212 protein-coding genes, 7 tRNA genes, 3 pseudogenes and 1 riboswitch (2 of these 223 cut by a window edge) are annotated in these 227,252 nt (G+C 71.0%); of the genes and pseudogenes, 161 read left to right on the top strand and 61 right to left on the bottom strand.

Annotated elements, in window-relative coordinates:
* Nucleotides 1-266: the end of an ABC transporter substrate-binding protein gene (locus ACWIHY_RS08745; RefSeq protein WP_454374921.1), read on the top strand. 1,336 nt of this gene lie to the left of the window's left edge; the window shows 266 of its 1,602 coding nt (coding positions 1,337-1,602); its start codon lies off the left edge, out of view; the stop codon is at nt 264-266.
* 71 nt (nt 267-337) lie between these two features.
* Nucleotides 338-1,927 (top strand): ABC transporter substrate-binding protein, encoded by a 1,590-nt coding sequence (locus ACWIHY_RS08750; protein WP_454374922.1) that lies wholly within the window; start codon nt 338-340, stop codon nt 1,925-1,927.
* Between the two features lie 62 nt (nt 1,928-1,989).
* On the opposite strand, the gene ACWIHY_RS08755 is transcribed toward ACWIHY_RS08750, so the two are convergent.
* Together ACWIHY_RS08755 and ACWIHY_RS08760 are read right to left on the bottom strand one after the other, a co-directional pair.
* Nucleotides 1,990-2,661: a response regulator gene (locus tag ACWIHY_RS08755; protein ID WP_454374923.1), complete on the bottom strand. Its 672-nt coding sequence runs from the start codon at nt 2,659-2,661 to the stop codon at nt 1,990-1,992.
* Nucleotides 2,662-2,674: 13 nt separating this feature from the next.
* Entirely contained in the window at nt 2,675-3,568 is an 894-nt protein-coding gene (locus ACWIHY_RS08760; RefSeq protein ID WP_454374924.1) for a RecB family exonuclease, read from the bottom strand.
* Nucleotides 3,569-3,736: 168 nt separating this feature from the next.
* Between ACWIHY_RS08760 and ACWIHY_RS08765 the strand changes: the two genes are divergently transcribed.
* From ACWIHY_RS08765 to ACWIHY_RS08775, 3 genes are all read left to right on the top strand, one after another.
* A complete protein-coding gene (locus ACWIHY_RS08765) occupies nt 3,737-4,960 on the top strand; it encodes a site-2 protease family protein (RefSeq protein WP_454374925.1) in 1,224 nt (407 codons plus the stop codon).
* An 83-nt stretch (nt 4,961-5,043) separates the two neighbouring features.
* Nucleotides 5,044-5,952 (top strand): tRNA (adenine-N1)-methyltransferase, encoded by a 909-nt coding sequence (locus ACWIHY_RS08770; protein ID WP_214976533.1) that lies wholly within the window; start codon nt 5,044-5,046, stop codon nt 5,950-5,952.
* A gap of 230 nt (nt 5,953-6,182) precedes the next feature.
* Entirely contained in the window at nt 6,183-6,749 is a 567-nt protein-coding gene (locus tag ACWIHY_RS08775) for a hypothetical protein (RefSeq protein ID WP_454374926.1), read from the top strand.
* A 4-nt stretch (nt 6,750-6,753) separates the two neighbouring features.
* On the opposite strand, the gene ACWIHY_RS08780 is transcribed toward ACWIHY_RS08775, so the two are convergent.
* The gene (locus tag ACWIHY_RS08780) at nt 6,754-7,074 is read right to left on the bottom strand and encodes a ferredoxin (RefSeq protein WP_454374927.1); all 321 of its coding nucleotides are present in this window, start codon (nt 7,072-7,074) and stop codon (nt 6,754-6,756) included.
* A 241-nt stretch (nt 7,075-7,315) separates the two neighbouring features.
* Here ACWIHY_RS08780 and arc point away from each other — a divergent pair, with 241 nt between their 5' ends.
* From arc to prcA, 5 genes are all read left to right on the top strand, one after another.
* On the top strand, nt 7,316-9,082 hold the full coding sequence (gene arc, locus ACWIHY_RS08785) for a proteasome ATPase (RefSeq protein ID WP_454374928.1): 1,767 nt from the start codon (nt 7,316-7,318) through the stop codon (nt 9,080-9,082).
* A gap of 247 nt (nt 9,083-9,329) precedes the next feature.
* Nucleotides 9,330-10,841: a depupylase/deamidase Dop gene (dop, locus tag ACWIHY_RS08790; protein WP_454374929.1), complete on the top strand. Its 1,512-nt coding sequence runs from the start codon at nt 9,330-9,332 to the stop codon at nt 10,839-10,841.
* Nucleotides 10,842-10,966: 125 nt separating this feature from the next.
* Nucleotides 10,967-11,185, top strand: coding sequence for a ubiquitin-like protein Pup (locus ACWIHY_RS08795; protein WP_028815460.1), 219 nt, complete (start codon nt 10,967-10,969; stop codon nt 11,183-11,185).
* A 147-nt stretch (nt 11,186-11,332) separates the two neighbouring features.
* The gene (gene prcB / locus ACWIHY_RS08800) at nt 11,333-12,178 is read left to right on the top strand and encodes a proteasome subunit beta (protein ID WP_454374930.1); all 846 of its coding nucleotides are present in this window, start codon (nt 11,333-11,335) and stop codon (nt 12,176-12,178) included.
* A gap of 53 nt (nt 12,179-12,231) precedes the next feature.
* The gene (prcA, locus tag ACWIHY_RS08805) at nt 12,232-12,978 is read left to right on the top strand and encodes a proteasome subunit alpha (RefSeq protein ID WP_454374931.1); all 747 of its coding nucleotides are present in this window, start codon (nt 12,232-12,234) and stop codon (nt 12,976-12,978) included.
* A gap of 73 nt (nt 12,979-13,051) precedes the next feature.
* Here the strand turns inward: prcA and ACWIHY_RS08810 are convergent, their stop codons facing one another.
* A complete protein-coding gene (locus tag ACWIHY_RS08810) occupies nt 13,052-14,095 on the bottom strand; it encodes a LacI family DNA-binding transcriptional regulator (RefSeq protein WP_454374932.1) in 1,044 nt (347 codons plus the stop codon).
* A 122-nt stretch (nt 14,096-14,217) separates the two neighbouring features.
* Between ACWIHY_RS08810 and ACWIHY_RS08815 the strand changes: the two genes are divergently transcribed.
* From ACWIHY_RS08815 to ACWIHY_RS08880, 14 genes and pseudogenes are all read left to right on the top strand, one after another.
* A complete protein-coding gene (locus tag ACWIHY_RS08815; protein ID WP_454374933.1) occupies nt 14,218-15,489 on the top strand; it encodes an MFS transporter in 1,272 nt (423 codons plus the stop codon).
* Nucleotides 15,490-15,498: 9 nt separating this feature from the next.
* A complete protein-coding gene (gene pafA, locus ACWIHY_RS08820; protein WP_028815457.1) occupies nt 15,499-16,860 on the top strand; it encodes a Pup--protein ligase in 1,362 nt (453 codons plus the stop codon).
* A 117-nt stretch (nt 16,861-16,977) separates the two neighbouring features.
* Nucleotides 16,978-17,928, top strand: a complete 951-nt coding sequence (locus tag ACWIHY_RS08825; protein ID WP_454374934.1) for an FKBP-type peptidyl-prolyl cis-trans isomerase — start codon at nt 16,978-16,980, stop codon at nt 17,926-17,928.
* A gap of 43 nt (nt 17,929-17,971) precedes the next feature.
* Nucleotides 17,972-18,343, top strand: a complete 372-nt coding sequence (locus tag ACWIHY_RS08830; RefSeq protein WP_454374935.1) for an FKBP-type peptidyl-prolyl cis-trans isomerase — start codon at nt 17,972-17,974, stop codon at nt 18,341-18,343.
* 118 nt (nt 18,344-18,461) lie between these two features.
* Nucleotides 18,462-19,418 carry a helix-turn-helix transcriptional regulator gene (locus tag ACWIHY_RS08835; RefSeq protein ID WP_454374936.1) on the top strand — a complete coding sequence of 319 codons (957 nt, stop codon included), beginning with the start codon at nt 18,462-18,464 and terminating at the stop codon, nt 19,416-19,418.
* Between the two features lie 23 nt (nt 19,419-19,441).
* Complete coding sequence (locus ACWIHY_RS08840; protein WP_454374937.1) at nt 19,442-20,401, top strand: helix-turn-helix transcriptional regulator; 960 nt, start codon at nt 19,442-19,444, stop codon at nt 20,399-20,401.
* A 14-nt stretch (nt 20,402-20,415) separates the two neighbouring features.
* A complete protein-coding gene (locus tag ACWIHY_RS08845; RefSeq protein ID WP_454374938.1) occupies nt 20,416-20,685 on the top strand; it encodes a hypothetical protein in 270 nt (89 codons plus the stop codon).
* 17 nt (nt 20,686-20,702) lie between these two features.
* Nucleotides 20,703-20,900 (top strand): hypothetical protein, encoded by a 198-nt coding sequence (locus ACWIHY_RS08850; RefSeq protein WP_454374939.1) that lies wholly within the window; start codon nt 20,703-20,705, stop codon nt 20,898-20,900.
* A 209-nt stretch (nt 20,901-21,109) separates the two neighbouring features.
* Nucleotides 21,110-21,409, top strand: coding sequence for a Sec-independent protein translocase subunit TatA (gene tatA, locus ACWIHY_RS08855; RefSeq protein ID WP_454374940.1), 300 nt, complete (start codon nt 21,110-21,112; stop codon nt 21,407-21,409).
* Nucleotides 21,410-21,519: 110 nt separating this feature from the next.
* Nucleotides 21,520-22,422, top strand: a complete 903-nt coding sequence (tatC, locus tag ACWIHY_RS08860) for a twin-arginine translocase subunit TatC (protein ID WP_454375124.1) — start codon at nt 21,520-21,522, stop codon at nt 22,420-22,422.
* An 18-nt stretch (nt 22,423-22,440) separates the two neighbouring features.
* The gene (locus ACWIHY_RS08865; protein ID WP_454374941.1) at nt 22,441-23,352 is read left to right on the top strand and encodes a diacylglycerol kinase; all 912 of its coding nucleotides are present in this window, start codon (nt 22,441-22,443) and stop codon (nt 23,350-23,352) included.
* Between the two features lie 45 nt (nt 23,353-23,397).
* The gene (locus ACWIHY_RS08870; RefSeq protein WP_454374942.1) at nt 23,398-26,217 is read left to right on the top strand and encodes a DEAD/DEAH box helicase; all 2,820 of its coding nucleotides are present in this window, start codon (nt 23,398-23,400) and stop codon (nt 26,215-26,217) included.
* A 227-nt stretch (nt 26,218-26,444) separates the two neighbouring features.
* A pseudogene (locus ACWIHY_RS08875) lies at nt 26,445-27,812 on the top strand (cytochrome P450); the annotation flags it as partial.
* Between the two features lie 34 nt (nt 27,813-27,846).
* Nucleotides 27,847-28,488, top strand: a complete 642-nt coding sequence (locus ACWIHY_RS08880) for a TetR/AcrR family transcriptional regulator (protein ID WP_454374943.1) — start codon at nt 27,847-27,849, stop codon at nt 28,486-28,488.
* 92 nt (nt 28,489-28,580) lie between these two features.
* Here the strand turns inward: ACWIHY_RS08880 and ACWIHY_RS08885 are convergent, their stop codons facing one another.
* The 6 genes from ACWIHY_RS08885 to ACWIHY_RS08910 all read right to left on the bottom strand — a co-directional run bounded on the left by ACWIHY_RS08885 (nt 28,581) and on the right by ACWIHY_RS08910 (nt 33,652).
* On the bottom strand, nt 28,581-29,228 hold the full coding sequence (locus tag ACWIHY_RS08885; protein ID WP_454374944.1) for a fasciclin domain-containing protein: 648 nt from the start codon (nt 29,226-29,228) through the stop codon (nt 28,581-28,583).
* Between the two features lie 205 nt (nt 29,229-29,433).
* Entirely contained in the window at nt 29,434-30,798 is a 1,365-nt protein-coding gene (locus ACWIHY_RS08890; RefSeq protein WP_454374945.1) for a cryptochrome/photolyase family protein, read from the bottom strand.
* A 64-nt stretch (nt 30,799-30,862) separates the two neighbouring features.
* Entirely contained in the window at nt 30,863-31,627 is a 765-nt protein-coding gene (locus ACWIHY_RS08895) for an anti-sigma factor (RefSeq protein ID WP_454374946.1), read from the bottom strand.
* Complete coding sequence (locus tag ACWIHY_RS08900) at nt 31,624-32,208, bottom strand: sigma-70 family RNA polymerase sigma factor (protein WP_454374947.1); 585 nt, start codon at nt 32,206-32,208, stop codon at nt 31,624-31,626. Before ACWIHY_RS08900 ends, ACWIHY_RS08895 begins: the two co-directional genes overlap by 4 nt.
* A 44-nt stretch (nt 32,209-32,252) precedes the next feature.
* The gene (locus tag ACWIHY_RS08905; protein WP_454374948.1) at nt 32,253-32,738 is read right to left on the bottom strand and encodes an ABA4-like family protein; all 486 of its coding nucleotides are present in this window, start codon (nt 32,736-32,738) and stop codon (nt 32,253-32,255) included.
* Nucleotides 32,735-33,652, bottom strand: coding sequence for a hypothetical protein (locus ACWIHY_RS08910; protein WP_454375125.1), 918 nt, complete (start codon nt 33,650-33,652; stop codon nt 32,735-32,737). Before ACWIHY_RS08910 ends, ACWIHY_RS08905 begins: the two co-directional genes overlap by 4 nt.
* Nucleotides 33,653-33,825: 173 nt before the next feature.
* Between ACWIHY_RS08910 and ACWIHY_RS08915 the strand changes: the two genes are divergently transcribed.
* Nucleotides 33,826-34,539, top strand: a complete 714-nt coding sequence (locus ACWIHY_RS08915; protein ID WP_454374949.1) for a MerR family transcriptional regulator — start codon at nt 33,826-33,828, stop codon at nt 34,537-34,539.
* 51 nt (nt 34,540-34,590) lie between these two features.
* Here ACWIHY_RS08915 and ACWIHY_RS08920 read toward each other — a convergent pair whose 3' ends face one another.
* A complete protein-coding gene (locus ACWIHY_RS08920) occupies nt 34,591-35,433 on the bottom strand; it encodes a siderophore-interacting protein (protein WP_454374950.1) in 843 nt (280 codons plus the stop codon).
* 54 nt (nt 35,434-35,487) lie between these two features.
* Nucleotides 35,488-36,393 carry a 5'-3' exonuclease gene (locus tag ACWIHY_RS08925; RefSeq protein WP_454375126.1) on the bottom strand — a complete coding sequence of 302 codons (906 nt, stop codon included), beginning with the start codon at nt 36,391-36,393 and terminating at the stop codon, nt 35,488-35,490.
* Nucleotides 36,394-36,705: 312 nt separating this feature from the next.
* Here ACWIHY_RS08925 and ACWIHY_RS08930 point away from each other — a divergent pair, with 312 nt between their 5' ends.
* From ACWIHY_RS08930 to ACWIHY_RS08945, 4 genes are all read left to right on the top strand, one after another.
* Nucleotides 36,706-37,839, top strand: a complete 1,134-nt coding sequence (locus tag ACWIHY_RS08930) for a quaternary amine ABC transporter ATP-binding protein (protein ID WP_454374951.1) — start codon at nt 36,706-36,708, stop codon at nt 37,837-37,839.
* A 7-nt stretch (nt 37,840-37,846) separates the two neighbouring features.
* On the top strand, nt 37,847-40,468 hold the full coding sequence (locus tag ACWIHY_RS08935; protein ID WP_454375127.1) for an ABC transporter permease/substrate binding protein: 2,622 nt from the start codon (nt 37,847-37,849) through the stop codon (nt 40,466-40,468).
* A gap of 183 nt (nt 40,469-40,651) precedes the next feature.
* Nucleotides 40,652-41,215, top strand: coding sequence for a helix-turn-helix domain-containing protein (locus ACWIHY_RS08940; RefSeq protein ID WP_454374952.1), 564 nt, complete (start codon nt 40,652-40,654; stop codon nt 41,213-41,215).
* A gap of 11 nt (nt 41,216-41,226) precedes the next feature.
* On the top strand, nt 41,227-41,937 hold the full coding sequence (locus tag ACWIHY_RS08945; RefSeq protein WP_454374953.1) for a helical backbone metal receptor: 711 nt from the start codon (nt 41,227-41,229) through the stop codon (nt 41,935-41,937).
* Here the strand turns inward: ACWIHY_RS08945 and ACWIHY_RS08950 are convergent.
* A complete protein-coding gene (locus ACWIHY_RS08950; RefSeq protein ID WP_454374954.1) occupies nt 41,876-43,015 on the bottom strand; it encodes a TDT family transporter in 1,140 nt (379 codons plus the stop codon). The genes ACWIHY_RS08945 and ACWIHY_RS08950 overlap by 62 nt on opposite strands.
* A gap of 175 nt (nt 43,016-43,190) precedes the next feature.
* On the opposite strand from ACWIHY_RS08950, the gene ACWIHY_RS08955 reads away from it, so the two are divergent.
* Both ACWIHY_RS08955 and ACWIHY_RS08960 read left to right on the top strand, forming a co-directional pair.
* Nucleotides 43,191-44,069 (top strand): LysR family transcriptional regulator, encoded by an 879-nt coding sequence (locus ACWIHY_RS08955; RefSeq protein ID WP_454375128.1) that lies wholly within the window; start codon nt 43,191-43,193, stop codon nt 44,067-44,069.
* Between the two features lie 36 nt (nt 44,070-44,105).
* Nucleotides 44,106-44,552: a hypothetical protein gene (locus ACWIHY_RS08960; RefSeq protein WP_454374955.1), complete on the top strand. Its 447-nt coding sequence runs from the start codon at nt 44,106-44,108 to the stop codon at nt 44,550-44,552.
* Between the two features lie 170 nt (nt 44,553-44,722).
* Here the strand turns inward: ACWIHY_RS08960 and ACWIHY_RS08965 are convergent, their stop codons facing one another.
* The 3 genes from ACWIHY_RS08965 to ACWIHY_RS08975 form a co-directional block, all read right to left on the bottom strand.
* Entirely contained in the window at nt 44,723-45,448 is a 726-nt protein-coding gene (locus ACWIHY_RS08965; RefSeq protein ID WP_454374956.1) for a gamma-glutamyl-gamma-aminobutyrate hydrolase family protein, read from the bottom strand.
* A gap of 35 nt (nt 45,449-45,483) precedes the next feature.
* Entirely contained in the window at nt 45,484-46,953 is a 1,470-nt protein-coding gene (gene eat, locus ACWIHY_RS08970) for an ethanolamine permease (protein ID WP_454374957.1), read from the bottom strand.
* A gap of 139 nt (nt 46,954-47,092) precedes the next feature.
* Nucleotides 47,093-47,860 (bottom strand): FadR/GntR family transcriptional regulator, encoded by a 768-nt coding sequence (locus tag ACWIHY_RS08975; protein WP_454374958.1) that lies wholly within the window; start codon nt 47,858-47,860, stop codon nt 47,093-47,095.
* Nucleotides 47,861-47,898: 38 nt separating this feature from the next.
* Between ACWIHY_RS08975 and ACWIHY_RS08980 the strand changes: the two genes are divergently transcribed.
* From ACWIHY_RS08980 to ACWIHY_RS08990, 3 genes are read left to right on the top strand one after another with little or no spacing between them, the layout of a single operon-like run.
* Nucleotides 47,899-49,263, top strand: a complete 1,365-nt coding sequence (locus tag ACWIHY_RS08980) for a glutamine synthetase family protein (protein ID WP_454374959.1) — start codon at nt 47,899-47,901, stop codon at nt 49,261-49,263.
* Entirely contained in the window at nt 49,230-50,636 is a 1,407-nt protein-coding gene (locus ACWIHY_RS08985) for an aldehyde dehydrogenase family protein (RefSeq protein ID WP_454375129.1), read from the top strand. Before ACWIHY_RS08980 ends, ACWIHY_RS08985 begins: the two co-directional genes overlap by 34 nt.
* Before the next feature lie 4 nt (nt 50,637-50,640).
* Nucleotides 50,641-51,447 (top strand): 3-oxoacyl-ACP reductase, encoded by an 807-nt coding sequence (locus tag ACWIHY_RS08990; RefSeq protein ID WP_454374960.1) that lies wholly within the window; start codon nt 50,641-50,643, stop codon nt 51,445-51,447.
* A 59-nt stretch (nt 51,448-51,506) separates the two neighbouring features.
* Here the strand turns inward: ACWIHY_RS08990 and ACWIHY_RS08995 are convergent, their stop codons facing one another.
* Nucleotides 51,507-52,709 (bottom strand): amino acid deaminase/aldolase, encoded by a 1,203-nt coding sequence (locus ACWIHY_RS08995; RefSeq protein WP_454374961.1) that lies wholly within the window; start codon nt 52,707-52,709, stop codon nt 51,507-51,509.
* Nucleotides 52,710-53,469: 760 nt separating this feature from the next.
* On the opposite strand from ACWIHY_RS08995, the gene ACWIHY_RS09000 reads away from it, so the two are divergent.
* Together ACWIHY_RS09000 and mycP are read left to right on the top strand one after the other, a co-directional pair.
* On the top strand, nt 53,470-54,786 hold the full coding sequence (locus tag ACWIHY_RS09000; protein ID WP_454374962.1) for a hypothetical protein: 1,317 nt from the start codon (nt 53,470-53,472) through the stop codon (nt 54,784-54,786).
* Nucleotides 54,783-56,012, top strand: a complete 1,230-nt coding sequence (gene mycP, locus ACWIHY_RS09005) for a type VII secretion-associated serine protease mycosin (RefSeq protein WP_454374963.1) — start codon at nt 54,783-54,785, stop codon at nt 56,010-56,012. Before ACWIHY_RS09000 ends, mycP begins: the two co-directional genes overlap by 4 nt.
* A 108-nt stretch (nt 56,013-56,120) precedes the next feature.
* On the opposite strand, the gene ACWIHY_RS09010 is transcribed toward mycP, so the two are convergent.
* Entirely contained in the window at nt 56,121-56,828 is a 708-nt protein-coding gene (locus tag ACWIHY_RS09010) for a serine hydrolase (protein ID WP_454374964.1), read from the bottom strand.
* Nucleotides 56,829-56,890: 62 nt separating this feature from the next.
* Between ACWIHY_RS09010 and ACWIHY_RS09015 the strand changes: the two genes are divergently transcribed.
* Nucleotides 56,891-57,622 (top strand): SseB family protein, encoded by a 732-nt coding sequence (locus ACWIHY_RS09015; protein WP_454374965.1) that lies wholly within the window; start codon nt 56,891-56,893, stop codon nt 57,620-57,622.
* 59 nt (nt 57,623-57,681) lie between these two features.
* Here ACWIHY_RS09015 and ACWIHY_RS09020 read toward each other — a convergent pair whose 3' ends face one another.
* Complete coding sequence (locus ACWIHY_RS09020; protein ID WP_454374966.1) at nt 57,682-58,044, bottom strand: DUF1844 domain-containing protein; 363 nt, start codon at nt 58,042-58,044, stop codon at nt 57,682-57,684.
* 376 nt (nt 58,045-58,420) lie between these two features.
* On the opposite strand from ACWIHY_RS09020, the gene infC reads away from it, so the two are divergent.
* The 10 genes from infC to ACWIHY_RS09070 all read left to right on the top strand — a co-directional run bounded on the left by infC (nt 58,421) and on the right by ACWIHY_RS09070 (nt 69,308).
* Nucleotides 58,421-59,086, top strand: a complete 666-nt coding sequence (infC, locus tag ACWIHY_RS09025; RefSeq protein WP_308296014.1) for a translation initiation factor IF-3 — start codon at nt 58,421-58,423, stop codon at nt 59,084-59,086.
* Between the two features lie 123 nt (nt 59,087-59,209).
* Nucleotides 59,210-59,404, top strand: coding sequence for a 50S ribosomal protein L35 (rpmI, locus tag ACWIHY_RS09030; RefSeq protein WP_028815428.1), 195 nt, complete (start codon nt 59,210-59,212; stop codon nt 59,402-59,404).
* Nucleotides 59,405-59,505: 101 nt separating this feature from the next.
* The gene (rplT, locus tag ACWIHY_RS09035; protein ID WP_028815427.1) at nt 59,506-59,892 is read left to right on the top strand and encodes a 50S ribosomal protein L20; all 387 of its coding nucleotides are present in this window, start codon (nt 59,506-59,508) and stop codon (nt 59,890-59,892) included.
* A 126-nt stretch (nt 59,893-60,018) separates the two neighbouring features.
* Nucleotides 60,019-60,876 carry a TrmH family RNA methyltransferase gene (locus ACWIHY_RS09040; RefSeq protein ID WP_454374967.1) on the top strand — a complete coding sequence of 286 codons (858 nt, stop codon included), beginning with the start codon at nt 60,019-60,021 and terminating at the stop codon, nt 60,874-60,876.
* Nucleotides 60,877-60,931: 55 nt separating this feature from the next.
* The gene (locus ACWIHY_RS09045; RefSeq protein ID WP_454374968.1) at nt 60,932-62,068 is read left to right on the top strand and encodes an ATP-binding protein; all 1,137 of its coding nucleotides are present in this window, start codon (nt 60,932-60,934) and stop codon (nt 62,066-62,068) included.
* 115 nt (nt 62,069-62,183) lie between these two features.
* Entirely contained in the window at nt 62,184-63,311 is a 1,128-nt protein-coding gene (gene pheS, locus ACWIHY_RS09050) for a phenylalanine--tRNA ligase subunit alpha (RefSeq protein WP_454374969.1), read from the top strand.
* Nucleotides 63,311-65,839: a phenylalanine--tRNA ligase subunit beta gene (pheT, locus tag ACWIHY_RS09055; protein ID WP_454374970.1), complete on the top strand. Its 2,529-nt coding sequence runs from the start codon at nt 63,311-63,313 to the stop codon at nt 65,837-65,839. The genes pheS and pheT overlap by 1 nt, the downstream gene beginning before the upstream one ends.
* A gap of 187 nt (nt 65,840-66,026) precedes the next feature.
* Nucleotides 66,027-67,115 carry a PP2C family protein-serine/threonine phosphatase gene (locus tag ACWIHY_RS09060; protein ID WP_454374971.1) on the top strand — a complete coding sequence of 363 codons (1,089 nt, stop codon included), beginning with the start codon at nt 66,027-66,029 and terminating at the stop codon, nt 67,113-67,115.
* 270 nt (nt 67,116-67,385) lie between these two features.
* Complete coding sequence (locus ACWIHY_RS09065; RefSeq protein ID WP_454374972.1) at nt 67,386-68,726, top strand: tetratricopeptide repeat protein; 1,341 nt, start codon at nt 67,386-67,388, stop codon at nt 68,724-68,726.
* Between the two features lie 51 nt (nt 68,727-68,777).
* Complete coding sequence (locus ACWIHY_RS09070; protein WP_454374973.1) at nt 68,778-69,308, top strand: NUDIX hydrolase; 531 nt, start codon at nt 68,778-68,780, stop codon at nt 69,306-69,308.
* Nucleotides 69,309-69,330: 22 nt separating this feature from the next.
* Here ACWIHY_RS09070 and ACWIHY_RS09075 read toward each other — a convergent pair whose 3' ends face one another.
* Entirely contained in the window at nt 69,331-69,588 is a 258-nt protein-coding gene (locus ACWIHY_RS09075; RefSeq protein WP_454374974.1) for a hypothetical protein, read from the bottom strand.
* Nucleotides 69,589-69,724: 136 nt separating this feature from the next.
* Nucleotides 69,725-70,585, bottom strand: a complete 861-nt coding sequence (locus ACWIHY_RS09080; protein ID WP_355250405.1) for a 3-hydroxybutyryl-CoA dehydrogenase — start codon at nt 70,583-70,585, stop codon at nt 69,725-69,727.
* Between the two features lie 170 nt (nt 70,586-70,755).
* Between ACWIHY_RS09080 and ACWIHY_RS09085 the strand changes: the two genes are divergently transcribed.
* The gene (locus ACWIHY_RS09085) at nt 70,756-72,003 is read left to right on the top strand and encodes a glycoside hydrolase family 10 protein (protein WP_454374975.1); all 1,248 of its coding nucleotides are present in this window, start codon (nt 70,756-70,758) and stop codon (nt 72,001-72,003) included.
* 14 nt (nt 72,004-72,017) lie between these two features.
* Here ACWIHY_RS09085 and ACWIHY_RS09090 read toward each other — a convergent pair whose 3' ends face one another.
* Nucleotides 72,018-72,221: a DUF1918 domain-containing protein gene (locus tag ACWIHY_RS09090; RefSeq protein WP_454374976.1), complete on the bottom strand. Its 204-nt coding sequence runs from the start codon at nt 72,219-72,221 to the stop codon at nt 72,018-72,020.
* An 83-nt stretch (nt 72,222-72,304) separates the two neighbouring features.
* A complete protein-coding gene (locus ACWIHY_RS09095) occupies nt 72,305-73,234 on the bottom strand; it encodes a DMT family transporter (protein ID WP_454374977.1) in 930 nt (309 codons plus the stop codon).
* Between ACWIHY_RS09095 and ACWIHY_RS09100 the strand changes: the two genes are divergently transcribed.
* On the top strand, nt 73,233-74,675 hold the full coding sequence (locus ACWIHY_RS09100; RefSeq protein ID WP_454374978.1) for an aminotransferase-like domain-containing protein: 1,443 nt from the start codon (nt 73,233-73,235) through the stop codon (nt 74,673-74,675). The two genes, ACWIHY_RS09095 and ACWIHY_RS09100, sit on opposite strands and share 2 nt — an antisense overlap.
* A 57-nt stretch (nt 74,676-74,732) precedes the next feature.
* Here the strand turns inward: ACWIHY_RS09100 and ACWIHY_RS09105 are convergent, their stop codons facing one another.
* From ACWIHY_RS09105 to ACWIHY_RS09120, 4 genes are all read right to left on the bottom strand, one after another.
* Nucleotides 74,733-75,890: a methyltransferase gene (locus tag ACWIHY_RS09105; RefSeq protein ID WP_454374979.1), complete on the bottom strand. Its 1,158-nt coding sequence runs from the start codon at nt 75,888-75,890 to the stop codon at nt 74,733-74,735.
* A 42-nt stretch (nt 75,891-75,932) separates the two neighbouring features.
* Nucleotides 75,933-76,700, bottom strand: coding sequence for a VOC family protein (locus tag ACWIHY_RS09110; protein ID WP_454374980.1), 768 nt, complete (start codon nt 76,698-76,700; stop codon nt 75,933-75,935).
* A gap of 160 nt (nt 76,701-76,860) precedes the next feature.
* Nucleotides 76,861-77,025, bottom strand: a complete 165-nt coding sequence (locus ACWIHY_RS09115; protein ID WP_454374981.1) for a hypothetical protein — start codon at nt 77,023-77,025, stop codon at nt 76,861-76,863.
* Nucleotides 77,026-77,090: 65 nt separating this feature from the next.
* A complete protein-coding gene (locus tag ACWIHY_RS09120; RefSeq protein ID WP_454374982.1) occupies nt 77,091-77,654 on the bottom strand; it encodes a YdeI/OmpD-associated family protein in 564 nt (187 codons plus the stop codon).
* A 159-nt stretch (nt 77,655-77,813) separates the two neighbouring features.
* Between ACWIHY_RS09120 and argC the strand changes: the two genes are divergently transcribed.
* The 5 genes from argC to ACWIHY_RS09145 all read left to right on the top strand — a co-directional run bounded on the left by argC (nt 77,814) and on the right by ACWIHY_RS09145 (nt 82,746).
* The gene (argC, locus tag ACWIHY_RS09125) at nt 77,814-78,842 is read left to right on the top strand and encodes an N-acetyl-gamma-glutamyl-phosphate reductase (protein WP_454374983.1); all 1,029 of its coding nucleotides are present in this window, start codon (nt 77,814-77,816) and stop codon (nt 78,840-78,842) included.
* An 88-nt stretch (nt 78,843-78,930) separates the two neighbouring features.
* Nucleotides 78,931-80,085, top strand: coding sequence for a bifunctional glutamate N-acetyltransferase/amino-acid acetyltransferase ArgJ (argJ, locus tag ACWIHY_RS09130; RefSeq protein WP_454374984.1), 1,155 nt, complete (start codon nt 78,931-78,933; stop codon nt 80,083-80,085).
* Nucleotides 80,082-80,987, top strand: a complete 906-nt coding sequence (gene argB / locus ACWIHY_RS09135; RefSeq protein ID WP_454374985.1) for an acetylglutamate kinase — start codon at nt 80,082-80,084, stop codon at nt 80,985-80,987. The genes argJ and argB overlap by 4 nt, the downstream gene beginning before the upstream one ends.
* Nucleotides 80,984-82,198 (top strand): acetylornithine transaminase, encoded by a 1,215-nt coding sequence (locus ACWIHY_RS09140; protein ID WP_454374986.1) that lies wholly within the window; start codon nt 80,984-80,986, stop codon nt 82,196-82,198. Before argB ends, ACWIHY_RS09140 begins: the two co-directional genes overlap by 4 nt.
* A 5-nt stretch (nt 82,199-82,203) precedes the next feature.
* A complete protein-coding gene (locus ACWIHY_RS09145) occupies nt 82,204-82,746 on the top strand; it encodes an arginine repressor (protein WP_138895349.1) in 543 nt (180 codons plus the stop codon).
* An 85-nt stretch (nt 82,747-82,831) separates the two neighbouring features.
* On the opposite strand, the pseudogene ACWIHY_RS09150 reads toward ACWIHY_RS09145, so the two are convergent.
* A pseudogene (locus ACWIHY_RS09150) lies at nt 82,832-83,310 on the bottom strand (FAD-dependent oxidoreductase); the annotation flags it as partial.
* Between the two features lie 245 nt (nt 83,311-83,555).
* On the opposite strand from ACWIHY_RS09150, the pseudogene ACWIHY_RS09155 reads away from it, so the two are divergent.
* From ACWIHY_RS09155 to ACWIHY_RS09175, 5 genes and pseudogenes are all read left to right on the top strand, one after another.
* Nucleotides 83,556-84,753 (top strand): annotated as a pseudogene (locus ACWIHY_RS09155) (argininosuccinate synthase).
* 104 nt (nt 84,754-84,857) lie between these two features.
* Nucleotides 84,858-86,285 carry an argininosuccinate lyase gene (gene argH, locus ACWIHY_RS09160; RefSeq protein ID WP_454374987.1) on the top strand — a complete coding sequence of 476 codons (1,428 nt, stop codon included), beginning with the start codon at nt 84,858-84,860 and terminating at the stop codon, nt 86,283-86,285.
* Between the two features lie 66 nt (nt 86,286-86,351).
* Nucleotides 86,352-87,323: an aldo/keto reductase gene (locus ACWIHY_RS09165; RefSeq protein WP_454374988.1), complete on the top strand. Its 972-nt coding sequence runs from the start codon at nt 86,352-86,354 to the stop codon at nt 87,321-87,323.
* Nucleotides 87,324-87,398: 75 nt separating this feature from the next.
* Nucleotides 87,399-87,950 (top strand): TetR/AcrR family transcriptional regulator, encoded by a 552-nt coding sequence (locus tag ACWIHY_RS09170; protein WP_454374989.1) that lies wholly within the window; start codon nt 87,399-87,401, stop codon nt 87,948-87,950.
* Nucleotides 87,947-89,497, top strand: coding sequence for an MFS transporter (locus tag ACWIHY_RS09175; RefSeq protein WP_454374990.1), 1,551 nt, complete (start codon nt 87,947-87,949; stop codon nt 89,495-89,497). The genes ACWIHY_RS09170 and ACWIHY_RS09175 overlap by 4 nt, the downstream gene beginning before the upstream one ends.
* 129 nt (nt 89,498-89,626) lie before the next feature.
* On the opposite strand, the gene ACWIHY_RS09180 is transcribed toward ACWIHY_RS09175, so the two are convergent.
* Entirely contained in the window at nt 89,627-90,298 is a 672-nt protein-coding gene (locus tag ACWIHY_RS09180) for a lysophospholipid acyltransferase family protein (RefSeq protein WP_069929641.1), read from the bottom strand.
* A gap of 239 nt (nt 90,299-90,537) precedes the next feature.
* Between ACWIHY_RS09180 and ACWIHY_RS09185 the strand changes: the two genes are divergently transcribed.
* The 3 genes from ACWIHY_RS09185 (at nt 90,538) to ACWIHY_RS09195 (ending at nt 92,873) form a co-directional block, all read left to right on the top strand.
* Entirely contained in the window at nt 90,538-91,689 is a 1,152-nt protein-coding gene (locus tag ACWIHY_RS09185) for a glycerophosphodiester phosphodiesterase (protein WP_454374991.1), read from the top strand.
* 88 nt (nt 91,690-91,777) lie between these two features.
* The gene (locus ACWIHY_RS09190) at nt 91,778-92,332 is read left to right on the top strand and encodes a sigma-70 family RNA polymerase sigma factor (protein WP_454374992.1); all 555 of its coding nucleotides are present in this window, start codon (nt 91,778-91,780) and stop codon (nt 92,330-92,332) included.
* Nucleotides 92,333-92,369: 37 nt separating this feature from the next.
* Entirely contained in the window at nt 92,370-92,873 is a 504-nt protein-coding gene (locus ACWIHY_RS09195; protein WP_454374993.1) for a GNAT family N-acetyltransferase, read from the top strand.
* A 65-nt stretch (nt 92,874-92,938) separates the two neighbouring features.
* Here the strand turns inward: ACWIHY_RS09195 and ACWIHY_RS09200 are convergent, their stop codons facing one another.
* The gene (locus ACWIHY_RS09200; protein WP_454374994.1) at nt 92,939-93,364 is read right to left on the bottom strand and encodes a hypothetical protein; all 426 of its coding nucleotides are present in this window, start codon (nt 93,362-93,364) and stop codon (nt 92,939-92,941) included.
* A 2-nt stretch (nt 93,365-93,366) separates the two neighbouring features.
* On the bottom strand, nt 93,367-93,726 hold the full coding sequence (locus ACWIHY_RS09205; protein ID WP_454374995.1) for a hypothetical protein: 360 nt from the start codon (nt 93,724-93,726) through the stop codon (nt 93,367-93,369).
* A 62-nt stretch (nt 93,727-93,788) separates the two neighbouring features.
* Between ACWIHY_RS09205 and ACWIHY_RS09210 the strand changes: the two genes are divergently transcribed.
* The 9 genes from ACWIHY_RS09210 (at nt 93,789) to ACWIHY_RS09250 (ending at nt 106,340) form a co-directional block, all read left to right on the top strand.
* Nucleotides 93,789-94,442 (top strand): HAD family hydrolase, encoded by a 654-nt coding sequence (locus ACWIHY_RS09210; RefSeq protein ID WP_454374996.1) that lies wholly within the window; start codon nt 93,789-93,791, stop codon nt 94,440-94,442.
* A gap of 391 nt (nt 94,443-94,833) precedes the next feature.
* Nucleotides 94,834-95,913 (top strand): methionine ABC transporter ATP-binding protein, encoded by a 1,080-nt coding sequence (locus ACWIHY_RS09215; protein WP_454374997.1) that lies wholly within the window; start codon nt 94,834-94,836, stop codon nt 95,911-95,913.
* Entirely contained in the window at nt 95,910-96,581 is a 672-nt protein-coding gene (locus ACWIHY_RS09220; RefSeq protein WP_454374998.1) for a methionine ABC transporter permease, read from the top strand. The genes ACWIHY_RS09215 and ACWIHY_RS09220 overlap by 4 nt, the downstream gene beginning before the upstream one ends.
* A 75-nt stretch (nt 96,582-96,656) precedes the next feature.
* Nucleotides 96,657-97,520: a MetQ/NlpA family ABC transporter substrate-binding protein gene (locus tag ACWIHY_RS09225; protein ID WP_454374999.1), complete on the top strand. Its 864-nt coding sequence runs from the start codon at nt 96,657-96,659 to the stop codon at nt 97,518-97,520.
* 162 nt (nt 97,521-97,682) lie between these two features.
* Nucleotides 97,683-98,330, top strand: a complete 648-nt coding sequence (locus ACWIHY_RS09230) for a GNAT family N-acetyltransferase (protein ID WP_454375000.1) — start codon at nt 97,683-97,685, stop codon at nt 98,328-98,330.
* 105 nt (nt 98,331-98,435) lie between these two features.
* Nucleotides 98,436-99,713 carry a precorrin-6y C5,15-methyltransferase (decarboxylating) subunit CbiE gene (cbiE, locus tag ACWIHY_RS09235; RefSeq protein ID WP_454375001.1) on the top strand — a complete coding sequence of 426 codons (1,278 nt, stop codon included), beginning with the start codon at nt 98,436-98,438 and terminating at the stop codon, nt 99,711-99,713.
* 384 nt (nt 99,714-100,097) lie between these two features.
* The gene (gene cobT, locus ACWIHY_RS09240) at nt 100,098-103,559 is read left to right on the top strand and encodes a nicotinate-nucleotide--dimethylbenzimidazole phosphoribosyltransferase (protein WP_454375002.1); all 3,462 of its coding nucleotides are present in this window, start codon (nt 100,098-100,100) and stop codon (nt 103,557-103,559) included.
* Between the two features lie 558 nt (nt 103,560-104,117).
* Nucleotides 104,118-105,368, top strand: coding sequence for a uroporphyrinogen-III C-methyltransferase (gene cobA / locus ACWIHY_RS09245; RefSeq protein ID WP_454375003.1), 1,251 nt, complete (start codon nt 104,118-104,120; stop codon nt 105,366-105,368).
* 153 nt (nt 105,369-105,521) lie between these two features.
* Nucleotides 105,522-106,340, top strand: coding sequence for a TrmH family RNA methyltransferase (locus ACWIHY_RS09250; protein WP_454375004.1), 819 nt, complete (start codon nt 105,522-105,524; stop codon nt 106,338-106,340).
* Between the two features lie 46 nt (nt 106,341-106,386).
* Here the strand turns inward: ACWIHY_RS09250 and ACWIHY_RS09255 are convergent, their stop codons facing one another.
* Entirely contained in the window at nt 106,387-107,643 is a 1,257-nt protein-coding gene (locus ACWIHY_RS09255) for a serine/threonine-protein kinase (protein WP_454375005.1), read from the bottom strand.
* Nucleotides 107,644-107,874: 231 nt separating this feature from the next.
* Here ACWIHY_RS09255 and ACWIHY_RS09260 point away from each other — a divergent pair, with 231 nt between their 5' ends.
* The 4 genes from ACWIHY_RS09260 to ACWIHY_RS09275 all read left to right on the top strand — a co-directional run bounded on the left by ACWIHY_RS09260 (nt 107,875) and on the right by ACWIHY_RS09275 (nt 110,368).
* The gene (locus ACWIHY_RS09260) at nt 107,875-108,111 is read left to right on the top strand and encodes a hypothetical protein (protein ID WP_454375006.1); all 237 of its coding nucleotides are present in this window, start codon (nt 107,875-107,877) and stop codon (nt 108,109-108,111) included.
* Nucleotides 108,112-108,356: 245 nt separating this feature from the next.
* A complete protein-coding gene (locus tag ACWIHY_RS09265; RefSeq protein WP_454375007.1) occupies nt 108,357-108,563 on the top strand; it encodes a hypothetical protein in 207 nt (68 codons plus the stop codon).
* Nucleotides 108,564-108,967: 404 nt separating this feature from the next.
* Nucleotides 108,968-110,014 carry a phosphotransferase family protein gene (locus tag ACWIHY_RS09270; protein ID WP_454375008.1) on the top strand — a complete coding sequence of 349 codons (1,047 nt, stop codon included), beginning with the start codon at nt 108,968-108,970 and terminating at the stop codon, nt 110,012-110,014.
* 66 nt (nt 110,015-110,080) lie between these two features.
* On the top strand, nt 110,081-110,368 hold the full coding sequence (locus tag ACWIHY_RS09275; RefSeq protein WP_454375009.1) for a TFIIB-type zinc ribbon-containing protein: 288 nt from the start codon (nt 110,081-110,083) through the stop codon (nt 110,366-110,368).
* Between the two features lie 81 nt (nt 110,369-110,449).
* Here ACWIHY_RS09275 and ACWIHY_RS09280 read toward each other — a convergent pair.
* The 5 genes from ACWIHY_RS09280 to ACWIHY_RS09300 form a co-directional block, all read right to left on the bottom strand.
* Nucleotides 110,450-110,524, bottom strand: a tRNA-Val gene (locus tag ACWIHY_RS09280).
* A 38-nt stretch (nt 110,525-110,562) separates the two neighbouring features.
* Nucleotides 110,563-110,634 (bottom strand) — tRNA-Val (locus ACWIHY_RS09285).
* A 28-nt stretch (nt 110,635-110,662) separates the two neighbouring features.
* A tRNA-Val gene (locus tag ACWIHY_RS09290) sits at nt 110,663-110,734 on the bottom strand.
* A gap of 1 nt (nt 110,735) precedes the next feature.
* A tRNA-Cys gene (locus tag ACWIHY_RS09295) sits at nt 110,736-110,809 on the bottom strand.
* Between the two features lie 40 nt (nt 110,810-110,849).
* A tRNA-Gly gene (locus ACWIHY_RS09300) sits at nt 110,850-110,922 on the bottom strand.
* A gap of 143 nt (nt 110,923-111,065) precedes the next feature.
* Here ACWIHY_RS09300 and ACWIHY_RS09305 point away from each other — a divergent pair.
* The 3 genes from ACWIHY_RS09305 to ACWIHY_RS09315 all read left to right on the top strand — a co-directional run bounded on the left by ACWIHY_RS09305 (nt 111,066) and on the right by ACWIHY_RS09315 (nt 113,858).
* Nucleotides 111,066-112,130, top strand: a complete 1,065-nt coding sequence (locus ACWIHY_RS09305) for a chorismate-binding protein (RefSeq protein WP_454375010.1) — start codon at nt 111,066-111,068, stop codon at nt 112,128-112,130.
* Nucleotides 112,127-112,948 carry an aminotransferase class IV gene (locus ACWIHY_RS09310; protein ID WP_454375011.1) on the top strand — a complete coding sequence of 274 codons (822 nt, stop codon included), beginning with the start codon at nt 112,127-112,129 and terminating at the stop codon, nt 112,946-112,948. Before ACWIHY_RS09305 ends, ACWIHY_RS09310 begins: the two co-directional genes overlap by 4 nt.
* Nucleotides 112,949-113,018: 70 nt before the next feature.
* Complete coding sequence (locus tag ACWIHY_RS09315) at nt 113,019-113,858, top strand: GNAT family N-acetyltransferase (protein WP_454375012.1); 840 nt, start codon at nt 113,019-113,021, stop codon at nt 113,856-113,858.
* Nucleotides 113,859-113,888: 30 nt separating this feature from the next.
* Here the strand turns inward: ACWIHY_RS09315 and ACWIHY_RS09320 are convergent, their stop codons facing one another.
* Nucleotides 113,889-114,395: a DsbA family protein gene (locus ACWIHY_RS09320; protein ID WP_454375013.1), complete on the bottom strand. Its 507-nt coding sequence runs from the start codon at nt 114,393-114,395 to the stop codon at nt 113,889-113,891.
* A gap of 156 nt (nt 114,396-114,551) precedes the next feature.
* On the opposite strand from ACWIHY_RS09320, the gene ACWIHY_RS09325 reads away from it, so the two are divergent.
* The gene (locus ACWIHY_RS09325; RefSeq protein WP_454375014.1) at nt 114,552-115,001 is read left to right on the top strand and encodes a hypothetical protein; all 450 of its coding nucleotides are present in this window, start codon (nt 114,552-114,554) and stop codon (nt 114,999-115,001) included.
* 161 nt (nt 115,002-115,162) lie between these two features.
* Nucleotides 115,163-115,315, top strand: a complete 153-nt coding sequence (locus tag ACWIHY_RS09330; RefSeq protein ID WP_167368049.1) for a hypothetical protein — start codon at nt 115,163-115,165, stop codon at nt 115,313-115,315.
* A 22-nt stretch (nt 115,316-115,337) separates the two neighbouring features.
* On the opposite strand, the gene ACWIHY_RS09335 is transcribed toward ACWIHY_RS09330, so the two are convergent.
* Together ACWIHY_RS09335 and ACWIHY_RS09340 are read right to left on the bottom strand one after the other, a co-directional pair.
* Nucleotides 115,338-115,895 (bottom strand): CGNR zinc finger domain-containing protein, encoded by a 558-nt coding sequence (locus ACWIHY_RS09335; RefSeq protein WP_454375015.1) that lies wholly within the window; start codon nt 115,893-115,895, stop codon nt 115,338-115,340.
* A 191-nt stretch (nt 115,896-116,086) separates the two neighbouring features.
* The gene (locus tag ACWIHY_RS09340) at nt 116,087-116,500 is read right to left on the bottom strand and encodes an SsgA family sporulation/cell division regulator (protein ID WP_003987206.1); all 414 of its coding nucleotides are present in this window, start codon (nt 116,498-116,500) and stop codon (nt 116,087-116,089) included.
* A gap of 190 nt (nt 116,501-116,690) precedes the next feature.
* Here ACWIHY_RS09340 and ACWIHY_RS09345 point away from each other — a divergent pair, with 190 nt between their 5' ends.
* On the top strand, nt 116,691-117,146 hold the full coding sequence (locus ACWIHY_RS09345) for a TIGR02611 family protein (RefSeq protein ID WP_454375016.1): 456 nt from the start codon (nt 116,691-116,693) through the stop codon (nt 117,144-117,146).
* Between the two features lie 55 nt (nt 117,147-117,201).
* Nucleotides 117,202-117,273, top strand: a tRNA-Val gene (locus ACWIHY_RS09350).
* Between the two features lie 81 nt (nt 117,274-117,354).
* Here ACWIHY_RS09350 and ACWIHY_RS09355 read toward each other — a convergent pair.
* Nucleotides 117,355-119,865, bottom strand: a complete 2,511-nt coding sequence (locus ACWIHY_RS09355) for an SCO7613 C-terminal domain-containing membrane protein (RefSeq protein WP_454375017.1) — start codon at nt 119,863-119,865, stop codon at nt 117,355-117,357.
* 101 nt (nt 119,866-119,966) lie between these two features.
* Here ACWIHY_RS09355 and ACWIHY_RS09360 point away from each other — a divergent pair, with 101 nt between their 5' ends.
* Together ACWIHY_RS09360 and ACWIHY_RS09365 are read left to right on the top strand one after the other, a co-directional pair.
* Complete coding sequence (locus ACWIHY_RS09360) at nt 119,967-120,413, top strand: SRPBCC family protein (protein WP_454375018.1); 447 nt, start codon at nt 119,967-119,969, stop codon at nt 120,411-120,413.
* 39 nt (nt 120,414-120,452) lie between these two features.
* Nucleotides 120,453-120,524, top strand: a tRNA-Val gene (locus ACWIHY_RS09365).
* A gap of 79 nt (nt 120,525-120,603) precedes the next feature.
* Here ACWIHY_RS09365 and ACWIHY_RS09370 read toward each other — a convergent pair.
* The gene (locus tag ACWIHY_RS09370) at nt 120,604-121,332 is read right to left on the bottom strand and encodes an exonuclease domain-containing protein (RefSeq protein ID WP_454375019.1); all 729 of its coding nucleotides are present in this window, start codon (nt 121,330-121,332) and stop codon (nt 120,604-120,606) included.
* Nucleotides 121,333-121,519: 187 nt separating this feature from the next.
* Between ACWIHY_RS09370 and ACWIHY_RS09375 the strand changes: the two genes are divergently transcribed.
* The 3 genes from ACWIHY_RS09375 (at nt 121,520) to thrS (ending at nt 125,393) form a co-directional block, all read left to right on the top strand.
* Nucleotides 121,520-122,086 (top strand): DUF4365 domain-containing protein, encoded by a 567-nt coding sequence (locus tag ACWIHY_RS09375; RefSeq protein WP_454375020.1) that lies wholly within the window; start codon nt 121,520-121,522, stop codon nt 122,084-122,086.
* The gene (locus ACWIHY_RS09380) at nt 122,086-123,330 is read left to right on the top strand and encodes a hypothetical protein (protein WP_454375021.1); all 1,245 of its coding nucleotides are present in this window, start codon (nt 122,086-122,088) and stop codon (nt 123,328-123,330) included. The genes ACWIHY_RS09375 and ACWIHY_RS09380 overlap by 1 nt, the downstream gene beginning before the upstream one ends.
* Before the next feature lie 86 nt (nt 123,331-123,416).
* A complete protein-coding gene (thrS, locus tag ACWIHY_RS09385) occupies nt 123,417-125,393 on the top strand; it encodes a threonine--tRNA ligase (RefSeq protein WP_454375022.1) in 1,977 nt (658 codons plus the stop codon).
* A gap of 40 nt (nt 125,394-125,433) precedes the next feature.
* On the opposite strand, the gene ACWIHY_RS09390 is transcribed toward thrS, so the two are convergent.
* A complete protein-coding gene (locus ACWIHY_RS09390; protein WP_454375023.1) occupies nt 125,434-126,144 on the bottom strand; it encodes a potassium channel family protein in 711 nt (236 codons plus the stop codon).
* Between the two features lie 66 nt (nt 126,145-126,210).
* Here ACWIHY_RS09390 and ACWIHY_RS09395 point away from each other — a divergent pair, with 66 nt between their 5' ends.
* Nucleotides 126,211-126,771 (top strand): HIT family protein, encoded by a 561-nt coding sequence (locus ACWIHY_RS09395; protein ID WP_454375024.1) that lies wholly within the window; start codon nt 126,211-126,213, stop codon nt 126,769-126,771.
* Nucleotides 126,772-126,796: 25 nt separating this feature from the next.
* Here the strand turns inward: ACWIHY_RS09395 and ACWIHY_RS09400 are convergent, their stop codons facing one another.
* Entirely contained in the window at nt 126,797-128,464 is a 1,668-nt protein-coding gene (locus ACWIHY_RS09400; protein WP_454375025.1) for a hypothetical protein, read from the bottom strand.
* Between the two features lie 185 nt (nt 128,465-128,649).
* On the bottom strand, nt 128,650-130,848 hold the full coding sequence (locus ACWIHY_RS09405; RefSeq protein ID WP_454375026.1) for an elongation factor G-like protein EF-G2: 2,199 nt from the start codon (nt 130,846-130,848) through the stop codon (nt 128,650-128,652).
* 267 nt (nt 130,849-131,115) lie between these two features.
* Between ACWIHY_RS09405 and pgsA the strand changes: the two genes are divergently transcribed.
* The 15 genes from pgsA to ACWIHY_RS09480 all read left to right on the top strand — a co-directional run bounded on the left by pgsA (nt 131,116) and on the right by ACWIHY_RS09480 (nt 146,279).
* Entirely contained in the window at nt 131,116-131,775 is a 660-nt protein-coding gene (pgsA, locus tag ACWIHY_RS09410) for a phosphatidylinositol phosphate synthase (protein ID WP_454375027.1), read from the top strand.
* Nucleotides 131,772-132,683, top strand: a complete 912-nt coding sequence (locus ACWIHY_RS09415) for a phosphatidylinositol mannoside acyltransferase (RefSeq protein WP_454375028.1) — start codon at nt 131,772-131,774, stop codon at nt 132,681-132,683. Before pgsA ends, ACWIHY_RS09415 begins: the two co-directional genes overlap by 4 nt.
* Nucleotides 132,680-133,840: a glycosyltransferase family 4 protein gene (locus ACWIHY_RS09420; protein ID WP_454375029.1), complete on the top strand. Its 1,161-nt coding sequence runs from the start codon at nt 132,680-132,682 to the stop codon at nt 133,838-133,840. The genes ACWIHY_RS09415 and ACWIHY_RS09420 overlap by 4 nt, the downstream gene beginning before the upstream one ends.
* Nucleotides 133,841-133,890: 50 nt before the next feature.
* Nucleotides 133,891-134,436: a hypothetical protein gene (locus tag ACWIHY_RS09425; protein WP_454375030.1), complete on the top strand. Its 546-nt coding sequence runs from the start codon at nt 133,891-133,893 to the stop codon at nt 134,434-134,436.
* A gap of 103 nt (nt 134,437-134,539) precedes the next feature.
* Nucleotides 134,540-135,448 (top strand): pyridoxal 5'-phosphate synthase lyase subunit PdxS, encoded by a 909-nt coding sequence (gene pdxS, locus ACWIHY_RS09430; RefSeq protein ID WP_454375031.1) that lies wholly within the window; start codon nt 134,540-134,542, stop codon nt 135,446-135,448.
* 4 nt (nt 135,449-135,452) lie between these two features.
* Nucleotides 135,453-136,046 carry a pyridoxal 5'-phosphate synthase glutaminase subunit PdxT gene (pdxT, locus tag ACWIHY_RS09435; RefSeq protein WP_454375032.1) on the top strand — a complete coding sequence of 198 codons (594 nt, stop codon included), beginning with the start codon at nt 135,453-135,455 and terminating at the stop codon, nt 136,044-136,046.
* A gap of 63 nt (nt 136,047-136,109) precedes the next feature.
* Nucleotides 136,110-136,862: a YebC/PmpR family DNA-binding transcriptional regulator gene (locus ACWIHY_RS09440; RefSeq protein WP_138894460.1), complete on the top strand. Its 753-nt coding sequence runs from the start codon at nt 136,110-136,112 to the stop codon at nt 136,860-136,862.
* 145 nt (nt 136,863-137,007) lie between these two features.
* The gene (gene ruvC, locus ACWIHY_RS09445) at nt 137,008-137,553 is read left to right on the top strand and encodes a crossover junction endodeoxyribonuclease RuvC (RefSeq protein ID WP_454375130.1); all 546 of its coding nucleotides are present in this window, start codon (nt 137,008-137,010) and stop codon (nt 137,551-137,553) included.
* Nucleotides 137,550-138,179, top strand: a complete 630-nt coding sequence (ruvA, locus tag ACWIHY_RS09450; RefSeq protein ID WP_454375033.1) for a Holliday junction branch migration protein RuvA — start codon at nt 137,550-137,552, stop codon at nt 138,177-138,179. Before ruvC ends, ruvA begins: the two co-directional genes overlap by 4 nt.
* A 16-nt stretch (nt 138,180-138,195) precedes the next feature.
* Nucleotides 138,196-139,263 carry a Holliday junction branch migration DNA helicase RuvB gene (gene ruvB, locus ACWIHY_RS09455; RefSeq protein WP_454375034.1) on the top strand — a complete coding sequence of 356 codons (1,068 nt, stop codon included), beginning with the start codon at nt 138,196-138,198 and terminating at the stop codon, nt 139,261-139,263.
* 175 nt (nt 139,264-139,438) lie between these two features.
* Nucleotides 139,439-139,927, top strand: coding sequence for a preprotein translocase subunit YajC (gene yajC / locus ACWIHY_RS09460; protein WP_454375035.1), 489 nt, complete (start codon nt 139,439-139,441; stop codon nt 139,925-139,927).
* Nucleotides 139,928-140,071: 144 nt separating this feature from the next.
* Nucleotides 140,072-141,808: a protein translocase subunit SecD gene (gene secD / locus ACWIHY_RS09465; RefSeq protein ID WP_454375036.1), complete on the top strand. Its 1,737-nt coding sequence runs from the start codon at nt 140,072-140,074 to the stop codon at nt 141,806-141,808.
* Between the two features lies 1 nt (nt 141,809).
* The gene (gene secF / locus ACWIHY_RS09470) at nt 141,810-142,931 is read left to right on the top strand and encodes a protein translocase subunit SecF (protein ID WP_454375037.1); all 1,122 of its coding nucleotides are present in this window, start codon (nt 141,810-141,812) and stop codon (nt 142,929-142,931) included.
* Nucleotides 142,928-143,470: an adenine phosphoribosyltransferase gene (locus ACWIHY_RS09475; protein WP_454375038.1), complete on the top strand. Its 543-nt coding sequence runs from the start codon at nt 142,928-142,930 to the stop codon at nt 143,468-143,470. Before secF ends, ACWIHY_RS09475 begins: the two co-directional genes overlap by 4 nt.
* A 160-nt stretch (nt 143,471-143,630) precedes the next feature.
* Complete coding sequence (locus ACWIHY_RS09480; RefSeq protein WP_454375039.1) at nt 143,631-146,279, top strand: RelA/SpoT family protein; 2,649 nt, start codon at nt 143,631-143,633, stop codon at nt 146,277-146,279.
* 67 nt (nt 146,280-146,346) lie between these two features.
* Here ACWIHY_RS09480 and ACWIHY_RS09485 read toward each other — a convergent pair whose 3' ends face one another.
* Together ACWIHY_RS09485 and ACWIHY_RS09490 are read right to left on the bottom strand one after the other, a co-directional pair.
* Nucleotides 146,347-147,576: a DUF349 domain-containing protein gene (locus ACWIHY_RS09485; protein WP_454375040.1), complete on the bottom strand. Its 1,230-nt coding sequence runs from the start codon at nt 147,574-147,576 to the stop codon at nt 146,347-146,349.
* Between the two features lie 143 nt (nt 147,577-147,719).
* The gene (locus ACWIHY_RS09490; RefSeq protein WP_454375041.1) at nt 147,720-148,526 is read right to left on the bottom strand and encodes a peptidylprolyl isomerase; all 807 of its coding nucleotides are present in this window, start codon (nt 148,524-148,526) and stop codon (nt 147,720-147,722) included.
* Between the two features lie 172 nt (nt 148,527-148,698).
* Here ACWIHY_RS09490 and ACWIHY_RS09495 point away from each other — a divergent pair, with 172 nt between their 5' ends.
* The 4 genes from ACWIHY_RS09495 to ACWIHY_RS09510 all read left to right on the top strand — a co-directional run bounded on the left by ACWIHY_RS09495 (nt 148,699) and on the right by ACWIHY_RS09510 (nt 153,143).
* Nucleotides 148,699-149,388 (top strand): MBL fold metallo-hydrolase, encoded by a 690-nt coding sequence (locus tag ACWIHY_RS09495; RefSeq protein WP_454375042.1) that lies wholly within the window; start codon nt 148,699-148,701, stop codon nt 149,386-149,388.
* A gap of 11 nt (nt 149,389-149,399) precedes the next feature.
* Nucleotides 149,400-150,662 carry a histidine--tRNA ligase gene (gene hisS / locus ACWIHY_RS09500; RefSeq protein ID WP_454375043.1) on the top strand — a complete coding sequence of 421 codons (1,263 nt, stop codon included), beginning with the start codon at nt 149,400-149,402 and terminating at the stop codon, nt 150,660-150,662.
* Between the two features lie 418 nt (nt 150,663-151,080).
* Nucleotides 151,081-151,722, top strand: a complete 642-nt coding sequence (locus ACWIHY_RS09505) for a vitamin K epoxide reductase family protein (RefSeq protein WP_454375044.1) — start codon at nt 151,081-151,083, stop codon at nt 151,720-151,722.
* Between the two features lie 50 nt (nt 151,723-151,772).
* Nucleotides 151,773-153,143 (top strand): replication-associated recombination protein A, encoded by a 1,371-nt coding sequence (locus ACWIHY_RS09510; RefSeq protein ID WP_454375045.1) that lies wholly within the window; start codon nt 151,773-151,775, stop codon nt 153,141-153,143.
* Nucleotides 153,144-153,173: 30 nt separating this feature from the next.
* Here ACWIHY_RS09510 and ACWIHY_RS09515 read toward each other — a convergent pair whose 3' ends face one another.
* A complete protein-coding gene (locus ACWIHY_RS09515; RefSeq protein ID WP_454375046.1) occupies nt 153,174-153,860 on the bottom strand; it encodes a DUF2470 domain-containing protein in 687 nt (228 codons plus the stop codon).
* Nucleotides 153,861-154,045: 185 nt separating this feature from the next.
* Between ACWIHY_RS09515 and rpsD the strand changes: the two genes are divergently transcribed.
* Nucleotides 154,046-154,660 carry a 30S ribosomal protein S4 gene (gene rpsD / locus ACWIHY_RS09520; protein WP_138894445.1) on the top strand — a complete coding sequence of 205 codons (615 nt, stop codon included), beginning with the start codon at nt 154,046-154,048 and terminating at the stop codon, nt 154,658-154,660.
* Nucleotides 154,661-154,687: 27 nt separating this feature from the next.
* On the opposite strand, the gene ACWIHY_RS09525 is transcribed toward rpsD, so the two are convergent.
* Nucleotides 154,688-156,886: an ATP-binding protein gene (locus ACWIHY_RS09525; RefSeq protein ID WP_454375047.1), complete on the bottom strand. Its 2,199-nt coding sequence runs from the start codon at nt 156,884-156,886 to the stop codon at nt 154,688-154,690.
* 148 nt (nt 156,887-157,034) lie between these two features.
* On the opposite strand from ACWIHY_RS09525, the gene ACWIHY_RS09530 reads away from it, so the two are divergent.
* The 15 genes from ACWIHY_RS09530 (at nt 157,035) to nusB (ending at nt 170,490) form a co-directional block, all read left to right on the top strand.
* A complete protein-coding gene (locus ACWIHY_RS09530; protein ID WP_454375048.1) occupies nt 157,035-157,466 on the top strand; it encodes a DUF948 domain-containing protein in 432 nt (143 codons plus the stop codon).
* A 7-nt stretch (nt 157,467-157,473) separates the two neighbouring features.
* The gene (locus ACWIHY_RS09535) at nt 157,474-157,785 is read left to right on the top strand and encodes a DUF6167 family protein (protein WP_454375049.1); all 312 of its coding nucleotides are present in this window, start codon (nt 157,474-157,476) and stop codon (nt 157,783-157,785) included.
* Complete coding sequence (alaS, locus tag ACWIHY_RS09540) at nt 157,785-160,454, top strand: alanine--tRNA ligase (RefSeq protein ID WP_454375050.1); 2,670 nt, start codon at nt 157,785-157,787, stop codon at nt 160,452-160,454. The genes ACWIHY_RS09535 and alaS overlap by 1 nt, the downstream gene beginning before the upstream one ends.
* Complete coding sequence (gene ruvX, locus ACWIHY_RS09545) at nt 160,454-160,918, top strand: Holliday junction resolvase RuvX (protein WP_454375051.1); 465 nt, start codon at nt 160,454-160,456, stop codon at nt 160,916-160,918. Before alaS ends, ruvX begins: the two co-directional genes overlap by 1 nt.
* A gap of 128 nt (nt 160,919-161,046) precedes the next feature.
* Nucleotides 161,047-162,726, top strand: coding sequence for an endolytic transglycosylase MltG (gene mltG / locus ACWIHY_RS09550; RefSeq protein WP_454375052.1), 1,680 nt, complete (start codon nt 161,047-161,049; stop codon nt 162,724-162,726).
* On the top strand, nt 162,723-163,550 hold the full coding sequence (locus ACWIHY_RS09555; protein WP_454375053.1) for a shikimate dehydrogenase: 828 nt from the start codon (nt 162,723-162,725) through the stop codon (nt 163,548-163,550). Before mltG ends, ACWIHY_RS09555 begins: the two co-directional genes overlap by 4 nt.
* 59 nt (nt 163,551-163,609) lie before the next feature.
* A complete protein-coding gene (locus ACWIHY_RS09560) occupies nt 163,610-163,798 on the top strand; it encodes a hypothetical protein (protein WP_454375054.1) in 189 nt (62 codons plus the stop codon).
* A 129-nt stretch (nt 163,799-163,927) separates the two neighbouring features.
* Nucleotides 163,928-165,112 (top strand): chorismate synthase, encoded by a 1,185-nt coding sequence (gene aroC / locus ACWIHY_RS09565; RefSeq protein WP_454375055.1) that lies wholly within the window; start codon nt 163,928-163,930, stop codon nt 165,110-165,112.
* Nucleotides 165,113-165,150: 38 nt separating this feature from the next.
* On the top strand, nt 165,151-165,633 hold the full coding sequence (locus tag ACWIHY_RS09570) for a shikimate kinase (protein WP_454375131.1): 483 nt from the start codon (nt 165,151-165,153) through the stop codon (nt 165,631-165,633).
* Nucleotides 165,630-166,724 carry a 3-dehydroquinate synthase gene (aroB, locus tag ACWIHY_RS09575; protein WP_454375056.1) on the top strand — a complete coding sequence of 365 codons (1,095 nt, stop codon included), beginning with the start codon at nt 165,630-165,632 and terminating at the stop codon, nt 166,722-166,724. Before ACWIHY_RS09570 ends, aroB begins: the two co-directional genes overlap by 4 nt.
* Nucleotides 166,721-167,170 carry a type II 3-dehydroquinate dehydratase gene (locus ACWIHY_RS09580; protein WP_454375057.1) on the top strand — a complete coding sequence of 150 codons (450 nt, stop codon included), beginning with the start codon at nt 166,721-166,723 and terminating at the stop codon, nt 167,168-167,170. Before aroB ends, ACWIHY_RS09580 begins: the two co-directional genes overlap by 4 nt.
* Before the next feature lie 120 nt (nt 167,171-167,290).
* Nucleotides 167,291-168,172 (top strand): Pro-rich N-terminal domain-containing protein, encoded by an 882-nt coding sequence (locus tag ACWIHY_RS09585; RefSeq protein ID WP_454375058.1) that lies wholly within the window; start codon nt 167,291-167,293, stop codon nt 168,170-168,172.
* Nucleotides 168,173-168,327: 155 nt separating this feature from the next.
* Complete coding sequence (locus tag ACWIHY_RS09590; protein ID WP_454375059.1) at nt 168,328-169,434, top strand: M24 family metallopeptidase; 1,107 nt, start codon at nt 168,328-168,330, stop codon at nt 169,432-169,434.
* Nucleotides 169,435-169,492: 58 nt separating this feature from the next.
* On the top strand, nt 169,493-170,059 hold the full coding sequence (gene efp, locus ACWIHY_RS09595; RefSeq protein WP_454375060.1) for an elongation factor P: 567 nt from the start codon (nt 169,493-169,495) through the stop codon (nt 170,057-170,059).
* A 2-nt stretch (nt 170,060-170,061) separates the two neighbouring features.
* A complete protein-coding gene (gene nusB / locus ACWIHY_RS09600; protein WP_069929707.1) occupies nt 170,062-170,490 on the top strand; it encodes a transcription antitermination factor NusB in 429 nt (142 codons plus the stop codon).
* Between the two features lie 191 nt (nt 170,491-170,681).
* Here nusB and bldD read toward each other — a convergent pair whose 3' ends face one another.
* A complete protein-coding gene (bldD, locus tag ACWIHY_RS09605) occupies nt 170,682-171,182 on the bottom strand; it encodes a transcriptional regulator BldD (RefSeq protein ID WP_454375061.1) in 501 nt (166 codons plus the stop codon).
* A gap of 221 nt (nt 171,183-171,403) precedes the next feature.
* Between bldD and pyrR the strand changes: the two genes are divergently transcribed.
* The 14 genes from pyrR (at nt 171,404) to ACWIHY_RS09675 (ending at nt 188,032) form a co-directional block, all read left to right on the top strand.
* On the top strand, nt 171,404-171,979 hold the full coding sequence (gene pyrR, locus ACWIHY_RS09610) for a bifunctional pyr operon transcriptional regulator/uracil phosphoribosyltransferase PyrR (protein ID WP_454375062.1): 576 nt from the start codon (nt 171,404-171,406) through the stop codon (nt 171,977-171,979).
* 98 nt (nt 171,980-172,077) lie between these two features.
* A complete protein-coding gene (locus tag ACWIHY_RS09615; protein ID WP_214905791.1) occupies nt 172,078-173,064 on the top strand; it encodes an aspartate carbamoyltransferase catalytic subunit in 987 nt (328 codons plus the stop codon).
* A 2-nt stretch (nt 173,065-173,066) separates the two neighbouring features.
* Entirely contained in the window at nt 173,067-174,362 is a 1,296-nt protein-coding gene (locus ACWIHY_RS09620; RefSeq protein ID WP_454375063.1) for a dihydroorotase, read from the top strand.
* Nucleotides 174,359-174,949 carry a PH-like domain-containing protein gene (locus ACWIHY_RS09625; protein WP_454375064.1) on the top strand — a complete coding sequence of 197 codons (591 nt, stop codon included), beginning with the start codon at nt 174,359-174,361 and terminating at the stop codon, nt 174,947-174,949. The genes ACWIHY_RS09620 and ACWIHY_RS09625 overlap by 4 nt, the downstream gene beginning before the upstream one ends.
* Nucleotides 174,946-176,097, top strand: coding sequence for a glutamine-hydrolyzing carbamoyl-phosphate synthase small subunit (carA, locus tag ACWIHY_RS09630; protein ID WP_454375065.1), 1,152 nt, complete (start codon nt 174,946-174,948; stop codon nt 176,095-176,097). Before ACWIHY_RS09625 ends, carA begins: the two co-directional genes overlap by 4 nt.
* Nucleotides 176,090-179,401: a carbamoyl-phosphate synthase large subunit gene (carB, locus tag ACWIHY_RS09635; RefSeq protein WP_454375066.1), complete on the top strand. Its 3,312-nt coding sequence runs from the start codon at nt 176,090-176,092 to the stop codon at nt 179,399-179,401. Before carA ends, carB begins: the two co-directional genes overlap by 8 nt.
* A 99-nt stretch (nt 179,402-179,500) precedes the next feature.
* Nucleotides 179,501-180,610 (top strand): quinone-dependent dihydroorotate dehydrogenase, encoded by a 1,110-nt coding sequence (locus tag ACWIHY_RS09640; RefSeq protein WP_454375067.1) that lies wholly within the window; start codon nt 179,501-179,503, stop codon nt 180,608-180,610.
* Complete coding sequence (pyrF, locus tag ACWIHY_RS09645; protein ID WP_454375068.1) at nt 180,607-181,473, top strand: orotidine-5'-phosphate decarboxylase; 867 nt, start codon at nt 180,607-180,609, stop codon at nt 181,471-181,473. The genes ACWIHY_RS09640 and pyrF overlap by 4 nt, the downstream gene beginning before the upstream one ends.
* A gap of 279 nt (nt 181,474-181,752) precedes the next feature.
* Nucleotides 181,753-182,076, top strand: a complete 324-nt coding sequence (locus ACWIHY_RS09650) for an integration host factor (protein ID WP_028814066.1) — start codon at nt 181,753-181,755, stop codon at nt 182,074-182,076.
* Nucleotides 182,077-182,115: 39 nt separating this feature from the next.
* Nucleotides 182,116-182,709: a guanylate kinase gene (gene gmk / locus ACWIHY_RS09655; RefSeq protein WP_454375069.1), complete on the top strand. Its 594-nt coding sequence runs from the start codon at nt 182,116-182,118 to the stop codon at nt 182,707-182,709.
* Between the two features lie 28 nt (nt 182,710-182,737).
* Complete coding sequence (rpoZ, locus tag ACWIHY_RS09660; RefSeq protein ID WP_028814064.1) at nt 182,738-183,010, top strand: DNA-directed RNA polymerase subunit omega; 273 nt, start codon at nt 182,738-182,740, stop codon at nt 183,008-183,010.
* Nucleotides 183,011-183,120: 110 nt separating this feature from the next.
* Entirely contained in the window at nt 183,121-184,326 is a 1,206-nt protein-coding gene (gene coaBC, locus ACWIHY_RS09665) for a bifunctional phosphopantothenoylcysteine decarboxylase/phosphopantothenate--cysteine ligase CoaBC (RefSeq protein ID WP_454375070.1), read from the top strand.
* A gap of 251 nt (nt 184,327-184,577) precedes the next feature.
* A complete protein-coding gene (gene metK, locus ACWIHY_RS09670) occupies nt 184,578-185,786 on the top strand; it encodes a methionine adenosyltransferase (RefSeq protein ID WP_454375071.1) in 1,209 nt (402 codons plus the stop codon).
* A 101-nt stretch (nt 185,787-185,887) separates the two neighbouring features.
* Nucleotides 185,888-188,032: a primosomal protein N' gene (locus ACWIHY_RS09675; RefSeq protein ID WP_454375072.1), complete on the top strand. Its 2,145-nt coding sequence runs from the start codon at nt 185,888-185,890 to the stop codon at nt 188,030-188,032.
* A 157-nt stretch (nt 188,033-188,189) separates the two neighbouring features.
* Here ACWIHY_RS09675 and ACWIHY_RS09680 read toward each other — a convergent pair whose 3' ends face one another.
* Nucleotides 188,190-188,729: a hypothetical protein gene (locus ACWIHY_RS09680; RefSeq protein WP_454375073.1), complete on the bottom strand. Its 540-nt coding sequence runs from the start codon at nt 188,727-188,729 to the stop codon at nt 188,190-188,192.
* A gap of 283 nt (nt 188,730-189,012) precedes the next feature.
* Between ACWIHY_RS09680 and fmt the strand changes: the two genes are divergently transcribed.
* From fmt to ACWIHY_RS09695, 3 genes are read left to right on the top strand one after another with little or no spacing between them, the layout of a single operon-like run.
* On the top strand, nt 189,013-189,963 hold the full coding sequence (fmt, locus tag ACWIHY_RS09685) for a methionyl-tRNA formyltransferase (protein WP_454375074.1): 951 nt from the start codon (nt 189,013-189,015) through the stop codon (nt 189,961-189,963).
* A 37-nt stretch (nt 189,964-190,000) separates the two neighbouring features.
* Nucleotides 190,001-191,461, top strand: coding sequence for an RsmB/NOP family class I SAM-dependent RNA methyltransferase (locus ACWIHY_RS09690; RefSeq protein ID WP_454375075.1), 1,461 nt, complete (start codon nt 190,001-190,003; stop codon nt 191,459-191,461).
* A gap of 53 nt (nt 191,462-191,514) precedes the next feature.
* The gene (locus ACWIHY_RS09695) at nt 191,515-192,051 is read left to right on the top strand and encodes a cysteine hydrolase family protein (RefSeq protein ID WP_454375076.1); all 537 of its coding nucleotides are present in this window, start codon (nt 191,515-191,517) and stop codon (nt 192,049-192,051) included.
* 15 nt (nt 192,052-192,066) lie between these two features.
* Here ACWIHY_RS09695 and ACWIHY_RS09700 read toward each other — a convergent pair whose 3' ends face one another.
* Nucleotides 192,067-194,184, bottom strand: coding sequence for an MMPL family transporter (locus tag ACWIHY_RS09700; RefSeq protein WP_454375077.1), 2,118 nt, complete (start codon nt 194,182-194,184; stop codon nt 192,067-192,069).
* 135 nt (nt 194,185-194,319) lie between these two features.
* Between ACWIHY_RS09700 and rpe the strand changes: the two genes are divergently transcribed.
* The 3 genes from rpe (at nt 194,320) to ACWIHY_RS09715 (ending at nt 197,774) form a co-directional block, all read left to right on the top strand.
* A complete protein-coding gene (rpe, locus tag ACWIHY_RS09705) occupies nt 194,320-195,006 on the top strand; it encodes a ribulose-phosphate 3-epimerase (protein WP_454375078.1) in 687 nt (228 codons plus the stop codon).
* A gap of 79 nt (nt 195,007-195,085) precedes the next feature.
* Nucleotides 195,086-196,168, top strand: a complete 1,083-nt coding sequence (locus tag ACWIHY_RS09710) for a sugar-binding transcriptional regulator (protein ID WP_454375079.1) — start codon at nt 195,086-195,088, stop codon at nt 196,166-196,168.
* 163 nt (nt 196,169-196,331) lie between these two features.
* Nucleotides 196,332-197,774 (top strand): GuaB1 family IMP dehydrogenase-related protein, encoded by a 1,443-nt coding sequence (locus tag ACWIHY_RS09715; protein ID WP_454375080.1) that lies wholly within the window; start codon nt 196,332-196,334, stop codon nt 197,772-197,774.
* A gap of 79 nt (nt 197,775-197,853) precedes the next feature.
* On the opposite strand, the gene ACWIHY_RS09720 is transcribed toward ACWIHY_RS09715, so the two are convergent.
* Nucleotides 197,854-198,225 (bottom strand): ATP-binding protein, encoded by a 372-nt coding sequence (locus tag ACWIHY_RS09720; RefSeq protein WP_454375081.1) that lies wholly within the window; start codon nt 198,223-198,225, stop codon nt 197,854-197,856.
* A 103-nt stretch (nt 198,226-198,328) separates the two neighbouring features.
* Nucleotides 198,329-199,375 (bottom strand): GDSL-type esterase/lipase family protein, encoded by a 1,047-nt coding sequence (locus tag ACWIHY_RS09725; RefSeq protein WP_454375082.1) that lies wholly within the window; start codon nt 199,373-199,375, stop codon nt 198,329-198,331.
* Between the two features lie 375 nt (nt 199,376-199,750).
* Between ACWIHY_RS09725 and ACWIHY_RS09730 the strand changes: the two genes are divergently transcribed.
* Nucleotides 199,751-201,142 carry an amino acid permease gene (locus ACWIHY_RS09730; protein WP_454375132.1) on the top strand — a complete coding sequence of 464 codons (1,392 nt, stop codon included), beginning with the start codon at nt 199,751-199,753 and terminating at the stop codon, nt 201,140-201,142.
* A gap of 10 nt (nt 201,143-201,152) precedes the next feature.
* Nucleotides 201,153-201,608, top strand: a complete 456-nt coding sequence (locus tag ACWIHY_RS09735; protein WP_454375083.1) for an Lrp/AsnC family transcriptional regulator — start codon at nt 201,153-201,155, stop codon at nt 201,606-201,608.
* Here the strand turns inward: ACWIHY_RS09735 and ACWIHY_RS09740 are convergent.
* Entirely contained in the window at nt 201,605-202,180 is a 576-nt protein-coding gene (locus ACWIHY_RS09740) for a Repetin (RefSeq protein ID WP_454375084.1), read from the bottom strand. The genes ACWIHY_RS09735 and ACWIHY_RS09740 overlap by 4 nt on opposite strands.
* A 322-nt stretch (nt 202,181-202,502) precedes the next feature.
* Between ACWIHY_RS09740 and ACWIHY_RS09745 the strand changes: the two genes are divergently transcribed.
* Nucleotides 202,503-203,300, top strand: coding sequence for a carbon-nitrogen hydrolase family protein (locus ACWIHY_RS09745; RefSeq protein WP_454375085.1), 798 nt, complete (start codon nt 202,503-202,505; stop codon nt 203,298-203,300).
* Nucleotides 203,301-203,352: 52 nt separating this feature from the next.
* Nucleotides 203,353-205,044: a flavin monoamine oxidase family protein gene (locus tag ACWIHY_RS09750; protein WP_454375086.1), complete on the top strand. Its 1,692-nt coding sequence runs from the start codon at nt 203,353-203,355 to the stop codon at nt 205,042-205,044.
* Nucleotides 205,045-205,107: 63 nt separating this feature from the next.
* Here ACWIHY_RS09750 and ACWIHY_RS09755 read toward each other — a convergent pair whose 3' ends face one another.
* Nucleotides 205,108-206,655: a substrate-binding domain-containing protein gene (locus ACWIHY_RS09755; protein ID WP_454375087.1), complete on the bottom strand. Its 1,548-nt coding sequence runs from the start codon at nt 206,653-206,655 to the stop codon at nt 205,108-205,110.
* A gap of 152 nt (nt 206,656-206,807) precedes the next feature.
* Nucleotides 206,808-207,521: a DUF5995 family protein gene (locus ACWIHY_RS09760; protein WP_454375088.1), complete on the bottom strand. Its 714-nt coding sequence runs from the start codon at nt 207,519-207,521 to the stop codon at nt 206,808-206,810.
* A gap of 120 nt (nt 207,522-207,641) precedes the next feature.
* On the opposite strand from ACWIHY_RS09760, the gene ACWIHY_RS09765 reads away from it, so the two are divergent.
* Genes ACWIHY_RS09765 through ACWIHY_RS09775 form a run of 3 tightly spaced genes read left to right on the top strand, consistent with a single transcriptional unit; the run spans nt 207,642 to nt 209,845 of the window.
* Nucleotides 207,642-208,862: a glycoside hydrolase family 6 protein gene (locus ACWIHY_RS09765; protein WP_454375089.1), complete on the top strand. Its 1,221-nt coding sequence runs from the start codon at nt 207,642-207,644 to the stop codon at nt 208,860-208,862.
* Between the two features lie 45 nt (nt 208,863-208,907).
* Complete coding sequence (locus ACWIHY_RS09770; protein WP_454375090.1) at nt 208,908-209,399, top strand: MarR family winged helix-turn-helix transcriptional regulator; 492 nt, start codon at nt 208,908-208,910, stop codon at nt 209,397-209,399.
* Between the two features lie 2 nt (nt 209,400-209,401).
* On the top strand, nt 209,402-209,845 hold the full coding sequence (locus ACWIHY_RS09775; protein WP_454375091.1) for a hypothetical protein: 444 nt from the start codon (nt 209,402-209,404) through the stop codon (nt 209,843-209,845).
* Here the strand turns inward: ACWIHY_RS09775 and ACWIHY_RS09780 are convergent.
* Entirely contained in the window at nt 209,842-211,221 is a 1,380-nt protein-coding gene (locus ACWIHY_RS09780) for a uracil-xanthine permease family protein (RefSeq protein ID WP_454375092.1), read from the bottom strand. The two genes, ACWIHY_RS09775 and ACWIHY_RS09780, sit on opposite strands and share 4 nt — an antisense overlap.
* 218 nt (nt 211,222-211,439) lie before the next feature.
* A complete protein-coding gene (locus ACWIHY_RS09785; protein ID WP_454375093.1) occupies nt 211,440-212,654 on the bottom strand; it encodes an MFS transporter in 1,215 nt (404 codons plus the stop codon).
* Between the two features lie 103 nt (nt 212,655-212,757).
* Between ACWIHY_RS09785 and ACWIHY_RS09790 the strand changes: the two genes are divergently transcribed.
* Nucleotides 212,758-213,930 (top strand): ROK family transcriptional regulator, encoded by a 1,173-nt coding sequence (locus ACWIHY_RS09790; RefSeq protein ID WP_454375094.1) that lies wholly within the window; start codon nt 212,758-212,760, stop codon nt 213,928-213,930.
* Between the two features lie 62 nt (nt 213,931-213,992).
* Here ACWIHY_RS09790 and ACWIHY_RS09795 read toward each other — a convergent pair whose 3' ends face one another.
* The gene (locus ACWIHY_RS09795; RefSeq protein ID WP_454375095.1) at nt 213,993-216,317 is read right to left on the bottom strand and encodes a chitinase C-terminal domain-containing protein; all 2,325 of its coding nucleotides are present in this window, start codon (nt 216,315-216,317) and stop codon (nt 213,993-213,995) included.
* A 186-nt stretch (nt 216,318-216,503) separates the two neighbouring features.
* Nucleotides 216,504-216,634, top strand: a riboswitch (FMN riboswitch).
* A gap of 165 nt (nt 216,635-216,799) precedes the next feature.
* Between ACWIHY_RS09795 and ribD the strand changes: the two genes are divergently transcribed.
* The 10 genes from ribD (at nt 216,800) to ACWIHY_RS09845 (ending at nt 225,323) form a co-directional block, all read left to right on the top strand.
* The gene (gene ribD, locus ACWIHY_RS09800) at nt 216,800-217,933 is read left to right on the top strand and encodes a bifunctional diaminohydroxyphosphoribosylaminopyrimidine deaminase/5-amino-6-(5-phosphoribosylamino)uracil reductase RibD (RefSeq protein WP_454375096.1); all 1,134 of its coding nucleotides are present in this window, start codon (nt 216,800-216,802) and stop codon (nt 217,931-217,933) included.
* Nucleotides 217,934-218,542, top strand: a complete 609-nt coding sequence (locus ACWIHY_RS09805) for a riboflavin synthase (protein WP_454375097.1) — start codon at nt 217,934-217,936, stop codon at nt 218,540-218,542. It abuts the gene before it with no gap.
* Nucleotides 218,539-219,192: a nicotinamide mononucleotide transporter family protein gene (locus tag ACWIHY_RS09810; protein WP_454375098.1), complete on the top strand. Its 654-nt coding sequence runs from the start codon at nt 218,539-218,541 to the stop codon at nt 219,190-219,192. The genes ACWIHY_RS09805 and ACWIHY_RS09810 overlap by 4 nt, the downstream gene beginning before the upstream one ends.
* Nucleotides 219,189-220,478 (top strand): bifunctional 3,4-dihydroxy-2-butanone-4-phosphate synthase/GTP cyclohydrolase II, encoded by a 1,290-nt coding sequence (locus ACWIHY_RS09815; protein WP_454375099.1) that lies wholly within the window; start codon nt 219,189-219,191, stop codon nt 220,476-220,478. The genes ACWIHY_RS09810 and ACWIHY_RS09815 overlap by 4 nt, the downstream gene beginning before the upstream one ends.
* A gap of 29 nt (nt 220,479-220,507) precedes the next feature.
* Nucleotides 220,508-220,993 (top strand): 6,7-dimethyl-8-ribityllumazine synthase, encoded by a 486-nt coding sequence (ribH, locus tag ACWIHY_RS09820; protein WP_355267533.1) that lies wholly within the window; start codon nt 220,508-220,510, stop codon nt 220,991-220,993.
* Nucleotides 220,994-221,028: 35 nt separating this feature from the next.
* Nucleotides 221,029-221,301 carry a phosphoribosyl-ATP diphosphatase gene (locus tag ACWIHY_RS09825; protein WP_214905880.1) on the top strand — a complete coding sequence of 91 codons (273 nt, stop codon included), beginning with the start codon at nt 221,029-221,031 and terminating at the stop codon, nt 221,299-221,301.
* A gap of 62 nt (nt 221,302-221,363) precedes the next feature.
* The gene (gene hisG / locus ACWIHY_RS09830) at nt 221,364-222,221 is read left to right on the top strand and encodes an ATP phosphoribosyltransferase (RefSeq protein ID WP_454375100.1); all 858 of its coding nucleotides are present in this window, start codon (nt 221,364-221,366) and stop codon (nt 222,219-222,221) included.
* 44 nt (nt 222,222-222,265) lie between these two features.
* Nucleotides 222,266-222,718 (top strand): PH domain-containing protein, encoded by a 453-nt coding sequence (locus ACWIHY_RS09835; RefSeq protein WP_454375101.1) that lies wholly within the window; start codon nt 222,266-222,268, stop codon nt 222,716-222,718.
* Between the two features lie 182 nt (nt 222,719-222,900).
* Nucleotides 222,901-224,232 carry a hemolysin family protein gene (locus ACWIHY_RS09840; protein WP_454375102.1) on the top strand — a complete coding sequence of 444 codons (1,332 nt, stop codon included), beginning with the start codon at nt 222,901-222,903 and terminating at the stop codon, nt 224,230-224,232.
* Nucleotides 224,229-225,323, top strand: coding sequence for a hemolysin family protein (locus ACWIHY_RS09845; RefSeq protein ID WP_454375103.1), 1,095 nt, complete (start codon nt 224,229-224,231; stop codon nt 225,321-225,323). Before ACWIHY_RS09840 ends, ACWIHY_RS09845 begins: the two co-directional genes overlap by 4 nt.
* Nucleotides 225,324-225,352: 29 nt before the next feature.
* On the opposite strand, the gene ACWIHY_RS09850 is transcribed toward ACWIHY_RS09845, so the two are convergent.
* Nucleotides 225,353-227,252: the 3' portion of an AAA family ATPase gene (locus ACWIHY_RS09850; protein WP_454375104.1), read on the bottom strand. Its footprint extends 23 nt past the window's final position; the window shows 1,900 of its 1,923 coding nt (coding positions 24-1,923); its start codon lies off the right edge, out of view; its stop codon occupies nt 225,353-225,355.

Below are 227,252 nucleotides of genomic sequence, written 5' to 3' on the forward strand. Positions count from 1 at the left end.
ACGAGGACAACTTCCTCAACTCGCCCTACGTGAGCAGCGAAGCCAGGAACAAGCTCATCCCCGAATCGCGCCGTGCGGCCGACCGGGCGTCGGCGGCCAAGCCGTTCGAGCGGATCCAGGAAATCGTCGCCAACGACGTACCGGTGCTGCCGCTGTGGCAGGGCAAGCAGTACGTCGCCGCCCGTGACGACGTCACCGGCGTCGAATGGGCCATCAACTCCTCAGCCGACCTGCAGTTGTGGGAGCTGGGCCGCGGCGTCTCCTGACGCCGGCATTATCCGGCCGCGAAGACCGCGCCGCCGGTGGGTAATTCATCGAATCTGTGAGGCAAGGATCCGTGAAAAGGCGTAACCAGTGGCTGACGGCCCCGCTTGCGGCGGGGCTGGCGGCGGGGCTGCTCAGCGGTTGTGGCACCGAGGAGGCCGGCTCGGGGGGCACTGACGGCGGCGTGGTCATCGGAATGTCGGACGAGGTGCTGGCCACCGATCCGGCATCGGGTTACGACCCGGGCTCCTGGCTGCTGTTCAACAACGTCTTCCAGTCGCTGCTGAGCTTCCCCAGGGGCAGCACTTCACCGCAGCCCGAGGCCGCGGAGAAGTGCGACTTCGACAAGGGCGGCAGCACGGTCTTCCGCTGCACGCTGCGCGACGGCCTGAAGTTCAGCAACGGCAACGAGCTGACCACGAAGGACGTCAAGTACTCCTTCGAGCGCTCGCTGAAGATCAACGACAAGGCCGGCCCCGCGTCGGTCATGCTCAGCTCCATCGACACGATCGAGACGCCGGACGACAAGAACATCGTCTTCCGCCTCAAGGTGCCGGACGCCACCTTCCCGAGCAAGATCGCCTCGGGCGCCGGCTCCATCGTCGACCACCGCGAGTACGCCTTTGACAAGCTGCGCACCGACCAGAAGGCCGTCGGCTCGGGTCCGTACGCGCTGGACACCTTCGGCCGGACCGAGGCTGACTTCTCCGTCAACGAGAACTACAAGGGCACCGCCGAGACGAAGAACAACGGCGTCACCATGAAGTTCTTCCACGGCGACCAGAAGGCGCTGGCCGCTTCCCTCAAGAAGCGCGACGTGGACATCGCCTACCGAGGCCTCACGGCCGGCGACATCGCCGATCTGCAGAACTCCAAGGCCGGACGCGAGCAGGGCATCGAGGTCGTCGAGGGCTCCAGCGCCGAGGTCCAGCACCTGGTCTTCAACGTGAACGACCCGGTGGTCGGCAAGCCCGCCGTGCGCAAGGCCATGGCGTTCCTGATCGACCGCGACGCGCTGGTGCGGGACGTCTACCAGTCCACCGCCACCCCGCTGTACTCGATCATCCCGAGCGGTATCGGCGCCCACAACACGGCGTTCTTCGACACCTACGGCGGCAGCCCGCAGCCCGCCAAGGCGGAGCGGGCCCTGCGCGGCGCGGGCATCACCGGCAAGGTGAAGGTCACCCTCTGGGCCACGCCCAGCCGCTACGGACCCGCCACGGTCGCGGAGTTCAAGGCGATCGCCAAGCAGCTCAACAAGAGCGGGCTCTTCGACGCCTCCGTCCAGTCGGTCGAGATCAACGAGTACGAGAAGAACATCGCGGCCGGCAAGTACGGCGTGTACGTGAAGGGCTGGGTCCCCGACTATCCGGACCCGGACAACTTCACCCTGCCGTTCTTCGGCAAGGGCAACGTCCTCGCCAACAACTACGAGAACAGCCGGATCACCGACGGGATCATCCCCGACACGGCCGCCGCGACGGACCGCCCCATGGCCGAGGAGGACTTCGGCAAGCTCCAGGAGATCGTCGCCGACGAGGTGCCGATCATCCCGCTGTGGCAGGGCAAGCAGTACGCCGTGGCCTACCACGACATCTCGGGCCTGGAGTGGACGCTGGACGCGTCGACCGTCTTCCGGTTCTGGGAGATCAGCAAGGGCTGAGGGCGGGCTGCCCTCCGACAGCGCGCGCCGGACCCAGCCCCCCGGGCCGGGTCCGGCGTCCGTTACTGGGCGCCGGGCCTGACCAGGCCGCTCTCGTACGCGTACACCGCGGCCTGCACCCGGTCGCGCAGCCCGAGCTTCGTCAGCACGTGTCCCACGTGCGTCTTCACGGTCGTCTCGCTCACGAAGAGGTCGGCGGCGATCTCCGCGTTGGAAAGCCCGCGGGCCACCAGCTTCAGCACCTCGACCTCGCGGTCGGTCAGGGTGTGCAGCGTGTCCGGAACCTGCTCCTCGCCGGACGGCAGGTGATCGGCGTACTTGTCGAGCAGCCGGCGCGTGATGCTGGGAGCCAGCATCGCCTCGCCCGCGGCCACCACCCGGATCGCCTGCACGAGCTCGTTCGCGGGGGCGTCCTTCAGCAGGAAGCCGCTGGCCCCCGCGCGCAGCGCCTCCACCACGTACTCGTCGAGGTCGAAGGTGGTCAGTACCAGCACCTTCGCCGGGCCGTCCTTGCCCGGACCGGTGATCTGACGGGTCGCCTCCACGCCGTCCATCCGCGGCATCCGGATGTCCATCAGGACTACATCGGGCTGCAGCGCCCGGACCTGGTCGAGCGCCTGCAGACCGTCTCCGGCCTCACCGACGACCGCGAGATCCTGCTCGGCCTCCAGAATCATCCGGAAGCCGGTGCGCAGCAGGGGCTGGTCGTCGACCAGCAGGACGCGGATAGCCACAGAGTCTCCTTCTCTAGACCGGGCCCATTCTGCCCTGGCCTTCCTCGGCCGGATCGGCCGGGCGCACCGTGAGCGCGACGGGCAGCGGGTACGCCGGGGGAGTGCCGCCGAATTCCGGACACACGGCCCGGTGGTCGCACCAGCCGCAGAGCTTCGTCGGGCGCGGCTGCCATTCGCCCGTCTCGGTGGCCTGCTTGATGGCCTCCCACAGCGCCAGCAGCTTGCGCTCCACGCGCTCCAGGTCCGCCTCGACGGGGTCGTACGTCAGCACGTCGCCGCTGCCGAGATACACCAGCTGGAGACGGCGCGGTACGACGCCCTTCCACCGCCAGATCACCAGCGCGTAGAACTTCATCTGGAACAGCGCGCCCTCGGCGTACTCCGGCCGGGGCGCCTTGCCCGTCTTGTAGTCGACGATCCGCACCTCGCCCGACGGTGCCACGTCCACCCGGTCGATGATGCCGCGCAGCCGCAGCCCCGACTCCAGCTCCGTCTCCACGAAGAGCTCCCGCTCGGCGGGCTCCAGCCGCGTCGGGTCCTCCAGCGTGAACCACCGCTCGACGAGTTCCTCGGCCTCCACCAGCCAGCGCGAGAGCCGCTCGCCCTCCGGATCCTCCGCGAACAGCTCGGTCAGCTGCGGCTTCGACTCCAGGAGCCGGTCCCACTGACCGGGAACCAGCGCCCTGGCCCGCCCCGCCGTACGCTCCGTCGCCGGATGGTCGAAGAGCCGCTCCAGTACCGCGTGCACCAGCGTGCCCCGGGTCGCCGCCTCGCTCGGCTTCTCGGGAAGCTTGTCGATCACCCGGAACCGGTAGAGCAGCGGGCACTGCATGAAATCGCTCGCCCGCGAGGGGGAGAGCGACATGGGGCGCTGGGCAGCGTCGGCCCGACCGGAACTCGTAGTCATGTCCAAGACCCTAAGACCCGCCACTGACAGAGTGGTATCAGAAGGCCTCAAAAGGGGAGCCGAGGCGGAACGCGGAGGGGCCGTCCGCATACCATCGACGACAGATACCTCTCGCGCTGCGTGGCCGGCGGACGCGGCGGCGAGGACGCTTGCGAACGAAGGGCCCCTGTGAACGAGAGCGGCGAGCGCGACAAGCGCGGCGAGAGCGACGGGAGCGGCGGCAAGCCGCAGCGCCCGCGCGAGCCGGGCGGCGGCCTCCTCATGGGCCGCCCGTTCGGCGTGCCGGTCTACGTCGCCCCCAGCTGGTTCCTCGTCGCCGCCCTCATCACCTGGGTTTTCGGCGGCCAGCTCGACCGCGTGCTCCCGGAGTTGGGCAACCTCCGGTACCTGGTCTCCCTCTTCTTCGCCGTCGCCTTCTACGCCTCCGTACTGGTCCACGAACTGGCCCACACGGTCGCGGCGCTGCGCTTCAAGCTGCCGGTGCGCCGCATCCAGCTCCAGTTCTTCGGCGGGGTCTCGGAGATCGAGAAGGAGTCGGAGACACCGGGGCGCGAGTTCGTCCTCGCCTTCGTCGGCCCACTGCTCTCGCTCGTACTGGGTGGCATCTTCTACGCCGGCATGCGCGCCGTGGAGCCCGGCACCGTGCCCGGCGTCCTGCTGGCCGGCCTGATGATCTCCAACCTCATCGTGGCCGCCTTCAACCTGCTGCCCGGCCTGCCGCTGGACGGCGGCCGGATGCTCCGGGCCGTCGTCTGGAAGATCACCGGCAAGCCGATGAGCGGCACCGTCGCCGCCGCCTGGGTCGGCAGGGCGCTCGCCGTGGCCGTCCTCATCGGCCTCCCGCTGCTCACCCACACCGGCGCCCTCGGCAACTCCACCGAGGACATCGGCGGCATGGAGACCGTCACCGACGCCCTGCTCGCCGCCATCCTGGCCGCGATCATCTGGACCGGTGCGGGCAACAGCCTGCGCATGGCCCGGCTGCGCGAACACCTCCCCGACCTGCGCGCCCGTACGCTCACCAGGCGAGCTGTCCCCGTCGAGTCGGCCACCCCGCTCTCCGAGGCCCTGCGCCGCGCCAACGCGGCGGGCGCCCGCGCGCTCGTCGTCGTCGACGGTCAGGGGGAGCCCACCGGTGTCGTCCGCGAGGCCGCGATCGTCGGCGTACCGGAGCACCGCAGGCCGTGGGTGGCGGTGAGCGGGCTCGCGCAGGACCTCACCGAGGACATGAAGATCGCGGCCGAGCTGGCGGGCGAGGCCCTGCTGGAGCGTCTGCGAGCCGCCCCGGCCACGGAGTACCTGGTGGTCGAGGAGACGGGCGAGATCTACGGCGTGCTGTCCACCGCCGACGTGGAGCGCGCCTTCGTGTCGGCCATGGCCCGCCCGCAGTAGAGACGGTCCTGGCGCAACCCTTGTCCCCTCCGACGGCGTACCACGGCGAATCAGGCCCCCAAAAAGACCGGTAGGCTGGTCACATGTCCGAACCGACCGGTGCCGCCCGCCGTCGCGGCCCCTTCCAGGTCGGGGACCAGGTCCAGCTCACCGACCCCAAGGGACGCCACTACACGTTCACGCTCGAGGCCGGGAAGAATTTCCACACCCACAAGGGTTCCTTCCCCCACGACGAGCTGATCGGTGCTCCCGAGGGCAGTGTTGTCCGTACCACGGGAAACGTCGCCTACCTCGCGCTGCGCCCCCTGCTCCCCGACTATGTCCTGTCCATGCCCCGCGGTGCCGCCGTGGTCTACCCCAAGGACGCGGGGCAGATCCTGGCCTTCGCCGACATCTTCGCCGGCGCCCGCGTCGTCGAGGCGGGGGTCGGCTCCGGCTCGCTGAGCAGCTTCCTGCTGCGCGCCATCGGTGACCAGGGCATGCTGCACTCCTACGAGCGCCGCGAGGACTTCGCCGAGATCGCCACGCAGAATGTGGAGCGCTACTTCGGCGGTCCGCACCCCGCCTGGCAGCTCACCGTCGGAGACCTCCAGGACAACCTGTCCGACACCGACGTCGACCGCGTGATCCTGGACATGCTCGCTCCGTGGGAGTGCCTGGACGTCGTCCGCAAGGCGCTCGTCCCCGGCGGCATCCTGTGCTGTTACGTGGCCACCACCACGCAGCTGGCGCGCACCGTCGAGTCCATCCGCGAGATCGGCTGCTTCGCGGAGCCGACCGCCTGGGAGTCGATGATCCGCAACTGGCACGTCGAAGGTCTGGCCGTACGGCCCGACCATCGGATGATCGGCCACACCGGATTCCTGCTGACCGCCCGCCGCCTCGCGGACGGCGTGGAAGCGCCGCTGCGCCGCCGCCGTCCCGCCAAGGGCGCGTACGGCGAGGACTACACCGGACCGGGCAGCGAGAGCGGGTCGGCCTCCCGCGGCTGACCCGGCAACGAGCCAGCGCCGCCGCCGAGTTCCCCGACCGACCGGGGAACTCGGCGGCGGCGCTTTTCCGTTAGCGCTCTGCCGGGGGGCGGGGCCGGGTTCCTTTCCCGCACCGGATCCCGCACGGGGCCGGCTTTCCGCCACGGGTTCGGACCCTGCCGTTCCGCTCCGCTGTGACGTGTGGCACGATGCTCGCCACCCCACCGGTACAGCCCCAGGAGACACCCGGCGTGCAGACCTCCGCAGCCCTGGACCTCGCGCACACCCGGCCCCGCCCGGTGCACTGGCTCGCCACCGCCGCCGCCGTGGCCGCGGTCGTCGCCGCGGCCGGCCTGCTCCAGCCCGAAGCCGCCACCGCCTCCCAGACGGCCCCCGGAGCGGCGCCCGGGCCGGTCAAGGCCGCCGCACCCGCGCCCGACGCGTCGAGCGCGGTGTATCCACTGGACTGCCACGGCCAGAAACCCGGTGTGGTCAAGCAGGGCTCCGGCGACCTCGACGGCGACGGCCGGCCCGAGACCGTGGCCGTCGTGCGCTGCGTGTCGGGAATCGGCACCCCGCCGACCGGCGTCTTCGTACTCACCGGGCCTTCGCGCGTCGTGGCGACCCTGGTGGACCCGGCGGACGGGATGGGCGTCAGCGATTTCGAGGTGAGCGCGGGCACGGTGTCCGCGACAGTGCTGGGCTACTCGACGCCGGACGTGCCGCGCTGCTGCCCGGACCGGCAGGAGAAGGTCAAGTGGCAGTGGAAGGGCGGCAAGTTCGCCAGGACGGTCCTGCCGGACGCGCGGAGTATGTGATCCGTCACTCCGCGTCGGGCCCGTAGACCTCGACCCTGTCCGAAACGCGGCGCACGTGGATGCAGTCGCCCGGGCACTCCTTCGCCGAGTCGACGACGTCCCGGAGAAGCGGCAGGGGTACGGGCGTTGTGGCGCCGGGAGCCTGCAGCAGTTCGTCGCCGGGGCTCTTCACGTACGCCAGGCCGTCGATGTCGAGCTCGAACACCTCCGGCGCGTACTGGACGCAGATGCCGTCGCCGGTGCAGAGATCCTGGTCGATCCACACCTCGAGCGGGTCGCCGGTCTGTGCGCCGTCGTCGGTGGGAGCCTTCTGCTGCACGGTCATATCTCCTGCCGTTTCCTGCGCGGTTGTAGCAATTGCTGCCAGCCCTGACGGGTGTTGAACACTTCGACGATACAACCGGCCGCTTTCCGATGTTGATGGGTGGGTATTCCCCTGGTGTGAGGGAGTACGCAAGGGTGAAGATCGGACACACCCCGCAGTCTTTGTGATCTAGGGGTTTCAACCCGCACCCGCCCAGGTAGGGTCAGGAAGCGTCCAGCTCCCCTTGGAGGAGGTGAGGACCGTGGCAGCCCACGACGACGACATCAACCGCGGCATCCGGCCGGGGCGAGGGTCTGAGGACCCCGCCGGCCAGGTTGCCTATCTCGAGCAGGAAATCGCCGTCCTGCGCCGCAAGCTCGCCGACTCTCCGCGTCATACGAGGATTCTCGAAGAGCGGATCGTCGAGCTGCAGACCAACTTGGCCGGCGTGTCCGCACAGAACGAGCGGCTCGCCAATACGCTCCGTGAGGCCCGCGACCAGATCGTGGCCCTCAAGGAAGAAGTCGACCGGCTCGCGCAGCCGCCGGCCGGCTTCGGTGTCTTCCTCGTGGCGAACGAGGACGGCACGGCCGACATCTTCACCGGTGGCCGCAAGCTACGGGTGAACGTCAGCCCCAGCGTGGAGCTCGAAGAGCTCCGGCGTGGCCAGGAGGTCATGCTCAACGAGGCCCTCAACGTGGTCGAGGCCATGGAGTTCGAGCGTGCCGGGGAAATCGTCACCCTCAAGGAGATCCTTGAGGACGGCGAGCGCGCCCTGGTGCTGGGGCACACCGACGAGGAACGGGTGGTGCGGCTCGCGGAGCCGCTGATGGACGTCACCATCCGTCCCGGCGATGCCCTGCTGCTGGAACCCAGGTCCGGCTACGTCTACGAAGTCATCCCGAAGAGCGAGGTCGAGGAGCTCGTCCTCGAAGAGGTCCCGGACGTCGACTACGACAAGATCGGCGGTCTGGGCGGCCAGATCGAAATGATCCGCGACGCGGTCGAGCTTCCGTACCTCTACCCCGACCTCTTCAAGGAGCACGAACTGCGGCCGCCGAAGGGCATCCTGCTCTACGGTCCGCCCGGCTGCGGCAAGACGCTGATCGCGAAAGCCGTCGCCAACTCCCTTGCCAAGAAGGTCGCCGAGGTGACCGGCCAGCCCGCGGGGAAGAGCTACTTCCTCAACATCAAGGGCCCCGAGCTCCTCAACAAGTACGTCGGTGAGACCGAGCGCCACATCCGCCTGGTCTTCCAGCGTGCCCGGGAGAAGGCGAGCGAGGGTACCCCCGTCATCGTCTTCTTCGACGAGATGGAGTCGCTCTTCCGCACCCGTGGCTCGGGTGTCAGCTCGGACGTGGAGAACACCATCGTTCCGCAGCTGCTCGCCGAGATCGACGGTGTGGAGGGCCTGGAGAACGTCATCGTCATCGGCGCCTCCAACCGAGAGGACATGATCGACCCGGCGATCCTGCGGCCGGGCCGGCTCGACGTCAAGATCAAGATCGAGCGTCCGGACGCCGAGGCGGCGAAGGACATCTTCGCGAAGTACCTCAGGTCCACCCTGCCGCTGCACGCGGACGACCTGGCCGAGCACACCGGCTCCAGGGAGGCCGCGGTCCACGGCATGATCCAGTCGGTCGTCGAGCAGATGTACGCCGAGTCCGAGGAAAATCGCTTCCTCGAGGTCACGTACGCGAACGGCGACAAGGAAGTCCTGTATTTCAAGGACTTCAATTCCGGCGCGATGATCCAGAATATCGTCGACCGGGCCAAGAAGATGGCCATCAAGGCCTTCCTCGACCAGAACCAGAAGGGTCTGAGAGTCTCCCACCTCCTCCAGGCTTGCGTGGACGAGTTCAAGGAGAACGAGGACCTGCCGAACACCACCAACCCGGACGACTGGGCCCGAATCTCCGGAAAGAAGGGCGAGCGGATTGTATTCATCCGCACGCTCGTCACCGGAAAGCAGGGCGCGGACACCGGGCGCTCCATCGACACGGTGGCAAACACCGGTCAGTACCTGTAGATCGCAGACCGGCTGCGGGTACCCGCTCGGGTATCCGCAGCCTGCTGCTTTCCAGCCACACCGGCCGCCACACCGACCACACCAGAGCAATGACGGAATTGATCTCCCTACCAGGGCAGAGGCGTTCTAGGCTCTTCGGTACCGCCGAGTCGCGCAGTGCGGGGCCGGGCACCGCACACGCACCGGAGAACCAGCGGTACTTGAGTGCCGCCCCCGTCCGGGGGCGACGCCGGGCAAGGAGGGCCGCATGACCGTACGGCGAGTAATGGGCATCGAGACGGAGTACGGGATCTCCGTCCCCGGCCACCCCAACGCCAATGCCATGCTCACCTCGTCCCAGATCGTCAACGCCTACGCGGCGGCGATGCACCGGGCGCGGCGCGCCCGCTGGGATTTCGAGGAGGAGAACCCGCTGCGGGACGCGCGAGGCTTCGACCTCGCCCGGGAGGCCGCCGACAACAGTCAGCTCACGGACGAGGACATCGGCCTGGCCAATGTCATCCTCACGAACGGCGCGCGGCTGTACGTCGACCACGCGCACCCCGAGTACAGCTCGCCGGAGGTGACCAATCCGCTGGACGCCGTGCTCTGGGACAAGGCCGGCGAGCGGATCATGGCGGAGGCCGCCGAGCGGGCCGCGCAGCTCCCCGGCGCCCAGCCGATCCACCTCTACAAGAACAACACCGACAACAAGGGCGCCTCCTACGGCACGCACGAGAACTACCTGATGAAGCGGGAGACCCCCTTCTCGGACATCGTGCGCCACCTGACGCCGTTCTTCGTGTCCCGGCAGGTCGTCACGGGCGCCGGCCGGGTGGGCATCGGCCAGGACGGCCACGAGCACGGCTTCCAGATCAGCCAGCGAGCCGACTACTTCGAGGTCGAGGTCGGTCTGGAGACCACGCTCAAGCGGCCCATCATCAACACGCGTGACGAGCCGCACTCCGACGCCGAGAAGTACCGCAGGCTGCACGTGATCATCGGAGACGCGAACCTGTCCGAGATCTCGACGTACCTGAAGCTGGGTACGACGTCCCTGGTGCTCTCGATGATCGAGGACGGCTTCATCAACGTCGACCTCGCAGTCGACCAGCCGGTGCGCACGCTGCACCAGGTCTCGCACGACCCGACGCTGCAACGGCTGATCACGCTGCGCAGCGGCCGGACACTCACCGCTGTCCAGCTTCAGATGGAGTACTTCGAGCTGGCGCGCAAGTACGTGGAGGAGCGGTTCGGCGTCGATGCCGACGACCAGACGAAGGATGTCCTGGCGCGCTGGGAGGACGTACTGAACCGGCTCGAGAACGACCCGATGAGCCTGTCGGGTGAGCTGGACTGGATCGCCAAGCGGGAGATTCTCGAGGGCTACCGCAGGCGCGACAGCCTGGACTGGGACGCCCCCAGGCTTCACCTGGTGGACCTCCAGTACGCCGACGTTCGCCCCGAGAAGGGCCTGTACAACCGCCTGGCGGCCCGCGGGAAGATGAAGCGGCTCCTGGACGAGGGCAGGGTGCTGAGGGCCGGTACGAAGCCTCCTGAGGACACCAGGGCGTACTTCCGCGGCCGCTGCCTGGAGCAGTACGCGGACGACGTCGCCGCGGCCTCCTGGGACTCCGTGATCTTCGACCTGCCGGGCCGGGACTCGCTCCAGCGCGTCCCCACGCTGGAACCGTTGCGCGGTACACGCAATCACGTCAAGGAGCTTCTCGACCGGTGCAGGACGGCGGAAGACCTGGTCCGGGTGCTCTCGGGCGGCTGAAAGGGGCGCCGGGTGGGAATCATCGAGATGGTCCCCACGCGTTGTGAAAGTACGGCGCGGATGTCAGACCCCGCTTGTAGGGTCTGATCAAGGACATCGAACCGAGCGAGCGGGGTGAGGTAGAGATGGCGACCAAGGACACCGACGGCGGACAGCAGAAGGCGACGCGCTCCACCGAGGAGGTCGAGGAGACCGCGCAGGACGCGCAGGCTTCCGAAGACCTCAAGGAGCGTCAGGAGAAGCTGTCCGACGACGTCGACTCCGTACTCGACGAGATCGACGACGTGCTCGAAGAGAACGCCGAGGACTTCGTCCGCTCCTTCGTTCAAAAGGGCGGAGAGTAAGGCCCGTTGTCCGTCCCGGTGGCCGTGGACCCAGGTCCGGTCCACCGGGACGGATGACCGGCGATCGTACGGGTATGGTCCGTGCACAGTTCTAAAGATCGGCCCGGCCTCCCAGTGGCGGGCCGCCGCCTATCCGGAAGGAAACGCGTGGAAGCCAACCCTCGTAGCACCGGGCGTCTGCCGGCAGCCTTCCTGACGCCGGGCTCGTCGTCGTTCATGGACTTTCTGGGTGACCATGCGCCCGAGATGCTGCCCGGAAGGCGCGTCCTGCCGCCCGTCAAGGGCGTCATAGAGGCTCCGCACGGCACGACGATCGTCGCCGCCGCGTTTCCCGGCGGCGTGGTGCTCGCCGGTGACCGGCGGGCCACCATGGGCAACATGATCGCGCAGCGCGACATCGAGAAGGTCTTCCCCGCCGACGAGTACTCGGCGGTGGGCATCGCCGGCACCGCCGGTCTCGCGGTGGAGATGGTCCGGCTCTTCCAGCTGGAGCTCGAGCACTTCGAGAAGGTGGAAGGCGCCCAGCTCTCCCTGGAGGGCAAGGCGAACCGGCTCTCCACGATGATCCGCGGCAACCTGGGCATGGCCATGCAGGGCCTGGCCGTCGTCCCGCTCTTCGCCGGCTGGGACATCGACCGGGAGAAGGGCCGCATCTTCTCGTACGACGTGACGGGCGGCCGTTCCGAGGAACACGGATTCGCGGCGACGGGCTCCGGCTCCATCTTCGCCCGCGGATCGATGAAGAAGCTCTACCGCGACGATCTGACGGAGCAGCAGACCACCACGCTGGTGGTCCAGGCGCTGTACGACGCCGCCGACGACGACTCGGCGACCGGCGGCCCGGACGTGGCCCGCCGTATCTATCCGATCGTCACCGTGATCACCGAAGAGGGATTCCGGCGGCTCACCGAGGCGGAGTCCTCCGAGCTGGCCCGCTCGATCCTCGAGCGGCGGCTGGAACAGCCCGACGGCCCGCGCGCCGCGCTGCTCTGACGGCTCCTGTCCTTCGAACCGACGTGATAACGACAGAAAGGGACGGATAGCCGGTGTCGACGCCGTTCTATGTCTCACCCCAGCAGGCCATGGCCGACCGGGCGGAATACGCCCGGAAGGGCATCGCCCGCGGTCGCAGCCTTGTCGTGCTGCAGTACGCCGACGGCATCGTATTCGTCGGCGAGAACCCGTCCCGTGCGCTGCACAAGTTCAGCGAGATCTACGACCGGATCGGCTTCGCCGCCGCCGGCAAGTACAACGAGTACGAGAACCTGCGGATCGGCGGCGTCCGGTACGCCGATCTGCGCGGATACACCTACGACCGTGAAGATGTGACGGCCCGTGGGCTCGCCAACGTCTACGCGCAGACGCTGGGCACGATCTTCTCCAGCAACGCGGAGAAGCCGTACGAGGTGGAGCTGGTCGTCGCCGAGGTCGGGGCCCGCCCCGAGGGTGACCAGATCTACCGGCTGCCCCACGACGGTTCGATCGTCGACGAGCACGGCTCGGTCGCGGTCGGCGGCAACGCGGAGCAGATCAGCAGTTTCCTCGACCAGCGCCACCGGGACGGGATGACGCTCGCGGAGGCGCTCAAGCTCGCCGTACAGGCGCTCTCGCGGGACACCAACGGCAGCGAGCGGGAGATCCCCGCCGAGCGGCTCGAGGTGGCGGTCCTGGACCGTACGCGGCCGCAGGAGCGGAAGTTCAAGCGCATCGTCGGCCGTCAGCTGTCGCGCCTGCTGGAGGCGGACGGCGATGCGGCCACACCTACCGACACCCCTTCGGACACCGAGGAATAGCCGCTCAGGACTCACCGTCCGTGCCCCGGGCCGCTGGATGGCCCGGGGCACGGACGCGTCATGGGACGGTGCGTCAGGCGCGCCCGGTGGAGCCGCGCACCATGAGTTCCACGGGGATCTCGCCGCCCTCGGGGCGCCGGCGGTCCAGGACGGCCAGCAGGGCGGCCATGCCCCGCTCCCCGACCCGCTCGGCGGGCAGCCGCACGGTGGTGAGTTCGGGCTCCACGGCGGTCGCCAGAGCGAGGTCGTCGAAACCGGTGACCGACACGTCCTCGGGCACCCGCAGTCCCAGGCGGCGCACGGCCTTGCAGGCTCCCGCCGCGACGATGTCGTCGTCACAGACCAGCGCGGTCGGCCGCGGCCCGGGACAGGTCAGGGCCAGTTCGGCGGCCTGTCTGGCCCCGTTTACGTTCAGGGGCGCGCGCACCGTACGTACGACGGCGTCGGGGGCCTGACGCAGTGAGTCGTGGAGGGCCGCGGCGCGTACGTCGAACGTCCAGGACGCCACGGCCGAGGCGAGATGGACGAACCGGCGGTGGCCCAGGGCGAGCAGATGCTCCGTCACTTGGCGCATGCCGTCCCCGATGCCGAGGTTGACGTACGCGGCGGCGCCGGGGTCCGCCGGATCGCTGTCCAGCATCACGAGCGGCAGCCCCGCGCCCCGGATCGCGCCGAGGGCGCCCGTGGCCATGGAGGACGCGATGACTCCGTCCAGCGCCGCCTGCGCCGAGGCGAACGGGTCCCGGGCGGGTCCCGTGCCCTCGGGGGAGGGGTAGAGGACGACGCCGAAATCGTGCTCGGCAGCCGTTCGGGCGGCGCCCGCGTAGACCCGGGCGAAGAATTCGTTGGTCAGCGCGGGCACCACGAGCAGCGCGGTCCTGGTCCTGCCGAGCCGCAGATTCCGGGCGGCGAGGTTGGGGCGGTACCCGAGCTCCCGCGCGGCCCCGCGCACCAGATCCGCCGTGCGCTCCGACACACGCCCGCGCCACTTTTCCCCGAGCACCAGCGAGACGGTCGCCTGCGAGACCCCGGCGGCACGGGCGACATCCCTGCTGGTCGGCGGGGCGGGGGGCGCCCCGGTACCCGCGGCGTCGTCGGTGTCGTCCGGGCTGGTCACTCGTGCCTCCGCAGCAACGGCTTCGGGCCGCGAGGTGGACCCCGCGGACGGGCTCATGGTACGTATGACACAGAACGTTATACGTACAACTTCGGTTCGCGCCGGAGCGGAGAGGGGCGGACATGGCCGCGGGATACGCGGAACTGCTGAGGACGCGGTACGCCGCGCGCCTGCTGGCGGGCACCCTGGTGGGGCGGCTGCCGAACGCCACCGCCCCCATCGCGATCGTGCTCCTCACCCGCGCCGAGGGCGGCAGCTACTCGCTGGCCGGCGGCCTCGCCGCGGTGTACGGGCTCGCCAACGCGGTGGGTCAGCCGTTGCTCGGCCGCGCCGTGGACCTGTACGGGCAGCCGCGCGTGCAGCTCCCCGCCGCGTTCCTGTCCGCGCTCGGCATGGTCCTGCTCACCTTCGCCGGAATCGACCCGCTGCCCCTCGCGTACGCCGCCGTGGCCCTCGCCGGCGTCTTCACCCCGCCGCTCGAAGGGGGCCTGCGGGCCCTGTGGCCCAACGTGCTCGGCCGCGAGGACCGGGTGCACCGGGCGTACGCCATGGACGCGGTGGCGCAGGAAATCATGTTCACCGTCGGCCCCTTGCTCGTCACGCTGCTCGTGGCGCTGTGGTCGCCGGCCGCCGCACTGCTCGTCATCAACGCCGTGGGCGTGCTGGGCGCGCTCTCCGTCGTACTCTCCGAGCCGTCGCGCACCTGGCGTTCGGCGCCCCGCGAGGCGCACTGGCTGGGCGCCCTGCGCTCGCCGGGCCTGCTGGCCCTCCTCGGCTCGTTCTTCTTCATCGGCCTGGCGCTCGGCTCGATCACCGTCGCGGGTGTCGCCTATGCCGACGACCACGGCCGGGAAGCGGTGTACGGCTGGCTGATGGCGGCGCTCGGGCTCGGCGCGCTCGCGGGCGGCATGGTGTACGGCGCCCGGCAGTGGGCCGGCGCCCCCGAGCGGCGGCTTCGGTTCATCGTCGCCCTGCTCGCGGCGGGTTACCTGCCTCTGATGCTCACGCCTGGTGTCCCCGCGATGGTCGCGCTCGCCGCGGTCTCCGGAGTCTTCCTCGCGCCCGCGCTCGCCTGCGCCTTCATCGTCGTCGACCGGCACGCGCCGCGCGGTACCGTCACCGAGGCGTTCTCCTGGCTCGTCACCACCTTCGGAGTAGGCGCCGCGGTGGGAACCGGCGCCGCGGGGCCGGCCGTCGAGTACGGAGGCACCGCCGCGAGTTTCGCCGTCGCCGCGGGCGGCGGAGTGGCCGCTCTCATGGTCCTGCTGGCCACCCGACGGGTTCTCACGATTCCCGATACCGCACCCCTTCCCCCGGACTCTGTCGCAATCCCTTGCGAAAATGATCGAATCGGTGCGGCCGAACCCGGTTTCAGGACAGGCCATCAGGCGTAATGTTCAGTCATGGACCGCCGCATTTTCGGGCTGGAGAACGAGTACGGCGTCACGTGCACGTTCAGGGGACAGCGCCGACTGTCTCCTGACGAAGTGGCGCGCTACCTCTTCCGCCGTGTTGTGTCATGGGGCCGCAGCAGCAATGTCTTCCTGCGGAACGGCGCCCGCCTCTACCTCGACGTGGGATCGCATCCGGAATACGCAACTCCCGAATGCGACAACGTGACCGAGCTCGTCACCCACGACAAGGCGGGCGAGCGCATTCTCGAAGGCCTGCTCGTCGACGCCGAACGCCGCCTGCACGAGGAGGGAATCGCGGGCGACGTCTATCTCTTCAAGAACAACACCGACTCTGCGGGAAACTCCTACGGCTGTCACGAGAATTACCTGGTGGCCCGCCATGGGGAGTTCTCCAGGCTCGCGGACATCCTCATCCCGTTCCTCGTCACCCGCCAGCTCATCTGCGGCGCCGGCAAGGTGCTGCAGACACCGCGTGGCGCGGTCTTCTGCGTCAGCCAGCGCGCCGAGCACATCTGGGAGGGCGTCAGCTCCGCGACGACCCGCTCCCGGCCGATCATCAACACCCGCGACGAACCGCACGCGGACGCCGAGCGCTACCGCAGGCTCCACGTCATCGTCGGCGACTCCAACATGTCCGAGACGACCATGCTGCTCAAGGTCGGTGCCACCGACCTCGTCCTGCGCATGATCGAGGCGGGCACGGTGATGCGCGACCTCACTCTGGAGAACCCCATCCGGGCCATCCGTGAGGTCAGTCACGACATCACCGGGCAGCGCAAGGTGCGCCTGGCCAGCGGACGTGAGGCCTCCGCCATAGAGGTACAGCGCGAGTACTACGAGAAGGCCGTGGACTTCGTCGACCGCCGCGGCATCCGCACCGGCACGGTCGAGCAGGTCCTCGAGCTGTGGGGCCGCGCGCTCGACGCGATCGAGGCCGAGGACCTCGACCGGATCGGCACCGAAATCGACTGGGTCATGAAGTACAAGCTCATCGAGCGCTACCGCGCCAAGCACAACATGACCATGTCGCACCCGCGGGTCGCCCAGATAGACCTCGCGTACCACGACATCCACCGTCGGCGCGGGCTCTATTACCTGCTGGAGAAGAAGGGACAAGCCGCGCGGATCTGCAACGACTTGAAGATCTTCGAAGGCAAGTCGGTGCCGCCGCAGACCACCCGGGCGCGGTTGCGCGGCGACTTCATCCGCAGGGCACAGGAGCAGCGGCGGGACTTCACCGTCGACTGGGTGCACCTCAAGCTGAACGACCAGGCACAGCGCACCGTGTTGTGCAAGGACCCCTTCCGGTCGGTCGACGACCGGGTGGAAAAGCTCATCGCCGGTATGTGATCGGTCATTGCCGGTTCTCCGGAACGCAACCCGGGCCCCGCACGTTTCTCGTGCGGGGCCCGGGCCACGCCTTAGAGTGGCGGGCGACTACTGTGCCGTCTGAGATCTGAGGAACACGTGCGCCGACTTGCCGGCCTACTTGTCGTCCCCCTGCTGCTGCTCTCGACAGCGGCGTGCGGCAGCGACGACAAGGGCTCCGACTCCACCTCGTCAAAGAACGGACTGCCGGCGATCACCGCGGGAGCCAAGTTCGGCGAGAAGCCGACCCTCGCCAAGGGGGAAGGAGATCCGCCCAAGGAACTGAAGACCGAGGTCCTCAGCAAGGGCAAGGACGACGCTGCGACCCTCAAGAAGGGTGACGCCATCGAGGTGAACTACCTCGGACAGCAGTGGGACTCCACGAAGCCCTTCGACAACAGCTTCGACCGCAAGCAGCCCTTCCCGCTGACCCTCGGCGCAGGCATGGTCATCCCCGGCTGGGACAAGGGCCTGGAGGGCCAGAAGGTCGGCAGCCGCGTCCAGCTCGTCATCCCGCCGGAGATGGGTTACGGCGCGCAGGGCCAGCCCCCCACGATCAAGCCCAACGCCACCCTGGTCTTCGTCGTGGACATCCTCAAGGCGAAGTCCATCCCCTCGTCCGCCAAGGGCAAGGAGGTCGCGCAGGACAACATCGACCTGCCCAAGGTCGGCACCAACACCGACGGCAAGGCACCGAAGGTCACCGTGCCGAAGAAGTCGGACCCGCCGAAGAAGCTCGTTTCCAGCTACGTGCTGGAGAGCGACGGTGCGACGGTGAAGGACACCGACACGGTGTCCGTCGCCTACCAGGGGCTCGTCTGGAAGGACGGCAAGCTCTTCGACAGTACGTACGCCCAGGGCAAGACCCAGCAGTTCGCGCTGCCGCAGGTCACCCTGAAGGGTCTCAAGGACGGCCTGATCGGCAAGAAGGCCGGCAGCCGCGTGCTCCTCGTCATCCCGCCGGACCAGGCCTTCGGTGACAAGAAGCAGCAGACCATCCCCCCGAACTCGACGCTGGTCTTCCAGGTGGACATTCTCGCGGTGATGTAAGACTGTCCAGGTTGCCCAGTTCGTAGTACAGAGGAGCATTTCCGTGAGCATCGACAAGCCCGAGGTCGACTTCCCGGGTGGCGAGCCGCCGAAGGACCTGCAGATCAGGGACATCTGGGAGGGCGACGGCGAGGTGGCTCAGAAGGGCCACAACGTCAAGGTCCACTACGTGGGCGTGGCGTTCTCCACCGGCGAGGAGTTCGACTCCAGCTGGAACCGCGGCACCCCGCTGCAGTTCCCGCTCGGCGGCGGGCGCGTCATCGCCGGCTGGGACCAGGGCGTACAGGGCATGAAGGTCGGCGGCCGTCGCGAGCTGATCATTCCCCCGCACCTGGCGTACGGCGACAGCGGTGCCGGCGGTGTCATCAAGCCGGGCGAGACGCTGATCTTTGTCTGCGACCTCGTCGCCGTCTGATCACGCACGAGCAGGCCAAAAGAGGGGCCCCACGCCGTCCGGCGTGGGGCCCTCGGCTTTTGCCGCGACACCCCGGGGCGGTACGGTCGAGGGTCGTAGAGCAAGAGAGAGGGTGCCGATGGCGATTGCCAAGGCCGAACGGTTGATGAATCTGGCGTTGTGCCTGCTCGGGACCCGGCGCCCGCTCAGCAAGCGGGAACTGCGGGCGTCCATCGAGGCCTACCTGGAGGCCGGCACCGACGATTCCTTCAACCGGATGTTCGAGCGCGACAAGGATGATCTGCGCGAACTCGGTCTGGTCATCGAAACCGTCGAAAACCTCGACGGCGACGCCGGCTACCTGGCCCGCCGCGACAGCAACCGCCTTCCCGCCATCACCCTCGACGCCGAGGAGGCCGCCGCCCTCGGCCTCGCCGCCAAGGTCTGGCAGCAGGCCCGCCTCGCCGGCGCCGCCAGCGGCGCCCTGCAGAAGCTCCGGGCGGCGGGCATGCCGGAGGCGGAGGACCCGTTCGAAGGCCACCACAGCGCCCTCGAACCCCGCATCCCCGTCCACGAGACGGCCTTCGAGCCGCTGATGCTGGCCTGCCGAGACCGGCGCCCCGTCGTCTTCGACTACCGCAAGGCCAACGCCGCCCGCGCCGAGACCCGGCACGTCGAGCCGTGGACCCTGGAGTGCTGGCGCGGCCACTGGTACCTCGCAGGATGGGACCGCGAGCGCGGCGCCGAGCGGGTCTTCCGGCTCTCCCGGATCACCGGCAAGGTCCGCTCCCGCGCCGGGGCGTTCACCGCCGAGGTGCCGGACGTCGTGACCGTGCGCGAGACCGTCGAGAGCTGGGCGGGCGAGACCGCGACCCGCACCGCGCTGATCAAGCTGCGCCAGGGCTCCGGCTACCCGCTGCGGGCCAGGGCCACTGTCGTACGGGATCTGGGTGACGGCTGGGACGAGCTGGCTGTTCCGTACGGTCACGGGCTCGACGCCTGGCTCGTCGAGCTCGGCTCCGAGGTCGTCGTACTGGAGCCCGCTGATCTGCGGGCGGACGTCGTGGACCGGCTGCGCGCCGTGGCCAAGGACTGAGAAGGACCGAGGAAACAGTCACCATGGCCACGAACGCGATCGACCAGACCCGGCGGATGCTCTCCCTGGTGACGTATCTGCGTGAGCGCCCCGGCGCGCACGTCAGCGACGTCGCCCGCGCCTTCGGGATCACCGAGGACGAGCTGATCTCGGACCTCGACGTCCTGCCCATGTGCGGAACGAGCTTCCGGGGCGGCGACCTGCTCGACATCGACACCGACGGCGACCGGATCTGGTGGCACAACCCCGACGACGTCGCCGAGCCGCTGCGGCTCGCAGCCGACGAGGCCACCGCGTTGCTCGTCGCCGCCCGGGCCGTCTCCACGCTCCCCGGACTGCGCGAGGGCGACCGGCAGGCGCTGCTGCGCGCCACGGCGAAGCTGGAGGCCGCGGCCGGTGAGGCGGCGGGCGCCAGTTCCAGACTTTCTGTGACCTTCGAGTCCGAGGGCGGGGTCTTCGCGGACGTCGACCGGGCCATCTCGGAGCGGCGCAGGCTGTGGCTCCGCTACTACTCCCCGGCGCGCGACGAGCTCACCGAGCGCGAGGTCGACCCGATCCGGCTCTTCGCCGTCGGTCACACCTACATGGAGGCCTGGTGCAGGCTCTCCGAGGCGCGGCGGACGTTCCGGCTCGACCGGGTGGCCGAGATCAGGCTGCTCGACGAGCCGTCCGTACCGCCGGAGATCGAACTGCGGGACCTGTCGGAGGGGCTCGTACAGCCTTCGGCCGACGACCCCGAGGTCGTGGTCGAGGTCGGGCCCGGCGGCCGCTGGGTCGCCGAGTACTACCCGCACGACAGCGCGGAGGAACTGCCCGACGGGGGCCTGCGGATCACGCTGCGCACACCGGAACCGGCCTCGTTGCGGCGGCTCGCGCTGCGGCTCGGCAGGGACGGACACATCGTGTCGCCGCCTGAGCTGGCGGTCAGCGCGCGGGAAGCGGCCCGCGAGGCCCTCGCGGCGTACGAGAGCGGCCAGGCGTAAGGAGATTGGTGGACATGTCGCTACTGCCAGGGATTCCCGCCCAGGGCATCCATGCCCAGGTGGGCCCGGTCCTCTTCCGGGCGGGCTGCCCCGACTGCGGGGCCCGCATCGAGCTGTCCGCGGGCTCGCTGCGCCTCGCGATCGGCGCCAGCCGCCGTACGACCTTCTACTCCTTCACCTGCCCCGAGTGCGAGGCGGCGGTGCGCAAACCGGCGGGCGAGCGGATCGTCGAGCTGCTCACCGGGGGCGGCGTGCGGACGCTGCGGCTCCACTCCACCGTCTGACCGTCTAGGCTCTGCGCATGCTCTGGCCGATGCTCGCAATCGCTCTTGGTTTCTGTGGTCTCGCCGTACTCAGCGTCCTGGCGATCCGGGTGTTCGTCGAAGTCCAGCGCCTCGGGCGCCAGGTCGCCGACACCTCGCGGGAGATCAACACGGCCGCGGAGAACCTCGAGCGGGCGGCGGAGAACCTGGCTCGCACTGGCGAAAACTGGCGGTAGGCAGCGCGGCCGCATCCGGGTGGGGGCAGGGGCGTACGCTGGTTGGGCGGCTCCTGGAGCGAGGCGCGGGCCGCAATCCGGAGTACGCACGGGCATTGCCCCGCGTTTACTCCCACGGGTTACGATCGCAGCCAGCGCGGCGACCGGACAAGCGTCCGGCCGGTCGGGCATCAGACTCCCTGTCGCCTCGGTGAAGAAGGTAAAACGCTATGGGTAGGCTCGGCCCCACCGAGATCATCCTCATTCTCGTCATCGTCATTCTGCTGTTCGGAGCCAAGAAGCTTCCGGACATGGCCCGTTCGCTGGGCAAGTCGGCCCGCATTCTCAAGAGCGAGGCCAAGGCGATGAAGAAGGACGACGACCAGAGCGCCCCTGCCGACCCGCCGCCGCACGCGACGGGCCACGCCCAGGACCACACCACGCCCGCGCCTCGTACGATCAAGGCCGCGCCCGGTGACGTGACGAGCTCGCGCCCCGTCGCCGAGCCGACCGACACGACCAAGCGCTGACACCTGGGCCGCCGCAGGCACCGCGAAGACCGGTGATCGCCTGCCGCACGAGATGAGGACGTGGGTTGCTCAAGTCTGCCCCCAAACTGGAGAAGGACCCCGAGGGGCGTATGCCTCTCGTGGAGCACCTGCGCGAGCTCCGCAACCGGCTCGCCAAGGGCGTGCTCGCGATCATGGCGGTCACGATTGTGGCCCTCGTGTACAGCGAGGACCTCATGAAATTCATGACGAAGTCGGTGCCGAAGTGCGAGCCCGGTGTCACCAGTGACGGCGGCAACTGCGCGATCGTCTCCTTCAATACGCTGACGGCTCCCTTCACCGTGACGATCCAGGTGAGCCTCGTCGCCGGTCTCGTCGTCTCGAGCCCGGTGTGGCTCTACCAGCTCTGGGCCTTCGTTGCCCCGGGGCTGCACAAGAACGAGAAGAAGTACACGTACGCGTTCGTCGGTGCCGCGGTGCCGCTGTTCTCGGCCGGTGCCTACCTCGCGTACCTCATCCTCCCCATCAGCGTGAAGGTGCTCCTCAGCCTCACGCCGGGCGGCTCGGCGAACATCCTGTCCCTGGGCGACGTCCTCGACTTCACCCTGCGCATGGTGCTCGTCTTCGGCCTCGCCTTCGAGCTGCCACTGATTCTCGTGATGCTCAACCTCACGGGCGTACTCACCGGCCGCCGCATGCTCGGGTGGTGGCGCGGAGTGATCATGGGGGTCTTCCTGTTCGGCGCGATCATCACGCCGACGACGGACCCGATCGGCATGCTCGCCCTGGCCGGACCCATCACCGTTCTGTACTTCATGGCCGTCGGATTCTCGATCCTGAACGACAAGCGGCGGGCCCGCAGGAACCCGGACGCCGGCCTGGACGACGACGAGGCCTCGGAGCTCGACCTCACCCCGGAGTCGATCGATGAGATCGAGACCGTGTCCGCCTCGCGCGCACTGCCCGCACAGGCGGGCTCCGAGAGCGCCGGGCCGGGACAGAAGCAGCTGAACGGCTACGACGACATCACCTGACCTTGTAGGGTCCGCCGGGTGACCAGCGAGATCACCCTCTTCGTCAATCCCACCGCAGGGCGCGGCCGGGGCGCGCACGCCGCGCAGCCGGCCGCTTCCGCTCTGCGTGACGCGGGATTCCACGTACGCACCGTCCTCGGCCAGGACGCGGACGACGCCCTGCGTCGCGCCCGGGACGCCGTGGAGGGCGGGACCGGGGCGCTCATAGCCGTCGGCGGGGACGGGATGGTCTCGCTCGCGCTGCAGGCGGTCGCCGGGACGCGGACGCCGCTGGGTGTGGTCGCCGTCGGGACCGGGAACGACTTCGCCCGGACGCTCGGCCTGCCCGTGCGCGACCCCGCCCGCGCCGGGACGCTGGCAGCCGAGGCGCTCAAGGGCGGGCGGATTCCGGACGTGGATCTGGGGCGGGTGGGCGAGAAGTGGTTCGGGACCGTGCTCGCCTCCGGCTTCGACTCCCGGGTCAATGACCGGGGGAACCGGATGCGGTGGCCCAGCGGTCGACTGAAGTACGACCTCGCGATGATCGCGGAACTGGCCTCCTTCAAGCCGGTCCCGTACCGCATCACGCTCGACGACGGGGACGTCCACGAGGTCGAGGCGACCCTGGTGGCCGTGGGGAACGGGACGTCGTACGGCGGTGGGATGCGGATCTGCGCCGAGGCCCGGGCCGACGACGGCCTCTTCGACGTCACGGTGGTGGGGGACTGCTCCCGTACGACGCTGATCAAGGTCTTTCCCCAGGTGTACAGGGGGACTCACCTCAGCCACCCCAAGGTGTCCGTCCACCGGGCCGCCAAGGTCGAGCTGGTGGCCACGGGGATCACCGGGTACGCCGACGGGGAGCCCGTGGGGGCTCTGCCGCTCACCGCCGAGTGCGTACCGGGCGCGGTCCGGGTGCTCGGCGGCCAGCCTTCTCCAAGGCCTCAATAAAGATCGGGCTGACTGTCATACCTGGCGGGTAGGCTCGAAGACAAGATGACAGAGGACCTTTCCCCAGCTGAGCGTTACGCCGCTGCCCGGACCCGCGCAGCCGAGCAGGCCACCGCGCTCGCGCCCTTCCGCGAGCTGTACGACTTCGATCTGGACCCTTACCAGGTCGAGGCCTGCAACGCCCTTGAAGCCGGAAAGGGCGTGCTCGTGGCCGCCCCGACCGGTTCGGGCAAGACCATCGTCGGTGAGTTCGCCGTGCACCTCGCGCTGGCCGAGCGCCGTAAGTGCTTCTACACGACACCCATCAAGGCGCTGTCGAACCAGAAGTTCCAGGACCTGGTGCGACGCTACGGCGCCGACAAGGTCGGCCTGCTGACCGGTGACAACAGCGTCAACCCGGACGCCCCGGTGATCGTCATGACCACCGAGGTCCTGCGCAACATGCTGTACGCGGGATCGCAGGCGCTGCGCGGGCTCGCCTATGTGGTGATGGACGAGGTGCACTACCTCTCGGACCGCTTTCGCGGGGCCGTCTGGGAAGAGGTGATCATCCACCTCCCCGATTCCGTGACTCTGGTGTCGCTGTCGGCGACCGTGTCCAACGCGGAGGAGTTCGGCGACTGGCTGGACACCGTCCGCGGGGACACCCAGGTGATCGTCTCCGAGCACCGGCCCGTGCCGCTGTGGCAGCACGTGCTCGCCGGACGAAAGATGTACGACCTGTTCGAGGAGTCGGACGACGGCAGGGGCGGCAGGCGCGAGGTCAATCCCGACCTGGTGCGCATGGCCCGCATGGAGAACAGCAGCCCGTTCGCCCGCGGCCGCGGCAGAGGGAACGTGCGGGAGGCCGACCGGGAGCGGGACCGCAGGCAGCGCAGCCGTATCTGGACGCCCGCCAGGCCCGAGGTCATCGAGCGGCTCGACAGCGCGGGCCTGCTGCCCGCGATCACCTTCATCTTCAGCCGGGCCGGCTGCGAGGCAGCCGTACAGCAGTGCCTGTACGCGGGCCTGCGGCTGAACGACCAGGACGAGCGCATGCTGGTGCGCGAGATCGTGGAGGAGCGGACGGCTTCCATCCCGGGCGAGGACCTGCACGTCCTCGGGTACTACGAATGGCTCGAGGGCCTGGAGCGGGGCATCGCGGCGCACCACGCCGGAATGCTGCCGACCTTCAAGGAGGTCGTCGAGGAGCTGTTCGTGCGAGGGCTGGTCAAGGCCGTCTTCGCGACCGAGACGCTGGCGCTCGGCATCAACATGCCGGCCCGCTCGGTGGTGCTGGAGAAGCTCGTCAAGTGGAACGGCGAACAGCACGCCGACATCACCCCCGGCGAGTACACCCAGCTGACCGGCCGGGCCGGGCGGCGCGGCATCGACGTCGAGGGTCACGCGGTCGTGCTCTGGCAGCGCGGCATGGACCCGGGGGCGCTCGCGGGACTGGCCGGGACGCGTACGTATCCGCTGCGCTCCAGCTTCAAGCCGTCGTACAACATGGCGGTCAACCTGGTGGAGCAGTTCGGACGGCACCGGTCGCGCGAGCTGCTGGAAACCTCCTTCGCGCAGTTCCAGGCCGACAAGTCGGTCGTCGGGATCTCGAAGCAGGTCCAGCGGAACGAAGAGGGAATCCAGGGCTACCGGGAGGGCATGACCTGCCACCTCGGAGATTTCGAGGAGTACGCACGACTGCGCCGGGAACTCAAGGACCGCGAGACGGAGCTGGCCAAGCAGGGCGCTACGCAGCGGCGGGTCGCGGCGGCCGCGTCGCTGGAGAAGCTCAAGTCCGGTGACGTCATCCATGTGCCCACCGGCAAGTTCGCCGGACTGGCGCTGGTGCTGGACCCCGGTCTGCCCGCCGGGCGGGCCAACGGGCACCGCGGATTCGACCAGCAGGACGGGCCGCGGCCCCTGGTGCTGACAGCCGAGCGGCAGGTCAAGCGGCTCGCGTCGATCGACTTCCCGGTGCCGGTGGAGGCACTGGAGCGGATGCGCATCCCGAAGTCGTTCAACGCCCGCAGCCCGCAGTCGCGGCGGGACCTGGCGAGCGCACTGCGGACGAAGGCCGGGCACATCGTGCCGGATCGGCACCGCAAGCAGCGCGCCGCGGCGGCCGACGACCGTGAGATCGCGCGGCTGCGCACCGCGCTGCGCGCCCACCCGTGCCACGGCTGCGACGAGCGCGAGGACCACGCCCGGTGGGCCGAGCGCTACCACCGTCTTCAGCGGGACACCAAGCAGCTGGAGCGGCGCATCGAGGGGCGGACGAACACCATCGCCCGTACCTTCGACCGGATCCACGCCCTGCTGACCGAGCTCGACTATCTGCGCGGCGACAAGGCAACCGAGCACGGCAAGCGGCTCGCCCGGCTCTACGGCGAGCTCGACCTGCTGGCGTCCGAGTGCCTGCGCGAGGGCGTCTGGGAAGGGCTCAATCCGGCCGAACTGGCGGCATGTGTCTCGGCGTTGGTCTTCGAGGCGCGGCAGGCGGACGACGCGGTCGCGCCGAAGGTGCCGACCGGGCCCGCGACGACCGCGCTGGCCGAAATGGTCCGGATCTGGGGCAGGCTCGACGCCCTGGAGGAGGACTTCAAGATCAATCAGGCGGAGGGTGTCGGGCAGCGCGAGCCCGATCTGGGCTTCGCCTGGGCCGTGTTCATGTGGGCCTCCGGCAAGGGGCTCGACGAGGTGCTGCGCGAGGCGGAGATGCCGGCGGGGGACTTCGTCCGCTGGTGCAAGCAGGTCATCGACGTACTGGGGCAGATCGCGGCGGCCGCGCCGTCGTCGGCCGAAGGCAGTACGGTCACGAAGAACGCGCGCAAGGCGGTCGACGCCGTGCTGCGGGGCGTGGTCGCGTACTCGTCGGTGGGCTGACGGGGCGGCCGGGCTTCGCGCGGAACCAGTCTCTGCGCCGTACTGGTGCGCCGCTCCCCAGGAGGACCGAGGGGGCGGCGCATTGGTGTGTGTGGGGTCAACAGGGCCTGTGTGACGTCTGGTTGTGAGTTATCCACAGGGGTGGTGCGGTGTCGGACCTGTGCGCTTCGATGGGGTCATGCGGAGCGCAGACACGATGCGCGCCATCTGAGCAGGGGAGCCCCGTCATGACCACGGACACCGGTGCGGCCGTCGGCGTACAGCCCAAGGGGCCGGGGACGACCGTGGCGGGTCCGCGCGGGCTGCCGGTCCTCGGAAACCTGCCGCAGTTCGGGAAGGACCCGCTCGCCTTCTTCGAACGGCTGCGGGCCCGGGGGGACATGGTGCGCTGGCGGTTCGGCCCCACGCAGTCCTTGTTCCTCGCCGAACCGGAGCACATCGGCGAGCTGATGACGGAGACGGAGAGGACCTTCGACCAGCCGGAGCTGGGCATCGCTTTCCGTACGGTGATGGGCAACGGGGTGGTGGTGGCCAGGGGGCCGGACTGGCGGCGGAAGAGGTCGCTGGTGCAGCCGTCCGTGCGGCCCAAGCAGGTGCGGTCGTACGCCGCGACGATGGCCGGGTGCGCGGTCGACCTCGCCGACCGGTGGGCGGACGGTGAACGGATCGACATCAAGCGGGAGATGGCCGCCCTGACACAGCGCATAGCCGTCCGCACCATCTTCGGCGCGGACACCGACGCCGATGCCGGGGCGATCGGGCGGGCCATGGACGTCGCGCAGCGGGAGATAGGCGCGGAGTTCAGCGGCATCGGGGCGCTGCTGCCGGACTGGGTTCCGACGCGGGGGAGGGCCAGGATCAGGCGGGCCGCCGCGGTCATCGACGCCGAGGTCGCCCGGGTGGTCGCGCACCACCGGAAGGGGGACGGGGAGCGTCCCGACCTCTTGAGCCGGCTGCTCGCCGCGCGGGACGAGACCGGGGCGCGGCTCTCGGACCAGGAGATACGCGACGAGACCGTCACCCTGTACATCGGCGGCCATGAGACGACCAGCAGCACGCTGGTGTGGGCGTGGTACCTGCTCGCGCGCAATCCGCGGGTGCGCGAGGCGCTCGCCGGGGAACTGGACCGGGTACTCGGTGACCGTGAGCCGGGCTTCGAGGACTATGCACAGCTGACCTACACGCAGGCGGTGGTGAAGGAGACGTTGCGGCTGTACCCGACGATCTGGCTGCTCACCGGGGTGGCCAGGGAAGGCGCGCGGATCGGCGGGCTGCCGCTGATACCGGGGACGCGGGTGTGGAGCAGCCAATGGGCGACCCATCGCGACCCCCGGTGGTTCCCCGAGCCGGAGGAGTTCCGGCCCGAGCGGTGGGACCCGGAGGACGGCGACGCGATCCCGGAGTACGCGTGGTTCCCGTTCGGGGGCGGTCCCCGGGTCTGCCTGGGCGCGCGGTTCGCCATGGTCGAGTCCGTGCTGGTGCTGGCCGTGCTGGCGCGGCGGTTCGAGCTGGACGTCGACCCGGGCGAGATCCGGCCGGTGCCGACGCTCACGCTGCAGCCGGACCGGGAGGTGCTGGCCACGGTGCGGGCGCGTAGGAGGAGGGTGTGGATATGCGACGATCGGCTCCATGAGCACCACAGGACGACGCGTCGGCCGGCCGCGCGCCCAGCAGCGGCCGGACAACGGGCTGACGCCCCGCGAGGAACTCCTGGAGGCGGCAGCCGAGCTGTTCACCACCCACGGTTACGCGGCCACGACGACCCGCGCCGTCGCCGAGCGCGCCGGGATGCGTCAGGCGACGATGTATCACTACGTCACGGGCAAGGAGGAACTGCTCGTCGGTCTCCTGGAGTCCACGGTCGCCCCGTCCCTGGACCTGGCCCACCGCCTGCTCGCCGACGGCACGGCATCGGCGGAGGCCAGGCTGTGGCAGCTCTGCCGCTCCGACGTCGAGCTGTTGTGCGGCGGCCCGCACAACCTCGGGGCGCTCTACCTGCTCCCCGAGGTGCGCACGGAGGCGTTCTCCGGTTTCCGCCGGGTGCGGTCCGGTCTCAAGGGCGCCTATGGGCAGTTGCTCGCCGCGACGCAGGCATGCGGCCAGCTCGGCAGGGGTGAACTGGCGCTCCGCACGGACCTGGTCTTCGGCCTCATCGAGGGCGTGATACTGATCCACCGGTCCGACCCCGAGCGGCCGCCCGGGGCCTTCGCCGAGGCGACGGCGGACGCGGCGCTGCGCATCGCCGGCATTACGGAGCGCCCGGCCGGCTGACGGGCGGGACGTTGCAGGGGGCAAGCGGCCGGGGTGGGCCGGCCGCTCCGCCCGGTCTCGCGAGCCCGGGCTCAAGTCCCGCACCGCACGGATTACTTGGGCATCAGGACGGTGTCGACGATGTAGACGGTGGCATTGGCCGTCGGGACGTTGCCGCAGACGACGTTCGACATGTCGTTGACCTTGTACGCCTCACCGGAGCCGGACGTTGTCAGCATGCCCTTCTGGAGCGTCTCGTACGAGCCGTTCTCGAGCTGCTTCGGCGTGAGCTTCTGGCCCACGACGTGGTAGGTCAGGATCTTGGTGAGCGTGTCCTTGTCGTTGAGGACCTTGTCCAGGTCGGCCTTGGGGATCTTCGCGAAGGCATCGTTGGTCGGCGCGAACACCGTGACGTTCTCGGCGCTGTTGAGCGTGTCGACCAGCCCCGCCTTCTTCACCGCGGTGACCAGGGTGGACAGTGCGGGATTGTTGGACGCGGCGGTCGCGACCGGGTCCTTCGCCATGCCGTCGAAGCTGCCGGCCCCGTCCTTGGGAACCGACGCGCACCCGGGACCGAACGGCTCGTCCGTGGTCGCCGCCCGGCTGCCCGTCGCGGCTTCGGAGGACTCCTGCTCCGCGGTCGGCCCGCCGGCCGCGGAGCTGTCCTTGCCGTCGTCACTGGAGCACGCGGTCAGGGACAGGGGAAGCAACGCGGCCCCTGCGACGACGACGGCGATGCGCTGGAAGCGGGCGGTGTTCATGGTGTTCTCCTTCGAGGGGTACATACGAAGAGGGCTTGCGAAGGCGCCGGACACGTTTGTCATGCCCCGGGAATCACCCCGTGCTGCCGTCGCTTCCTGATCTCCGTTCACACCCGGTATTCGCTGCCGAAGGAGTCGCGGATTGGTCATCTCCCGGATCCGGTCCATACCCGTGCCCGCGGGCGGTCCCGAGAGGTTGCGGCCGTCAGCGCAGACCGCGCGCCCGCTCGAAACGGGCACGTCCCTCGGTGAGATCCACCACCGGGTCCGGGTAGTCGATCCCGGACCGCTCCGGCCCGCTCACCGCCCACGGCCGGTGGACGGCCGCTCCCGCGAGCCCCGCGAGTTCGGGCACCCATCGCCGCACATAGTCGCCCCTCGGATCGAAACGCCCGGCCTGGGCGAGCGGATTGAGGAGACGGTTCGGGCGCGTGTCCGTACCGGTGCCCGCCACCCACTGCCAGTTCAACTGGTTGTTGGCGAGGTCCCCGTCCACCAGCAGGTCCAGGAAGTGCCGGGCGCCCACACGCCAGTCGACGTACAGCGTCTTGGTGAGGAAACTCGCCACCAGCAGCCTCCCCCGGTTGTGCATCCATCCCTCGTGCCGCAGCTGGCGCATGGCCGCGTCCACCACGGGATATCCGGTGCGCCCCTCCCGCCAGGCGTCGATCTCCTGCCGGTCTCCGCGCCACTGGTCGCCGCGCGTACGGTAGTCGGCCCACGACACGGCAGGACGGGCCGCGAGGACCTGATGGTGGAAGTCCCGCCAGGCGAGCTGGCGTACGAACGCCTCCGCGCCCGGGCCGCCTTTCCGCCGTGTGCGGTGAACCAGTTCGGACGCGGACAGACTGCCGAAGTGGAGGTGGGGCGAGAGCCGGGAAGTGGCGTCGCCGGACAGGTCGTCGTGACGTTCCTCGTATGCTGCGACGCCGTCCGCCAGCCACGCGCGCACCCGCTCGCGGCCCTCCTGTTCACCGCCCCGCATCAGAGCGGGCGACGTTCCCTTGACCTCGCGGCGTGACGGCAGGGTTTCGCTCTCGATCGCGTCGGGGACGCGCACGACCCGGGGAGCCGGCACGGTGTCCCGCACGCCGGCCGCTTCCCACTTGCGCAGGTACGGCGTGAAGACGGCGAAGTGGTCCTTGCCGACCGGGGTGATGTGTCCGGGTGGCACCGCGGTGATCACCGCGTCGTGGACGTACAGCGCGCAACGCACCTTCCCGAGCGCGTCGCGCAGCCGTTCCTCCCTGCGCGACGCGTAACGGCTCACCCCGCCCGCGAGATGGACCTCCCGGGCCCCGGCTTGGGTCACCACCCGGCACACCTCTTCCACCACGTCGCCGGTACGGACCACCAGGCGCCCGCCCCGCTCACGCAGCCCCGCGTCCAGGGAGGCCAGGCAATCGGCCAGGAAAGCGCGGCGGTTGGGCGCGTCGAAGCCCGCTTCCGTCACTCCCCGATCGCGTACGAACAGGGGCACGACCTCGTCGGCCCGCCGCAGCGCGGCGCCGAGCACCGGCTGGTCGTGCAGCCGCAGGTCCGAAGTGAAGAGCACCACGGCGACGGTCATGGGCGCGTTCTCATTTCCTGTGTGCGGTCAGGTCTTCTGTGTCAGCGCAGGCCCGGGTGTCCGCTCACGCGGCCGGGAAGTCCATCAGGGCCAGGGGAGTCGTGGTCGGCTGCTCGGAGCCGCCCGCCGGTTCGACGGTGATGCCCATCCCACGTGCCGTGTCGACGGGTCCTTCCATCAGTACCGCCAGAGCCGGCGCCGAGAGCGCGGAGCCCTCCATCAGGCCGGCTGACCGCATCGTGCCCTTGTCGTCGAACCACAACTGGTACACCTTGCCGCTCGGCGGCTCCGGCATCCCCGAGGCCAGGAAGGCGGCCTTGTTGCGGTCACGCGAGACGACCACCGTGCCGCTGGCGCCGTCCGTCAGCTTTCCGGTGGTGACCTCGGCGTCCGGCGCGGCGAGCACCTCGGCCAGTTCCTCGGACTGCCGCTCGGAGCGCTGCGCCTGCTCCTGGGCGTCCTGTGCCTCCTGGTGCTGCCACACCGCGACTCCGCCGAAGGCGGCCGCCGCGGCCAGGCAGGCAGCGAGGGCGAAGCGCGGCAGAGCGCGTGCCCGGCGTTTGGTGGCGGGCCCCGGGGAGGGCTCCGCGACCTTGGGCGGGTCCTGGCGTTCCGAGGTGATCCGCCGCATCACCTGCTCCTTGAGCACGGCGGGCGGTGTCATGGTCACCGCGAGCCCCAGCCGCCCCGCGGTCTCGGTGAGTTCACGCACCTCCTGGGCGCACGGCGGACAGTCCTCGAGGTGCCGCTCGAACTCCGAGCGCTCTTCGGCGCTCAGCGCGTGCAGTGCGTACGCCCCGGTCAGTGTGTGCAGCTCCGCAGTGCTCATGTGCCGACCCCCAGACAGTCGCGCATCCGGATCAGTCCGTCGCGCAGGCGTGTTTTGACTGTGCCGAGCGGTACGGCCAGCAGTTCGGCCACCTCGCGGTAGGCCAGACCCCGGTAGTAGGCGAGCGTCACCGACTGCCGCTGGAGTTCGGTGAGGGTCCGCAGACAGCGCCGTACCTGCTCGCGTTCGAGTCGGCTCTCCACCTCCTCGGTCACTTCGTCGAAGGCGGGCGTCCGGTCCAGCAGCGCCGCCTTCCGCTCGCGGTCCGAGGACGCCTGCGCGGACCGGACACGGTCGACGGCCCGCCGGTGCGCCAGCGTGAGCACCCAGGTCATGGCCGAGCCGCGGGACGGCTGGAAGCGCGCGGCGCCCCGCCATACCTCGATGAGCACCTCCTGGGCGACCTCCTCCGACTGGGCGGGGTCGCGGAGCACCGCGCGCACCAGGCCCAGTACGGGGCCGCAGACCGCGTCGTAGACCTGGCTGAAGGCGTCGCGGTCACCGCGTGCGACCCGTCCCAGCAGCTCCGGGAGATCGGGCGGCGCCGAGGCGATGCCCCCGATGTGCACGACTTCGTTCACGCGGCTTCCTCCACAGTGCGGACCGACCGGGCCCAGAACGGGCTTCACCGCGTATTCGGAGCCGTCGGCTTCCTGGATTGGTCCTGTGCGGAGATCGTTCCACTCCTCATGGTCGCCTTCGTCCGCACCGCGCGCAGGACCAGGAAAACCGGCAGGGCGAACGGCGAGAGCAGGATCGTCAGCACCAGCAGCGGGCCCATGATCAGGGGATGGACGGAGAGCCTGCGGGCTTCGAGGAACATCCACTGGCCGATCAGCAGATCCCAGGCGATGATCTGCGCCCAGATGGCCCCCGCCCCGTTGGCCTCGGCCGCCAGCTCACGGAAGACGTCGATGTCGGGCGCCCGCACCGCCGCCCACAGCTCGGGCAGGACCGGGAGCGCCATGGCGAAATAGACCACGAGGACCGGAGCGACGGTCCAGGGTGATGCGGCGAGGCGCGCGGTCGGCCCCCAGGCGGGCGCGAAGATCAGCAGCAGCCAGACGGGGGCGGCCAGCCAGAAGGTGATCTCGAACAGGGCTCCGGTCATGCCACAAGCTCCTTCGAGGTGACGCCCTCGCCCGCCGCTTCCCGGGGGCGACTTGTACGCAGCGATACGAGGGTTCCCGTGAACGCGCCGACCGCGATCAGTGCCGCGGCCGACAGTGTGGCGCCGTCCGGGTGGATCAGCGCCTGGCCGCGCAGCGCCTGCCAGGTGACGAGTGCGAGGACGGCGGCGTACGAGCCGGAGGACACCAGAACGAGCCGCAGCCGTACACGTTCGTCGCGCAGGCGGGCCAGGCGCGGGGCCAGGGCGACGAGGGCGAGCAGGAACAACGGGATCAGCTGAAGGGCGTGCATGCCGACGAAGTGCGGTATGCGCAGGTCGCCGCCGGTCGTGGACCAGCCCGTCAGCGGCATCGACGGGCCGCCCTCCGGTACGCCGACGCTGTGCGCGCCGACCACGTCGGAAACGCCCCGGCCGCCGGCGGCCCGCTGCTCGGGGGTGGGCTGCGTCATCAGGTTGCCCAGAGCGGCGCCCACCAGCGCGATGACGGCGCCGAGCCGGATCGCCCAGGCCGACGCGCGGTCGGCCAGTTGGGAGCGGAAGAGCAGCACCGCGATGACCAGCGAGCCGGACCACAGCGTCACGATCGTCACGGCCATGATGTTGAACAGCAGCCCGTCGAAGGCGGTTTCGTAGTTGAAGTGGCTGCGCCTGCCCCGGATCACCTGGCCGACGATGACGACCATCTCGATCGCTCCCGTCAGTGCGACGACCGTGCCGGCCCACCACCCCACCCGGTGGCCGCGCGTGGCCAGCGACAGCATCCAGGCCAGTGTCATCGCGTACATCAGCAGCGACACCGAGAACTTGAGGGGCTTGAACCAGATCGCCGAGCCGGCCAGCACGCGGTCGTCGACGATCATCCCCATCGCCGAGACGACGGCCAGGACCGCCATCGCGGCGGAGAAGACGAGTAACGGCCGGTGCCAGGCGAGCCACGGGCGGGACGAAGACGTGATGAGCATGGGTTCCCCTTGGAAGCAAATGGATAGTGGCACTTGCTGCTATCCGATAGCGAAACTATCTATGATGGGATGGGGGTTGGCAAGTACGGAGAGGCGAACGCGAAGTGCGCATCGGTGAGTTGAGTCGCAGAACCGGGGTTCCGGTGCCGACGGTGAAGTTCTACGTACGGGAAGGGCTGTTGCCGCCGGGGCAGCTGACCAGCCCGAACCAGGCGAGCTACGACGAGTCGCACGAGCGCAGGCTGCGGCTGATCCGCGCGCTGCTCGATGTCGGGGGGCTCAAGGTGGCCGCCATCCGGGAGGTGCTCGCGGCGGTGGACGACCCCGCCCGGCCGGTGCACGGCGTACTCGGCGAGGCCACGAACAGCATCATCACGCGGTACGGCGAGGAGGCGGACGACGAGGCGGTGGCCGCCCGGGCCGAGGTGGCCGCCCTGATCGAGCGCCGCGGCTGGCAGGTCGACCAGGGCAACCCGGCCGCCGCCGCACTGGCCGCGGCGCTGGCCGCGCTCGGCCGGCTCGGGCACGGCGGCTTCGCCCGGGTGCTCGACGACTACGCCGACGCCGCGCAGACCGTCGCCCGCGCGGACCTCGCCTACGTCGCGGGACGGGCCGCGATGGACGACCTCGTGGAGAGCGTGGTGATCGGCACGGTGCTGGGGGACGCGGTGCTCACGGCGCTGCGCAGACTCGCGCAGGTGGACGAGTCCGCCCGTACGTACGGGGGTGCGAAGGGGAGGCGCGAGGGAAGCGTGAGTGGCGGGGGCGACGACAAGGGGAGCGTCAGCGGAAAGGGCAGCGGCAAGGCCCCCCGCTGAGTACCGGCGAGGGGCCGAGGCGCGTCCGTACGGGCAACGGGGAGCGGCGGATCAGGCGGCGGACTCCTGCTCGCGCTCGACCTGCTCGTTCCACTCGCGCTTGATCGCGCGCCACGCGTCGTCGTCCTGGCCGAGACGCCAGTAGCCGGAGATGGAGAGCCGCTCGCGCGCGACCTGACGGTCCACGCGCAGGTGGCGGCGGAGGTCCTTCACGAAGCCCGCCTCGCCGTGGACGAAGGCGTGCACGTCGCCCGCCGGGAAGTCGAGGCCGCGTACGGCGGCGATCAGGGCCTCGCCCACCGGGCCGTGGCCGCGGTGCAGCCAGCTCACCGTGACACCGTCCGGCGTGACGATCTTCTGCTCCTCCTCGGGGCCCGCCACCTCGACGAAGGCGTGCACCACGGCGCCCTCCGGCATGCGCTCCAGGGCAGCGGCGATCGCGGGGAGCGCGCTCTCGTCGCCCACCAGCAGGTGCCAGTCGGCCGCCGGGTCGGGGGCGTAACCGCCGCCGGGGCCGAGGAAGCGCACCGTATCGCCCGGGCGCGCCCGCGCCGCCCAGGGGCCCGCCAGCCCCTCGTCGCCGTGCACCACGAAGTCGACCGTCAGCTCGCGCTGTACGGCGTCCCAGGCGCGCACCGTGTACGTCCGGGTGACCGGCCACTGCTCGGCCGGGAGTTCCTCCCGGATGCGGGCCATGTCGAACGGCTCCGGATACGTCACGCCGGCCGGCGGGAACAGCACCTTGATGTAGTGGTCGGTGAACTCGTCGGCGGCGAAGCCGGCCAGCCCGTCACCGCCCAGGACGACGCGCACCATGTGCGGCGTGATCCGCTCGGTGCGCACCACCCGCGCCTCGCGTGCCTGCGGTGTCCTGCGGGCCGGTCGTTCTGCCACGGCACTGTCCCCTGACTCTCGCTCTGCTTGCTTAGGCTTACCTAAGTTAGCAGTCTATGCGTGGAGCGTGGTGAGCAGCCGCTCCAGCGAGCCGCCCAGTCCCCAGCGCGCCGCCAGCTCGTCGAGCGACGCTGGATCGAGCGGCTCGGACGGCAGCGCCGGATCGAAGTCCGGCAGCGGTACGTCGGACGCGACGCGCACCACCTTGGGCGCGACCGTGATGTAGTCCCGCGCCTCGTCGAGCCGCTTGCGCTGCGACGGCGTCAGCCTGGACGTGGGGTCACCGACCGCTGCCATGATCCCGGCCAGGTCGCCGTACGCGTCGAGGAGTTTCGCGGCGGTCTTCTCGCCGATCCCGGGAACGCCCGGGAGTCCGTCGCTCGGGTCGCCGCGCAGGAGCGCCAGATCGACGTACCCGGGACCGTTCACGGCGTACTTCTCGCGAAGCCACGCCTCGTCGGTGACCTGGAGCGAGCCGACGCCTTTCAGCGGGTACAGCACGCGCACCTGACGGGCGTCGTCGACCAGCTGGTAGAGGTCGCGGTCGCCGGTGACGATGTCGACGGGGCCGGTGGCCAGCCCCGCGAGCGTGCCGATCACGTCGTCCGCCTCGTACGGTTCGACGCCCACGCGGGCGATCCCGAGCGCGTCGAGCACGTCCTCGATGATCGGCACCTGCGGCGAGAGCGTGTCCGGGATCTCCTCTTCGTCGGGTCCGGTCGTCGTTTCCTCCGCGACCCGGTGGGCCTTGTACGAGGGGATCAGCTCAACACGCCAGTGCGGCCGCCAGTCCGCGTCCATGCAGGCGACGAGGTCGTCGGGGTGGTGGTCCTGGACGAGCCGGGTGATGAAGTCGAGCAGGCCGCGTACGGCGTTGACGGGCGTGCCGTCCGGAGCGCGTACGGAGTCCGGGACTCCGAAATACGCGCGGAAGTAGAGGGAAGCGGTGTCGAGGAGCATCAGGCGTCGCGTCACACCCCGATCATGCCGTACGCCCCCGGCGCCGGACGGGCGCGATGCCGGACGGGTGCGATGCCGAATGAGTGCGATTCCTGACGGGTGGTGCTGCGCTACGCCATGAAAGTGGCCGGCCGGTGAACTGGATCACTCTCGTGTTTGACCTGGATAAGCACGGGCAGGCGCGGCCTCGGAGTGGACCCCATTTCGATTTCAACTTCTTGATGGGTGATACGGACCGAATCCGTACCGCTCCACGGCTCGCCGACCGCGGGGGTGTGGCGAGCCGTTTTCGGTTCAACGCGTGAGGTGTATGTGTCCAGGCTGCAAGCCGATCACTTGTACAAAGTGTTCGGCAGACGACCCGAAGAGGCGGTACGGAAGCTCGAAAGCGGAGTGGACCGTGACGAACTGCGCGCCGACGGGACGACGGCCGCGGTGATCGACGCCTCGTTCTCCGTCGAACCGGGCCATATCTTCGTGGTCATGGGCCTGTCCGGATCCGGCAAGTCCACTCTGCTGCGGATGCTCAACGGGCTGCTGGAGCCGACGGCGGGCAAGGTCCTCTTCGACGGCCAGGACCTCACCGCGCTGAGCCCCGCCGCGCTGCGCGCCGTGCGCTCCTCGAAGATCAGCATGGTGTTCCAGCACTTCGCGCTGTTCCCGCACCGGAGCGTTCTCGAGAACGCCGGTTACGGCCTCGAAGTACAGGGCGTACCGCGCGCCGAACGCGAGAAGCGCGCCACCGAGGCCCTCGAACTCGCCGGGCTCAAGGGCTGGGAGAAGTCCTGGCCCGACGAGCTGTCCGGCGGCATGCAGCAGCGCGTCGGCCTGGCCCGCGCGCTCGCCACCGACGCCGATCTGCTGCTGATGGACGAGTCGTTCAGCGCCCTCGACCCGCTGATCCGCCGTGACATGCAGGACCAGCTCCTCGAACTCCAGAAGCGGCTGAAGAAGACCATTGTCTTCATCACACACGACCTGAACGAGGCCATGCGCCTCGGCGACCGCATCGCCGTCATGCGCGACGGCCGCATCGTCCAGCTGGGCACCGCCGAGGACATCCTCGTCACCCCGGCCAACGACTACGTCGCCTCCTTCACCCAGGACGTGGACCGCTCCCGGGTGCTCACCGCGGGCGCGATCATGGTCGGCCCCGGGACGGTCCTCGGCACGAGGACGGACGAGGGCCAGGAACTGCGCGACGCCCAGGACGTGCTCGACGCGGCCCCCGCGACCGTTCCCGAGGACACCCCGGTCATCGAACTCTTCACCCCCTGCTCCACCAGTGGCGCACCCGTCGCCGTGACCGGCGCCGACGGCAAGCTGATCGGCGTCGTACCGCGCGCCAGGCTGCTCGCGGTCCTCGGTGAGCCGATGCCGTCGGCCGAGCCCCACCGGGACACAGCGCCCGCCGACTCCGTGAGCAAGGTGACCGCCGGTGCCTAGGATCCCCATGGGCGAGTGGGTCAACAACGGCGTCGACTGGCTCCAGACCCACCTCTCCACCGTCTTCGAAGCCGCCAGCACCGTCATCAGCGGCATGCAGGACGGCATTTACGATGTCCTCGCCGCTCCCGAACCCCTGCTGCTCGCAGGCATCCTGGCCGTCGTGGCGTGCTGGCTGCGCGGCCTGACCGCCGGCGCACTGGCCTTCGCCGGCTTCGCGCTCATCGACTCGATCGAGATGTGGGACGACGCCATGTCGACCCTCTCGCTGGTCCTCGTCGCGACCATCATCACGCTGGCCGTCGCCGTGCCCCTGGGCATCTGGTCCGCGCGCTCCAAGACGGTCAGCGCCGTGACCCGCCCCGTCATGGACTTCATGCAGACCATGCCGGCGATGGTCTACCTGATCCCCGGCGTGCTCTTCTTCGGCGTCGGCGCGGTCCCCGGCATCATCGCGACGATCATCTTCGCGCTGCCCCCCGGCGTCCGTATGACCGAACTCGGCATCCGCCAGGTCGACGGCGACCTCGTCGAAGCGGCCCAGGCGTTCGGTACGAGCCCCCGCAACACCCTGCTGCGCGTGCAGCTTCCGCTGGCCCTGCCGACGATCATGGCCGGTATCAACCAGGTCATCATGCTGGGCCTGTCCATGGTGGTCATCGCCGGCATGGTCGGCGCGGGCGGCCTCGGCGGCGCCGTCTACCGCGCGCTCGGCAACATCGACGTCGGGCTCGGCTTCGAGGCCGGCCTCTCCATCGTCATCCTGGCCATGTACCTGGACCGGATGACCGGCGCGCTCGGCCATCAGGTCTCCCCGCTCGGCCGCCGCGCGCTCGCCCGGGCGAAGGCCCTCGCGGGCTCGGCCGGCGGCCTGAAGATCTGGAACTACCGCCCCCAGCCCGCCGTCGCCGTCGCGGGCGTAGTGGTACTCGCCCTGATCGCGGGCGGCATGAGCATGTTCGGCGGCACCAAGGCCACCAACGCCGACGACCCCGGGAACGTCGGCCAGGGCAAGAAGATCTCCATGGGCTACATCCCGTGGGACGAGGGCATCGCCTCCACCTTCCTCTGGAAGGAACTGCTGGAGCAGCGCGGCTACGAAGTCGACGCCAAGCAGTACGAAGCGGGCTCGCTCTACACCGGCCAGTCCACCGGCCAGATCGACATCCAGACCGACGCCTGGCTGCCCGTCACCCACGAGAAGTACTGGGCGAAGTACCAGGACAAGCTGGAGGACATGGGCTCCTGGTACGGCCCGACCTCCCTGGAGCTGTCCGTCCCCTCGTACATGAAGGGCATCGACTCGCTCGACGACCTCAAGGGCAAGTCGGACCGGTTCAGGGGCCGCATCATCGGCATCGAGCCCAGCGCCGGAATGATGGGCCTGCTCAAGGACAAGGTCCTGAAGGACTATGGCCTGGAGGGCGAGTACAAGGTCGTCGACGGCTCCACGCCCGGCATGCTGGCCGAGCTGAAGCGGGCGTACGCCAAGAAGGAGCCCGTCGTCACCACGCTGTGGTCGCCGCACTGGGCGTACAGCACCTACGACCTGAAGAAGCTCAAGGACCCGAAGGGCTCCTGGGGCAAGGGCGACGGCGTGCACACGCTGACCCGCAAGGGCTTCTCGGAGGACAACCCGGCCGTCGGCGAGTGGCTCAAGGACTTCAAGATGTCCGAGGAGCAGCTCACCGGCCTTGAGGCGCGGATCCAGGGCGCCGGCAAGGGCAAGGAGCAGGACGCGGTCCGCGCCTGGCTCAAGGACAACCCGGGCCTCGCCGACACGTGGGCGCCCGTCGCCAAGACGTCCAAGGCCGCCAACGGCAAGGACGAGCGCGACCGGGCCGTCGAGATGGCCTGGTTCCCGTGGGAGGAGGACATCGCCGCCACGTACCTGTGGAAGGAAGTCCTCGAGGAGCGCGGCTACAAGATCAACCTCAAGCAGTTCGAGGTCGGTCCGATGTACGCCGCGATGTCCCGCGGCCAGGTCGACGTACAGCTCGACGGCTGGCTGCCGTACACGCAGAAGAACTACTGGGACAAGTACGGCGACAAGCTGACCGACATCGGCTCCTGGTACGGGCCGACGTCGATCGAGGTCGCGGTGCCGTCGTACGTCAAGGACGTCAGGACCCTCGAGGACCTCAAGGGCAAGGGCGACCGGTTCAAGGGCCGCATCGTCGGCATCGAGCCGGGCACGGCGACGATGGAGAACCTCAAGAAGAACGTCCTGCCCGGCTACGGCCTGGACAAGGAGTACGAGGTCGTCGACAGCTCCACGCCGGGCATGCTGGCCGAGCTGAAGCGCGCGTACGCCAAGAAGGAGCCCGTCGCGGTGCTCCTGTGGACCCCGCACTGGGCGTACAACGAGTACCCGATGACCAAGCTCGAGGACTCGGAGAAGCTCTTCGGCGAGGGCGACCGGCTGCACATCATCGGCAGCGAGGAGTTCCCGGCGAACTACCCGCGGCTGACCAAGTGGTTCAAGAACTTCAAGCTGAGCGAGCAGCAGCTCGGCGGCCTGGAGAACGAGATCCACAAGCGCGGCACGGGTCACGAGCAGGAGGCCGTGCGGGCCTGGATGAAGGAGAACCCGGGTATCGCGGAGAAGATGGCTCCGGCCTCCGGCTGAGCCGGGCGCGGACGCATCACCGCAGCTCCACCGAGGGGTGGGCACCGCCTTGTGGCGAGGCCCGCCCCTCGGTGCTGTCCTGGACAGGGGGGCCTTCCCTGACGTATGTACGAAACCGGCGAGCGAAGCTGCGTAGGCTGCATCCAGTGCTGACCACCACGAGACAGGGAGGGAGCCGGAGCGATGGACGACAAGGAAACTCTTCGGGTCGGTACGGCCGTCCGGAGGCGTCGCAAGTCCCTGGCCCTCACCCTGGCCACGGTCGCGGCGCGCAGCGGGCTCTCGGTGCCGTTCCTCAGCCAGATCGAGAACGAGCGTGCCAGACCCAGCCCCCGCTCCCTGGAGCGGGTGGCCCAGGCGCTGGAGACCTCGGCGGCCGAGCTGATCGACGCCGCCGACTCGGGCCGTACGGTCGATGTCGTACGGGCCGTGCGGTACGACGGTGAGGCCGGCGGGGCCGAGGTGCGGTGCGTGGTGCGCGGCAGGCATCAGCTGCGGGCCACCGAGTACACCGGGGAACAGGACACCGGACGCGAGTTCCAGCACCACGGCGACGAGCTGATGTACATCGCCGAGGGCGCCGCCGAGGTGGAGGCCGAGGGCAGGGCGTACCGGCTGGAGCGCGGTGACACGCTGTTTCTGTCCGGCGGCGTACGGCATCGCTGGCGGGCCACCGAAGCCGGAACCCGGATCCTCGTCGTCGCGGCGGCGGGGACCGTCGGGCACGACGACGAAGCCGACGGCTGACGGGGGCCGCCGTGCGCGTCGTCTCCCTCGTACCGTCCCTGACGGAGGCCGTGGCCGTCAGCGCGCCCGGCCTGCTCGTCGGGGCGACCGACTGGTGCAGCCACCCGGCGGACCTCGACGTCGTGCGCGTCGGCGGGACCAAGAACCCGGACGTCGAGGCGGTCGTACGGCTGCGCCCGGACCTCGTGATCGCCAACGAGGAGGAGAACCGCGAACCCGACCTCGCCGCCCTGCGGCAGGCCGGGCTCACCGTCATGGTCACCGTGATCCGGGACCTCCCCGAGGCCTTCGCCGAGCTGGAGCGGGTCCTCGTCGGCGGCTGCGGCCTGAGCGCCCGCCCCGGCTGGCTCGACGCGGCGGAGGCGGCGTGGGGCGACGTGCGGACCGGCGGCCCGCGGCGGAAGGCGGTCGTGCCCGTCTGGCGCCGGCCGTGGATGGTCCTGGGCCGCGACACCTTCGCCGGAGACCTGCTGGCGAGACTCGGCGTCGACCACCTCTACGCCGCTCACGCCGAGCGCTACCCGCGCATCCCCCTCGACGAACTGCGCGCCGCCGGGCCGGACCTCGTCGTGCTGCCGGACGAGCCGTACCGCTTCACGGCCGACGACGGGCCCGAGGCCTTCCCCGGGCTGCCCGCCGCGCTCGTCAGCGGGCGCCATCTCACCTGGTACGGGCCGTCACTGGCCGAGGCGCCCCGGGTACTGCGAGCAGCGCTCCGCTGACCAGCCCGCGCAGCGTCCGTACGCCGGCGACCGCCCAGGCCAGGACGAGCGCCGCGTACAGGCCGGCGGCCAGCCAGCCGAGGGCGTCGAGCCCGGTGTGGCGGGCGAGTCCGGCGGCGCCCGTCACGCACGTCCCCACGGGGAAGGTGAACGCCCACCACGTCATGGCGAACGGCATGCCGTTCCTGGCCGCCCTGAACACCAGCGCGGCGGCGAGCGCCGTCCACAGCAGCGCGAAGCCCATCACGGGCACGCCGTAGAGGACGGCGAAAGCGCCGAGCGCGTCGGCATACGGCGCTGATATCGCGCCGGGGGCCACGTCCGCGAGGGCGTTGACCGCCGTGGTCGACTGACCGAGCGGGCCGAGGACGAGGAACAGGGCCGGTGTCAGCGCGAGCGGCAGCGGCCCCTGGTGGAGCAGGCGCGCGAATATCAGCGGCAGCATCAGCAGCGTGGCGAGCAGGCTGAGCCCGAACATCGCGTAGCAGGCGAGCAGCATCCCCTCCCGCCACTGGCCCTCGGGCAGATGCGGGACGATCTGCGGGCCGAGCGCCGCCGAGACCATCGGGGCCACCACCGGGAGGAGCCACACGGGCGAGGCGCTGCCGGGCTCCACCCGGTGGCGTACGACCATCAGGTACGGGATCGCGACGGCGGCGACCAGGCCGACGGCCGTTCCCACGCCCCACAGCGCGGAACCGGCGGCGACGGCGGCCTGCGGGCCGATGACGTCCCGGCCCACCGTCATGGTGCCGCCGCCGACCGCCAGCAGTGCCATGGCCAGGCAGCCGTAGAAGGGGGCGACGGCGGGGTCGAGAAGGTGCGCGCCCGCCTGGTCGCGGTGGTACGCCCAGTGCCCCGCGCGGGCGAGCAGAAGGGCGCCGAGCAGCACCGCGGACAGCGCCCAGACGACCGTGAGCGCGGGGCGCAGGCCAGGGACGGCGAAGGGGAGGGCGGCGCCGGCGTTGGCGACGATGGCGGTACCCATGACCGTGGCGTACCAGTTGGGGCCGAGATGGCGCAGCACGGGCAGGCGCGGGGCGGCGAGGAGGGAGCGCGGCTGGGCATAAGTGGCCATACGCCCACACTGGCCGTACGCCTCGACCCCCACCAGGGACGATTCCTCTATGGGGTCATAAACTCATCTTATGAGCCCACGCGACCCCGACCCTCTGCCAGGTCCCGGCCATGACCCCGGCCGCGCCTCCGGCGAGCGGGTTCCGCTCGCCCACCGCGTACCGGACCTCGGCGCGATGGAACTGCTGCTCGGTGTCGCCCGGCTCGGCAGCCTGGGACGCGCGGCGCGGGAGCTCGGCATCAGCCAGCCCGCCGCGAGCAGCCGGATCCGTTCCATGGAACGGCAGCTCGGTGTCGCCCTCGTCGACCGTTCGCCTCGCGGCTCGCGGCTGACCGAGGCGGGCGCGCTCGTCACCGACTGGGCGCGCCGCGTCGTGGAGGCGGCCGAGGCATTCGACGCGGGGGCGCAGGCGCTGCGCGGGCGGCGGGACTCGCGGCTGCGGGTCGCGGCCAGTATGACGATCGCCGAGTACTTGCTGCCGGGCTGGCTGATCGCGCTGCACGGACAGCGCCCGGGTACGGCGGTCTCGCTGCTCGCCGGCAACTCCGCCGCCGTCGCGCAGCGTCTGCTCGGCGGCGAGGCCGACCTGGGTTTCGTGGAGGGACTGACCGTGCCCGAGGGGCTCGACGGTGTCGTCATCGGCCACGACCGGCTCGTCGTGGTCGCCGCCAAGGACCACCCCTGGGCGCGCAGGCGCCGCCCGGTGGCCGCCCGGGAACTGGCCGAGGCCTCGCTGATCCTGCGAGAGAAGGGCTCCGGCACCCGGCAGGTCCTGGACGCGGCGCTGGCCGGGTACGGCGGCCTCGCCGCCCCCCTCCTCGAACTCGCTTCCACAACAGCGGTGAAGGCCGCGGCCGTCAGCGGCGCGGGCCCCAGCGTGCTCAGTGAGCTGGCCGTGCGCGAGGAGCTGGCCTCCCGCCGCCTGGTCGAAATCCCGGTCGAGGGCGTACGGCTGAGCCGCGATCTGCGGGCGGTCTGGCCGACGGGACCGCGGCCCACGGGACCCGCCCGGGACCTGCTGGGGCTGACACGCCCGGCGCAGGAGAAGGGGTGACTGTTTGTCATGGCCCACAGCGGATACCCGAAGGGCATGACTGAACAGGACAAGAACACCAGGACAAGGGCCAACTCCACCACGACCCGCGCCGCCAACGGCAAGGCCGCAGGCGCGGCCGGCACCGCCAAGTCGGCGGCCTCGAACGCCGGCGGGAAGGCGACGAACGCGGCGGGCAGCGCCAAGGCCGCGGCCTCCGACACCACCGCGAAGGCCACGGACAAGGCCACCGACGCGGTCGGCTCCGCGAAGGCCGCCGGAATCAAGGGAGTCGAGGTGAGCCGACAGGCTCTGGGCTCGGCGGCCGGCAAGGTCGCGTCGACGGCGTCCACCGCCTGGGTACTGCTCAACGCGCGCAAGGCCGTCATCGCGGGCGCCGGCGCGGGAGCGGTCGCGATCGGCGCTGCCTCGTTCGTGGCCGGCCGCAAGGCGGAACAGCGCTCCCTGGGCCCGATCACCCGCATGCTGTCGGGCCGGATCTGACACCGCGTCGGGACGCGGCCTGCGCATGGGCGCCGGCCCGTACGACGGCGGAAGCCACCCAGGCCACAGAAGACGGGAAGGCGGCGGCCGGGCGACGGCCCCGCCGCCCGCCCCCGTTCGACCGCTCGAACTCCGGCACACGGCGGGCCGCCCCGCCCCGATTGACCTCGTCAGGCCTGGAGCTGTCGCTCACGCAGCGGCGGCCGGATGACAGTGAAGGCTGCCGCGGCCTCCACCAGGGCCTCCATCACCCGCAGGTCCTCGCCCATCTCGGGATGCCACTGCACGCCCAGGACCCACTGCCCGCCCGGCAGTTCGACTGCCTCGGGCGTCCCGTCCTCGGCGTACGCCGACACCACCAGGCCCTCTCCGATCCGGTCGGCCGCCTGGTGGTGGTACGTCGGCACACCCGTCTCCTCCGGTACGACCGAGGCGTACCGCGTGCCGGGCACCGGCCGCACCGTGTGCCGGCCGAGGACACCGCGGCCCCCGGTGTGGCCGTCCAGGTGCTGGACGAGCGTGCCGCCGCGTGCCACGTTCAGCAGCTGCATGCCGCGGCAGATCCCCAGCAGCGGCGTACCGGACGCCAGAGCGGCCTCGATCAGCGCGAGTTCCCAGGCGTCCCGCTCCCGGGCCGGTGGCCCGGTGCGGGGGTCCGGTGCGGCGCCGTACCGGACGGGTTCGACATCCGCGCCGCCCGCGACGACCAGCCCGTCGAGACGGGCCACCACTTCCCCGGCGTACAACGGCGAGTCGGGCGGCACCATCGCGGCGAGACCGCCCGCCGCCTGCACGAGTCGCGGATAGCCGGCCGGGAGCAGGGCGGCGGGCATGTCCCAGACGCCCCACTTGGCGGGCTCCAGGTAGGTGCTGATGCCGATGAGCGGCTTGGACACGGATCCTCCGGTCGGGTGTGGGACTCAGGTGTGAATCAGTCGCGTTCGAGTTCGGCCTCGGCCTCCGCCAGGGCGGCGAACTCCTCCTCGGGAGCCGAGGCGACGAGCCGGTGGCGACTGTAGAACGCGAAGTAGGCGAGAGCGACGCCGTAGACGCCGAGCGCGATGAACGCCGCGTCCTTGTCCACCAGGAACGTCGCCACCAGCGCGGACAGCGCCAGCACGAAGGCCACGGACGAGGTGATGATGCCGCCGGGTGTGCGGTACGGGCGGTGGAGGCCGGGTTCGCGGCGGCGCAGCACGATGTGCGAGAGCGCCATCAGGGCGTACGAGATGGTGGCGCCGAAGACCGCGATGTTCAGCATCCGGGCGCCGTCCCCGGTCCCCGCCGCCAGCGCGAAGCCGATCGCGCCGGGGATGAGCAGCCCGAGGTACGGGGCCTTGCGGCGGCTCGTGAGGGACAGGAAGCGCGGCAGGTAGCCGGCCCGGGAGAGCGCGAAGAGCTGGCGCGACCCGGCGTAGATGAGCGAGAAGAAGGAAGCGACGAGGCCCGCCAGGCCCGCGTAGTTGACGAAGCGGCTGAGCGGCGTCGGATCGCCGTCCCCCTGGAGCGCCACGACCAGCGGATTGCCCGCGTCCTGGACGGCGGCCGAGCCGCGAGCGCCGGTGGCGGCGAAGAAGGTGATCAGGGCGAGGAGCGCGAGGACGGCCATGGAGATGGCCAGGGCGCGCGGCATGGAACGCACCGGGTCCTTGGCCTCCTCGGCGGCCAGCGGAACACCCTCGACTCCGAGGAAGAACCACATGCCGAAGGGGAACGCGGCCCAGATGCCCAGCAGTCCGAACGGCAGCCAGGAGTTGGCGCCGAGCGCCTCCTTGTCGACCGGTATGTCGTTGAGATTGTCCGCGCTGAAGTCGGTGAACGCGCCGACCGCGAAGATCAGCAGCGCCGCCACCGCGATGGCGGTCACGACGAGACTGAAGCGCAGCGCCTCGCCGACGCCCCACAGGTGGATGCCGATGAACAGGGCGAAGCAGGCGAGGTAGACCGGCCAGCCGGCGGTGAGCCCGAAGAGGCCCAGCGACTCGACGTAGTCGCCGATGAAGATGGAGATGGCGGCGGGCGCCAGGACGTACTCGATCAGGATCGCGGTGCCGGTCAGGAAGCCGCCCCAGGTGCCGAGGGCGCGCCGGGCGAAGCCGTAGCCGCCGCCCGCCGTGGGCAGGATGGCGGACAGCTCGGCGAGTGCGAAGACCAGACAGGCGTACATCACGCCCATCAGGAGCGTGGCGATCGCCAGGCCGCCGAAGCCGCCCTCGGCCAGGCCGATGTTCCAGCCGGAGAAGTCACCGGAGACGACGTAGGCGACGCCGAGCCCGGTGAGCAGCAGCCAGCCGGCGCTGCCCCGGCGCAGGGTGCGCCGTTGCAGATAGTGGGCGTCGGCATCGGGGGAGGCGGGTGCCGTGGGAGGGGGTGGGGTGCGCGAGTCGGTGCTGTCGGCCATGAGCCGCTCCTGCCTCGGGTCAATGGTGGGTTGCCATACCTTTGTGGTCCGGCCGGTCCCAGCGCAAGGCCTGTGCGTTAAGCCGCTGTTACGGATCCGCATCGTCCGGTGTCACCGGAGGGTTGCGTGAGCGAGCGGGTCACATGAGAAAACCCCGCAGCAGCGCGGCCGTACCCGAGCAGTGCTCGCGCATCACCTCGCGCGCCCCGTCCGCGTCCCCGTCGAGCACCGCCTCGACCAGCGCGGTGTGCTGCTGCTGCGAGTGCTCCAGGTTGCGCACGAGCAGCGGGATGCCGTCGAGCAGCCCGTTCACCGTGGCGCGTACGGCGGCGTACTGCGCGGTCAGCGTCGGCGATCCGGACAGCTCCGCCAGCGTGAGATGCAGCAGCGTGTCCAGCCGGCGGTAGTCGTCCAGCGGTGCGTCGTGCGTCGCCGCGAGGGCCTCGCGCAGTCGCCGCGCGCCGTCGTCGGTCAGCCCGTACGCCGCGCACAGCCCGGCCGCACCGACCTCCAGCACCTCGCGGAAGCGCAGTGCGTCCTCCACGTCCGCGGCCTTCACGCGCCGGCGCAGCTCGCCCTCTCCGGAGGCGTCCGGTCGCGGCAGCACGAACGTACCGCCGTACCTGCCGCGCCTGCTCTCGACGAGGCCCTGGTCCTGGAGGACCTTCAGGACCTCGCGCAGTGTGACCCGGCTGATCCGCAGGCGGTCGGCCAGCTCGCGCTCGGCGGGCAGCCGTTCCCCCACGGGCACCAGGCCCAGCCGCAGGACCTGGAGAATCTGCTCCAGCGCCTCCTCGAATCCGTTGCCCGCCCGTACGGGGCGCAGTACGGGCGTCAGACGGTCCGCAGAATCGATTTCGCTCGCCACGTTGCGGTTTCCCCTTCCCAAGCAATGGTCTTCGGTCATACCTTATGGCTTCCGGCTGACCGAAGGAGGAACTTTCCGTGGCAGACCGCACACCCCCGCTCGCTCTTGAGGAGCTCCGCGTCCTCGTGGCGAGCGGTGAGATCGACACAGTCGTCCTGGCCTTCCCCGACATGCAGGGGCGCCTCCAGGGCAAGCGGTTCGCCGCCCAGTTCTTTCTCGACGACGTACTGGACCACGGCACCGAGGGCTGCAACTACCTCCTCGCCGTCGACACCGAGATGAACACGGTCGACGGATACGAGATGTCCTCCTGGGACCGCGGCTACGGCGACTTCGCCATGCACCCCGACCTCTCCACGCTGCGACGCGTTCCCTGGAACGACGGAACGGCCATGCTCGTCGCCGACCTGGCCTGGAACGACGGTTCACCCGTCGTCGCCGCACCGCGCCAGATCCTGCGCCGCCAGCTGGAGCGTCTCGCCGAGCTCGGCTACACCGCACACGTCGGCACCGAACTCGAATTCATCGTCTTCAAGGACAGCTACGAGGAAGCCTGGGACCGCGGCTACAAGGACCTCGTACCCGCGAACCAGTACAACATCGACTACTCGGTCCTCGGCACCGGTCGCATCGAACCCCTGCTGCGCCGCATCCGCAACGACATGACCGAGGCCGGCCTGACCGTCGAGTCGGCCAAGGGCGAGTGCAATCCCGGCCAGCACGAGATCGTCTTCAAGTACGACGAGGCCCTCGTCACCTGCGACCAGCACGCCATCTACAAGACCGGTGCCAAGGAGATCGCGTCCCAGGAAGGCGTCTCGCTCACCTTCATGGCGAAGTACAACGAGCGTGAGGGCAACTCCTGCCACATCCATCTGTCCCTGCAGGACGCGAACGGCCGCAACGTCATGGCCGACGACGCCTCCGACGGAATGTCCCCCGTCATGCGGCACTTCCTCGCCGGGCAGCTGGCCGCCCTCCGCGACTTCTCGCTTCTCTACGCGCCCAACATCAACTCGTACAAACGCTTCCAGCCCGGCTCCTTCGCGCCGACCGCCGTCGCCTGGGGCCACGACAACCGCACCTGCTCGCTGCGCGTCGTCGGCCACGGCCGCTCCATGCGCTTCGAGAACCGGCTGCCCGGCGGTGACGTCAATCCGCACCTCGCCGTCGCGGGCCTCGTCGCGGCGGGCCTCTATGGCATCGAGCACCAGCTCGAACTCCCCGAGGTCTGTACGGGCAACGCGTACACCGGCGACTACGCGCACGTGCCCACGTCGCTGCGCGAGGCCGCCGAGCTCTGGGAGAACAGCCCCATCGCCAAGGCCGCCTTCGGCGACGAAGTGGTCGCGCACTACCGCAACATGGCGCGGGTCGAACTCCAGGCGTTCGACTCCGCGGTGACCGACTGGGAGCTCCGCCGCTCCTTCGAACGACTGTGAGGCCCGCCTTGTCCTTCGAGCACCACATCCTCAACCCGGCCACCGAGGAAATCATCGCCACCGTCGCGGCCTCCACCGCCGCCGACGTCGATGCGGCCGTCGTACGGGCCACCGGGGCGCAGCGCGCCTGGGCGGCCGCCGCCCCCGCCGACCGCGCCCGGCTGCTGCGCCGCTTCGCGGCCAAGGTCGACGAGCACATCGAGGAACTCGCCCGGCTGGAGGTCCGCGAAGCCGGACACACCCTCGGCAACGCCCGTTGGGAAGCGGGCAACGTACGCGATCTGCTCGACTTCGCCGCCGGGGGAGTGGAACGCCTGAACGGCCGCCAGATCCCCGTCGCGGGCGGACTGGACATCACCCTCCTCGAACCGCTCGGCGTGATCGGGGTCATCGCGCCCTGGAACTTCCCCATGCCGATCGCCGCGTGGGGCGCGGCGCCCGCGCTCGCCGCCGGCAACGCGGTCGTCCTGAAGCCCGCCGAGACGACACCGCTGACCGCCCTGCGCCTCGCCGAGCTCGCCCTGGAAGCCGGGCTGCCCGACCATCTCTTCCAGGTCCTGCCCGGAGCGGGCGACGTGGCGGGCGACGCGCTGGTCGGGCATCCCGGCGTAGCGAAGATCGTCTTCACCGGCTCGACCCGCGTCGGCAAGCAGATCATGGCGAAGTGCGCCGACCGCGTGAAGCGCGTGACGCTCGAACTCGGCGGCAAGAGCCCCAACATCGTCTTCGCGGACGCCGACATCGAGGCGGCCGTCGCCGCCACACCGATGTCCTTCCTGGACAACTCCGGCCAGGACTGCTGCGCCCGTACCCGCATCCTCGTCCAGCGTTCGGTGTACGACCGCTTCCTGGACCTCCTCGCGCCCGCGATCGAGGGCGTGGTGGTCGGCGACCCGTCGGACGACAAGACACAGATGGGCCCGCTGATCTCCAAGTCCCAGCTGGAGCGCGTACGTTCCTACGTCCCCGAGGGCGCCGAAGCCATCCGTGGCAGCGCCCCCGAGGGTCCGGGCTTCTGGTTCGCGCCGACGGTGCTCACCGGCGCGGGCCCGGACTCGCCCGCAGCCACGGAGGAGGTCTTCGGCCCCGTCGCCGTGGTCCTCCCCTTCGACGACGAGGAGGACGCGGTCCGCCTCGCCAACGCCACCGCGTACGGACTGTCCGGGTCCATCTGGACCCGGGACGTCGGCCGGGCCCTGCGCGTCTCCCAGGGCGTCCGGGCGGGCAACCTGTCCGTGAACTCCCACAGCAGCGTCCGCTACTCGACCCCCTTCGGCGGCTACAAGCAGTCGGGCCTCGGCCGCGAACTGGGCCCCGACGCGCTCACCGCTTTCACCGAGACCAAGAACATCTTCATCAGCACGGAGGCCTGAGACCATGACTGCGACTGACTCGAACGACTCGAACGACTCCATCGTCTGCCGCCGCCTGGTCGGACGTACGGCCGTCATCACCGGTGCCGGCAGCGGCATCGGCCTCGCCACCGCACGCCGCCTGGCCTCCGAGGGAGCGCGGGTCGTCTGCGGCGACATCGACGAGATCGCGGGCAAGGCCGCGGCCGACGAGGTGGGCGGCACGTTCGTACGGGTCGACGTCACCGATGCCGAGCAGGTCGACGCGCTCTTCAAGACGGCGTACGACACCTACGGCTCGGTCGACATCGCCTTCAACAACGCGGGCATCTCGCCGCCCGACGACGACTCGATCCTCACCACCGGCCTGGAGGCGTGGAAGCGCGTCCAGGACGTCAACCTCACCTCCGTCTTCCTCTGCTGCAAGGCCGCCATCCCCTACATGCAGCGCCAGGGCCGCGGCTCGATCATCAACACCGCCTCGTTCGTCGCGATCATGGGCGCCGCCACCTCCCAGATCTCGTACACGGCGTCCAAGGGCGGGGTCCTCGCCATGTCGCGCGAGCTGGGCGTGCAGTTCGCCCGCGAGGGCATCCGGGTGAACGCGCTCTGCCCCGGGCCGGTCAACACACCCCTCCTCCAGGAGCTGTTCGCCAGCGACCCGGAGCGGGCGGCGCGCCGGCTCGTCCACATCCCGGTGGGCCGTTTCGCGGAGGCGGACGAGATCGCGGCGGCGGTGGCGTTCCTGGCCAGCGACGACTCGTCGTTCATCAACGCCACGGACTTCCTGGTCGACGGAGGCATCGCGGGCGCGTACGTGACCCCTCTCTAGGCCGGCAGCGGGCCGGGCCGGGCCGACCGCTCGGCCCGGCCCGGCCCGCGCCCCCCGCCCTACAGGAACGTGCGTCCCTCACCCCGGTACGTCGGTACGGTCGCCGTCACCGCGTCGCCCTCGATGAGGTGAAGCTCGTCGAACCGCTCGCACATCTCGCCCGCCTTCGCGTGCCGGAACCACACCTTGTCGCCGATCAGCAGATCGTCGGCGGGGGAGCCGATCAGCGGCGTCTGCACCTCACCGGCCCCCTCCTGGGGGTCGTACCGCAGGCCCTCCGGGAGATACGGGACGGGCGACCGGTCGGGGCCGGCGGCCCCCGAGGCGGGATAGCCGCCGCCGAGCACCGTCACCACACCCACCCCCGGCCTGCGGACGACGGGCTGGGCGAAGAGGGCGGCGGGCCGTCCGGTGAACGACGAGTAGTTGTCGAACAGCCTCGGCACGTACAGCCCCGATCCCGCCGCGATCTCGGTCACCGCGGGCTCGGTGGCGGTGTGCTGGACGCTGCCGGTGCCGCCGCCGTTGACGAACTCCAGGTCCGGTGCGACGGCTCGTACCGCCCGTACGACTGCCGCCCGCCGGGCCGCGAGCTCCTTGCGCGCCGCGCTCTGCATGACCCTGATCGCGCGGGACCGCAGCGGCCGCCCGGCGAGCGAGTCGCCGACCCCGGCGACATGACCCTCGTACGCCATGATGCCGACCAGCCGGAAGCCGGGGCGGCGGGCCACCGAGCGGGCCAGCTCCGCCAGCTGCACCGGCTCGCGGAGCGGCGAACGCAGCGCGCCTATCCGGACGCGGCCGCCGAGCAGCCGCAGCGAGGTGTCCAGCTCCAGGCAGACCCGGATCTCCTCCCGGCCGCCGTCCCGCGCCCGCTCGATCAGTTCCAGCTGCGCAGGATCGTCGACCATCACGGTCACGGCGGCGGCGAGCTTGGGATCGGCGGCGAGCTCGGCGAACCCGGCCCTGTCCGCCGACGGATAGGCGAGCAGTACGTCGTCGAACCCGGACCGCGCGAGCCACAGGGACTCCGCCAGCGTGAACGACATGATGCCCGCGAAACCGTCCCGGGCCAGCACGCGCTCCAGCAGCGCCCGGCAGCGTACGGACTTGCTCGCCACCCGGATCGGCTTGCCGCCCGCCCGGCGGACGAGGTCCGCGGCGTTGTCGTCGAACGCCTCCAGATCGACGACGGCGACGGGTGCGTCGAGGTGGGCGGTGGCCCGGTCGTACCTGGCCCGGTCGGCAGCGCGCGGTGTCATGGGCAGAGCTTGCCAGAGCGGATTACCCCTGGGTAGGGGGATCATCCGGTCAGATGCCGCGAGCTCGGGGACTGGTTCCCGTCCGGCCCGCGGCAGCCCGTAGAGTGACGCTCAAGCGGTGAGGACGACTCGAACGGACCTGCCCCGAAAGGCGATCGGGCATCGCGGGGCACAGGCCGGGCGGACATGAACAGGGGGGCGGATGAGCACCGAGGCACACCGTGCCCCCCTCCCACCCCGCCCCACCACCCCACCCCTCCCCGCCCCCAGAGACACCCCCCCACCACACTCCAGCCCCACCCCGGCCACGCCCGTCGCGGCCCAGCCGGCGCCGCGCCCTGCGTCCGGCCCCGGAGCGAGTCCGGCGCGGCCCGCTTCCCGTTCCGTACCCGCTCCGGCCGCGCCTCCGGGGCAGTCGGTGCCCTGGTCCGCGTCCGGTTCCGAGGCGCCTCCGGCGCAATCGGCGCCGCGCCCTGCGTCCGGCCCCGGAGCGAGTCCGGCGCGGCCCGCCCCCCGTTCCGCTTCCGCTCCCGGAGCGACCGGGCAGCCGCAGCACCGGGCGGGGAACCAGAACGCCCCCGCCGCACCGCCCGTCGGCGTACCGACGCAGTCCCACGCCGGGCCCCCGGGCGTCGGCCCGCGCAACCCCGGTCCGATGCCTTCCCCGGCCACTGGCAGATCCACCGGGCCCGCGCGGGCTGCCGCACCGCCCTCGGCAGCCCCCGCACCGGCCGCTGCCGCGCCGCGCCACCCCGGCCCGATGCCCTCGCCCGCCGCAGGCGGCCAGGCCGGTCCTCCCGATCGCGGTGCGCCCCTCGCGCCCCGCGCCTCGCACCCGGGTGCTTCGGGCGGCCGTTCCTCTGCCGCCGGTCCGTCCCTCGCTCCCACCGCGCCCGTCGCCGGGCCGTCCCCCGCTCCCCCCGCGCCCGCCGCCGGTGACGCACCGGGTTACTCCGGGGCCCCGCGCCGCGCCGCCGGCCCGGACGGGGTCGGCAGCCGTTCCGGCGACCGCGTGCGGCAGGCCGGGCCGGGGGCTCCGGGCGGGGGTGGCGTGGCGCCGGTCGAGACCACCGCGCGGCTGCGGCCCGTGCCCGCCGCGCCGGGCGCCCTGCCGCCGCAGGTTCCGTCGCCGCCCGCGGCTCCACCCGCAACGCCGCCGCCCGGTGCCACGGGCGCGCCCCGGCGCAGGGCCGTGGGGGCTGTCGACCTGGGCCCGCAGCCCGGTCCGCCCCGGCCCGCCCACTTCGCAGCGCCCCGGCAGTGGGGGGCTCCGGAGACGCCGGCCGAGACCACCACCCGGCTGCGCCCCGTCCGTACCCGCCGTACCGGCCGTGTCGTCGCCGCGGCAACCTGTCTCGTACTCGGACTCGGGCTGATCGGCGGCGCCGTCACGGGGAGCTGGCTCACCGGCGGTGCGGACGCCGGGACCGCCGCCCCCACCGGTTACGCCGAGGCGCGCGGTCTCTGGCACAGCGCCCCCGTCGACGCGCTCTTCCCCCCGACGATCGAAGGCGACGGCGCGGGCCCCGGCGGCGCCGACCGCGTCTGGACGCGGGTGGCGGTCGCCCCGGACGACGGCGACTGCGCCAAGGCCGTCGATCCGCTGCTGCTCAAGGCGCTCGAGCCGGTCGGCTGCCTGCGCCTCCTGCGCGCCACCTACACCGACGCCACCACCAGCAGCGTCACCACCGTCGGCATGGTCTTCACCGAGGCCGACGCACCTGCCATGAAAGCCCTGCGCACCCGCTTCATCAACGAGGGCCTCGCCGACCGCACGGACCTCATGCCCCGCACCTACCCTGCCGAGGGCACCGTCGCCGCAAGCTTCGGAGACCGGCAGCGCGCGAGCTGGACGGTACGCGTGCTCACCGACGTACCCGTTGTCGTGTACGCCGTCTCAGGCTTCGCCGACGGACGCACCGTCGCCGACCCGCAGCCCGCCGGCCGGGCCACGGTCGCGGGCGCGACGAACGCCCCCGCCCAAGCGGGCCTCGGCCACGAGGCGAAGGGCGTCGCCGACCGCGTCGAACGCGGCCTCCGCAAGACCGCCCACCCGGCCACGGAGCCCACCCGATGAACCACGCCCCCGGCGGTGCTCCGGATGCCGCGGCCCGCCGCACCTCCCGCACCCGGCCCCGCGCCTTCGCCACCCTCCTCGCGGCCGCCGCGGTCGTCCTGGTGCCCGCGCCGCCCGCGCACGCCGACAGCATCCGGGCCCAGCAGTGGGCGCTCGACGCGCTGCACACCGACCAGGCCTGGCGTACGACCAAGGGCGAGGGCATCACCGTCGCCGTACTCGACACCGGTGTGGACGGCAGCCACCCCGACCTCGAAGGCCGCGTACTGGCGGGCAAGGACCTCATAGGTTTCGGCGCGGGGAAGGGCGACCGCGCCTGGGCCCGCCACGGCACCGCCATGGCCGGGATCATCGCCGGCCACGGAAACGGCCCCGGCCGCGCGGACGGCGTCGTCGGCATCGCACCCGAGGCGAAGATCCTCCCGGTCCGGGTGATCCTCGAAGGCGGCGACCCGGCCCGCAAGAGGGCCCGCAGCACCCGTGGCAACGCCCTCGCCCAGGGCATCCGCTGGGCCGCCGACCACGGCGCCGACGTCATCAACCTCTCCCTCGGCGACGACAGCAAGTCCGCCCACCCCGAGCCCGCCGAGGACGCCGCCGTCCAGTACGCCCTGGCCAAGGGCGCCGTCGTCGTCGCGTCCGCCGGCAACAGCGGTGAGGAGGGCGACCACATCTCGTACCCCGCCGCCTACCCGGGCGTCATCGCGGTGGCCGCCGTCGACAGTTCCGGCACCCATGCCGCCTTCTCCACCAGCCGCTGGTACGCGACCGTCAGCGCTCCCGGGGTCGACGTGATCATCGCCGACCCCGACCGCCGCTACTACGAGGGCTGGGGCACCAGCGCCGCCTCCGCCTTCGTCTCCGGCGCCGCCGCCCTCGTCCGCTCGGCGCACCCCGACCTGACCCCCGCCCAGGTCAAGAAGCTCCTCGCGGACACCGCCCGCAACGCGCCGGAGGGCGGCCGCGACGACGACCGCGGCTACGGCTTCGTCGACCCGGCCGCCGCGATCGAGGCGGGGGGCAAGCTCCGCCCGGCGGACCTCCGCCCGGCCCCGGCCGCGCACGGCAGGAAGTACTTCGGCGCCGGACCCGATCCCCTGCGCGAGGCCGGTGAACCGGCAGGCTGGTTCGCCCCCGTCGCCGGCGGCATCGGCGCGATCCTGCTGGCCGGCGCGGTCGCCCTGTGGCGCGCCAGCCGGACCACCGGCCCCCGCGCCTTCCGCTGACGGCCGCAGGCCGAAGCGCCGGTCACATCGCGAACGGCACCACCGCTGCCTGTGACCATCTCCGCACGGCCCCCTCCAACGAGCCGCCTGCCGCACCCCCGGCAGGCGTCAACCGTCACGCCCACGGCTGTCCCCGCTGAAATCCAGGCCCGAGCCTGGGCCCGTCCCTGCCTCCGCCGCCGCCCGCGCCGCCTCCTCCACCACCCTGATCCCCGCCTCCTTCGTGGCGTGCCCCTCCGACAGCACCGCGACCAGCAGCTCGCGCCCGTCCGGCGCCCGCACCCGGCCGATGCTGTGCACCGCCCACAGGCCGGTGGCGTCCCTCGGCATCCACCCGTTCTTCAGCGCCGCCCCGTGACCGGCGGCCGACACCCCCCAGTCCTGCCCGGCGGCGACCTGCCCCATCAGGGACCCGATGTACGTACGGGAATCCTCGTCCAGAACGTCGCGCCCTCTCCCGCTCCCGAACACTGCCCGCAACAGCGTCACCTGATCCCCCGCGGTGGTCCGTGTACGCCCCCACGCCGGGTCGGCCGTCGTCTCCGTGAGGCCGAGCCGCGCCTGCGCCGCGTCCAGCCCGGGAGCGCCGCCGATGGCCGTCCACAGTGCCGACGCCGCGTCGTTGTCACTGCGCCGGATCATGGCCTCGGCGCACGCCCGCTGCGCCGGGCCGGGAGCCCGCCCCTCGTCCTGCGCACGCAGCAGCAGCGCCGCGAGGATGCCGACCTTGACGATGCTCGCGGCGGGGAAGCGACCCTCCCCCTGGACGGCGCGGCACCCGCTGCCCACCTCGGAGACTGCGTACGCGACGTCCACGGGAAGGCCGTGCCCGCACGCCCCGTGCGGAAACGCCGCCGTCCGGCGGATAGTCTCGTGACGTGGCGCTCAAGAACATCCCTGACCCCGGTTTCTCCGAAGACGACGGCACCGCCGACCCTCGGCTGACGGCGGCGCTCGCCGCCTGGGCCGAGGACCCGGCGGCCGAGCCGCAGGTGCTCGAAGCGCTGGCCGGGGCCCGGCTCCTGGTCCCCGTCGTCGCCGTACTCGGCGAGGTGGAGACCGACGAGAACGGCCTGCGCCGCGAGAAGACGAGCGACATGGCCGTGCCGACCCTCCAGGCGGGCGAGCGCCGCGCCCTGCCCGCTTTCACGTCCACCGAGGCCCTGGCCCGCTGGAACCCCGAGGCGCGCCCCGTGGCCGTCCCCCTGCACCAGGCGCTCCAGGCCGTGGCCCACGAGCGGGCCGACACGCTGGTCCTCGACCTGGCAGGCCCGGTGCCGTACCAGCTCACCGGGTCCGCGCTGCTCGCCGCCGCCGAGGGCCGCACCAGCGCGGTGCCGCTCGACGACCCGGCCGTCACCGAGGCGGTACGGGCCGCCGTCGCCGCGGAGCCCGCCGTACTGCGCGCCCACCTCGGCCCCGGCACCGCCGACGGCACTCTCGCGCTGGTCCTTGCCCCCGGCGCCGAACCGGCCGAGGCGGCCCGCCGCGTCGCCGGGGCACTGGCCGCCGACGAAACGCTGAGGGCCCGCCTGGTGCGCGGCCTCGACCTGGCACTGATGCCGGCCGGGGTCACGCCTCCTGGCGAGCCCTTGTTCGTACGCGGGTAACTCCAGCGGCATCAGCCGCCGCAGGAGCGGCCGCCGACAGCCGTCGACAGCCCGTCGGATCAGCCGTACACCGGGCCGGTGTACTTCTCGCCCGGGCCCTGACCGACCTCGTCCGGCACGGCCGACGCCTCGCGGAACGCCAGTTGCAGGGACTTCAGGCCGTCCCGCAGCGGCGCCGCGTGGAAGGAGCTGATCTCCGTCGCGCTCGCGTCCAGCAGACCGGCCAGCGCGTGCACCAGCTTGCGGGCCTCGTCGAGGTCCTTGTGCTTGTCGCCGTCCTCGGTGAGGCCGAGCTTCACGGCGGCGGCGCTCATCAGGTTGACCGCCACCGTCACGATCACCTCGACTGCGGGGACTTCCGCGATGTCGCGCGTCATGGCGTCGAAGTCGGGAGATTCATTGGGGGAGGTCGCGTCACTCATGAGGCACACGATATGCCCAGGCGGGCAGGGCTCTCCCCATGGGTTCGCCGCGCCCCGGCGGACCTGCTAACCTTGTGTAACGACCGGCCGGACACCTGTGTGCCCGGCCCACAAGTGGAGGCTCCGATCTCCCACCTGGCTGTCCTCACGGACGGCGGGTCACCGGTCAGGCGGTCCCCATCGTTCCGTACGGACGATGGAGCACCGCTCGATGATGCGCCCCGCGGTTGATGCGCGGTGGTGCTCCGGTAGTTCCAGGAGCCCCGCCTGTGTTCCCGTCCGGGGCATTTTTCATGGCTCCCTGAGGTTGGTCTCACGAAACAGACGTTACGCGGCTGTCTGCCAGACAGTCGTGTGGTGCTACTGAGGAGGATCCATCAGCGCTGAGCCCCGCATTAACGACCGGATTCGCGTTCCCGAGGTGCGACTCGTCGGACCCAGCGGCGAGCAGGTCGGCATTGTGCCTCTTGCGAAGGCCCTGGAGCTTGCGCAGGAGTACGACCTCGACCTGGTCGAGGTCGCGGCGACCGCCCGTCCGCCCGTGTGCAAGCTCATGGACTACGGGAAGTTCAAGTACGAGTCGGCCATGAAGGCCCGTGAGGCGCGCAAGAACCAGGCGCACACGGTCATCAAGGAAATGAAGCTCCGGCCGAAGATTGACCCGCACGACTATGACACCAAGAAGGGTCATGTCGTCAGGTTCCTCAAGCAGGGCGACAAGGTCAAGATCACGATCATGTTCCGTGGTCGTGAGCAGTCCCGCCCCGAGCTCGGCTTCCGACTGCTTCAGCGTCTGGCATCGGACGTCGAGGACCTTGGCTTCATCGAGTCGAATCCCAAGCAGGACGGCCGGAACATGATCATGGTTCTGGGCCCGCACAAGAAGAAGACCGAGGCCATGGCCGAGGCACGTGAGGCCCAGGCGGCCCGCAAGGCCGAACGCCAGGGCTACGCCACCGACGACGCCGAGCAGGCAGAGTCGACGGACGAGGTCGCCGAGGCTCCGGCCGAGGCACAGACCGAGACCCCTTCCGAAGCGTGATCCACGGGGCTGCCATCCAGGCGGCCCCGGGTTCGGCCAGGAAGTCCCCATACCACTGACTGACGCTCCCGCTTTCCGGTATACGCACCGGGGGAGCGCCACTGACGAGGAGAGAACGGCGCTATGCCGAAGAACAAGACGCACAGCGGTGCCAGCAAGCGTTTCAAGGTCACCGGCTCCGGCAAGGTCATGCGCGAGAAGGCCGGCAAGCGCCACCTCCTGGAGCACAAGTCCTCCAAGAAGACCCGCTCGCTGACCGGCGCTGTCGTGGTGTCCCCGGCGGACGCCCCGAAGATCAAGAAGCTTCTCGGCAAGTGATGTCGCGGCTCCGGGTGACCGGGGCGCGACGTCGAGACCGAGACCAATTCGTTTCCGGGCCGTGTGAGTTCACCCGCGGCCCCGCTACAAGGAGTTAACAAGTGGCACGCGTCAAGCGGGCAGTCAACGCCCACAAGAAGCGCCGGGCAATCCTCGAGGCGGCCAAGGGCTACCGCGGTCAGCGTTCGCGCCTGTACCGCAAGGCCAAGGAGCAGGTCACCCACTCCCTGGTCTACAACTACAACGACCGCAAGAAGCGCAAGGGCGACTTCCGTCAGCTGTGGATCCAGCGCATCAACGCCGCTGCACGCCAGAACGGCATGACGTACAACCGCCTCATCCAGGGTCTGAAGGCCGCCAACATCGAGGTGGACCGCAAGATCCTGGCCGAGCTCGCGGTCAACGACGCCAACGCGTTCGCCGCGCTCGTCGAGGTCGCCCAGAAGGCGCTCCCGAGCGACGTCAACGCCCCGAAGACCGCCGCCTGATTTCAGGCCGCACCTCTTCGTCCATCGGACCCGCAGGCGTTCGCCGCCTGCGGGTCCGGTGCGTTGTACCCCACGTGCACGACCCCTTTCATACGTAGAGATACGCAGAGAAGTGAGCCGCCGACCATGGGCACCCCCGAGCTGATCTCCCCGCGATCCCCGCGCGTGACCGCCGCCAAGCGGCTGGCCAAGCGGAGCTTCCGCGGCAAGGAGCGCCGGTTCATCGCCGAGGGACCGCAGGCCGTGCGCGAGGCGGTCGAGCACCGCGGCCACGGCGGCGAGGCGACCCTGATCGAGCTGTTCGCCACCGTCGAGGCCGCCGAGCGGTACGCCGCCATCGTCGACGCCGCGCGCGCCGCCGGGGCCCGCGTGCACCTGGCGCCCGACGAGGTGCTCGCCGAGGTCTCGCAGACCGTCACCCCGCAGGGCATCGTCGGCGTCTGCCGGTTCCTGGACTCGCCCTTCGAGGAGATCCTCGCGGCGAAGCCCCGGCTCGTCGCCGTCCTCGCGCACGTCCGCGACCCCGGGAACGCCGGTACGGTGCTGCGCTGCGCGGACGCCGCCGGGGCCGACGCGGTCGTCCTCACGGACGCGTCCGTCGACCTCTACAACCCCAAGTCCGTCCGCGCCTCGGTCGGCTCGCTCTTCCACCTGCCGGTCGCCGTCGGCGTCCCCGTCGAGCAGGCCGTCAGCGGGCTGAAGAGCGCGGGTGTACGCATCCTGGCGGCCGACGGGGCGGGTGACGACGACCTCGACGACGAACTCGACGCGGGCACCATGGGCGGGCCCTCCGCCTGGGTGTTCGGCAACGAGGCATGGGGCCTGCCGGAGGAGACCCGGGCACTCGCGGACGCCGTGGTGCGCGTCCCGATCCACGGCAGGGCCGAGAGCCTCAACCTGGCGACCGCCGCCGCCGTGTGCCTCTACGCCTCCGCGCGTGCGCAGCGCGCTTCCGGAGGGTGCCGCAGCGTCACCTCCAGCTAGTAGTGTGGCGGGCTCGGGGGCCCACTGCGCTCTTCGGAAAAGGTGGGATACGGGGATGGCTGTCGGCACGAGTGGTGCGTCGAGTCCGTCGAGGGCGAACGACGCCTTACTGCGTCCTTACGCGGAGGACGGGCACGGGTTCGATCCCGACGACCTCCCCGACGGCCTCGCCGTCGCCGACGAGAGCGGCCGCGTCATCTGCTTCAACGACGCGGCGGCGCGGATCACCGCCATTCCCCGGGCCGCCGCGCTCGGCAGGCCGCTGGAGATCGCGCTGCCCCTCGAAGACCTCGAGGGCCGGCGCTGGTGGAGCCTGACCGATCCGTACGGGGGACTCACCATCCGGGCCGGACAGCCCGAACGCAACCTGCTGCTGCCCGGCGGCCGCGAGGTGCTGGTCTCCGCACGGTACGTACGCCACGAGCCGACCGGGCCCGTGCGGCGGGTCGTCGTCTCCATCCGCGGTACCGAGGCCAGGCGCCGCACCGAGCGCAGCCACGCCGAGCTGATAGCCACCGTCGCGCACGAGCTGCGCTCCCCGCTGACCTCGGTCAAGGGGTTCACGGCGACGCTGCTCGCCAAGTGGGAGCGCTTCACGGACGACCAGAAGAAGCTGATGCTGGAGACCGTCGACGCCGACGCCGGCCGGATCACCCGGCTGATCGCCGAGCTGCTCGACATCTCCCGCATCGACTCCGGGCGCCTGGAGGTCCGCAGGCAGCCCGTGGACATCCCGACGGCCGTCGGCCGCCACGTCCAGGCGCACATCTCCAACGGCCAGCCGCCGGAGCGCTTCCTGGTCCGTATCCAGCGGCCGCTGCCCGATCTCTGGGCAGACCCGGACAAGATCGACCAGGTGCTCGGCAACCTGCTGGAAAATGCGGTGCGGCACGGGGAAGGAACGGTCACCATCGAGGTGGGGGCAGCCCCGGTCAAGACCGCCGACACCGCAGCGAAGGGAACAGCCGTCACCGTGAGCGACGAAGGCACCGGCATTCCCGAGGAGTCCATGGGGCGCGTCTTCACCCGGTTCTGGCGGGGCAGCAAGCGCGGCGGTACCGGTCTTGGTCTGTACATCGTCAAGGGCATCGTCGAGGCGCACGGCGGCTCGATCACCGTCGGCCGTGGCCCCGGCGGCGGCGCCGAGTTCCGATTTATTCTGCCCGTCGGCGCTCCGGCCTATCTCGCCTGAGCGGCCCACGGGTTTCTTCACCCCTCGCGGCCTTTAGACTCGACCTTTGGCACCTTTGCGTCCTCAGTCGTCGAGCGGGGGCCACGCCACCAGCCAATCGGAAGTACGGGAAGAGATGTCCGCACCCAATAAGTCGTACGACCCTGTTGAGGTCGAGGCGCTGAAACCGGAAGAGATCGAGCGCATGCGGGACGAGGCGCTCGCCGCCTTCGACGCCGCGGCGGATCTCGACGCGCTCACCCACGCGAAGACGGCGCACACCGGCCCCACCTCGCCGCTCTCGCTCGCCAACCGTGAGATCGGCGCCCTGCCGCCGGCCGCCAAGGCCGAGGCGGGCAAGCGCGTGGGCATGGCCCGCGGCGCCGTGAACAAGGCCCTCGCCGCCCGTCTCGCCGCCCTGGAGACCGAGCGCGACGAGCGCGTACTGGTCGAGGAGGCTGTGGACGTCACGCTGCCGTACGACCGCGTTCCGGCCGGCGCCAGGCACCCGCTGACCACGCTGATGGAGCGCGTCGCCGACGTCTTCGTCGCCATGGGCTACGAGGTCGCCGAGGGCCCCGAGGTCGAGGCGGAGTGGTTCAACTTCGACGCCCTGAACTTCGTGCCCGACCACCCCGCGCGCCAGATGCAGGACACCTTCTTCGTCCAGGGCCCTGACGGCGGGAAGTCCGACGAGTCCGGTGTCGTCCTGCGCACGCACACCTCGCCGGTGCAGGCGCGCGCGCTGCTCGACCGTGAGCCGCCCGTGTACGTCGTGTGCCCCGGCCGCGTCTACCGCACGGACGAGCTCGACGCCACGCACACCCCGGTCTTCCACCAGATCGAGCTGCTCGCCGTGGACGAGGGCCTCACCATGGCCGACCTCAAGGGCACCCTGGACCACATGGTCCAGGCGCTCTTCGGCGAGGGCATGAAGACCCGGCTGCGCCCGAACTACTTCCCCTTCACCGAGCCGTCCGCCGAGATGGACATGGTCTGCTACGTCTGCCGCGGCGAGTCCGTCGGCAACCCGGACCGTCCCTGCCGCACCTGCGGCAGCGAGGGCTGGATCGAGCTGGGCGGCTGCGGCATGGTCAACCCGAAGGTGCTGACCGCCTGCGGCGTCGACCCCGCGAAGTACAGCGGATTCGCCTTCGGGTTCGGCATCGAGCGGATGCTCATGTTCCGCCACAACGTAGAAGACATGCGAGACATGGTCGAGGGTGACGTCCGGTTCACTCGGCCCTTCGGGATGGAGATCTGATGCGGGTCCCGCTTTCCTGGCTGCGGGAGTACGTCGATCTCCCCGCCACCGAGACCGGCCGTGACGTACAGGCCAAGCTCGTGTCCGCGGGCCTGGAGGTCGAGACGGTCGAGCAGCTCGGCTCCGGCCTCAAGGGCCCCCTGGTCGTCGGCAAGGTCCTCACCATCGAGGAACTGACGGAGTTCAAGAAGCCGATCCGCTTCTGCACCGTCGACGTCGGCATGGCCAACGGCACCGGCGAGCCGCAGGAGATCGTCTGCGGTGCCCGCAACTTCGCCGTCGGCGACAAGGTCGTCGTGGTCCTGCCGGGCGCGGTCCTGCCCGGCGACTTCGCGATCGCCGCGCGCAAGACGTACGGCAAGACCTCGCACGGCATGATCTGCTCCGGCGACGAGCTGGGCATGGGCGACGACGGCAGCAACGGCATCATCGTGCTGCCGCCCGAGCACGAGGTGGGCACCGACGCCATCGAGCTGCTCGAACTCGTCGACGAGGTCCTCGACATCGCCGTCACGCCCGACCGCGGCTACTGCCTGTCGATGCGCGGCGTGGCCCGCGAGGTCGCCACCGCGTACGGACTGCCGCTGCGCGACCCGGCGCTGCTCGACGTGCCCGCGCCCAACTCGTACGGCTACCTCGTGAAGGTCTCCGACCCGCAGGGCTGTGACCGCTTCACCGCGCGCACGGTCGTCGGACTGGAGCCCGAGGCACGCTCCCCGATCTGGCTGCGGCGCCGGCTGCAGAAGGCCGGGATGCGCCCGATCTCGCTCGCGGTCGACGTCACCAACTACGTGATGCTGGAGCTCGGACAGCCGCTGCATGCCTACGACCGGTCCCGCATCGACGGGCCGATCGGTGTGCGCCGCGCCGAGCAGGGCGAGAAGTTCACGACGCTCGACGGCACCAAGCGTGTCCTCGACGCCGAGGACCTCGTGATCACCGACAACCGCGGCCCGATCGGTCTCGCGGGAGTCATGGGCGGCGCCAACACCGAGATCGCCGATTCCGTGACCGACCCCGAGACGGGCGCGGTCAGGGGCACGACCGAAGTGGTCATCGAGGCGGCGCACTTCGACGCGCTCTCCATCGCCCGCACCGCGCGCCGCCACAAGCTCACCTCCGAGGCGTCCAAGCGCTTCGAGCGCGGCACCGACCCGCAGGCCACCTCCGCGGCGGCCCAGCGGACCGTGGACCTGCTCGTGCTCCTCGCGGGCGGCACCGCCGAGGCGGGTGTCACGGAGGTCATCGCGCCCTCCGCGCCCCGCACGATCTCCATGCCCGCGAACCACCCGGACCGCGTCGCGGGCGTCGACTACGGCCGCGAGACCGTCGTACGCCGGCTCCAGGAGGTCGGCTGCGACGCGTACGGGCAGGACGAGCTGGTCGTGACCGTGCCGTCCTGGCGCCCCGACCTGTCCTTCCCGAACGACCTGGCCGAAGAGGTCATCCGGCTGGAGGGCTACGAGAACCTCCCGTCGACGCTGCCGACTCCGCCCTCGGGCCGGGGGCTGACCGAACGGCAGAGGCTGCACCGCCGCATCGGCCGTGCGCTGGCGGGCGCGGGTTACGTCGAGGCGCTGAACTACCCGTTCACCGGCGACGCCGTGCTCGACCAGCTGGGCCTGGACGCCGACGACGACCGCCGCCGTACCGTCAAGCTGGTCAACCCGATCTCCGACGAGGAGCCGGCGCTGCGCACCACGCTGCTGCCCGGCCTCCTCGGCGCGCTGCGCCGCAACGACGGCCGCGGCTCGCACGACCTGGCGCTCTTCGAGACCGGCCTCGTGTTCAGGCCGACCGGTGAGGAGCACAAGGCCGCGCGGCTGCCCGTCGACCGCCGTCCCACCGACGAGGAGATCGCCCGTCTCAACGCCACGCTGCCGCGTCAGCCGCACCGCGCCGCCGTCGTCCTCGCGGGCGCCCGCGAGCAGGCCGGCTGGTGGGGCAAGGGCCGCCCGGGAACCTGGGCGGACGCCGTCGAGGCCGCTCGTACGCTCGCCCGCGAGGCCGGCACCGAGCTCGTCGTCCGGGGCGACCAGCACGCGCCGTGGCACCCCGGCCGCTGCGCCGCGCTGTACGTCACGGTGAACGGCGAGGAGACCCTCGTCGGGCACGCCGGTGAGCTGCACCCGCGCGTCATCAAGGCACTCCACCTGCCGGAGCGCACCTGCGCCATGGAGATCGAGACCGACCTGCTGGAGCGGGCCGGTGCGGGCGCCCTCCAGGCGCCGCGGATCTCGGCCTTCCCGGTGGCGACCCAGGATGTCGCGCTCGTCGTGGCCGCCGATGTCGCCTCGGCGGACGTCGAGGCGGCGCTGCGCGACGGCGCCGGTGAACTCCTCGAATCGCTGCGGCTGTTCGACGTGTTCACCGGGGAGCAGCTCGGCGAGGGCAAGAAGTCGCTCGCCTACGCGCTGCGCTTCCGCGCCGCCGACCGCACGCTGACCGTCGAGGAGGCCACGGCCGCCCGCGACGCCGCCGTCGCGCTCGCGGGCGAGCGCACGGGCGCGGTGCTGCGCGGGGTGTAACACCTGGTGCGGAAGTAGTGCTGTGGGGCGTGTCCGGAGTCACGGGCACGCCCCTCACTCATTTGGGTGAGAAGTGGGGGTGAGGTACGCAAACAGGCACGGACGGTCGACACAATCATTCCGGCCGACGAGGGCCAGCGTCGTACAGGCAGCGTCGTACAGGGCCAGGGCCTAGGGGGCCGTCGGGATGATCCGTACAACAACCTGGCGGGGCGTGCGGCGTGCGTGCGTTCCGTACGCGCGACGTGCCCTGGTCTTCGGGCTCCCCGCGCTCTGGCTCGTCGCGGCGATGGTCTGGGAGCTGACCTGCCCACTCGCCACCCACGGGGGCATGGCGCCCCGCTTCGTGACGTGCGCGGCCTTCCTCGCGCTGGTCGCGTATCTGCTGACGAGCGTCCGGCTGGGCCCCGTACGGGAGTTGCGCAGGTTCCGCGAGATCGCGCGCGCCGCCCAGCAGGTGCTGCTGCGGCCGCTGCCGCCCCGGCTCGACGGTCTCGCCCTCGCCGCGGGCCAGCTGTCCGCCAGCCGCGGGGCGACGGTCGGCGGGGATCTGTACGAGGCGGTGGCCACCGTGCACGGGGTGCGGGTCGTCATCGGCGACGTACGGGGGCACGGGCTCGCCGCCATCGGGGCGGTGGCCGCGCTGCTCGGCAGCTTCCGGGAGGCGGCGCACGACGAGGCCGAACTGGCGGGCGTCATGCGGAAGCTGGAGCGGGCGCTGCAACGACACCTGCGCGAGCGGTCCCGGTCCGAGCACCCTTCGGTGAGCGGCACCGACCCGGACAACCCGCTGGCCGAGGAATTCGTGACCGTACTCCTGCTGGAGATCCATGAGGACGGCGAGGTACTGGCGCTCAACTGCGGCCACCCGTGGCCCTACCGGTTGCGCGGGACCGCCGAGCCGATCGCGGGCGGCGAGGTGCTGCCGCCGCTGGGCCTGTTCCCGCTGCCCGGCGGTCTGTCCGCCCACCGGTGCACGTGCCTGTTGCCCGGTGAGGCACTCGTCCTGCACACCGACGGAGCGGAGGACGCCCGGAACGCCGACGGGGCCTTCTTCTGCCTGCGGCGCGCCCTCACGGAGGCCGCGGCCCTGGGCTCGCCGGTCTCACCGGCCGTCGTGGTGCAGCGCGTTCACACGGCGCTGCTGCGGCACACGGGCGGGCGGCTCACCGACGACGTCGCGCTGCTCGTCCTGCGCAACGACCGCAGGCGCGTGCCGGCGCAGCCCGGGGATCAGGGGCTGCGCCGCTCGTGCGCGGAATCCTCCAATCGGTGACCGGCCGTCGCTCCGGACCCGGTGGAACGGCTCCGTCCGCCCTGCCGCGGAGTGTCGGGCAGACCGGCAGGGCGGACGGTGCAGGATCGGGCCGCCGCACTGTACGAGGGGGAGCCGGCGGCCCGGCCGCCTCCTGGAGAGGCGAACTGAAGTCAATCGGACACGGGGTGTGCGCGGGAGAGCACGCGGGGCACCAGCGCGGGCACTCGGTTCACACCCCGTGTGAATGAGGCTCCATTACGCTGACCCCACCGAGCCACCGGAGAGGCCATGCAGCCGAACACCCTGCTCGACGCCCTGCTCGACGAGGCGGGCATCTCCAACGCCGGCCTCGCCGCCCACGTCAACCAGGCGGGCAGCGCGAGAGGTCTGGCGCTGAGGTACGAACACACCGCCGTGGCCCGCTGGCTGAAGGGCCAGCGCCCGCGCGGCCAGGTGCCCGATCTGATCTGCGAGGTCCTCGCGGCCCGGCTGCACCGGCCCATAACGCTGGACGACATCGGCTTCGGCATGCCGGGCGAATCCGCCATGCCGCACGGCTCCCCGCTGACGGGCTTCGTGGAACGGGCCACCGCGCTGTGGCGCTCCGACGAGCAGCAACGGCCCCACATCCTCGGCGCCCCCGCAGTGACCGGGACGCCGGCGGTGATGCCCGTATGGGAGTGGGAGAACCCGCCGGAGGACGCGGACGTCTCGCGCAAGGGACAGACACGCGTGAGCGTGGCCGACATACAGATGCTGCGCGCCGCGAGAGCGCACTACGAGCTGATGTACCGCAAGGCCGGCGGCGTCGCGACCCGGGCGCGCGTCGTGGGCTTCCTCAACGCCGAGACCGCCCCGCTGCTGCGCGGCAGCTACTCCAACGCCATGGGGCGCCATCTGCACCGCGCCACGGGCGGGCTGGTGGCGGTGGCGGGCATCTGCGCGTACGACTCGGACGCCCAGGGGCTCGCCCAGCGGTACTTCCACCAGGCCCTGCGGCTGGCGAAGGCCAGCGGGGACCGGGGACTCGGCGCGTACATCATCGCGCTGCTGGTCAACCAGTCGCTGTTCATGGCCGAGTACCGCCAGGCGGTGGCCTTCGCGGAGGCGGCGCTGCGCACGGCGGGTACCCAGATCACCCCCGCGCTCGCCGCCGACCTGCACGCGATGCAGGCCAAGGCCTACGCACATCTCGGCGACAGCAAGAACGCGCTCTCCTGCATCCGGCGTGCGGAGTCCGAGGCGGAGTCCATCAGACCGGGCAGCGAACCGGACGAGACGGGCTACGTCCAGCCGGGCCTGGTGAACGTACAGGTGGCCGAGGCCCTGCTCAGCCTGGGAGACCTGCCGGCGGCGCGGGAGCACGCGGATACGGCGGTCGGCTCGCCCGCGCACGACAGGGGCCGGGTGCACCGCCTCGCGATGCTCACCCACATCGAGCTGCGGCAGGGCAAGGCGGACCGGGCCGTGGAGATCGCCACGGAGATGGCGCAGCGGGCCCAGGGGATGGAGTCGCAGCGGATGCGCGACCGCCTGCGGGCGGTCCGGGAGCATCTGGTGGGCAGCGGATGCGCCGGCGCGGAAGAGGCGGCCGAACTGATCGACGGGGCTTTGCGCGTTCCGCTCTGACCGTCCTCCTGCTGCGATGTTGCCATCTACTTGTCGGAAGGTGGCAGAACAGTGCAGTGGACGAACTTAAGCGAACAGACTGTGTACAAGAACCGTTGGTTCCGGATCAACCTCGCGGATGTCGAACTCCCCGACGGCCGGCACCTCGACCACTTCGTCATCCGGCTGCGCCCGGTGGCCGTGGCGACGGCGGTGAACGAGGCCAACGAGGTGCTGATGCTCTGGAGGCACCGCTTCATCACCGACAGCTGGGGCTGGGAACTCGCGGCGGGAGTCGTCGAGGACGGCGAGTCCGTCGAGTCCGCGGCGGCCCGAGAGATGGAGGAGGAGACCGGCTGGCGACCGGGACCGCTGCGCCATCTCCTCACCGTCGAGCCGTCCAGCGGCCTCAGCGACGCCCGGCATCACCTCTACTGGGCGGACGAGGCGACGTACATCGGCCATCCCGAGGACGACTTCGAGTCCTCGCGGCGCGAGTGGGTCCCGCTCAAACTGGTCCCCGACATGGTCGCCCGGGGTGAAGTCCCGGCCGCCAACATGGCGGCCGGGCTGCTGATGCTCCACCACTTGCGCCTCGGCTAAAGCCGGTTGCCCCGGCTCATGTCTAGCGGCCGACGGCCTGCCAGAGGCTCACCGCAAGCGCTCCCGCCGCGGTGAGCGCCGAGAGAGTGGGCAGAGGCCAGCGGGTGTGCTCCAGGGCCGTCACGCGCGCGGCCAGGCCGGCCAGATCGCTGTCGGCCTGGTCACCCCGGTGGGCCAGCAGCGCCAGCTGTCCGTCGATCCTGGTGAGCCCCACATCGAGGCAGCGACGTAACTCGGCGTATTCCTCTGCGACCAGGGTCTGGTCGGTGTCGATACTCACGGTTCGCTCCTTCTGCGACAGGGCCGTCCGGCGGCCTTGTGTAGGTGGCACCGAGCCAACTCGCCCTGTGCCCGCGGCGGGAGCGTGTGTGCGGGGCATATGCGGGTACGCCCCGCACACTCCGTGCGAATGAGACTCAGGAGTACGGGTAGAAACCGGATCCCGTCTTGCGTCCCAGCCGGCCCGCGTCCACCATCCGCTGGAGCAGCGGGGGAGCGGCGTACAGCGGCTCCTTGAACTCGTCGTACATCGAGTCGGCGACCGAGGCGACCGTGTCCAGGCCGATGAGGTCCGCCAGCTTGAGGGGGCCCATCGGGTGGGCGCAGCCCAGCTCCATGCCGTTGTCGATGTCCTCACGGCTGGCGATGCCCGACTCGAACATCCGGATCGCCGACAGGAGATAGGGGATGAGCAGCGCGTTGACCACGAAGCCCGAGCGGTCCTGGGCGCGGATCGCGTGCTTGCCGAGCACGTTCTGCACGACGGCCTCGGAGCGCTTGATGGTTTCCTCGGACGTGGTCAGCGCCGGGATCAGCTCGACGAGCTTCTGCACGGGGGCCGGGTTGAAGAAGTGGATGCCGATGACCTGGTCCGGACGGGAGGTCGCGACGGCCAGCTTCACCAGCGGGATCGAGGAGGTGTTGGAGGCGAGAATCGCGTCCCGGCGGGTCACCACCTGGTCGAGGACCTGGAAGATCTCCGTCTTGATCGACTCGTTCTCGACGACGGCCTCGATGACGAGGTCGCGGTCGGCGAACTCCCCGAGGTCGGTCGTGAAGCTGAGGCGGGCGAGCGTCTCGTCGCGCTCCTCCTCGGTGATCTTGCCGCGTTCGGCGGCCTTCGAGAGGGAGTTGTAGAGCCGGGTGCGGCCGATCTCCAGGGCCTCGCCCGTGGTCTCGGCGACCTTCACCTCGAGGCCGCTGCGGGCACACACCTCGGCAATGCCCGCGCCCATCTGGCCGCAGCCCACTACTCCGACGCGCTGCACATCCGCCATGGAGTCCGTCACATCGTGCCTTTCGCTGATCAACAGTTCGGCAGGCATCCGGCCGTGCCGGTGCCCGCCTCGGCCCCCGACGTTACTCCGGACCTACGTGTGGGTGACGGGCCGGGGCGGGCATGCTCTGCGGATAGGACGGGACGTATGCACCTAGTAAGGGGCGACATATGGGTCAGATCGGTCGAAGAGGGGTGCTGGCGGCGGCCGGAGCGCTGTCCCTGCTGGCGGTCACCGGGGACGCGGCGGCTTCCGCCCCCGCCGTACGGCGCCGGAAGCCCGGGCGCGAGCTGCGCGGGATGTGGCTGGCGACCGTCGCCAACCGCGACTGGCCCTCCAGGGCCGGCCTGACCGCCGAACAGCAGAAGGCGGAACTCCTGGCCCATCTGGACACGGCGGTACGGCGCAGGCTGAACGCGGTGATGTTCCAGGTGCGGCCCACCGCCGACGCCCTGTGGCCCTCGCCGTACGAACCCTGGTCCCAGTACCTCACCGGCGTACAGGGCCGGGATCCGGGCTGGGACCCGCTGGGGACCGCCGTGGAGGAGGCGCACCGGCGGGATCTCGAGCTGCACGCCTGGTTCAACCCGTACCGAGTGGCGAATCACACGGACCCGTCGCGGCTGGTGGAGTCGCACCCGGCGCGCCTGCATCCGGACTGGGTGCTGCCGTACGGCGGGAAGCTCTACTACAACCCCGGGCTGCCGGAGGTCAGGAGCTTCGTGCAGGACGCGATGCTGGACGCCGTGGAGCGCTACGACATCGACGCCGTGCACTGGGACGACTATTTCTACCCCTATCCGGTGGCGGGGCAGGTCTTCGACGACGACGAGGCGTACGCACGCCACGGCGCGGGATTCCCGGACCGGGCCGCCTGGCGGCGGGACAACACCGACCGGCTGGTGAGGGAGACGGCCGACCGGATCAAGGCGGTGAAGAGGAAGGGCAGGAAGGTCCGCTTCGGGATCAGTCCGTTCGGGGTGTGGCGCAATGCCTCCACCGACCCGCTGGGCTCACGGACCCGGGCCGGGGTGCAGACGTACGACGATCTGCACGCCGACACCCGGAAGTGGGTGAAGGAGGGCTGGATCGACTACATCGTGCCGCAGATCTACTGGAACATCGGCTTCGCGGCAGCCGACTACGCCACGCTGGTGCCCTGGTGGTCGCAGACCGTGCGCGGCACCGGCGTCGATCTGTACGCCGGTGAGGCGCTCTACAAGGCCGGTGACCCGGCGCAGCCGGAAGCCTGGCAGGACCCGGCCGAACTGTCCCGCCATCTGACCTTCGCCGAGGACTTCCCGCAGGTCCGGGGTCATGTCTTCTTCTCGGCGAAGGAGGTCGCAGTCGACCGCATCGGGGCGATGGACCGGGTGGTGGCGGACCACTATCCGGCCCGGGTACGGCCGCCCCGCTGACCGCCGGGCCGCGGCTACTGCGGTGTTCCGCCGTGCTGGGTGTGGCGTACGACGGAGTCCGGACCCGGCGCGACCAACGCCTCGTGCCCGTCGTCGAACTGGACTCGGTACGGCGGGGTGCCCTCGGAACCCAGCACCTCGACGATCTTCGCGACCTTGTCCTCATGGCCCACGGTCCTGCCGTGCACCAGCAGCTGGTCGCCCACGCTCGCTTGCATCGGGAGTGCCCTTCTCGAGGCCGACTCTAGGTAGGGCCAGTCTATGGCCGGGGCCGGGAGTTGGCGCCCTCCTGCTCGGCCGTTCAGGTCCGCGCGCGCTGGGTGACCGCGATGCAGACGAGTACGCCGACTGCCGCGAGGGGGGCCGCGGGGGAGAGGTGCTCGCCGAGCAGGGCGACCGACCAGACCAGGGTCAGCAGGGGCTGGGCGAGCTGGAGCTGGCTGGCCTTGGACACGCCGATCTCGGCCATGCCGCGGTACCAGACGACCAGGCCGAGGAACTGCGAACCGACCGCGACCCACAGGAGCCCGGTGACGCTGTGCGCCGTGAAGTGCACCGGCTCGGCGGTGAGCGCCACGGCCGCCACGGGTGCGGCGAGCGGGAGGCACAGCACGAGTGCCCAGCCGATGACCTGCCAGCCGGGCATCTCGCGCGCCAGCCTGCCGCCCTCGGTGTAACCCGCGGCGCAGACCAGCAGCGCGCCGAAGAGGTACACATCGCCGGCGGACAGCGCGCCGCCGCTCTGCTGCACGGTGAAGGCGATCACCACGGCGGCGCCGGCGAGGGCCGCCAGCCAGAACGCCCGGGACGGCCGGGCGCCCGTCCGCAGGGCCGAGAAGGCGGCGGTGGTCAGCGGCAGCAGGCCGACCACTACAGCGGCGTGCGAAGTGGTGGAGGTCTGGAGAGCGAGCGTGGTCAGCATCGGGAAGCCGAGGACCACGCCGCCGCCGACCACGGCCAGTCCGGTCCAGTGGCGGCGGGCCGGCACGGGTATGCGCAGGACGAGCAGGGCGGCGCCGGCGACGAGTGCGGCCAGGACGCTGCGTACGGCCACGAGCGACCAGGGGCCGAAGCCTTCGAGGCCCCAGGCGGTGGCCGGGAAGGTGAGCGAGAAGGCGGTGACGCCGAGAGCGGCGAGGAGGGTACCGCTGCGGGCGCCGGTGGCGCGGCTGCCGGAGTCGCTGCTGACCGCTACTGTCACCGTGCGAGTAGCGCTATTCTGTGCTGTCATGCACGAGCGTAGCAGTGTGGCAGAGCTGGCAGAATCCCTTAAGCGTGAACTCGACCGCTACTCACCTGGTGGAAAGCTCCCGTCGAGCCGGGCGCTGGTCGAGCGCTACCGGGTGAGCCCGGTGACGGTCGCGCGCGCCCTCGCGCAGCTCGCCGCCGAGGGTCTGGTCGTCACCCGGCCCGGCGCGGGCGCCTTCCGCACACAGCCCCGTACGGACGCGGCCGCGCCCGGTGACACGTCCTGGCAGGAGGTCACGCTCAGCGCCGACGGCGCCACCGAACTCGTGCCGCGCTCGGTCGACGCGTCCGGTGTCCTGGTCACGCTCGCCGCCCAGCCGCCCGGCGTCATCGAGTTCAACAGTGGCTACCTCCATGCCTCCCTCCAGCCCGAGCGGGCCATGGCGGCCGCCCTCGCCAGGGCCGGCCGCCGCCCCGGCGCCTGGGGGCGCCCGCCCACCGACGGCGTCCCGGAGCTGCGCGAATGGTTCGCCCGGGGGATCGGCGGCGCCATCACCGCGGCCGAGGTGCTCATCGCCGCCGGCGGCCAGAGCGCGCTGACGACCGCCCTGCGCGCCCTCGCCCCGCCCGGCGCCCCGGTGCTGGTCGAGTCGCCGACGTACCCCGGCATGCTGGCGATCGCCCGCGCTGCCGGGCTGCGCCCGGTCCCCGTGCCGGTGGACGCGGACGGCGTGCGCCCCGAACTCCTCGCCGCGGCGTTCAAGGCCACCGGCGCCCGCGTCTTCGTGTGCCAGCCGCTCTTCCAGAACCCGACCGGCGCGGTGCTCTCGGCCGAGCGCCGCCCGGAGGTGCTGCGGATCGCCCGTGAGGCGGGGGCCTTCGTCGTCGAGGACGACTTCGTACGGCGCCTCGTCCACGACGACGCGGGGCCGCTGCCCCGGCCGCTGGCGACCGACGACCACGACGGCGTCGTCGTGCACGTCTGCTCGCTCACCAAGGCGACCTCGCCGAGCTTCCGCGTGTGCGCCCTGGCGGCGCGCGGACCGGTGCTGGAGCGGCTGCGCGCCATCCAGGTCGTCGAGAGCTTCTTCGTGCCCCGGCCGCTCCAGGAGGCCGCCGTGGAGCTGGTCGGCTCCCCGGCGTGGCCGCGCCATCTGCGGACCGTGTCGGGCGAGTTGAGGGTCCGCCGCGACACCCTGGTCGCCGCCCTGCGCCTGGACCTCCCCGAACTGGGCCTGCCGCACATTCCGGCGGGCGGCTACCACCTGTGGTTGCGGCTGCCCGACGGCGCGGACGAGAGCGCGGTGGTCTCGGCGGCGCTGCGGGCGGGCGTCGCGATCGCGCCCGGCCGCCCGTACTTCAGCGCGGAACCGACGGCGGGACACGTGCGGCTCAGCTTCGCGGGGGTGGCGGGACCGGCGGAGATCACCGAGGGCGTACGACGGCTGCGGGGCGCGTGGGCGGGGCTGCTGGGCGGGGAGTAGGGGCGGCCACTGCCCGGCCCGCCCAACGGGCAGGTCGCCGCACCGGCCCCCCGGGGCCTAGCGCTTCACCGCCCGCAGGACCACGAACTTCGGGTCGCTCGCGACCAGTTCGCTGTTGCCGAAGACCCGGCGCAGCGTCACGTGGTAGCCGAGATGCCGGTTGCCGACGACCCACAGCTCGCCGCCGGGCCCGAGCGCGTCCCGCGCCCCGGTGAACATCCGCCGCGCGGTCGCGTCCGTCGTCGCCTGGTGGCTGTGGAACGGCGGGTTGTTCAGAACGAGATCGACCGTCCCGTCCGGTACGCCCGACAGGCCGTCGCCCACCAGGAACTCCGCCTTCCGGTCCGCCCCGGCGTTCGTCCGGAACGTGGCCTGCGCCGAAGCCACCGCCTGGAACGACTCGTCGGTGAACAGGACCTCGGCCTCGGGGTTGGTGAGCGCGGCCGCCGTACCCACCACGCCGTTGCCGCAGCCCAGGTCCACGACGCGCTCGGGGCCCCGGCGGCGGGGAAGGTGGCGCAGAAAGAACCGCGTGCCGATGTCGAGGCGCTCGGCGCAGAAGATGCCCGCGTGGTTGGTGACGGTCATGCCGGAGACCACGCCGACGTCGGGGGGCAGGGCGTAGCTGTGCGGCCACGGGGCGGTGCCACGGGCGAGTCCCGGGTCCGGCGTACAGAGGATGAGCCGTGCCTTGCGCACCGCCAGCGACGTGCGCGTCGTACCGAGAATCCGCTCGAACAGCCTGAGCGTCGACGTGTGGATCTCCTTGACCATCCCCGTGCCGACGACGACCGTGTCCGCGTGGACGTGCGGGGCGAGCCGGTGCAGCTGGTCCTCCAGCAGCGCGAGGCTCTTGGGGACGCGAATCAGCAGTACGTCGATCCGCTCCGGCGGGGGCTCCTGCGTGGACAGCAGCCGCACAGAGGACGCGTCGGTCCCGTTGCGTTCCAGGTTCACCCGGGTCGCCTGCTGGGTCAGGAACGAGTCGGTGATCTGGGTGGGGCGGCAGCCGGCGAGGGCGGTGGCCAGGGCGCCCCACCGGTCGCCGACCACGACGACGGTGCCGGACAGGTCCGCGGCGGGCGCGTCGGCCGTTCCTTCGAGATGCCGCAGCACGTACTCGTCGGCTGCGTCCCAGGCGCGCAGCCTGTCGCGGGGGTCCTCGGGGAAGCGGACGAGGTCGTACTCGCCCCGTGACGTCGTCAAATGGTTCATTGTGCCCTCAGGCTAACCGAGCGACCGCCCGCCCCACTCCGGTCACTCCTGCGGGGCCGGGGGCCTGGCGATCACGCTGAACGCGGTGCCGAAGGGATCGGTGATCTCCGCGTACCGGCCGTACGGGGAGTCCGCCGGTTCACCGGCGGTGCCTCCCGCCGCGACGGCGCGCTCCGCCAGCGCGTCGGTGTGCGCGACCTCGAACGTGGTCTGCCAGGCGGAGGCGGTGGCCGAGGGGTCGCCGAAGATGCCGCCGATCTCGTGGCCGTCGGGGCGCCGCAGGAAGGTGAAGTCGAAGCCGGGCAAGTCTTCGTTGCCGTCGAGGGTGAAGCCGAAGAGCGCCGTGTAGAAGTCCCGCGCGGGACCCGGATCCGGCGTACTCAGATCGTTGCGTACGAGCGAACCGGGCTCGTTCACGATCCGGCATCCGGGACGGGTGCGGCCCTGCCAGAGACCGAACCGCGCGCCGACGGTGTCCGAGGCGAGGGCGACGCGTGCCAGGCCGCCGAGGTCCAGCGGCTTCTGCGCCAGGGTGCCGCCGGCGTCGACGACGCGCCTGGCGGTGGCGTCGCAGTCCTCCGTGGCGAAGTACACGCGCCAGAAACCGGGGGCGGGGTCGGGCGCGGAGGCGGGGCGGAACCCGGCCACCGCCAGCCCGCGCAGCAGGCAGGTGGTGGAGCCGTCGGTCCCCGCCTCGTAGGTCCAGCCGAACAGCGCGCGGTAGAAGTCCTTCGCGCGGGCGAGGTCGGGGACGTCGAGGTCGATCCAAGTGGGCGTGGAATCCGGCTGGTCGCTGTCGACACGGCTCATCCGCTGCTCCTGTTCGCGGGGGCTGGTACGCCGAGGCTAGACCCGGTGTAGGACAGGTTCTGTCCGCGACGCGCGGCTCCCTCGCTCCTGACGCGAGGGCGTCGAGGGCGGTGATGCGGCCGTGCTGTTTCCGCTGCGACGGCGACCGCCGGGGGCGTGGTCAGCCGGCCACGGCGAAGAGTCCGACGAAAATGGCCACGTAGGACAGCACGAGCGTGCCCACCACCGCCGCCACCAGGAGGACGGCCTTCATCGCCCTTTCCGCCGGCCGTTCGGTACGTACGGGCCGCACAGGAGCTTGGGGGTCACGCTCGGGAGCACTCATGGACCCATCCTGTCGGCCGCGGTGCCACCTGCCCATCCGTACAGGTACTCATGGATGACGCCCGCTCAGCTCCTCAGCGTGCGCAGCGCTCGTTCCAGCCGGGCCTGCCTGCTCTCCGGCGTGAGCGCCTGAAGGAGCGGCAGGATCACCAGATAGCGGCCGGTCCTGTCCAGTGCGTCGAACGCCTCCCGGGCCGCGGGATTCGCGTCGAGCGCCGCCGCGAGGTCGGGTGGCACCGTCGCCGTCTTCTGCGACGCGTACGCACCCGCCCAGCGCCCGTCCTGCTGCGCCTTTCGTACCTCGGCCAAGCCGGGTTCGCGCATCCGTCCCGCCGCCGTAAGCTTCTCGACCTTGTCCACATTCACCTGCGACCACAGGCTTCCGGGGCGGCGGGGCACGTACTTCTGCAGGTAGTACTGAGTGTCACAGGACCGCCGCTGCCCGGAGATCCAGCCGTAGCACAGCCCGACGTCGACGAGTTCGTCGGCGGAGACCGTCGGAATGCCGGACCTCTTCTTGGCCATCCTGATCCACACGCCCTCGTGGCGCGTGTGGTTCCCGGCCAGCCAGCCCTCGAACGCCTCGGCGTCCGGGAAAGCGATGATCTCCACGCCGCCGAGCTCGTCCATGAGGATCAGGCTAGCGCCCGCCCGGCCGGTCCCCGCCGCGACCGGGCGACGCGATCGCGGACGCCGCACTCCATCCGGTGCCCGCCCCGACACCTCCTTTTCATTGCATAAAACTGCGGCATTGCGTATAGTCATGCCATCGACGAGGAGGAATTTCCGATGGCGGTACGTGCGGCAGTGGCAGGGGCGAGTGGGTACGCGGGCGGGGAACTGCTCCGCCTGCTCCTCGCCCACCCCGGCGTGGAGATCGGCGCCCTGACCGGCCATTCCAACGCGGGTCAGCTCCTCGGAGCCCTCCAGTCGCATCTGCTGCCGCTCGCCGGACGCGTCCTGGAGCCGACCACCGCCGAGGTGCTGGCCGGGCACGACGTCGTGTTCCTCGCGCTTCCGCACGGCCAGTCCGCCGCCGTCGCCGAGCAGCTCGGCGGCGACGTGCTCGTGGTCGACATGGGCGCCGACTTCCGGCTCCGGGACGCCGGTGACTGGGAGAGGTTCTACGGTTCGCCGCACGCCGGCACGTGGCCGTACGGCCTCCCCGAGCTCCCCGGCGCCCGCGCCGCGCTCGAGGGCTCCAAGCGGGTCGCCGTCCCCGGCTGCTACCCCACGGCCGTCTCGCTCGCCCTCTTCCCGGCGTACGCCGCCCAGCTCGCGGAGCCGGACGCGGTGATCGTCGCCGCCACCGGTACCTCCGGAGCGGGCAAGGCGCTCAAGCCGCATCTGCTCGGCAGCGAGGTAATGGGCTCCATGACGCCGTACGGCGTCGGTGGCGGCCACCGTCACACGCCCGAGATGATCCAGAACCTCAGCGCCGCCGCCGGGGAGCCGGTCACCGTCTCCTTCACGCCGACGCTGGCCCCCATGTCCCGCGGCATCCTCGCCACGTGCAGCGCCAAGGCGAAGCCGGGCGTGACCGTGGCGGGCGTCCGGGCCGCCTACGAGAAGGCGTACGCGGACGAGCCGTTCGTGCACCTCCTGCCCGAGGGGCAGTGGCCCGCGACCGCCTCCGTGTACGGCTCCAACGCCGTCCAGATCCAGGTCGCGTACGACGAGGCCGCCGGCCGCGTCATCGCGATCAGCGCCATCGACAACCTCGCCAAGGGCACGGCCGGCGGCGCGGTGCAGAGCATGAACATCGCCCTCGGACTCCCCGAGGAGACAGGTCTTTCCACGGCAGGAGTGGCACCGTGAGTGGCGCACGCGCAGCCGCCCGGCTGCAGGCAATGACGAAAGCCGCACCGCTGCGCTGCGCGGGCGGAGAAGCGAACGAGGAGATGCAGTGAGCGTCACGGCACCGAAGGGATTCACCGCGGCGGGCATCGCTGCGGGGATCAAGGACAGCGGCAACCCCGACCTGGCCCTCGTGGTCAACAACGGGCCCCGCCTGGCGGCCGCGGGCGTCTTCACCTCCAACCGTGTGAAGGCCGCGCCGGTCCTGTGGTCCGAGCAGGTTGTCAAGGGCGGCCGGATCTCCGCCGTCGTCCTCAACTCCGGCGGCGCCAACGCCTGTACGGGGCCGAAGGGCTTCCAGGACGCCCACGCCACCGCCGAGAAGGCCGCAGAAGTGCTCGAAGGTCACAGCGCCGGCGAGATCGCCATCGCTTCCACCGGCCTCATCGGCATCACCCTGCCCATGGACAAGCTCCTCCCCGGCATCGAGCGGGCCGCCACCGAGCTCTCCGCGCACGGCGGCGAGAAGGCGGCCATCGCCATCAAGACCACCGACACCGTCCACAAGACGGCCGTCGCGGGCGGCGACGGCTGGACCGTCGGCGGCATGGCCAAGGGCGCGGGCATGCTCGCCCCCGGCCTCGCCACCATGCTCGTCGTGCTGACGACCGATGCCGACGTCGAGGCGGACGTACTCGACAGGGCGCTGCGTGACGCCACCCGCCAGACCTTCGACCGCGTCGACTCCGACGGCTGCATGTCGACGAACGACACGGTGCTGCTGCTCGCCTCCGGCGCGTCTGAAGTGACCCCCGGACACGACGAGTTCGCCGCCGCCGTACGCACCGTCTGCGACGACCTCGCCCGCCAGCTCATCGGCGACGCGGAGGGGGCCAGCAAGGACATCCGCATCGAGGTCGTCAACGCCGCCAGTGAGGACGACGCCGTCGAGGTGGGCCGCTCCATCGCCCGTAACAACCTCCTCAAGTGCGCCATCCACGGCGAGGATCCCAACTGGGGCCGTGTCCTCTCCGCGATCGGCACCACGCAGGCCGCGTTCGACCCCGACGAGCTCAACGTCGCCATCAACGGCATCTGGGTCTGCAAGAACGGCAGCGTCGGCGACGACCGCGACCTGGTCGACATGCGCTACCGGGAGGTCAAGATCACCGCGGACCTCGCCGCGGGCACCGAGTCGGCCGTCATCTGGGCCAACGACCTCACCGCCGACTACGTCCACGAGAACAGCGCGTACAGCTCATGAGCACGCGTAAGCACACCGCACTGCCCAAGGCGCAGATCCTCGTCGAGGCGCTGCCGTGGCTCACCCGCCACCACGGCCGCACCGTCGTCATCAAGTTCGGCGGCAACGCCATGATCGACGAGGATCTGAAGGCCGCCTTCGCCCAGGACGTCGTCTTCCTGCGGCACGCCGGCCTCAAGCCGGTCGTCGTGCACGGCGGCGGCCCGCAGATCAGCGCGCAGCTCGACCGGCACGGCCTGGTGAGCGAGTTCAAGGCGGGCCTGCGGGTCACCACGCCCGAAGCCATGGACGTCGTACGCATGGTCCTGGCCGGCCAGGTGCAGCGCGAGCTCGTCGGGCTGCTCAACCAGCACGGCCCGCTCGCCGTCGGCATGACCGGCGAGGACGCACACACCATCACCGCCACCCAGCACTACCCGCAGATCGACGGTGAGTCCGTCGACATCGGGCGGGTCGGCGAGATCACCGCCATCGACACCGGTGCCATCCAGGCCCTGCTCGACGACGGCCGTATCCCGGTCGTCTCGTCCATCGCCCGCAGCGCGGACGACCATCACGTCTTCAACGTCAACGCCGACACCGCCGCAGCCGCGCTCGCGGCCGCGCTCGGCGCCGAGACGCTGATGGTCCTCACCGATGTCGAGGGCCTCTACGAGGACTGGCCCCACAGCGACGAGGTGATCAGCCGGCTCACGGCGAAGGAACTGGAGACGCTGCTGCCCGAGCTCTCCAGCGGAATGGTCCCCAAAATGGAAGGGTGCCTGCACGCCGTGCGCAACGGGGTCAACACCGCCCGCGTGATCGACGGCCGCGTGCAGCACTCGATCCTGCTGGAGATCTTCACCGACGAGGGCATCGGCACGATGGTCGTGCCCGACGAGCACGAAGGGGGAGCGCAGTGACATCGCACGACGGCACCGCGAACCAGGAGCTGGTTCAGCGCTGGCAGGGCGTCATGACGGACAACTACGGCACGCCCAGGCTGTCGCTCGTCCGCGGCCGGGGCGCGAAGGTGTGGGACGCGGACGGCAAGGAATACGCCGACTTCGTCGGAGGCATCGCCGTGAACGCCCTCGGCCACGCCCACCCCGCGATCGTCGACGCGGTCAGCCGTCAGATCGCCTCGCTCGGCCATGTCTCGAACCTCTTCGTCGCCGAGCCGCCCGTCGCGCTCGCCGAGCGGCTGATCCAGATCTCCGGCCGCCCGGGCCGCGTCTTCTTCTCCAACTCGGGCGCCGAGGCCAACGAGGCCGCCTTCAAGATCGGGCGTCTGACCGGCCGTACGCACATGGTCGCCACCGAGGGAGGCTTCCACGGCCGGACCATGGGCGCTCTCGCCCTCACCGGCCAGAAAGCCAAGCGGACGCCCTTCCTGCCGCTCCCCGGCGAGGTCACGCACGTGCCGTTCGGCGACGTCGACGCGCTGCGCGCCGCCGTCACCACCGACACCGCGCTGCTGGTCATCGAGCCGATCCAGGGCGAGCTCGGAGTCGTCGTGCCGCCCGAGAACTATCTGCGGGCCGCCCGCGACATCACCCGCGCCACCGGCACCCTCCTCGTCCTCGACGAGGTCCAGACGGGCATCGGACGCACGGGCCGCTGGTTCGAGTACCAGGGACACGACGCCGTCGAGCCCGACGTCGTCACGCTTGCCAAGGGGCTCGGCGGCGGTCTGCCGCTCGGCGCGACGCTCGCCTTCGGCTCTGCCGCGGACCTCCTCAAGCCCGGCCAGCACGGCACGACGTTCGGCGGGAACCCTGTGGCGTGCGCCGCCGGACTCGCCGTACTGGACACCATCGCGGCCGACGGACTCCTCGACCACGTCAAGCGGATCGGGGAAAAGCTGCGCGACGGAATTGAGTCACTCGGGCACCCGCTGGTCTCCCACGTCCGTGGTGCCGGCCTGCTCCTGGGTATCGTGCTCACCGAGTCCCTTGCTCCCCAGGTGCAGCAGGCGGCTCAGGACGCCGGATTCCTGGTGAACGCGCCCGCCCCCGATGTCGTACGGCTCATGCCGGCGTTCGTCGTCGGAGACGAAGAGGTGGACACGTTCCTCCGGGCTCTCCCCGGCGTTCTCGACACCGCACACGGGGACCGACGATCCGGAGAATGACACCGATGACCGAGGCGCAGGCGCAGGACAACGAGCACGGCGGCCCTGCCGTACCGCAGACCCGCACCGCCAGGCACCGCCGGATCGTGGACATCCTGAACCGGGCCCCGGTGCGCTCGCAGAGCCAGCTGGCGAAGCTCCTCGCCGACGACGGGCTGAGCGTCACCCAGGCGACGCTCTCCCGCGACCTCGACGAGCTGGGCGCGGTGAAGATCCGCAACACGGGCGGCGAGCTGATCTACGCCGTACCGAGCGAGGGCGGCTTCCGCACGCCGCACGCGCCGCTCGGCGAGTCCGCCAAGGAGGAGCGCATGCGGCGCCTCTCCGGCGAACTGCTGATCTCCGCCGAGGCCTCGGCCAACCTCGTCGTGCTGCGTACGCCGCCGGGGGCCGCCCAGTTCCTGGCCTCCGCCATCGACCAGGCCGAGCTGAACGCCATCCTGGGCACCATCGCGGGCGACGACACGCTGCTGCTCATTTCCCGCGACCCGGCGGGCGGCCAGGCCCTCGCGGACCACCTGCTGCGCCTGGCCCAGAACGACCGTTAGCCGGACCGCGGCTCGGTCCGCGCGAGGCCGGCAGCGGCAGCGGCAGCGCGGGCAGGCCGTCCGGGCTCACGCCGACGCAGTCCTGGCGTTGCAGGTACGCGGCGGTCTCGGTGCCGGCGTACCCGCCGCCGACCACCAGGAACTGCAGCCGCGCCGCGCGCTCCGCCTCGTCCGTCGTGGCGGCGGCGATGTCGAGCTGGGCGATGACGTGGTCGCGCACATGAGCCGCCTCGGCCAGGGTCTTCATGCCGCGCCCGTGGTCCAGCAGGCCGGGGATGTCGAAGGTGCGGGTGGTGCTTCCGGCCGCGAGGACGAGCTGGTCGTACGGCTCGGCGACCACCTCGCCGGTGATCTTCCTGATGACGCACACCTTGGCCCCGGCGTCGACGCCGATGGCGCCGCCCGGGCAGATCCGGGTGCGCCGCAGCCTGCGGCGCAGCGACACCGCGACGACTGCGGGGTGAGGACGCCGGCCGCCGCATGCGCAGCAGCGGCAGGTAGAGCTGGTAGTCGGACGGCGATACGAGCACCAGCTCGGCCGCGCGGGGACAGCCTGCGTTCCAGCCGCTGGAGGCACTCGACCCCGGCGAAACCCGCACCGGCCCCAACGGGGTCTTCGCTCGCGCCTCATAGGGGTCCACTGCTCCTCACCGCCGGCGAAGCTGATCTCCCCCCACCTTCGGTGTACGCGCGGGCGGCCGCCCGCCGGTGAGGGCATTGGGGGCTCCGGGAGCGCGGGGCACATTGACGAAACATACGGTGGAGTGCATACTTATACCCATCACCGCATGCATCGTAAGGAGATACTCGTGACCGAGCGCGTCGTACTCGCCTACTCGGGCGGCCTGGACACCTCTGTCGCCATCGGCTGGATCGCCGAGGAGACGGGCGCCGAGGTCATCGCCGTCGCCGTGGACGTCGGCCAGGGCGGCGAGGACCTGGACGTCATCCGCAAGCGCGCGCTCGCCTGCGGTGCGGTCGAAGCCGAGGTCGCGGACGCCAAGGACGAGTTCGCCAACGAGTACTGCCTGCCGGCGATCAAGGCGAACGCCCTCTACATGGACCGGTACCCGCTGGTCTCGGCCCTCTCCCGGCCGGCCATCGTCAAGCACCTGGTCGCCGCCGCCGGCAAGCACGGCGCCTCGATCGTCGCCCACGGCTGCACCGGCAAGGGCAACGACCAGGTCCGCTTCGAGGCCGGTATCTCCGCCCTCGGCCCCGACCTGAAGTGCATCGCCCCGGTCCGCGACTACGCGATGACCCGGGACAAGGCGATCGCCTTCTGCGAGGAGAAGGACCTCCCGATCGCGACCACCAAGAAGTCCCCGTACTCCATCGACCAGAACGTCTTCGGGCGCGCCGTCGAGACGGGCTTCCTGGAGGACATCTGGAACGCCCCGATCGAGGACATCTACGAGTACACCGCCAACCCGGCGCTCCCGCGTGAGGCCGACGAGGTCGTCATCTCCTTCAAGGAGGGCGTCCCGGTCGCCATCGACGGCAGGCCCGTCACCGTCCTCCAGGCGATCCAGCAGCTCAACGAGCGGGCGGGCGCCCAGGGCATCGGCCGGATCGACATGGTCGAGGACCGGCTGGTCGGCATCAAGTCCCGTGAGGTGTACGAGGCCCCGGGCGCGATCGCGCTGATCACCGCCCACCAGGAGCTGGAGAACGTCACCGTCGAGCGCGAGCTGGCCCGCTACAAGCGGCAGGTCGAGCAGCGCTGGGGCGAGATGGTCTACGACGGCCTGTGGTTCTCCCCGCTCAAGCGCGCCCTGGACGGCTTCATCAACGAGGCCAACCAGCACGTGACCGGAGACATCCGGATGACGCTGCACGGCGGCCGCGCCGTCGTCACGGGACGCAAGTCCGACGAGTCGCTGTACGACTTCAACCTGGCGACGTACGACTCGGGCGACACGTTCGACCAGTCCAAGGCCCGAGGGCTTCATCGAGATCTTCGGTCTGTCGTCGAAGATCGCCGCACGGCGTGATCTGCAGGCATAGCCTGACGTGACCTCACGCCACCACAACTCGTTCGACAGCCGCCTCCCCGTTGCTCCGCGGCGGGGAGGCGGCCGCACATCCCCACCCCTTGAGGAGCAGTAGCTGTGAGCAGCAACAACGGTGACGTCCGGCTCTGGGGCGGCCGCTTCGCCGACGGCCCGGCCGAGGCCCTCGCCAAGCTGTCCGCGTCCGTCCACTTCGACTGGCGGCTGGCGCCGTACGACATCGCCGGCTCGCGCGCCCACGCCCGTGTGCTCCACAAGGCGGGGCTGCTCACCGCGGACGAGCTGGAGCGCATGCAGGCAGGTCTCGACCAGCTCGAGGCCGATGTCGCGGACGGTTCGTTCGTCGGCACGATCGCCGACGAGGACGTCCACACGGCCCTGGAGCGCGGACTCCTGGAGCGGCTCGGCGCCGACCTCGGCGGCAAGCTGCGCGCCGGCCGGTCCCGCAACGACCAGGTCGCCACGCTCTTCCGGATGTACCTGCGCGACCACGCCCGCATCATCGGCGGCCTCGTCGCCGAGCTCCAGGACGCCCTGGTCGGTCTCGCCGAGGCCCACCCGGACGTCGCCATGCCGGGCCGTACGCACCTTCAGCACGCCCAGCCGGTCCTCTTCGCCCACCACGTCCTGGCCCACGTCCAGTCCCTCTCCCGGGACGCCGAGCGGCTGCGTCAGTGGGACGAGCGGACCGCCGTGTCGCCGTACGGATCGGGCGCCCTGGCGGGCTCGTCGCTCGGCCTGGACCCGGAGGCGGTCGCCGCCGACCTCGGCTTCGAGCACGGCTCCTCGGGCAACTCCATCGACGGCACGGCGTCGCGCGACTTCGTCGCCGAGTTCGCCTTCATCACCGCGATGATCGGCGTCAATCTCTCCCGGATCGCGGAAGAGATCATCATCTGGAACACGAAGGAGTTCTCCTTCGTCACCCTCCACGACGCCTTCTCGACCGGCTCGTCGATCATGCCGCAGAAGAAGAACCCGGACATCGCCGAACTCGCGCGCGGCAAGTCGGGACGTCTGATCGGCAACCTGACCGGTCTGATGGCGACCCTGAAGGCGCTCCCGCTCGCGTACAACCGCGACCTCCAGGAGGACAAGGAGCCGGTCTTCGACTCCTGCGACACGCTCGAAGTCCTGCTGCCCGCCTTCACCGGCATGATGGCCACGCTCACCGTCAACCGGGAGCGCATGGAGGAGCTGGCGCCGGCCGGCTTCTCGCTCGCCACCGACATCGCCGAGTGGCTGGTCCGGCAGGGCGTGCCGTTCCGGGTCGCGCACGAGGTCGCCGGCGAGTGCGTCAAGGAGTGCGAGCAGCACGGCATCGAGCTCGACCAGCTCACCGACGAGCAGTTCGCCAAGATCTCCCCGCACCTCACCCCCGAGGTCCGTACGGTCCTGAACGTCGTCGGCGCCCTCGCCTCCCGCAACGGGCGCGGCGGCACCGCGCCGTCGGCGGTCGCGGTCCAGCTCGCAGAGGTGAAGGCGGACTTGGCGACTCAGCACGCCTGGGCCACCGCCAAGCACTGAAGCGCGCGGTCCGGTTGAGTACGGTAGTGAGGGACCGTACTCGACCGAACCCGCGGGGAGGCCACGATGCCCTTTGCCCGGCTGTCGGCGGCGACCACTGCCACCGCCCACTTCGGACTCGGCCTCGCGGCCGTCGGCCGTCCGGCGTACATCACGCCCGACCGGGACCGTGATCTGCCCGGCGGACGCGCCCCCGACGCCCTGCGCGAGCGCGCCCACGAACTGCTGGACGCCGCCTACGCGCAGGGCGTGCGTTACATGGACGCCGCGCGCTCCTACGGCCGGGCGGAGGAATTCCTCGGGGAGTGGCTGCGCGCCAGGCCCGACGTCCAGGACGTGGTGATCGGCAGCAAGTGGGGCTACACGTACACCGCCGACTGGAGTACGGACGCCGAGGTCCACGAGGTCAAGGACCACAGCGTGGAGGCCTTCGAGCGTCAGCGCGCGGAGACCGGCGCCCTGCTGGGCGAGCGTCTCGACCTGTACCAGATCCACTCCGTCACGCCCGACAGCCCGGCGCTCACCGATCCGGCGCTCCACGCCCGTCTGGCGGAACTCGCCGCCGGCGGAGTCACCGTCGGCATTTCCACGAGCGGCCCCGCCCAGGCCGACGCCGTCCGGGCGGCACTCGCCGTCACGGTGGACGGCGAGCCGCTGTTCCGTACGGTCCAGGCCACGTACAACGTGCTGGAGACCTCGGCGGCGGACGCGCTGGCCGAGGCCCACGAGGCGGGCCTCACCGTGATCGTGAAAGAGGCCCTGGCCAACGGCAGGCTCGCCGGCTCCGCCGCCCCGCCCGCGCTGCGCGCCGTCGCCGGGGAAACGGGCGCGACCCGCGACGCCGTCGCCATGGCCGTGATCCTGCGGCAGCCCTGGGCCGGCGTGATTCTCTCGGGTGCGGCCACGACGGTACAGCTGTCGTCGAACCTGCACGCGGCCGTGGTGGACCTCGACGAGGGGCAGCTGGCCCGCCTCGCGGAGCTGCGGGAGGAGCCGGCGGCGTACTGGAAGCACCGCTCGGAGCTGCCCTGGAGCTGACCGTTTCCGACAGCGGATCGTCGCCGACGACCGACGATCGAGACATTGATGTCTCATTTGGGTTATTGTTGTCTCATGACTGTCGATCGCGAGCAGGTGCTCCGCACCGCGGCCGCCCTCCTTTCCCGCAAGGCGACCGCGACCATGGACGAGGTCGCCAAGTCGGCCGGCATCGGCCGTGCCACCCTGCACCGCCACTTCGCCGGGCGGGAAGCCCTGGTCAAGGCGCTCGAAGAGCTCGGAATCCGTGAATTCGAGGCGGCGCTCGACGCCGCCGGGCTCGACGAGGGACCCGCCGAGGAAGGGCTGCGCCGCCTGATCGCGGAGATCGAGCCCGCCGCCGGTCTGCTCGCCTTCCTCGTCACGGAGAACCAGCTCTTCGAGGGCGCCCATGTCAATGAGGGATGGGGCCGTCTGGACGCGCGGGTCTCCGCGCATTTCCGGCGCGGACAGCAGCAGGGAGAGTTCCGGATCGACCTCACCCCGGCCTGGCTGACCGAGGCGCTGTACGGGTTGATCGGCACCGGCGCGTGGGCCGTCCAGGACGGCCGGGTGGCGGCCAAGGACTTCCAGTACATGATCGTCGAGTTGCTGCTCGGCGGAGCACGTCGGAACGTGGAGCAATGACCAGTAGCGGCCGGCACCAGATGGCGCGGAACGCCATCCACCATCCCGGCCGCTGGCTGGCGCTCGGCGTGCTCGTCCTCGCCGTGCTGCTGGTCGCCGTCGACGCGACCGTGCTCGGCCTCGCGACGCCCTTCCTCAGCGAGGACCTCCAGCCCTCCGGCACCCAACTGCTGTGGATCGGCGACGTCTACTCGTTCGTCATCGCCGGTCTGCTCGTCTCGATGGGCAGCCTCGGCGACCGGATCGGCCGCAAGAAGCTGCTGCTGAGCGGCGCGGTCGCGTTCGGCGCGGTCTCCGTGCTGAACGCGTACGCCTCCAGCCCCGAGATGATGATCCTCGCCCGCGCGCTGCTCGGCGTGGCCGGTGCGACGCTGATGCCGTCCACGCTCGCGCTGATCCGCAACATCTTCCACGACGCCGAGGAACGCAGCTTCGCCATCGGCGTCTGGGGCGCCGCGGCCTCGGCCGGCGCGGCCGTCGGCCCGGTCGTCGGCGGCTTCCTGCTGGAGAATTTCTGGTGGGGCTCGGTCTTCCTCATCAACGTGCCCGTGATGGTGGTCCTGGTCCTCGTCGGCATCAAACTCCTGCCCGAGTCCAAGGACCCGGCGCCCGGCCCCTGGGACCTGCTCAGCGTCGGGCTCTCCTTCGTCGGCATGATCTGTTTCGTGTACGCCGTCAAGGAGGCGGCGGCGCACGGCCTCACCTGGGGGATCGGGCTCACGGGGCTGGCCGGTCTGGCGGCGCTCTTCTGGTTCGCACGGCGCCAGCTCACGCTTCCCGCGCCACTGCTGGACATGCGGCTGTTCCACCACCGGGGGTTCTCCGGCGCCGTCCTCGCCGACCTGCTGACCATCCTGGGCCTCTCCGGCCTCGTGTTCTTCCTCTCCCAGTTCCTGCAGCTCGTCCAGGGACGCACGCCCCTGGAGTCGGGACTCATCGAACTGCCCGCGGCCGCCGGTGCGGTCGCCGCGGGCCTGGCGGCCGGCTACGTGGCGCGCAGGATATCGGTCCGCAGCGCGGTGACCGGCGGCCTGATGGCGCTGGGTCTCGGCCTGTTGACCTGCACCGTCGTCACGGCTGACACCGGCGTGCCGATGCTGGTCGCGGCCATGATCGTCGGCGGCATCGGGGCGGGCCTGGCCTTCACCGTAACGGCGGACGTCATCCTGGGCAGCGTCCCCAAGGAGCAGGCCGGATCCGCGTCGGCCGTCTCCGAGACGGCGTACGAACTGGGCGCGGCGCTCGGCATCGCCCTGCTCGGCTCGATCGTGACGGGCATCTACCGCAGCTTCACGGTGCCCCCGGGCACCCCCGCCGAGGTGGCGGACTCGGCACACGAATCGCTCGGCGGGGCCGTGGAGTCGGCGGAGTCCCTGCCGCCCGAACAGGGCGCCGCACTGATCTCCGCGGCGCAGGACGCCTTCACCGACGGGTTCCAGGCCGGGGCGTGGGTGGGGTCGGTGGTGCTGTTCGCGACGGCGGTCGCCGCCTGGTTCATGCTGCGGGGCCAGAAGCTGGCGGAAGGCATCGTCGCGGACGCGGACTGAGGGGCGGGCGCACGACTGCGGGACGGCGTACGGCGGAGGGGCGGGCGTACGGCGGAGGGGCCGCGCGCCGCTGTCGGCGGCACGGCCCCTCCGTCGTACGTCCGGGCCGCGTCGGGCGGCCGCGTCGGCTCAGGCAGCCTTCGCCTTCGTCGCGTACATGTCCACGTACTCCTGGCCGGAGAGCCGCATGACCTCGGCCATCACCGAGTCCGTCACCGCGCGCAGCACATAGCGGTCGCGGTCCATGCCCTCGTAGCGCGAGAACTCCATCGGCTCACCGAACCGCACGGTCACCTTGCCGGGGCGCGGCAGGCCGGCGCCGCCCGGCTGGAGCTTGTCCGTACCGATCATCGCGAACGGAACCACCGGCGCGCCGGTCATCAGCGTGAGGCGGGCGATGCCCGTACGGCCACGGTAGAGGCGGCCGTCGGGGGAGCGGGTGCCCTCCGGGTAGATCGAGAAGATCTTGCCCTCCTCGAGCACCCGGCGGCCGGTCATCAGCGCCGCGACACCGCCGCGGCCGCCGTCCCGGTCCACCGGGATCATGCCGCAGCTCGTGAAGAACCAGGCCATCAGCCGGCCCTTGAGCCCCTTGCCGGTGACGTACTCGTCCTTGCCGATGTAGTAGACCTGCCGGTCACAGCAGATCGGCATGATCATCGAGTCGATGAACGTCAGATGGTTCCCCGCCAGGATGACCGGACCGGTCCCGGGAATGTTCTGGGCGCCCTCCACCTGTGGCCGGAACATCAGACGCAGGATCGGTCCGAGCACTGCCTTGATGAGCGCGAGACGGGACAACGGTTCCTCCGGTGTCGTGGCCGGGTGGGGCTGGGCGGCCTGTTCTGTATGAAGTCTGTGCAGGTGAGGACGATACTCGTGGGGTCCGGCTGATCGCACATCGGGTTCATCACTTCGATACGCAGTGTTGACGTGTGTTTCCACTGTGTTCCGTCCAGAGCCTCGTCCACGTAAGACGTAGGCGCCTACGATCAGGCCCTTCCTTCTTGGCTGGTGCGGGACATGACAGAGGAGCGTTCATGACACAGGGCGGACAGCGAAACCCCGGGCGGCGCACGGTTCTCGGCGCGGCGGTACTCGGGGCGGGCGGCGTCACGCTCGGGCTGCCGGGTACGGCGAGCGCCGCCGCCGGCAAGGACCACGCTTCGTACCGCGATCTTCCCGTACCGACCGTCGTGGCGCACCGCGGAGCCAGCGGCTACCGGCCGGAGCACACCATCGGCTCGTACCAACTCGCCCTGGACATGGGCGCGCACGTCATCGAGCAGGACCTCGTCCCCACCAAGGACGGGCATCTCGTCTGCCGACACGAGAACGACATCACCGGCACCACGGATGTCGCCGCGCACCCCGAGTTCGCGTCCCGCAGGACAACGAAATCCGTCGACGGCGTGTCGCTGACCGGCTGGTTCACCGAGGACTTCACGCTCGCCGAGCTCAAGACGCTCCGTGCCAAGGAGCGGATCCCGGGCACCCGGCAGGAGAACACCCTGTACGACGGCCGCTGGACGATCCCCACCTTCGAAGAGGTGCTGCGCTGGGCCGAGCAGGAGGGTCGCGCCCGCGGGCGGCGGGTCTGGCTCCACATCGAGACGAAGCACCCCACGTACTTCCGCGGCCTCGGCCTCGGCCTCGAAGAGCCGCTGGCCGGACTGCTGCGCAAATACGGCCGTCACAAGAAGAACTCGCCGAACTTCCTCCAGTCCTTCGAGCCCAGCAGCATGCAGCGCCTCGCCGGGCTGGTCGCCGCGCCGCGCGTCGTCCTGCTGTCGGGCGCCACCACCCGGCCCTGGGACTTCCAGGTGGCGGGCGACCCGCGCACCGTCGCCGACCTGGTCAAGCCCGAGGGCCTGAAGTGGATCGGCGGCTTCGCCCAGGGCCTCGGCCCCACCCTCGACCTCGTCATCCCCAAGGACGCGGCGGGCAAGCTCGGGACGCCGACGACGCTGGTGCGCGACGCGCACGCGCAGGGCCTGGTCCTCCACCCGTACACCATGCGCAACGAGAACAGCTTCCTGCCCGCGGACTTCCGGCGCGGCACCGACCCGGCGGCGTACGGGGACGCCTTCGGGGCGTTCAAGGTGTACTTCGAGCAGGGCATCGACGGGATCTTCTCCGACAACCCGGACACGGCGCTGCTCGCGGCAGCCGATTTCGCTCGCGACCGCTGAGGACCCGCCGCGCGGTCACCCGTCCACGGACGGGTGACTGTCGCGCCGCGCGGCAACCGCCGGCCGCCGCCGTCACGTCCCGCCTGGCATGACCCTCCCCGTGCCTGCCGCCCCGCCCACGGCCTCACCGGCCGCTCTCTTCCGTACGCTGCGCCCCCTGCTCGCCGCCGAAGCCGTGGCCGAGGCCGCGGACGGGGGAGTCGAGCCGGGCGACCTCGAGCAGGCCGTGTGGCTGCGGCTCCTCGAGCTCCTCGACGGGTCGGGTCCGCCGCCCGACCCGGCGGGCTGGCTGCTGCACGCCGTACGCACCGAGGCGAGCCTGGCCCGGCGCGCGACGCGGCGCGAACTGCCGTACTCCGTACCGCCGGCCGCGACGACGGACACCGCCTGCCCGGAACGCGCCGCGCTGAGCGCCGAGCGGCGGCGGGCACTGCGCGCCGCGGTACGCAGGCTGCCCGGCAGGTGTCCACGGCTGCTGGACGCGATGCTGTCGCCGACGGACCTCACCTACCGGGAAATCGCAGGAAAGTTGGGAATGTCACAAGGCAGCTTGGGGCCCATGCGTTCCCGTTGCCTGGGATGCCTGCGCAGAATGCTGGCGGCGGAGGTTGCGGCTCCAGGGCAAAGGGGAATGGAGCGATAAGCAACCGGCGTATCAGGCGAGCGGGAGGCATGCACACATGGGCATGAGCGTGACCATCTCAGCGGCAACGGCGCAGGATGCCGAGCAGATCCTCAAGTTGCAGTACCTGTGCTATCAGGGCGAGGCCGAGCTGTACGGCGACTACAGCATCGAGCCGCTCACCCAGACCCTCGACGATCTGCGGGCCGAACTCGGCCGCAGCCACACGCTGGTGGCGCGGCTCGGCGACGAGGTGGTCGCGTCGGTGCGCGCGGCTGTCGACGAAGAGGGCACCGCGAAGATCGCGAAGCTCATCGTGCACCCCCGGATGCAGCGGCACGGGCTGGGCGGGCGGCTGCTCGACGCGATCGAGGCGTACTTCGCCGGGGAGCCCGCCGCCAAGCGCTTCCAGCTGTTCACCGGTCACCGCAGCGAGCGCAGTCTGCGGCTGTACCGCAGCCACGGTTACGCCCCGGTCGCCACGGAGCAGATCGCCCCCGGCTTCGCGCTGGTCACCTTCCAGAAGGAGACGGTGGCGCAGGAGTACGCGGCGAGCGCGTAGGAACCCGCGCTCGGGGCAGCTGGATCTGCGGCGGGTCGGGGATCAAGCCCGCCGCAGGCGCCCGCCTATCCCCGCCGTGCCCGCCGCAGCCACAGCACGCCCGTCACCGGCAGCAGTACGGGAATGAACAGGTATCCCTTCCCGAACGCCGACCACACCGTGGCGTCGGAGAACGCCGACGGCTCGATCACCGTCCAGGTTCCCACCACCAGCACGCCCAGGAGCTCCGCGCCGCAGCACACCAGCGCGGCTCGCCGGGCCGTCTCCCCGCCCCGCACCAGGGTGTACGTGATGAAGGCGTACACCACCGCGGCCAGCGCGGACAGCGTGTAGGCGAGCGGCGCCCGGTCGTACTCCGTGGCGATCTGGAAGGCCGACCGGGAAACGGCGCCGACGGACATGACGCCGTACAGCCACACCAGCAGCAGCCCCGGCCCCCGCACCAGCCTGGTCCGCATACGGTCCCGTTCCTGTGCGACGTGCTCGCTCATCCTCAGCCTCCCCAGATGTCGTGGAGCCGGACTTCGAGCACGGCCAGCACGACCGCGCCGGCCGCGACGGTCACCGAGCCCCAGCGGGTCCGCTCGGCCAGCGACAGAAAGCCGGCCGCGGGCACCGCCGCGAGCGCCCCGACGAGATACGAAACGAAGATCACCGCGCCCTCGTCCGGCTTCTCGCCACGCGCCAGCTGCACGATGCCGACCACCAGCTGGGCGAGCGTGAGCAGGGACACCACGGCCATGCCGATGAAGTGCCAGTCCTTGGTGGGCTGATCGCGGAAGGCGGCGTAACCGCACCACGCGGCGAGTACGAGCGCGGCCACGGAGACCGCGACCGTCAGGGCGTCAAGCATGACGACGAGCGTATTACGCCCGTTTACGTCCACGACAACGGGTGGGCGTAGGGTCGGTCGGCATGAAGATCGACGCCCAGGCCCTCCTGTTCGACAACGACGGAACGCTCCTCTCCTCCATGGAGTCGGTGATCCGCTGCTGGACCCGCTGGGCGGGGGAGTACGGCATATCGGCCGAGGAATTCGCGGCCGTCGAGCTGCACGGGCGGCCCGCCGCCGAGATCGCCGCGGACCTGCTGCCCGCGGACGTGGTCCCGGGTGCGGTGGCGCGTATCGAACAGCTCGAGGTCGAGGACGTGACCGGCCCCGGGAGCGTCGTCCTGCTCCCGGGAACGGCCGCACTGCTCGCGAGCCTGCCCGCCGACCGCTGGGCCGTCGTCACGTCCGCCACCCGCCGGCTCGCCGAGGCCCGCCTGGTCGAGGCAGGCATCCGCCCCAAGGCGATGATCGCCGCCGACGACATCACGCGCGGCAAGCCCGATCCGGAGCCCTACCTGCTGGCGGCCCGCAGGCTCGGGGTGGACCCGGCCCGCTGCGTGGTCTTCGAGGACGCTCCCGCAGGGCTCCGGGCCGGGCGCGCTGCGGGCATGACAACCGTGGCGTTGGCCACAACCCACGACCGTTCGGAGCTGGTCGCGGACATCGTCGTGAACGACCTCTCGGCCGTCTCGGCACAGGCCACGAGCGGCGGTGTGGAGATCGTCGTCGCGGACTGACCGCGACCGGACGGGGTCCTGTGGCGAGACAATGACGTCCGCTATTCGGACAGCGTTGATCGATGCGTACGCACGTCTGGTTTACTCATCGCATGACCACGACGAGCAGCCGCACCCTTGCGACCGAGGCGACGATGACGCCCGGTGCTCGTTGTATGTGTCGAATGTGCGCCTTCTGAGGGCCCCTGCCTGAGCCTCGCGCCCCGAAGCGAGACCCCGACAGCCGCGCCCCGTGTCCATCCGAGTGCGTACTCGCTCGAAGGGCCGGGCCCGCCTGCCCCGCGCACGCGTTGCCTCCGGTACCCACCGACCCAGCCGTGCCACGTCCACAAGACGAATGCCCCGTGCCCGGCGGACACTTCGCCGCGCACTCGACAGTGACGGAAATCCTGTGATCACCACTACGGGCCTCACCAAGGTCTACCCATCGCGTGGCCGCGAAGTCACCGCCCTGGACGGCGTCGACCTGCACGTCCGCGAGGGCGAGGTGTACGGCGTCATCGGCCAGAGCGGCGCCGGCAAGTCCTCCCTCATCCGGTGCGTCAACCTGCTGGAGCGCCCCACCGCCGGCACGGTGACCGTCGACGGGCAGGACCTCACCGCGCTCGCCGGCCGAGGCCGCCGCGCCGGCAAGGAGCTGCGCGAGGCGCGCAGCCGCATCGGCATGGTCTTCCAGCACTTCAACCTCCTGTCCTCGCGCACCGTGCAGGACAACGTCGAGCTGCCGCTGGAGATCCTCGGCGTCTCCGGCCAGGAACGCTCCCGCAAGGCGCTCGAACTGCTCGACCTCGTCGGCCTCGCCGAAAAGGCGAAGGCCTACCCCGCCCAGCTCTCCGGCGGCCAGAAGCAGCGCGTCGGCATCGCCCGCGCCCTGGCCGGCGACCCCAAGGTGCTGCTCTCCGACGAGGCCACCTCGGCCCTCGACCCCGAGACCACCCGCTCGATCCTCCAGCTCGTGCGGGACCTGAACCAACAGCTCGGCCTGACCGTCCTGCTCATCACGCACGAGATGGACGTCGTCAAGACGGTCTGCGACTCGGCCGCGCTGATGAAGAAGGGCCGGATCATCGAGTCCGGCACGGTGAGCGAACTCCTGGCGACACCGGGCTCCGAACTGGCTCACGAGCTGTTTCCGGTGGGCGGGCAGGCGTCGGGCCCCGGCCGCACCGTCATCGACGTCACCTTCCACGGTGAGGCCGCGACGCAGCCGGTGATCTCCCAGCTCTCCCGTACGTACAACATCGACATCTCGATCCTGGGCGCCGCGATGGACACCGTCGGCGGCAGGCAGATCGGCCGGATGCGCATCGAGCTGCCCGGCCGGTACGAGGAGAACGTCGTCCCCGTCGGTTTCCTGCGCGAGCAGGGGCTTCAGGTCGAGGTCGTCGAGGACGAACAGGCCACCGACGGACCCGCCGGCGTACCGGCGCAGACCGCTGCCCCCGCGCTGGTGAAGGAAGGTGCCAAGTGAACTGGTCGGAGATGCAGCCGCTGCTGACGCAGGGAACCATCGACACCCTCTACATGGTGTTGTGGTCCACCGTCGTCTCGGTCATCGGCGGACTGCCGCTCGGCATCCTGCTCGTCCTCACGGACAAGGGCGGGCTGCTGCAGAACGTCGCCGTCAACAAGGTCATCGGCGTGATCGTGAACATCGGCCGCTCGCTGCCGTTCATCATCCTGCTGATCGCCCTGATCCCCTTCACGACGCTGGTCGTCGGTACGTTCATCGGCCCCAGCGCGATGATCGTGCCGCTCGCCATCGGCGCCATCCCCTTCTTCGCCCGGCTCGTCGAGACCGCGATCCGCGAGGTCGACCACGGGCTGGTCGAGGCGGTCCAGGCGATGGGTGGCGGCGTGCCGACCGTCGTCTTCAAGGTGCTGCTGCCGCAGTCCCTGCCGTCCCTGATCTCCGGGATCACCACCACGGTCATCGTCCTCGTCGGCTACTCGGCGATGGCGGGCGCGGTCGGCGGCGAAGGCCTCGGCAGCAAGGCCGTGACGTACGGATACCAGCGCTTCGAGACCGAGTTCATGCTCGTCACCGTCGTCGTCCTGATCGCGCTCGTGACCGTCGTGCAGCTCATCGGCGACGGCGTGATCCGGCTCCTGGCGCGTCGCGGACGTACCGCCTCCTAGAACCTCCTGACCCAAGCAAGCCCGCACTCCTTGTCCGGGCGACACCACCGCAACACCCAGAAAGAGGCACTTTTCGTGCGTAAGAACATCAAGATCACCGCCACTGCCGCCGCCTCCGCCGCCATCGCCCTCGGCCTCACCGCCTGCGGCACGGCCTCCGACCCGGGCGCCAAGACCGAGTCGGGCGGCAAGGCCGACGCGTCCAAGGCCCTCGTCGTCGCCGCGTCCCCGACGCCGCACGCCGACATCCTCAACTACGTCAAGGACAACCTGGCGGCGAAGGCCGGCCTGAAGCTCGAGGTCAAGGAGTTCACGGACTACGTCCTGCCGAACACCGCCACCCAGAGCGGCGAGGTCGACGCCAACTTCTTCCAGCACAAGCCGTACCTCGACGACTTCAACAAGAAGAAGCGCACGACCATCGTGCCCGTCGCCGATGTCCACCTCGAGCCGCTGGCCCTCTACTCCAAGAAGGCCAAGGACATCAAGGACATCAAGCCCGGCCAGACGGTCGCGGTGCCCAACGACACCACCAACGAGGGCCGCGCGCTCAAGCTGCTCGCGGACAACGGCCTCATCACGCTGAAGGACGGCGCGGGCCAGGACGCCAAGCTGAGCGACATCAAGGACAAGAAGGGCCTGGAGTTCAAGGAGCTGGAGGCGGCCACGCTGCCCCGCGCCCTGAACGACGTCGACGCGGCCGTCATCAACGGCAACTACGCCATCGAGGCCGACCTCAAGCCCGCGAAGGACTCGCTGGCGATCGAGAAGGCCGAAGGCAACCCGTACGCCAACTTCCTCGCGGTCAAGAAGGGCAATGAGAAGGACGCGCGCGTGCAGAAGCTCGCCAAGCTCCTGAACTCCGACGAGGTCAAGAAGTTCATCGAGGACAAGTACGCCGGCTCGATCGTGCCGGCCTTCGGTGCCGTCAAGTCCTGACGCCCGTACGGTCCTTGTGAGCCAGGGCCCCGCCGGCCGCACGCGGCCGCGCGGGGCCTTCGCGCGCCCGGAGCGCCGCCACCCGGCCATGCACACGGCAGGGATGATGCTGCATGCTGTGCCTTTACGTCCTTCACGACGGTCCACGGCATGGAGCTGCGCATGACTACCACCTTCCCGGACATCTCCATCAGCACGGACCGGCTGGTGCTGCGCCCCTTCGACGAGTCGGACATCCCCGCGCTCACCGAGATGATGAACGACGAGATGGTCACCGCCTGGACGTCCGCGCCGCACCCCTACACCACGCGCGACGGCGAGCGCTGGGTTCGCAGGATCGCTCCTGCGGAACGCACCCAGGGCCGCGGAATCGCGCTCGCCGTCACCGAATTCCTCACCCAGCGGCTCGTGGGGACCGTCCACCTCCAGCACACCGACTGGCGCACACGCGCCACTGAGGTCGCCTATGTGACAGCTCCGTGGGCGCGCGGCGAGGGTTACGCCACCGAAGCGGTGCTCGCAGTCGCCCAGTGGATCTTCCGCGACCTGCGGTTCGAGCGCCTGGAACTGCGCACGGCCGCCGACAACACCGCCGCCCAGCAGGTCGCGCAGAAGATCGGCTGCATCAGCGAGGGCATCCTGCGCAATGCCTGGATAGCGCGCACGCGGACCGAGAACGGCACGGACGGCGGCTGGACCGACATCCGCACCGATTTGATCGTGTGGAGCCTGCTGCCCGAGGATCTCGAAGGTGTGGCCGACCGGATGGCCGAGGCCGGAGGCTACGGGGCGTACAACGACTGGAACTGACCGCCCGCCCGGGGCCCTCGTGGTCTGTACCAGATACGCTCACCCTGCTCGCGCCCCTGTAACCACTGCCGCACCCACCCGTACAACTCCAGGAGACTGACAAGGATGGCCGACCGGGTCACGGTGATCGGCTGGGACGGATCGCCGCTCACCGCCGCGGCCGGGTCCGCCCTCGCGGCCGCGACGCTCGTCGCGGGCGCGGCGCACCACCTGGCGCTCCCCGAGGTGCCGCCGGACGCCGAGCGCATCCGCCTCGGCAGCGTCGACCTCGCCGCCCGCCGCATCGCGGGGCACCGGGGCACGGCCGTCGTCCTCGCCGACGGAGACCCCGGCTTCTTCGGGGTCGTACGGACACTGCGCGCGCCCCAGCACGGCCTGGAGGTCGAAGTGGTGCCCGCCGTCTCCTCCGTGGCCACCGCGTTCGCCCGCGCCGGGATGCCCTGGGACGACGCCCAGATCGTCGTCGCCCAGCGCCGCACGCTGCGCCGCGCCGTCAACGTGTGCCGGGCGCACACCAAGGTCGCGGTGCTCACGTCGCCGGGCGCCGGGCCCGCCGAGCTCGCCCTGCTGCTCGAAGGGGTCCACCGGACCTTCGTCATCTGCGAGGAACTGGGCACGGCCCGCGAGCAGGTCACCGTCCTGACCTCCGACAAGGCCGCCGACCATGCCTGGCGCGACCCCAACGTCGTCATAGTCATCGGAGGCAGCGCGGGCCCCGTCTCCGCCGCCGGCCAGGGAGGCTCCGGGGGTCCCGGCGGGGGCTGGATCGGCGGCCGCGACCCCGGTTACCCGCCGGCCGTACGAGGCTGGGCGCTGCCCGCCGGGGAGTACGGCGACGGACAGGACGAGCGGTCCGGGCGGGCGCCCGGGGAGGGCGAGTCCACCGGACTGCGCGCCGCCCAGCTGGCCCGCCTCGGGCCGCGCGCCGGTGACCTGGTCTGGGACATCGGCTCCGGCAGCGGGGCACTGGCCGTCGAGGCGGCCAGGTTCGGCGCCGCGGTCATCGCCGTCGACGCCGACCCCGACGCGTGCGGCCGTACGACCGCCGCCGCCCGGCGGTTCGGCGTACAGCTGCACGTCGTGCACGGGCGGGCACCGTACGTCCTGGAGGACCTGCCCGAGCCCGACGTCGTACGCATCGGAGGCGGGGGAGTGCCCGTCGTGTCCGCGTGCGCCGACCGCAGGCCCGAGCGCATCGTGACCCACGCGTCCACGCGGGACGAGGCGGAGGCGATCGGCCGGGCGCTCGCCGAGGGCGGTTACACCGTCGAATGCGCGCTGCTCCAGGCCGTCGAACTCGACACCGGCGCCTGGGCGGAACGCGACCGCTCGGTGGTCTTCCTGCTCTCCGGCGTACAGGAGCGGCGCGCAGCCTCGCGATGAGGGACAGCGGACGGTAACGGGACGGTACATGGATCGCGCCCCGTGATGATGCCGCCGCACGGCCCGGGGTAGGCTGGCCGATCGTTGTACCGCAGCCGGGCGTTCGGCGCTTCGTTCGCCAATGTCCGGAAAAGGGGCCCGTTTTGGAGCTCTATGTGGTACGGCGCAGCCGGGGGGCGCGCAACGTGGCGCAGCCCACAGCGGGCCGTGGCGGGACTTCCTGCCCTGGCGGCGTACGGCCGCGAGAATGCATGGTGTCCACGGGGCTTTCGTGCCGCGTGACGGGGACGCTCGTTGTTGTTCGTGACGGGTGCCGAAACATGCCGCGAGCGGGCGTCCCGGGCGAAGGGCCGAAGAAGCACAAGCGATGGGCGAGGGGTACGCATGACTGACACCGGCCGGGTCCCGGGCGAGGGACTGCCGGAGGACGCAGGCATGGTGGCGCAGCCGGGCATCGCCGCTCCGGGCGCGTACACCTTCCTCGAGCCCTCCGAGAGCACAGCCGAGGACGACGACCTGCTGCTGATGCCGGGCGCTCAGGGCGCGTGGAGCGACCCTCAGGCCGCGCCGGCGCCCGCGCCGCAGATACAGCAGGTGCCGCAGGCCCAGCCACAGCCTGAGCCCGTGCCGCAGGCGGAGCTGCCCGCGCACGCGTCCGAGGTGCCGCAGGCACTGCCGGAGATGCAGCCGGAGCACCGGGCGCCGCAGCTTCCCCAGATCGCCGAGGCGACCGAGTCGCAGGCCCCCGAGGCGGCTCAGGCCGCCCAGCCCCAGCCCCAGCCCCAGCCCCAGCCCCAGCCCCAGCCCCAGCCCCAGCCCCAGCCCCAGCCCCAGCTTCAGCCTCAGCAGACGGACGAGCCCGGCGCTCACGAGACCGGCGGCCGTGACTCCGGTGCCGTCGACCTCAGCGTCGTACGTACTCCGCAGCCGGCGCCCGCGGCGGCCCAGACGCCCGCCCCCGCCCGCCGCCCGCTGCACCTCGGCCCGCCGATGCCCGAGGCGAACGGCGGAGTAGTGCGTTCGCTGGCCGACCGCGGTCCCGCGGCCGGCGCGGCGCCGCAGCCCTCCGTGCCCGCGCGCCAGCCCGTGCCGGTGACCACCGGCCTCGAGTACCTGGACATGCCGAGCGGCGCCGCCGCTGCGCTGCCCGGTCCGCAGCTCGGCGTGATTCCGTCACAGGCTGCCACGCCTTGGCCTCAGCCGCAGGAGACTCAGGCGCCACAGGAGGCCGCTGCAGAAACGGTCGTCCCGGAGGCTGTGACTCCGGCCCCCCCCGCGACTCCGGAACCCCCCGCACAACCCGTGCCCGTGGCCGAGCCCGCGGCCGAGCCGGTTGCGCCTCCCGCGCCGCCGGTCGCGGAGGAGACGGTGAGCCTCCCGGCCGAACCGGAGCCGGTGGCCGCCGCGGAGCCGATCGCAGCCGCAGCGCCGGATGCGGCGGAGCCGGTCGCTCCCGAGGCCGTCGCTTCGGAGCCCGTCGCTCCCGAGCCGATCGCTCCCGAGCCCGTCGCCGCCGCGCCCGAACCGCAGCAGCCCGAGCAGCAGTTGCCGCCGCAGGAACCGCAACCCGTCAGCCAGTTCGTCCCGGTCGAGGGCTCCCTCCCGACCGCGCCGCACCTCGCGCCGACGCAGGCCGAAGAGCCGCTCGCCGAGCCCGGCCCGGAGCCGGTACTGGTCGCCGTTGCCGCCGAAGCTCCCGAGCCCGAAGCGACGCCGGAAGCCGAGGCAGTCCCGGAGTCCGCCGACGTGTCCGAGGCCGCACCGGAGCCCGCCGAGGCTCCGGTTCCGGACCCCGAGCCCGTGGCGGTCGTGGCCCCGGAGGAGCCCGTGGCCGAACCGGCCGCCGCCGTCGAGCCGCAGCCCGAGCCGACGCCGGTCCCCGTGCAGCGCGCCGAGCCCGAGGCCGCCGAGCCGGTGGCAGCACCCACTGCTCCCGTCCTCGTACCGGCGCCGCGTGGCCCGTCCCCGGAAGCGCCCGTACAGCAGGAGCAGGAGCCCGAGCCCGCACAGGCGGCACCCGCGCCCGCGCTCCCCGAGCCGGAAGCAGCTCCCGAACCCGAGCCCACCGTCGAACCCGCGCCGATGGTCCCCGAGACGACCGCCACTCCGGTCTCCGCCCCCGCTCCCGGCTACGACGACGCCGAGCGCGAAGCGGTCCTCCGGGTGATGCGTGAGCGCCGGGACATCCGTAACGGCTTCCGCAGCGATCCCATCCCGCACGAGGTGCTCCTGCGCGTCCTCGAAGCGGCGCACACCGCGCCGAGCGTGGGCCACTCCCAGCCCTGGGACTTCGTGGTCATCCGCTCGGCCGAGACGCGCCGGACGATGCACGAACTGGCGGTCCGCCAGCGTGACGCGTACGCCAAGTCGCTGCCCAAGGGCCGGGCGAAGCAGTTCAAGGAACTGAAGATCGAGGCCATCCTCGACACCCCGGTGAACATCGTCGTCACCGCCGACCCGACCCGGGGAGGCCGCCACACCCTGGGCCGCCACACGCAGCCGCAGATGGCGCCGTACTCCTCCGCCCTCGCGGTCGAGAACCTGTGGCTCGCGGCCCGCGCCGAGGGACTCGGCGTCGGCTGGGTCAGCTTCTTCGACGAGCGCGAGATGGTCCGTGCCCTCGGCCTGCCCGAACACCTTGAGGTGGTCGCATACCTCTGCGTCGGGTACGTCGACGAGTTCCCGGAGGAGCCCGAGCTGATGCAGGCGGGCTGGTCCAAGCGCCGCCCGCTCTCGTGGGTCGTCCACGAGGAGACGTACGGCCGCCGCGCCCTGCCGGGCGAGGAGCCGCACGACCTGCTCCAGGAGACCGTCTCCAACATCCGTCCGCTGGACGCCAAGGCGCTCGGCGAGGCGTGGGAGCGCCAGAAGCGCATGACGAAGCCCGCCGGCGCGCTCGGGATGCTCGAAATCATCTCGGCCCAGCTCAGCGGCCTCTCCCGGATGTGCCCGCCGCCGATCCCGGAGCCCGCGGCCGTGGCGATCTTCGCGGGGGACCACGGTGTCCACGCCCAAGGAGTCACGGCCTGGCCGCAGGAGGTGACCTCCCAGATGGTCGCCAACATCCTCGGCGGCGGCGCGGTCTGCAACGCCTTCGCGAGCCAGGTCGGCGCGGAAGTGTGCGTGGTGGACGTCGGCGTGGCGGGCGAACTGCCCGCGACGCCGGGCCTGTTGCCCCGCAAGGTGCGGGCGGGCACGGCGGACTTCACTACGGGCCAGGCCCTCACCCACGAGGAAGTGCTCGCCGCGATCGAGGTGGGCATCGAAACGGCCCGCGATCTGGTGGCGGCGGGCAACAAGGCACTGGTCACCGGTGAGATGGGCATCGCCAACACCACGGTCTCGGCGGCCCTTATCGCGGTCTACACGGGCCAGGATCCGGCCGAGATCACCGGTCGCGGCACGGGCATCAACGACGAGATGCACGCCCGCAAGGTCGACGTCGTACGCCGTGCCCTGGAGCTCCACCAGCCGGACCCGGCGGACCCGATCGGCGTCCTCGCGGCGGTCGGCGGCCTGGAGCACGCGGCGCTCGTGGGCTTCATCCTCGGCGGAGCGTCTCTGCGTACGCCGGTGATCCTGGACGGCGTGAGCGCGGGAGCGGCGGCGCTGGTGGCGCGGGCGATCGCCCCGGAGGCTCTCGCGGCCTGCATCGCGGGCCACCGCAGCGCGGAACCGGGTCACGTGGCGGCCCTCAACAAGCTGGGCCTGCGCCCCCTGGTCGACCTGGACCTCCGCCTCGGCGAGGGCACGGGCGCCCTGCTGGCGCTCCCGGTGGTCCAGAGCGCGGCGAGGGCGATGCACGAGGTGGCCACGTTCGACTCGGCAGGAGTGACGGAGAAGTAACCCGCCGCCTCTACGGCGTGCGCCGTGCCCCCCATGCTCCGAGCGTGGGGGGGCACGTCTGTACCTGTGGGGGCAAACGGACCGCCCCGCACGCGCTCCCGCTTCCACCAGCCCGCCGAAGGGCCCTGTCACCAAACCGGGCCGTCTCCCTCCCCGACAGGGCCCGGGAAATCAGCGCCGGTCAGGCCCGCCCCGCCCCCACGGTGCCGGGAGGGGACGTGTCGGGGCGCTCCCCGCAGGGTGCTGAACGCAATCGCCCCGAGCAAGGCGAAGTACCCGGGTGTTCGGCACCCGAGGAGACGCCACGACGCGGCACCGCCCCCGCCCCCGGAGACGTCTCCGAAGAAGGCCCGCCCCCGCGCCCCGACCGCCCGCCCACCGCACCCCCACCGCCCCCGCCGCCGATGATCCCGCCGCCCCTGGCCCGTAAGGTATTCGGGAGGGCGCCGAAGCCGCCCCACCAGCCGCTTCACCGTCGCAGCGGCGCAAGGCCCCCACGCCGCACAGCGGCGGAGCCGCAAGCCGCACCCACCTCCCCGCCCCGAGGAGCCGCACGCCATGACCGCGCCGCACGCCGCCGCAGGCGACCCGTACCCCGCCTACCCCGTCGGACTCCGCCTCGCCGGCCGGCGCGTAGTCGTCATCGGCGGCGGCCAGGTCGCCCAGCGACGCCTCCCGGCGCTCATCGCGACCGGCGCCGACATCGTCCTCGTATCGCCGTCCGCCACCCCCTCCGTAGAGGCGATGGCAGAAGCGGGCGAGATCCGCTGGGAGCGCCGCCCGTACGCCGAAGGGGACCTGGCCGACGCCTGGTACGCCCTGATCGCGTCCACCGACACCGCCGCCAACGCCGCCGCCTCCACCGAGGCCGAACGCACCCGCACCTGGTGCGTCCGCTCCGACGACGCCGAGGCAGCCACCGCCTGGACCCCCGCCACCGGCCGCTCCGAGGGCGTGACCGTGGCCGTCCTCACCAGCGGCGGCCCCGACCCGCGCCGTACCGCCGCCGTACGCGACGCCATCGTCGAGGGCCTGCGCGACGGCACCCTCGTCGCCCCCCATCACCGCACCCGCACCGCCGGCGTCGCCCTCGTCGGCGGCGGCCCCGGCGACCCGGACCTGATCACGGTCCGCGGCCGCCGCCTGCTCGCCGAGGCCGACGTCGTCATCGCCGACCGCCTCGGCCCGCGCGACCTCCTCGACGAACTCCCGCCGCACGTCGAGGTGATCGACGCCGCGAAGATCCCGTACGGCCGCTTCATGGCCCAGGAGGCCATCAACAACGCGCTGATCGAGCACGCGAAGGCGGGCAAGGCGGTCGTACGGCTCAAGGGCGGCGACCCGTTCGTCTTCGGCCGCGGTATGGAGGAGGCCCAGGCCCTGGCAGAGGCCGGCATCCCGTGCACCGTGGTCCCCGGCATCTCCAGCTCCATCAGCGTCCCCGGCGCGGCCGGAATCCCCGTCACCCACCGGGGCGTCGCGCACGATTTCACGGTGATCAGTGGGCACGTCGCCCCCGAGGACTCGCGCTCTCTCGTCGACTGGAAGGCGGTCGCAGGCCTGCGCGGCACGCTCGTACTCCTCATGGCCGTGGAGCGGATCGGCGCGATCGCCGAGGCGCTGACGGCGTACGGCCGCTCGCCCGAGACGCCGGTGGCGATCATCCAGGAGGGCACGATGGCGGCCCAGCGCCGCGTGGACGCGACGCTCGCGACCGTCGCGGAGACGGCCAGGGCCGAGGACGTACGCCCGCCGGCCGTGATCGTCATCGGCGACGTGGTCAAGGTAGGACCGACCGAAGCGAAGTAAGCCGGAGTGCCCGGAGTACCCGAAGCCCCTGGAACAAGCCGGAGCACCCCACAAGCCGAGCACCCGGTGGGGGAGGGGCGACCCGTAACCTCCGGTAACCGAACCCCCGCCCCACCCGTTGGCACCGCACCCACGACAAGGCAGTATCACCCTGTGGCCGATCTCATCACCATCGACGACCCCGACGACCCGCGCCTGAGCGACTACACGGGCCTGACCGACGTCGAACTCCGGCGCAAGCGCGAGCCCGTCGAGGGGCTCTTCATCGCCGAGGGCGAGAAGGTCATCAGACGCGCCCGGCACGCCGGCTACGAGATGCGGTCGATGCTGCTCTCCGCCAAGTGGGTCGACGTCATGCGCGACGTCATCGACGAGGTCCCGGCGCCGGTGTACGCGGTGAGCCCGGACCTCGCCGAACGCGTCACCGGCTACCACGTGCACCGCGGCGCGCTGGCCTCGATGCAGCGCAAGCCCCTTCCGACCGCCGAGGACCTGCTGGCGAAGGCCCGCCGTGTGGTCGTCATGGAGGCGGTCAACGACCACACCAACATCGGGGCCATCTTCCGGAGCGCCGCCGCGCTCGGCATGGACGCCGTACTGCTCTCCCCGGACAGTGCCGACCCGCTCTACCGCAGGTCGGTCAAGGTCTCCATGGGCGCGGTCTTCTCGGTGCCGTACGCGCGCCTCGAGTCCTGGCCCAAGGACCTGGAGCGGGTACGGGAGGCTGGCTTCAAGCTCCTGGCGCTGACGCCCGACGAGAAGGCCTCGGTGATCGACGAGGCGGCCCCGCACCGCCTCGACCGGGTCGCCCTGATGCTCGGCGCGGAGGGCGACGGCCTGTCCCGGCAGGCGCTCGTCGCCGCGGACGAGTGGGTCCGTATCCCGATGGCGCACGGCGTCGACTCGCTGAACGTCGGCGCGGCGGCCGCGGTCGCCTTCTACGCGGTGGCGACGGGCCGACCGCAGTCCTGACCGGCCCGGTGGGGGCGGCCGGGGCTCAGAACCGCGGCCGCCGGCGTCAGAAGCCGTGCGGGCCCTCCGGGGCCGCCCGTCGCTCCGCGTCAGCGGTTGCGCCGAGGCTCCTGGCCGGCCCCTGACACCCCTGCGCCGCCGCGATGCCCAGCGCCACCAGCAGCGTCACCACGACGAAGACGACGAGGCGCTGCCGCAGCAGCCTCGGGTTCGCCGGACGCCGCCCGGCGGACGTCGTCCTGGTCCCCGGTCTCGTTCCGGGACGCCCGTTCGTACGGCCGCCGGAGCGCGTGGTGGTGCGCCCGGCCGAAGGGCGTGAACCCGTCCGCGGGGTCGAGGCACGCGGGGCGTGCACGCGCGGCGCGGGAGTGCCCGCCGCACGCCCCCGCTCGGTGTCCTGCTCGACATAGTGTTCCGCGAGCCGCCCGGTGGGCCGGTCGTGATCGGCGCGGGGAGCGGGCGGGCGGGCCTCGCCGACGCCCTGGGCCTCCCGGGCCGCGATCTCCTTCAGCCGCATCGAGAGCTGAAGCGTGCTGGGACGCTCCTCCGGGTCCTTGGCGAGGCAGGCCCGCACGAGTGGCGCGAGGGCGTCAGGCACGCCGTACAGCTGCGGCTCCTCGTGCACCACGCGGTAGAGCATCACCTCGGAACTGCCTTGCCCGAAGGGGGAGTCGGCGGTCGCCGCGTACGCCAGAGTGGCCCCCAGCGCGAACACGTCGGTGGCCGGCGTGACCGCCGCGCCCCGCACCTGCTCGGGGGCGAGGAAACCGGGGGAGCCGACCGCTGTGCCGACATGCGTGAGGGTGCTCGCGCCGGTCGCCCAGGCGATGCCGAAGTCGATGATCCGAGGGCCCTTGGGCGACAGCAGGATGTTCGACGGCTTGAGGTCGCGGTGGACCACACCGGCCTCGTGCACCGCCACCAGCCCCTCCGACAGCGCCGCGCCGATCGAGGCCACCTCGGCGGCCGGCAGCGGACCTTCCTCGGCCACCTTGTCGTGCAGCGAAGGGCCCGGTACGTACTGGGTCGCGAACCACGGCCGGTCCGCCTCGAGATCGGCCGCCACCAGCCGGGCCGTACAGCCCCCCCGGATCCGCCGCGCCGCGGACACCTCGCGCGCGAAACGCGACCTGAACTCCTGATCCTCCGCCAGGTCCGGCCGGATCACCTTCAGCGCGACGCGCTGGCCGCGCCGGTCCGAGCCCAGATAGACGACTCCCATGCCGCCCGCCCCGAGCCGCCGGTGAAGCCTGAACGAGCCGACGACACGCGGGTCCTCGCGCCGGAGCCGCATCATCGCCATGTCCGTCCCCTACCTCTGGTGGGGCCTCCCCCACCCCGCTGCTGACCGGTCCGTTCGACGTCGCACAGCTTACGTACCTGCGGCCCGGTGTGCTCATAGGCCGCGCCCTCGCGAATCGATCGATTGTCAGTGCCGGGTGGGAAACTTGAAGAGTGGTCAGGGGACGGCCGATCCGCCGTCCCCGGCCCGTGCGAGATCTCAAAGGTCCGTCGCAGAAGGGGGATTGGATCAATGAAGGGCGATCGCGTGGAGATAGTGGTCGACGCGGGAGACACGACCCGCACGTACGAAGTGGTGGCCGGCCGGGCAGGTCGGCGGGTGGAAACAGCGGTCCGCAGGGGAGTGGTGGAAGTGAGCGAAGTCACCCGCAGTGGCTCCGTGGTACGCACGGCGCGCTTCATGGCGACCAGGGTGCTCGCCCTGGTCGAACAGCCGGTCCCCAGGGAGGACGACTCCGAACGCTCCTGAGACTCCCCGGCCCCCGAACGGCAGAACGCCCCCTCCGGGAAGACCCCAAGAGGCGGGACGGCATCTCCACCCTGGGGAGTACGTCACCGCGCCGTCGCTCATCCTCCGGGAGGCCCGGCAATCAGTACGCGGGCATGACGCCCCGGTCGTGACGCGCGCCTAATGTTGAGGTCAAGCGGCGGGTGGAGCACTCGTCCCCCGAGGTCAGACACCCGCCGCTGCCCACACACGACAGGAGAGGGACCATGGCGGACGCGGCATCACGCACGATGATCCGTACGCAGGGACGCAGGGCATTCGCCTCGTTCGGCGGCCGTCCGTCAGGCACGCGCCACCCCCTGGTGGCGACGGCCATGGTCCTTCCCCTCGCGGCACTGCTCGTCGTCCTCTTCGGAGGCTGGGAAGCGGTGGTCACACAGGCGTCGTCCGTGGGCGTGATGCTCGGGCGCTGAGCGGCGCCCATGGCCCGGTAGAGCGGACCGGGCCAGGGCATCCGGCCATTTCAATACCCCGTGGGGACGGGGGTGCGGCGGACGACTGCGTTTGCCCGGACAGCTGGGGAGCTGTCCGGGCAACGCCTTTTTCCCACCGGGATGGCCCGCTTCGCGGCGGCAGCGTACGACCCGTGCCGGGACCGACCGGGTCTCCGCACCGGCCTCAGCAGCGCCGGGTGGATCCGGCCGCCCCCAGCGCGATGCAGCCCGCCGGGGCGCGCCTGGGGCCGGCCAGTTCGGGACGGGGCGGGGAAGGGCCCGGTGCACCGCGTAGGCTCCCGGACGGCATCGCGAAGTCCCGCACCGCACCGCGGAGCCCGGCACCACAGGACCGCACCGCACCGAACTGCCCCGGGGGACCCGTGACCGTATCCGTCGCGCGAGCGCTGAGCGCGGTCGCGCACGACGTCGCGCCCCGGCCCGAAACCCAGGCGGCCCCCCAGCTCCCGCCACGCCCCCCGCTCACCGTCACGCCCGCCCCCTGCGCCTGCCCCCGCCCCGACATCCTGGCGGACAGGCCGGACGGCACGGTCGTACGCCACGGAGACGTCGTCGCCAAGTCCCACGCCCCGGACACGGACCCCGTCGCCCTCACCGCACGTGTCGCCGCAGCCGCGCACCCACTCCTCGCCGGGATTCTCCTGCCGCCCCTGCCCGTACCGGCGGCGCGGGGCGACATCTTCACCACCCTGCTGCACGGCCGGCCCCTCACCCTGTGGCCGTACGGAACACCCGTCGACCCCGACGACCCCGACGCGGCCCCCTGGGAGGACGCCGCGGCCCTCCTCGCCCGGCTGCACGCGATCGCCCCCGGCGCCCTCCGGCTGTCCGCCCCGCTGCCACCCATGCGCGGCCCGGCGAAGGCCGCCCGCGCCGTCGCGCGGATGCGCGCGGCAGAACCTCACCCGGCCGCCGCCACGGCCTCGGTGCTCCGCGCCTGGGCCGGACTGCCGGCCTGGGCCCGCGACGAGGTTCCGTTCCCGCCCGGCCGCGCGGCCCTGTGCCACGGCGACCTCCACCTCGGTCAACTGGTCCGCCGCCCGGCCGACGCCCCGCGCGAGGACCGCTGGCTGCTGATCGACGTGGACGACATGGGCATCGGCGACCCCGCCTGGGACCTGGCCCGCCCCGCCGCCTGGTACGCCGCGGGCCTGCTCGCGCCCGCCGTCTGGGAACGCTTTCTGGGCGCGTACCGGTCCGCGGGCGGCACGGCCGTACCCCCCGAGGGCGATCCGTGGCCCCAACTCGACGTATCCGCCCGCGCCCTGACCGTCCAGAGCGCCGCCCTCGCCCTCGCCAAGTCCGCCGCCGAGAACCGGCCGCTGGACGAGGTGGAGGAGATGATGATCGAGGGCTGCGCCCGTATCGCGTCCCTCCCGCCCGAGTTGGAGTGCGAGGCCACGCCGTAGGGTGAACGGAGCGTCGCCGGGCATGCATTCCGGCGATGCGAACCGACGGCGAGGAGTTGACCCGACATGCAGTGTCCCAAGTGCCATGCACCCATGCACACGTACAACCGCAATGGCGTCCAGATCGAGCAGTGCAGCGGTTGCCGCGGGATATTTCTCGACTACGGCGAGCTCGAGTCGCTGACCCGCCTCGAGTCGCAGTGGACCCAGCAGGCCCCGCCCCCGCCGCCGGCACCGCAGGCCTACCCGGCCGCGCCCGCGCCCGCCTGGGGTGCCCCGCAGCACGGTCACCACGGTGGCCACCACGGCGGGCACCGGCAGAAGGGCTTCGGCCGGATGCTGTTCTCGTCCTGACCATGGGGGCCCTGACCATGAGGGCCTGACCACGAACACGCAGAAGCCCCCGGCCGTTCTCACGGCCGGGGGCTTCTCGGGTGGTGCGCGATACTGGGATTGAACCAGTGACCTCTTCCGTGTCAGGGAAGCGCTCTCCCGCTGAGCTAATCGCGCGGGCGTGTTCAGTTGATCTTTCGGTACTGCGGATTGCGTGCGCGATACTGGGATTGAACCAGTGACCTCTTCCGTGTCAGGGAAGCGCTCTCCCGCTGAGCTAATCGCGCGGGACGGACACCCGTTTCCGGGATCCAGTGGACGATACTGGGATTGAACCAGTGACCTCTTCCGTGTCAGGGAAGCGCTCTCCCGCTGAGCTAATCGTCCTTGGAGGTGGAGACGGGATTTGAACCCGTGTAGACGGCTTTGCAGGCCGTTGCCTCGCCTCTCGGCCACTCCACCAGGAGTGAATGACAGGGGTTCGGGAAGATCCCCCACACCGAGCGGACGACGAGATTCGAACTCGCGACCCTCACCTTGGCAAGGTGATGCTCTACCAACTGAGCCACGTCCGCTTGTCTTACCGGGGCGTTTCCGTCCCGGCGACGTGTTGAACTCTAGCGGATTCCGGGGCCAGTACAAAAACGCGTTTGTGCAGCGTGCTGCGCTGCGTCCGCCCCGGCGCAGGTCATCGCGGTCCCGCTCTAGACTCGGGGCCGTGCACGACCTTCCCCCTTTGGCCCGCTTCGGCGGCCTTGTCGCCTCCGATCTGCGCGATGTGACCAGCGATCCCGCCGCACTCGACTCCACCGGCTTCTGGGCCGTGACCGCGGACTTCGAGGGCGGGCTCGTCTGCGCACGCTTCGGCGACGTACGCCCCGAGCCCGTCCCTTCCCCCGTCCCCGGCGCCTGGTGCGGGCCCGCCGCCGGTGACTGGACGTCGTCGATGGACCGCGCCGCGTACACGGCGGGCGTACGCCGCATCCGGGAGCACATCGCGGCCGGCGAGGTCTACCAGGCCAATCTCTGCCGCGTACTGACCGCTCCGCTGCCCGACCGGCCCGGCGCCCGCGCCGACGTCGACGCGCTCACCGCCCTGCTGGCCCGGGGCAACCCGGCGCCGTACGCAGGAACGATCCGGCTGCCCGCGCACGGCGTCGAGATAGCCACCGCGTCCCCCGAGCTCTACCTGCGGCGCGACGGGCGGACCGTCGAGTCCGGGCCGATCAAGGGCACCGGGCGGACCGCCGGCGATCTCCTGGAGAAGGACCACGCCGAGAACGTGATGATCGTGGACCTCGTCCGCAACGACCTGGGCCGGGTCGCCGTCCCCGGCTCCGTGAGCGTTCCGGAGCTGTGCGTGGTCGAACCGCACCCGGGCCTCGTCCACCTCGTCTCCACCGTGCGCGCCGAACTCGCGCCCCGCGCCGACTGGGCCGCGCTGCTCGCCGCGACGTTCCCGCCGGGCTCGGTGACGGGAGCCCCCAAGTCCAGCGCCCTCACGATCATCGAGGCGCTGGAGGCCGCGCCGCGCGGTCCGTACTGTGGAGGCATCGGCTGGGTCGACGCCGACCGCGGCACCGGTGAGCTGGCCGTCGGCATACGTACCTTCTGGATCGACCGCACGCTCCCGGACGGCCCGGTCCTCAGATTCGGTACGGGCGCCGGCATCACCTGGGGCTCCGACCCCGAACGCGAATGGGACGAGACCGAACTGAAGGCCTCCCGCCTGCTCGCGGTAGCGTCGGGCACGTACCGGGAAACGGGAAGGACCGCGTCATGAAACTTTGGGTCGACGGCAGGCTGCAGGACGCGGCCACTGCCAGGGTGTCCGTACTCGATCATGGTCTGACCGTGGGCGACGGCATCTTCGAGACGGTGAAGGCGACCGCGGGACGGACCTTCGCCCTCACCCGGCACCTGGAGCGGCTCGCCCGCTCGGCGCGCGGTCTCGGGCTGCCCGAGCCCGATCTCGACGAGGTGCGCCGTGCCTGTGCCGCCGTCCTGGACGCCAACCCCATGGCCCTCGGCCGGCTGCGGATCACCTACACCGGCGGCCTCTCGCCGCTCGGCTCCGAACGCGGCGACACCGGCCCCACTCTGATCGTGGCCCTGGGGGAGGCCGGCCGCCGCCCCGACAGCACCGCTGTGATCACCGTCCCCTGGACGCGCAACGAGCGCGGCGCCCTCACCGGCCTCAAGACCACGTCGTACGCCGAGAACGTCGTCGCACTGGCCCGCGCGCGCGAACAGGGCGCCTCCGAGGCGCTGTTCGCGAACACCGTCGGGCAGCTCTGCGAGGGCACGGGCTCCAATGTCTTCGTCGTACTCGAAGGCCGGCTGCTCACCCCGCCCGTCTCCTCCGGCTGCCTCGCCGGCATCACGCGCGCCCTGGCCGTCGAGTGGGCGGGCGCCGAGGAGGCCGACCTGCCACTGGACGTACTGGAGCGGGCCGACGAGGTCTTCCTGACCTCCACGCTGCGCGACGTGCAGGCCGTGCACCGGATCGACGGCCGCCAACTGCCGGGCGCGCCGGGACCGGTGACGGCCAAGGCGATGCGGGTCTTCGACGAGCGCGCCGCGTCGGACCTGGACCCGTAAGCCGCGGGAAGGGCGGGACGGCCGGGAATTTCGGATGACGGGGGCCCGTCCGGCGGGTACAACTCCCCTGATGACCACAACTCTGCGGCCGACAGAGCCGCTTCAGCAGGGCGTCGACGGCGCCACGTCACGTACGTACGACGTATGCGTGAACAGCCGCCCCGTCGGCACGGTCGAGCTGTCCACGGACGTCCGCTTCGGCGGCGGTGTCGGCCGTATCACCGCACTGAGCATCGACGAGGCCGACCGGCGCCGGGGGAGGGCGACGGTGGCCGCGCTCGCGGCCGAGGAGGTGCTGCGCGGCTGGGGCTGTCGCCGCGTGGAGGTCTCCGTCCCGGTCGAGGCGGCGGCCGCGCGGCGCATGGCCGACGCTCTCGGCTACACCGAACGCGGCCGCATCATGACCAAGGTCCTGCCCGCCGAACCGCCGGCGCTGCCCGAAGGCCTCGTGAGCAGGCCGATGAGCGCAGGCGAATTCGACACCTGGCTCGCCCACACCAAGGTCGGTCACGTCCGCTCCCTGACCGCGCGCGGCTACTCCGAGGAAGCGGCGCGGGCCAAGTCGGACGCCGACCACGCGGCGGCCCTCTCCGACGGAATCGCCACCCCTGACACCTACCTGGGCGCCCTGGTGCGCGACGGTGCGGTGGTCGGCACGCTCTGGCTCGCGCTGCGGCACCCGCATCCCGGCCAGAGCGGCGCGTACGTCTTCGACGTCGAAGTGGCCGGGGAGTACCGGGGCCAGGGCCTCGGGCGCGCGCTGCTGCTGATCGCCGAACGCGAGGCGCTGGCGGCCGGGAGCGATCGCATCGGACTCAACGTCTACGCGGACAACACACCGGCCCTGCGGCTGTACGAAGCACTGGGCTACGCGCCGCTGTCGTACCACCTCTACAAGCAGTTGCTCTGACACCAGTCGTTGCGGCCCCGTCGCGGGTGGTCAGGCGAGCAGGCGGTCGACGATCTCCTCGATGCGCCCGCGCAGCCCTTCCTGGCTCTTGCCGCCGTCCAGCCGCGCGCCGTCGATGACGTACGTCGGCGTGCCCGTGACGCCGATGGCCTTGCCCTCGGCCTCGTCGGCGTCGACGATCAGCAGGTGCCTGCCGTCGATCAGGGCGGTGTCGAACTCCTCCGCGTCCAGCCCCAGTTCGCCCGCGACCTCGAGCAGGAGGGGCTCGCCCCTGGCCGCCAGCTCCTCGTTACGGGCGAGCACAGCCTCCACGTACGGCCAGCCCTTGCCCTGGTCGACCGCCTCCTCGGCGGCCTGCGCGGCGGCGTAGGCGTGCTTGTGCTTCTCGAGGGGGAAGTGGCGCAGGCGTACGTCGATCCGGTCGCCGTAGCGCTCGCGCAGGGCACGCACGTCGTCCAGCGCGGCGTGGCAGTCGGGGCACTGGAGCTCGCACCAGATGTCGAGGACGACGGGGCGGGCGGGAGAGGAGTCGGTCATGGGGCCAGTCTCCCAGCCCGGCGGCGGCGCCCCAACCGGGACCTGGGGAGGAGGGAGCCCCCGAGATGTCCCTGAGGTCGTTCGCAGGCGTGGCCCGGGTGGCGTCGGCCGGTGCAGGATGGAGGGGAACGTACACCCCTGGGGCTGGAGGACCGGATGCTGGCAGAGACCATCTGTTCCGCGGCGTCCGCGGCAGGTCTGGGCATCGCCGCGATCACCGCGTACCGCAAACGATTCCTGGCCGCGACGCGCATCGTCGCCTACTCGCTGGTGCCGGTCGGCCTGGTGATGACCGGCGTCGTCGAGTGGCTTTCGGGTATCGCCTTCAAGCCGGAGGTCTGGCTGGGCTTCGCCCTGCTCGGCCTGTCCTGGCTGCTCTTCATGACGACCAGGGCGGTGGAGCGCCGCGGTGGCGGCACCCGCAAGGAGCGCAGGGCCGCGCGTGCCGCGCAGCGGGAGGCGGTCGCCCCGCGGGCCGCAGCGCCGGCGCCCGGTGCCGGGCTCCCGGCGGCCGCGCAGCAGAAGCAGCCTGAGCCGAGAGCGGCGAAGGGGCAGGCGGAGGACTTCAGCGACATCGAGGCGATCCTGAAGAAGCACGGCATCTGACAGCGCGCACCCGGCGGCACGGCATCTGAAAGCAAAGCTGGCAACTCGCACGCCGAAGTGATCACCGGAAGATCACGAATGGCCAAGATCCAGCGAACTCGCCCCACAGGTGGGCGTGTTGGTCGTCCGGGGCGCCCGGCCTGCGTCATCATCGGCCCGAGATGCTGGACACATCCCGGGGCGAAGCCCCCGCACCCACCGAAGAACCGCGCGGCTGCCTCTTCGCGCTCTCCCAGCCACCCCTGATGATCTTCCTCGGGGTGATCGGCTTCCTGCTGCTGATGGCCGCGATGCACGATCTCTTCCTGCTGTGAGGCCGTCGTGCCGGGAAGGGTCTCAGCCCGCGGCTTCCTTGCGCCGCGCCCGGTACGCGGCCACATGCAGCCGGTTACCGCAGGTGCGGCTGTCGCAGTAGCGGCGGGAGCGGTTGCGCGAGAGGTCGACGAAGGCCCGCCGGCAGTCCGGGGCCTCGCAGCGGCGCAGCCGCTCCTGCTCGCCGGAGACCACGATGAAGGCCAGCGCCATTCCGCAGTCGGCCGCGAGGTGGTCGGCGACCGAGGCGCCGGGCGCGAAGTAGTGCACGTGCCAGTCGAAGCCGTCGTGGTTTGTCAGCCGGGGCGTGGTGCCGGCCGCCGCCACGAGTTGGTTGATCAGCTCGGCGCTGGCGTGGGGGTCGGGCGCCGCGAACACGTCCGCGAAGCGCCCTCGCACGTCCCGTACGGCCCTCAGATCCGCCTCGGTGAGCGTTCCGACGTCGCTGACGTGATGGAGCCGCACAAAGCCGTACAGCGCCTCGATGTCGGCGAGCCGGTCGCCCTGCTCACTCTCCGGTCCCGTGTTCACGAGATCGACGACGACGTCGAGGGCGCGTCTGGTGTCGTGGGGGATCAGCACGATTCGCTCCCTGCCTGCTGCGGGCGGGCGCCCGCAGATGCCGGTCGACTTTAGCGGCTCGTGCCTGAAGCGCACCGGCGCCGTCCCTCGCGGTGGAATCCGCGGAGACGGCGCCGGTGTGTGCCGTATGCAGTTGTCCGCCCCTCGCCGTCGCCCCGAGTCGGACGGCGTTGGGTGGCTCTCGTCCTGGCTCAGTTCTCCGCCAGGATGTGTGAGAGTTCCGTGTCGAGATCGAAGTGACGATGCTCGGTGCCCGGTGGGACCGCGGCGTCGGTCCGCTTCAGGAACGATTCCAGGGCCCGCGCCGGGGCTTCGAGCAAGGCTTCTCCTTCCGGGGAGCTCAGGGCGATGCATACGACGCCCTGGCCATGACTGCGGGACGGCCAGACTCTGACGTCGCCGGTACCGGTGGGCCGGTGGAGGCCCTCGGCGAGGAGATCGCGGGCGAACACCCACTCGACGGTTTCCTCGGCTCCGGTGTGGAAGGTGGCATGCACGGCGTAGGGATCGGCCGTGTCATACCGCAGGCCCGCGGGTACAGGCAGTGATGACTCGCTCGACACTACGAGGCGCAGGTGCAGCTCGCAGCTGACCGTGGTGTTCATAAGCGCCAGGGCCTTTCGCTCAGTGTGCGCTCGGGGATTCGCACGTCGGCGAAATCGACATGCCACCTACGGTGTCGTTGTAAACCCCTCTGACCTTTTTGCGGCTCTTCAGGTACCTCGTACGGCGGAGTGACACTTGAGGCAGTACGGCCATTCCGACGGTGCGATCAAGTCCGGTAGGTTGGGCCCTATGAATGCGGAGAGTAACGAGCGGGAAGAAGTCGTCGACCCGGCGGCCGCAGAGCCCGCCACGGGGGGCGTGACCGGGGGCGAGCGAGAGCTGGGTTCCCGGGCGCCGCAGGTCATCAAGCGCTACCGGACACTGCACCTGAGCTGGCAGGTCGGGGTGTTCGTCATCGGTCTGGCGGTCGTGGCGGCCGGTGTGGTCATGCTGCCGCTGCCGGGACCCGGCTGGCTGGTGATCTTCGGTGGCATGGCGATCTGGGCCACCGAGTTCGTTTGGGCGCAGCTGGTTCTGCGCTGGACGAAACGCAAAGTCACCGAGGCGGCCCAGAAGGCACTCGACCCCAAGGTCCGGCGGCGCAACATCATCCTCACCACGATCGGTCTGGTGATCATCGCCGTACTGGTCGGGATCTACGTCTGGAAGTTCGGCCTCGCCATGCCGTGGAACATCGACGAGTGACCCGGTACAGGGTTCGGGGGACCCGCTGACATGGGGTAATGTTTGCGGAGCGCCGGGGCGATTAGCTCAGTGGGAGAGCGCTTCGTTCACACCGAAGAGGTCACTGGTTCGAACCCAGTATCGCCCACCCGGACCGAAGGCCCGGAAGACGAAAGTCTTCCGGGCCTTCGCCGTTCCCGGCCGCCTTCCGGCCGGGAACGGCCCGCCCTCAGCGCATCCGGCCGAGGGTGTCCCGCAGCCGGCGCGCGTCGCGCAGTCGCTGCTCGTACGTCGCCCCGACGGCCAGCAGGAGCAGGCCCGCGAGGGCCGGCGGCAGCCAGCGGGGAAGAGATCCGATGACTTGGACGACGTACGGCGCCAGCTCGTGCAGTGCGACCAGCGCGAGTACCGTCGAGCCCAGCACCAGCAACGCCTGGAGCCGGTGCCTGGCACCCGTCAGGGTCACGGCCAGGGCCGCTGCCCCGAGCAGCAGCGGGCGCAGCCAGTGCTGGTCGCCCCAGGCCGCGATCAGGCTCGGCAGGAGGGTCGCGGCGAGCCCGGGGCCGTACGCCGTCCAGGACGAGGCCTGCGGGTCGCGACGCCGCCGCAGTACGCCGATCACGAGCGCCGGGACAGTGACGGGCAGGGTGTACGCCTCGGGCGTGACCACGTCCGAGGCGCCGAGGCGGACCCAGGTGGCCAGGACGAAGAGCGTGGCCGCCGCGTATCCGACGGGGCGCCGGTCGGACCGTACGGCCGTGCCCGCGGCGATGACTCCGCACAGGGCCAGCACCAGCGCGAGAGTGGGTGCGTGGCCGACCGCCAGACCGATCGACAGCAGGCCTGCCGCCGCGCCCGTGACCTCCAAAGGCAGCGCGGTGACGTGGCCGCGGACGCGTGCGGCGAGTACGGCGGCCGCCGCGGGGACCGCGAGGAGCGCCAACGCGGCCTGGTGCGGCGCGAGGTCGAGGACGGCGGCGCCGGCGCCGGTCAGCCCGGTCGCGAATACAGCGGCCGCAGCGGCTCCGACCCGTGGCGTAATGGAGCCCTTGGCGAGGACGGCTGCCGCTCCGAAGAGCGCCGGCATGACGCCGAGGACGGCGAACGTTGCGGCCTGCGCGGCCAGCGACAGCAGCGAGGCGGAGAGCGCCGACGCGAGAGCGCAGGCGAGCGCGGTGAGCGCGAGGGGCGCGCCGGGCGCCGGGGCGGGGCCGGCGAGGGCCGGGTGTACCGCGAGGGCGAGGGGCGCGGCGGTCAGCAGCACGTACAGGGTCACGGCCGCCGGGTAACCGAGGTCCAGCGCGGCCGGGGCGGTGTACGCCGCCGCCCACGCCAGGGCCAGGGCCCCGCAGGCCGCCGGGGCGCGCCAGGCGGGGTCGGGGGTGGCCAGGCGGCGCGCCGTCGCGAGAACGGCGGCCACGGTCAGCAGGACCAGAGGGGCGGCGGACGTCCAGGACCAGGGCAGCTCGGAGGACAGCGCCTCGCGGACGCCGGCCGGGGCTCCGGACCAGGCGCGCTCCGCCCAGGCGGCGGGGCTCAGCAGGGTGACGGCGACCAGCGGCAGCGCCCACAGCGTGCCAAGGGCCAGTACCGCGCCGGACGAACCGGCCAGTCCCAGGACCATGGGTCGCGGCAGACCCACGCGTACGACGGCCAGCAGGGCCACGGCGCACAGCACGTACACAGGTACGGCCCATGCGCTGGGCACGAGGGGACGCAGCATGCCACCGACGGCGGCCAGCACGGCGAGCCCGGCCACGGCGGAGGCCGCGACGGCGTGCGGCGACCATGCGGCGGCCTCGGGCGACGGCGACGACGTGGCTGCGCGGTCGGGCGACGGCGCGGCGGCCTGCGGCGCCGGTGCCCGCCACGCGGCGAACGCCGCCAGGGCGGCAGCCGCCAGCAGCAGTACACCCGGGCGCAGCGCGTCGCCGGAGCTGCCCGCCGCCAGCGACAGGGCGGCGGCGCTCAGCAGCGCCCACGCGCCCGTCAGCCAGGCCCCGGCGCACGCCAGCGGGCGCACCCCACGGCCCGTGCCCCACAGGGCGACGGCGACGTCGAGCGCGGTCGTGGCCAGCAGTGCCCAGGTGAGCGTCAGCGGACCCGCGTCGGCCGCCAGCGTCCAGAGCAGGAAGGGGAACTGAGCGGTGATCAGGGCTGCGGGCAGCGGCAGCCGCAGGCGCCCCAGGCTCAGTCCGTATGCCGTCCAGAGACCGGCCAGCGCCGCCGAGCTGATCGCGGTGTACACGAGAGCGTCCGTGTCCGGCGCCGCCACACGGTGCAGCGCGTAGGCGTCGAGGAGCGTGAGCGCGAGGCCGAGCGCGGCCACCGCCTCGGCGGTCGAGACGAGCCCGCGGCGCAGCAGCAGGGCCGGCGCGGCCAGCGCCAGGGCCGTCACGGCGCCCAGCACCGCCGAGCGGCCACCGATACCCATGTGGCCCCAGCTGACCAGCGTGAAGGCGACCGCTGCGATCGTCAGCAGGATGCCGCCGAGCGTCAGCAGCACGTTCTGCGCACTGCGCGGCGAGGCGTCCCGCGAGGCGGACGGCGCCTGCGGCGCGGGCTCGGCGCCGAACGCCGGGCCGGTGGGGGTGAAGGGGCTTCGCGGGGTGACTGCCTGCTGCATGACGCTGAGCAGCCAGGCCCGGCGGGCAAGCAACTGGGCACGGCGAACTTCGATTTGTCCGAGTTCGCGGTCGAGGATCACCAATTCCTCGGCGGGCGGTGGCGCGTTCTCCATGGTGGAGAGTGTGGCGCCGGACACACGCCGGGGCATGGGTCCGGATACTCAGATCCCGCGTGAGTACGCATGGACACGCGTGGGGTGCGCAGACTTGAGGCATGGACTGGAGTCATTACCGCTTCCGCAGTGTGTGGGACCTCGCCGCCCCGCCCGGCGCGGTCTACTCCGCCCTGGAGCGGGTCGACGCGTACCCGCGCTGGTGGCCGCAGGTGCGCGGGGTCACGCGCGTCGACGACAGCACCGGCACCGTCCGGGTGCGGTCCTTCCTGCCGTACGAACTCGTCGTCACCGTGCGCCAACAGCGGCGCGCTCCCGAGACCGGTGTACTGGAAGTGGCCATGACCGGCGACATGGACGGCTGGGCGCGCTGGACCGTGGGGCCGCACGGCAGCGGCGGCACGCGCGCCGTCTACGAACAGGAAGTGGACGTGCGCAAGACGCTGGTGCGCCGGCTCGCCGTGCCCGGGCGCCCCTTCCTCATCGCCAACCATGCGCTGATGATGCGGGGCGGGCGGCGCGGGCTGACGGCCGCCCTCGCGGTTTGAACCGAACCCGGGTGGGGTTGTATGGTTCAGTCCGTTCCCGGGCGATTAGCTCAGTGGGAGAGCGCTTCGTTCACACCGAAGAGGTCACTGGTTCGAAACCAGTATCGCCCACCCCGGGAAGGCCGGTCCGTCACAGACGGACCGGCTTTTCGCTTTCCCGTGCGCCATTCTTTTCCCGTGCGCCACTTGCTCAGGCGGCCGCCGCCGGGACGTCCGGGCGCAGTGGCCAGGCCGGATTCACCGCCTCCTCCGACCCGTTGCGCGCGAACCACGCCTGCAGGCCGCGCGCCTGCGCCGCGTGCCACACGGCCTGCAGGGAGTGCAGCTCGGCGGGGGAGAGCCGGTCCAGGCGCGCCGCGAACCGACGGCCCAGCGCGCGGACGACCTCCAGTGAGGCCGTCGCGTCGGCGGCCGCGTCGTGCGCGCCGTCCAGCTCCACCTCGTACTGCGCGCACAGATCGGTGAGCGTGCGGCGGCCCTTGCGATAGCGGTCCAGATGCTTGTCCAGTACGCGCGGATCCAGTACGCACAGCGGACGGCTGTCCAGATAGCGCGTCAGCGACGACGCGCGGTGCCGCCTCAGCTCACGGTCCAGCATCGTCAGATCGAACGGCGCGTTCATCACCACCAGCGGACGGCGGGCGATGCTCTGTTCGGCGAGGCTCCGGGCTATCTCCTCCACGACCGGCGCGGGCCAGCGGCCGTTGCGCTGCAGGTGATCGTCCGTCAGCCCGTGGATCTCCGTCGCCTCCCGGGGCACCGGGATGCCCGGATTCACCAGCCAGCGCGTCACCCGCACCCGGCCGCCCGGCGCGTCCTGCACGACCAGTGCGGCGGAAACGATGCGGTCCTCCTCGACATCCACGCCCGTCGTCTCGGTGTCGAACGCGGCCAGGGGTCCTTCGTACCAGCACGTCATGTCGAACTCCTCTTGCTGCCTTGGCAGATGGCGTGCGTCCCCTGCCCGAACCGGTGATACCCGGCTCGTTTGTGCGGTACGCCGTTTGCGGGGCAGGCAGAACGGAGACAACACAGGTGACGGCACGGGAGGTTGACGGACCGTCGCGGGGAAATGATCGGCACAGCCCGGAAGGCACTCGTCAGCCATGGCGCTCACGCAGCCCGAACCGGGCGGGCTGCTGCCCGAGCGGACCGCACCGCTGCGCGGCGGACTCGCCACCACCGCCTGCATGGAGACTCTTCAGGTGGGCTATCTGCACGCGGTCGCGGCGGCCGCGGGATGCTCTCTCTCACAGCCGTTTCCGGACAACGGCATCGACTGGCACGTGAGCCACAGCGCTCCCGAGCACACCGTCGATGACGAAGTCACCATCAAGGTGCAGCTCAAATGCACCTATCAGATCCCGCCGCACCCGGCCGGGGGCGCCTTCTCCTTCACGCTCGACAACGCGCACCTGGAGAAGCTCGCCCGCAGCCCGGTGTCGGTGCACAAGATCCTGGTCGTGATGCTCGTACCGCGGACCCAGGAGGACTGGCTGCGCGCCGGTCACGACCGCCTGGACCTGCGTCACTGCTGCTACTGGACCAACCTGGCCGGACACCCGGTGACGGGCAGGCGCAGGACAACCGTGCGGATCCCGACCTCGCGGATATTCGACGACCGGGCGCTCTGCGAGATCATGACCCGGGTCGGGGCGGGAGGGAGACCCTGATGCAGCACCGGCCGATCGACGAGCCCGTACGACCGCACCCGAGCACCGAGTCCGCCATGGGCCCGGCCGCGGGCCCCGGCGTGTGGGACGCCGGTGCGGGACCCGATCCCGCACACGTCGACCCCGCGGTGCTCGGCGTGCTGCTCGCCCGGCACGGCTGGCGGCGGCGCGGGGGAGCGGCGGGACGCTACGCGCGCTGGACGGCGCCCGGACCGGCCGGCGGCGGTACGAGTCTGCTCGTACCGGAGAGCAGGGCGTTCCCCGACAGCGACGACCTGCTCGGCGAGGCACTGACCGCGCTCGCCCGATGCGCCGCGCCCTCCGCCCGCGAGGTGCTGGTCTCGCTCACGGTCCCGAGCGACGAGATCAGGTGGTGGCGCGACGTACCGGAAGGCCCTTCCGGAGCGGCGTCGTGGACGGCCCAGGAGCAACTGCGCTCGTCGGCGCGCCAGATGCTGCTGGCGGCGGCGCTCGCAGCGCGGGGGCGCGCCGGGTACTACGGCGCGCGGCACCGGCGGCAGGCGCTGTCGTCGCTGGAGGGCGTGCTGGTGGGGCCGGCGCCCGGCGGGCGCGCGCTCACCGCGTTCGTACCGGTGGCGGCCGGGCGACGGGCCGTCGTACGGCTGCACCACGCCCTGCACGCCGCCCGCGAGGCCGTCGACTACCAGCGGGCGACCGGCGGCATGGAGGCCTTCGACTCGGCCGTCGCGGCGGGGGTGAGCCGCGAGCTGACGGACGCCGTGATCGCGCTGGTGCACGGCTCGGAAGGCGCCCGCATCGCGCTGGAGTGGTCACCGGCCGCCGGTGTGCCCGAGGGGTGCGCGGCGCACCCCGAGGTGGTGGAGTTCTCTCCCGGGGACCTGCCGGCGCTGCGGGAGGCGGGCGCGCGCTACACGCTGGGCGAGCCGCCCGTCGCGGTACGGATCACGGGCACGGTCGTACGGATGCGGCGCTCGGGCCCGCGTGGGGCCGGGACCGTGCGGCTGCGCGTCCTGGCGGGCGCGGAGGTGCCACACGTACGGATGGTGCTCGACGAGGAGGCGTACCGGATAGCGGGCCACGCGCACCTGGTCGGGCTGCCGGTCAGGGTCCACGGGCAGCTGGAGAGCCGCGGCGGCTTCCGCCGGCTCACGGGCGCGCAGAGCGTGGTGCCCGTACAGGTGGACGACGCGGAGCGGGACCGGCTGATGAAGTCGCTGCAGGAGAACCTGGACTTTTTCGAGGAGGCGTGCGGCGGGGAATAACCGTTTCGCGATGTGGCCGCCGGGCTCGGTACGATTCATGGGCGCGCAGTCTCCTCTGTCGCGACCCCCTCAGTCAGGAGTGACCGGTGTCAGACGTCCGTGTGTTCATCCAACGCGATTCCGAGCGGGAAGAGCGCGTGGTGACCACGGGCACCACGGCGGCGGAACTCTTCCCCGGCGAGCGCACCGTCGTCGCCGCGCGCGTGGGCGGCGAGCTGAAGGACCTGGCGTACGTCGTCGCGGACGGCGAGGAGGTCGAGCCGGTCGAGATCTCCTCCGAGGACGGCCTGAACATCCTGCGCCACTCCACCGCGCATGTCATGGCGCAGGCCGTGCAGGAGCTGTTCCCCGAGGCGAAGCTCGGCATCGGCCCGCCGGTCAAGGACGGCTTCTACTACGACTTCGACGTCGAGAAGCCGTTCACCCCCGAGGATCTCAAGGCCGTCGAGAAGAAGATGCAGGAGATCCAGAAGCGCGGTCAGCGCTTCTCACGCCGTGTCGTCACCGACGAGGCCGCGCGCGAGGAGCTGGCGGACGAGCCGTACAAGCTGGAGCTCATCGGCATCAAGGGCTCGGCCTCGACCGACGACGGCGCGAACGTCGAGGTGGGCGGCGGCGAGCTGACCATCTACGACAACCTGGACGCCAAGACCGGTGATCTGTGCTGGAAGGACCTCTGCCGCGGTCCGCACCTGCCGACCACCCGGAACATCCCGGCGTTCAAGCTGATGCGCAACGCCGCCGCCTACTGGCGCGGCAGCGAGAAGAACCCGATGCTCCAGCGCATCTACGGCACCGCGTGGCCGTCGAAGGACGAGCTGAAGGCGCACCTGGAGTTCCTCGCCGAGGCGGAGAAGCGCGACCACCGCAAGCTCGGCAGCGAGCTGGACCTGTTCTCCATCCCGGAGCAGATCGGCTCCGGCCTCGCGGTCTTCCACCCCAAGGGCGGCATCATCCGCCGGGTCATGGAGGACTACTCGCGCCGCCGGCACGAGGAGGAGGGGTACGAGTTCGTCTACACCCCGCACGCGACCAAGGGGAAGCTCTTCGAGACCTCGGGGCACCTGGACTGGTATGCCGACGGCATGTACCCGCCCATGCAGCTCGACGAGGGCACGGACTACTACCTCAAGCCCATGAACTGCCCGATGCACAACCTGATCTTCGACGCGCGGGGCCGGTCCTACCGTGAACTGCCCCTGCGTCTCTTCGAGTTCGGGACCGTGTACCGGTACGAGAAGTCCGGCGTCGTGCACGGCCTGACCCGGGCCCGCGGCTTCACCCAGGACGACGCGCACATCTACTGCACCAAGGAGCAGATGGCGGAGGAGCTCGACCGTACGCTCACCTTCGTCCTCGGCCTGCTGCGCGACTACGGCCTGACCGACTTCTACCTGGAGCTGTCCACCAAGGACCCGGAGAAGTTCGTCGGGTCGGACGAGATCTGGGAAGAGGCCACCGAGACCTTGCGCCAGGTCGCCGAGAAGCAGGGCCTCCCGCTGGTCCCGGACCCGGGCGGCGCCGCGTTCTACGGCCCGAAGATCTCCGTCCAGTGCAAGGACGCGATCGGCCGCACCTGGCAGATGTCGACCGTGCAGCTCGACTTCAACCTGCCCGAGCGCTTCAACCTGGAGTACACCTCGGCGGACGGCTCCAAGCAGCGTCCGGTCATGATCCACCGTGCGCTGTTCGGATCCATCGAGCGGTTCTTCGCGGTGCTCCTGGAGCACTACGCGGGCGCGTTCCCGGCGTGGCTCGCCCCTGTCCAGGCGGTCGGCATCCCGATCGGCGACGGGCACGTCCCGTACCTCGAGGAGTTCGCCGCGAAGGCGAAGAAGCAGGGGCTGCGGGTGGAGGTGGACTCCTCCTCGGACCGGATGCAGAAGAAGATCCGCAACGCCCAGAAGAGCAAGGTGCCCTTCATGGTCATCGCGGGTGACGAGGACATGGAGGCCGGCGCGGTCTCCTTCCGCTACCGCGACGGGTCGCAGGAGAACGGCATCCCGGTCGACGAGGCGCTCGCGAAGATCGCCAAGGTCGTCGCGGACCGCGTCCAGCTGTAGGCGTCGGCAGTACGTCGCGAAGGGCCTCCGGCGGGCGCGCTCAGCCCGCCGGAGGCCCTTCGGCGTTGCCGTGCCTGTCCCCGTGCGTGGCGTCGTGCGCGGCCTCGTGCTCGTCCTCGCGCCGGAACGTCTGGATCAGCCAGGACGAGAACGAACCCGTCACCGCGCCGAGCAGCGCCAGCCCGCACGCCATCATGCCGACCGCGATGACCCGCCCGCCCCAGGTCACCGGTGTCACATCGCCGTACCCGACCGTCGTCAGCGTCGAGGAGACCCACCACAAGGCGTCCCCGAAGGTACGGATCGTGGCGCCCGGGGCTGCGTGTTCCTGCTGGTAGACGGCGAGCGCGCCGGTGAACCCCAGCAGGACCGCCGAAAGTCCCGCGTACGTGATCACGCGTGCGTGCAGGCTCAGCCGCGGCTCGTCGCGTCGGCGCTGCACCGCCGTGTAGACCCGCACCATGCGCAGCGGGCGCAACAGCGGCATCAGCAGGACCACGGTGTCCAGCCAGTGCGCACGCACGAAGCCCAGGCGCCGCCCCGTCAGCCGCCACCGCACCGCGTAGTCGGCGGCGAACAGGCCCCACAGCGCCACGATCACCCCGAGGCACGCTTCCCGCCAGGCCGTGGGCAGGCCGTGGGCCAGCACCTGGACCGCGTACGCGGCGAGGAAGAGCAGGGACGCGGCGAGGAGCGGGATCTCGCTCCGCTGCTCCCAGCGCCGCACCGGACTGTCGTGATCGGCGTGCATCGCCCCAGCATGGCGGGCAGGCCGTCGGCCTTGCCCCGGCGACACGTTCGGCGGGCACCAAGTCATATGCTGCACTCCATGACGACTGAGCCGGAGCAGCAGATCGGAGTGGGGACGCCGGACGCGTTCCAGCGCCTGTGGACGCCCCACCGGATGGCGTACATCCAGGGGGAGAACAAGCCGACCGGTCCGGGGTCCGAGGACGGCTGCCCGTTCTGCTCGATTCCGGCGAAGTCGGACGAGGACGGGCTGGTCGTGGCACGTGGTCAGCAGGTGTACGCGGTGCTGAATCTCTACCCGTACAACGGCGGTCACCTGATGGTCGTCCCGTACCGCCACGTCGCCGACTACACGGACCTCGACGACGCCGAGACCGCCGAGCTGGGTTCCTTCACCAAGCGGGCGATGACGGCGCTGCGCACGGCCTCCGGGGCGCAGGGGTTCAACATCGGGATGAACCAGGGCGCGGTCGCGGGAGCGGGCATCGCGGCGCACCTGCACCAGCACGTCGTGCCGCGCTGGGGCGGGGACACGAACTTCATGCCGGTCGTGGGGCACACCAAGGTGCTGCCGCAGCTGCTGGGGGACACCCGCAAGATGCTGGCCGACGCCTGGCCGGCCGCCTGACCCACGGGCGCCCCCGCCGTGCGCGTCACGCGTCGTACACGTCGGCCCTCCTCGGTGCCGCGTCCTGGATCAGGCCGCTGAGGATCAGGGAGCGGTTGCTGAAGCGGTCGGTGTCCACGCCGTGGTCGTCGAGCACGCGGATGGCCGCCGCGTGGACGACGCGCAGTACGGGCGTGGCCGCGCGCATCGCGTCGTCCGCCATGAAGCGGTGCCGCCAGGGCTTCTCGGCCCAGGCGTGCCGCAGGCCGAACGGCTCGGGGAGCGCGATCTTGCCGCCGAAGTAGTCGAGGACCGGCGGGAACCAGGTGAAGGGTGCCCGGACGGCCAGGCGTACCACTTCGTTGGCGTCGACGAGCGGCTGCTGCTTGTCGACGGTCTCCCAGAACCTGACCGGCTTGCTGACCGTCACCGTCTTCGGCTTCGGCTTGGTGGTGAAGAGCGAGTGGACCGGTCCCAGGGCGTGGCCGGTGACCTCGATGCGCAGCGTCTCGTGCAGCACGGTGACGGTGATCAGCATGGTGATGACCAGCTGGCCGTCCCAGAGCGTGAACTGAACGCCCAGATAGTGGCGGTTTCCCGCGCCGAACTGCTGCTCGTTGCAGATCCGCTGTATCTCGTGGCCCTTGATCTGGAACGCGTCGACGTCCTGGCCGCCCGGCCTGGCCACCTCGTCCGCGTTCTCGCCGATCGGCGCGACGACCCAGTGCCGCACGGAGGGCTTCGGGAAGCCGCCGGTGTGCAGCGGTCCGCGCTCCAGCATGCGCAGCTGGTCGTGGATGACGCGTACGACGTCCCAGCTGCGGAATCCGTGGATCTCCTTGCCGGGGTCGCGCGGGACGAGCTCTTCGGCGAGCTGCCAGCTGCCCCAGCGGGTGCCCATGCCGAGTATCCCCTTGGGGCCCGCGTAGAAGACCGAGTTGCTGTACTGCTCGGCGGTCAGCTTGGCGAGCGACTGGCGCAGCTGCTCGGCGGCCGACTCGTTGGGATCGCGCGGTACCGCTTCGGGGATCTTCGCGCCCACGCCGCCGCCCGACAGGAGGCTCTCCCATCGGGTCCGCATGTCCTTGGCCGTGGACTCGCTGATCTGCTTGGCCCACAGCCAGCCGACGACGGGCGCGACGAGCATCGCCCGCAGATAGATCGCCCAGAGGCCGCCGAACGGCAGCTTGATGAGGACGATCACGAGGAGCCCGCCGACGGCGACCAGGGCGGCGGTGGCGAGGGCGCCGGCCCGCTTGTCCTTGGAGCCCGCGATCGTACGGCGCAGCTGGAAGACGCCCAGCCAGATCAGCAGGCCCGGCAGGAACAGCAGGCCGAAGACCGCCATGATGCCGGTGAGCTTCGCGTCCCTCTCCTTGCGGATGCGGGTCGCGGCGAGGCAGTGCTCGACGACGGTCTGCGGCTCGGTGCCGAACGACTGGATGAGCGCCTTGCGGGCCCCGCCGAGCATGCGCACCTGTACGGCGCGCGAGAAGGCCTCGCCCAGATTCGGCTCCAGGAGGGACAGCTTGCCCTTCTTGACGTCGGACTTGTGCCATTCGCTGTTGGCATTGAGGATCTCGGTCACCGGGCTGTCGCGGTACGCCGCCGAGGCGAGCGCCTGCGTCGCCGCAGTCTGGCCCGCCGAGCCCTGGAGCGGAACCTGTGCCCCCGGTGAGAAGTCGAACCCGTCATCCGCCACTGCTGCCCCCATCGCCGCACGCAACCGCTCCTGCGGCCTGTTCCCAACTGCCCTGCCCCGCACACCTTCTGAGCCGGGGCGCCCCGGAGCGTCCAGCGTATCCGGCGTATCCGGGAATGACCCCTGGGTGACCCTGCCCGCCAGGGGGCGGGGAAATGCCGCCCGCCGCCGGGCGATTTGGGCGGGCGGCATGTCAACTATGAACCGTTTTCCGCCTGTTCGCGGATCTTGCCCGACAGCTGGGGCGGCATCGGTTCGTGGCGGGCGTACGAGCGGCTGAACCGCCCGGTGCCGTGCGAGACCGACCTCAGGTCCACGGCGTACCGTCCGATCTCGATCTCCGGGACTTCCGCCCGTACGAGCGTGCGCCCCTGCCCGGCCTGCTCGGTTCCGACCACCCGCCCCCGCCGTCCCGACAGGTCGCTCATCACCGGGCCCACGTACTGGTCGGGCACCAGCACCACCACCTCGGTGACCGGTTCCAGGAGGTGGATCCTCGCCTCGGCGGCGGCCTCCCGCAGCGCCAGCGCGCCCGCCGTCTGGAACGCCGCGTCGGAGGAGTCGACCGAGTGCGACTTCCCGTCGGTCAGCGTCACGCGTACGTCCACCAGCGGGTGGCCGGCGGCGACCCCGCGCGCCGCCTGGGCGCGTACACCCTTCTCCACGGAAGGGATGAACTGGCGTGGTACTGCTCCGCCCACGACCTTGTCGACGAACTCGATCCCGCTCCCCGGCGGCAGCGGGTCCACCTCGATCTCGCAGATCGCGTACTGGCCGTGGCCGCCGGACTGCTTCACGTGCCGTCCCCGGCCGACCGCCCGCGCGCCGAACGTCTCGCGCAGCGACACCTTGTGCGGTACGACGTCCACGCGCACCCCGTAGCGGCTGCGCAGCCGCTCCAGCGCCACGTCGCGGTGGGCCTCGCCCAGGCACCACAGCACCAGCTGGCGGGTGTCCTGGTTCTGCTCCAGGCGCATGGTCGGGTCCTCGGCGACCAGGCGGGCCAGTCCCTGCGAGAGCTTGTCCTCGTCCGCCTTGCTGTGTGCCTGGATGGCGAGCGGCAGCAGCGGGTCGGGCATCGGCCACGGTTCCATCAGCAGCGGGTCGTCCTTCGCGGACAGGGTGTCTCCGGTCTCGGCGCGCAGCAGCTTTCCGACGCTGGCGATGTCGCCCGCGATGCAGCGGTTCAGGGTGCGCTGGTGCTTGCCGAAGGGCGAGGTCAGGGCGCCGATCCGCTCGTCCACATCGTGATCCTCGTGGCCCCGGTCCGTGAGACCGTGCCCGGACACGTGCACGGTCTCGTCGGGCCGCAGCGTGCCGGAGAACACCCGCACGAGGCTGACCCTCCCGACGTACGGATCGGACGCCGTCCTGACGACCTCGGCGACCAGCGGGCCGTCGGGATCGCAGGTGACCGGCGGGCGCGGACTGCCCTCCGGGGTGGTGACCTCGGGCGCCTCGCGCTCGGCCGGCGTCGGGAAGCCGCCGGTGATCAGCTCCAGCAGCTCGACCGTGCCGATGCCCTCGCGGTTTCCGTCCGCCGCCGGTGCGGCGGCGAGCACCGGATGGAAGGTGCCGCGTGCCACGGCCCGTTCCAGGTCTTCGACGAGCGTCTTGTAGTCGATCTCCTCGCCGGCGAGGTACCGGTCCATGAGGGTCTCGTCCTCGCTCTCGGCGATGATCCCCTCGATCAGCCGGCTGCGGGCCGCCTCGATCCGGGGCAGCTGCTCGCCGTCCGGCGGTGACTCCTTGCGCTCGCCGGACGAGTAGTCGAAGACCCGCTGGGACAGCAGACCGACGAGCCCCTCGACCGGAGCGTGCCCGTCCGGTCCCGGGGGCCCGTACAGCGGCAGATACAGCGGCAGTACGGCGTCGGGATCGTCGCCGCCGAACGTCTGTGCGCACACCCGGGTCATCTCGTCGAAGTCGGACCTGGCCGCTTCGAGGTGCGTGAAGACGATCGCCCGCGGCATGCCGACCGCGGCGCACTCGTCCCACAGCATCCGGGTCGCGCCGTCCACGCCGTCCGAGCCCGAGACGACGAAAAGGGCCGCGTCCGCGGCCCGCAGACCGGCCCTGAGCTCCCCGACGAAGTCGGCGTATCCGGGAGTGTCGATCAGGTTGATCTTTATGCCGCCCCATTCGACGGGGACCAGCGCCAGCTGCACCGACCGTTGCTGCCGGTGCTCGATCTCGTCGTAGTCGGAGACGGTCGCGCCGTCCTCGACCCGGCCCGCCCGGTTGACCGCTCCCGTCGCCAGCGCGAGGGCCTCGGCGAGCGTGGTCTTTCCCGAGCCGCTGTGGCCGACCAGCACGACGTTCCGGATGGATGAGGGCCGGTCGGCCGCCGCTGCCCTGCCGGCGGCCCCGGGGTGTGATTGCGTCTTTTCGCCCATGATCCTTGCCTCCCATTTCGAGCACGGTGAGGAGAGGGGGCGCGGACATGTGGGAGCCGCAGTGGCGAGGCGACACCAGTGACGCCCGCGGTCATTCGAGCTTTCCACTCGGGCCACTGCACGTCCATACGTAGTACGCGATCGAGGGGCGGCAGGAGCCCTGTGGCGGCCCGGTGATGCCCCGGGAGTGGTCGGGCCCGGGCGTCGCTACGATGGGCCAGCCGGTGGCCATAGGGGCCGCACGGCCCACCGACCCTCGGGAAGGCCATGCTGAACAAGTACGCGCGTGCATTCTTTACGCGTGTCCTCACACCGTTCGCCGCGTTTCTCCTCCGCCGTGGGGTGAGTCCCGACGCGGTGACGCTCATCGGTACGGCCGGAGTGATGGCGGGTGCGCTGGTCTTCTTCCCCCGGGGAGAGTTCTTCTGGGGCACGATCGTCATCACGCTCTTCGTCTTCTCCGACCTCGTCGACGGGAACATGGCGAGGCAGGCGGGGGTCTCGAGCCGCTGGGGCGCCTTCCTTGACTCGACCCTGGACCGGGTCGCCGACTCGGCGATCTTCGGCGGGATCGCCCTCTGGTACGCGGGCACCGGCAACGACAACGTGCTGTGCGCGGTCGCCATCTTCTGTCTCGCCAGCGGCCAGGTCGTCTCGTACACCAAGGCCCGCGGCGAATCGATCGGGCTGCCCGTGGCCGTCAACGGCCTGGTGGAGCGCGCCGAACGCCTCGTCATCACGCTGGTCGCCGCCGGGCTCGCCGGACTGCACGACTTCGGGGTGCCCGGCATCGACGTACTGCTGCCCGTCGCCCTGTGGGCCGTGGCCGTCGGCAGTCTCGTGACGCTCGGGCAGCGGGTCGTGACCGTACGCAGGGAAGCGGCCGAGGCGGACGCCGCCGCGCCGGGGAGCGAGGCCACGTCGTGAGCGGCGCCAGGGAACGGCTGACGGACACCCTGTACGGCCTCGGGTGGGGCACCGTGAAGAAGCTGCCCGAGCCGGTCTCCGTGGCCCTCGGGCGCACCATCGCCGACACCGTGTGGAAGCGTCGCGGCAAGAGCGTGCTGCGGCTGGAGGCCAACCTCGCCCGGGTCGTCCCGGACGCGGGCCCCGAGCGCCTCGCCGAGCTGTCCAAGGCCGGCATGCGCTCGTACATGCGGTACTGGATGGAGTCCTTCCGGCTGCCCGCGTGGAGCGCGGAGCGCGTCAGGGGCGGCGTGGAGATCCAGGACCTAGCGCGTCTGACCGACGGCCTCGCCTCCGGGCGCGGCGTCATCCTCGCGCTGCCGCACCTGGCCAACTGGGACCTCGCGGGCGCCTGGGTCACCACCGGACTGGAAGTACCGTTCACCACCGTCGCCGAGCGGCTCAAGCCGGAAACGCTGTACGACCGGTTCGTCGCGTACCGGGAGGGCCTCGGCATGGAGGTCCTGCCGCACGAGGGCGGCAGCGCCTTCGGGACCCTGGCGCGGCGGCTGCGGGCCGGCGGCCTCGTCTGCCTGGTCGCCGACCGCGACCTGTCCGCCTCCGGCACCGAGGTGAAGTTCTTCGGCGACACGGCGCGGATGCCCAGCGGCCCCGCGCTGCTGGCGCAGCAGACCGGGGCGCTCCTGCTGCCCGTGACCCTTTGGTACGACGACTCGCCGGTGATGCGGGGTCGGGTCCACCCGCCCGTCGAGGTACCGGAGACCGGCAGCCGGGCCGAGAAGACGTCCGTCATGTCGCAGGCCCTGGCGGACGCCTTCGCCACCGGTATCGCCGAACACCCGGAGGACTGGCACATGCTGCAACGGCTGTGGCTCGACGACCTCGAGCCGCATCAGGAGAGCTCGTGAAAATCGGCATTGTCTGCCCCTACTCCTGGGACGTTCCCGGCGGCGTCCAGTTCCACATCCGGGACCTGGCCGAGCACCTGATCCGCCTCGGGCACGAGGTCTCCGTCCTTGCGCCCGCCGACGACGAGACGCCGCTGCCGCCGTACGTCGTGTCCGCCGGCCGGGCCGTCCCGGTGCCGTACAACGGCTCGGTCGCCCGCCTGAACTTCGGATTCCTCTCCGCCGCGCGGGTACGGCGGTGGCTGCACGACGGCACGTTCGACGTCATCCACATCCATGAGCCGACCTCCCCCTCGCTCGGGCTGCTGGCGTGCTGGGCCGCGCAGGGGCCGATCGTCGCCACCTTCCACACCTCCAACCCGAAGTCGCGCGCCATGATCGCGGCGTACCCGATCCTCCAGCCCGCCCTCGAGAAGATCAGCGCGCGCATCGCGGTGAGCGAGTACGCGCGGCGCACGCTGGTCGAGCACCTCGGCGGGGACGCGGTCGTCATCCCCAACGGCGTCGACGTCGACTTCTTCGCTAAGGCGGAGGCGAAGCCGGAGTGGCAGGGGCAGACCATCGGCTTCATCGGCCGCATCGACGAGCCGCGCAAGGGACTGCCCGTCCTGATGCGCGCCCTCCCGAAGATCCTGGCCGAGCGGCCGGACACGCGGCTGCTGGTCGCGGGCCGGGGGGACGAGGACGAGGCGGTGGCCTCCCTGCCGAAGGACATGCGGGACCGCGTCGAATTCCTCGGGATGGTCAGCGACGAGGACAAGGCACGGCTGCTGCGCAGTGTCGACCTGTACGTCGCCCCCAACACCGGCGGCGAGAGCTTCGGCATCATCCTGGTCGAGGCGATGTCGGCGGGCGCGGCGGTGCTGGCGAGCGACCTCGACGCGTTCGCGCAGGTACTGGACCAGGGATCGGCCGGCGAGCTCTTCGCCAACGAGGACGCGGACGCGCTCGCCTCGGCGGCGGTGCGTCTGCTCGGCGACCCGGAGCGGCTGGTGGAGCTGCGGCTGCGGGGCTCCGCGCACGTACGGCGCTTCGACTGGTCGACGGTGGCGGCGGACATCCTGTCGGTGTACGAGACCGTGACGGACGGCGCGGCGTCGGTGGACACCGACGAGCGCACGGGGCTGCGGGCACGCTTCGGGCTGGCCCGGGACTGACCGACAGGGCCCGCGGCCCGCCGCTCGGGGCCCCGGTAACGTTGCCGCCCGTGACCGTAACCCTCATCTGGATCGTCGTAGCCCTCTTCGCGATCGGGCTGTACCTCAGCTGGACCGCGGGCCGGCTGGACCGCCTGCACGCCCGTATCGACGCTTCGCGCGCCGCGCTCGACGCCCAGCTGCTGCGCCGAGCCTCGGTCACCCAGGAGCTCGCGACCTCCGGAGTGCTCGACCCCGCCGCCTCGATCCTGCTGTACCAGGCCGCGCACGCCGCGCGGCAGGCCGAGGAGGACCACCGGGAGGTGGCGGAGAGCGAGCTCAGCCAGGCGCTGCGGGCGGTCTTCGGGGAGGCGGCGCAGGTCGAAGCCGTCAAGGAGGCGCCCGGCGGCGAGGAGGCCGCCGGGGAACTGGCGGCTGCCGTACGCCGCGTGCCGATGGCCCGGCGCTTCCACAACGACTCCGTACGCGCGGCTCGCGCACTGCGCCGCCACCGCAAGGTGCGCTGGTTCCGGCTGGCGGGCCACGCCCCGTTTCCCCTGGCGTTCGAGATGGACGACGAGGCCCCTGTGGCACTGGCCGACCGCCCCGGCAGCTAGCAAAACGATCCACCCGCTGAGCATTGGCCCTTGCAGTGGACTGGTCGGGCCATGTTCTCTCGGAGAGAGCCAAAGCCTTCTTTTCTTCGAGTGAGGTCCATCCGTGTCCAGCACCAGCAACTTCCAGGCCCCCGAGACCGGCACCGCGCGCGTGAAGCGCGGCATGGCGGAGCAGCTCAAGGGTGGCGTGATCATGGACGTCGTCAACGCCGAGCAGGCGAAGATCGCCGAGGACGCGGGCGCCGTCGCCGTCATGGCGCTGGAGCGCGTGCCCGCCGACATCCGCAAGGACGGCGGCGTGGCGCGGATGTCCGACCCGAACATGATCGAAGAGATCATCGAGGCCGTCTCGATCCCGGTCATGGCCAAGTCCCGCATCGGCCACTTCGTCGAGGCCCAGATCCTCCAGTCCCTCGGCGTCGACTACATCGACGAGTCCGAGGTCCTGACCCCGGCCGACGAGGTCAACCACTCCGACAAGTGGGCGTTCACCACCCCCTTCGTCTGCGGCGCCACCAACCTGGGTGAGGCCCTGCGCCGTATCGCCGAGGGTGCGGCCATGATCCGCTCGAAGGGCGAGGCCGGCACCGGCAACGTCGTCGAGGCCGTGCGTCACCTGCGCCAGATCAAGAACGAGATCGCGAAGCTGCGCGGCTTCGACAACAACGAGCTGTACGCCGCCGCGAAGGAGCTCCGCGCCCCGTACGAGATCGTCAAGGAGGTCGCCGAGCTCGGCAAGCTCCCGGTGGTGCTGTTCTCCGCCGGTGGCGTCGCCACCCCCGCCGACGCCGCGCTGATGCGCCAGCTCGGCGCCGAGGGCGTCTTCGTCGGCTCCGGCATCTTCAAGTCCGGCGACCCGGCCGCCCGCGCCGCCGCGATCGTGAAGGCCACCACCTTCTACGACGACCCGAAGATCATCGCGGACGCGTCCCGCAACCTCGGCGAGGCCATGGTCGGCATCAACTGCGACACCCTCCCCGAGTCCGAGCGCTACGCCAACCGCGGCTGGTAGTCCTGTGACGAGCAACCCCGTGATCGGAGTCCTGGCTCTCCAGGGCGATGTACGGGAGCACCTGGTCGCCCTGGCCGTGGCGGACGCCACGGCCAGGCCGGTCCGGCGCCCCGAGGAGCTCGCCGAGATCGACGGCCTGGTCATTCCCGGTGGCGAGTCCACCACCATGTCCAAGCTGGCCGCCCTCTTCGGCATGCAGGAGCCGCTGCGCGAGCGGATCAAGGACGGCATGCCCGTCTACGGCACGTGCGCCGGCCTGATCATGCTCGCCGACAAGATCCTCGACCCGCGCTCGGGCCAGGAGACGTTCGGCGGCATCGACATGATCGTGCGCCGCAACGCCTTCGGACGGCAGAACGAGTCGTTCGAGGCGAAGGTCGGGATCGCGGGCATCGAGGACGGCCCCGTCGAGGGAGTCTTCATCCGCGCCCCGTGGGTGGAGTCGGTCGGCGCCCAGGTCGAGGTGCTCGCGGAGCACGACGGCCACATCGTCGCCGTACGTCAGGGCAATGCCCTCGCCACGTCGTTCCACCCCGAACTGACGGGCGACCACCGGGTGCACCGGCTCTTCACAGAGATGGTGCGCGCCGTACGCTGACGGGATCCCGGTAGGATCTCTGCCGAACGCAGCAGTATTTGGTGACGCGAAGGAGACAGGCGGATGTCCGGCCACTCTAAATGGGCTACGACGAAGCACAAGAAGGCCGTGATCGATGCCAAGCGCGGCAAGCTCTTCGCGAAGCTGATCAAGAACATCGAGGTCGCGGCGCGCACCGGCGGCGCCGACATCGACGGCAACCCGACCCTCTTCGACGCCATCCAGAAGGCGAAGAAGAGCTCCGTCCCCAACAAGAACATCGACTCCGCGGTCAAGCGCGGCGGCGGTCTCGAGGCGGGCGGCGTCGACTACGAGACCATCATGTACGAGGGTTACGGCCCCAACGGTGTCGCGGTGCTCATCGAGTGCCTCACCGACAACCGCAACCGTGCCGCCTCCGACGTGCGGGTCGCCATGACCCGCAACGGCGGCTCGATGGCCGACCCGGGCTCCGTCTCGTACCTCTTCAACCGCAAGGGCGTCGTGGTCGTCCCCAAGGGCGAGCTGTCCGAGGACGATGTCCTCGGCGCGGTGCTCGACGCGGGCGCCGAGGAGGTCAACGACCTCGGTGAGTCCTTCGAGGTGCTGAGCGAGGCCACCGACCTGGTCGCGGTCCGCACCGCGCTCCAGGACGCCGGGATCGACTACGACTCGGCGGACGCCAACTTCGTCCCGACCATGCAGGTCGAGCTCGACGAGGAAGGCGCGCGGAAGATCTTCAAGCTCATCGACGCGCTGGAGGACAGCGACGACGTACAGAACGTCTTCGCCAACTTCGACGTCTCGGACGAGGTCATGGAGAAGGTCGACGCCTGACGGCTGATCAGCACGTCGTACAAGGACGGGCCGACGGGACACGCTCCCGGCGGCCCGTCCGTGCGTTGTCAGAGCGAGCCGCTACTGTGCTGATCAGGCAGGAGCGCTGGAACGGATGATCGAGGGCGTGAGGGGGCGGGGCGCGATGCGCGTACTGGGCGTGGACCCGGGGCTGACCCGGTGCGGCGTCGGCGTCGTCGAGGGTGTCGCGGGCCGTCCCCTGAAGATGCTCGGGGTCGGAGTCGTGCGTACGCCGTCGGACGCGGAGCTCGGGGACCGGCTGGTCGCCATCGAGCGCGGCATCGAGGAGTGGCTCGACGAGCACCGGCCCGAATGCGTGGCCGTGGAGCGGGTGTTCAGCCAGCACAACGTCCGTACGGTCATGGGAACCGCCCAGGCCAGCGCGGTCGCGATGCTCTGCGCTGCCCGTCGCGGGCTGCCCGTCGCCCTGCATACGCCCAGTGAGGTCAAAGCGGCGGTCACCGGCAACGGCCGGGCCGAGAAGGACCAGGTCGGCGCGATGGTGACCCGGCTGCTGCGACTGGACGCCCCGCCGAAACCGGCCGACGCCGCCGACGCCCTCGCGCTCGCCATTTGCCACATCTGGCGCGCCCCCGCGGTCAACCGCCTCCAGCAGGCGCACGCCGCGGCGCGCCTGCCCCGCATCCCCGTACGGAAGGTCACGCGATGATCGCGTTCGTCAGCGGCCCGGTCGCCGCACTCGCCCCCACCACGGCGGTCATCGAGGTCGGCGGCATCGGCATGGCCGTGCAGTGCACGCCGAACACGCTGTCGACGCTCCGCATGGGCCAGGACGCGAAGCTCGCGACCTCCCTGGTCGTACGGGAGGACTCACTGACCCTCTACGGCTTCGCGGACGACGACGAGCGGCACGTCTTCGAGCTGCTCCAGACCGCCAGCGGAGTCGGCCCCCGGCTCGCCCAGGCCATGCTCGCCGTGCACTCGCCGGACGCACTGCGCCTGGCGGTCTCCACGGGCGACGAGAAGGCGCTCACCGCCGTCCCCGGCATCGGCAAGAAGGGCGCCCAGAAGCTCCTTCTCGAGCTCAAGGGACGCCTCGGCGAGCCGCTCGGCACCGGCGGACACGTCGGCGCCCAGCGTGCCGCGTCGGGCCCCGCGCCCTGGGGAGAGCAGCTCCAGGCCGCGCTCATCGGCCTCGGCTACGCGTCGCGCGAAGCCGAGGAGGCGGTCGCGGCGGTCGCCCCGCAGGCCGAGGCGGCCCTGGCCGGGGGCAGCCGGCCGCCGGTGCCGCAGTTGCTGCGTGCCGCGCTCCAGACCCTCAACCGCGCCCGCTGATTCGAGAGATCCGTAAATGAACTGGGACGACACCGGACCCGACATCGACCAGCGGCTGGTCGACTCCGGCCCCGACGGCGAGGACCAGGCCGTCGAGGCCGCGCTGCGCCCCAAGGACCTCGACGAGTTCGTGGGCCAGGAGAAGGTCCGCGAGCAGCTCGACCTGGTCCTGCGGGCGGCCCGTGCGCGCGGAGCCACCGCCGACCACGTGCTGCTGTCCGGCGCGCCCGGCCTCGGCAAGACGACTCTCTCGATGATCATCGCGGCCGAGATGAACGCCCCGATCCGCATCACCTCGGGCCCCGCCATCCAGCACGCCGGCGACCTCGCCGCGATCCTCTCCTCCCTCCAGGAGGGTGAGGTTCTCTTCCTCGACGAGATCCACCGGATGTCCCGCCCGGCCGAAGAGATGCTCTACATGGCCATGGAGGACTTCCGCGTCGACGTCATCGTCGGAAAGGGGCCGGGCGCCACCGCCATCCCCCTGGAGCTTCCTCCGTTCACCCTCGTCGGGGCCACGACCAGGGCCGGCCTGCTGCCGCCCCCGCTGCGTGACCGCTTCGGCTTCACGGGGCACATGGAGTTCTACGAGCCCGCCGAGCTGGAGCGGGTCATCCACCGTTCCGCGCGCCTCCTCGACCTGGACATAGACGTGGAAGGGGCCGCGGAGATCGCCGGGCGCTCCCGCGGCACTCCCCGTATCGCGAACCGCCTGCTGCGTCGCGTCCGTGACTACGCCCAGGTCAAGGCCGACGGTGTCATCAACCGCGGCATCGCCGCCGCGGCCCTCAAGGTGTACGAGGTCGACGCCCGGGGCCTCGACCGCCTCGACCGGGCCGTGCTCGGCGCCCTGCTCAAGTTGTTCGGCGGCGGCCCCGTGGGTCTGTCCACGCTGGCGGTGGCGGTGGGGGAGGAGCGGGAGACGGTCGAAGAGGTGGCCGAGCCCTTCCTCGTACGGGAAGGCCTGCTGGCCCGTACGCCGAGGGGGCGGGTGGCCACGCCCGCCGCCTGGGCCCACCTCGGACTCGTACCGCCGCAGCAGGGTAACGGAGGAAACGGACAACAGGGTCTCTTCGGGACGTGACGGACCTGACGGCGCGGAGGGTCGCCCTGTCAGGAACCACGGTGCCATGCTGGGCGTTGTTCCATTGATGCGGACTCGCTTAGACTCCGCCGATGCCGCCCTTCCAGGGTCGGCGTGCCCACCCCCGTAGATCAGGCCGCTCCCCGGCGCGGTCGTGCGAAGGAATTTCCGTCCCGTGAATATCGTGACCCTTCTCCCCTTCATCGTGCTCATCGGGGCCATGTTCCTGATGACCCGGTCCGCCAAGAAGAAGCAGCAGGCGGCTGCGCAGATGCGCAACGAAATGCAGCCCGGCACCGGCGTCCGGACGATCGGGGGCATGTACGCCACCGTCAAGGAAGTTCACGACGACACGATCCTCCTCGAGGTCGCGCCGGGCGTGCACGCCGTCTACGCGAAGAACTCCGTTGGCGCCGTCCTCGAGGACGAGGAGTACAACCGCATCGTCCACGGCGAAGGCGACCTCAAGATCGACGCTCCGGTCGTACCGGACGACGCCTCCTCGCTGACCGAGTCCGCCGACTCCGACGCGGACGATGTGGCGCGCATCGACCTCGGCAAGAAGGCCGAGACCGACGAGCCGGTCGAGGCGGAGAAGGCGCACGACGTGGCCGGCGACGAGCCCAAGGACAAGAAGACCGACGGCGAGAGCGACGCGAAGTAGTCACGTACGGGGACCGCGGCGCGCCCATCGGCGCACCACGGTCCCCGGATCGTGTCGACTTCCGCGGGGCTGGGCCCCACATACTTCGTGGCCGCCTTGGCGCTCACCCGGCGCGGGGGCGGTTGGACAGGGAGAAACGAGAAGGTGGCAGCACCGAAGAAGGGCCGCAGGCCCGCGGGGGCTCCGGGCAGGCCAGGGCGCGCCCTGGCTCTGATCGTGATCGCCATGGTCGCGCTCACCAGCGGGATGTTCGCGACCGGTGAGCTGAAGCCGCGTCTGGGCATCGACCTCGCCGGCGGCACGAGCATCACGCTGAAGGCCAAGCCGGAACCCGGCAAGCCGAACGCCATCAACAAGACCAACATGGACACCGCGGTCGGCATCATCGACCGCCGCGTCAATGGTCTGGGTGTTTCCGAGGCCGAGGTTCAGACCCAGGGCAAAGACAACATCATCGTCAACATCCCCAAGGGGACGGACGAGAAGCAGGCCCGGAAGCAGGTCGGTACCACCGCTCAGCTCTACTTCCGGCCGGTGGTGACGTACACGGCCGGTACCCCGACGCCCGACGCCACCCCCTCCCCGAAGCCCTCGGCAGGCGGCAAGGACGGCAAGACCACGCCGACCGCGACGCCGACGGCCGGCGCCACCACGCAGGGCCGCGCCGTGACGGACGGTCTCAAGAAGGACGCGACCCCGACCCCCACGGGCAGCGCGTCCAAGAACCCGGACAAGAGCGGCGAGCCGTCGGCCACGCCGTCGGCCGACCCCGCCACCGCCGCGCTGGAGAAAAAGTTCGCGGCGCTGGACTGCGCCCAGAAGACCGAGCGGGTCCAGGCAAACGTGGGCGTCAAGCCCGAGGATCCGATGGTCGCCTGCGGCCAGAACAACGCGGGTGAGTGGGAGAAGTACATCCTGGGTCCGGCCGAGGTCAACGGCAAGGACGTCGACGACGCCAGTGCCTCGCTGGACACCCAGCGCGGTGGCGGCTGGAAAGTCAACATGGACTTCACCAGCGGTGGGTCCAAGAAGTTCCAGAAGATCACCGGCAAGCTCTCGCAGCAGCAGCCCCCGCAGAACCAGTTCGCCATCGTCCTCGACGGCGAGGTCGTCTCGGCCCCCTCGGTCAACACGACCCTGAGCGCCAACGCGGAGATCTCCGGAAGCTTCACCCAGCAGTCGGCCCAGGACCTGGCCAACATCCTGTCGTACGGTGCGCTGCCCCTCACCTTCAGCGAGGAGACCGTCACCACGGTCACCTCCGCGCTCGGCGGCGAGCAGCTCAAGGCCGGCCTCATCGCCGGTGCGATCGGTCTCGCGCTGGTAGTCATCTACCTGCTCGCCTACTACCGCGGCCTGGCGTTCGTCGCGATCGTGAGCCTCATCGTCTCGGCGATCCTGACGTACACGATCATGACCCTGCTCGGCCCGGGCATCGGCTTCGCGCTGAACCTCCCCGCGGTGTGTGGTGCGATCGTTGCCATCGGCATCACCGCGGACTCGTTCATCGTGTACTTCGAACGCATCCGTGACGAGATCCGCGAGGGCCGTACGCTCAAGCCCGCCGTGGAGCGTGCCTGGCCGCGCGCCCGGCGCACGATCATGGTCTCCGACTTCGTGTCGTTCCTCGCCGCCGCCGTGCTGTTCCTCGTGACCGTCGGCAAGGTGCAGGGCTTCGCCTTCACCCTCGGCCTCACGACCCTGCTCGACGTGGTCGTGGTGTTCCTCTTCACCAAGCCGCTGATGACGCTGCTGGCGCGTACGAAGTTCTTCGGCCAGGGCCACCCGTGGTCCGGCCTGGACCCGAAGCGGCTCGGCGTACAGCCTCCGCTGCGCCGTACCCGTCGCGTCTCCGCCCCCATCGACCCGAAGGAGGCCTGAGATGTCCCGACTCGGCAGTCTCGGCGCCCGCCTGTACCGCGGTGAGGTCGGTTACGACTTCGTCGGCAAGCGCAAGATCTGGTACGGCCTCTCGATCCTGATCACCATCACGGCCATCGTCGGCCTGGCGGTGCGTGGTCTGGTCATGGGCATCGAGTTCGAGGGCGGCGCCGTCTTCACGACGGCCAAGACAGGCGTCTCCGTCGCCCAGGTGCAGGAGGACGCCGAGAGGGTCTCCGGGCACGCGGCGATCGTCCAGGAGCTCGGCAACGGTGGCATGCGCATCCAGATCAGTGGTCTGGACACCGCCACCGCCACCCCGGTCAAGGACGAGCTCGCCGAGGACCTCGGCGTCAAGGCGGAGGACATCACCTCCGAGCTGGTCGGCCCCAGCTGGGGCGAGCAGATCGCCAACAAGGCCTGGACCGGCCTGGCGATCTTCATGGTGCTGGTGGTCATCTACCTCGCCATCGCCTTCGAGTGGCGCATGGCCCTGGCGGCCCTGATCGCCCTGGTCCACGACCTCACGATCACCGTCGGCGTGTACGCGCTGGTGGGCTTCGAGGTCACACCGGGCACCGTGATCGGCCTGCTGACGATCCTTGGTTACTCCCTCTACGACACCGTCGTCGTCTTCGACGGTCTCAAGGAGGGGTCGAAGGACATCACCAAGCAGACGCGCTGGACGTACAGCGAGATCGCCAACCGCAGCCTCAACGGCACCCTGGTGCGCTCCATCAACACCACCGTCGTCGCGCTGCTCCCGGTGGCGGGTCTGCTGTTCATCGGCGGCGGTGTGCTGGGCGCGGGCATGCTCAACGACATCTCGCTCTCGCTCTTCGTCGGCCTGGCGGCCGGTGCGTACTCCTCGATCTTCATCGCCACTCCGCTCGTCGCCGACCTGAAGGAACGCGACCCGCAGATGAAGGCCCTGAAGAAGCGCGTGCTCGCCAAGCGGGCGTCCGCCGCGGCACGCGGCGAGTCGGCGGACGACACCGCCGGTTCCGGCGAGCCCGAGGACCGGTTCCCGGACGACGCCGCGCCGGCCGGTGCGGTCGTCGGCCAGCGCCCGGCCGACCGTGGCCGCCCCGGCCGCGGGAAGCCGTCGGGGAAGCGGCGATGACGACGAGCACGCAGGACCTCCTGCTCAGCCGCATCCGCGACGTACCGGACTACCCGAAGCCGGGCGTGATGTTCAAGGACATCACGCCGCTGCTCGCGGACCCGGTGGCGTTCACGGCGCTGACCGACGCCCTCGCGGAGCTGTGCGCACGCTGCGGCGCCACGAAGATCGTCGGTCTGGAGGCCCGCGGCTTCATCCTGGCCGCGCCGGTCGCCGTCCGCGCCGGCCTCGGCTTCATCCCCGTACGCAAGGCGGGGAAGCTGCCGGGTGCGACGCTGAAGCAGGCGTACGAGCTGGAGTACGGTACCGCCGAGATCGAGATCCACGCCGAGGATCTGGCCGACGGCGACCGCGTCATCGTCATCGACGACGTCCTCGCCACCGGCGGCACCGCCGAGGCCTCGCTGGAGCTCATCCGGCGGGCCGGTGCGCAGGTCGCCGGGGTGGCGGTCCTCATGGAGCTCGGATTCCTCGGCGGCCGCGGCCGTCTGGAACCGGCGCTCCAGGGTGCTCCGCTGGAGGCCTTGATCACGGTCTGACCAGCACGGCTGTACGCGAGAGGCGGGGCCCGGAGGAATTCCGGGACCCGCCTTTCGCGTTGGCCCAGGTATCAGGCCGGGGGCGAACCGGAAGCCAGGCATCGTTACCATGGGCTTTCCGGGCCTGACCGGGGGACCCGGACCCGCACGAGGAGCGCTCTTGCCAGACGAGGCCCAGCCACTCTCCCCCAGCTCCCGTCCGGGGGACCCCGCAGCCGCGCAGCCCGACCAGCAGGCCGCCAAGGCCGCGCCGGGCCCGGCCACGCCCGCGCCGGGCCCGTCGGCCACGCCCGCGAAGAGCAGCCCGCCCGCCGGCAGCGGAGCCCCCGTCGGCACCGGCGCCCCCGCGAAGAGCGGCCCGCCCGCGAGCGACGCCCCCGCCAAGAGCGACGCGGCCAGGAACCCCGAACCCACCGGCAAGCCGAAGACCGCCCCCGAGCGGGCCGGCACCGGCGCCACGCCGCCCGTGTCCGCCCCCAAGCCGGCCCAGGGCTCCGCCCCGCGCACCGGCAGCGGCTCGTCCAACCGCGTACGGGCCAGACTCGCCCGGCTGGGCGTACAGCGCTCCAGCCCGTACAACCCGGTCCTCGAGCCGCTCCTGCGGGCCGTACGCAGCAACGACCCGAAGATCGAGACGTCGACACTGCGCCAGATCGAGCGCGCCTACCAGGTCGCCGAACGCTGGCACCGCGGCCAGAAGCGCAAGAGCGGCGACCCGTACATCACGCACCCGCTCGCGGTGACCACGATCCTCGCCGAGCTCGGCATGGACCCGGCCACCCTGATGGCGGGCCTGCTGCACGACACCGTCGAGGACACCGAGTACGGCCTGGACACCCTGCGACGCGACTTCGGCGACCAGGTCGCTCTGCTCGTCGACGGCGTCACCAAGCTCGACAAGGTCAAGTTCGGCGAGGCCGCGCAGGCCGAGACCGTACGCAAGATGGTCGTTGCCATGGCCAAGGACCCGCGCGTCCTGGTCATCAAGCTCGCCGACCGCCTGCACAACATGCGCACCATGCGTTATCTCAAGCGGGAGAAGCAGGAGAAGAAGGCCCGCGAGACGCTCGAGATCTACGCGCCCCTGGCCCACCGCCTGGGCATGAACACCATCAAGTGGGAGCTCGAGGACCTCGCCTTCGCGATCCTCTACCCCAAGATGTACGACGAGATCGTGCGGCTCGTCGCCGAGCGCGCGCCCAAGCGCGACGAGTACCTCGCCATAGTGACCGACGAGGTCCAGTCCGACCTGCGCGCCGCCCGCATCAAGGCCACCGTCACCGGCCGGCCGAAGCACTACTACAGCGTCTACCAGAAGATGATCGTCCGCGGCCGTGACTTCGCGGAGATCTACGACCTGGTGGGGATCCGTGTACTGGTCGACACGGTCCGCGACTGTTACGCCGCCCTCGGCACCGTGCACGCGCGATGGAACCCGGTCCCCGGCCGGTTCAAGGACTACATCGCGATGCCGAAGTTCAACATGTACCAGTCGCTGCACACGACGGTCATCGGCCCCAGCGGCAAGCCCGTCGAGCTCCAGATCCGCACGTTCGACATGCACCGCCGCGCCGAGTACGGCATCGCCGCGCACTGGAAGTACAAGCAGGAAGCCGTCGCCGGCGCCTCCAAGGTGCGTACCGACGTACCCAGGAACACCGGCCGAGGCCAGGACACCGTCAACGACATGGCGTGGCTGCGCCAGCTCCTGGACTGGCAGAAGGAGACCGAGGACCCCAGCGAGTTCCTGGAGTCCCTGCGCTTCGACCTCTCCCGCAACGAGGTCTTCGTCTTCACGCCCAAGGGCGACGTCATAGCGCTGCCGGCCGGGGCCACACCCGTCGACTTCGCGTACGCCGTCCACACGGAGGTCGGCCACCGGACGATAGGAGCGCGGGTCAACGGGCGGCTCGTACCGCTCGAATCGACCCTCGACAACGGCGACCTGGTGGAGGTCTTCACCTCCAAGGCGGCCGGCGCGGGCCCCTCGCGCGACTGGCTCGGCTTCGTCAAGTCGCCGCGCGCCCGCAACAAGATCCGCGCGTGGTTCTCCAAGGAGCGCCGTGACGAGGCCATAGAGCAGGGCAAGGACGCCATCGCGCGGGCCATGCGCAAGCAGAACCTGCCGATCCAGCGCATCCTCACCGGCGATTCCCTCGTCACGCTCGCGCACGAGATGCGCTACAGCGACATCTCGTCGCTGTACGCCGCCATCGGCGAGGGCCACGTCACCGCGCAGAGCATCGTCCAGAAGCTGGTGCAGGCGCTCGGCGGTGAGGAGGCCGCCACCGAGGACATCGCCGAGAGCGCGCCGCCCTCGCGCGGCCGCGGCAAGCGGCGCTCGAACGCCGACCCGGGCGTCGTGGTCAAGGGCGTCGACGACGTGTGGGTCAAGCTCGCCCGCTGCTGTACGCCCGTGCCCGGCGACCCCATCATCGGGTTCGTCACGCGCGGCAGCGGCGTATCGGTGCACCGCGCCGACTGCGTCAACGTCGATTCGCTGTCGAAGGAGCCGGAACGCATTCTCGACGTCGAGTGGGCCCCGACCCAGTCGTCGGTCTTCCTGGTCGCCATCCAGGTGGAGGCGCTGGACCGGTCCCGGCTTCTGTCGGACGTCACCCGCGTCCTGTCCGACCAGCACGTCAACATCCTGTCCGCGGCCGTCCAGACGTCCCGTGACCGGGTGGCCACCTCACGCTTCACCTTCGAGATGGGCGACCCCAAGCACCTGGGACACGTCCTGAAGGCGGTGCGCGGCGTGGAGGGCGTGTACGACGTCTACCGCGTCACCTCGGCCCGCCGACCGTAGCGGGTACGTACGAGGGCCCCGGGACGGAGATCCGTACCGGGGCCCTCGTTGTACGTACCGTGCGGTGTCAGCCGCCGAACTCCTGCAGGCCCTTCAGCGCCTGGTCCAGCAGCGCCTGCCGGCCCTCGAGCTCACGGGCGAGCTTGTCGGCCCTGGCGTTGTTGCCCGACGCGCGCGCCGCGTCGATCTGGCCGCGCAGCTTGTCGACCGCGTCCTGGAGCTGGCCCGTCAGACCCGCGGCGCGGGCGCGCGCCTCGGGGTTCGTACGACGCCACTCGTTCTCCTCGGTCTCGTGGAGCGCCCGCTCCACCGCGTGCATCCGGCCCTCGACCTTCGGGCGGGCGTCGCGCGGCACGTGGCCGATGGCCTCCCAGCGCTCGTTGAGGGAACGGAACGCGGCCCTGGCCGCCTTCAGGTCCTTCACCGGCACCAGCTTCTCGGCCTCGGTCGCGAGCTCCTCCTTGAGCTTGAGGTTCTCTGCCTGCTCGGCGTCGCGCTCGGCGAACACCTCGCTGCGCGCCGCGAAGAAGACGTCCTGCGCTCCGCGGAAGCGGTTCCACAGGTCGTCCTCGGCCTCGCGCTGGGCGCGGCCCGCGGCCTTCCACTCGGTCATCAGGTCGCGGTATCGCGCGGCCGTCGCGGCCCAGTCGGTGGAGCCCGAAAGGCTCTCCGCCTCCGCGACCAGCTTCTCCTTGGCCTTGCGGGCCTCCTCGCGTTGGGCGTCCAGCGAGGCGAAGTGGGCCTTGCGCCGCTTGGAGAACGCCGAGCGGGCGTGCGAGAAGCGGTGCCACAGTTCGTCGTCCGACTTCCGGTCGAGCCTCGGCAGGCCCTTCCAGATGTCGACGAGCGCCCGCAGCCGCTCGCCGGCGGAGCGCCACTGCTCGCTCTGGGCCAGCTCCTCGGCCTCGACGACCAGCGCCTCCTTGGCGTGCTTCGCCTCGTCGGTCTGCTTCGCCTTCTCGACCCTGCGCTCCTCGCGGCGCGCCTCGACCGTCGCCACCAGCGCGTCGAGGCGCTTGCTCAGCGCGTCCAGGTCGCCGACGGCGTGGTGCTCGTCGACCTGCTGACGCAGATGGCCGATCGCGGTCTGGGCGTCCTTGGCCGACAGATCGGTGGTCTTCACCCGCCGCTCGAGGAGGCCGATCTCGACAACCAGGCCCTCGTACTTGCGCTCGAAGTAGGCCAGGGCCTCCTCGGGAGAGCCCGCCTGCCAGGAACCGACGACCTTCTCGCCCTCGGCCGTACGCACGTACACGGTGCCGGTCTCGTCGACACGGCCCCACGGGTCGCTGCTCACAGCGCCTCCTCCACATGATGCCTGCGAGGGGCTGTTCACCCCCGGGCATCGTCCACAGTTTCTTTCGCGGGGCCACAGGCGCCCTGCACACCGCCAACATAGGCGAACGGCAGGGCGGCTGTCCGCATCCCGCACTTCCGGATTTACTTGGTCACGGTCGCCTTGTCGATGACGACGGTGGCATTGGGCGCCCCGTCGCCCTGACCGGTTGCCTCACCCGCCCCAGCGATCTTCTTCAACACGTCCTGACCACCCTTGATGGTTCCGAACGGTGTGTAGTTGGCGGGCAACTTGCTGTCCTGGTAGACGAGGAAGAACTGGCTGCCGCCGGTCCCCGGTCCCGCGTTCGCCATCGCGACCGTGCCCGCCGGATAGACGCCGCCCTTGAGCTTCGGGTCCTTCAGATTCTCGTCCGGCAGCTTGTAGCCGGGCGTGCCCGAGCCCTGCGCCGTCGGGTCGCCGCACTGGAGGACGTAGATCCCGCTCGTCGTCAGCCGGTGGCACTTCGTGTGGTCGAAGTAGCCCTTGGAGGCGAGGAAGTTGAAGGAGTTCACCGTGCGCGGCGCCTTCGCCGCGTCCAGCGCGAGCGTGATGTCACCGCAGGTGGTCCGCAGCTTCATCGCGTACGACGCCGACTTGTCGATGGTGAGTTCGGGCTCCTTCTTGTACGACAGCTTCTTCACGGACCCGGGGGCGGGCTTCTCGCACGGGTCGGGCGCCTTCGAGGGCGTGGAGCTGGGCGTCGCGTCGGCGACGGTGTCGTCCTTGTCGTCGCCTCCCAGAGCGCCCGTCGCGAACGCCGTCGCCCCCGCCGCGAGTACCACGGCGAGCGCCGATGCGATCACGGCGTTGCGGCGGCGTGCATTGCGCCGGGCCTCGGCGCGGCGCTGCTGCTGGCGTTCGAACTTTTCCCGGGCGAGCTGGCGCCGCCGCTGATCGCTGCTGACCACCGGTGATCTCCTCGTACGTCTCGTCTGTCACTGCTGTCCGCACTGCTGTCCGGCCGAGCCGAGCTTGCCCGTACCGTATATGGGTTCGCTGTGCGATGAGCGGCGCCGGTAGGCTCTGATCTGCTGCAATCGACAGCGGCATCTCCCGCCGGACGACATATTGAGGACGATCGTGCTTATTGCCGGGTTCCCCGCCGGGGCCTGGGGGACCAACTGTTACCTGGTCGCCCCCGCCGCAGGCGAGGAGTGCGTGATCATCGACCCGGGCCACCAGGCCACCGCGGGAGTCGAGGAAGCGCTCGCCAAGCATCGCCTCAAGCCCGTCGCCGTCGTGCTCACCCACGGCCACATCGACCACGTCGCCTCGGTCGTCCCGGTGTGCGGAGCGCACGACGTACCGGCGTGGATCCACCCCGCCGACCGGTACATGATGAGCGACCCCGAGAAGGCTCTCGGCCGCTCGATCGGCATGCCGCTGATGGGCGAGCTGACCGTGGGTGAGCCCGACGACGTCAAGGAGCTGACGGACGGCGCGGAGCTGAAGCTGGCGGGCCTCGACTTCACCGTCTCGCACGCGCCCGGCCATACCAAGGGGTCGGTGACCTTCCGGCTGCCCGAGCGGTCCGACATCCCGTCGGTCTTCTTCTCGGGCGACCTGCTGTTCGCCGGCTCCGTCGGACGCACCGACCTGCCCGGCGGCGACCACGCCGAGATGCTCGAGTCGCTGGCCCGCGTGTGCCTGCCGCTCGACGACTCGACCGTGGTGCTGGCCGGCCACGGCTCCCAGACGACCATCGGCCGCGAGCGCGCCACCAACCCGTATCTGAACGGGCTGGCCGCCGCTCCCCGACGAGGAATGTGACGAGACTTCCTGTGAGCACCTTCAAGGCCCCCAAGGGCACGTACGACCTCATCCCGCCGGACTCCGCGAAATTCCTGGCGGTGCGCGAGGCGATCGCCGCGCCGCTGCGGAACTCCGGCTACGGCTACATCGAGACGCCCGGCTTCGAGGACGTGGCGCTCTTCTCGCGCGGTGTCGGGGAGTCCACCGACATCGTCTCCAAGGAGATGTACGCCTTCGAGACCAAGGGCGGCGACAAACTGGCGCTGCGCCCCGAAGGCACCGCCTCCGTGCTGCGCGCGGCCCTCGAAGCCAATCTGCACAAGAGCGGCAACCTGCCGGTCAAGCTCTGGTACTCCGGCTCGTACTACCGCTACGAGCGCCCGCAGAAGGGCCGCTACCGCCACTTCTCGCAGGTCGGCGCCGAGGCGATCGGCGCCGAGGACCCGGCGCTCGACGCCGAGCTGATCATCCTCGCCGACCAGGCCTACCGCTCGCTGGGCCTGCGCCAGTTCCGCATCCTGCTGAACTCGCTGGGCGACAAGGAGTGCCGACCCGTCTACCGGGAGGCCCTCCAGGGCTTCCTGCGTGATCTCGACCTGGACGACGACACCCGCCGCCGCATCGAGATCAACCCCCTGCGGGTACTCGACGACAAGCGCGCCGAGGTGCAGAAGCAGCTCACCGGCGCGCCGATGCTGCGCGACTACCTGTGCGACGCCTGCAAGGCGTACCACGAGCAGGTCCGCGAGCTGCTGAACGAGGCGGGCGTCGCCTACGAGGACGACGAGAAACTGGTGCGTGGCCTCGACTACTACACCCGCACCACCTTCGAGTTCGTCCACGACGGTCTGGGCTCGCAGTCCGCGGTGGGCGGCGGCGGCCGCTACGACGGGCTGTCCGAGATGATCGGCGGCCCCGCGCTGCCGTCCGTCGGCTGGGCGCTCGGCGTGGACCGCACGGTGCTCGCGCTGGAGGCCGAGGGCATCGAGCTCGACCTGCCCGCCACCACCAGCGTGTACGCGGTGCCGCTCGGGGAGGAGGCGCGCCGCGTCCTGTTCGCTACGGTCACCGAGCTGCGGAGGGCGGGGGTCGCGGCGGACTTCGCGTACGGCGGCAAGGGCCTCAAGGGCGCCATGAAGAACGCCAACCGCTCGGGCGCCCGCTACACCGTCGTCGCCGGCGAGCGGGACCTGGCCGACGGACAGGTCCAGCTCAAGGACATGGAGACGGGCGAGCAGGTGCCGGTCGCCCTGGACGAGGTCACCGCGGAGATCCAGCGCCGCCTGGCCTGAGTGCCGCAGATCCGGGGGCCCGGCCGTCCGTCAGGACGGCCGGGCCCCTGTCGATCGCCCCGCCCGGTCCTCCGAAGCGGCAGTCCAGCAGCACGGCCACCGGGCGCCGGCCCTCCACGACAACGGACGTGCTGATGCTGGGCAATTCGCGACGCCCGCTCGCACACCCGCTCGTGCGGTCAACTTCGTCAGCCCGGATTCGTCCTGCCGGGTCACGCCGGTTCCGGACCGTCCCGTACGAGTCCTCCCGCGCCTGACCGGCGCCCAGGAACGTCACTTCGCGCCGGTCCGGGTCCTGCCGGAGCCGAACCGGCGGGGTGCGCGCGCGGACGTCCTTATGTCCATCGAACGGTGGACACCGGCGGCCGTGCGGCAGAATGGCCCTGTCCGGCAGCCCACTCAGCGACGGAACGGCGATATGACGACTGCAGCGGTAGACGACCGCACCTCCGACGGTGTCCAGGAAGGCCCGCAGGGCGCGACCGGCAGTGGCCGTCCCTTCGCCCTGCTGCTGGTGATCACGGGGCTGGCCGGGCTGCTTGCCTCCTGGGTCATCACGATCGACAAGATCAAGCTGCTGGAGGACCCGAACTTCACCCCGGGCTGCAGCCTCAACCCCGTTGTCGCGTGCGGCAACATCATGAAGAGTGAGCAGGCCGAGGCCTTCGGATTCCCCAACCCGATGCTCGGCCTTGTCACTTACGCGATGGTCGTCGCCATCGGCGTGGGCCTGCTGGCCGGCGCGCGCTACCGCCGCTGGTTCTGGCTCGGCCTGAACGCGGGCACCCTCTTCGGGGTCGGATTCTGCACCTGGCTCCAGTACCAGTCGCTGTACAACATCGGCTCGCTGTGCCTGTGGTGCTGCCTGGCCTGGGTCGCCACCATCGTGATGTTCTGCTACGTCACCACGCACAACATCAAGCACCGGATCCTCCCGGCCCCCAAGGGCCTGCGCAGCGCGCTGATGGAGTTCCACTGGGTGCCGCCGATCCTGTGGATCGGGATCATCGGCATGCTGATCCTGACCCGCTGGTGGACCTTCTGGACCGGTCAGAGCTGAGCCGTGCGGGGACCGGCGGCGTTGTCAGTGGGCTGACATAGGCTTCATGCGTGGAGCCAGACCTGTTCACCGCAGCCGCCGAAGACCGCCAGCTCAAGGATCCGTCCAGCAGCCCTCTCGCCGTACGGATGCGCCCGCGCACCCTCGACGAGGTCGTCGGCCAGCAGCACTTGCTGAAGCCGGGGGCCCCGCTGCGCCGGCTGGTCGGTGAGGGCAGCGGCGGTCCCGCCGGACCGTCCTCGGTGATCCTCTGGGGCCCGCCCGGCATCGGGAAGACGACCCTCGCGTACGTCGTCAGCCTGGCCACCCAGAAGCGCTTCGTCGAGCTCTCCGCGATCACCGCCGGAGTCAAGGAAGTGCGGGCCGTCATCGACGGCGCCCGCCGCGCGTCCGGGGGCTACGGCAAGGAGACCGTCCTCTTCCTCGACGAGATCCACCGCTTCAGCAAGGCCCAGCAGGACTCGCTGCTGCCGGCCGTCGAGAACCGCTGGGTGACGCTCATCGCGGCGACCACCGAGAATCCGTACTTCTCGATCATCTCTCCCCTGCTCTCCCGCTCCCTCCTGCTCACGCTGGAGTCACTGACCGACGACGACCTGCGCTCCCTGGTGCACCGGGCCCTCACGGAGGAACGCGGTCTGGGGGGCGCGGTCACGCTCGCCGACGACGCCGAGGCGCACCTGTTGCGGATCGCGGGCGGCGATGCCCGGCGCGCGCTCACCGCGCTCGAAGCGGCCGCGGGAGCGGCCATCTCCAAGGGCGAGGACGAGATCACCCTCGAGACGGTCGAGGAGACGGTCGACCGAGCGGCGGTGAAGTACGACCGCGACGGCGACCAGCACTACGACGTGGCGAGCGCCCTCATCAAGTCCATCCGCGGCTCCGACGTCGACGCCGCGCTGCACTATCTCGCCCGCATGATCGAGGCGGGGGAGGACCCCCGGTTCATCGCCCGGCGGCTGATGATCTCCGCCAGCGAGGACATCGGCCTCGCCGACCCGACCGCGCTGCCTACCGCCGTCGCCGCAGCCCAGGCCGTGGCCATGATCGGCTTCCCGGAGGCCGCTCTCACTCTCAGCCACGCCACGATCGCGCTGGCCCTCGCGCCCAAGTCCAACGCCGCGACGAACGCGATCTTCGCGGCCCAGGCGGACGTACGGAAGGGAATGGCGGGCCCGGTCCCGGCCCATCTGCGCGACGGCCACTACAAGGGCGCCGCCAAGCTCGGCCACGCGCAGGGCTATGTGTACCCGCACGACGTGCCGGGCGCGATCGCCGCCCAGCAGTACGCGCCGGACGCCGTGCAGGGGCGCCACTACTACGAACCAACGCGCTACGGAGCCGAAGCCCGTTACGCCGACGTGGTCGAGAAAGTGCGCGGCCGGCTGCGCGGCGACGGCCCGTCCGAGCCGCGCTCCTGACCTGCGGGCCCGCGGGGGACGACGGGCGTTTCAGCGCGCGGCCGCCTCGAAGAGCTGATGTATGGCGCGGCGCAGCCCGGCGATGTCACGCACCGGTTCGCGGAAGTCGAAGCGCGCGTCGAAGACGCGCCCGTCCTCGCCGCCGCTGAAGCGCACCCGCAGTCCGAACCGGTCCAGCGCCAAAGGCACCGCACTGGTCCCCGCCGCGCGCCCGCCCGCCAGACCGCACAGCTGCCGCACCTGGTCGCCGTGCGCCGCGTGCAGATGCTGGAGCAGCTCCGCCTCGTGCTCGACGAGCGGATCGGCGGCACCCGCCGCGAACCCCTCGGCATCGACCATCCCCGTGCCCCACAGGTCGTCCACCCGCGCCTCACCCACCTCGAGCCGCAGCAGCATGCGCCCCGGCCCGGCGACCCCGCGTACACAGGTGAGCCAGCCGGAGAGCCAGGCCCGTCCCCGGATACGGTTGGGAACGGACACCGGTGCCACATCGGTGAGCTCCAGCACCACGGGGAGTTCGTCGTCCTGCGCGTGGGTGGCGGCCCGTACGACCGGTGAATCCGCCGGGAAGACCAGCAGTACTTCGCCGTCCGGCCCCACGCTCCGCTCCTCGGGTACCAGCTGCTCGGGACGGGCCACGACAGGACCGGGGAGAAGCACTACCGCGGAGCAGGTACTCTGTACGAGAGTTCGTGTGCGCTCGGCTGCTGACGGCATCCGCGCGATTTCAAGTCCGCTGGGACGCGGCTGACCACGATCTGATCGGACCTCCGTCGCGTCGACACTCTTGATGTCGGCCTTCTTTGTGTTGTCCGTGACGTGACTGGTGTTCCCCGGACGAGACATGCGATCTCCTTGAGTAAGGTGAGCCTAACCTAACCTACAACGGAGGTCTGGAGAACGTGCCTAACCAGTCGCGTCCCAAGGTCAAGAAGTCCCGTGCGCTCGGTATCGCGCTGACGCCGAAGGCTGTCAAGTACTTCGAGGCCCGCCCCTACCCGCCGGGCGAGCACGGCCGTGGGCGCAAGCAGAACTCGGACTACAAGGTCCGTCTGCTCGAGAAGCAGCGTCTGCGCGCGCAGTACGACATCAGCGAGAAGCAGATGGCCCGCGCCTACGACCGCGCCAAGAAGGCCGAAGGCAAGACCGGCGAGGCCCTGGTCATCGAGCTCGAGCGCCGCCTCGACGCCCTGATCCTGCGTTCGGGCATCGCCCGCACGATCTACCAGGCCCGTCAGATGGTCGTCCACGGCCACATCGAGGTCAACGGTGGCAAGGTCGACAAGCCGTCGTTCCGCGTCCGTCCCGACGACGTCGTGATGGTCCGCGAGCGCAGCCGCGAGAAGCACCCCTTCCAGGTGGCCCGCGAGGGTGGCTACGACACCGAGGGTGAGACGCCGCGCTACCTCCAGGTGAACCTGAAGGCCCTGGCCTTCCGCCTGGACCGCGACCCGAACCGCAAGGAAATCCCGGTCATCTGCGACGAGCAGCTCGTCGTCGAGTACTACGCCCGCTGATCCAGCGGCCGTAGTCGGGCAAGTGCCTCAGCCCGTCGTCTCCTCGTTCCGTACGGAACGGGAGGCGGCGGGCTCGCGCGTGTTCGGGGCGCCGTTCCTCGCCGCCGCGGACGCCGGGCGCGGCCGGGGTGGTGCGGGCGCCGGGCGGGGCGGCCCTTCGAGTGCCCTGGCCACCGCCGCGTCCAGGGGGAGCGAGCCGCCCTCGCGGCGGAACGTCTCGTACCGGTCGTCACCGAGGCGCTCGCGGGACTTCTCCTCGCACAGCGTGTGCGGCGCGTTGTAGTACGCCGAACCGAACAGCGGCAGCCCCACCGACGGCCAGATCCGCTCGGCCGCCCCCTGGAGCACGGCCGCCTCCGCCGGATCGCCGGCGTCGAGGGTGACCAGCGCCAGCAGCTCCAGGGCGAGCACCACCCCGAGCAGATCGTTGAACGCGTGGTCGATCGCCAGGCACTCCGCCAGCAGTTTCCGGGCGCGCTCCGGCCTGCCCTCCGTCCGCGCCGCATAGGCCCGGACGTACAGCGCGTACGCGAGGGCCCAGCGCTCACCGTGGTCCTCGCATACCTCCGTGACCGCCTCGCAGATCTCCACGGCCTGCGCCAGGTCGCCGCGGAAGGCCACCGCCATCGCCAGCTCGACCCGCGCCATCAGCACATTGCTGTTCAGCTCGCCGATCTCCTCGTAGCGGGCGAGCGCCTCACACAGCAGTTCCTCGGCGCGCGGCATGTCGTCGGAAACCAGCGCCAGACAGCCCGACCGGTGCACGGCGTACGCCGCCGCGAGGCCGTTCCCGCTCAGCTCGGCGCCCTCGCGGCACTCCTGGAGGGCGGCGAGCGCGCCGATCGCGTCGCCCTGGAGCACGGCCACATAGCCGAGCACCCACAGCGCCTTCAGCCGGTGCGCCTCGTGCCCGCTCTCCGACTCCAGTACGTGGTCCAGCCAGTGCCGCCCCTCCGACAGGCGCCCGCAGCCGACCCAGTAGAACCACAGGGTGCCCGCCAGGTACTGGCCCAGATGTATGTCCCGCGGGTGCTCCAGCGAGTACTCCATCGCCCGGCGCAGATTGGGCAGTTCACTGTCCACGCGCGCCGCCACCTCGGCCTGCCGGGGACTGAACCAGTCCAGCTCGCACCAGGTCGCCAGCCCCAGATACCAGTCGCGGTGCCTGCGCCGCACGCGCTCCGCGTCCCCCGTGGCCGCCAGCCAGTCGGCGCCGTACTCCCTGACGGTGTCGAGCATCCGGTAGCGGACCCCGGTCGCCGTGTCCTCACGGATCACGACGGACTGCGCGATCAGGTCCGTGATCACATCGAGGACGCCGGGAACGCTGTCGTCCAGGAATTCCGGGCCGCCGCAGACATAGTCGGCCGCCTCCAGGTCGAACTGTGCCGCGAACACCGAAAGCCGCGCCCACAGCAGCCGCTGCTCCGGTGTGCACAGCTCATGGCTCCAGCCGATCGCGGTGCGCAGCGTCTGGTGGCGGGGGAGGGCCCCACGGGTGGAGCCGGTCAGCAGGCGGAAACGGTGGTCGAGCCGGTCGAGCACCTGCCCGACGGAGAGGGCCTTCAGCCGCCCGGCCGCCAGTTCCAGGGCCAGCGGAATCCCGTCCAGGCGGCGGCACAGCTCGTGCACGGCGGCGCTGTTGGCGTCCGACAGCCGGAAGCCGGGCTGCCCGGCGGCGGCCCGGTCGGTGAACAGACGTACGGCCTCCGGGTCCGGCATCGGCGGCAGGGGAAAGGTCTGCTCGCCGTCGACGCACAACGGCTGCCGCCCCGTGGCCAGCACGGTCAGCCCCGGAGCGCGCCGCAGCAGCTCCCTGACCAGCCCGGCGACGGCGTCGACGAGGTGCTCGAAACCGTCGAGCACGAGCAGCAGTCGGCGCTCCGCGAGATGCTCCACCAGCACCGTCCGTGGAGGCTTGCTGGTGTGGTCGGTCAGCCCCAGCGCCTCGACGACCGCGTGCTCCAGCGGACCGGGGTCCGTGAGGGCGGACAACTCGGCGAGACGCACCCCGTCGCAGTACCGTTCCTGCAGGTCGCAGGCGGCGCGGAGCGCGAACCGTGTCTTGCCGACGCCGCCGACTCCGGTCACGGTGACCAGCCGGGCTTCCTCCAGCAGGCGGCCCAGCTCCGCCAGTTCGGCGCGGCGCCCGACGAACGGGTTCAGCTCCGCCGGGAGGCCGCCGGGGCTGGGCGAGTGGGACACAGGAGGGGGAGTGCGTCGCATAGGACACGGAGCGTACCGATCCGTAAGCACTCCGTACAATCAGGCCGGACACCACCCGCCCCTCGCACCCCTAATGCGGTACGGAGCCAGAGCCCCGGCGCGATAGGCTCGCAGAACGACTTTTCTCAATGTCAGGGAGCGGTGCAAAGTGTCCGGTGGAGAGGTGGCCGGCATCCTGGTGGCCGTCTTCTGGGCGATCCTGGTCTCTTTCCTTGCCGTGGTGCTGGTGAGGCTGGCCCAGACGCTCAGGGCGACGACCAAGCTCGTGGCGGACGTGACCGATCAGGCCGTCCCGCTGCTGGCGGACGCCTCCGCGACCGTACGGTCCGCGCAGACCCAGCTCGACCGGGTCGACGCCATCGCGACCGACGTCCAGGAAGTCACCTCCAACGCATCCGCGCTCTCGACGACCGTCGCGTCGACCTTCGGCGGCCCGCTCGTCAAGGTCGCAGCCTTCGGGTACGGCGTCCGCCGGGCGCTCGGCCGCGGCAAGGACGCCCCGGCGGAGCAGCCGTCGCGTCGCACTGTGATCGTCGGCCGGACCGTGCCGTCCGCCCGGCGCAGGAAGCGGAAGGGCTGAAGCCGCAATGTTCCGCCGTACGTTCTGGTTCACCGCCGGCGCCGCAGCCGGCGTGTGGGCCACCACCAAGGTCAACCGCAAGCTCAAGCAGCTGACGCCCGAGAGCCTCGCCGCGCAGGCCGCCGACAAGGCGGTCGAGGCGGGTCACCGGCTCAAGGACTTCGCGCTCGACGTCAAGGCGGGAATGGCGCAGCGCGAAGCCGAACTCGGCGAAGCCCTCGGCCTCGAGGCGCAGAACGATCCCAGAGTCATCGAGCACCGACGCGTCGCCGCTCTCGACCACAACACGCATTCGTACAACCGGAATGAGGACCACTGATGGAGTCGGCTGAAATCCGCCGCCGCTGGCTGCGCTTCTTCGAGGAGCGCGGACACAACGTCGTGCCTTCGGCGTCGCTCATCGCGGACGACCCGACCCTGCTGCTGGTCCCCGCGGGCATGGTGCCCTTCAAGCCGTACTTCCTCGGCGAGGTCAAGCCGCCCGCCCCGCGCGTCACCAGCGTGCAGAAGTGCGTGCGTACGCCGGACATCGAAGAGGTCGGCAAGACCACCCGCCACGGCACGTTCTTCCAGATGTGCGGCAACTTCTCGTTCGGCGACTACTTCAAGGAAGGCGCCATCCAGTACGCCTGGGAGCTGCTCACCAGCTCCGTGGCGGACGGCGGCTACGGCCTCGACCCCGAGCGGCTGTGGATCACGGTCTACCTCGACGACGACGAGGCCGAGCAGATCTGGCGCGACAAGATCGGCGTACCGGCCGAGCGGATCCAGCGCCTGGGCAAGAAGGACAACTTCTGGTCCATGGGCGTGCCCGGTCCGTGCGGTCCGTGCTCGGAGATCAACTACGACCGTGGCCCGGCCTTCGGCGTCGAGGGCGGCCCCGCCGTCAACGACGAGCGCTACGTGGAGATCTGGAACCTGGTCTTCATGCAGTACGAGCGGGGCGCCGGCGACGGCAAGGAAGACTTCCCGATCCTCGGCGACCTGCCGTCGAAGAACATCGACACCGGCCTCGGTCTCGAGCGCCTGGCGATGATCCTCCAGGACGTGCAGAACCTCTACGAGATCGACACCTCGATGGTGGTCATCGAGAAGGCCACCGAGCTGACCGGTGTGCAGTACGGCGCCGACCACGCCTCGGACGTCTCGCTGCGCGTCGTCACCGACCACATGCGCACGTCGGTGATGCTCATCGGCGACGGCGTCACCCCCGGCAACGAGGGCCGCGGCTACGTGTTGCGCCGCATCATGCGTCGCGCCATCCGCAACATGCGCCTCCTGGGCGCCACCGGTCCCGTCGTCGCCGAGCTCGTCGACACCGTGATCACGTCGATGGGGCAGCAGTACCCGGAGCTCCTGACCGAGCGCAAGCGCATCGAGACCGTGGCCCTCGCCGAGGAGGCCGCGTTCGTGAAGGCCCTCAAGGGCGGCACGAACATCCTCGACACGGCCGTGACCGACACCAAGGCCGCGGGCGGCAAGGTCCTCTCCGGCGACAAGGCGTTCCTGCTCCACGACACCTGGGGTTTCCCGATCGACCTCACCCTGGAGATGGCCGCCGAACAGGGCCTCTCCGTGGACGAGGACGGATTCCGCCGCCTGATGAAGGAGCAGCGGGACCGGGCCAAGGCCGACGCCAAGGCCAAGAAGACCGGCCACGCCGACGTCTCCGCCTATCGTGAGGTCGCCGACAACTCCGGCACCACCGAGTTCACTGGCTACATCCACACCGAGGGCGAGTCGACCATCGTCGGCCTGCTCGTCGACGGACTGCCCTCCCCGGCCGCCACCGAGGGCGACGAGGTCGAGGTTGTCCTCGACCGCACGCCCTTCTACGCCGAGGGCGGCGGCCAGCTCGCCGACACCGGCCGCATCAAGCTGGACACGGGCGCCATCATCCAGGTGCGCGACGTACAGCAGCCGGTGCCGGGCGTCTCCGTACACAAGGGCTCGGTCCAGGTCGGCGAGGTGACCGTGGGCGCCTCCGCCTACGCCGCCATCGACCTGAAGCGCCGTAGGGCCATCGCCCGCGCCCACAGTGCCACGCACCTCACGCACCAGGCGCTGCGCGACGCCCTCGGCCCGACCGCCGCCCAGGCCGGCTCGGAGAACTCGCCGGGCCGCTTCCGCTTCGACTTCGGCTCGCCGAACGCCGTACCGGGCACCGTCCTCACCGACGTGGAGCACAAGATCAACGATGTGCTCGCCCGTGAACTCGACGTCCAGGCCGAGGTCATGTCGATCGACGAGGCCAAGAAGCAGGGCGCCATCGCCGAGTTCGGCGAGAAGTACGGCGAGCGCGTGCGCGTCGTGACCATCGGCGACTTCTCCAAGGAGCTGTGCGGCGGTACGCACGTCCACAACACCGCCCAGCTGGGTCTGGTGAAGCTGCTCGGCGAGTCGTCGATCGGCTCGGGCGTACGGCGCATCGAGGCCCTGGTCGGCGTCGACGCGTACAACTTCCTCGCCCGCGAGCACACGGTCGTCGCCCAGCTCCAGGAGCTGGTCAAGGGCCGTCCGGAGGAGCTGCCGGAGAAGATCTCCGGAATGCTCGCCAAGCTCAAGGACGCCGAGAAGGAGATCGAGAAGTTCCGCGCGGAGAAGGTCCTCCAGGCCGCCGCCGGTCTCGCCTCCGGTGCCAAGGACGTGCGCGGCGTCGCGGTCGTCACCGGCCAGGTGCCGGACGGTACCTCGGCCGACGACCTGCGCAGGCTCGTCCTGGACGTACGCGGCCGGATCCCGTCCGACCGTCCGACGGTCGTGGCGCTCTTCACCACCGCCAACGGCCGCCCGCTGACGGTGATCGCCACCAACGAGGCCGCCCGTGAGCGCGGTCTCAAGGCCGGCGACCTGGTCCGTACGGCCGCCAAGACCCTCGGCGGCGGCGGTGGCGGCAAGCCGGACGTCGCCCAGGGCGGCGGCCAGAACCCGGAGGCCATCGGCGACGCCGTGGCCGCCGTCGAGCGCGCGGTCGGCGAGAGCGCCTGATGCGACGCGGCCGTCGCCTCGCGATCGACGTCGGGGACGCCCGGATCGGGGTCGCCTCGTGCGACCCCGACGGGGTCCTGGCCACGCCGGTGGAGACCGTGCCGGGACGCGATGTCCCGGCCGCCCACCGGCGGCTGAGGCAGCTCGTCGAGGAGTACGAACCGATCGAGGTCGTGGTCGGCCTCCCTCGCTCCCTCAGCGGGGGCGAGGGGCCGGCGGCCGTCAAGGTCCGGGCATTCGTCCAGGTGCTCGCCGCGGGCATCGCACCCGTCCCGGTGCGGCTCGTGGACGAGAGGATGACCACAGTGACGGCCAGTCAGGGCCTGCGCGCTTCGGGCGTGAAGTCCAAGAAGGGCAGATCTGTCATCGACCAGGCGGCGGCAATTGTCATCCTTCAGAACGCTTTGGAGGCCGAACGGGTCTCGGGGGATCCCCCGGGCGAGGGCGTCGAAGTGGTTGTCTGATCGCGATACGGTAACGTTCCGCGCGATGCGGCGGTGTTCGAACAGCTGCCGCACAAAGAAGAGGCGGACCGGATGCCGCGCCCCCACGCGCGAAGCAGCCACCGCCTCGCGGCACACTATGGGGTTTGATGACTGAGTATGGCCGGGGCGCAGGCCACGAACCGTGGCATCCCGAGGACCCGTTGTACGGGGACCAGGGATGGGCAGGACAGCAGGCCGCTCACGGCCAGCAGGGTCCGTACGGCGGTCAGCCGCAGCAGTACCAGCAGGAGCCGCAGCACCAGCAGCCGTACTACGACGGCCACCAGCAGAACCAGCAGAACCCGCAGCAGCAGTACAACCCGCAGCAGCAGTACGGCGACAACGGCGGCTGGGACACAGGCCAGCACCAGCACCCGCCCCACCCGCAGGAGCCGGTGCCGTACGGCATGAATCCGGTGGCCGACCCCTACGCCGGCCAGCAGCCCGCGTACGGCGCCGGCGAGCAGGACTACTACGCCGCGCCCGAGGCGTACCCTCCGCCGCAGCCGCCGAACCAGCGCCACGTCCCGGAGCCGGACCAGGCCCCGGAGTGGGACCCGGAGCCCGAGGAGCGCGAGGATCACCCGTTCTTCACGGGCGGCGACGACCGCGGCGACGACCGCGACGACGACGCCCAGGATTCCCGGGGCGGCCGCGGCGGACGGGGTGGGGACCGCCGCGGCGGCAAGCCCAAGAAGAAGAAGAGCCGCAACGGCACGGCATGCCTCTTCGTCATGGTGGTCCTGGTCGGCGGCCTGGGCGGCGTCGGCTATTTCGGCTACCAGTTCTACCAGGACCAGTTCGGCGCGCCCGAGGACTTCGCAGGCAGCGGCACCGGTTCCGTCGACGTCGAGATCCCCAAGGGTGCGGGGCTGGGCGAGATGGGGAGCATCCTGGCCCGCAAGGGAGTGGTCAAGAGCTCCGGCGCCTTCGTCTCGGCGGCGACGGCCAACCCGAAAAGTCAGGGAATTCAGCCCGGCGTCTACCCGATGAAAAAGGAGATGTCGGGCAAGGCTGCCGTCGAGCTCATGATCAATCCGTCGAATCTGAACGCCCTCATCGTCAAGGAGGGCGAGCGGAATGTCGGGATCTACGAGGCGATCGACAAGCAACTGAAGCTCGACGGCGGTACCACGGAGGACGTGGCCGAGAAGGAGTTCAAGGACCTCGGTCTGCCCGAATGGGCCAACGACGACCCCGACATCAAGGACCCGCTGGAAGGCTTCCTCTACCCGTCGCGTTACGACATCGGCGGAAAGTCGACGCCCAAGTCCGTGCTCAAGGAAATGGTGGCGCGGGCCAAGGCGAAATACGATGCCGCGAATGTCGAGGCCGAGGCCAAGAGGCTCGGGCTCGACTCCCCGATGGAACTCATCACGGTGGCGAGCCTCGTTCAGGTCGAAGGCAAGTACAAACACGACTTCGACAAGGTGTCCAGGGTCGTCTACAACCGCCTCCAGCCGAACAACACGGAAACCGTGGGGCGGCTCGAGTTCGACTCCACGATCAACTACATCAAGGCCGAAAGTAAGCTCGACATCGGGGCCGTCGACGATCTGCGGCAGATCAGGGATCCGTACAACACGTACGACATCAAGGGCCTGCCGCCGGGCGCCATCAGCAACCCGGGTGCCGATGCACTGAGTTCGGCGATCAATCCGAAGCCTGGCCCCTGGTACTACTTCGTATCCGTCACGGCCGACAAGACCCTTTTCGCGGTGACCAACGCGGAGCACGAGCGGAACCGGCGTCAGTACGAGGAAGAGCTGGAGAAGTCCGGACAGTGAGCACAGCCCGACGCGCGGCCGTCCTCGGCTCGCCCATCGCCCACTCGCTCTCACCGGTGCTCCACCGCGCCGCGTACGCCGAACTCGGTCTCGCCCACTGGTCGTACGACCGGTTCGAAGTGGACGAGGCCGGGCTGCCCGGCTTCTTCGCGGAGCTCGACCCGTCGTGGGCGGGGCTGTCGCTGACCATGCCGCTCAAGCGGGCCGTCATCCCGCTGCTCGACGAGATCAGCGACACGGCGGCCTCCGTGGAGGCGGTCAACACCGTGGTCCTCACCGAGGACGGCCGCCGCATCGGCGACAACACCGACATCCCCGGGATGATCGCCGCCCTGCACGAGCGAGGCATCGAGAAAGTCGGCTCCGCCGCCGTCCTGGGCGCCGGAGCCACCGCCTCGTCCGCCCTCGCCGCGCTTTCCCGCCTGTGCACCGGCGCGGTGACCGCGTACGTCCGAAGCTCCGCACGCGCCGACGAGATGCGGCAGTGGGGCGAGCGGCTCGGAGTCGACGTACGCATCGCCGACTGGTCTCAGGCCGCAGAGGCCTTCGAGGCGCCGCTGGTCGTCGCCACCACCCCGGCCGGCACCACCGACGCCCTCGCCGGGGCCGTACCGGACCGCCCCGGCACGCTCTTCGACGTGCTGTACGAGCCGTGGCCGACCGCACTCGCCGCCGCCTGGTCGGCGCATGGCGGCGCGGTCGTCGGCGGCCTCGACCTGCTTGTGCACCAGGCGGTGCTCCAGGTGCAGCAGATGACGGGCCGCGCCACCGCGCCGCTCGACGTCATGCGGGCCGCCGGGGAACGCGCGCTCGCCGCCCACTAGAGTCCCGCCCACGGGAATCCGCGGAGAACCGCAGGTCAAAGGGTGAGGAGCGCTCGATCATGAGCATGGTGGCAGGGCAGACTCTGGCAGCGCCGGACCTGCTCAGACTGGCGCTGTACTTCCTGCCGGACTGGCTGCGGATCACCCTCGGGGCGATCGGGTTCGGACTGCTCCTCCGGGAGGGCGTACGCAGGCTGAGGCGCATGGTGGCCACACGCGGGATCCGGCCGGAGGGTCCCGAGGAGTGAGAAGGCCGTCCGTCTGATGGACCCACGACCGGGACGGGCGCCCGGTCGTGGGAGGATCAGGGGTGGCGGGCCAGGGCCGCGCACCCGGTCGCGCCGTCGCAGTTCCAGGCGCGAGCATGAGGAGCACCGTTGAGCAGGTTGCGCTGGCTGACCGCGGGGGAATCCCACGGCCCCGCACTCGTCGCGACGCTGGAGGGACTTCCCTCCGGTGTCCCCGTCACCACGGAGATGGTGGCGGACGCGCTCGCCCGGCGGCGCCTCGGCTATGGGCGCGGTGCGCGTATGAAGTTCGAGAAGGACGAAGTGACCTTCCTCGGCGGCGTGCGGCACGGCCTCACCATGGGCGGCCCCGTCGCGATCATGGTGGGGAACACCGAGTGGCCCAAGTGGGAGCAGGTCATGTCGGCCGACCCCGTGGACGCCGATGAGCTGGCCAAGCTGGCGCGCAACGCGCCGCTGACCCGCCCGCGTCCCGGCCACGCCGACCTGGCGGGCATGCAGAAGTACGCGCTGGACGAGGCCCGGCCGGTGCTGGAGCGCGCGAGCGCCCGGGAGACGGCGGCGCGTGTCGCGCTGGGTACGGTCGCCCGCTCGTACCTGAAGCAGACCACCGGCGTCGAGATCGTCTCGCACGTCGTGGAACTTGCCGCGGCCAAGGCGCCGTACGGCGTGCTGCCCGTTCCCGCCGACGAGGCGAAGCTCGACGAGGACCCCGTGCGCTGCCTGGACGCCGACGCGTCGAAGGCGATGGTGGCGGAGATCGACCAGGCCCACAAGGACGGCGACACGCTGGGCGGCGTGGTCGAGGTGCTCGCGTACAACGTGCCCGTCGGGCTCGGTTCGTTCGTGCACTGGGACCGCAGGCTCGACGCCCGGCTGGCCGCCGCGCTGATGGGCATCCAGGCGATCAAGGGCGTCGAGGTCGGCGACGGCTTCGACCTGGCCCGGGTGCCGGGCAGCAAGGCGCACGACGAGATCGTGCCGACGGCCGAGGGCGTACGCCGTACCTCCGGGCGTGCCGGCGGTACCGAGGGCGGCATGTCCACCGGTGAGCTGCTGCGCGTACGGGCCGCGATGAAGCCCATCGCCACCGTGCCGCGCGCGCTCGCCACCATCGACGTCGCGACCGGCGAGGTCGCCGCCGCGCACCACCAGCGCTCCGACGTGTGCGCCGTTCCGGCGGCCGGGATCGTGGCCGAGGCCATGGTCGCGCTCGTGCTCGCGGACGCCGTCGCGGAGAAGTTCGGCGGCGACAGCGTGGGCGAGACCCGGCGCAACGTGCAGAGCTACCTCGACAACCTGGTCGTCCGGTGACCGCGTCGGGCGGGCCGGTCGTCGTACTCGTCGGGCCCATGGGCGTCGGCAAGTCCACGGTGGGCGCGCTGCTCGCCGAGCGGCTCGAAGTGGCGTACCGGGACACCGACGCCGACATCGTCGCGGCCGACGGGCGGCCCATCGCCGAGATCTTCGTCGAGGACGGCGAGGCGCACTTCCGTGAGCTGGAGCGGCAGGCCGTGCGGGCCGCCCTCGCCGAGCACACGGGCGTACTCGCCCTCGGCGGCGGCGCGGTACTCGACGACGGCACGCGGGCGTCCCTGGCCGGACTGCCCGTCGTCTACCTCTCGATGAACGTCACGGAGGCGATCAAGCGTGTCGGGCTCAACACCGCCCGCCCGCTGCTCGCCGTCAATCCGCGCCAGCAGTGGAAGCAGCTGATGGAGGCCCGGCGGCACCTGTACGCCGAGGTCGCCGACGCCACGGTCGAAACCGACGACCGCACCCCCGAAGAGGTCGCCCAGGCGGTTCTCGACGCACTCGAATTGAAGGAAGCATGACGGAGCAGGCAGTCACCCGTATCCAGATCGGCGGCAGCGAGGGCGCCGAGCCGTACGAGGTGCTCGTGGGCCGGCAGCTGCTGGGGGAGCTCCCGGGGCTGATCGGCGACCGCGCCCAGCGCGTCGCCGTCCTGCACCCCGAGGCACTCGCCGGCACCGGTGAGGCGATCCGTGAGGACCTCGCGAGCCAGGGCTACGAGGTCATCGCGATCCAGCTGCCGAACGCCGAGGAGTCCAAGACCGTCGAGGTCGCGGCGTACTGCTGGAAGGCGCTCGGGCAGACCAACTTCACGCGTACGGACGTGATCGTCGGCGTCGGCGGCGGCGCGACCACCGACGTGGCCGGTTTCGTCGCGGCGACCTGGCTGCGCGGGGTGCGCTGGATCGCCGTACCGACGACCGTGCTCGGCATGGTCGACGCGGCCGTCGGCGGCAAGACCGGCATCAACACAGCTGAGGGCAAGAACCTCGTCGGTGCCTTCCATCCGCCCGCCGGGGTGCTCTGCGACCTGGCGGCGCTGGACTCGCTGCCGGTCAACGACTACATCAGCGGGCTCGCCGAGATCATCAAGGCGGGCTTCATCGCCGACCCCGTCATCCTCGACCTGATCGAGGAGGACCCGGCGGCGGCCCGTACGCCCGAGGGGCCCCGCACCGCCGAGCTGATCGAGCGCGCGATCCGCGTGAAGGCCGATGTCGTGTCGAGCGACCTGAAGGAATCAGGTCTGCGCGAGATCCTCAACTACGGTCACACGCTCGCGCACGCCATTGAGAAGAACGAGCGCTACAACTGGCGCCACGGCGCGGCCGTTTCCATCGGCATGGTCTTCGCCGCCGAACTCGGCCGCCTCGCGGGCCGGCTCGACGACGCGACCGCCGACCGGCACCGCGCGGTGCTGGAGTCGGTCGGGCTGCCGCTCGCCTACCGCGGCGACCAGTGGCCCAAGCTGCTGGAGACCATGAAGGTCGACAAGAAGTCGCGCGGGAACCTGCTGCGCTTCATCGTCCTCGACGGGCTCGCCAAGCCGACCGTGCTCGAAGGCCCCGACCCGGCGGTGCTGCTGGCCGCGTACGGCGAGGTGTCCAAGTGACGCAGGCCAGGAGGACGGTGTTCGTGCTCAACGGGCCCAACCTCGGCCGGCTCGGCTCGCGCGAGCCCGACGTGTACGGCGCCACGTCGTACGCCGGGCTCGTCGAGGAGTGCGGACGGCTCGGCAAGGAGCTCGGCTTCGACGTCGACGTACGGGAGACCAATGACGAGGGCGAACTGATCCGCTGGCTCCACGAGGCCGCGGACGGGGCGATTCCGGTCGTTCTCAATCCGGGTGCCTTCACCCATTACTCGTACGGAATGAGAGACGCGGCGGCCCAGCGCACCGCGCCGCTCATCGAGGTGCACATCTCGAACCCGTACACGCGCGAGGAATTCCGGCACACCTCGGTGGTCGCCGCCGTCGCCAGCGGTACGGTCGCGGGCTTCGGCATCGGCTCGTACCGGCTCGCCCTGCGCGCCCTCGCCGAGGAACTCGACGGCTGACGGGGCACTCTGGACCTGCCCCCGCCGTTCACAGTAGAACGGCGGGGGCAGGTACCTTTCGGTAGGCCCGGGCCGTCCTGGCCCAGCACGAGTCGCCTGTACGAGACGGAGTGGCACCGGATGCAACACGCAGTGGGGGCTCCGCTGCCACCACCCCAGAGGCCCGCCGCAGGGTGGGCACACGGCGCCCCGCACCCCGCCGGACCGCATGCGGGGCCTCCCGCCGGGCCCCCCGCGCCCCAGGGGCCCCCGCACCCGCCCCAGGCCCCCCAGGCGCCGGGAAGCGCTCCGGGGCATCCCCCGGCGCCCGGCTGGAACGGCCCGGCTCCGCAGCACGCTCAGCGGCCGCCGTCCCGTGAGACCACCGGACACATCCAGCTGCCGCCCGGCGGCCCGGTGCCGGTCCCCGCGCCGCCGCCCGCCGCCGCGCCCACCGACACCGGCAGCACGACGCTCGCGGTCCTGCTCATCGGCCCCGCGGGCGCGGGCAAGACGACCGTGGCCAAGCACTGGGCGCGCCACCGCCGGGTGCCGACCGCGCACATCAGCCTCGACGACGTACGCGAATGGGTGTGCTCGGGGTTCGCCGACCCGCAGTCCGGCTGGAACGACCAGTCCGAGGCGCAGTACCGCCTGGCCCGCCGTACCTGCGGCTTCGCCGCCCGCAACTTCCTGGCCAACGGCATCTCCTGCATTGTCGACGACGCGGTCTTCCCGGACCGTCCCGTCGTCGGACTCGGCGGCTGGAAGCGCCATGTGGGGCCCGGCCTGCTGCCCGTCGTCATACTGCCCGGCCTGGAGATCGTGCTGGAGCGCAACGCCCAGCGCAGTGGCAACCGGCGCCTTTCGGACGAGGAAGTCGCCCGTATTCACGGCCGGATGGCCGGGTGGTACGGCTCGGGGCTGCCGATCATCGACAACTCGCAGTACGACGTGCCGACCACGGCCCGCGTACTGGACGAGGTCCTGGCCCGCTCCATAGCCAGCCCGCCGGCCTGGTAGCGCCGCCGCGCTGTTTTCGTACGTCGTACGCAGCGGGCCCTCGTCCGTCGGCCCTCGTAGCCGGGCCCCGTACCGAGCCTTCGTACAGGGGCCCGAGCCGCCCGGTCGGACGCGCTGAACCGGCCGGACGGCGGCGGCGCTCGTACGCTCGAAACATGTCAGAGCTGTATGCGGTCCGCCGTGGACGGCTGCGCGACCGGTGCGCCGCCGCCGGCAGCGCCGCCGCACTGGTCTCCCGTCCCGCCAACGTCCGCTACCTCGCGGGCGGGGCTCCGCCCGGCGCCGTGGTGCTGCTCGGACCGCACGAGGACGTGCTGATCTGCCCCGGTACGTCGGTCGTGGACCCCTCGGCCGGCCGCCCCGACGAACAGCTGCGGGTCACGGTGCTGCCCGCACCCGGCGGTGACGCCGTGGTCGCCGCGGCGCGGACGGCCGCCGCGGCCGGCGCGCAATCGCTCGCCGTCGAGGAGAACCACCTGACCGTGGCGAGACACCGGGCGCTCGGCTCGGTCGCGCCGAAGCTTCGCCTGGGCGACCTCGCCGGCGCCGTCGAGCAGCTGCGGATCGTCAAGGACGAGGATGAGATCGCGTCCCTGCGGATCGCGGCCGAGATCACCGACCAGGCCCTCGGCGAGCTGCTCGAATCGATCCTGGTCGGCCGCACCGAGCGCCACCTCGCCCTGGAACTCGAGCGCCGTCTGATCGACCACGGCGCGGACGGCACGGCATTCCCCACTTCGGTCGCCACGGGGCCGAACTCCGGCACGGGCCGGCACCGGCCGTCGGACCGGCGCGTCGAGGAGGGTGATTTTCTCTCCGTCTGCCTCGGTGCGAACTACCGCGGCTACCGCTGCGAGATCGGCCGTACCTTTGTCATCGGGACGACGCCCGCCGACTGGCAGATCGAGCTGTACGACGTCGTATTCGCCGCTCAGCGGGCGGCCCGGGAGGCTCTCGTGCCCGGTGCCGAGTACCGCGAGATCGACCGCGCGGCACGCCATGTACTCGCCGCCGCCGGGCACGGTGAGGGCCTCGCGCCGCAGACCGGGCACGGGGTCGGGCTCGAAATAGAGGAGGACCCGCAGCTGGCACCTGCGGCCATGGGTAAACTGGACGCTTGTGTGCCGGTCACCGTCGAACCGGGGGTCCACCTCCCGGGCCGGGGCGGTGTCCGGATCGATGACACGCTCGTCGTGCGCCCCGAGGCGGACGGCGGACCCGAGCTACTCACCATTACGACCAAGGAGCTGCTCGCGCTGTAGCCAGTGCGCAGCGCGCATCCCAGGTCCACCAGCCTTCAGTCCAGGAGATTCCGCAACCGTGGCTTCCACGAACGACCTCAAGAACGGCATGGTGCTCAAGCTCGACGGGGGCCAGCTCTGGTCCGTCGTCGAGTTCCAGCACGTCAAGCCCGGCAAGGGCCCTGCCTTCGTGCGCACCAAGCTCAAGAACGTGCTTTCCGGCAAGGTCGTCGACAAGACCTTCAACGCCGGCGTGAAGGTCGAGACGGCCACCATTGACCGACGCGACATGCAGTTCTCGTACATGGACGGCGAGTACTTCGTCTTCATGGACATGGACACGTACGACCAGCTGATGGTCGACCGCAAGTCCGTCGGCGACTCCGCCAACTTCCTGATCGAGGGCTTCACCGCCTCCGTCGCCCAGCACGAGGGCGAGGTGCTCTACGTCGAGCTCCCCGCCGCCGTCGAGCTGACGATCCAGCACACCGACCCGGGCGTCCAGGGCGACCGCTCCACCGGCGGCACCAAGCCGGCCACGCTGGAGACCGGTTACGAGATCCAGGTCCCGCTCTTCATCACCACCGGTGAGAAGATCAAGGTCGACACCCGCACGAGCGACTACCTCGGCCGGGTGAACAGCTAACCGTGGCTGCCCGGAACACGGCGCGCAAGCGCGCCTTCCAGATCCTCTTCGAGGCCGACCAGCGCGGTGAGTCCGTGCAGACGGTCCTCGCGGACTGGATGCGGCACGCCAGGACCGACACCCGTCAGCCGCCGGTCAGCGAATACACGATGCAGCTCGTCGAGGGGTACGCGCAGTACGCGGACCGCATCGAGGACCTCATGGCCACGTACGCGGTCGACTGGGAGATCGACAGGATGCCGGTCGTCGACCGGAACATCCTGCGGCTCGGCACGTACGAGCTGGTGTGGATGGACGAGACGCCCGACGCGGTGGTGATCGACGAAGCGGTGCAACTCGCCAAGGAGTTCTCCACCGACGACTCTCCCTCCTTCGTGAACGGCCTCCTCGGCCGTTTCAAGGACCTCAAGCCGAATCTGCGTCGCGAATAGCCACCCCGGCTTGTTTGTACGCCAAAAGGGCCCGCAGAGCGCTTCACGCGCACTGCGGGCCCTTTCGGTGCGCCCGGCAGGGAATGCCGACGGAAAGCATCGGGGCGGAAAAGCGCGGAAAACGCCGGGGTCGGCGGAAGTGAGAGCTTCCGCCGACCCCGGCGTTACGTTTCTGCTGGTGCTGCCCCGGGCTAGATGTCGTCGTGGCCGACCGCGCGGCGCGCGTCCGCGTCGAGCACGCCCCAGCTGATCAGCTGCTCGGTCAGGACCGAGGGCGACTGGTCGTAGATGACCGCCAGCGTGCGCAGGTCGTCCTGGCGGATGGACAGCACCTTGCCGTTGTAGTCGCCGCGCTGCGACTGGATCGTGGCGGCGTAACGCTGGAGCGGGCCGGCCTTCTCGGCCGGGACGTGGGCAAGACGCTCCAGGTCGAGGCGCAGCTTCGGCGGCGGCTCGGCGGCGCCGCCAGGGGTGGTGCCCGGCAGGAGCTCCTGCACCGGGACGCCGTAGAAGTCCGCGAGTTCGGCGAGGCGCTGTACGGTCACGGCGCGGTCGCCGCGCTCGTACGAGCCGACCACGACGGCCTTCCAGCGGCCCTGGGACTTCTCCTCGACACCGTGAAGGGAAAGGCCCTGCTGGGTGCGGATGGCGCGGAGCTTGGCCCCGAGCTGTTTTGCGTATTCGCTGGACATATGGCTCCCCGGACGCTGTGACGACGTGCGGCTCCGCCGCGCGGCTGGTAACTCACTGTGAGGTTACGCAGCGTTACTTGGGTGCGTCAAGCCGAATGGGTCCAGACCACGTACGAGGGGGGTCCCGCAAGGGTTGTCGAATCCTCCTGGTACGGTGGTTGACGCAATTCCGACGTCCTTTAAGGTCCGTCCCGTGAGGCGGAGAAGGAGGTCCGTTTCCTATGGACACGGTGAATTCCGATGCTCCGCGCCCGGTACTCGAGGGCCCTGACATCGAGCGGGTACTGACCCGCATCGCCCACGAGATCGTCGAGCGCGCCAAGGGTGCCGACGACGTGGTGCTCCTCGGCATTCCCACCCGCGGCGTCTTCCTGGCCCGCCGGCTGGCCGCCAGACTCCAGGAGATCACCGGCCGGAAGATTCCGGTCGGCTCCCTCGACATCACGATGTACCGCGACGACTTGCGCATGCGTCCCGCGCGGGCCCTCGCCCGTACCGAGATCCCCGGTGACGGCATCGAGGACCGGCTCGTCGTGCTCGTCGACGACGTGCTTTTCTCCGGCCGTACGATCCGGGCCGCGCTCGACGCGCTGGGCGACATCGGCCGCCCCCGCGCCGTACAGCTCGCGGTCCTCGTCGACCGGGGCCACCGCGAACTGCCGATCCGCGCCGACTACGTCGGCAAGAACCTCCCCACGTCGTTGCGGGAGACGGTCAAGGTCCAGCTCTCCGAGGAGGACGGCCGCGACGCCGTGCTGCTCGGCCTCCAGCTGACCGCTCCGGCCGGCGAGCAGTAGCGCCTGCCCGTACGGACCCGGACAACCCGGGCCCGCGCGTCGGCCTGCCCTCCTGCCCGCCTCCACACACGCGCCCCTCACGAACCACGGAGCACCAGATGAAGCGTCACCTCATCTCGGCCGCCGACCTCACCCGCGACGACGCCGTACTGATCCTCGACACCGCCGAGGAGATGGCCCGCGTCGCGGACCGGCCGATCAAGAAGCTGCCGACCCTGCGCGGACGTACGGTCGTCAACCTCTTCTTCGAGGACTCGACCCGCACCCGTATCTCTTTCGAGGCCGCCGCCAAGCGCCTCTCCGCCGACGTCATCAACTTCTCCGCGAAGGGCTCGTCCGTCTCCAAGGGCGAGTCGCTCAAGGACACCGCGCTCACCCTGGAGGCGATGGGCGCCGATGCCGTCGTCATCCGGCACGGCGCCTCCGGCGCCCCCTACCGCCTCGCCACCTCCGGCTGGATCGACGGCGCGGTCGTCAACGCGGGCGACGGCACGCACGAGCACCCCACCCAGGCGCTCCTCGACGCCTTCACGATGCGCCGCAGGCTCGTCGGCCCCGACGCCGGAATAGGGCGTGACCTCGACGGGCGCCGGATCACGATCGTCGGCGACGTTCTGCACAGCCGTGTGGCGCGCTCCAACGTCCACCTGCTGCACACCCTCGGCGCCGAGGTGACGCTCGTAGCGCCGCCCACTCTGGTCCCGATCGGCGTCGAGCACTGGCCGTGCCAGGTCTCGTACAACCTCGACGAGGTGCTGCCGAAGTCGGACGCGGTGATGATGCTGCGTGTGCAGCGAGAGCGGATGAACGCCGCCTTCTTCCCGACCGAGCGCGAGTACTCGCGGCGCTACGGCCTGGACGGCGACCGGATGGCGCGGATGCCCGAGCACGCCATCGTGATGCACCCCGGCCCGATGAACCGCGGCATGGAGATCACCGCGCAGGTCGCCGACTCCGACCGCTGTACGGCCGTCGAGCAGGTCGCCAACGGCGTCTCGACCCGGATGGCCGTCCTGTACCTGCTTCTGGGCGGCAACGAGTCCGCCATCAGCCCCACCCCCGCACGCACCGAGGAGAGCAAGTAAGCATGAGTGAGACGACGAAGATTCTGCTCCGCGGTGCGAAGGTGCTGGGCGGCGAGCCGCAGGACGTCCTGATCGACGGCGAGACTATCGCCCAGGTCGGCAGCGGCCTGAGCGCCGAGGGCGCGATTGTCGTGGAGGCCGAGGGCAAGGTCCTGCTGCCCGGCCTCGTGGACCTGCACACCCACCTGCGCGAGCCCGGCCGCGAGGACTCCGAGACCGTCCTGACCGGTACGAAGGCCGCTGCCGTCGGCGGCTTCACCGCCGTCCACGCCATGGCGAACACCTTCCCCGTCGCCGACACCGCCGGCGTCGTCGAGCAGGTCTGGCGCCTCGGCAAGCAGTCCGGCTATTGCGACGTGCAGCCCGTCGGCGCCGTCACCGTCGGCCTGGAGGGCAAGAAGCTCGCCGAGCTCGGCGCCATGCACGACTCGGCCGCCGGGGTGAAGGTCTTCTCCGACGACGGCAAGTGCGTCGACGACGCCGTGATCATGCGCCGCGCGCTGGAGTACGTGAAGGCCTTCGACGGCGTCGTCGCCCAGCACGCCCAGGAGCCCCGCCTGACCGAGGGCGCCCAGATGAACGAGGGGATCGTCTCCTCGGAGCTGGGTCTCGGCGGCTGGCCGGCCGTCGCCGAGGAGTCGATCATCGCCCGCGACGTCCTCCTCGCCGCCCACGTCGGCTCGCGGGTGCACATCTGCCACCTGTCCACGGCTGGCTCGGTGGAGATCGTCCGGTGGGCCAAATCCAAGGGCTGGAACGTCACCGCCGAGGTCACCCCGCACCACCTCCTGCTCACGGACGAGCTGGTACGGACGTACAACCCCGTCTACAAGGTGAACCCGCCGCTGCGCACCGAGGCCGACGTCATGGCCCTGCGCGAGGCCCTCGCCGACGGCACCATCGACTGCGTCGCCACCGACCACGCCCCGCACCCGCACGAGGACAAGGACTGCGAGTGGGCGGCGGCGGCCATGGGCATGGTCGGTCTGGAGACCGCCCTGTCCGTCGTCCAGCAGACGATGGTCGACAGTGGCCTGCTCGACTGGGCGGGCGTCGCCGACCGCATGTCCTTCCGCCCGGCGGCCATCGGCCGCCTGGACGGCCACGGCCGTCCCGTCTCGGCAGGCGAGCCCGCGAACCTCACGCTGGTCGATCCGGCTTACCGTGGAGCCGTGGACCCCTCGGGCTTCGCCTCCCGCAGCCGCAACACTCCCTACGAGGGCCGTGAGCTGCCGGGACGCGTCACCCACACCTGGCTGCGGGGCCGCGCAACGGTCGTCGACGGGAATCTGGCGTGACACCTTTCATCCATCTGGCCGCCGAGGCCGCCGCGGAGCGGAAGTCGGCCGAAGTGACCGACTGGGCCGCCCGCATCGGCTGGGTCGTCGGGCTGCTGCTCTTCATCGCGCTCCTGTACTGGCTGATGCGCCAGGGCTGGAAGTGGCGCGCCACCCTCCAGTCGGACCTGGCGGAGCTCCCCACCGCGCCCGAGACGCCCGGTGAGGCGAAGCTGAGGATGAGCGGCCGCTACCACGGCTCGACGACCGCCGGGCAGTGGCTCGACCGGATCGTGGCCCACGGTCTGGGGACGCGCAGCCGGGCCGGGCTGACGCTCACCGACGCGGGCCTGGAGGTCGTACGCCCCGGGGCGGCCGACTTCTTCGTCCCCGCGGCGGCGCTGCGCGAGGCCAGGCTCGACAAGGGCATCGCCGGCAAGGTCCTCGCCGAGGGCGGCCTGCTGGTCGTCACCTGGCAGCACGGCGACAAGCTGATCGACTCCGGCTTCCGCTCCGACCACGCGGCCGAGCACACGGCCTGGGTCGAGGCCATCAACGCAATGAACTCGATGAACACCAGCATTTCGACGGAAGGCACCGCACGATGACGATCTCCAAGCCGGGGAACGCCTCGCAGAGGAAGGGGGCGTCTCCCGCCGTACTCGTCCTGGAGGACGGCCGCAGCTTCCGCGGCCGTGCCTACGGGGCCGTGGGGGAAACCTTCGGCGAGGCGGTGTTCAACACCGGCATGACCGGCTACCAGGAGACCCTCACCGACCCGTCGTACCACCGCCAGGTCGTCGTCATGACGGCCCCGCACGTCGGCAACACCGGCGTGAACGACGAGGACGACGAGTCGAAGAGGATCTGGGTCGCCGGGTACGTCGTACGCGACCCCGCCCGCATCCCCTCCAACTGGCGCTCCCGCCGCTCCCTCGACGAGCAGCTCGTCGGCCAGGGCATCGTGGGCATCAGCGGCATCGACACCCGCGCCCTCACCCGCCACCTGCGCGAGCGCGGCGCGATGCGCGTCGGCATCTTCTCCGGCGAGGCACTCGCCGACGAGGAGACGCTGCTCGCCCGCGTGAAGGAGGCCCCCCAGATGGTGGGCGCCTCGCTCGCCGCCGAGGTCGCGACCAAGGAACCGTACGTCGTCCCCGCGATCGGTGAGAAGAAGTTCACCGTCGCCGCGATCGACCTCGGCATCAAGGGCATGACCCCGCACCGGATGGCCGAGCGCGGCATCGAGGTCCACGTCCTGCCGGCCACCACCACGGCCGAGGAGGTGTACGCGATCGCCCCCGACGGTGTGTTCCTCTCCAACGGCCCCGGTGACCCGTCCACGGTCGACCTCACCGTCGTGAAGGCCGTCCTGGACCGCAGGACGCCGCTCTTCGGTATCTGCTTCGGCAACCAGATCCTCGGCCGGGCGCTCGGCTTCGGCACGTACAAGCTGAAGTACGGCCACCGCGGCATCAACCAGCCCGTGCAGGACCGCACGACCGGCAAGGTCGAGGTCACCGCGCACAACCACGGCTTCGCCGTCGACGCCCCGCTCGACAAGGTCTCCGAGACCCCGTACGGGCGCGCCGAGGTGTCCCACGTCTGCCTGAACGACGACGTGGTCGAGGGCCTCCAGCTGCTCGACCAGCCGGCCTTCAGCGTCCAGTACCACCCCGAGGCAGCCGCAGGCCCGCACGACGCCGCGTACCTGTTCGACCGCTTCGTACAGCTCATGGAGGGCCAGCGTGCCTAAGCGCACCGATATCCAGTCCGTCCTGGTCATCGGCTCCGGTCCGATCGTCATCGGCCAGGCCGCGGAGTTCGACTACTCCGGCACGCAGGCCTGCCGCGTCCTCAAGGCCGAGGGCCTGCGCGTCATCCTGGTCAACTCCAACCCGGCGACGATCATGACCGACCCGGAGATCGCCGACGCCACGTACGTCGAGCCGATCACCCCGGAGTTCGTCGAGAAGATCATCGCCAAGGAGCGCCCCGACGCGCTGCTGCCGACCCTCGGCGGCCAGACCGCGCTCAACACCGCTATCTCCATGCACGAGCAGGGTGTGCTGGAGAAATACGGCGTCGAGCTCATCGGCGCCAACGTCGAGGCCATCAACAAGGGCGAAGACCGCGACCTCTTCAAGGGCGTCGTCGAGGCCGTCAAGGCCAAGATCGGTTACGGCGAGTCCGCCCGCTCGGTCATCTGCCACTCCATGCAGGACGTCCTCACGGGCGTCGACACGCTCGGCGGCTACCCCGTCGTCGTGCGCCCCTCCTTCACGATGGGCGGCGCCGGTTCCGGCTTCGCGCACAACGAGGACGAGCTGCGCCGCATCGCCGGACAGGGCCTCACGCTCTCGCCGACCACCGAGGTGCTCCTGGAGGAGTCCATCCTCGGCTGGAAGGAGTACGAGCTGGAGCTGATGCGCGACAAGAACGACAACGTCGTGGTCGTCTGCTCCATCGAGAACTTCGACCCGATGGGCGTGCACACCGGCGACTCGATCACCGTGGCCCCGGCGATGACGCTGACGGACCGCGAGTACCAGCGGCTGCGTGACGTCGGTATCGCGATCATCCGCGAGGTCGGCGTCGACACCGGCGGCTGCAACATCCAGTTCGCGATCAACCCCGACGACGGCCGGATCATCGTCATCGAGATGAACCCGCGCGTCTCGCGCTCCTCGGCGCTCGCGTCCAAGGCGACCGGATTCCCGATCGCGAAGATCGCGGCCCGTCTCGCCGTCGGCTACACGCTGGACGAGATCCCGAACGACATCACCGAGAAGACCCCGGCGTCCTTCGAGCCCACGCTCGACTACGTCGTCGTCAAGGTGCCCCGCTTCGCATTCGAGAAGTTCCCGCTCGCCGACGCCACCCTCACCACCACCATGAAGTCGGTGGGCGAGGCGATGGCGATCGGCCGCAACTTCACCGAGGCGCTCCAGAAGGCCCTGCGCTCGCTGGAGAAGAAGGGCAGCCAGTTCGCCTTCACCGGCGACCCGGGTGACAAGGCCGCGCTCCTGGAGATCGCCAAGGTCCCCACCGACGGCCGCATCAACACCGTCATGCAGGCCATCCGGGCCGGAGCCACCCCCGAGGAGATCTTCGACGCCACGAAGATCGACCCGTGGTTCGTCGACCAGATGTTCCTCATCAAGGAGCACGCGGACGACCTCATCGCCGCCGACAAGCTCCACCCCGACCTGCTCGCGGAAGCAAAGCGCCACGGCTTCTCCGACGCCCAGATCGCCGACATCCGGGGCCTGCGCGAGGACGTCGTACGCGAGGTCCGGCACGCGCTCGGGGTGCGCCCGGTCTACAAGACGGTCGACACCTGCGCCGCCGAGTTCGCCGCGAAGACGCCGTACTTCTACTCCTCGTACGACGAGGAGTCCGAGGTCGCGCCCCGCGAGAAGCCCGCGGTGATCATCCTGGGCTCGGGCCCGAACCGCATCGGCCAGGGCATCGAGTTCGACTACTCCTGCGTCCACGCCTCCTTCGCGCTCAGCGACGCCGGCTACGAGACCGTGATGGTCAACTGCAACCCGGAGACCGTCTCCACCGACTACGACACCTCCGACCGCCTGTACTTCGAGCCGCTGACGCTCGAGGACGTGCTGGAGATCGTCCACGCCGAGTCCCTCGCGGGCCCGATCGCGGGCGTCATCGTGCAGCTCGGCGGCCAGACCCCGCTCGGTCTCGCCCAGGCGCTGAAGGACAACGGAGTACCGGTCGTCGGCACCCCGCCGGAGGCCATCCACGCCGCCGAGGACCGCGGCGCCTTCGGCCGCGTCCTCGCCGAGGCGGGACTGCCCGCTCCCAAGCACGGCACCGCGACGACCTTCGACGAGGCCAAGGCCATCGCCGACGAGATCGGCTACCCGGTCCTCGTACGCCCGTCGTACGTGCTCGGCGGCCGCGGCATGGAGATCGTGTACGACGAGACGCGCCTGTCCTCGTACATCGCCGAGTCCACCGAGATCAGCCCCACCCGGCCGGTCCTGGTCGACCGCTTCCTCGACGACGCGATCGAGATCGACGTCGACGCGCTCTACGACGGCACCGAGCTCTACCTCGGCGGCGTCATGGAGCACATCGAGGAAGCCGGCATCCACTCCGGCGACTCCGCCTGCGCCCTGCCCCCGATCACCCTCGGCGGCTTCGACATCAAGCGGCTGCGGATCTCGACCGAGGCCATCGCCAAGGGCGTCGGCGTACGCGGACTGATCAACATCCAGTTCGCGATGGCCGGGGACATCCTCTACGTCCTCGAAGCCAACCCGCGCGCCTCGCGCACCGTCCCCTTCACCTCGAAGGCGACCGCGGTGCCGCTCGCGAAGGCCGCCGCCCGCATCTCGCTGGGCGCGACCATCGCCGAGCTGCGCGCCGAGGGCATGCTGCCGAAGTCCGGTGACGGCGGCACGCTGCCGCTCGACGCGCCGATCTCCGTCAAGGAGGCCGTGATGCCGTGGAGCCGCTTCCGCGACATCCAGGGCCGGGGCGTGGACACCGTCCTCGGCCCGGAGATGCGCTCCACCGGTGAGGTCATGGGCATCGACTCGGTGTTCGGCACGGCGTACGCCAAGTCGCAGGCCGGGGCGTACGGTCCGCTGCCGACGAAGGGCCGCGCGTTCATCTCCGTCGCCAACCGCGACAAGCGCTCGATGATCTTCCCGGCGCGCGAACTGGTCGCCCACGGCTTCGAGTTGCTCGCCACCTCCGGCACGGCCGAGGTGCTCAGGCGCAACGGCATCAACGCCACCGTCGTGCGCAAACTGAGCGAGGGCGAGGGCCCGCAGGGCGAGCGGACGATCGTCCAGCTCATCCACGACGGCGAGGTCGACCTCATCGTCAACACGCCGTACGGCACGGGCGGCCGCCTCGACGGCTACGAGATCCGTACGGCCGCCGTGGCGCGCAGCGTCCCCTGCCTCACGACGGTCCAGGCGCTCGCCGCCGCCGTCCAGGGCATCGACGCGCTCAACCACGGCGACGTGGGGGTCCGTTCCCTTCAGGAACACGCACAACACCTGACAGCGGCCCGCGAGGTCTAGCGGCCCAGGAGGGGGACACCGATCGCGGTGTCCCCCTCTTCATGAGCCCAGCTCTTCATGAGCCCAGCCCGTCGCCCGAGCCTCCTGAGGAAAGCACCCGTGTACAAACTCTTCTTCACCCTCGTCTTCAAGCGCATGGACGCCGAGCAGGCCCACTACATGGCCTTCCGCTGGATCCGCCTCGCCGCCCGCGTCCCGGTCCTGCGCACCTTCGTCGCCGCCGTCCTCGCGCCCCGCCACACCGCGCTGCGCACCGAGGCGCTGGGCCTGCGCATGCACGGCCCGTTCGGTCTCGCCGCCGGTTTCGACAAGAACGCGGTCGCCATCGACGGGATGTCGATGCTCGGCTTCGACCACATCGAGATCGGTACGGTCACCGCGCAGCCGCAGCCCGGCAACCCCAAGAAGCGCCTCTTCCGCCTCGTGAAGGACCGCGCGCTCATCAACCGCATGGGGTTCAACAACGAGGGCTCCGAGGCCGTGGCGGCCCGCCTGGCGGCCCGTAACCCGGTCTTCAGGACGGTTGTCGGCGTCAACATCGGCAAGACCAAGATCGTTCCGGAGGAGGAGGCCGTCGCCGACTACGTCGCCTCCACCGAGCGCCTCGCCGCGCACGCCGACTACCTGGTCGTCAACGTCTCGTCCCCGAACACCCCGGGACTGCGCAACCTCCAGGCCACCGAGTCGCTGCGCCCGCTGCTGACCGCCGTGCGCGAGGCCGCCGACCGTACGGTCACCGGCCGCCGCGTTCCGCTCCTCGTCAAGATCGCACCCGACCTGGCCGACGAGGACGTCGACGCCGTGGCCGACCTGGCGCTGGAGCTCGGCCTCGACGGCATCATCGCCACGAACACCACCATTGCCCGCGAGGGCCTCGGCCTGAAGTCGGACCCGGCTCTCGTCAAGGAGGCCGGCGGACTGTCCGGAGCGCCCGTCAAGGCGCGCTCCCTTGAGGTCCTGCGCCGTCTGTACGCCCGCGTCGGCGACCGGATCACCCTGATCGGGGTCGGGGGCATCGCGAACGCCGACGACGCCTGGCGGCGCATCCTGGCGGGCGCCACGCTCGTACAGGGCTACAGCGCCTTCGTCTACGAGGGCCCCTTCTGGGCCCGCTCGATCCACCAGGGCCTCGCCGAGCGCCTCGCGAACAGCCCGTACGCCACCCTCGCCGACGCCGTCGGCGCCGAGACCCGGGAGTCCGCGCAGTGACTGGAACGACCGAATCGACCGAGGCGACCGCCGAAACCTTCGGCGCGCGTCTGCGCCGCGCCATGGACACCCGCGGCCCGCTCTGCGTGGGAATCGACCCGCACGCCTCGCTGCTGAGCGCGTGGGGCCTCAACGACGACATCAAGGGCCTGGAGACCTTCACCCGCACCGTCGTCGAGGCCCTGGCCGACCGGGTGGCCGTGCTGAAGCCGCAGTCGGCCTTCTTCGAGCGCTTCGGCTCCCGCGGAATCGCCGTACTGGAGAAGGCGGTCGAGGAGGCGAGGGCGGCCGGCGCGCTGGTGCTCATGGACGCCAAGCGCGGCGACATCGGCTCCACGATGGGCGCGTACGCCGAGACCTACCTTCACAAGGACTCGCCGCTCTTCTCGGACGCGGTGACGGTCTCGCCGTACCTCGGCTTCGGCTCGCTGCGTCCCGCGCTGGACGCGGCCGTGATCAACGGCTGCGGTGTCTTCGTCCTCGCGCTGACGTCCAACCCGGAGGGCGCCGAGGTCCAGCGGGCCACCGCCGCCGACGGCCGGTCGCTCGCCCAGGTGATGCTCGACCACATGGCGGCCGAGAACGAGGGCGCCGAGCCGCTCGGGTCGGTCGGCGCGGTGGTCGGCGCGACGCTGGGCGACGCGGGCGTCGATCTGGCGATCAACGGTCCGCTGCTGGCTCCGGGTATCGGAGCCCAGGGCGCGACGCCGGCCGATCTGCCGGGCGTCTTCGGGGCCGCGGTCGGCAACGTCGTACCGAGTGTGAGCCGCGGTGTGCTCCGCTTCGGCCCCGATGTTTCCGGACTGCGCGAGTCCGCTTCTCGCTTCGCCGACGAGGTCAGAGCGGCGGTCTCGGCGGTATGAGGCACCGGCCGGAGGGCCGCGGCGACGGGGCGGCGATTCATGTTGACGGAATCCTGACCGAAAACCGGGGTGTTATGTCTGATATGCCTTAGTCGATGGAGGCTGACCAGGACTTTTCGCTGCTTCTCGCTGACTGGAGCGGTCCTGGCCGCTAGTCTCCGTCGAGAGAAACGCGCAGCTCGTCGTTCGCGACCTGCTGCTCGTTGCTCGCCTGGTGTGGGGCGACCAGCTTCCTCACCGGTCCGTATCCGACAGTTCGACATCCGAGGTGACGTAGGCGTGGCTCTTCCGCCCCTTACCCCTGAACAGCGCGCAGCCGCGCTCGAAAAGGCCGCCGCGGCTCGCCGGGAGCGGGCCGAGGTCAAGAATCGACTCAAGCACTCCGGCGCCTCGCTCCACGAGGTCATCAAGCAGGGACAGGAGAATGACGTCGTCGGCAAGATGAAGGTCTCCGCCCTTCTTGAATCTCTGCCGGGCGTGGGCAAGGTCCGCGCCAAGCAGATCATGGAGCGGCTCGGCATCTCCGAGAGCCGTCGTGTGCGCGGTCTCGGCTCCAACCAGATCGCCTCTTTGGAGCGCGAGTTCGGCGGCGGAGCCGCCTGACGTTCTCGGGCACCCCCGAGAACCTGGATAATCGCATCCATGGCTGCAACATCCCGGGGGACGACCCCCGTACCCCCGGACGAACGTCCGCGGCTGACCGTGCTCTCCGGCCCCTCGGGTGTCGGCAAGAGCACGGTCGTCGCCCATATGCGCAAGGTCCACCCCGAGGTATGGCTCTCGGTGTCGGCCACCACACGCAAGCCGCGACCCGGCGAGCGCCACGGCGTTCAGTACTTCTTCGTGAGCGACGAGGAGTTCGACAAGCTCGTCGCCAACGGTGAGCTGCTGGAGTGGGCCGAGTTCGCCGGCAACCGTTACGGCACGCCCCGGCGTGCCGTGGCCGACCGGCTCGAAGCGGGCGAGCCCGTGCTCCTGGAGATCGATCTCCAGGGCGCACGGCTGGTCCGTGAATCGATGCCGGAGGCTCAACTGGTCTTCCTGGCCCCGCCCAGCTGGGACGAGCTGGTCCGCAGGCTGACCGGCCGCGGCACGGAGGCGCCCGATGTCATCGAGCGCCGTCTCGAGGCCGCAAAGATCGAACTCGCCGCGGAGGCGGAGTTCGACACCACCCTGGTCAACACCTCCGTCGAGGACGTGGCGCGCGAGCTGCTAGCCTTGATGGAAGTTGCTTGATCTCTGTTCACTTATCGGAAGGTAGAGCGTGTCCTCTTCCATTTCCACGCCCGAGGGCATCATCAACCCGCCGATCGACGAGCTGCTCGAGGCTACTGACTCGAAGTACAGCCTCGTGATCTACGCGGCGAAGCGTGCGCGTCAGATCAACGCGTACTACTCGCAGCTCGGTGAGGGCCTGCTCGAGTACGTCGGCCCTCTGGTGGACACCCACGTCCACGAGAAGCCGCTCTCGATCGCCCTGCGCGAGATCAACGCGGGTCTGCTGACCTCCGAGGCCATTGAGGGCCCGGCGCAGTAGTCAGCAGGCGCAGGAATCTTTTCACCACAGGCCCGGCAGTGAGACTGCCGGGCCTGTGGTGTGTCATGGGACGTAGACGGTCGGACAACCTGGCAGAGCGGGGAGACGCAGTGGACAAGCCGAAGGTCGTGCTGGGAGTCAGCGGAGGGATCGCCGCGTACAAGGCGTGCGAGCTGCTGCGCCGGCTGACGGAATCCGGCCACGACGTACGGGTCGTGCCGACCGAGGCGTCGCTCCACTTCGTCGGTGCCGCCACGTGGTCGGCCCTGTCCGGCAACCCCGTCTCGGCGGAGGTCTGGGAGTCGGTGCACGAGGTGCCCCACGTACGGATCGGACAGGCCGCCGACCTGGTCGTGGTGGCCCCCGCCACCGCCGACATGCTGGCCAAGGCGGCCCACGGACTGGCCGACGACCTCCTGACGAACACCCTGCTCACCGCCCGATGTCCGGTGATCTTCGCGCCCGCGATGCACACCGAGATGTGGGAGCACCCCGCCACCCAGGAGAACGTCGCCACACTGCGACGCCGCGGCGCGGTCGTCATCGAGCCCGCGGTGGGCCGGCTGACCGGCGTCGACACCGGCAAGGGCCGGCTGCCCGGCCCGGACGAGATCTTCGAGGTCTGCCGCCGCGTGCTCGCACGAGGCGTGCGCGAGCCCGATCTGGCCGGCCGGCACGTCGTGATCAGCGCGGGAGGCACGCGCGAGCCGCTCGACCCGGTCCGCTACCTGGGGAACCGTTCGTCCGGCAAGCAGGGGTACGCCCTGGCCCGTACCGCCGTCGCGCGCGGCGCCCGCGTCACGCTCGTCGAGGCCAACACCGGTCTGCCGGACCCGGCCGGCGCCGACGTCGTACGCGCGGGCACGGCGGTGCAGCTGCGTGAGGCCGTGCTGAAGGCGGCGGCGGACGCGGACGTGGTCGTCATGGCGGCCGCCGTGGCCGATTTCCGGCCGGCGACGTACGCCGCGGGCAAGATCAAGAAGAAGGACGGCCAGGAGCCGGTTGCCGTCGAGCTGGTCCGTAACCCGGACATCCTCGCCGAGGTCTCCGCCGAGCGGCCCGGACGGCCCGGCCAGGTGGTCGTCGGCTTCGCCGCCGAGACCGACAACGTCCTGGCCAACGGCCGGGACAAGCTCCGCCGCAAGGGCTGTGACCTGCTGGTCGTCAACGAGGTGGGGGAGCGGAAGACGTTCGGCTCCGAGGAGAACGAAGCCGTCGTGCTCGACGCCGACGGGGGCGAGACCCCGGTGCCGTACGGCCCCAAGGAGGCCCTGGCTGACACGGTCTGGGACCTGGTGACACGTCGGCTCGGTTAATTCCTGTCTCCCCTGGTACGTTGCCGGCGGGTGTCCCGAACCTTTGCAAAACGGGCGTTTTGCCCTCTGGTGGAGAAGGTTGGCCGTACGGCACGAAGCAGTGCCGCTGGTCACAGGGCTCCCAAGAAGCGAGACACGTGGTCCGCCGACCGGAAGCGACCGATAAACTGGTCGCGGACCGACGCCGGGCGCAGCTCCCGGCCCGTTCCATCAATGCTCAGCCAGCAGCCGCTGCAACCCCAGGGAGCGATGTGTCCCGCCGCCTGTTCACCTCGGAGTCCGTGACCGAGGGCCACCCAGACAAGATCGCTGACCAGATCAGCGACACGATCCTCGACGCGCTCCTGCGGGAGGACCCGGCTTCCCGGGTCGCCGTGGAGACCTTGATCACCACTGGCCTGGTGCACGTCGCCGGCGAGGTGACCACCAAGGCTTACGCAGACATCCCCACGCTCGTACGCAACAAGATCCTCGACATCGGGTACGACTCCTCGAAGAAGGGCTTCGACGGCGCCTCGTGCGGCGTATCGGTGTCCATCGGCGCGCAGTCCCCCGACATCGCGCAGGGTGTCGACACGGCGTACGAGACGCGGGTCGAGGGCGACGAGGACGAGCTCGACAAGCAGGGCGCGGGCGACCAGGGCCTGATGTTCGGCTACGCGTGCGACGAGACGCCCGAGCTGATGCCGCTGCCGATCCATCTGGCGCACCGGCTCTCGCGCCGGCTGTCCGAGGTCCGCAAGAACGGGACGATCCCGTACCTGCGTCCCGACGGCAAGACCCAGGTCACCATCGAGTACGACGGCGACAAGGCCGTCCGTCTCGACACGGTCGTCGTCTCCTCGCAGCACGCGTCGGACATCGACCTGGACTCGCTGCTCGCTCCGGACATTCGCGAGTTCGTCGTGGAGCACGTCCTGAGCGGGCTGCTCGAGGACGGCATCAAGCTGGAGACCGAGGGCTACCGCCTGCTGGTCAACCCGACCGGACGCTTCGAGATCGGCGGCCCGATGGGCGACGCCGGCCTCACCGGTCGCAAGATCATCATCGACACGTACGGCGGCATGGCCCGCCACGGCGGCGGCGCCTTCTCCGGCAAGGACCCGTCCAAGGTCGACCGCTCGGCGGCGTACGCGATGCGCTGGGTCGCCAAGAATGTCGTGGCCGCGGGTCTCGCCGCGCGCTGCGAGGTCCAGGTCGCGTACGCGATCGGCAAGGCCGAGCCGGTGGGTCTGTTCGTCGAGACCTTCGGCACCGCGACGGTCGACACCGAGAAGATCGAGAACGCCATCGGTGAGGTCTTCGACCTCCGCCCGGCCGCGATCATCCGCGACCTCGACCTGCTCCGCCCGATCTACGCCCAGACGGCGGCGTACGGCCACTTCGGCCGCGAGCTGCCCGACTTCACGTGGGAGCGCACGGACCGCGTGGACGCGCTGCGCGCGGCGGCGGGTCTCTGACCGGCCCTGCCTCACTGCTCGGCCGCGAAGGCCCCGGACCGCATCGGTCCGGGGCCTTCGCGCGTGCCGCTCTGTCAGTGACGTCTGGTAGGAATTTGGCTGTGAGCAGGAACGATGAGCGGCCCGAAGAGCCCGGGGGCGGGGTGCCGGAGCAGCTTGCGCTCATTCGGGAGACCGTGCGGAAGGCGAAGGTCCCGAAGGCCAAGCCGCGGACCTGGCGGGGGGCGCCGCTGGCGAAGGAACTGCCCGTTGCCCGGGTCCTGGTCAATAAGGGAGTGCTGCACCTCGACCAGTACTTCGACTATGCCGTGACCGAGGAGCTGGACGCCGTCGCGCAGCCCGGCGTGCGGGTGCGGGTGCGGTTCGGGGCCGGGGCGCACAACGTGCGGGACGGCCGCCGCGAGGGCGGCGGCATGATCGACGGGTACCTCGTCGAGCGGCGGGCCGCGTCGGACTACGCGGGGCCGCTGGCAGCGCTCGCCTACGTGGTGTCCCCGGAACCCGTGCTGAGCCCGGAGCTGCTGGCGCTGTCGCGGGCGATCGCCGACCGTTACGCGGGGAGCCTCGCCGACGTGCTCCAGCTGGCCGTCCCGCCGAGGAACGGGCCGGCCGAGGCGAAGCCCTCCCCGGAGCCGCCGCCGCCGCCGGGGGCACCGGGCGCCGGCACCTGGGAGCGGTACGCGCACGGGCCCGCCTTTCTGCGGGAGCTGGCGGCGGGCGGGGCGCCGCGAGCCGTGTGGAACGCGCTGCCCGGGCCGCACTGGCCCGACGAGCTGGCCCGCGCGGTGGCGGCGACGCTGGCCTCCGGGCGGGGCGCGCTGGTCGTGCTGCCGGACGGGCGGAGCGCGGCCCGGGTGGACGCCGCGCTCACCGCACTGGTGGGGAAGGGCCATCACACGCTGCTGACGGCCGACGCCGGGCCCCAGAAGCGGTACCGGCAGTGGCTGGCGGCGCGGCGGGGGTCGGTGCGCGCTGTGATCGGGACGCGGGCCGCGATGTTCGCTCCGGTGACGGATCTGGGGCTGGTGGCGGTGTGGGACGACGGGGATTCGAGTCACAGCGACGACCACGCGCCCTTCCCGCACGTACGGGAGGTACTGGAGCTTCGGGCCCAGCACAGCAAGTGCGGATTTCTGCTGGGCGCCACGAGCTGCACGGTGGAGGCGGCTCAGCTGGTGGAGAGCAAGTGGGCCGTTCCGCTCCGCGCGGGACGCGAGCAGGTGCGGGCCGCGGCACCGCTGATCCGTACCGTCGGCGACGAGGAGGTGGCCCGGGACGGGGCCGCGCGGGCGGCCCGGCTGCCGAGCCTGGCGTGGCAGACCGTGCGGGACGGGCTCAGGACCGGGCCGGTGCTGGTGCAGGTGCCCCGGCGCGGGTACGTGCCGAGCCTGGCGTGCGAGCGGTGCCGTACGCCCGCGCGCTGCCGGCACTGCGCGGGGCCGCTCGAAGCGGCCGACCAGCGGGAACTGCACTGCGGATGGTGCGGGCGGGACGCGGCCGGGTGGCGGTGCGGCGAGTGCGGGAGCGTGCGGCTGCGGGCGCAGGTCGTCGGGGCACGGCGCACGGCGGAGGAGCTGGGGCGGGCGTTTCCCGCCGTGCCGGTGCGTACGTCCGGGCGCGACCATGTGCTGGAGAGCGTGCCGGGGGCGCCCGCGCTCGTGGTCAGTACGCCGGGGGCCGAGCCGGTGGCCGAGGGCGGTTACGCGGCGGCGCTGCTGCTCGATGGCTGGGCGATGCTCGGGCGGCCCGACCTGCGTGCGGGCGAGGAGGCGCTGCGGCGCTGGACCAGTGCCTCGGCGCTGGTCAGGGGGCAGGGGGAGGGCGGCACAGTGGTGGTGGTCGCCGAGCCCTCGCTGCGGCCGGTACAGGCTCTGGTGCGGTGGGACCCGGTGGGGCACGCGCAGCGGGAGCTGGCGGAGCGGGCGGAGCTCGGCTTCCCGCCGGTGTCCCGGATGGCGGCGGTGAGTGGCCGGCCCGAGGCGATCGCGGCGTTTCTGGCGGCGGCGCAACTGCCGGGCGACGCGGAGGTGCTGGGGCCCGTGGCTCTGCCCGTCGCGGAACCGGGCCGGCCTCGCAGGCCCGGCGACCCCCCGGTGGGTGAGGTGTGGGAGCGGGCGCTGCTGAGGGTGCCGCCGGGCAGCGGGGCGGCGCTCGCCGCAGCGCTGAAGACGGCGCAGGCGGCGCGGATGGCTCGCGGGGGCGGCGATCCGGTGCGGATCAGGATCGATCCGCCGGACATCGGCTGAGGGGAGGGGCGGGGGCGAGGGGTGTGACTGGGGGCCGGTCGTGCGGAGCTGCTCCCTGACCTGACCTGACCTGACCGGAAGGGCCGAAAGCCCCGGCCGTCCGCCATTGCGCGCCGCGTCGGCGTACGGGCGGGACGGCCGGAGGCGGGGAGAGGCGTCAGCCGTTGCGGGGGCCCGGGAAGGCGGTCGGGCGGAGTTCGTCGCGCAGGGACTGGGCGGCGGCCGTCGGCTGCGGCGGCATGGAACGCGCCGCCGGTACGGACGGCAGCGTCGCGGCGGGCAGGGTGCGGGTGGCGGTCGCCGTCTCGACCGCGACGTCGGCCTCGGCCGGCGCGCCGGTCGGCGCCGCGGCCCGCCGCGCGCCGTAACGGCGGTGCACGGCCTGCTTGGTCACCCCGAGCGCCGAGCCGACCGCGTCCCAGGAGAAGCCGAGCGAACGGTCGAAGTCCACGGCGGCGGTCACCAGCGTCTCGACGCTGTCCCGCAGCTCCTGCGCGAGGCGGACGGTCGGCGCCGGGGCCCGGCCGTAGACGACGAAGCCCGTGGAAGGGCCGGAGCGACGCGGGCGGTAGACGTTGCCGAGTTGGGCGGTGAGGGTGCGCAGTGCGTCCACCTGCCGGCGGACCCGCTCGATGTCCCGTACCAAGAGATGCAGGCTGGCCCGTGCTTGGGCGTCGTGGGTTGCGTGGTCGGCCATGAACAAGCCTCTCGAACCGGCGTGAAAGAAGGGCGGAAGAAGGGAAGTAGGGAGGGGTCGGAAGGGGGGCGGGGCCGCGCGTGCGGGCCCTTCGGTCAATCTCACTTGACCAACGCGTCACCCGGCACCGGGGTCACGCTGCTGGGGGCGTATGCGCATATGCGCGGGGCGCGCGGACGTGCGTACGCCCCCTGAGGCCAGGGTCCGCCGAGGCCCATAGACTGGTGCGCCTCTTGACGCCGCACCCGTTCCGCCCTTCCTGCCCGAGAGGCCCGCGCCACCGATGAAGCTCGTCTTCGCAGGCACCCCCGAGGTCGCCGTACCCGCCCTGGACGCCCTGATCGCCTCCGGCCGGCACGAGGTTGCCGCCGTCGTCACCCGGCCGGACGCCCCGGCGGGACGTGGCCGCAGGCTCGTCGCCAGCCCCGTCGCCGCGCGCGCCGAAGAGTCCGGGATCGAGGTGCTCAAGCCGGTCAGCCCACGCGACGAGGACTTCCTCGCGCGGCTGCGCGAGATCGCGCCGGACTGCTGCCCCGTCGTCGCCTACGGCGCGCTGCTGCCCAGGACGGCCCTCGACATCCCGGCCAAGGGATGGGTCAACCTGCACTTCTCGCTGCTGCCGGCGTGGCGCGGCGCCGCCCCCGTGCAGCACGCGATCCTCGCCGGCGACGAGGTCACGGGAGCCTCGACGTTCCTCATCGAGGAGGGGCTCGACTCCGGCCCGGTGTACGGCGTACTCACCGAGCAGGTGCGGCCCACCGACACCAGCGGTGACCTGCTCACCCGGCTGGCTTTCGCCGGCTCCGGACTGCTCGCCGCCACCATGGACGGCATCGAGGACGGCGCGCTGCACGCCGTACCGCAGCCCGCCGAGGGCATCACGCTCGCACCCAAGATCACCGTCGAGTACGCGCAGATCGACTGGGCGGCGCCCGCGCTGCGCGTCGACCGGGTCGTGCGCGGCTGCACGCCCGCCCCCGGCGCGTGGACGCTGTTCCGCGGCGAGCGCCTCAAGCTGGTCGCCGTGAAGCCGCTGCCGGAGCGGACGGACCTGGAACTCGCTCCCGGTGAGCTGTCGGCGGGGAAGAAGAACGTGTACGCCGGAACCGGGTCGCACCCCGTCGAGCTCCTCTGGGTGCAGCCGCAGGGCAAGAAGCCGATGCTCGCCGCCGACTGGGCGCGCGGCGTGCGGATCGCCCCGGGCGAACACCTCGGCGCGGCGGACGTACGCTGAGAGGGTTCGTCCCCCTCTCCAGCGGAGCACCTTTTTCGTGAGTGACCAGCCAAGCAGCAGTCCCGCCAAGCGATCCGCCAAGCGTCCCGCCAAGCCGCACCGGCGCCCCCAGAAGGACCCGGTCCGTTTCCTCGCGTTCGAGGCGCTGCGCGCCGTCGACGAGCGCGACGCGTACGCCAACCTCGTCCTGCCGCCGCTGCTCAAGAAGGCCCGCGCCAAGGGCAACTTCGACGAGCGCGACGCGGCCCTCGCGACCGAGCTGGTGTACGGGACACTGCGCCGCCAGGGCACGTACGACGCGGTGATCGCGGCCTGCATCGACCGGCCGCTGCGCGAGGTGGACCCGCCGGTCCTCGACGTACTGGCGCTCGGCGCGCACCAGCTGCTCGGCACCCGCATCCCGACGCACGCCGCCGTCTCGGCGAGCGTGGAGCTGGCGCGCGTGGTGCTCGGTGAGGGGCGCGCGAAGTTCGTCAACGCGGTGCTGCGGAAAATCTCCGCGCAGGATCTCGACGCCTGGGTGGAACAGGTCGCTCCGCCGTACGACGACGACGCCGAGGCGCATCTGTCCGTCGTGCACTCCCACCCGCGCTGGATCGTCTCCGCGCTGTGGGACGCCCTGGGCGGCGGTCGCGCCGGCATCGAGGACCTGCTGGAGGCCGACAACGAGCGCCCCGAGGTGACGCTTGTCGCCCGCCCCGGCCGCTCCACCGCCGACGAGCTGCTCGACGTACTGGGCGAGGACTCCGGGCTGCCCGGCCGCTGGTCCCCCTACGCGGTACGGCTGGCCGAGGGCGGCGAGCCGGGGGCCATCGCCGCCGTCCACGAGGGCCGCGCCGGGGTCCAGGACGAGGGCAGCCAGCTCGTCGCCGTCGCCCTGGCCAACGCGCCCGTCGAGGGACGGGACGAGCGCTGGCTGGACGGCTGCGCCGGGCCCGGGGGGAAGGCGGCCATGCTGGCCGGGCTCGCCTCCCAGCGCGGCGCGGCCCTGCTGGCCGCCGAGAAGCAGCCGCACCGCGCCCGTCTCGTGGAGCGGGCGCTCGCCGGCAACCCCGGCCCGTACCAGGTCGTCGCCGCCGACGGCACCCGCCCGCCGTGGCTCCCGGGCTCGTTCGACCGCGTCCTGATGGACGTCCCGTGCTCCGGGCTCGGCGCCCTGCGGCGCCGCCCCGAGGCGCGCTGGCGGCGCCGGGCCGAGGACCTGGAGGGCTTCGCGCCGCTCCAGCGCGGACTGCTGCGCGAAGCGCTCGGCGCGGTCCGCGTGGGCGGCGTCGTGGGGTACGCGACCTGCTCGCCGCACCTCGCCGAGACCCGGATCGTCGTCGACGACGTACTGAAGGGGCGCGGCGGTCACGAGCCGGTCGAGGCCGAGTGGATCGACGCGAGGCCGCTGATGCCCGGAGTCGCGGCGCTGGGCGACGGGCCCGACGTACAGCTGTGGCCGCACATGCACGGCACGGACGCGATGTACCTCGCTCTGCTGCGCCGGACCGCGTAGCGCGGGCCGTCCCCGAGTGGGGCGTCGGGTGGTTTTCGGGAACCCTGGGGCGTATGGGAACGACCGCACTCATCGTCATCGACATGATCACCACTTATGACCATGACGACGTGGACCTGTTGCTTCCTTCGGCGCGCGAGGCCGTGCCGGCGATCGTCCGGTTGCTCAAGCGCGCCAGGGAGAGGGGCGTTCCGGTCATCTATGTCAACGACAACTTCGGCGAATGGCGCTCGCACCACGGTGAGATCGTCGATACGGCGCTGTCGGGGCCGCACGCGGAGCTGGTGCGGCCCCTCCAGCCGGACGACGACTCGCTGTTCGTGGTCAAGGCGCGCCATTCGATCTTCTACGAGACACCGCTCGGCTATCTGCTCGGTTCACTGAACGCCGACCACGTGGTGCTGTGCGGCCAGGTCACCGAGCAGTGCGTGCTGTACTCGGCGCTCGACGCGCACATCCGGCACCTGCGGGTGACGGTGCCCCGGGACGCCGTGGCGCACATACACCGGCCGCTGGCCGAGGCGGCGCTGGAGATGATGCGCCGCAACATGCACGCCGAGATCGTCTCCGGCGACGACCTCGAGTGGTGACCGACGCGACCGCTCCTAGGTGTCCTCGCGGGCCAGCCGGTGCGGCCACCACACCTTCGGGCCGGCGTCCAGGAACAGCGCGGTCACCAGGACGGACCGTACGACGAGGGTGTCGAGCAGCACGCCCAGCGCGACCGCGAAGCCGATCTCGGAGAAGGCCACGAGGGGCAGCGTGCCGAGGGCGGCGAACGTGCCCGCGAGGACCAGGCCGGCCGATGTGATGACCGCTCCGGTCGCGGCCAGACCGGTCAACACGCCCGCTCTGGTGCCCTGGCGCCGGGCCTCCTCGCGGATCCGGGTGGACAGGAAGATGTTGTAGTCGATGCCCAGGGCCACCAGGAACACGAAGACGAACAGCGGGAAGTCCGTCGTCTCGCCCGCGTAGTCGAAGAGGTACCGGAAGGCGAGTGCGCTGAGGCCGAGGGCCGAGGCGAACGACAGCACGACCGTACCGATCAGCAGCAGCGGCGCGACGAGCGACCGCAGCAGCACCATGAGCACCAGCAGCACCACCGCCAGCACCAGCGGAATGATCAGGATGTTGTCGTGCGTGGTGGCCTCGTCCATGTCGAGGAGTGCGGCCGTGCCGCCGCCCACCTTGGCGTCCGCGTCCGGAACCGCGTGCACCGCGTCGCGTACCCGCTCCACCGTGTCCTTGGCGGCCGTGCTGTCGGCGGGGTCCGTCATCGTCGCCTCGATGAGCACCCGGCCGTCGTTAATGGGTTTCGTGCCAGGCGGTACGGCGATGGACCGCGGCACGACGCCGCTCGTCCGGGCCACGGTTTCGCCGACCTGTCTGGCCTGCCCGGCATCGGTGACGATCACCAGCGGATCACCGCTGCCCGCGGGAAAGTACCTGGCCTGGACCTCCTGGCCGGTGATCGAGTCGGGCTTGCCCGTGAAGGCGTCCGCGTTGCTGATCCCCTCGGCCCGCAGCTGCGTCAGCCCCAGGGCGAAGACGCCGAGTACGAGGGCCGTGGCGGCCCAGGTCGCCCGCGGGCGGCGGGCGATGCGCCCTCCCGTACGGGCCCAGAAGCCGCGCTCGGTGGGCTCCGCCGAACCGAAGTGCGGGATGGCCGGCCAGAACACCCAGCGGCCGAAGATCACCAGGAGGGCGGGGAACAGCGTCAGCATGGCCAGCAGGGCGACCGCTACGCCGATCGCGGCGACGGGACCGAGCCCGCTGGTCGAGTTCATCTCCGCGACCACCAGCACCAGCATGCCGAGCACCACGGTGGCGCCGCTGGCCAGCACGGCGGGTCCCGCGCGGTGCAGCGCCAGCGCCATCGCCTCGTGCCGGTCCTCGTGGCGGCGCAGCTCCTCGCGGTAGCGGGCGACCAGCAGCAGGGCATAGTCCGTCCCCGCGCCGAAGACGAGGACCGTGAGGATGCCCGCGCTCTGCCCGTTGACCGTCAGATCCGCGTGCTCCGCCAGGAGATAGATGAGCGCCTGCGCGGCCGCCAGGGCGCCGATCACCGCGATCACCGGGACCACCAGCAGCGTCGGGCTGCGGTAGGTGATCAGCAGCATCACGATCACCACACCGAGCGCCGCGAAGAGCAGGGTGGAGTCGATTCCCTCGAATGCCTCGGAAAAGTCCGCGTTGGTGCCGCCGGGCCCGGTCACGTGCACCGCCAGCCCGTCCTCGCCGGTGCCCGACTCCGCGCGCAGGGAGTCGACGGCGGGCGCGAGCCGCTCCCAGCCCTTCTCGTCCATGGTGATCGGTACGAAGACCTGAGCGGCCCGCGGGTCGTCCGGCCGGTCGAGGACAGGGCCGCGCGTCTCTGCGCCGCGCACCCCGTGGTCGCGCAGTTCCTTGAACGCCGCGACGTCCTCGTCGATGCGCGCGCGGTCGGCGGTCGTGAGGCCGCTGTCGCGCGCGTACACGACGACAGCGGGGATGACCTCGGGCCGGAACGCCTCCGATTCCACGAGAACCTGGGTGGACTCCGCCTTTCCGGGGAGCCACGAGGCGGCGTCGTTGTCCTGCGCGTCGGTGAGTTTCGAGGCCAGTGGGAAAGCCAGCACCATCGCCACCAGCCACAGCACCACCACGACCCACTTGCTGCGCCGCCCGCAGACCAGCCGGGCGATCCCTCTTTCCGGCGGCTGAAGCTCCTGTGCATCCCGCATAGCGCTCCCCATGACCCTTTGTCGCGGGCCGAATCGCCAGGATTGCGAGGACTGTGCAGATCCCGGCCACCTCTGGTCCGTACCGAGGGGCCTACCGGGGAGAGGAAGAGCCCCGGAACATGGCAGGCTTGGCCCATGGCTGTTCAGATCAATCCCAGTATCCTCTCCGCAGACTTCTCCCGCCTGGCGGAGGAGGCGAAGGCCGTCGAGGGCGCCGACTGGCTCCACGTCGACGTGATGGACAACCACTTCGTCCCCAACCTCACGCTGGGCGTCCCGATCGTGGAGTCGCTCAGCCGCGCGACGGACATCCCCCTGGACTGCCATCTGATGATCGAGGACGCCGATCGCTGGGCCCCGCAGTACGTCGAGGCGGGCGCCGGATCGGTCACCTTCCACGCCGAGGCGTGCGCAGCCCCCGTCCGCACGGCCCGCGAGATCCGGGCCAAGGGTGCCCGTGCCTCCATGGCGCTGAAGCCGGCCACGCCCATCGAGCCGTACGAGGATCTGCTCCCCGAGCTCGACATGCTGCTGATCATGACCGTTGAGCCGGGCTTCGGCGGCCAGTCGTTCCTCGACATCATGCTGCCGAAGATCCGCCGTACCCGGGAGCTGATCTCCAAGCACGGCCTGGAGCTGTGGCTCCAGGTCGACGGCGGCGTATCGGCGACGACGATCGAGCGCTGCGCGGAGGCCGGCGCGGACGTCTTCGTCGCGGGTTCCGCCGTGTACGGGACGGACGACCCGGCCGCCGCGGTGCGCATGCTGCGGAACCAGGCGACCGAGGCCACGGTCACGGCCGGCTGGGCATGCGGCCACTGAGCCACGGCTCGGTGAACGCCGCCCTTCGGGGCTGATCAAGGGTTCGCTGATCTGACAGGATGAACAGCGAGCCCAGAGTGTGAACAGCAGTGAGGAGATCGCGGTGTCTGCAATGTCGGCGGGCCGGTCAGCCCTGCGGATGGGACCCGCAGAGCTGGTCCAGGCGGCGGCCATGGCCCGCCGCTTCTACCTGGAGGGCAAGTCCAAGATCCAGATCGCCGAGGAGTTCGGCGTCAGCCGCTTCAAGGTGGCCAGGGTCCTGGAGACAGCCCTCGAACGCGATCTCGTACGGATCGAGATCAGGGTGCCCGCCGAGCTGGACGCGGAGCGCTCCGACGCGCTGCGCGCCCGCTACGGCCTACGGCACGCGGTCGTCGTCGAGTCCCCGGCCGACGCCACCGAGGACGCCCTCCCCGGATCTCCCGGCTTCGCCGGCAGTGCCCCCACCGACCCGGAGAACCTGGGCGAGGTCGCGGCCGACCTCCTGGGCGAGCTGGTGAACGAGGGCGACGTACTGGGCCTGGCCTGGGGCCGCTCCACGATCCACATGGCGGCGGCCCTGCACCAGCTGCCGCCGTGCACGGTCGTCCAGCTGACCGGCGTGTACGACGCGGGGACGGCGGAGCGCGGCTCGGTCGAGGCGGTGCGCCGCGCGGCGCAGGTCTCCGGTGGCGAGGCGCACCCCATCTACGCGCCGATGCTGCTGCCCGACCCGGCGACCGCGGCGGCCCTGCGCAGCCAGACCGGCATCGCGCGGGCCTTCGAGTACTTCGACAAGGTGACCGTCGCGGCCGTCTCCATCGGCTCTTGGGAGCCGGGCATCTCCACGGTCCACGACATGCTCTCCGACGAGGAGCGCGCGCACTACGCCTCGCTGGGCGTCGCGGCCGAGATGTCCGCTCACCTCTTCGACGCGCAGGGCCGCAGGGTCGGGCGCGACCTGGGCGAGCGGTGCATCACCGTCGAGGCCGACCGGCTGCGGCGCATCCCCGAGGTGGTGGCCATCGCGGGCGGACTGCGCAAGGCGGCCGCCATCGACGCCGTTCTCAGATCGGGCCTGGTGACGAGCCTGGTCACGGACACCGCGGCGGCAGACTTCCTGCTGAGCGAGACGGGCACGGCGCCGAGGCCCGCGCTGGACCGGGCGGACCCCGACGACTGAGCAGGGACCTCTTCGTTCGGAGGATCCGACGAGTGCACCCTCCGCGCCCTGGACGTTCGGCCCGGAGGGTCTTCAGGTGCGCTCATGGGACACTGAAGTACGTGCGTTTTTCCCCGGCTGAAATGCCCGGGGGCCAACTCCGAACGACTGGGATGTTCAGCACGTGCGTTTCCTCAACGATCTGAAGCCGCCGTACGACCTCACGTACGACGACGTATTCATGGTGCCGAGCCGCTCGGCCGTCGGTTCCCGCCAGGCCGTGGACCTCGCGGCCCCCGACGGCACCGGCACCACCATCCCGCTGGTCGTCGCGAACATGACCGCGATCGCCGGCCGCCGCATGGCCGAGACCGTGGCCCGTCGCGGCGGACTCGTCGTCATTCCGCAGGACATCCCGATCGACGTCGTCACCGAGGTCGTCTCCTGGGTGAAGTCGCGTCACCTGGTGCTCGACACCCCGATCGTCCTGGCCCCCTCGCAGACCGTCGCCGACGCACTGTCGCTGCTGCCCAAGCGGGCGCACGGCGCGGGTGTCGTCGTGGACGCCGAGCGCCGTCCCGTCGGCGTCGTCACCGACCACGACCTGACCGGCGTCGACCGCTTCACGCAGCTGTCCGAGGTCATGTCCCGTGACCTGGTCCTGCTGGATGCCGGCATCGACCCGCGCGAGGCCTTCAACCGGCTCGACCACGCCAACCGCAAGTACGCGCCCGCCGTCGACAAGGACGGCCGCCTCGCCGGCGTCCTGACCCGCAAGGGCGCCCTGCGTGCGACGCTCTACACCCCCGCCACCGACGCGGACGGCAAGCTGCGCATCGCGGCGGCCGTCGGCATCAACGGTGACGTCGCCGGCAAGGCCAAGCAGCTGCTCGACGCAGGCGTCGACACGCTCGTCGTGGACACGGCGCACGGCCACCAGGAGTCCATGATCGCCGCGGTCAAGGCCGTGCGCGCCCTCGACCCGCAGGTCCCGATCGTCGCGGGCAACATCGTCGCCGCCGAAGGCGTGCGCGACCTCATCGAGGCCGGCGCGGACATCATCAAGGTCGGTGTGGGCCCCGGCGCCATGTGCACCACCCGCATGATGACCGGCGTGGGCCGGCCGCAGTTCTCCGCCGTCATGGAGTGCGCCGCCGAGGCGAAGAAGTTCGGCAAGCACGTCTGGGCCGACGGTGGCGTCCGCCACCCGCGTGACGTCGCGATGGCGCTCGCCGCCGGCGCGTCCAACGTCATGGTCGGCTCCTGGTTCGCCGGTACGTACGAGTCGCCCGGCGACCTCCAGCACTCGGCCGACGGCCGCGCGTACAAGGAGTCGTTCGGCATGGCCTCCGCGCGCGCCGTGCGCAACCGTACGAGCGAGGAGTCGGCGTACGACCGCGCCCGCAAGGCCTTGTTCGAGGAGGGCATCTCCACCTCGCGCATGTTCCTCGACCCGGTGCGTCCGGGCGTCGAGGACCTGATCGACTCGATCATCGCGGGTGTCCGCTCCTCGTGCACGTACGCCGGTGCCGGCTCGCTCGAGGAGTTCGCCGAGAAGGCGATCGTCGGTATCCAGAGCGCCGCCGGTTACGCCGAGGGCAAGCCGTTGCACGCCAGCTGGAGCTGACGCTCCGGCAGTTGTCACCACCCGGCCGGTTGCCGCTTCCGCGGGGACCGGCCGTCGGCGTGTGGGTCCGTGCGGGCCTCTAGTACGCATCGGCCGGGCGCGCCCAGACCGCCCGGACGCGCTTGCCCCCGGGCAGCGGGCGGACCTCGACCCGGCCGGCGAGCCGCTGCACCATGTGCCAGCCGAATCCGCCGCCGCCCCCGAAGTCCGGTTTGCGGGGCACGGGCGGCTGGTCACTCGAGTCATCGATCTCCACCACCAGTTCCTCCGGCCCGGCGTGGAGGGTGAGGCGCCACCAGCCGGAGGTGTGCCGCACGGCGTTGGCCACCAGCTCGCTGACCACGAGAAGTACGGCGTCGAGGTCGGCCCAGGGGCAGTGCCGGGTCACGTAGTCGGCGGCGGTCTCCCGGGCCGTCGCGGTGTCTTGCCGGGGTGAGTCCAGGACAACCATGGGCGGCTCCTCAGTCATCTACGGCTCACTTACCCGGCCTTGGCCGTCCCATGACCCTCTGGCCCCTCCCGTACTCACGCCGTGGGCGAACACGGCACGTCCGTCAGACGCCCGGCGCCGGGACGAACCCCGCGTCCCGCAGGGCGGCGGCGACCGCATCCGCCATCAGGGCGTGGCCCGCGTCGTTCGGGTGCAGCCCGTCCGCCAGGTGACGCGGGCCGATGAGGTCCCTGCCGGGGAGCAGCGCCAGACGGTCGTCGCCATCGGCGATACGGGCCCGTGTGGCCTCCTCCAGGGCGGTGCGCAGCTCGGCGAGGGTGGCGCCCAGGGCATTGGGGGTCCCCTCCGCCTCGGGGCGCAGCACGGGCGAGAGGACGAGCAACGGGGTGTCCGGATGCCCCTGGCGTACGAGGCCGATGAAGGCCCGCGCCGTCTCGTACAGCAGGGGTGACGAGAAGGGCGTACGGGACCAGCAGTTGGTGCCGAAGGCGAGGGTCAGGACGTCGGCGGGCAGGCCCGCGATCTGCTGGGCGACGGCGAGTTCGCCCCGGCCGGCGCCCGCGTGGCCGAGGTTCACGGCGTCCAGGCCGAGTGCGCGGCCGGCCGCGGCGGGCCAGGCGTGGGCGGGGCGGGTGGACCACCAGCCCTCGGTGATGGAGTCGCCGTGCACCAGCCAGCGGGGCTGCGCCGGGGCAGGGACGATGGCCCCGCCGGCCGGACGCAGCCCGAGGACCTCGGGGCACTGGCTCTCGGGCGGGTGGACGGTGAACCTGCCCGGCCGGTCCGGCAGGCCGATCCGTACGACCGTCTCCTCCTCCGGAGCTTCGGTGACCTCCGTCACGAGGGCGCCGTCGTGCCACAGCGCGAAGGTGTGCGCGAGGTCGCGCAGGGCGTCGCCGGGGCCGGGCAGGGCGGCGCGGTAGCGGATGTCGAGGGCGGTGGCGCCCCGCGCCGTGAACTCCAGCCGTACGCCGACGGGGACGGCGGCGCGCTCGGCGGTGTCCCAGGGCAGCCGGTCCAGATCGGTGGGATCGGCCCGCACGGCGCGGCGGCCGTCGCGCCAGGCGACGCCGCGGAGGAAGGGGGCGGGGTCCAGCCATCCCTCGGAGTCCGTGAAGTCGGTCCCGGCCGCTCGGTCTGTCGTCGTCATGATCGCCTCCGGTCGTCGGTGTGCGTACGGCGGTCACGGGGCCTCCGCCGTACCGGACAAAAGGGATATCGAAAGGTGAGGCGCAACAAAAAGCCATGTGTCGCAGTCGTGCGCAATGATCGTCCGTCGGTACGCAAGGTTGCTGCATTACGGATGTGAACGCGCACCTCGTAGGCTTCGCGCTGTACGTGGAGTGGCGGGGACCGCCTGCTCGGCGGTTCCCGAGCTCGGGGCTGATTTCTGACGCCCCGAGCGGACCGCTGCGGTCGCCGCCTTCCCGATCGGCAGCGATAAGGAGCCACCCCAGTGTTGGACGCAGCGCCACCCGTCACTCCCCACCCGGAATCCGAGCGTCCGCATCTCGGCAACCGGCTGATGCGGCGCAAGCCCGTCGAGCAGCTCGTCGCGGAAGGCGGCCAGGGCGAGGGCGGCTCGCTCCGCCGTTCGCTCACCATGTGGCAGCTGACGATGATCAGCATCGGCGCCACGCTCGGCACCGGGATCTTCGTCGTGCTCGGCGAGGGAACTTCGGTGGCCGGACCCGCCGTTGCGATCTCGTTCGTCATCGCCGGTCTCACCGCCCTCTTCTCGGCGCTCTCCTATGCGGAGCTGGCCGGATCCATACCGGTGTCAGGTTCCTCGTATTCCTACTCGTACGCGACCATGGGCGAGATCGTTGCCTGGATCTGCGGCTGGTGCCTCGTACTCGAGTACGGCGTATCCGTCTCCGCCGTCGCGGTCGGGTGGGGCCAGTACCTCAGTGAGCTGCTTGACGGCACCATCGGCGTCACCATCCCGAAGGCGGTGTCGGCCCCCCTCGGTGAGGGCGGCTTCATCAACCTTCCGGCGCTCCTCGTCGTGCTGCTCGCCATGGTCTTCCTGCTGCGCGGCGCCAAGGAGAGCGCCCGCGTCAACACGATCATGGTTGTCATCAAGATCGCCACGCTGGTGCTGTTCTGCGTGATCGGCTTCATGGGAATCAAGGCGGGCAACTACGCCCCCCTCGCTCCCCTCGGCATCACCGGCATCAGCGCCGCCGCAGCCACCCTGTTCTTCTCTTACATCGGCTTCGACGCCGCCTCGACCGCCGGTGAGGAAGCCAAGAACCCGAAGAGGGACCTGCCGCGCGCGATCATGCTGTCGCTGCTGATCGTCACCGTGTTGTACTGCCTCGTCGCCCTGGTTGCCGTCGGCGCCATGCCGTGGCAGGACTTCGAAGGCACGGACGCGGCCCTTGCCAAGATCATGGAAAACGTAACGGGTCACAGCTTCTGGAGCGTCGTCCTGGCGGCCGGTGCGGTCGTCGCCATCGCAAGCGTCGTCTTCGCCGTCCTGTACGGCCAGACCCGCATCCTCTTCGCCATGTCACGCGACGGTCTGATGCCCAAGGTCTTCGCGAAGGTCGATTCCCGCACCGGCACCCCCAAGGCCAATGTGGTGATCGTGTCGCTCTTCTGCGGCGTCCTCGCGGCCTTCATCCCGCTGGGCGAGCTCGCGAACGCCACCAGCATCGGCACCCTTTTCGCCTTCGCGCTGGTGAACGTCTCCGTGATCATCCTGCGGTACAAGCGGCCGGACATGCCGCGCACGTTCCGCGTCGCCCTGTTCCCGGTGACGCCGATCCTCGGCTTCATCGCCTGCGGTTACAACATGCTCCAGCTCGGCGGGCTCACCTGGCTCTACTTCGGTGGCTGGATGATCGCCGGGCTCGTGTTCTACTTCCTCTACGGCTTGCGCCGCTCCAGTCTGGCCATCGCAGAGAAGTGATCCACCCGTAGTGCGACTGAACGAACTCGACGAACGCATCGTGCACGCTCTCGCTGAGGATGCCCGCCGCAGTTACGCGGACATCGGCTCCGAGGTCGGCCTGTCCGCGCCCGCTGTGAAGCGGCGCGTGGACAGGCTGCGGGCGGAGGGAGCCATCACCGGCTTCACCGTCCGCGTCGACCCGGCCGCCCTCGGCTGGGAGACCGAGGGCTTCATCGAGATGTACTGCCGCCACAACACGTCCCCCGAGGACATCCGTCGTGGCCTGTCGCGCTACCCGGAGGTGGTGTCCGCGTCGACCGTCACCGGCGACGCGGACGCCGTCGTCCAGATCTTCGCCTCCGACATGCGCCATTTCGAGCGGGTCCTGGAGCGGATCGCGGGGGAGCCGTTCGTGGAGCGTACGAAATCGGTGCTCGTACTGTCGCCGCTGCTCAGGCGCTTCTCGTCGGGCTCGCCCGCCTAGCCCTTCGTGGCTGCCTGCTGGTACTCCGGCTGCCAGGGCAGCACCCTGAAGTCGCCCGAGCCCGCCTTGGTCTTCTCGAACGGGGCCGAACTCATGCACTTGGGCAGGTTCTGCTTCGCCACGTCACGGCCGATCCAGCTGTAGCCGAGGCGGTCGTTCCTGCCCTGGTCGTGGACCGAGATCCCGACCCGCTTGCCCTTGTTGTCCAGGTCGGTCTCTGTGATGATCCCCGTCACCACCGCCACCTTCCCGCCGGTCACCAGGCAGTCGACCTTCCCCCTGGCCCAGCCGGACGTGCCGTCCGGGAAGACGTGCTTGAAACGGAACGTGCCGTACGCCTTCTCCGGGTCCACGTTGTCCTTCGCCGCCAGGTGCGCGTCGAAGGTGAACGTGATGTCGTCCCCGGCGGGCCGGTACAGCTTCGCCGTGCCGGTCAGCGCCGCCGCCTCGCGCGCCTTGCCGCGCGGTACGTCGTCTCCGGAGGCGAGCGCGGTGCCGGCGGCTCCGGCGGTGACCAGAAGTGCGGCGCCGAGTGCGGCGATCTTCGTACGGCGGTGGGCGAGGCGGTTCATTTCGGCTCCTTGAAGAGGTGATCCGGCTGTCGTCCGGACGCCCCCAACTCTTCCGCCGGCAACCCGTGCGGGCATCGCGCCGAAGTCGGGATCCCCGCTCCGCCGGGCGGCGGGAAGCCCCGGCCGGGGGTACTCCGCAGGGCGTAGGGACCGTACGACCTCAGGCCCGGCGGCGCACGCGCAATGAATCGCCGCGGACCCCGCTGATTGCGCAACGGATCGACGGTCGGTCCGCAACGCTCGCGCCTTGTCCGGGCGCGCGCGCGGAACGTACCGTCATTACGTCTCCCCGCACGCCCTCCCCACCTGCCCGAGGTCAGCCATGCCGCCGTTGCGCACCGCACTCCTCCAGAGCTCCGGCCGCCCCGGGTCCGTCGTCGAGAACCTGAAGGTCCTCGACGAGGCCGCGGGTCGTGCGGCTGCCGCCGGCGCCGGGCTGCTGGTGTGCCCGGAGATGTTCCTGACCGGCTACGCCATCGGGGCGGACGTGCACCGGCTGGCCGAGCCCGCCGACGGAGAGGCCGCCGACGCCGTCGCCGACATCGCCGTACGCCACGGTCTGGCCGTCCACTACGGCTACCCGGAGCGCGACGGGGAGGCCGTCTACAACTCCGCGCAGCTCATCGGCCCCGACGGCACGCGCCTCGCGAACTACCGCAAGACCCACCTCTTCGGCTGCTTCGAGCAGGAGTGGTTCACGCCCGGCGAGGACGCGGTCGTCCAGGCGGAGCTCGGCGGCCTGACCGTCGGCCTCATGATCTGCTACGACGTGGAATTCCCGGAGAACGTCCGCGCCCACGCGCTCGCGGGCACCGACCTGCTGCTGGTGCCTACCGCACAGATGCACCCGTTCCAGTTCGTCGCCGAGTCCGTGGTCCCGGTGCGGGCCTTCGAGAACCAGATGTACGTCGCCTACGTGAACCGGACCGGCCCCGAAGGCGAGTTCGAGTTCGTCGGCCTCAGCTGCCTGGCCGGTCCCGACGGGGCCTCCCGCGCCCGCGCCGGCCGCGGCGAGGAGCTGGTGTTCGGCGACGCCGACCCGGAGTTCCTGCGGGCCTCGCGCGAGAACAACCCGTACCTGCGCGACCGCCGCCCCGGGCTGTACGCGTCGCTGGCCTGACGCCGCCCCCGCCTCGCCCCTTTTCTTTCGTTTTCGCAAGGAGCCCGACCCCATGACGTCCACGGTGCCCACAGCCGTCCAGCACACCGACGCGCAGCCGCCGATCACCATGTTCGGTCCGGACTTCCCCTACGCGTACGACGACTTCCTCGCGCACCCGGCGGGCCTCGGCCAGATACCGGCGACCGAGCACGGCACCGAGGTCGCGGTCATCGGCGGCGGCCTGTCCGGCATCATCGCGGCGTACGAGCTGATGAAGATGGGCCTCAAGCCCGTCGTCTACGAGGCCGACCAGATCGGCGGCCGGCTGCGCACCGTCGGCTTCGAGGGCTGCGACGAGTCGCTCACGGCCGAGATGGGCGCCATGCGCTTCCCGCCGTCCTCCACGGCGCTCCAGCACTACATCGACCTGGTGGGCCTGGAGACGAAGGCGTTCCCCAACCCGCTGGCCCCCGAGACCCCGTCGACCGTCGTCGACCTCAAGGGCGAGTCGCACTACGCCGTGACCGTCGACGACCTGCCGCAGGTCTACCGCGACGTGATGAACGCCTGGAACGCCTGCCTCGAAGAGGGCGCCGACTTCTCCGACATGAACCAGGCCATGCGGGAGCGCGACGTACCGCGCATCCGTGAGATCTGGGCCGAGCTCGTCGAGAAGCTCGACAACCAGACCTTCTACGGCTTCCTCTGCGAGTCCGAGTCCTTCAAGTCCTTCCGCCACCGCGAGATCTTCGGTCAGGTCGGCTTCGGCACCGGCGGCTGGGACACCGACTTCCCGAACTCCATCCTGGAGATCCTTCGCGTCGTCTACACCGAGGCGGACGACCACCACCGTGGCATCGTCGGCGGCAGTCAGCAGCTCCCCGTCCGGCTGTGGGAGCGCGAGCCGCAGAAGCTCGTGCACTGGCCGCTCGGTACGTCGCTGAAGTCCCTCCACGAGGGCGAGCCGAAGCCCGCCGTGACGCGCCTGCACCGCACGGCCGGCAACCGGATCACCGTCACCGACGCGTCCGGCGACATCCGCACGTACCAGGCGGCGATCTTCACCGCGCAGTCCTGGATGCTGCTGTCCAAGATCGCCTGCGACGACACGCTGTTCCCCATCGACCACTGGACGGCGATGGAGCGCACCCACTACATGGAGTCGTCCAAGTTGTTCGTGCCCGTCGACCGGCCGTTCTGGCTGGACAAGGACGAGGAGACCGGCCGTGACGTCATGTCGATGACGCTCACCGACCGGATGACGCGCGGTACGTACCTGCTGGACGACGGCCCGGACAAGCCGGCCACCATCTGCCTCTCGTACACCTGGTGCGACGACAGCCTCAAGTGGCTGCCGCTGTCCGCCAACGAGCGGATGGAGGTCATGCTGAAGTCGCTCGGCGAGATCTACCCGAAGGTCGACATCCGGAAGCACATCATCGGCAACCCGGTGACGGTCTCCTGGGAGAACGAGCCCTACTTCATGGGCGCGTTCAAGGCGAACCTGCCGGGCCACTACCGCTACCAGCGCCGCCTGTTCACCCACTTCATGCAGGACAGCCTCCCCGAGGACAAGCGCGGCATCTTCCTCGCGGGCGACGACATCTCCTGGACGGCCGGGTGGGCCGAGGGCGCCGTACAGACCGCGCTGAACGCGGTGTGGGGCGTCATGCACCACTTCGGCGGTACGACCGACCCGACGAATCCGGGCCCCGGTGACCTCTACGACGAGATCGCCCCGGTCGAGCTCCCGGAGGACTGACCCGGGTCACCCAGATACGTGCCGCCCGGGGCCGGCCGCGATCCGGCCGGCCCCGGGCGGTCATCAATTGCCCTGCGCCTGGTCTCCGGCGCAGGGCTTCGCCGCTTCCGGGGCGGCGCACGGCAGGTGGCCGTGGGTGCGGATGATGTCCTGGCCGCTGCCGCGCGTCAGGTAGACGAGGAAGCTGGAGACCAGCGAGTCGGCGGGCGGGCTGCCGTACGTGTAGGCGTACTCGATCTCGTGGTACGGGTAGCCGCTGGTCCCGATGTTCTCGATGCTCGGCTCCCGGCCGTCCAGGCGCAGGCGGTGGAGGCCCTTGGGGCCGGTGCCGGAGCGCAGTTCGCTGTAACCGAGAGCGCCCGGGACCGATGCCACCTTGGCCAGCACCTGCTCGGTCGAGTCGAGCTCGCAGCGGATGACGCCGGGCCGCGCGTCGTCCCGGCCGACGCAGTCCTGCGACGAGTTGGCGGGCTCGCCCCTGTCCAGCACTCTGCGCTGGAAGACCTGCCGGGTCCCCGAGTTGGCGTCCCGGCTGACGAGGCGGACCGGCAGATCCGGACCGTCGAGCTCCTTCCAGTTGCGGATGCCGCCGGCGTACAGCCTGCGTATCTGCGCGGTGGTCAGGCCCTTGAGCGGGACCTGGTCATTGAGTACGAGCGCGAACGCGGACACGGCGACGCGGCTCTCGCGCAGCTGGGGATAGCCGTTGGGCTTGCGGCCGTCGGAGAGGGCGATCACCGGTGGCGACCCGTCCCCGGCCGCGCTGCCCGCCTCGTCGAGCGTACGGATTCCGGCCGTACTGCCGTGGGTGTCCACGGTGACCTTCGAACCGGGGCACTCCTGCTCGTACTTCTCGGCCAGTTCCCCGGCGACCGGGGTGAAGGCGGTGGAGCCGGTGACGGTCAGCTCCCCGGTGGCGCATCCCATGGGCGGCGGGTCCGGACTGTCGCGCAGGACGGTCAGGCCGGCGAGGGCGACGACGCAGACGGCGAGGGCGAAGATGAGGGCGCGGGCCGGCCTGCCGAAGAGCGGTGGCTTGTCGTCCGGGGTGGTGCTCTTGTTCGGCATCACCTCGCCGTCCTGGATGCCGCCGGTCACCCGGACCGTACTGCCGACGCCGCCTCCGCCGAGCAGGACGAGGAGTTTGTAGTGCTGGCCCCGGTTGAGGGGGACCTTCGGGAGGTGGACCCGGTTCAGGTGGTGGCGCATCCCGGCCTCGGGGGTGAAGTGCGCCATCAGATGGGCGTGTTCGGGGTTGGGCTGGGTGACCGCCAGGCCGCGGACCGTGCGGTCGGTGAAGTGGACGGTGAGGCCGTGGGTGTCGGGGCCGGTGTAGTCGGTGGCCGAGATGCCCTGCGCGCCGTCGTTCTCGATACGCAGCAGGACGAGGGTGGCGTTGGACATGTCGGGGGAGTCGTCGAACAGGCCGAGCCGCACGGTGTCGTGACCGTTGCGCGCGTCGCCGCCGATCGGGGTGTCCATCTGTACGCGGTAACCGATCCGCTTGCGGCGGGGGACCCGGCGCTCGTACCAGAAGGGGCCGACCGCGGCCGCCACACCCACCACCGCGGTGAGCAGAGCCACCACATTCTCGGGGTTCAACCACTTCACGTGTGTCCTCGCCCAGCCGGCCGGTGCACGCCCGTTCGCGCGCTTGTGCGGGTCAGGGTAGGGCGGGGCGCGGGGTGGCAACGGGGTCTCGGGCTGTCCGACGGACGCTGTTCACCGCGGCTTCACCGATGCGGCGCCCGAGAGCCCCGGGATCAGTCGCCGCAGGGCAGCGGCGTCAGCAGCATCCGCCCGACCAGTCCCACCCCCGCGTCCAGGCGGTCGGTGAAGTCCTCGGCCACATCGGGCAGTTCGCGCAGCCGCCACAGGAGCCGGGCGGCGGACCAGGCGGCGTCGCGGGCCCGCTCCAGGCTCCACGAGCCGAGCAGATGCGTCAGCGGATCGGCGATCTCCAGCAGATCGGGCCCCGGCATCAGCTCCTCGCGGATCCGCTCCTCCAGCGCCACGAGGGTGTCGCCCACCCGGTCGAAGTCCCCCTCCAGCTCGGCGGGCCGGCAGCCGAGCGCGTGACAGGTGTCGACCACGGCAAGCGCCAGGTCGTGCCCGATGTGCGCGTTGATCCCGGCAAGCGCGAACTGCAGCGGCCGTACGCCGGGATGGCGCCGGTACTGCAGCAGGGGCCGCCAGCAGGCGGGGCCCCGGTGCCCCGCCGACGAGGCGTCGACGGCGGTCAGGTAGCGCTCGGCGAAGAGCACATCGAGGGTTGCGGCGGTGCGGGCGTCGGGGAACAGGCCGCGTTCGATGCGCCGGTCGATCTCCTCGGTGACCGCCAGGTAGACCCGGTTGAACACCGCGAGACCGTCCGACGCCGGCCAGTCGCAGCGGAAGGAACGCATCCGCGCCACCACGATGTCGACCGAGTTCCGGGAGCGGTCCGTCTGAGCTGGGAAGTGCTCGATCTGCGCCATACGGGCAGCGTCGCAGCCCTAGGCTTTGCCCCGGGTGCCGTGGGCGAGGGCTTCCCCAGAACGGGGGAACGAACCGCGTCGCAGGCGCCGGGGGATCGGCCGTCTGGGGGGAGAGCCAGGGTGCCAGGCTTACGTGCGCAGCGCCGGATCGAGCGGGCCGAGCGGCGGCGCGCCAGACGCCGTACCGCGATGGCCGCCGTCGCTTCGGCGGTCGTCGCGGTCGGAACGGTGACGGGCGTGATGTCCGCGGTGGCGGGCGAGGAGGACCGGAGGGACACGGCGAGGCCCGAGACGACCAGAACACCGGTCCCCGGGCCGTTGCCCGCGCGCCCGAGCCCGTCGGTGACGCCTTCAATGAAGGCGTCGGCCCCGGCGCCGCGCACTTCCCCGAAGCCGGCCGCGCCCTCGCCGTCCACACCGCCGCGGTCGGCGAAGCCCACGAGGAAACCGGCGTCGCCGCCGCAGGAGCCGCCTCCGGCAGCGGCCCTCTACCGGCATCCCGAATCCCAGGTGCTCGACTGGGTCAGGGCCAACCGCGACGACCCGAGGCACCCGCTCATCAAGTCCCGGATCGCCGACCGGCCCGCCGCCGTGTGGTTCGCGGCGTACAACCCGGGCGCCGTCACCGCGCAGGTCAGGGCCGTCACTTCGGCGGCCCAAAGCGCGGGACGGGTCCCGGTCCTGGTGCCGTACGCGGTACCCGACCGGGACTGCGGAGGTGCGTCCCAGGGCGGTGCGCCGGACCTCGGGGCGTACGACGACTGGATCGCGGACTTCGCGGCAGGGCTCGGCGGCGGCGAGGTCATCGTCGTCCTGGAGCCCGATTCGATCGCCCTCTCCGACTGCCTCTCCGCGCGCGAGCGGGCGGCGCGGTTCGCCTCGCTGGCCCGCGCGGGCCGCACCCTGCACGCCGCGAACCCCCGGGCGAAGGTCTACTTCGACGCGGGGCACTCCGGGTGGCACTCCGCCGAGAAGCAGGCCGCCGCCCTGCGTGCGGCGGGCGCCAGGTCGAACAGCGACGGCATCTTCACCAACGTCTCCAACTTCCACCGCACCGCCGACGAGGCGGCCTACGCCCGGCGCGTCCTCGCCGCGCTCGGCGGCCCCGCGGGGCTCGGCGCGGTCATCGACACCAGCAGGAACGGCAACGGCCCGCCGGCCGAGGGGCAGTGGTGCGACCCCGCGGGCCGGGCCCTCGGCCGGGCACCGACGACACGGACCGGTGAGGCGAGGGTCGACGCATACCTGTGGATCAAACTGCCGGGGGAGTCCGACGGCTGCAAGGGGGCGGCGGGTACGTTCACCCCGGACTACGCCTACCAGCTGGCGCGGGGTGACTGAGAAAAATACTAGCCATGTACATAGTCGCCATGTACTGTATTTCCCATGAGCGCAGCTTCCGAGGGCCCGACCCCCGGCTTCCTGGTCTGGCGACTGTCGATGAAATGGCGTGTGGCCGTGGACCGGGCCCTCGCACCGCTGGGCCTGACCCACGCGCAGTACTCGCTGCTGGCGTCGCTGCTCGACATGGAACATGCCGGGCAGCGGCCGAGTCAGCGACAACTCGCCGACCACACGGGCCTCGAGGCGCTGTATGTCTCGAAGCTGGCCCGCGCGCTGGAGACCGCCGGTCTCCTCGCGCGTACCCGGGACGCCTCCGACACCCGCGCGGTCCGGCTGGAACTCACCGGCCGGGGCCGTGAGGTCACCGGCCGCGCCGTCGGCGTCGTACAGCGGCTCGTCGACCAGCTCCTGGCGCCGCTCGGCGGCCTGGAGGGGGATCGCACCGAGGTGCTGGTCCGGGAGCTGACGGCACTGATCGACGTACCGCTGGACGCGTCTCCCGACGTGTCGCCCATCCCACCGACCGAGGAGTAGCCATGTCCGCAGCCCCGACCGTCAACGGCCAGATCATCGGCCAGGCCCACTACGCCACGCGCGCCGTCCTGGAACGGCACCTGGCCCGCACCGGCACCACCTTCCACCAGGCCCTGGCGCTCAACGCCACGGCGGACAGCGGCGCGGGCATCGACCGCGGCCGCCTCGTCGGCCGGATGACGGGGACGCTGAAGATCGATGACGCGACGGCCCTGGCGACGATCGCCGAACTGACCGCGTCGGTGCTGGTGGAGGCGGTGCCCGGCGACGAGTGCCGTATCCGGCTCACGGACGCGGGACAGGAACTGCACCGTTCGATCCGTACCGCCGTCGGCGAGATCACGGCGCGGCTGTACGACGGTTTCGAGCCGGACGAGATGGCGGCCGCGGGCCGCCTGCTGACCGCCCTGACGGCCCGCGCCAACGCCGAACTGGCCGACGCCTAGACCTTGGTGGTGTCGTACGTCGAGGTGCCCGCGTCCAGCAGCGGTTCCTGCTCCTTGAGGTGGGCGGGGGCGAGGGCGCGGAGCGCGTGGTAGCCGGTGATCACGACGATCGTGCCCAGCGCGATACCGCTCAGCTCGAAGTTGTCGGTGATCTTCAGACTGACGCCGCCGACGCCGATGATGATGCCTGCGGCGGCCGGCACCAGATTGAGCGGATTGCGCAGGTCTACGCGGGCGTTGAGCCAGATCTGGGCGCCGAGCAGGCCGATCATGCCGTACAGGATGACGGTGATGCCGCCGAGCACACCGCCGGGGATCGCCGCGACGACCGCGCCGAACTTGGGGCAGAGCCCGAAGAGCAGCGCGAAACCGGCGGCGGCCCAGTAGGCGGCAGTGGAGTAGACGCGCGTGGCCGCCATGACGCCGATGTTCTCGGAGTACGTGGTGTTGGGCGGCCCGCCGACCGCGGTGGACAGCATGGACGCGGCGCCGTCGGCGGCGATGGCGGTGCCGAGCTTGTCGTCCAGGGAGTCGCCGGTCATCTCACCGACGGCCTTCACGTGGCCGGCGTTCTCGGCGATCAGGGCGATGACGACGGGCAGCGCGACGAGGATCGCCGACCACTCGAAGCTCGGCGCGTGGAAGGAGGGGAGACCGATCCAGTCGGCCCGGCCGACCGCGGACAGGTCGAGGCGCCAGTGGACGACGGCCTCCGGGCCGCCCACAGTCGAGTGGATCTTGCCGAAGAGCCGGTCGAAGACCCAGGAGATCGCGTACCCGAAGAGCAGGCCGAGGAAGATCGCGACGCGTGAGAAGAAACCGCGCAGGCAGACGACGGCAAGCCCGGTGAAGAGCATCACCAGCAGCGCCGTCCACTGGTCCTGCGGCCAGTACGTCGCCGCCGTGACCGGGGCCAGGTTGAAACCGATCAGCATGACGACCGCGCCCGTGACGACCGGTGGCATCGCTGCGTGGATGATGCGGGCGCCGAATTTCTGGACGGCGAGACCGGCGAGGAAGAGCGCCGCGCCGACGACGAGGACCGCGCCGGTGACCGTGGCGCTGTCGCCGCCGGAGGCGCGGATGGCGGCGGCCACGCCGACGAAGGAGAGGGAACAGCCGAGGTAGCTCGGTACGCGGCCGCGGGTGGCCAGGAGGAAGATCACCGTGGCGACGCCGGACATCATGATGGCGAGGTTGGGGTCGAGCCCCATCAGCACCGGGGCGACGAACGACGCCCCGAACATGGCCACCACGTGCTGGGCGCCGAGCCCGGCCGTACGGGGCCAGGAGAGGCGCTCGTCGGGGCGTACGACGGCGCCCGGGGCGGGGGTCCGCCCGTCGCCGTGCAGGGTCCAGCGCACCCCGAGGTTCATTGTGGCTCCCGTACAGACAAATTCGGTCAGAAATGATCCCGGCAATGCTAAGGCCGAAAATGGCCGGTACTGGCCGCGGGGAGGGGGCCGGGATGTGTGGCCGACGGGTGTGGTCCGGCTCCCCCCGGACCCCGTTCCTCCAACGCCGGCGGGGCTGAACGCGAGCGGCAGCAGGGAAGGGGCGGCTCGGAGGAAAGGCCCCCGCAGGCACGCGGCCCCTAGTCCTTCGCCGCCGCCGGGGCCTCCGCCTTGCTCCGGGCGCCCGCCGAGACCCGTCCCGCCCCGCGCAGCACCCCCGCCCCCACCACCAGACCGAACGCCAGCACCGTCACCAGCCCGAACGACACCACCAGCGACGTCGCGTCCGCGACCGCGCCGATCGCCGACGGGGCGATCAGGCCCGAGGTGTACGTGATCGTCGCGACGCCCGCGATCGCCTGGCTCGGGTTCGAACCACTGCGCCCCGCCGCGGCGAAGGCCAGCGGTACGACCACCGCGACCCCGAGCCCGATCAGCGCGAAGCCGGCCATGGCGAGCGCCGGGTGGGGCGCGGCCACCACCAGTACGCCACCGGCCGTCGCCGCCACGCCGCCCACCCGGACCGTACGTACCGGACCGAACCGGTCGACCACCCGGTCCCCGGCCAGTCGCGCCACCGCCATCGTCAGCGCGAACGCGGTCGTCGAGGCCGCCGCGACGCCCGGCGAGGTGTCCAGCACGTCCCGCAGATAGACCGCCGACCAGTCCAGGCTCGCCCCCTCCGCGAAGACCGCGCAGAACCCGATCGCGCCGATCACCAGCGCCGACCTGGGCGGCAGCGCGAAGCGCGGCGGAGCCTCCGCGCCCGGCGCGCTCCGCAGGTCGATCACCCCCTGGCAGGCGACCAGCCCGAGCACGGTCAGCGCCACGGCCGCCAGCGTGTGGTGCAGCCGCGCGTCGCTGCCCAGGTGGGCGGCGACCGTTCCGGCCGCCGAGCCGATCAGCGCTCCCGCGCTCCACATGCCGTGAAGCCCGGACATGATCGACTTGTCGATCCGGTTCTCGACCTCGACGCCGAGCGCGTTCATCGCCACGTCCGACATCCCCGCCGCCGCGCCGTACGCGGACAACGCGGCGCACAGCGTCAGCAGATCCGGCGCGAGCGCGGGCAGGATCAGGGACAGCGTCCACAGCACCAGCAGCCCGCGCAGCGCGGCCCGCGCCCCGAACCGGTGGCTGATCGCGCCCGCCAGCGGCATCGCCACCGAGGCGCCGATCGCCGGGAAGGCCAGGGCCAGGCCGAGCTGTCCCGCGCTGACGCCGGTGTGGTCCGCGATCCACGGGATACGGGTGGCGAAACTGCCGGTGACCGCCCCGTGCACACAGAAAACGGCGGCCACGGCATACCGTGCCCGCTGCAACTGCTGCTGACTGAAGACCGTTTCGCCCGGCATCCGTCGCGTCCTCCCCGTCGCCCCGTGCTTCCAGCGTGTCGGAATAAACTATCAGGAACCCTGCCTGATAAATAGAAGGCGTCAGTCTGAGAGGATCCGTGGCATGCCCGCCTCACCGAGCACCGCCCGGGCCATCAACGACCGCTTCGCCCTCAAGCTGCTCCAGGACGAGGGCCCGTTGACGGCAGGACAGCTCAAAACGCTGACCGGACTCTCCCGCCCCTCCGTCGCCGACCTGGTCGAACGGCTGCAGGGTGCGGGCCTGATCGCGGTGGTGGGGGAGACCGGCGCACAGCGCCGCGGCCCGAACGCGCGGCTGTACGGCATCGTGGCGGACCGCGCGCACCTCGCCGCGCTCGACGTACGGACCCAGGGGGTCTCGGTCGTCGTGGCCGACCTGCTCGGTACGACTCTCGCCGAGGCGACGCTGCCGATCGACGGCGACGCGACCGGCACCGGACCCGCCGTCGAGCAGGCGGTGGCCCTCCTGGAACGCACCGCCCGCGAGGCCGGCGCGGCCCGGCTGCACAGCGTGGGGATCGGCGCCCCCGGTCTGATCGACCCGGCGACCGGGGAACTGCGTGACACCACAGGCCTCCCCGCCTGGCACCGCAGGCTGGTCGCCGCCCTCCAGGAGCGGCTCCCCGCCAGGGTGCTCGTGGAGAACGAGACCAACCTCGCCGCCGTCGCGGAGCAGCGGCTCGGCGCGGCCCGCGACCGCGAGACCTTCGTACTGCTCTGGCTCGGCCACGGCGTCGGCGCGGCGCTCGTGCTCGACGGCAAGCTGCGCCGCGGGGCCTCGGGAGGCGCCGGTGAGATCGGCTTCCTGCCGGTGCCGGGCACCGTGGGGCTTCCCTCGGCGACGGACTGCGGAGGCGGATTCCATTCGCTGGTCGGCGGCGCCGCGATCGGCGAACTCGCCGCCCGTCACGGCCTGGTGACCGCAGGGGACCCTTCCGCCGCCGCGGGTGTACGGGCGGCCCTCGCGGCGGAGCGGCGCGGCGAGCCCTTCCTGGACGCCCTCGCCGACCGCCTGGCCGTCGGCGCGGCGTCCGTCACCGCCGTACTCGACCCGGGCTGCGTCCTCCTGGGCGGCGAGACCGGCCATACGGGCGGCGCGGCCCTCGCCGACCGCGTCGCCGGCAGGCTGGCCGCGATGTCGCCGCTGCGCACGGAGGTGCGGGCCGGGGAACTGGGCGACGCGGCGGTGCTCCAGGGCGCGCTGCTCGCAGCGCGGGACGCCGCCCAGGACGACGTGTTCGCCCATCGGGGCTGAGAGGCGGAGACCCGGCGGCGGGAAGGGCCGGTCACCGCCGCCGGGCGTTCGACGGGGGCGGGTCAGCAGGCTCCGAGGTCCTGCCACACACCCCACCCACCGGTAGTACCCGGCTCTTCGCCCTTCGTCCACCACTTGGACTTCCACTGGTGCGACTTGTGGGCGACGGTCGTACCGCTGCCGTACTCGGACGAGGCGCTCCACACGGGCGCGGAGCACGGCCCGCCCGGGCTCGGGGTGGGGCTGGGGTCCGGACCGGGACCGGTCCCCGGGTCGAGCACCGTCGTGCCGCGCGCCAAGTCCCCTGCCAGGGCGTAGGACTGGCCGCCGACGGTCACCGTCCAGTTGGACGGCGTCGACGTCGGCAGGTAGTAGACGAAGTCCAGCTCGACCGAGGCGCCCGGCGCGAGCGTCTGCCAGCCCGGCAGCTTCAGCGAGACGCGGTTGTAGTCGCCTTTCAGGCCACCGATGTTGTTGGCGGCGGTGTGGTCGCTGCGCACGATCCTCGTGTTGAAGCCGGACTGGTCCTTGGCGTTGGCGGGCGCCGAGGTCGCGTAGTCGAACTGGAACTCCGTACCACCGGGCAGGGTCGCCTTCGAGTTGTTCGTGATCTTCAGTTTGGGGCTGATGGGGTAGTTGGAGTCCCCGAGCGGGAACTGCCCGAAGTCCACACCGATGTCGAGTGCCTGCGCCGGCAGCTCGACGGTGGAGCGCTTCGCGCCGTAGGGCGAGGCCGACTTGAACTTCTCGTACATCGCTGTCGTCAGCGAGTCGCCGATCTCGTACTGGCCCTTGGCCGCGTTCCAGTCGTAGTCGCCCGCCAGCTCCCAGACCATCGTGCCGCCGATGCCCTTGTCCACCACGTAGTCGGCCTTGGCCTTGACGGACTGCTCGTCCTCGGTCGACAGGAAGACCTTCTTCTCCGCGTTCCACAGCCAGGGCGCGACGAGCGTCGAGTCGTACTTGCGGGCGTACGTGCCGGTCAACTTGGTGTCGGCGGGGAAGCCGTACCTGGTGACGTAGTCCCCGACGACGCCCTTCTCCAGGTTCTTCGCGTGCCACATCGGGTTGGATCCGGCCGGGGACTCCTTGCCCGCCGTGTCCTTGTCGTGCCAGAGGTTGTCGATACCCGAAGCGCCGTCGCCGCACTTGGTCAGACCCGCGCCGGCCGGGCAGTTCGTCGAAGGCGCCTTGCCCCAGAGACCGTCCGTGCCGCCCTGCACGTTCTTGTGGCCGCGGGTGTAGTACGGCAGACCGATGTTGATGCGGCCGGCCGGCATCGAGCCGCGGAAATAGTGATACGCCCAGTCGGTGTTCAGATATCCGACCCCGCCGTACTGCGCGGTGGCATACACACCGGCGGCCGCCAGTTCGGCGTCCTTGCCGTCGTCGAAGAGCGAGGCGTTGGGGCCGACGTATTCGTTCCAGGCGCCGTGCAGGTCGTACGACATGATGTTGACGTAATCCAGGTATTTCTGGACCTGGAAGGTCTCCATGCCGCGCAGCAGATAGCCCGACGAGGGCGCGGCCACGGTCAGCAGGTAGTGCTTCCCGTCGGCGTCCCCCGCCCGGTCGAGCTTCTCGCGCAGCGTCTTCATCAGCGCCGCGTAGCCCTTGACCAGACCGGCCCGGCGCGCGTTCGAGTACGAGAAGTCCAGCGGATTGCCCGCGTCCTTCATCGTCGTCGGGTACTCGTAGTCGATGTCGACGCCGTTGAATCCGTACTTCTTGATGAAGGCGACCGTCGAGTCCGCGAACGTGTCGATGCCCGCCTGGTTGACCGAGCCGTCCGCGTTGGTCGCCATCGCGTAGAACCCGCCGGAATTCACCCGGTCGCCGTTGTCGGCGAAATACCCGCCGGTCTCGGCCCAGCCGCCCACCGAGACAAGCGTCTTGACGTCCGGGTGCTGCTTCTTGAATTTGCTCAGCAGATTGAAATGGCCCTTGTAGCCGTACGCCGGGTCCATCTCCGCACCGGCCACGCCCGGCCAGGTCATCCCGGTCGCGGCGTTCTTCTCGCCGTCGGAGCCGACCGAGATCTTGTGGTCGCTCCTGATGTGCGCGAAAGCGTAGTTGAGGTGGGTGACCTTGTCCCACGGGATGTCGGAGGCCAGGTACGCGGGCTCGCCGTTCTTGCCCGTACGCCAGCCGGTGAAGTAGCCGATGACGCGGCGCTTGTGGTCGGCGCCCATCTTCTCGCGGCCCTCGGCGTCGTAGACGGAGCAGTACGGGACGTCCACGCCCGGGGTCTTGTACAGCCCGTCGGGACGACAGGACTCGTTGTCGGCGGCGTGCGAGACGCCTCCGGCGAGTGAACTGAGCAGGAGACCGGCGACGGTTGCGCCGGCGGCGAGCAGGGAGGTTCTCGCTCGGGTGGGGGACAGCACGGTCTGTTCCTCCTGGGGAGGTCGGCCTGGCACAGCGAACGGTGGGTGATCGTCCTGTGGCGCAGACGTTAAGAGGACTAGACCAGAGCGGTCAATAGGTATGGACCAATCTCCTGTGAGCCGGGCCACAGGAAATCGGATGCGTGGCACCACGCCGGGCGTGGCACACTGACCCTGTACCAGCAGCAGCGCACTCCGGGGTCGGTGTAATTCCGAACCGGCGGTTATAGTCCGCGACCCGGTCACCTCCAGTGGCCGGTTGAACAGGTGAAATTCCTGTACCGACGGTGAAAGTCCGGATGGGAGGCAGTGCGCGGCGGGCCGTCACAGGTCATGGGTACGCCGCTGTCGGCGGTCCGGCTCGTCCTCCAAGGGCGATCCCTCTTTCCGGCTACGGCGTCCCGTCGTACCCGTGGGCGTTTCCCGCTCTCTGTCGTCATCGACAGCCCCGGAGTCCGTGCCCGAAGAGGCAGGAGGACCCGGTGGCCACCGCAGCCGAAGCCACGACCGACGCGAACGCCATGCGCCGGGCGATCGCGCTCGCCGCCCGCGGACTCGGTTCCACCAGCCCCAACCCGGTCGTCGGATGCGTCGTCGTCGACGCCGCCGGACAGCCGGCCGGCGCCGGATTCCACCAGCGCGCGGGCGGCCCGCACGCCGAGGTCCACGCCCTGCGGGAAGCGGGGGAGCTGGCGCGCGGCGGTACGGCGTACGTCACCCTCGAACCCTGCAACCACACCGGTCGCACCGGCCCCTGCGCCCAAGCCCTCGTCGCCGCCGGAATCGCCCGCGTCGTATACGCCGTCGCCGACCCGAACCCACAGGCCACCGGCGGCGCCGACACCCTGCGCGCGGCCGGCGTCCAGGTCGAGCAGGGCCTGCTCGCGGACGAGGCGCAGGCCGGCAACATCGCCTGGCTCACGTCCGTACGCCTCGGCCGCCCGTACGTGCGGTGGAAGTACGCCGCGACGCTCGACGGCCGCATCGCCGCCGCCGACTCCACGAGCCGCTGGATCAGCTCCGCCGAGTCCCGCGCCGACGTCCACCGGCTGCGCGCCGAGGCGGACGCCGTGATCGTCGGCTCCGGCACGATGCGCGCCGACGACCCCCACCTCGCCGTACGCGGCACCGCGGCCGCCGAGGGCGCCGCGGCGGTCACCCAGCCCCTGCGGGTCGTCGTCGACACCCACGCCACCGCCGTCAAGCCCGGCGCCCGCGTCCTCGACGACGCCGCGCCCACACTGATCGCGGTCGCCGAGGACGCCGACGCGGCGCACCTGGCCGAAGCCGGGGCGGAGGTCGTACGGCTGCCACGCGCCGCCGGCGGCCTCGACATCCACGCGCTGCTCGCCGCCCTGCACTCCCGCGGCGTGCGCTCCGTGCTCCTCGAAGGCGGTCCGACGCTCGCCGGCGCCTTCGTCGCCGCGGACGCCGTCGACACCGTCACCGGATACCTCGCCCCGGTACTGCTCGGCGCGGGCCCCGCCGCCCTCGCCGACGCCGGAATCACCACCCTCACCGAGGCGTTGCGGCTCGACGTGACCGAGACCGTCCGCATCGGCCCCGATCTGCGCATCACCGCCGTCCCCGCCACACCCGTATCGAAGGAGCACTGAGTGTTCACCGGAATCGTCGAAGAGCTGGGCGAGGTCACCGCCGTCGAGAACCTCGGTGACGCCTCCCGTTTCCGACTGCGCGGACCCCTCGTCACCGAGGACGCCAAGCACGGCGACTCGATCGCCGTCAACGGCGTCTGCCTCACCGTCGTGGACTGCGGGGATGGTGAGTTCACCGCCGACGTCATGGCCGAGACGCTGAAGCGCTCCAGCCTCGGCGCCCTGGCCGTCGGCTCCCGCGTCAACCTGGAGCGCCCGATGGCGCTCGGCGGCCGCCTCGGCGGACACCTCGTGCAGGGGCACGTCGACGGCACCGGCACGATCACCGGCCGCGAGCCCTCCGAGCACTGGGAGATCGTCAAGGTCTCGCTCCCCTCGGACCTCGCCCGGTACATCGTCGAGAAGGGTTCCATCACCGTCGACGGCGTGAGCCTCACCGTCGTCGAGGCCGGGGACGACTACTTCACCATCAGCCTCATCCCCACCACCCTCGACCTCACCACCCTCGGCATCAAGCAGGCCGGGGACCGGGTCAACCTGGAAGTGGACGTACTCGCCAAGTACGTCGAGCGACTGCTGGGCACAGGCCGGAAGGAGAGCGTCAAGTGAGCGCCGTGTCCTGGCTCAACAGCGAGGCCTTCACGGCCTTCGACCAGCACATCATGTGGTCCGACATGATCGGCAACACCATCGGCCTGATCGCCCTCGGTCTCGGATGGCGCCGCTCCATATGGACCTGGCCCGCCCAGTTCCTGTCCGGCGTCGTCCTCGTCGCCGCGTACTCCTCCGCGAACCTCAGCGGCGGCGTCGGCAAGCAGCTGCTGGTCATCGGCGTCGCCCTGTGGGGCTGGCGGCAGTGGCAGCTCGGCCGACAGCAGGCCCAGGACGGCTCGATCGCCGTCCGCTTCGCCACCTGGCGCGAGCGCGCACTGCTCCTCGCCGGAGCGGTCGTCGGCACGCTGGCCGTCGGCGGCCTCTTCACGCTGTACCCGTCGCTGTCCTGGAGCCCCTGGGCCGACGCGTACATCTTCGTCGGCACGCTCGTCGCGATGGTCGCCCAGGCCCGTGGCCTGGTCGAGTTCTGGTTCGCCTGGCTGCTGGTCGACCTGGTGGGCGTCCCGCTCGCCTTCAACAGCGGCCTCGCCTTCTCCGGTCTTGTGTACGTCGTCTACCTCGCCCTCGTCCTGTGGGGTGCCTACGACTGGTGGCAGCGCTCGCGTACGAGCGTGAAGCCCGTCATGGAAGGAGCAGCAGCATGAGTGCCCTGCCCACCTGGTACAGCACCGACAACGCCGAGGACCTGGCCCTCGACCCCGTCGAGCAGGCCATCCGCGACATCGCCGCCGGCCGTCCCGTGGTCGTCGTCGACGACGAGAACCGGGAGAACGAGGGCGACCTCGTCATCGCCGCCGAGATGGCGACGCCCGAGATCGTCGCTTTCATGATGAGCGAGTGCCGCGGCCTGATCTGCGCGCCCATGGAGGGCGACGAGCTGGAGCGGCTCGAACTCCCGCAGATGGTCGAGAACAACACCGAGTCGATGAGTACGGCCTTCACCGTCTCCGTCGACGCCTCCGCCGAACACGGCGTCACGACCGGCATCTCGGCCGCCGACCGCGCCGCGACCCTCCGGCTCCTGGCGAGCGGCCGCTCCACCGCGGGCGACTTCGTCCGCCCCGGCCACATCTTCCCGCTGCGCGCCAAGCCCGGCGGCGTACTCGTCCGCAACGGCCACACCGAGGCCGCGGTCGACCTCGCCCGGCTCGCCGGCCTGCGCCCGGCCGGCGCCATCGTCGAGATCGCCGGCGAGGACGGCGTGATGCTGCGGCTGCCCGAGCTGATCCCGTTCGCCCGCAAACACGGCCTGACGATCATCTCCATCGAGGACCTGATCGCCTACCGCCGCACCTCCGACCCGAAGGTCCGCCGCGAGGCCACCGTCCAGCTCCCCACGACCTTCGGGGACTTCACGGCGTACGGCTACCGCTCGACCGTCGACGGCGTCGAGCACGTCGCGCTCGTGCACGGTGAGATCGGCGACGGCGACGACGTCCTCGTACGGATCCACTCCGAGTGCCTGACCGGCGACATCTTCCGCTCGCAGCGCTGCGACTGCGGCCCGCAGCTGGAAGCGTCCATGCAGCGCATCACCGAGACCGGCCGCGGCGTCGTGGTCTACCTGCGCGGGCACGAGGGGCGCGGCATCGGGCTGCTGTCCAAGCTGCGCGCGTACGAGCTACAGGAACTCGGCCGCGACACCCTCGACGCCAATCTGGAGCTGGGCCTGCCCGCCGACGCCCGCGACTACGCGGCGGGCGCGCAGATCCTCGAAGACCTCGGCGTCCACAGCCTCAGGCTGATGACGAACAACCCCGAGAAGACCGACGCGCTCGTACGGCACGGCCTGACCGTCCTCGATCGCGAGCCCATGCCCGTCAAGGCGGGCGAGCACAACCTCCGGTACCTGCGCACCAAGCGGGACCGGATGGGACACGACCTTCCGTGGCTGGACGGCGCCTCCGCCTCCACCTGCGGCAACCAGTAACTCCGTACCAACCTCGAAGGAGACAACGCGTGAGTGGCAAGGGCGCACCCGAACTGAGTGTGAAGAACTGCGGCGACCTCCGGGTGGCGGTGATCGCGGCCCAGTGGCACGAGAAGGTCATGGACGGCCTCGTCGACGGCGCGCTGCGCGCCCTGCACGAGCTGGGCATCGACGAGCCGACCGTGCTGCGGGTCCCCGGCAGCTTCGAGCTCCCGGTCGTCGCGAAGGTCCTCGCGGGCCGCGGCTACGACGCGATCGTCGCGCTCGGCGTCGTCATCCGGGGCGGAACCCCGCACTTCGAGTATGTGTGCCAGGGCGTCACGAACGGCCTCACCCAGGTCTCCGTCGACACCGGTGTCCCCATCGGCTTCGGCGTACTGACCTGCGACACCGAGGAGCAGGCGCTCGACCGGGCCGGCATCGAGGGATCGAACGAGGACAAGGGCCACGAGGCGGTCACCGCGGCCGTCGCGACCGCGACCACGCTGCGCACGGTCGCCGAACCCTGGCGCTGAGTGGCAGCGGGCCACCCCGTACTCTTAGGACCATCATGGCCAACAAAACCTTCGAAGAGCTCTTCACCGAGCTCCAGCTCAAGGCCGCCAACGGCGACCCCTCCACCTCCCGCACCGCCGAGCTGGTGGACAAGGGCGTGCATGCCATCGGCAAGAAGGTCGTCGAAGAGGCCGCCGAGGTCTGGATGGCCGCCGAGTACGAGGGCAAGGAAGCCGCCGCCGAGGAGATCTCGCAGCTGCTGTACCACGTCCAGGTGATGATGGTCGCCCGCGGGATCTCGCTCGACGACGTCTACGCCCACCTCTGAGCCGCATCTTCTCTTCTCGAACGCACGACTACGACTCCCACCGCACAGAAGGACCTGACCTCATGCTGCGCATCGCCATCCCCAACAAGGGCTCCCTCTCCGGACCTGCGTCGGAGATGCTCCATGAGGCCGGTTACCAGCAGCGCAAGGAGTCGAAAGAGCTTCGCCTCGTCGACCCCGAGAACGAGGTCGAGTTCTTCTACCTGCGGCCCCGCGACATCGCGATCTACGTGAGCTCCGGCCGCCTCGACATCGGCATCACCGGGCGCGACCTGCTGCTGGACTCCGGCGCCAACGCCGAGGAGATCCTCCAGCTCGGCTTCGCCCGCTCGACGTTCCGGTACGCCACCAAGCCAGGCACCGCGACCGGCGTCAAGGACTTCGGCGGCATGACGGTGGCCACCTCCTACGAGGGCATCGTCGCCAAGCACCTCGCCGACGAGGGCATCGACGCCGCCGTCGTCCACCTGGACGGCGCGGTCGAGACGGCCATCGAGCTGGGCGTCGCCCAGATCATCGCCGACGTCGTCGAGACCGGCACGAGCCTGCGCAACGCGGGTCTCGAAGTGATCGGCGAGCCGATCATGAAGTCCGAGGCCGTCGTGATCCGCCGCACCGGCGTGTCCGCCGAGGAGGCCGTCGACCCGAAGGTTGCCCAGTTCCTGCGCCGCCTCCAGGGCGTCCTGGTCGCCCGCAGCTACGTGATGATGGACTACGACTGCCGCGCCGAGCACCTCGAAGCGGCCGTCGCCCTCACCCCGGGCCTGGAATCGCCGACCATCTCGCCGCTGCACAACGAGGGCTGGGTCGCCGTCCGCTCGATGGTCCCGGCCAAGGAGTCCCAGCGCGTCATGGACGACCTGTACGAGCTCGGCGCGCGCGCCATCCTCACCACGGCCATCCACGCCTGCCGCCTCTGACCGCCGTACAGCCGCCCCCACACCCTCTAAGGAACGCGACCGCCGTGTCACAGCCCGAACTCCCCGCCCTGCCGGTCACTTTCCGGCCGACCCGCACCCGGGCCGTCCTGCTGACCGTCGGCGTGGCGATGTTCGCCGTCATCACCGCGATCGCCCTGCTGCTCGAAACGCTCAGCGGCGGGGAGCGGGCCACCTTCATCTTCACCGCGGTCCTGCTCTTCGCCGTACTGCTGCTACTGAGCCGGCCCAAGGTCGTCGCCGACGAGGCCGGCGTCACGGTGGTCAATCTGACCACCAAGCGCCGGCTGGAGTGGGCCGAGATCCTGCGGGTCAACCTGCGCCCCGGCGACGCCTGGGTCTTCCTCGACCTCAGCGACGGCACCAGCCTGCCCGCGCTCGGAATCCAGCCCGGAGTCGCCAAGCAGCAGGCCGTCCGCGACGCCCGCGCCCTGCGCGCCCTGGCGGAATCCCGCGGCACCGGCACACACGACAGCTGAGCACCTGCCCGAGCCGCCCCGGTCCCGTTTACTCTGTTGCAGGCGGCGCCGAGGGCGCCCCGCTCCGCATGTAACGGCGCCCTTTGGCCCGCGGGGCACCTGCGACCCGAGGAGTGACTCCCTCCAGCAATGGACGGATCGTCCGGCAGTATCTGCGCCGCCCCTTCTGCTGAGGCGGCGGCATGACCATCCCCCTCCTGCTGCTCGCTGCGGCATTCCTCCTGATCCTCGCCAACGGTTTCTTCGTGGCCGCCGAATTCGGCCTGGTCACGGTCGAGAAGCAGGACGCCGAGCGCGCCGCGGCCGATGGCGACCGGCGCGCTCGCACCGTCGTCGCGGCGCTGCGCGAGCTGTCCTTCCAGCTCTCGGGAACCCAGCTCGGCATCACCATCACCTCGCTGGTGGTCGGCATGCTGGCCCAGCCCGCGCTCGCCCACCTGCTGTCCGGTCCCCTCACCGCGGCCGGGATACCTGAAGGGGCCGTCTCCGGCGTCTCCGTCGTGGTCGGCATGCTGCTCGCCTCCGCCGTGCAGATGGTGATCGGCGAGCTCGTCCCGAAGAACTGGGCCGTCTCCCGTCCGTTGCAGGTCGCGCGTTTCGTTGCCGGGCCGCAGCATCTCTTCTCGACCGTCTTCCGTCCCGTGATCTCCCTGCTGAACGCGGTCGCCAACCGGCTCGTCCGCATGCTGGGCGTCGAGCCCACCGACGAGCTGGCCTCCGCCCGCACCCCCGGAGAGCTCGTCTCGCTCGCCCGCCACTCGGCGCGGGCCGGCGCACTCGAACAGGACACCGCCGATCTGTTCGTACGCACCCTCTCGCTCGGCGGCCTCACCGCGCAGCACGTCATGACGCCGCGCGTGAAGGTCAGTGCCCTCCAGTCCTCCGCGACGGCGGCGGACGTACTCAACCTCACCCGCGCCACCGGCCTCTCGCGCTTCCCCGTCTACCGGGACCGCATCGACGAGGTCGTGGGCATGGTCCACCTCAAGGACGCGCTCGCCGTGCCCGTGCACGAAAGACTGCGGACCCCGGTGGCCCGGGTCGCCGTACCGCCGCTGATGGTTCCCGAGACCCTCCCCGTGCAGCAGCTCCTCGAGCGGCTGCGCAGCGAGCAGCCGATCGCCGTCGTCGTCGACGAGTACGGCGGTACGGCGGGGGTCGTCACCCTGGAGGACATCGTCGAGGAACTCGTCGGAGAGGTCAGGGACGAGCACGACGACGAGGGCGCCGAGCGGCCGGAACTGGCCGCGGCGCCCGCCGAGGACGGCCATCCGGCCTGGGAGGCGGACGGCAGCTGCCGGATCCTCACCCTGCGGCGCATAGGCCTCGACGTACCCGAGGGGCCGTACGAGACCGTGGCCGGCCTGGTCGCCGACCTGCTGGGACGCATCCCCGCGCCCGGCGACCGCGCCGACCTGCCCGGCTGGCGGCTCTCCGTACGCCAGGTGGACCGCTACCGCGCCGAGCGGGTGCGGTTCGTCCGCACCGCGCAGGTTCCGGAGGCCGTGCGATGAGCGTTCTGCACCTGCTGTTCGCCGTGCTCCTCGTGCTCGCGAACGGCTTCTTCGTGGGCGCCGAGTTCGCGCTCGTCTCCGTGCGCCGCAGCCAGATCGAACCGCTCGCGGCCGAGGGCTCGGCGCGCGCCAGGCAGGTCATGCACGGGCTGGAGAACCTGCCGCAGATGATGGCGGCGGCGCAGTTCGGCATCACCGTCTGCTCGCTGACGCTCGGCGCGGTCGCGGAGCCGACGGTGGCGCATCTGCTGGAGCCGGTCTTCCACGCCGTCCACCTGCCCGCAGGGCTGATCCACCCGCTGGGTTACGTGATCGCGCTCGCCGTGGTCGTCTTCCTGCACCTGGTCATCGGCGAGATGGTTCCCAAGAACCTCGCCATGGCGGCCCCCGAGAAGACCGCGCTGTGGCTCAGCCCGGGCCTGGTCGGGTTCGCCCGGCTGTGCCGCCCGGTGACGGCGGGGCTCGGCGCGTGCGCGCGGGTGGTGCTGCGGCTGTTCGGCGTCGAGGCCAGGGACGAGGTCGAGGCGGTGTTCACCAGTGAGCAGCTCAACCGTCTCGTCGAGGACTCGGGCCAGGCTGGTCTGCTGGAGCCGGGGGAGCAGGAGCGGTTGGAGGACGCCCTGGAGCTCGGCAGCCTCCCGGTCACGGACGTGCTGCTCGACCGGGCGTCCCTGGTCACCGTGGCGCCGTCGGTCACGCCCCGCGAGATCGAGGAACTCACCGTGCGGACCGGCTACTCGCGCTTCCCGGTGTGCGTCGGGGGCGGGGCCTTCATGGGATACGTCCACGTCAAGGACGTACTCGACCTGGAGGAGCGGGAGCGGGGCGTCCCGCAGCAGGTCTGGCGGCCGATGGCGACGCTGAGCGCCGAACTGCCCCTGGACGAGGCGCTGTCCGTGATGCGCCGCGCGGCGACGCATCTGGCGCAGGTCGCGGACGGGGCGGGGCGGGTGCTCGGCCTGGTCGCGCTGGAGGACGTACTCGAGATGCTGGTGGGGGAGGTACGCGACCCCGCCCACCGGGTGGTGGTGCCCCGGCTGCCCCGGGACACGACGCCGGCGGCGGACGAACCGGCGGCGCTCGTGGGGTGAGGGGAGGGCCGGGACCGTCCGCGCGGCGTTCAGAGCGCGGGCGGTTCCTGCCGCCTGCGATTCGCCGGGCCGCGCCCCGACAGGACCTCGCCGTACGCCTGCATCAGGTCCGGCAGGCGCAGCGTCGACAGGTCGTCGCGGGTGGGTGTGGCGGCGTAGCCCGAGAGCCGGAGATCGCGGTACGCACAGCTCTTCTCGTACAGCGTGCGCAGGAAACGGCCGTTCCCCAGCTCGTCGATCCAGCCCTGGTCGACGACGTGCCCGCTGATGCTGCGCAGCTCCTCCAGCGCCTCGTCGTCCCACGCGTCGCCGTTCTCGGCGGCCAGCACCTCACCGATGGACGTCAGCTCCAGCGGCCGGTAACTGGGGAAGTCCACGCGGGTGGTGAAGCGGGACGAGAGGCCGGGATTGACGGCGAGCAGGCGGTCCATGCCCTCCGGGTAGCCGGCGAGGATCACGACGAGGTGGTCCCGGTTGTCCTCGGCGCGCTTGAGCAGCACCTGGAGGGCCTCGTCGCCGTACGCGTCGCCCTTGCTGTAACCGGAGTTGGCGAGGGAGTACGCCTCGTCGACGAAGAGGACGCCACCGATCGCGGAGTCGATCAGCTCATTCGCCTTGACGGCGGTCTGACCGAGGAACTCACCCACCAGGTCGGCCCGTTGGGCCTCCACCAGATGGTCGCCGCCGAGCAGCCCGAGCGCGTAGAACACCCGGCCGAGGATCCGCGCGACGGTGGTCTTGCCGGTGCCGGAGGGGCCGGAGAAAACGAAGTGGCGTTTGGGTGGCTGGACGGGAAGGCCCTGCCCGGCCCGCAGCCTGGCCATGTTCAGCTGCGCGGAGAGCGCCTTGACCTGGCGTTTCACCGGTTCGAGGCCGACCATGCGCTCCAGCTCCGCCAGCGCCTCGGCGAGCAGGGCGGGATCGGAGGGCCCGGACGGAAAGGCCGGGGGCGCTCCCCGCCCCGGCGGTACGGAGGCCTTCTCCCGTACGCCGCGGTCGCCCGCCACCGGCACCGGGCCGCCGGTGAGCGGCGGCTTGCCCACGTCGCCCAGCAGCAGGTCCCGGCCCTCCGGGACCTCGGGCCCCACGAGGCTCTCCGTGTCGCCCGCCGCGTCCGCCGCGTCCTGGCCGATCCCGGCCAGCGATACGGCGGCGAATCCGGCGGAGTCCTCGTACCCGTCGCCCTCGGCGATCGCCGCGAGCCGGGCCGAGGTGTCCATGAAGGCCGGATCCACCCGGTGCACCGCCCGGTACAGCGGCAGCGCGGCCGCGCTGCGCCCGGTGCCCTCGTGCGCGCGGGCCAGCCAGTAGCGCAGTTCCTTGCGCTGCGGCTGCTCGCTGCGGCAGCGCATCAGGGCGGCGGAGAGCATCGGCTCGGCCTGCCCGTACATCTCCAGGCGCACCCGCGCCATGCCGCCGAAGAGCCCGGTCTCGATGCCGAGCAGCGGGTCGTCGACGAGCGGATCGGTGTGGCGTACGAGCTGCTCCCAGTCCTTGACCAGGTACGCCCGGCAGGCGTGCAGGAAGCGCACCTGCGGATCGGCGTCCACCGGCGGCAGCCCGGCCAGCGCGCGGTCGAGCTCGGGCACATGGCGGCCGTCGAGCCAGTGGGACGCGTGGGCGAGCAGCAGGTCGCGCGGTTTCTCCAGGACTGGCTGGACCCACCAGCCCAGCCAGTACCAGGAGTTGAGGGTGCGCCGGTGCCGGGCCCGCTGCTCGCCGAAGCGCTCGCGGTGGCGGTACATGCGCAGCAGCGCGGTGGTGGTGTCGATGCGCAGCGCGTGGAGGCCGAGCCAGCCGTCGGCCATGCCGGGGTCCATCCGTACCGCGGCCCTGAATTCCTCTTCCGCCTGCGGGTACGCGCCCATCGTGTAGGCGTCGACACCACGCAGCCAGGCGAGGTCGGCCGGGGCGTTCACGCCCTGCGTG

Source organism: Streptomyces sp. NPDC055287, assembly GCF_053646035.1.

Excerpts from the sequence above, each read along its gene's own strand:
- ACWIHY_RS08760 (WP_454374924.1), bottom strand. The coding sequence starts at position 3,568 with ATGACTACGAGTTCCGGTCGGGCCGACGCTGCCCAGCGCCCCATGTCG.
- ACWIHY_RS08770 (WP_214976533.1), top strand. The coding sequence starts at position 5,044 with ATGTCCGAACCGACCGGTGCCGCCCGCCGTCGCGGCCCCTTCCAGGTC.
- ACWIHY_RS08780 (WP_454374927.1), bottom strand. The coding sequence starts at position 7,074 with ATGACCGTGCAGCAGAAGGCTCCCACCGACGACGGCGCACAGACCGGC.
- dop (WP_454374929.1), top strand. The coding sequence starts at position 9,330 with ATGACCGTACGGCGAGTAATGGGCATCGAGACGGAGTACGGGATCTCC.
- ACWIHY_RS08795 (WP_028815460.1), top strand. The coding sequence starts at position 10,967 with ATGGCGACCAAGGACACCGACGGCGGACAGCAGAAGGCGACGCGCTCC.
- ACWIHY_RS08815 (WP_454374933.1), top strand. The coding sequence starts at position 14,218 with ATGGCCGCGGGATACGCGGAACTGCTGAGGACGCGGTACGCCGCGCGC.
- pafA (WP_028815457.1), top strand. The coding sequence starts at position 15,499 with ATGGACCGCCGCATTTTCGGGCTGGAGAACGAGTACGGCGTCACGTGC.
- ACWIHY_RS08835 (WP_454374936.1), top strand. The coding sequence starts at position 18,462 with ATGGCGATTGCCAAGGCCGAACGGTTGATGAATCTGGCGTTGTGCCTG.
- ACWIHY_RS08840 (WP_454374937.1), top strand. The coding sequence starts at position 19,442 with ATGGCCACGAACGCGATCGACCAGACCCGGCGGATGCTCTCCCTGGTG.
- ACWIHY_RS08845 (WP_454374938.1), top strand. The coding sequence starts at position 20,416 with ATGTCGCTACTGCCAGGGATTCCCGCCCAGGGCATCCATGCCCAGGTG.
- ACWIHY_RS08850 (WP_454374939.1), top strand. The coding sequence starts at position 20,703 with ATGCTCTGGCCGATGCTCGCAATCGCTCTTGGTTTCTGTGGTCTCGCC.
- tatA (WP_454374940.1), top strand. The coding sequence starts at position 21,110 with ATGGGTAGGCTCGGCCCCACCGAGATCATCCTCATTCTCGTCATCGTC.
- tatC (WP_454375124.1), top strand. The coding sequence starts at position 21,520 with ATGCCTCTCGTGGAGCACCTGCGCGAGCTCCGCAACCGGCTCGCCAAG.
- ACWIHY_RS08870 (WP_454374942.1), top strand. The coding sequence starts at position 23,398 with ATGACAGAGGACCTTTCCCCAGCTGAGCGTTACGCCGCTGCCCGGACC.
- ACWIHY_RS08880 (WP_454374943.1), top strand. The coding sequence starts at position 27,847 with ATGAGCACCACAGGACGACGCGTCGGCCGGCCGCGCGCCCAGCAGCGG.
- ACWIHY_RS08885 (WP_454374944.1), bottom strand. The coding sequence starts at position 29,228 with ATGAACACCGCCCGCTTCCAGCGCATCGCCGTCGTCGTCGCAGGGGCC.
- ACWIHY_RS08890 (WP_454374945.1), bottom strand. The coding sequence starts at position 30,798 with ATGACCGTCGCCGTGGTGCTCTTCACTTCGGACCTGCGGCTGCACGAC.
- ACWIHY_RS08895 (WP_454374946.1), bottom strand. The coding sequence starts at position 31,627 with ATGAGCACTGCGGAGCTGCACACACTGACCGGGGCGTACGCACTGCAC.
- ACWIHY_RS08905 (WP_454374948.1), bottom strand. The coding sequence starts at position 32,738 with ATGACCGGAGCCCTGTTCGAGATCACCTTCTGGCTGGCCGCCCCCGTC.
- ACWIHY_RS08910 (WP_454375125.1), bottom strand. The coding sequence starts at position 33,652 with ATGGCGGTCCTGGCCGTCGTCTCGGCGATGGGGATGATCGTCGACGAC.
- ACWIHY_RS08925 (WP_454375126.1), bottom strand. The coding sequence starts at position 36,393 with ATGCTCCTCGACACCGCTTCCCTCTACTTCCGCGCGTATTTCGGAGTC.
- ACWIHY_RS08935 (WP_454375127.1), top strand. The coding sequence starts at position 37,847 with ATGGGCGAGTGGGTCAACAACGGCGTCGACTGGCTCCAGACCCACCTC.
- ACWIHY_RS08940 (WP_454374952.1), top strand. The coding sequence starts at position 40,652 with ATGGACGACAAGGAAACTCTTCGGGTCGGTACGGCCGTCCGGAGGCGT.
- ACWIHY_RS08950 (WP_454374954.1), bottom strand. The coding sequence starts at position 43,015 with ATGGCCACTTATGCCCAGCCGCGCTCCCTCCTCGCCGCCCCGCGCCTG.
- ACWIHY_RS08955 (WP_454375128.1), top strand. The coding sequence starts at position 43,191 with ATGGAACTGCTGCTCGGTGTCGCCCGGCTCGGCAGCCTGGGACGCGCG.
- ACWIHY_RS08960 (WP_454374955.1), top strand. The coding sequence starts at position 44,106 with ATGACTGAACAGGACAAGAACACCAGGACAAGGGCCAACTCCACCACG.
- eat (WP_454374957.1), bottom strand. The coding sequence starts at position 46,953 with ATGGCCGACAGCACCGACTCGCGCACCCCACCCCCTCCCACGGCACCC.
- ACWIHY_RS08975 (WP_454374958.1), bottom strand. The coding sequence starts at position 47,860 with ATGACCGAAGACCATTGCTTGGGAAGGGGAAACCGCAACGTGGCGAGC.
- ACWIHY_RS08990 (WP_454374960.1), top strand. The coding sequence starts at position 50,641 with ATGACTGCGACTGACTCGAACGACTCGAACGACTCCATCGTCTGCCGC.
- ACWIHY_RS08995 (WP_454374961.1), bottom strand. The coding sequence starts at position 52,709 with ATGACACCGCGCGCTGCCGACCGGGCCAGGTACGACCGGGCCACCGCC.
- ACWIHY_RS09000 (WP_454374962.1), top strand. The coding sequence starts at position 53,470 with ATGCCCTCGCCCGCCGCAGGCGGCCAGGCCGGTCCTCCCGATCGCGGT.
- mycP (WP_454374963.1), top strand. The coding sequence starts at position 54,783 with ATGAACCACGCCCCCGGCGGTGCTCCGGATGCCGCGGCCCGCCGCACC.
- ACWIHY_RS09020 (WP_454374966.1), bottom strand. The coding sequence starts at position 58,044 with ATGAGTGACGCGACCTCCCCCAATGAATCTCCCGACTTCGACGCCATG.
- rpmI (WP_028815428.1), top strand. The coding sequence starts at position 59,210 with ATGCCGAAGAACAAGACGCACAGCGGTGCCAGCAAGCGTTTCAAGGTC.
- ACWIHY_RS09040 (WP_454374967.1), top strand. The coding sequence starts at position 60,019 with ATGGGCACCCCCGAGCTGATCTCCCCGCGATCCCCGCGCGTGACCGCC.
- ACWIHY_RS09045 (WP_454374968.1), top strand. The coding sequence starts at position 60,932 with ATGGCTGTCGGCACGAGTGGTGCGTCGAGTCCGTCGAGGGCGAACGAC.
- pheS (WP_454374969.1), top strand. The coding sequence starts at position 62,184 with ATGTCCGCACCCAATAAGTCGTACGACCCTGTTGAGGTCGAGGCGCTG.
- pheT (WP_454374970.1), top strand. The coding sequence starts at position 63,311 with ATGCGGGTCCCGCTTTCCTGGCTGCGGGAGTACGTCGATCTCCCCGCC.
- ACWIHY_RS09060 (WP_454374971.1), top strand. The coding sequence starts at position 66,027 with ATGATCCGTACAACAACCTGGCGGGGCGTGCGGCGTGCGTGCGTTCCG.
- ACWIHY_RS09065 (WP_454374972.1), top strand. The coding sequence starts at position 67,386 with ATGCAGCCGAACACCCTGCTCGACGCCCTGCTCGACGAGGCGGGCATC.
- ACWIHY_RS09080 (WP_355250405.1), bottom strand. The coding sequence starts at position 70,585 with ATGGCGGATGTGCAGCGCGTCGGAGTAGTGGGCTGCGGCCAGATGGGC.
- ACWIHY_RS09085 (WP_454374975.1), top strand. The coding sequence starts at position 70,756 with ATGGGTCAGATCGGTCGAAGAGGGGTGCTGGCGGCGGCCGGAGCGCTG.
- ACWIHY_RS09090 (WP_454374976.1), bottom strand. The coding sequence starts at position 72,221 with ATGCAAGCGAGCGTGGGCGACCAGCTGCTGGTGCACGGCAGGACCGTG.
- ACWIHY_RS09100 (WP_454374978.1), top strand. The coding sequence starts at position 73,233 with ATGCACGAGCGTAGCAGTGTGGCAGAGCTGGCAGAATCCCTTAAGCGT.
- ACWIHY_RS09095 (WP_454374977.1), bottom strand. The coding sequence starts at position 73,234 with ATGACAGCACAGAATAGCGCTACTCGCACGGTGACAGTAGCGGTCAGC.
- ACWIHY_RS09105 (WP_454374979.1), bottom strand. The coding sequence starts at position 75,890 with ATGAACCATTTGACGACGTCACGGGGCGAGTACGACCTCGTCCGCTTC.
- ACWIHY_RS09110 (WP_454374980.1), bottom strand. The coding sequence starts at position 76,700 with ATGAGCCGTGTCGACAGCGACCAGCCGGATTCCACGCCCACTTGGATC.
- ACWIHY_RS09115 (WP_454374981.1), bottom strand. The coding sequence starts at position 77,025 with ATGAGTGCTCCCGAGCGTGACCCCCAAGCTCCTGTGCGGCCCGTACGT.
- ACWIHY_RS09120 (WP_454374982.1), bottom strand. The coding sequence starts at position 77,654 with ATGGACGAGCTCGGCGGCGTGGAGATCATCGCTTTCCCGGACGCCGAG.
- argC (WP_454374983.1), top strand. The coding sequence starts at position 77,814 with ATGGCGGTACGTGCGGCAGTGGCAGGGGCGAGTGGGTACGCGGGCGGG.
- argB (WP_454374985.1), top strand. The coding sequence starts at position 80,082 with ATGAGCACGCGTAAGCACACCGCACTGCCCAAGGCGCAGATCCTCGTC.
- ACWIHY_RS09145 (WP_138895349.1), top strand. The coding sequence starts at position 82,204 with ATGACCGAGGCGCAGGCGCAGGACAACGAGCACGGCGGCCCTGCCGTA.
- ACWIHY_RS09165 (WP_454374988.1), top strand. The coding sequence starts at position 86,352 with ATGCCCTTTGCCCGGCTGTCGGCGGCGACCACTGCCACCGCCCACTTC.
- ACWIHY_RS09170 (WP_454374989.1), top strand. The coding sequence starts at position 87,399 with ATGACTGTCGATCGCGAGCAGGTGCTCCGCACCGCGGCCGCCCTCCTT.
- ACWIHY_RS09175 (WP_454374990.1), top strand. The coding sequence starts at position 87,947 with ATGACCAGTAGCGGCCGGCACCAGATGGCGCGGAACGCCATCCACCAT.
- ACWIHY_RS09185 (WP_454374991.1), top strand. The coding sequence starts at position 90,538 with ATGACACAGGGCGGACAGCGAAACCCCGGGCGGCGCACGGTTCTCGGC.
- ACWIHY_RS09190 (WP_454374992.1), top strand. The coding sequence starts at position 91,778 with ATGACCCTCCCCGTGCCTGCCGCCCCGCCCACGGCCTCACCGGCCGCT.
- ACWIHY_RS09195 (WP_454374993.1), top strand. The coding sequence starts at position 92,370 with ATGGGCATGAGCGTGACCATCTCAGCGGCAACGGCGCAGGATGCCGAG.
- ACWIHY_RS09200 (WP_454374994.1), bottom strand. The coding sequence starts at position 93,364 with ATGAGCGAGCACGTCGCACAGGAACGGGACCGTATGCGGACCAGGCTG.
- ACWIHY_RS09205 (WP_454374995.1), bottom strand. The coding sequence starts at position 93,726 with ATGCTTGACGCCCTGACGGTCGCGGTCTCCGTGGCCGCGCTCGTACTC.
- ACWIHY_RS09210 (WP_454374996.1), top strand. The coding sequence starts at position 93,789 with ATGAAGATCGACGCCCAGGCCCTCCTGTTCGACAACGACGGAACGCTC.
- ACWIHY_RS09230 (WP_454375000.1), top strand. The coding sequence starts at position 97,683 with ATGACTACCACCTTCCCGGACATCTCCATCAGCACGGACCGGCTGGTG.
- cbiE (WP_454375001.1), top strand. The coding sequence starts at position 98,436 with ATGGCCGACCGGGTCACGGTGATCGGCTGGGACGGATCGCCGCTCACC.
- cobT (WP_454375002.1), top strand. The coding sequence starts at position 100,098 with ATGACTGACACCGGCCGGGTCCCGGGCGAGGGACTGCCGGAGGACGCA.
- cobA (WP_454375003.1), top strand. The coding sequence starts at position 104,118 with ATGACCGCGCCGCACGCCGCCGCAGGCGACCCGTACCCCGCCTACCCC.
- ACWIHY_RS09255 (WP_454375005.1), bottom strand. The coding sequence starts at position 107,643 with ATGGCGATGATGCGGCTCCGGCGCGAGGACCCGCGTGTCGTCGGCTCG.
- ACWIHY_RS09260 (WP_454375006.1), top strand. The coding sequence starts at position 107,875 with ATGAAGGGCGATCGCGTGGAGATAGTGGTCGACGCGGGAGACACGACC.
- ACWIHY_RS09265 (WP_454375007.1), top strand. The coding sequence starts at position 108,357 with ATGGCGGACGCGGCATCACGCACGATGATCCGTACGCAGGGACGCAGG.
- ACWIHY_RS09275 (WP_454375009.1), top strand. The coding sequence starts at position 110,081 with ATGCAGTGTCCCAAGTGCCATGCACCCATGCACACGTACAACCGCAAT.
- ACWIHY_RS09310 (WP_454375011.1), top strand. The coding sequence starts at position 112,127 with ATGAAACTTTGGGTCGACGGCAGGCTGCAGGACGCGGCCACTGCCAGG.
- ACWIHY_RS09315 (WP_454375012.1), top strand. The coding sequence starts at position 113,019 with ATGACCACAACTCTGCGGCCGACAGAGCCGCTTCAGCAGGGCGTCGAC.
- ACWIHY_RS09320 (WP_454375013.1), bottom strand. The coding sequence starts at position 114,395 with ATGACCGACTCCTCTCCCGCCCGCCCCGTCGTCCTCGACATCTGGTGC.
- ACWIHY_RS09325 (WP_454375014.1), top strand. The coding sequence starts at position 114,552 with ATGCTGGCAGAGACCATCTGTTCCGCGGCGTCCGCGGCAGGTCTGGGC.
- ACWIHY_RS09330 (WP_167368049.1), top strand. The coding sequence starts at position 115,163 with ATGCTGGACACATCCCGGGGCGAAGCCCCCGCACCCACCGAAGAACCG.
- ACWIHY_RS09340 (WP_003987206.1), bottom strand. The coding sequence starts at position 116,500 with ATGAACACCACGGTCAGCTGCGAGCTGCACCTGCGCCTCGTAGTGTCG.
- ACWIHY_RS09345 (WP_454375016.1), top strand. The coding sequence starts at position 116,691 with ATGAATGCGGAGAGTAACGAGCGGGAAGAAGTCGTCGACCCGGCGGCC.
- ACWIHY_RS09355 (WP_454375017.1), bottom strand. The coding sequence starts at position 119,865 with ATGGAGAACGCGCCACCGCCCGCCGAGGAATTGGTGATCCTCGACCGC.
- ACWIHY_RS09360 (WP_454375018.1), top strand. The coding sequence starts at position 119,967 with ATGGACTGGAGTCATTACCGCTTCCGCAGTGTGTGGGACCTCGCCGCC.
- ACWIHY_RS09370 (WP_454375019.1), bottom strand. The coding sequence starts at position 121,332 with ATGACGTGCTGGTACGAAGGACCCCTGGCCGCGTTCGACACCGAGACG.
- ACWIHY_RS09375 (WP_454375020.1), top strand. The coding sequence starts at position 121,520 with ATGGCGCTCACGCAGCCCGAACCGGGCGGGCTGCTGCCCGAGCGGACC.
- ACWIHY_RS09380 (WP_454375021.1), top strand. The coding sequence starts at position 122,086 with ATGCAGCACCGGCCGATCGACGAGCCCGTACGACCGCACCCGAGCACC.
- ACWIHY_RS09390 (WP_454375023.1), bottom strand. The coding sequence starts at position 126,144 with ATGCACGCCGATCACGACAGTCCGGTGCGGCGCTGGGAGCAGCGGAGC.
- ACWIHY_RS09395 (WP_454375024.1), top strand. The coding sequence starts at position 126,211 with ATGCTGCACTCCATGACGACTGAGCCGGAGCAGCAGATCGGAGTGGGG.
- ACWIHY_RS09400 (WP_454375025.1), bottom strand. The coding sequence starts at position 128,464 with ATGGGGGCAGCAGTGGCGGATGACGGGTTCGACTTCTCACCGGGGGCA.
- ACWIHY_RS09405 (WP_454375026.1), bottom strand. The coding sequence starts at position 130,848 with ATGGGCGAAAAGACGCAATCACACCCCGGGGCCGCCGGCAGGGCAGCG.
- pgsA (WP_454375027.1), top strand. The coding sequence starts at position 131,116 with ATGCTGAACAAGTACGCGCGTGCATTCTTTACGCGTGTCCTCACACCG.
- ACWIHY_RS09440 (WP_138894460.1), top strand. The coding sequence starts at position 136,110 with ATGTCCGGCCACTCTAAATGGGCTACGACGAAGCACAAGAAGGCCGTG.
- ruvC (WP_454375130.1), top strand. The coding sequence starts at position 137,008 with ATGCGCGTACTGGGCGTGGACCCGGGGCTGACCCGGTGCGGCGTCGGC.
- ruvA (WP_454375033.1), top strand. The coding sequence starts at position 137,550 with ATGATCGCGTTCGTCAGCGGCCCGGTCGCCGCACTCGCCCCCACCACG.
- ruvB (WP_454375034.1), top strand. The coding sequence starts at position 138,196 with ATGAACTGGGACGACACCGGACCCGACATCGACCAGCGGCTGGTCGAC.
- secF (WP_454375037.1), top strand. The coding sequence starts at position 141,810 with ATGTCCCGACTCGGCAGTCTCGGCGCCCGCCTGTACCGCGGTGAGGTC.
- ACWIHY_RS09475 (WP_454375038.1), top strand. The coding sequence starts at position 142,928 with ATGACGACGAGCACGCAGGACCTCCTGCTCAGCCGCATCCGCGACGTA.
- ACWIHY_RS09505 (WP_454375044.1), top strand. The coding sequence starts at position 151,081 with ATGACGACTGCAGCGGTAGACGACCGCACCTCCGACGGTGTCCAGGAA.
- ACWIHY_RS09515 (WP_454375046.1), bottom strand. The coding sequence starts at position 153,860 with ATGCCGTCAGCAGCCGAGCGCACACGAACTCTCGTACAGAGTACCTGC.
- ACWIHY_RS09525 (WP_454375047.1), bottom strand. The coding sequence starts at position 156,886 with ATGCGACGCACTCCCCCTCCTGTGTCCCACTCGCCCAGCCCCGGCGGC.
- ACWIHY_RS09535 (WP_454375049.1), top strand. The coding sequence starts at position 157,474 with ATGTTCCGCCGTACGTTCTGGTTCACCGCCGGCGCCGCAGCCGGCGTG.
- alaS (WP_454375050.1), top strand. The coding sequence starts at position 157,785 with ATGGAGTCGGCTGAAATCCGCCGCCGCTGGCTGCGCTTCTTCGAGGAG.
- ruvX (WP_454375051.1), top strand. The coding sequence starts at position 160,454 with ATGCGACGCGGCCGTCGCCTCGCGATCGACGTCGGGGACGCCCGGATC.
- mltG (WP_454375052.1), top strand. The coding sequence starts at position 161,047 with ATGACTGAGTATGGCCGGGGCGCAGGCCACGAACCGTGGCATCCCGAG.
- ACWIHY_RS09560 (WP_454375054.1), top strand. The coding sequence starts at position 163,610 with ATGAGCATGGTGGCAGGGCAGACTCTGGCAGCGCCGGACCTGCTCAGA.
- ACWIHY_RS09570 (WP_454375131.1), top strand. The coding sequence starts at position 165,151 with ATGGGCGTCGGCAAGTCCACGGTGGGCGCGCTGCTCGCCGAGCGGCTC.
- aroB (WP_454375056.1), top strand. The coding sequence starts at position 165,630 with ATGACGGAGCAGGCAGTCACCCGTATCCAGATCGGCGGCAGCGAGGGC.
- ACWIHY_RS09585 (WP_454375058.1), top strand. The coding sequence starts at position 167,291 with ATGCAACACGCAGTGGGGGCTCCGCTGCCACCACCCCAGAGGCCCGCC.
- ACWIHY_RS09590 (WP_454375059.1), top strand. The coding sequence starts at position 168,328 with ATGTCAGAGCTGTATGCGGTCCGCCGTGGACGGCTGCGCGACCGGTGC.
- bldD (WP_454375061.1), bottom strand. The coding sequence starts at position 171,182 with ATGTCCAGCGAATACGCAAAACAGCTCGGGGCCAAGCTCCGCGCCATC.
- pyrR (WP_454375062.1), top strand. The coding sequence starts at position 171,404 with ATGGACACGGTGAATTCCGATGCTCCGCGCCCGGTACTCGAGGGCCCT.
- ACWIHY_RS09615 (WP_214905791.1), top strand. The coding sequence starts at position 172,078 with ATGAAGCGTCACCTCATCTCGGCCGCCGACCTCACCCGCGACGACGCC.
- ACWIHY_RS09620 (WP_454375063.1), top strand. The coding sequence starts at position 173,067 with ATGAGTGAGACGACGAAGATTCTGCTCCGCGGTGCGAAGGTGCTGGGC.
- carA (WP_454375065.1), top strand. The coding sequence starts at position 174,946 with ATGACGATCTCCAAGCCGGGGAACGCCTCGCAGAGGAAGGGGGCGTCT.
- gmk (WP_454375069.1), top strand. The coding sequence starts at position 182,116 with ATGGCTGCAACATCCCGGGGGACGACCCCCGTACCCCCGGACGAACGT.
- ACWIHY_RS09680 (WP_454375073.1), bottom strand. The coding sequence starts at position 188,729 with ATGGCCGACCACGCAACCCACGACGCCCAAGCACGGGCCAGCCTGCAT.
- fmt (WP_454375074.1), top strand. The coding sequence starts at position 189,013 with ATGAAGCTCGTCTTCGCAGGCACCCCCGAGGTCGCCGTACCCGCCCTG.
- ACWIHY_RS09695 (WP_454375076.1), top strand. The coding sequence starts at position 191,515 with ATGGGAACGACCGCACTCATCGTCATCGACATGATCACCACTTATGAC.
- ACWIHY_RS09700 (WP_454375077.1), bottom strand. The coding sequence starts at position 194,184 with ATGCGGGATGCACAGGAGCTTCAGCCGCCGGAAAGAGGGATCGCCCGG.
- rpe (WP_454375078.1), top strand. The coding sequence starts at position 194,320 with ATGGCTGTTCAGATCAATCCCAGTATCCTCTCCGCAGACTTCTCCCGC.
- ACWIHY_RS09720 (WP_454375081.1), bottom strand. The coding sequence starts at position 198,225 with ATGGTTGTCCTGGACTCACCCCGGCAAGACACCGCGACGGCCCGGGAG.
- ACWIHY_RS09725 (WP_454375082.1), bottom strand. The coding sequence starts at position 199,375 with ATGACGACGACAGACCGAGCGGCCGGGACCGACTTCACGGACTCCGAG.
- ACWIHY_RS09730 (WP_454375132.1), top strand. The coding sequence starts at position 199,751 with ATGCGGCGCAAGCCCGTCGAGCAGCTCGTCGCGGAAGGCGGCCAGGGC.
- ACWIHY_RS09740 (WP_454375084.1), bottom strand. The coding sequence starts at position 202,180 with ATGAACCGCCTCGCCCACCGCCGTACGAAGATCGCCGCACTCGGCGCC.
- ACWIHY_RS09745 (WP_454375085.1), top strand. The coding sequence starts at position 202,503 with ATGCCGCCGTTGCGCACCGCACTCCTCCAGAGCTCCGGCCGCCCCGGG.
- ACWIHY_RS09750 (WP_454375086.1), top strand. The coding sequence starts at position 203,353 with ATGACGTCCACGGTGCCCACAGCCGTCCAGCACACCGACGCGCAGCCG.
- ACWIHY_RS09760 (WP_454375088.1), bottom strand. The coding sequence starts at position 207,521 with ATGGCGCAGATCGAGCACTTCCCAGCTCAGACGGACCGCTCCCGGAAC.
- ACWIHY_RS09770 (WP_454375090.1), top strand. The coding sequence starts at position 208,908 with ATGAGCGCAGCTTCCGAGGGCCCGACCCCCGGCTTCCTGGTCTGGCGA.
- ACWIHY_RS09775 (WP_454375091.1), top strand. The coding sequence starts at position 209,402 with ATGTCCGCAGCCCCGACCGTCAACGGCCAGATCATCGGCCAGGCCCAC.
- ACWIHY_RS09780 (WP_454375092.1), bottom strand. The coding sequence starts at position 211,221 with ATGAACCTCGGGGTGCGCTGGACCCTGCACGGCGACGGGCGGACCCCC.
- ACWIHY_RS09785 (WP_454375093.1), bottom strand. The coding sequence starts at position 212,654 with ATGCCGGGCGAAACGGTCTTCAGTCAGCAGCAGTTGCAGCGGGCACGG.
- ACWIHY_RS09790 (WP_454375094.1), top strand. The coding sequence starts at position 212,758 with ATGCCCGCCTCACCGAGCACCGCCCGGGCCATCAACGACCGCTTCGCC.
- ACWIHY_RS09815 (WP_454375099.1), top strand. The coding sequence starts at position 219,189 with ATGAGTGCCCTGCCCACCTGGTACAGCACCGACAACGCCGAGGACCTG.
- ACWIHY_RS09825 (WP_214905880.1), top strand. The coding sequence starts at position 221,029 with ATGGCCAACAAAACCTTCGAAGAGCTCTTCACCGAGCTCCAGCTCAAG.
- hisG (WP_454375100.1), top strand. The coding sequence starts at position 221,364 with ATGCTGCGCATCGCCATCCCCAACAAGGGCTCCCTCTCCGGACCTGCG.
- ACWIHY_RS09840 (WP_454375102.1), top strand. The coding sequence starts at position 222,901 with ATGACCATCCCCCTCCTGCTGCTCGCTGCGGCATTCCTCCTGATCCTC.
- ACWIHY_RS09845 (WP_454375103.1), top strand. The coding sequence starts at position 224,229 with ATGAGCGTTCTGCACCTGCTGTTCGCCGTGCTCCTCGTGCTCGCGAAC.